239 protein-coding genes, 2 pseudogenes, 2 riboswitches and 2 other annotated features (1 of these 245 cut by a window edge) are annotated in these 221,378 nt (G+C 38.0%); of the genes and pseudogenes, 27 read left to right on the forward strand and 214 right to left on the reverse strand.

Features of this window, described 5'->3' with window-relative positions; all coding sequences use genetic code 11:
• From KI375_RS07885 to KI375_RS07990, 23 genes are all read right to left on the reverse strand, one after another.
• Positions 1-74, reverse strand: partial view of an XkdQ/YqbQ family protein gene (locus KI375_RS07885; protein WP_212972949.1) — the beginning only. 892 nt of this gene lie to the left of the window's left edge; the window shows 74 of its 966 coding nt (coding positions 1-74); the start codon lies at positions 72-74; its stop codon lies beyond the left edge, outside the window.
• Between the two features lie 15 nt (positions 75-89).
• Positions 90-749, reverse strand: coding sequence for a LysM peptidoglycan-binding domain-containing protein (locus KI375_RS07890; RefSeq protein WP_212972950.1), 660 nt, complete (start codon positions 747-749; stop codon positions 90-92).
• Positions 739-5,298, reverse strand: a complete 4,560-nt coding sequence (locus KI375_RS07895; RefSeq protein ID WP_212972951.1) for a hypothetical protein — start codon at positions 5,296-5,298, stop codon at positions 739-741. Before KI375_RS07895 ends, KI375_RS07890 begins: the two co-directional genes overlap by 11 nt.
• Before the next feature lie 17 nt (positions 5,299-5,315).
• Entirely contained in the window at positions 5,316-5,471 is a 156-nt protein-coding gene (locus tag KI375_RS27925; protein ID WP_374706822.1) for a hypothetical protein, read from the reverse strand.
• 23 nt (positions 5,472-5,494) lie between these two features.
• Positions 5,495-5,938: a phage tail assembly chaperone gene (locus KI375_RS07900; RefSeq protein ID WP_212973174.1), complete on the reverse strand. Its 444-nt coding sequence runs from the start codon at positions 5,936-5,938 to the stop codon at positions 5,495-5,497.
• Positions 5,939-5,995: 57 nt separating this feature from the next.
• Positions 5,996-6,433 carry a phage tail tube protein gene (locus tag KI375_RS07905; RefSeq protein ID WP_212972952.1) on the reverse strand — a complete coding sequence of 146 codons (438 nt, stop codon included), beginning with the start codon at positions 6,431-6,433 and terminating at the stop codon, positions 5,996-5,998.
• 3 nt (positions 6,434-6,436) lie between these two features.
• Positions 6,437-7,840: a phage tail sheath family protein gene (locus KI375_RS07910; protein WP_212972953.1), complete on the reverse strand. Its 1,404-nt coding sequence runs from the start codon at positions 7,838-7,840 to the stop codon at positions 6,437-6,439.
• Positions 7,841-7,842: 2 nt separating this feature from the next.
• A complete protein-coding gene (locus tag KI375_RS07915; protein ID WP_212972954.1) occupies positions 7,843-8,016 on the reverse strand; it encodes a YqzN/YkzM domain-containing protein in 174 nt (57 codons plus the stop codon).
• Positions 8,013-8,456 carry a phage portal protein gene (locus tag KI375_RS07920; protein ID WP_212973175.1) on the reverse strand — a complete coding sequence of 148 codons (444 nt, stop codon included), beginning with the start codon at positions 8,454-8,456 and terminating at the stop codon, positions 8,013-8,015. Before KI375_RS07920 ends, KI375_RS07915 begins: the two co-directional genes overlap by 4 nt.
• A 47-nt stretch (positions 8,457-8,503) precedes the next feature.
• Positions 8,504-8,926 (reverse strand): collagen-like protein, encoded by a 423-nt coding sequence (locus tag KI375_RS27655; protein WP_212972955.1) that lies wholly within the window; start codon positions 8,924-8,926, stop codon positions 8,504-8,506.
• Positions 8,927-8,951: 25 nt separating this feature from the next.
• A complete protein-coding gene (locus KI375_RS07930) occupies positions 8,952-9,455 on the reverse strand; it encodes an HK97 gp10 family phage protein (protein ID WP_212973176.1) in 504 nt (167 codons plus the stop codon).
• A complete protein-coding gene (locus KI375_RS07935; protein ID WP_212972956.1) occupies positions 9,455-9,811 on the reverse strand; it encodes a DUF3599 family protein in 357 nt (118 codons plus the stop codon). Before KI375_RS07935 ends, KI375_RS07930 begins: the two co-directional genes overlap by 1 nt.
• Positions 9,808-10,188: a protein YqbG gene (gene yqbG, locus KI375_RS07940; RefSeq protein ID WP_212972957.1), complete on the reverse strand. Its 381-nt coding sequence runs from the start codon at positions 10,186-10,188 to the stop codon at positions 9,808-9,810. Before yqbG ends, KI375_RS07935 begins: the two co-directional genes overlap by 4 nt.
• Before the next feature lie 6 nt (positions 10,189-10,194).
• The gene (locus KI375_RS07945; protein WP_212972958.1) at positions 10,195-10,356 is read right to left on the reverse strand and encodes a hypothetical protein; all 162 of its coding nucleotides are present in this window, start codon (positions 10,354-10,356) and stop codon (positions 10,195-10,197) included.
• Positions 10,357-10,383: 27 nt separating this feature from the next.
• The gene (locus KI375_RS07950) at positions 10,384-10,815 is read right to left on the reverse strand and encodes a hypothetical protein (RefSeq protein ID WP_212973192.1); all 432 of its coding nucleotides are present in this window, start codon (positions 10,813-10,815) and stop codon (positions 10,384-10,386) included.
• Between the two features lies 1 nt (position 10,816).
• Positions 10,817-11,734: a P2 family phage major capsid protein gene (locus tag KI375_RS07955; protein ID WP_212972959.1), complete on the reverse strand. Its 918-nt coding sequence runs from the start codon at positions 11,732-11,734 to the stop codon at positions 10,817-10,819.
• 33 nt (positions 11,735-11,767) lie between these two features.
• Complete coding sequence (locus tag KI375_RS07960; RefSeq protein ID WP_212972960.1) at positions 11,768-12,889, reverse strand: XkdF-like putative serine protease domain-containing protein; 1,122 nt, start codon at positions 12,887-12,889, stop codon at positions 11,768-11,770.
• Between the two features lie 327 nt (positions 12,890-13,216).
• Positions 13,217-14,128: a phage minor head protein gene (locus tag KI375_RS07965; RefSeq protein WP_212972961.1), complete on the reverse strand. Its 912-nt coding sequence runs from the start codon at positions 14,126-14,128 to the stop codon at positions 13,217-13,219.
• Positions 14,115-15,653, reverse strand: coding sequence for a phage portal protein (locus KI375_RS07970; RefSeq protein ID WP_212972962.1), 1,539 nt, complete (start codon positions 15,651-15,653; stop codon positions 14,115-14,117). The genes KI375_RS07965 and KI375_RS07970 overlap by 14 nt, the downstream gene beginning before the upstream one ends.
• 2 nt (positions 15,654-15,655) lie before the next feature.
• On the reverse strand, positions 15,656-17,233 hold the full coding sequence (gene terL, locus KI375_RS07975) for a phage terminase large subunit (protein WP_244852414.1): 1,578 nt from the start codon (positions 17,231-17,233) through the stop codon (positions 15,656-15,658).
• Positions 17,223-18,131, reverse strand: a complete 909-nt coding sequence (locus KI375_RS07980) for a terminase small subunit (protein WP_212972963.1) — start codon at positions 18,129-18,131, stop codon at positions 17,223-17,225. Before KI375_RS07980 ends, terL begins: the two co-directional genes overlap by 11 nt.
• A gap of 58 nt (positions 18,132-18,189) precedes the next feature.
• Complete coding sequence (locus KI375_RS07985) at positions 18,190-18,552, reverse strand: DUF2513 domain-containing protein (protein WP_212972964.1); 363 nt, start codon at positions 18,550-18,552, stop codon at positions 18,190-18,192.
• 15 nt (positions 18,553-18,567) lie between these two features.
• Entirely contained in the window at positions 18,568-18,753 is a 186-nt protein-coding gene (locus tag KI375_RS07990) for a hypothetical protein (RefSeq protein WP_212972965.1), read from the reverse strand.
• Between the two features lie 114 nt (positions 18,754-18,867).
• Between KI375_RS07990 and KI375_RS28125 the strand changes: the two genes are divergently transcribed.
• The gene (locus tag KI375_RS28125; RefSeq protein WP_244852417.1) at positions 18,868-19,029 is read left to right on the forward strand and encodes a DUF8096 family protein; all 162 of its coding nucleotides are present in this window, start codon (positions 18,868-18,870) and stop codon (positions 19,027-19,029) included.
• 120 nt (positions 19,030-19,149) lie between these two features.
• On the opposite strand, the gene KI375_RS07995 is transcribed toward KI375_RS28125, so the two are convergent.
• The 34 genes from KI375_RS07995 to KI375_RS08155 all read right to left on the reverse strand — a co-directional run bounded on the left by KI375_RS07995 (position 19,150) and on the right by KI375_RS08155 (position 37,674).
• The gene (locus tag KI375_RS07995; protein ID WP_212972966.1) at positions 19,150-19,635 is read right to left on the reverse strand and encodes a sigma factor-like helix-turn-helix DNA-binding protein; all 486 of its coding nucleotides are present in this window, start codon (positions 19,633-19,635) and stop codon (positions 19,150-19,152) included.
• Between the two features lie 56 nt (positions 19,636-19,691).
• Complete coding sequence (locus KI375_RS27660) at positions 19,692-19,820, reverse strand: hypothetical protein (RefSeq protein ID WP_280528632.1); 129 nt, start codon at positions 19,818-19,820, stop codon at positions 19,692-19,694.
• 94 nt (positions 19,821-19,914) lie between these two features.
• The gene (locus KI375_RS08000; protein ID WP_212972967.1) at positions 19,915-20,889 is read right to left on the reverse strand and encodes a DUF4435 domain-containing protein; all 975 of its coding nucleotides are present in this window, start codon (positions 20,887-20,889) and stop codon (positions 19,915-19,917) included.
• On the reverse strand, positions 20,876-22,375 hold the full coding sequence (locus KI375_RS08005) for an AAA family ATPase (RefSeq protein WP_212972968.1): 1,500 nt from the start codon (positions 22,373-22,375) through the stop codon (positions 20,876-20,878). The genes KI375_RS08000 and KI375_RS08005 overlap by 14 nt, the downstream gene beginning before the upstream one ends.
• Positions 22,376-22,435: 60 nt before the next feature.
• Complete coding sequence (locus KI375_RS08010; protein ID WP_212972969.1) at positions 22,436-22,633, reverse strand: XtrA/YqaO family protein; 198 nt, start codon at positions 22,631-22,633, stop codon at positions 22,436-22,438.
• Between the two features lie 86 nt (positions 22,634-22,719).
• A complete protein-coding gene (locus KI375_RS08015) occupies positions 22,720-23,043 on the reverse strand; it encodes a hypothetical protein (protein WP_212972970.1) in 324 nt (107 codons plus the stop codon).
• 546 nt (positions 23,044-23,589) lie between these two features.
• Positions 23,590-23,763, reverse strand: coding sequence for a DUF3954 domain-containing protein (locus tag KI375_RS08020; protein WP_244852419.1), 174 nt, complete (start codon positions 23,761-23,763; stop codon positions 23,590-23,592).
• Positions 23,764-23,999: 236 nt separating this feature from the next.
• Entirely contained in the window at positions 24,000-24,248 is a 249-nt protein-coding gene (locus KI375_RS08025; RefSeq protein WP_212972971.1) for a hypothetical protein, read from the reverse strand.
• A complete protein-coding gene (locus tag KI375_RS08030) occupies positions 24,245-24,415 on the reverse strand; it encodes a hypothetical protein (protein WP_212972972.1) in 171 nt (56 codons plus the stop codon). The genes KI375_RS08025 and KI375_RS08030 overlap by 4 nt, the downstream gene beginning before the upstream one ends.
• 114 nt (positions 24,416-24,529) lie before the next feature.
• Positions 24,530-24,730: a DUF6877 family protein gene (locus tag KI375_RS08035; RefSeq protein WP_212972973.1), complete on the reverse strand. Its 201-nt coding sequence runs from the start codon at positions 24,728-24,730 to the stop codon at positions 24,530-24,532.
• Positions 24,708-25,256, reverse strand: coding sequence for a hypothetical protein (locus tag KI375_RS08040; RefSeq protein WP_212972974.1), 549 nt, complete (start codon positions 25,254-25,256; stop codon positions 24,708-24,710). The genes KI375_RS08035 and KI375_RS08040 overlap by 23 nt, the downstream gene beginning before the upstream one ends.
• Positions 25,257-25,268: 12 nt before the next feature.
• Complete coding sequence (locus tag KI375_RS08045) at positions 25,269-26,627, reverse strand: DNA cytosine methyltransferase (RefSeq protein ID WP_212972975.1); 1,359 nt, start codon at positions 26,625-26,627, stop codon at positions 25,269-25,271.
• Positions 26,628-26,650: 23 nt separating this feature from the next.
• A complete protein-coding gene (locus KI375_RS08050; protein WP_212972976.1) occupies positions 26,651-27,445 on the reverse strand; it encodes an MmcB family DNA repair protein in 795 nt (264 codons plus the stop codon).
• Positions 27,442-27,873, reverse strand: a complete 432-nt coding sequence (locus KI375_RS08055; RefSeq protein WP_212972977.1) for a hypothetical protein — start codon at positions 27,871-27,873, stop codon at positions 27,442-27,444. The genes KI375_RS08050 and KI375_RS08055 overlap by 4 nt, the downstream gene beginning before the upstream one ends.
• Before the next feature lie 15 nt (positions 27,874-27,888).
• Complete coding sequence (locus KI375_RS08060; protein WP_280528633.1) at positions 27,889-28,404, reverse strand: Holliday junction resolvase RecU; 516 nt, start codon at positions 28,402-28,404, stop codon at positions 27,889-27,891.
• Complete coding sequence (locus tag KI375_RS08065) at positions 28,401-28,577, reverse strand: DUF6011 domain-containing protein (RefSeq protein WP_212972979.1); 177 nt, start codon at positions 28,575-28,577, stop codon at positions 28,401-28,403. The genes KI375_RS08060 and KI375_RS08065 overlap by 4 nt, the downstream gene beginning before the upstream one ends.
• A 125-nt stretch (positions 28,578-28,702) precedes the next feature.
• Complete coding sequence (locus KI375_RS08070) at positions 28,703-28,912, reverse strand: hypothetical protein (RefSeq protein ID WP_212972980.1); 210 nt, start codon at positions 28,910-28,912, stop codon at positions 28,703-28,705.
• On the reverse strand, positions 28,899-29,831 hold the full coding sequence (locus tag KI375_RS08075; protein ID WP_212972981.1) for a DnaD domain-containing protein: 933 nt from the start codon (positions 29,829-29,831) through the stop codon (positions 28,899-28,901). Before KI375_RS08075 ends, KI375_RS08070 begins: the two co-directional genes overlap by 14 nt.
• Positions 29,832-29,854: 23 nt before the next feature.
• The gene (locus KI375_RS08080) at positions 29,855-30,556 is read right to left on the reverse strand and encodes an MBL fold metallo-hydrolase (protein WP_212972982.1); all 702 of its coding nucleotides are present in this window, start codon (positions 30,554-30,556) and stop codon (positions 29,855-29,857) included.
• Entirely contained in the window at positions 30,553-31,689 is a 1,137-nt protein-coding gene (locus KI375_RS08085; RefSeq protein WP_212972983.1) for a hypothetical protein, read from the reverse strand. The genes KI375_RS08080 and KI375_RS08085 overlap by 4 nt, the downstream gene beginning before the upstream one ends.
• Positions 31,686-31,934 (reverse strand): hypothetical protein, encoded by a 249-nt coding sequence (locus KI375_RS08090; RefSeq protein ID WP_212972984.1) that lies wholly within the window; start codon positions 31,932-31,934, stop codon positions 31,686-31,688. The genes KI375_RS08085 and KI375_RS08090 overlap by 4 nt, the downstream gene beginning before the upstream one ends.
• Before the next feature lie 36 nt (positions 31,935-31,970).
• On the reverse strand, positions 31,971-32,180 hold the full coding sequence (locus KI375_RS08095; protein ID WP_212972985.1) for a hypothetical protein: 210 nt from the start codon (positions 32,178-32,180) through the stop codon (positions 31,971-31,973).
• Complete coding sequence (locus KI375_RS08100; protein ID WP_212972986.1) at positions 32,181-34,190, reverse strand: AAA family ATPase; 2,010 nt, start codon at positions 34,188-34,190, stop codon at positions 32,181-32,183. It lies immediately after the preceding gene.
• Entirely contained in the window at positions 34,156-34,413 is a 258-nt protein-coding gene (locus KI375_RS08105; protein WP_212972987.1) for a hypothetical protein, read from the reverse strand. The genes KI375_RS08100 and KI375_RS08105 overlap by 35 nt, the downstream gene beginning before the upstream one ends.
• Positions 34,414-34,744: 331 nt before the next feature.
• Complete coding sequence (locus KI375_RS08110; protein ID WP_212972988.1) at positions 34,745-34,921, reverse strand: hypothetical protein; 177 nt, start codon at positions 34,919-34,921, stop codon at positions 34,745-34,747.
• A gap of 2 nt (positions 34,922-34,923) precedes the next feature.
• Positions 34,924-35,091: a hypothetical protein gene (locus tag KI375_RS08115; RefSeq protein WP_212972989.1), complete on the reverse strand. Its 168-nt coding sequence runs from the start codon at positions 35,089-35,091 to the stop codon at positions 34,924-34,926.
• Between the two features lie 2 nt (positions 35,092-35,093).
• Positions 35,094-35,351 carry a hypothetical protein gene (locus tag KI375_RS08120; protein WP_212972990.1) on the reverse strand — a complete coding sequence of 86 codons (258 nt, stop codon included), beginning with the start codon at positions 35,349-35,351 and terminating at the stop codon, positions 35,094-35,096.
• A gap of 177 nt (positions 35,352-35,528) precedes the next feature.
• Positions 35,529-35,690, reverse strand: a complete 162-nt coding sequence (locus tag KI375_RS08125; protein WP_212972991.1) for a hypothetical protein — start codon at positions 35,688-35,690, stop codon at positions 35,529-35,531.
• A complete protein-coding gene (locus KI375_RS08130; protein WP_212972992.1) occupies positions 35,681-35,980 on the reverse strand; it encodes a helix-turn-helix domain-containing protein in 300 nt (99 codons plus the stop codon). The genes KI375_RS08125 and KI375_RS08130 overlap by 10 nt, the downstream gene beginning before the upstream one ends.
• An 89-nt stretch (positions 35,981-36,069) precedes the next feature.
• A complete protein-coding gene (locus KI375_RS08135; RefSeq protein WP_212972993.1) occupies positions 36,070-36,258 on the reverse strand; it encodes a helix-turn-helix domain-containing protein in 189 nt (62 codons plus the stop codon).
• Entirely contained in the window at positions 36,258-37,022 is a 765-nt protein-coding gene (locus KI375_RS08140) for a phage antirepressor (protein WP_212972994.1), read from the reverse strand. The genes KI375_RS08135 and KI375_RS08140 overlap by 1 nt, the downstream gene beginning before the upstream one ends.
• A complete protein-coding gene (locus KI375_RS08145; protein WP_212972995.1) occupies positions 36,997-37,203 on the reverse strand; it encodes a hypothetical protein in 207 nt (68 codons plus the stop codon). Before KI375_RS08145 ends, KI375_RS08140 begins: the two co-directional genes overlap by 26 nt.
• Complete coding sequence (locus KI375_RS08150) at positions 37,196-37,432, reverse strand: DUF7667 family protein (protein ID WP_212972996.1); 237 nt, start codon at positions 37,430-37,432, stop codon at positions 37,196-37,198. The genes KI375_RS08145 and KI375_RS08150 overlap by 8 nt, the downstream gene beginning before the upstream one ends.
• Positions 37,433-37,437: 5 nt before the next feature.
• Complete coding sequence (locus KI375_RS08155; RefSeq protein ID WP_212972997.1) at positions 37,438-37,674, reverse strand: helix-turn-helix domain-containing protein; 237 nt, start codon at positions 37,672-37,674, stop codon at positions 37,438-37,440.
• Positions 37,675-37,830: 156 nt separating this feature from the next.
• On the opposite strand from KI375_RS08155, the gene KI375_RS08160 reads away from it, so the two are divergent.
• The 5 genes from KI375_RS08160 to KI375_RS08180 all read left to right on the forward strand — a co-directional run bounded on the left by KI375_RS08160 (position 37,831) and on the right by KI375_RS08180 (position 42,491).
• Positions 37,831-38,271 (forward strand): helix-turn-helix domain-containing protein, encoded by a 441-nt coding sequence (locus tag KI375_RS08160; RefSeq protein ID WP_212972998.1) that lies wholly within the window; start codon positions 37,831-37,833, stop codon positions 38,269-38,271.
• 11 nt (positions 38,272-38,282) lie between these two features.
• The gene (locus KI375_RS08165; RefSeq protein WP_244852422.1) at positions 38,283-38,705 is read left to right on the forward strand and encodes an ImmA/IrrE family metallo-endopeptidase; all 423 of its coding nucleotides are present in this window, start codon (positions 38,283-38,285) and stop codon (positions 38,703-38,705) included.
• A 63-nt stretch (positions 38,706-38,768) separates the two neighbouring features.
• Positions 38,769-39,884 (forward strand): SAP domain-containing protein, encoded by a 1,116-nt coding sequence (locus KI375_RS08170; RefSeq protein WP_212972999.1) that lies wholly within the window; start codon positions 38,769-38,771, stop codon positions 39,882-39,884.
• A gap of 355 nt (positions 39,885-40,239) precedes the next feature.
• Positions 40,240-41,061 carry a hypothetical protein gene (locus tag KI375_RS08175; RefSeq protein WP_212973000.1) on the forward strand — a complete coding sequence of 274 codons (822 nt, stop codon included), beginning with the start codon at positions 40,240-40,242 and terminating at the stop codon, positions 41,059-41,061.
• Positions 41,062-41,309: 248 nt separating this feature from the next.
• Positions 41,310-42,491 (forward strand): site-specific integrase, encoded by a 1,182-nt coding sequence (locus KI375_RS08180; protein WP_212973001.1) that lies wholly within the window; start codon positions 41,310-41,312, stop codon positions 42,489-42,491.
• A gap of 326 nt (positions 42,492-42,817) precedes the next feature.
• Here the strand turns inward: KI375_RS08180 and KI375_RS08185 are convergent, their stop codons facing one another.
• The 12 genes from KI375_RS08185 to KI375_RS08240 form a co-directional block, all read right to left on the reverse strand.
• Positions 42,818-43,318: a metallophosphoesterase gene (locus KI375_RS08185; protein WP_212973002.1), complete on the reverse strand. Its 501-nt coding sequence runs from the start codon at positions 43,316-43,318 to the stop codon at positions 42,818-42,820.
• Between the two features lie 198 nt (positions 43,319-43,516).
• The gene (locus tag KI375_RS08190; protein WP_244852424.1) at positions 43,517-44,923 is read right to left on the reverse strand and encodes a sulfatase family protein; all 1,407 of its coding nucleotides are present in this window, start codon (positions 44,921-44,923) and stop codon (positions 43,517-43,519) included.
• Between the two features lie 278 nt (positions 44,924-45,201).
• Positions 45,202-45,804, reverse strand: a complete 603-nt coding sequence (locus KI375_RS08195) for an XTP/dITP diphosphatase (protein WP_212973180.1) — start codon at positions 45,802-45,804, stop codon at positions 45,202-45,204.
• Entirely contained in the window at positions 45,804-46,562 is a 759-nt protein-coding gene (rph, locus tag KI375_RS08200) for a ribonuclease PH (protein ID WP_212973004.1), read from the reverse strand. The genes KI375_RS08195 and rph overlap by 1 nt, the downstream gene beginning before the upstream one ends.
• A gap of 103 nt (positions 46,563-46,665) precedes the next feature.
• Positions 46,666-47,721 (reverse strand): GerMN domain-containing protein, encoded by a 1,056-nt coding sequence (locus tag KI375_RS08205; protein ID WP_212973005.1) that lies wholly within the window; start codon positions 47,719-47,721, stop codon positions 46,666-46,668.
• Between the two features lie 237 nt (positions 47,722-47,958).
• A complete protein-coding gene (racE, locus tag KI375_RS08210) occupies positions 47,959-48,774 on the reverse strand; it encodes a glutamate racemase (RefSeq protein WP_212973006.1) in 816 nt (271 codons plus the stop codon).
• A gap of 95 nt (positions 48,775-48,869) precedes the next feature.
• Positions 48,870-49,316: a MarR family winged helix-turn-helix transcriptional regulator gene (locus tag KI375_RS08215; RefSeq protein WP_207453485.1), complete on the reverse strand. Its 447-nt coding sequence runs from the start codon at positions 49,314-49,316 to the stop codon at positions 48,870-48,872.
• Positions 49,317-49,611: 295 nt separating this feature from the next.
• Positions 49,612-50,754, reverse strand: coding sequence for a DUF2264 domain-containing protein (locus KI375_RS08220; RefSeq protein ID WP_212973007.1), 1,143 nt, complete (start codon positions 50,752-50,754; stop codon positions 49,612-49,614).
• A 44-nt stretch (positions 50,755-50,798) separates the two neighbouring features.
• The gene (locus KI375_RS08225; protein WP_212973008.1) at positions 50,799-51,782 is read right to left on the reverse strand and encodes a hydroxyacid dehydrogenase; all 984 of its coding nucleotides are present in this window, start codon (positions 51,780-51,782) and stop codon (positions 50,799-50,801) included.
• A 257-nt stretch (positions 51,783-52,039) separates the two neighbouring features.
• Positions 52,040-52,861: a sugar phosphate isomerase/epimerase family protein gene (locus KI375_RS08230; protein WP_212973009.1), complete on the reverse strand. Its 822-nt coding sequence runs from the start codon at positions 52,859-52,861 to the stop codon at positions 52,040-52,042.
• Positions 52,862-52,871: 10 nt separating this feature from the next.
• Positions 52,872-54,032 (reverse strand): dihydrodipicolinate synthase family protein, encoded by a 1,161-nt coding sequence (locus KI375_RS08235; protein ID WP_212973010.1) that lies wholly within the window; start codon positions 54,030-54,032, stop codon positions 52,872-52,874.
• Positions 54,033-54,044: 12 nt separating this feature from the next.
• Positions 54,045-55,169, reverse strand: a complete 1,125-nt coding sequence (locus tag KI375_RS08240) for a Gfo/Idh/MocA family protein (protein ID WP_212973181.1) — start codon at positions 55,167-55,169, stop codon at positions 54,045-54,047.
• A 182-nt stretch (positions 55,170-55,351) separates the two neighbouring features.
• Between KI375_RS08240 and KI375_RS08245 the strand changes: the two genes are divergently transcribed.
• Entirely contained in the window at positions 55,352-56,194 is an 843-nt protein-coding gene (locus KI375_RS08245; protein ID WP_244852427.1) for a helix-turn-helix transcriptional regulator, read from the forward strand.
• A gap of 93 nt (positions 56,195-56,287) precedes the next feature.
• On the opposite strand, the gene KI375_RS08250 is transcribed toward KI375_RS08245, so the two are convergent.
• The 7 genes from KI375_RS08250 to KI375_RS08280 form a co-directional block, all read right to left on the reverse strand.
• Positions 56,288-58,324 (reverse strand): GH92 family glycosyl hydrolase, encoded by a 2,037-nt coding sequence (locus tag KI375_RS08250; RefSeq protein ID WP_212973011.1) that lies wholly within the window; start codon positions 58,322-58,324, stop codon positions 56,288-56,290.
• A gap of 239 nt (positions 58,325-58,563) precedes the next feature.
• A complete protein-coding gene (locus KI375_RS08255) occupies positions 58,564-59,223 on the reverse strand; it encodes an SGNH/GDSL hydrolase family protein (protein WP_212973012.1) in 660 nt (219 codons plus the stop codon).
• 36 nt (positions 59,224-59,259) lie between these two features.
• Positions 59,260-61,761 carry a glycoside hydrolase family 38 C-terminal domain-containing protein gene (locus KI375_RS08260; RefSeq protein WP_212973013.1) on the reverse strand — a complete coding sequence of 834 codons (2,502 nt, stop codon included), beginning with the start codon at positions 61,759-61,761 and terminating at the stop codon, positions 59,260-59,262.
• A 136-nt stretch (positions 61,762-61,897) separates the two neighbouring features.
• Entirely contained in the window at positions 61,898-63,226 is a 1,329-nt protein-coding gene (locus KI375_RS08265; protein ID WP_212973014.1) for an ABC transporter substrate-binding protein, read from the reverse strand.
• 27 nt (positions 63,227-63,253) lie between these two features.
• Positions 63,254-65,119 carry an FIMAH domain-containing protein gene (locus KI375_RS08270; protein ID WP_244852429.1) on the reverse strand — a complete coding sequence of 622 codons (1,866 nt, stop codon included), beginning with the start codon at positions 65,117-65,119 and terminating at the stop codon, positions 63,254-63,256.
• Between the two features lie 75 nt (positions 65,120-65,194).
• Positions 65,195-66,484 carry an ABC transporter substrate-binding protein gene (locus KI375_RS08275; RefSeq protein ID WP_212973015.1) on the reverse strand — a complete coding sequence of 430 codons (1,290 nt, stop codon included), beginning with the start codon at positions 66,482-66,484 and terminating at the stop codon, positions 65,195-65,197.
• Positions 66,485-66,571: 87 nt separating this feature from the next.
• Positions 66,572-67,915 (reverse strand): ABC transporter substrate-binding protein, encoded by a 1,344-nt coding sequence (locus KI375_RS08280; protein ID WP_212973016.1) that lies wholly within the window; start codon positions 67,913-67,915, stop codon positions 66,572-66,574.
• Positions 67,916-68,359: 444 nt separating this feature from the next.
• On the opposite strand from KI375_RS08280, the gene KI375_RS08285 reads away from it, so the two are divergent.
• Positions 68,360-69,436: a GntR family transcriptional regulator gene (locus tag KI375_RS08285; RefSeq protein WP_212973017.1), complete on the forward strand. Its 1,077-nt coding sequence runs from the start codon at positions 68,360-68,362 to the stop codon at positions 69,434-69,436.
• Between the two features lie 365 nt (positions 69,437-69,801).
• Here the strand turns inward: KI375_RS08285 and KI375_RS08290 are convergent, their stop codons facing one another.
• The 16 genes from KI375_RS08290 to KI375_RS08365 all read right to left on the reverse strand — a co-directional run bounded on the left by KI375_RS08290 (position 69,802) and on the right by KI375_RS08365 (position 90,920).
• Positions 69,802-70,818, reverse strand: coding sequence for an oligopeptide/dipeptide ABC transporter ATP-binding protein (locus tag KI375_RS08290; RefSeq protein WP_212973018.1), 1,017 nt, complete (start codon positions 70,816-70,818; stop codon positions 69,802-69,804).
• Positions 70,815-71,807 (reverse strand): ABC transporter ATP-binding protein, encoded by a 993-nt coding sequence (locus KI375_RS08295; RefSeq protein ID WP_212973019.1) that lies wholly within the window; start codon positions 71,805-71,807, stop codon positions 70,815-70,817. Before KI375_RS08295 ends, KI375_RS08290 begins: the two co-directional genes overlap by 4 nt.
• Positions 71,807-72,670 carry an ABC transporter permease gene (locus KI375_RS08300; RefSeq protein ID WP_212973020.1) on the reverse strand — a complete coding sequence of 288 codons (864 nt, stop codon included), beginning with the start codon at positions 72,668-72,670 and terminating at the stop codon, positions 71,807-71,809. The genes KI375_RS08295 and KI375_RS08300 overlap by 1 nt, the downstream gene beginning before the upstream one ends.
• Positions 72,671-72,680: 10 nt before the next feature.
• Positions 72,681-73,679 carry an ABC transporter permease gene (locus tag KI375_RS08305; RefSeq protein ID WP_212973021.1) on the reverse strand — a complete coding sequence of 333 codons (999 nt, stop codon included), beginning with the start codon at positions 73,677-73,679 and terminating at the stop codon, positions 72,681-72,683.
• Positions 73,680-73,691: 12 nt separating this feature from the next.
• Entirely contained in the window at positions 73,692-75,590 is a 1,899-nt protein-coding gene (locus KI375_RS08310; RefSeq protein WP_212973022.1) for an ABC transporter substrate-binding protein, read from the reverse strand.
• A gap of 934 nt (positions 75,591-76,524) precedes the next feature.
• The gene (locus tag KI375_RS08315; RefSeq protein WP_212973023.1) at positions 76,525-78,327 is read right to left on the reverse strand and encodes an ABC transporter ATP-binding protein; all 1,803 of its coding nucleotides are present in this window, start codon (positions 78,325-78,327) and stop codon (positions 76,525-76,527) included.
• A gap of 15 nt (positions 78,328-78,342) precedes the next feature.
• Positions 78,343-80,145, reverse strand: a complete 1,803-nt coding sequence (locus KI375_RS08320) for an ABC transporter ATP-binding protein (RefSeq protein WP_212973024.1) — start codon at positions 80,143-80,145, stop codon at positions 78,343-78,345.
• A 143-nt stretch (positions 80,146-80,288) separates the two neighbouring features.
• Positions 80,289-81,116, reverse strand: a complete 828-nt coding sequence (locus KI375_RS08325) for a sugar phosphate isomerase/epimerase family protein (protein WP_212973025.1) — start codon at positions 81,114-81,116, stop codon at positions 80,289-80,291.
• 52 nt (positions 81,117-81,168) lie between these two features.
• On the reverse strand, positions 81,169-82,050 hold the full coding sequence (locus KI375_RS08330; protein ID WP_212973026.1) for a carbohydrate ABC transporter permease: 882 nt from the start codon (positions 82,048-82,050) through the stop codon (positions 81,169-81,171).
• A 12-nt stretch (positions 82,051-82,062) separates the two neighbouring features.
• Positions 82,063-83,034, reverse strand: a complete 972-nt coding sequence (locus tag KI375_RS08335; RefSeq protein WP_212973027.1) for an ABC transporter permease — start codon at positions 83,032-83,034, stop codon at positions 82,063-82,065.
• Between the two features lie 271 nt (positions 83,035-83,305).
• Complete coding sequence (locus tag KI375_RS08340; protein WP_212973028.1) at positions 83,306-84,898, reverse strand: extracellular solute-binding protein; 1,593 nt, start codon at positions 84,896-84,898, stop codon at positions 83,306-83,308.
• Positions 84,899-85,136: 238 nt separating this feature from the next.
• Positions 85,137-87,470 (reverse strand): helix-turn-helix domain-containing protein, encoded by a 2,334-nt coding sequence (locus KI375_RS08345; protein ID WP_212973029.1) that lies wholly within the window; start codon positions 87,468-87,470, stop codon positions 85,137-85,139.
• Between the two features lie 92 nt (positions 87,471-87,562).
• Positions 87,563-88,402 carry a sugar phosphate isomerase/epimerase family protein gene (locus KI375_RS08350; protein WP_212973030.1) on the reverse strand — a complete coding sequence of 280 codons (840 nt, stop codon included), beginning with the start codon at positions 88,400-88,402 and terminating at the stop codon, positions 87,563-87,565.
• A 341-nt stretch (positions 88,403-88,743) separates the two neighbouring features.
• Positions 88,744-89,511: a sugar phosphate isomerase/epimerase family protein gene (locus KI375_RS08355; RefSeq protein WP_212973031.1), complete on the reverse strand. Its 768-nt coding sequence runs from the start codon at positions 89,509-89,511 to the stop codon at positions 88,744-88,746.
• Between the two features lie 143 nt (positions 89,512-89,654).
• Positions 89,655-90,614 (reverse strand): ROK family protein, encoded by a 960-nt coding sequence (locus KI375_RS08360; RefSeq protein ID WP_212973032.1) that lies wholly within the window; start codon positions 90,612-90,614, stop codon positions 89,655-89,657.
• A gap of 150 nt (positions 90,615-90,764) precedes the next feature.
• On the reverse strand, positions 90,765-90,920 hold the full coding sequence (locus KI375_RS08365; protein ID WP_212973033.1) for a hypothetical protein: 156 nt from the start codon (positions 90,918-90,920) through the stop codon (positions 90,765-90,767).
• A gap of 288 nt (positions 90,921-91,208) precedes the next feature.
• On the opposite strand from KI375_RS08365, the gene KI375_RS08370 reads away from it, so the two are divergent.
• Both KI375_RS08370 and KI375_RS08375 read left to right on the forward strand, forming a co-directional pair.
• Complete coding sequence (locus KI375_RS08370; RefSeq protein WP_212973034.1) at positions 91,209-91,841, forward strand: pentapeptide repeat-containing protein; 633 nt, start codon at positions 91,209-91,211, stop codon at positions 91,839-91,841.
• A gap of 167 nt (positions 91,842-92,008) precedes the next feature.
• Positions 92,009-92,281 carry a YqhV family protein gene (locus KI375_RS08375; RefSeq protein ID WP_207453398.1) on the forward strand — a complete coding sequence of 91 codons (273 nt, stop codon included), beginning with the start codon at positions 92,009-92,011 and terminating at the stop codon, positions 92,279-92,281.
• A 295-nt stretch (positions 92,282-92,576) separates the two neighbouring features.
• On the opposite strand, the pseudogene KI375_RS08380 reads toward KI375_RS08375, so the two are convergent.
• Positions 92,577-92,663, reverse strand: a pseudogene (locus tag KI375_RS08380) (helix-turn-helix transcriptional regulator); the annotation flags it as partial.
• A gap of 31 nt (positions 92,664-92,694) precedes the next feature.
• The gene (locus tag KI375_RS08385; RefSeq protein ID WP_212973036.1) at positions 92,695-94,230 is read right to left on the reverse strand and encodes a recombinase family protein; all 1,536 of its coding nucleotides are present in this window, start codon (positions 94,228-94,230) and stop codon (positions 92,695-92,697) included.
• Between the two features lie 346 nt (positions 94,231-94,576).
• Here KI375_RS08385 and KI375_RS08390 point away from each other — a divergent pair, with 346 nt between their 5' ends.
• Both KI375_RS08390 and KI375_RS08395 read left to right on the forward strand, forming a co-directional pair.
• Entirely contained in the window at positions 94,577-94,939 is a 363-nt protein-coding gene (locus KI375_RS08390) for a YhjD family protein (RefSeq protein ID WP_212973037.1), read from the forward strand.
• Between the two features lie 500 nt (positions 94,940-95,439).
• Positions 95,440-96,195, forward strand: a complete 756-nt coding sequence (locus KI375_RS08395) for a hypothetical protein (RefSeq protein ID WP_212973038.1) — start codon at positions 95,440-95,442, stop codon at positions 96,193-96,195.
• Between the two features lie 192 nt (positions 96,196-96,387).
• Here the strand turns inward: KI375_RS08395 and KI375_RS08400 are convergent, their stop codons facing one another.
• From KI375_RS08400 to KI375_RS08625, 47 genes are all read right to left on the reverse strand, one after another.
• Positions 96,388-97,443, reverse strand: a complete 1,056-nt coding sequence (locus KI375_RS08400) for an N-acetylmuramoyl-L-alanine amidase (RefSeq protein ID WP_212973039.1) — start codon at positions 97,441-97,443, stop codon at positions 96,388-96,390.
• Between the two features lies 1 nt (position 97,444).
• On the reverse strand, positions 97,445-97,660 hold the full coding sequence (locus tag KI375_RS08405) for a hypothetical protein (RefSeq protein WP_212973040.1): 216 nt from the start codon (positions 97,658-97,660) through the stop codon (positions 97,445-97,447).
• A 45-nt stretch (positions 97,661-97,705) separates the two neighbouring features.
• Positions 97,706-97,993 carry a phage holin gene (locus tag KI375_RS08410; protein WP_212973041.1) on the reverse strand — a complete coding sequence of 96 codons (288 nt, stop codon included), beginning with the start codon at positions 97,991-97,993 and terminating at the stop codon, positions 97,706-97,708.
• Positions 97,994-98,005: 12 nt separating this feature from the next.
• On the reverse strand, positions 98,006-98,266 hold the full coding sequence (locus tag KI375_RS08415; RefSeq protein WP_212973042.1) for a hemolysin XhlA family protein: 261 nt from the start codon (positions 98,264-98,266) through the stop codon (positions 98,006-98,008).
• Positions 98,267-98,380: 114 nt separating this feature from the next.
• Positions 98,381-98,743 (reverse strand): hypothetical protein, encoded by a 363-nt coding sequence (locus KI375_RS08420; RefSeq protein ID WP_212973043.1) that lies wholly within the window; start codon positions 98,741-98,743, stop codon positions 98,381-98,383.
• A 121-nt stretch (positions 98,744-98,864) separates the two neighbouring features.
• Positions 98,865-99,290, reverse strand: a complete 426-nt coding sequence (locus tag KI375_RS08425; RefSeq protein ID WP_212973044.1) for a hypothetical protein — start codon at positions 99,288-99,290, stop codon at positions 98,865-98,867.
• Positions 99,290-99,517: a hypothetical protein gene (locus tag KI375_RS08430; protein WP_212973045.1), complete on the reverse strand. Its 228-nt coding sequence runs from the start codon at positions 99,515-99,517 to the stop codon at positions 99,290-99,292. The genes KI375_RS08425 and KI375_RS08430 overlap by 1 nt, the downstream gene beginning before the upstream one ends.
• Before the next feature lie 16 nt (positions 99,518-99,533).
• Complete coding sequence (locus KI375_RS08435; RefSeq protein WP_212973046.1) at positions 99,534-99,839, reverse strand: hypothetical protein; 306 nt, start codon at positions 99,837-99,839, stop codon at positions 99,534-99,536.
• Positions 99,840-99,841: 2 nt separating this feature from the next.
• Positions 99,842-104,833 (reverse strand): phage tail spike protein, encoded by a 4,992-nt coding sequence (locus KI375_RS08440; RefSeq protein ID WP_212973047.1) that lies wholly within the window; start codon positions 104,831-104,833, stop codon positions 99,842-99,844.
• A gap of 43 nt (positions 104,834-104,876) precedes the next feature.
• On the reverse strand, positions 104,877-105,530 hold the full coding sequence (locus KI375_RS08445; RefSeq protein WP_212973048.1) for a hypothetical protein: 654 nt from the start codon (positions 105,528-105,530) through the stop codon (positions 104,877-104,879).
• A gap of 66 nt (positions 105,531-105,596) precedes the next feature.
• Complete coding sequence (locus tag KI375_RS08450; RefSeq protein ID WP_212973049.1) at positions 105,597-106,289, reverse strand: phage tail family protein; 693 nt, start codon at positions 106,287-106,289, stop codon at positions 105,597-105,599.
• Positions 106,290-106,292: 3 nt separating this feature from the next.
• Positions 106,293-109,814: a tape measure protein gene (locus KI375_RS08455; protein WP_212973050.1), complete on the reverse strand. Its 3,522-nt coding sequence runs from the start codon at positions 109,812-109,814 to the stop codon at positions 106,293-106,295.
• 170 nt (positions 109,815-109,984) lie between these two features.
• Complete coding sequence (locus tag KI375_RS08460; RefSeq protein ID WP_212973051.1) at positions 109,985-110,419, reverse strand: hypothetical protein; 435 nt, start codon at positions 110,417-110,419, stop codon at positions 109,985-109,987.
• 47 nt (positions 110,420-110,466) lie between these two features.
• Positions 110,467-111,069 carry a phage tail protein gene (locus KI375_RS08465; protein WP_212973052.1) on the reverse strand — a complete coding sequence of 201 codons (603 nt, stop codon included), beginning with the start codon at positions 111,067-111,069 and terminating at the stop codon, positions 110,467-110,469.
• Positions 111,069-111,503, reverse strand: coding sequence for a hypothetical protein (locus KI375_RS08470; RefSeq protein WP_244852432.1), 435 nt, complete (start codon positions 111,501-111,503; stop codon positions 111,069-111,071). The genes KI375_RS08465 and KI375_RS08470 overlap by 1 nt, the downstream gene beginning before the upstream one ends.
• Complete coding sequence (locus KI375_RS08475) at positions 111,484-111,891, reverse strand: hypothetical protein (RefSeq protein WP_212973053.1); 408 nt, start codon at positions 111,889-111,891, stop codon at positions 111,484-111,486. The genes KI375_RS08470 and KI375_RS08475 overlap by 20 nt, the downstream gene beginning before the upstream one ends.
• Complete coding sequence (locus KI375_RS08480; protein WP_212973054.1) at positions 111,848-112,234, reverse strand: phage head-tail adapter protein; 387 nt, start codon at positions 112,232-112,234, stop codon at positions 111,848-111,850. Before KI375_RS08480 ends, KI375_RS08475 begins: the two co-directional genes overlap by 44 nt.
• A complete protein-coding gene (locus tag KI375_RS08485; RefSeq protein WP_212973055.1) occupies positions 112,209-112,511 on the reverse strand; it encodes a phage head-tail connector protein in 303 nt (100 codons plus the stop codon). The genes KI375_RS08480 and KI375_RS08485 overlap by 26 nt, the downstream gene beginning before the upstream one ends.
• A 4-nt stretch (positions 112,512-112,515) precedes the next feature.
• On the reverse strand, positions 112,516-112,980 hold the full coding sequence (locus KI375_RS08490; protein ID WP_212973056.1) for a collagen-like protein: 465 nt from the start codon (positions 112,978-112,980) through the stop codon (positions 112,516-112,518).
• Positions 112,980-114,176, reverse strand: a complete 1,197-nt coding sequence (locus tag KI375_RS08495) for a phage major capsid protein (RefSeq protein ID WP_212973057.1) — start codon at positions 114,174-114,176, stop codon at positions 112,980-112,982. The genes KI375_RS08490 and KI375_RS08495 overlap by 1 nt, the downstream gene beginning before the upstream one ends.
• Positions 114,177-114,206: 30 nt before the next feature.
• The gene (locus tag KI375_RS08500; protein ID WP_212973058.1) at positions 114,207-114,941 is read right to left on the reverse strand and encodes a head maturation protease, ClpP-related; all 735 of its coding nucleotides are present in this window, start codon (positions 114,939-114,941) and stop codon (positions 114,207-114,209) included.
• Positions 114,938-116,095 carry a phage portal protein gene (locus KI375_RS08505; RefSeq protein WP_212973059.1) on the reverse strand — a complete coding sequence of 386 codons (1,158 nt, stop codon included), beginning with the start codon at positions 116,093-116,095 and terminating at the stop codon, positions 114,938-114,940. Before KI375_RS08505 ends, KI375_RS08500 begins: the two co-directional genes overlap by 4 nt.
• A 12-nt stretch (positions 116,096-116,107) precedes the next feature.
• Complete coding sequence (locus tag KI375_RS08510; protein ID WP_244852434.1) at positions 116,108-117,784, reverse strand: terminase TerL endonuclease subunit; 1,677 nt, start codon at positions 117,782-117,784, stop codon at positions 116,108-116,110.
• On the reverse strand, positions 117,756-118,112 hold the full coding sequence (locus KI375_RS08515; RefSeq protein ID WP_212973060.1) for a hypothetical protein: 357 nt from the start codon (positions 118,110-118,112) through the stop codon (positions 117,756-117,758). The genes KI375_RS08510 and KI375_RS08515 overlap by 29 nt, the downstream gene beginning before the upstream one ends.
• A gap of 113 nt (positions 118,113-118,225) precedes the next feature.
• Complete coding sequence (locus tag KI375_RS08520; RefSeq protein WP_212973061.1) at positions 118,226-118,570, reverse strand: HNH endonuclease; 345 nt, start codon at positions 118,568-118,570, stop codon at positions 118,226-118,228.
• Between the two features lie 58 nt (positions 118,571-118,628).
• Positions 118,629-119,126 (reverse strand): lipoprotein, encoded by a 498-nt coding sequence (locus KI375_RS08525; protein WP_212973062.1) that lies wholly within the window; start codon positions 119,124-119,126, stop codon positions 118,629-118,631.
• A gap of 149 nt (positions 119,127-119,275) precedes the next feature.
• A complete protein-coding gene (locus KI375_RS08530) occupies positions 119,276-120,073 on the reverse strand; it encodes a hypothetical protein (RefSeq protein ID WP_212973063.1) in 798 nt (265 codons plus the stop codon).
• A gap of 51 nt (positions 120,074-120,124) precedes the next feature.
• Entirely contained in the window at positions 120,125-120,310 is a 186-nt protein-coding gene (locus KI375_RS08535) for a hypothetical protein (protein ID WP_212973064.1), read from the reverse strand.
• A gap of 148 nt (positions 120,311-120,458) precedes the next feature.
• Entirely contained in the window at positions 120,459-121,094 is a 636-nt protein-coding gene (locus KI375_RS08540) for a hypothetical protein (protein ID WP_212973065.1), read from the reverse strand.
• Between the two features lie 283 nt (positions 121,095-121,377).
• On the reverse strand, positions 121,378-121,920 hold the full coding sequence (locus KI375_RS08545; protein WP_212973066.1) for a site-specific integrase: 543 nt from the start codon (positions 121,918-121,920) through the stop codon (positions 121,378-121,380).
• Entirely contained in the window at positions 121,917-122,366 is a 450-nt protein-coding gene (locus KI375_RS08550) for an ArpU family phage packaging/lysis transcriptional regulator (RefSeq protein ID WP_212973067.1), read from the reverse strand. Before KI375_RS08550 ends, KI375_RS08545 begins: the two co-directional genes overlap by 4 nt.
• A 17-nt stretch (positions 122,367-122,383) precedes the next feature.
• Positions 122,384-122,569 carry a hypothetical protein gene (locus KI375_RS08555; RefSeq protein ID WP_212973068.1) on the reverse strand — a complete coding sequence of 62 codons (186 nt, stop codon included), beginning with the start codon at positions 122,567-122,569 and terminating at the stop codon, positions 122,384-122,386.
• An 87-nt stretch (positions 122,570-122,656) separates the two neighbouring features.
• The gene (locus KI375_RS08560; RefSeq protein WP_212973069.1) at positions 122,657-123,298 is read right to left on the reverse strand and encodes a hypothetical protein; all 642 of its coding nucleotides are present in this window, start codon (positions 123,296-123,298) and stop codon (positions 122,657-122,659) included.
• Positions 123,295-123,492, reverse strand: coding sequence for an XtrA/YqaO family protein (locus tag KI375_RS08565; protein ID WP_212973070.1), 198 nt, complete (start codon positions 123,490-123,492; stop codon positions 123,295-123,297). The genes KI375_RS08560 and KI375_RS08565 overlap by 4 nt, the downstream gene beginning before the upstream one ends.
• Positions 123,493-123,677: 185 nt before the next feature.
• Positions 123,678-123,809, reverse strand: coding sequence for a hypothetical protein (locus KI375_RS27665; RefSeq protein ID WP_280528634.1), 132 nt, complete (start codon positions 123,807-123,809; stop codon positions 123,678-123,680).
• On the reverse strand, positions 123,806-124,108 hold the full coding sequence (locus KI375_RS08570; RefSeq protein ID WP_212973071.1) for a hypothetical protein: 303 nt from the start codon (positions 124,106-124,108) through the stop codon (positions 123,806-123,808). The genes KI375_RS27665 and KI375_RS08570 overlap by 4 nt, the downstream gene beginning before the upstream one ends.
• 318 nt (positions 124,109-124,426) lie before the next feature.
• On the reverse strand, positions 124,427-125,152 hold the full coding sequence (locus KI375_RS08575; RefSeq protein ID WP_212973072.1) for a DUF2786 domain-containing protein: 726 nt from the start codon (positions 125,150-125,152) through the stop codon (positions 124,427-124,429).
• Positions 125,139-125,558 (reverse strand): hypothetical protein, encoded by a 420-nt coding sequence (locus tag KI375_RS08580; RefSeq protein WP_244852436.1) that lies wholly within the window; start codon positions 125,556-125,558, stop codon positions 125,139-125,141. Before KI375_RS08580 ends, KI375_RS08575 begins: the two co-directional genes overlap by 14 nt.
• Positions 125,559-125,591: 33 nt before the next feature.
• On the reverse strand, positions 125,592-126,059 hold the full coding sequence (locus KI375_RS08585) for a hypothetical protein (protein WP_244852438.1): 468 nt from the start codon (positions 126,057-126,059) through the stop codon (positions 125,592-125,594).
• Positions 126,060-126,061: 2 nt separating this feature from the next.
• Positions 126,062-126,268 (reverse strand): hypothetical protein, encoded by a 207-nt coding sequence (locus KI375_RS08590; protein ID WP_212973073.1) that lies wholly within the window; start codon positions 126,266-126,268, stop codon positions 126,062-126,064.
• Entirely contained in the window at positions 126,265-126,579 is a 315-nt protein-coding gene (locus KI375_RS08595; protein WP_483861596.1) for a MazG-like family protein, read from the reverse strand. The genes KI375_RS08590 and KI375_RS08595 overlap by 4 nt, the downstream gene beginning before the upstream one ends.
• Positions 126,580-126,686: 107 nt before the next feature.
• A complete protein-coding gene (locus tag KI375_RS08600) occupies positions 126,687-127,115 on the reverse strand; it encodes a hypothetical protein (RefSeq protein WP_212973074.1) in 429 nt (142 codons plus the stop codon).
• Positions 127,090-128,343, reverse strand: coding sequence for a replicative DNA helicase (locus KI375_RS08605; protein ID WP_244852442.1), 1,254 nt, complete (start codon positions 128,341-128,343; stop codon positions 127,090-127,092). The genes KI375_RS08600 and KI375_RS08605 overlap by 26 nt, the downstream gene beginning before the upstream one ends.
• Positions 128,340-129,122, reverse strand: coding sequence for a phage replisome organizer N-terminal domain-containing protein (locus tag KI375_RS08610; protein ID WP_280528635.1), 783 nt, complete (start codon positions 129,120-129,122; stop codon positions 128,340-128,342). The genes KI375_RS08605 and KI375_RS08610 overlap by 4 nt, the downstream gene beginning before the upstream one ends.
• A 199-nt stretch (positions 129,123-129,321) precedes the next feature.
• A complete protein-coding gene (locus tag KI375_RS08615) occupies positions 129,322-129,495 on the reverse strand; it encodes a hypothetical protein (protein WP_212973076.1) in 174 nt (57 codons plus the stop codon).
• On the reverse strand, positions 129,486-129,749 hold the full coding sequence (locus KI375_RS08620; protein WP_212973077.1) for a helix-turn-helix domain-containing protein: 264 nt from the start codon (positions 129,747-129,749) through the stop codon (positions 129,486-129,488). The genes KI375_RS08615 and KI375_RS08620 overlap by 10 nt, the downstream gene beginning before the upstream one ends.
• A 440-nt stretch (positions 129,750-130,189) precedes the next feature.
• Positions 130,190-130,405, reverse strand: coding sequence for a helix-turn-helix transcriptional regulator (locus tag KI375_RS08625; protein WP_212973078.1), 216 nt, complete (start codon positions 130,403-130,405; stop codon positions 130,190-130,192).
• A gap of 153 nt (positions 130,406-130,558) precedes the next feature.
• On the opposite strand from KI375_RS08625, the gene KI375_RS27670 reads away from it, so the two are divergent.
• From KI375_RS27670 to KI375_RS08645, 4 genes are all read left to right on the forward strand, one after another.
• Entirely contained in the window at positions 130,559-130,975 is a 417-nt protein-coding gene (locus KI375_RS27670) for a helix-turn-helix domain-containing protein (protein ID WP_212973079.1), read from the forward strand.
• Between the two features lie 118 nt (positions 130,976-131,093).
• Complete coding sequence (locus KI375_RS08635) at positions 131,094-131,669, forward strand: ImmA/IrrE family metallo-endopeptidase (protein ID WP_212973080.1); 576 nt, start codon at positions 131,094-131,096, stop codon at positions 131,667-131,669.
• A gap of 34 nt (positions 131,670-131,703) precedes the next feature.
• The gene (locus KI375_RS08640; protein WP_212973081.1) at positions 131,704-133,575 is read left to right on the forward strand and encodes a DEAD/DEAH box helicase; all 1,872 of its coding nucleotides are present in this window, start codon (positions 131,704-131,706) and stop codon (positions 133,573-133,575) included.
• A 5-nt stretch (positions 133,576-133,580) separates the two neighbouring features.
• Positions 133,581-133,922 carry a hypothetical protein gene (locus KI375_RS08645; RefSeq protein ID WP_212973082.1) on the forward strand — a complete coding sequence of 114 codons (342 nt, stop codon included), beginning with the start codon at positions 133,581-133,583 and terminating at the stop codon, positions 133,920-133,922.
• A 45-nt stretch (positions 133,923-133,967) separates the two neighbouring features.
• Here KI375_RS08645 and KI375_RS08650 read toward each other — a convergent pair whose 3' ends face one another.
• Positions 133,968-134,135: a helix-turn-helix domain-containing protein gene (locus KI375_RS08650; protein ID WP_212973083.1), complete on the reverse strand. Its 168-nt coding sequence runs from the start codon at positions 134,133-134,135 to the stop codon at positions 133,968-133,970.
• Positions 134,136-134,628: 493 nt separating this feature from the next.
• Here KI375_RS08650 and KI375_RS08655 point away from each other — a divergent pair, with 493 nt between their 5' ends.
• The gene (locus tag KI375_RS08655) at positions 134,629-135,582 is read left to right on the forward strand and encodes an exonuclease domain-containing protein (RefSeq protein ID WP_212973084.1); all 954 of its coding nucleotides are present in this window, start codon (positions 134,629-134,631) and stop codon (positions 135,580-135,582) included.
• 533 nt (positions 135,583-136,115) lie between these two features.
• On the opposite strand, the gene sdhB is transcribed toward KI375_RS08655, so the two are convergent.
• The 3 genes from sdhB to KI375_RS08670 are packed head-to-tail and all read right to left on the reverse strand — an operon-like array spanning position 136,116 to position 139,323.
• A complete protein-coding gene (gene sdhB / locus KI375_RS08660) occupies positions 136,116-136,883 on the reverse strand; it encodes a succinate dehydrogenase iron-sulfur subunit (protein WP_212973085.1) in 768 nt (255 codons plus the stop codon).
• 2 nt (positions 136,884-136,885) lie between these two features.
• Positions 136,886-138,646 carry a succinate dehydrogenase flavoprotein subunit gene (gene sdhA, locus KI375_RS08665; protein ID WP_207453384.1) on the reverse strand — a complete coding sequence of 587 codons (1,761 nt, stop codon included), beginning with the start codon at positions 138,644-138,646 and terminating at the stop codon, positions 136,886-136,888.
• A gap of 47 nt (positions 138,647-138,693) precedes the next feature.
• Positions 138,694-139,323, reverse strand: a complete 630-nt coding sequence (locus KI375_RS08670; protein ID WP_212973086.1) for a succinate dehydrogenase cytochrome b558 subunit — start codon at positions 139,321-139,323, stop codon at positions 138,694-138,696.
• Between the two features lie 667 nt (positions 139,324-139,990).
• Between KI375_RS08670 and KI375_RS08675 the strand changes: the two genes are divergently transcribed.
• Positions 139,991-140,449, forward strand: a complete 459-nt coding sequence (locus tag KI375_RS08675) for a YslB family protein (protein ID WP_244852444.1) — start codon at positions 139,991-139,993, stop codon at positions 140,447-140,449.
• A 177-nt stretch (positions 140,450-140,626) separates the two neighbouring features.
• Here KI375_RS08675 and KI375_RS08680 read toward each other — a convergent pair whose 3' ends face one another.
• From KI375_RS08680 to zapA, 12 genes are all read right to left on the reverse strand, one after another.
• The gene (locus KI375_RS08680; protein WP_212973087.1) at positions 140,627-141,862 is read right to left on the reverse strand and encodes an aspartate kinase; all 1,236 of its coding nucleotides are present in this window, start codon (positions 141,860-141,862) and stop codon (positions 140,627-140,629) included.
• Between the two features lie 147 nt (positions 141,863-142,009).
• Positions 142,010-142,194: riboswitch (Lysine riboswitch) on the reverse strand.
• Between the two features lie 26 nt (positions 142,195-142,220).
• Positions 142,221-144,011 carry an excinuclease ABC subunit UvrC gene (gene uvrC / locus KI375_RS08685; protein ID WP_212973088.1) on the reverse strand — a complete coding sequence of 597 codons (1,791 nt, stop codon included), beginning with the start codon at positions 144,009-144,011 and terminating at the stop codon, positions 142,221-142,223.
• A 59-nt stretch (positions 144,012-144,070) separates the two neighbouring features.
• Positions 144,071-144,409, reverse strand: a complete 339-nt coding sequence (trxA, locus tag KI375_RS08690) for a thioredoxin (protein ID WP_280528636.1) — start codon at positions 144,407-144,409, stop codon at positions 144,071-144,073.
• A 141-nt stretch (positions 144,410-144,550) separates the two neighbouring features.
• Entirely contained in the window at positions 144,551-145,534 is a 984-nt protein-coding gene (locus KI375_RS08695) for an electron transfer flavoprotein subunit alpha/FixB family protein (protein WP_212973090.1), read from the reverse strand.
• A 19-nt stretch (positions 145,535-145,553) separates the two neighbouring features.
• Positions 145,554-146,318 carry an electron transfer flavoprotein subunit beta/FixA family protein gene (locus KI375_RS08700; RefSeq protein ID WP_212973091.1) on the reverse strand — a complete coding sequence of 255 codons (765 nt, stop codon included), beginning with the start codon at positions 146,316-146,318 and terminating at the stop codon, positions 145,554-145,556.
• A 97-nt stretch (positions 146,319-146,415) separates the two neighbouring features.
• Complete coding sequence (locus KI375_RS08705) at positions 146,416-147,000, reverse strand: fatty acid metabolism transcriptional regulator FadR (protein WP_212973092.1); 585 nt, start codon at positions 146,998-147,000, stop codon at positions 146,416-146,418.
• Between the two features lie 142 nt (positions 147,001-147,142).
• The gene (locus tag KI375_RS08710) at positions 147,143-148,840 is read right to left on the reverse strand and encodes a long-chain-fatty-acid--CoA ligase (protein ID WP_212973093.1); all 1,698 of its coding nucleotides are present in this window, start codon (positions 148,838-148,840) and stop codon (positions 147,143-147,145) included.
• A gap of 385 nt (positions 148,841-149,225) precedes the next feature.
• A complete protein-coding gene (locus KI375_RS08715) occupies positions 149,226-149,636 on the reverse strand; it encodes a DUF350 domain-containing protein (protein ID WP_212973094.1) in 411 nt (136 codons plus the stop codon).
• A gap of 180 nt (positions 149,637-149,816) precedes the next feature.
• On the reverse strand, positions 149,817-152,174 hold the full coding sequence (locus tag KI375_RS08720; protein WP_212973095.1) for an endonuclease MutS2: 2,358 nt from the start codon (positions 152,172-152,174) through the stop codon (positions 149,817-149,819).
• Between the two features lie 28 nt (positions 152,175-152,202).
• On the reverse strand, positions 152,203-153,921 hold the full coding sequence (polX, locus tag KI375_RS08725) for a DNA polymerase/3'-5' exonuclease PolX (RefSeq protein WP_212973096.1): 1,719 nt from the start codon (positions 153,919-153,921) through the stop codon (positions 152,203-152,205).
• 137 nt (positions 153,922-154,058) lie between these two features.
• Complete coding sequence (locus tag KI375_RS08730) at positions 154,059-154,601, reverse strand: CvpA family protein (RefSeq protein ID WP_212973097.1); 543 nt, start codon at positions 154,599-154,601, stop codon at positions 154,059-154,061.
• 5 nt (positions 154,602-154,606) lie between these two features.
• A complete protein-coding gene (gene zapA / locus KI375_RS08735; protein WP_212973098.1) occupies positions 154,607-154,867 on the reverse strand; it encodes a cell division protein ZapA in 261 nt (86 codons plus the stop codon).
• Between the two features lie 252 nt (positions 154,868-155,119).
• Here zapA and rnhC point away from each other — a divergent pair, with 252 nt between their 5' ends.
• Positions 155,120-156,052 carry a ribonuclease HIII gene (gene rnhC / locus KI375_RS08740; protein ID WP_212973099.1) on the forward strand — a complete coding sequence of 311 codons (933 nt, stop codon included), beginning with the start codon at positions 155,120-155,122 and terminating at the stop codon, positions 156,050-156,052.
• A gap of 67 nt (positions 156,053-156,119) precedes the next feature.
• Here rnhC and pheT read toward each other — a convergent pair whose 3' ends face one another.
• From pheT to KI375_RS08755, 3 genes are all read right to left on the reverse strand, one after another.
• The gene (pheT, locus tag KI375_RS08745; RefSeq protein ID WP_212973100.1) at positions 156,120-158,534 is read right to left on the reverse strand and encodes a phenylalanine--tRNA ligase subunit beta; all 2,415 of its coding nucleotides are present in this window, start codon (positions 158,532-158,534) and stop codon (positions 156,120-156,122) included.
• 12 nt (positions 158,535-158,546) lie between these two features.
• Positions 158,547-159,590: a phenylalanine--tRNA ligase subunit alpha gene (gene pheS, locus KI375_RS08750; RefSeq protein WP_212973101.1), complete on the reverse strand. Its 1,044-nt coding sequence runs from the start codon at positions 159,588-159,590 to the stop codon at positions 158,547-158,549.
• A 211-nt stretch (positions 159,591-159,801) separates the two neighbouring features.
• Positions 159,802-160,062, reverse strand: a binding site (T-box leader).
• 48 nt (positions 160,063-160,110) lie between these two features.
• Positions 160,111-160,869: a TrmH family RNA methyltransferase gene (locus tag KI375_RS08755; RefSeq protein WP_212973102.1), complete on the reverse strand. Its 759-nt coding sequence runs from the start codon at positions 160,867-160,869 to the stop codon at positions 160,111-160,113.
• 99 nt (positions 160,870-160,968) lie between these two features.
• Here KI375_RS08755 and sspI point away from each other — a divergent pair, with 99 nt between their 5' ends.
• Entirely contained in the window at positions 160,969-161,175 is a 207-nt protein-coding gene (gene sspI / locus KI375_RS08760) for a small acid-soluble spore protein SspI (protein WP_212973103.1), read from the forward strand.
• 165 nt (positions 161,176-161,340) lie between these two features.
• Positions 161,341-162,015, forward strand: a complete 675-nt coding sequence (locus KI375_RS08765) for a DUF421 domain-containing protein (RefSeq protein WP_212973104.1) — start codon at positions 161,341-161,343, stop codon at positions 162,013-162,015.
• Between the two features lie 38 nt (positions 162,016-162,053).
• Here the strand turns inward: KI375_RS08765 and KI375_RS08770 are convergent, their stop codons facing one another.
• Together KI375_RS08770 and KI375_RS08775 are read right to left on the reverse strand one after the other, a co-directional pair.
• The gene (locus KI375_RS08770; protein ID WP_207448193.1) at positions 162,054-163,139 is read right to left on the reverse strand and encodes a M42 family metallopeptidase; all 1,086 of its coding nucleotides are present in this window, start codon (positions 163,137-163,139) and stop codon (positions 162,054-162,056) included.
• Between the two features lie 65 nt (positions 163,140-163,204).
• Positions 163,205-163,696: a dUTP diphosphatase gene (locus tag KI375_RS08775; RefSeq protein ID WP_212973105.1), complete on the reverse strand. Its 492-nt coding sequence runs from the start codon at positions 163,694-163,696 to the stop codon at positions 163,205-163,207.
• Positions 163,697-163,792: 96 nt separating this feature from the next.
• Between KI375_RS08775 and KI375_RS08780 the strand changes: the two genes are divergently transcribed.
• The gene (locus KI375_RS08780; protein ID WP_212973106.1) at positions 163,793-164,182 is read left to right on the forward strand and encodes a sigma-w pathway protein ysdB; all 390 of its coding nucleotides are present in this window, start codon (positions 163,793-163,795) and stop codon (positions 164,180-164,182) included.
• A gap of 93 nt (positions 164,183-164,275) precedes the next feature.
• Here the strand turns inward: KI375_RS08780 and KI375_RS08785 are convergent, their stop codons facing one another.
• From KI375_RS08785 to infC, 5 genes are all read right to left on the reverse strand, one after another.
• Entirely contained in the window at positions 164,276-164,869 is a 594-nt protein-coding gene (locus KI375_RS08785; protein WP_212973107.1) for a TVP38/TMEM64 family protein, read from the reverse strand.
• 47 nt (positions 164,870-164,916) lie between these two features.
• A complete protein-coding gene (locus KI375_RS08790) occupies positions 164,917-165,192 on the reverse strand; it encodes a DUF1294 domain-containing protein (protein WP_212973108.1) in 276 nt (91 codons plus the stop codon).
• Positions 165,193-165,282: 90 nt separating this feature from the next.
• On the reverse strand, positions 165,283-165,636 hold the full coding sequence (rplT, locus tag KI375_RS08795) for a 50S ribosomal protein L20 (protein ID WP_212973109.1): 354 nt from the start codon (positions 165,634-165,636) through the stop codon (positions 165,283-165,285).
• Between the two features lie 26 nt (positions 165,637-165,662).
• Complete coding sequence (rpmI, locus tag KI375_RS08800; protein ID WP_207448203.1) at positions 165,663-165,863, reverse strand: 50S ribosomal protein L35; 201 nt, start codon at positions 165,861-165,863, stop codon at positions 165,663-165,665.
• Positions 165,864-165,885: 22 nt separating this feature from the next.
• Positions 165,886-166,389: a translation initiation factor IF-3 gene (gene infC / locus KI375_RS08805; protein ID WP_212973110.1), complete on the reverse strand. Its 504-nt coding sequence runs from the start codon at positions 166,387-166,389 to the stop codon at positions 165,886-165,888.
• A 106-nt stretch (positions 166,390-166,495) separates the two neighbouring features.
• Positions 166,496-166,634 (reverse strand) — a sequence feature (ribosomal protein L20 leader region).
• Positions 166,635-166,954: 320 nt separating this feature from the next.
• Here infC and KI375_RS08810 point away from each other — a divergent pair.
• Both KI375_RS08810 and KI375_RS08815 read left to right on the forward strand, forming a co-directional pair.
• Positions 166,955-167,500, forward strand: a complete 546-nt coding sequence (locus KI375_RS08810; RefSeq protein ID WP_212973111.1) for a YusW family protein — start codon at positions 166,955-166,957, stop codon at positions 167,498-167,500.
• 43 nt (positions 167,501-167,543) lie between these two features.
• Positions 167,544-168,083, forward strand: coding sequence for a YusW family protein (locus KI375_RS08815; RefSeq protein WP_212973112.1), 540 nt, complete (start codon positions 167,544-167,546; stop codon positions 168,081-168,083).
• 192 nt (positions 168,084-168,275) lie between these two features.
• On the opposite strand, the gene KI375_RS08820 is transcribed toward KI375_RS08815, so the two are convergent.
• The 13 genes and pseudogenes from KI375_RS08820 to KI375_RS08880 form a co-directional block, all read right to left on the reverse strand.
• Entirely contained in the window at positions 168,276-168,818 is a 543-nt protein-coding gene (locus KI375_RS08820) for a delta-aminolevulinic acid dehydratase (RefSeq protein WP_212973113.1), read from the reverse strand.
• A gap of 249 nt (positions 168,819-169,067) precedes the next feature.
• Positions 169,068-169,160, reverse strand: a pseudogene (locus KI375_RS27930) (GNAT family N-acetyltransferase); the annotation flags it as partial.
• Between the two features lie 218 nt (positions 169,161-169,378).
• Positions 169,379-169,663: a hypothetical protein gene (locus tag KI375_RS08830; protein WP_212973114.1), complete on the reverse strand. Its 285-nt coding sequence runs from the start codon at positions 169,661-169,663 to the stop codon at positions 169,379-169,381.
• 51 nt (positions 169,664-169,714) lie between these two features.
• A complete protein-coding gene (locus KI375_RS08835) occupies positions 169,715-170,578 on the reverse strand; it encodes a GNAT family N-acetyltransferase (RefSeq protein WP_212973115.1) in 864 nt (287 codons plus the stop codon).
• A 24-nt stretch (positions 170,579-170,602) separates the two neighbouring features.
• Positions 170,603-171,148 (reverse strand): HAD-IIIA family hydrolase, encoded by a 546-nt coding sequence (locus tag KI375_RS08840; RefSeq protein ID WP_212973116.1) that lies wholly within the window; start codon positions 171,146-171,148, stop codon positions 170,603-170,605.
• 22 nt (positions 171,149-171,170) lie between these two features.
• Complete coding sequence (locus KI375_RS08845; RefSeq protein ID WP_212973117.1) at positions 171,171-171,698, reverse strand: ribonuclease FAU-1 family protein; 528 nt, start codon at positions 171,696-171,698, stop codon at positions 171,171-171,173.
• Entirely contained in the window at positions 171,692-172,417 is a 726-nt protein-coding gene (locus KI375_RS08850) for a nucleotidyltransferase domain-containing protein (protein ID WP_212973118.1), read from the reverse strand. Before KI375_RS08850 ends, KI375_RS08845 begins: the two co-directional genes overlap by 7 nt.
• Positions 172,418-172,461: 44 nt before the next feature.
• Positions 172,462-173,178, reverse strand: a complete 717-nt coding sequence (locus tag KI375_RS08855) for a YwaF family protein (protein WP_212973119.1) — start codon at positions 173,176-173,178, stop codon at positions 172,462-172,464.
• Between the two features lie 70 nt (positions 173,179-173,248).
• The gene (locus KI375_RS08860) at positions 173,249-174,022 is read right to left on the reverse strand and encodes an APH(3') family aminoglycoside O-phosphotransferase (RefSeq protein ID WP_212973120.1); all 774 of its coding nucleotides are present in this window, start codon (positions 174,020-174,022) and stop codon (positions 173,249-173,251) included.
• A 22-nt stretch (positions 174,023-174,044) separates the two neighbouring features.
• Positions 174,045-175,064, reverse strand: coding sequence for a S66 family peptidase (locus KI375_RS08865; protein WP_212973121.1), 1,020 nt, complete (start codon positions 175,062-175,064; stop codon positions 174,045-174,047).
• Positions 175,065-175,084: 20 nt separating this feature from the next.
• Positions 175,085-175,567 carry an NUDIX hydrolase gene (locus tag KI375_RS08870; RefSeq protein WP_212973122.1) on the reverse strand — a complete coding sequence of 161 codons (483 nt, stop codon included), beginning with the start codon at positions 175,565-175,567 and terminating at the stop codon, positions 175,085-175,087.
• 107 nt (positions 175,568-175,674) lie between these two features.
• Positions 175,675-176,229, reverse strand: coding sequence for a DUF2441 domain-containing protein (locus KI375_RS08875; protein ID WP_212973123.1), 555 nt, complete (start codon positions 176,227-176,229; stop codon positions 175,675-175,677).
• Between the two features lie 59 nt (positions 176,230-176,288).
• On the reverse strand, positions 176,289-177,200 hold the full coding sequence (locus KI375_RS08880) for an MBL fold metallo-hydrolase (protein WP_212973124.1): 912 nt from the start codon (positions 177,198-177,200) through the stop codon (positions 176,289-176,291).
• Positions 177,201-177,459: 259 nt separating this feature from the next.
• Between KI375_RS08880 and KI375_RS08885 the strand changes: the two genes are divergently transcribed.
• Positions 177,460-178,125 (forward strand): Fic family protein, encoded by a 666-nt coding sequence (locus KI375_RS08885; protein ID WP_212973125.1) that lies wholly within the window; start codon positions 177,460-177,462, stop codon positions 178,123-178,125.
• 96 nt (positions 178,126-178,221) lie between these two features.
• On the opposite strand, the gene KI375_RS08890 is transcribed toward KI375_RS08885, so the two are convergent.
• The 18 genes from KI375_RS08890 to KI375_RS08975 all read right to left on the reverse strand — a co-directional run bounded on the left by KI375_RS08890 (position 178,222) and on the right by KI375_RS08975 (position 196,714).
• Entirely contained in the window at positions 178,222-179,346 is a 1,125-nt protein-coding gene (locus KI375_RS08890) for a CAP domain-containing protein (RefSeq protein WP_212973126.1), read from the reverse strand.
• Between the two features lie 224 nt (positions 179,347-179,570).
• Positions 179,571-180,239: a class I SAM-dependent methyltransferase gene (locus tag KI375_RS08895; RefSeq protein ID WP_212973127.1), complete on the reverse strand. Its 669-nt coding sequence runs from the start codon at positions 180,237-180,239 to the stop codon at positions 179,571-179,573.
• Between the two features lie 15 nt (positions 180,240-180,254).
• Positions 180,255-180,581 carry an HIT family protein gene (locus KI375_RS08900; RefSeq protein ID WP_212973128.1) on the reverse strand — a complete coding sequence of 109 codons (327 nt, stop codon included), beginning with the start codon at positions 180,579-180,581 and terminating at the stop codon, positions 180,255-180,257.
• Position 180,582: 1 nt separating this feature from the next.
• Positions 180,583-181,065, reverse strand: a complete 483-nt coding sequence (locus KI375_RS08905) for an NUDIX hydrolase (protein ID WP_212973129.1) — start codon at positions 181,063-181,065, stop codon at positions 180,583-180,585.
• An 11-nt stretch (positions 181,066-181,076) separates the two neighbouring features.
• Positions 181,077-181,226, reverse strand: a complete 150-nt coding sequence (locus tag KI375_RS08910; RefSeq protein ID WP_212973130.1) for a hypothetical protein — start codon at positions 181,224-181,226, stop codon at positions 181,077-181,079.
• 20 nt (positions 181,227-181,246) lie between these two features.
• Positions 181,247-181,948, reverse strand: a complete 702-nt coding sequence (locus KI375_RS08915; RefSeq protein WP_244852447.1) for a YjjG family noncanonical pyrimidine nucleotidase — start codon at positions 181,946-181,948, stop codon at positions 181,247-181,249.
• A 119-nt stretch (positions 181,949-182,067) separates the two neighbouring features.
• On the reverse strand, positions 182,068-183,030 hold the full coding sequence (locus KI375_RS08920) for a hypothetical protein (protein WP_212973132.1): 963 nt from the start codon (positions 183,028-183,030) through the stop codon (positions 182,068-182,070).
• 24 nt (positions 183,031-183,054) lie between these two features.
• Positions 183,055-183,303 carry a GNAT family N-acetyltransferase gene (locus tag KI375_RS08925; protein ID WP_212973133.1) on the reverse strand — a complete coding sequence of 83 codons (249 nt, stop codon included), beginning with the start codon at positions 183,301-183,303 and terminating at the stop codon, positions 183,055-183,057.
• Entirely contained in the window at positions 183,267-183,488 is a 222-nt protein-coding gene (locus KI375_RS08930) for a hypothetical protein (RefSeq protein ID WP_212973134.1), read from the reverse strand. The genes KI375_RS08925 and KI375_RS08930 overlap by 37 nt, the downstream gene beginning before the upstream one ends.
• A 19-nt stretch (positions 183,489-183,507) precedes the next feature.
• Positions 183,508-185,319 (reverse strand): ABC transporter ATP-binding protein, encoded by a 1,812-nt coding sequence (locus tag KI375_RS08935; RefSeq protein WP_212973135.1) that lies wholly within the window; start codon positions 185,317-185,319, stop codon positions 183,508-183,510.
• Entirely contained in the window at positions 185,300-187,165 is a 1,866-nt protein-coding gene (locus tag KI375_RS08940; protein ID WP_212973136.1) for an ABC transporter ATP-binding protein, read from the reverse strand. The genes KI375_RS08935 and KI375_RS08940 overlap by 20 nt, the downstream gene beginning before the upstream one ends.
• 166 nt (positions 187,166-187,331) lie before the next feature.
• Positions 187,332-188,744 (reverse strand): multi antimicrobial extrusion protein MatE, encoded by a 1,413-nt coding sequence (locus tag KI375_RS08945; RefSeq protein ID WP_212973137.1) that lies wholly within the window; start codon positions 188,742-188,744, stop codon positions 187,332-187,334.
• A 413-nt stretch (positions 188,745-189,157) separates the two neighbouring features.
• The gene (locus KI375_RS08950; protein ID WP_212973138.1) at positions 189,158-189,805 is read right to left on the reverse strand and encodes a YesL family protein; all 648 of its coding nucleotides are present in this window, start codon (positions 189,803-189,805) and stop codon (positions 189,158-189,160) included.
• A 166-nt stretch (positions 189,806-189,971) separates the two neighbouring features.
• On the reverse strand, positions 189,972-190,820 hold the full coding sequence (locus tag KI375_RS08955; protein WP_212973139.1) for a carbohydrate ABC transporter permease: 849 nt from the start codon (positions 190,818-190,820) through the stop codon (positions 189,972-189,974).
• 18 nt (positions 190,821-190,838) lie between these two features.
• Positions 190,839-191,756, reverse strand: coding sequence for a carbohydrate ABC transporter permease (locus tag KI375_RS08960; protein WP_374706823.1), 918 nt, complete (start codon positions 191,754-191,756; stop codon positions 190,839-190,841).
• 184 nt (positions 191,757-191,940) lie between these two features.
• Positions 191,941-193,266, reverse strand: a complete 1,326-nt coding sequence (locus tag KI375_RS08965) for an ABC transporter substrate-binding protein (protein WP_212973140.1) — start codon at positions 193,264-193,266, stop codon at positions 191,941-191,943.
• Between the two features lie 143 nt (positions 193,267-193,409).
• Complete coding sequence (locus KI375_RS08970; protein WP_212973141.1) at positions 193,410-194,978, reverse strand: response regulator; 1,569 nt, start codon at positions 194,976-194,978, stop codon at positions 193,410-193,412.
• Positions 194,979-194,983: 5 nt separating this feature from the next.
• Positions 194,984-196,714 carry a sensor histidine kinase gene (locus KI375_RS08975; RefSeq protein ID WP_212973142.1) on the reverse strand — a complete coding sequence of 577 codons (1,731 nt, stop codon included), beginning with the start codon at positions 196,712-196,714 and terminating at the stop codon, positions 194,984-194,986.
• A gap of 403 nt (positions 196,715-197,117) precedes the next feature.
• Between KI375_RS08975 and KI375_RS08980 the strand changes: the two genes are divergently transcribed.
• Complete coding sequence (locus KI375_RS08980; protein ID WP_212973143.1) at positions 197,118-199,031, forward strand: FIMAH domain-containing protein; 1,914 nt, start codon at positions 197,118-197,120, stop codon at positions 199,029-199,031.
• Positions 199,032-199,195: 164 nt separating this feature from the next.
• Here KI375_RS08980 and KI375_RS08985 read toward each other — a convergent pair whose 3' ends face one another.
• The gene (locus KI375_RS08985; RefSeq protein WP_212973144.1) at positions 199,196-200,542 is read right to left on the reverse strand and encodes an ABC transporter substrate-binding protein; all 1,347 of its coding nucleotides are present in this window, start codon (positions 200,540-200,542) and stop codon (positions 199,196-199,198) included.
• Between the two features lie 634 nt (positions 200,543-201,176).
• Here KI375_RS08985 and KI375_RS08990 point away from each other — a divergent pair.
• Positions 201,177-202,769, forward strand: coding sequence for a catalase (locus KI375_RS08990; RefSeq protein ID WP_212973145.1), 1,593 nt, complete (start codon positions 201,177-201,179; stop codon positions 202,767-202,769).
• 56 nt (positions 202,770-202,825) lie between these two features.
• Here KI375_RS08990 and KI375_RS08995 read toward each other — a convergent pair whose 3' ends face one another.
• From KI375_RS08995 to KI375_RS09065, 15 genes are all read right to left on the reverse strand, one after another.
• Entirely contained in the window at positions 202,826-204,127 is a 1,302-nt protein-coding gene (locus KI375_RS08995) for a nucleobase:cation symporter-2 family protein (RefSeq protein ID WP_212973146.1), read from the reverse strand.
• Positions 204,128-204,712: a xanthine phosphoribosyltransferase gene (locus KI375_RS09000; protein ID WP_212973147.1), complete on the reverse strand. Its 585-nt coding sequence runs from the start codon at positions 204,710-204,712 to the stop codon at positions 204,128-204,130.
• Between the two features lie 144 nt (positions 204,713-204,856).
• Positions 204,857-204,959, reverse strand: a riboswitch (purine riboswitch).
• 165 nt (positions 204,960-205,124) lie between these two features.
• Complete coding sequence (locus KI375_RS09005; protein ID WP_212973148.1) at positions 205,125-206,318, reverse strand: macrolide family glycosyltransferase; 1,194 nt, start codon at positions 206,316-206,318, stop codon at positions 205,125-205,127.
• Between the two features lie 321 nt (positions 206,319-206,639).
• Positions 206,640-208,568 (reverse strand): threonine--tRNA ligase, encoded by a 1,929-nt coding sequence (gene thrS / locus KI375_RS09010; protein WP_212973149.1) that lies wholly within the window; start codon positions 208,566-208,568, stop codon positions 206,640-206,642.
• A gap of 407 nt (positions 208,569-208,975) precedes the next feature.
• Positions 208,976-209,803, reverse strand: a complete 828-nt coding sequence (locus KI375_RS09015; protein WP_244852451.1) for a putative sporulation protein YtxC — start codon at positions 209,801-209,803, stop codon at positions 208,976-208,978.
• A 409-nt stretch (positions 209,804-210,212) separates the two neighbouring features.
• Positions 210,213-211,148 (reverse strand): primosomal protein DnaI, encoded by a 936-nt coding sequence (gene dnaI, locus KI375_RS09020; protein WP_212973151.1) that lies wholly within the window; start codon positions 211,146-211,148, stop codon positions 210,213-210,215.
• On the reverse strand, positions 211,135-212,538 hold the full coding sequence (locus tag KI375_RS09025) for a replication initiation and membrane attachment family protein (protein ID WP_212973152.1): 1,404 nt from the start codon (positions 212,536-212,538) through the stop codon (positions 211,135-211,137). The genes dnaI and KI375_RS09025 overlap by 14 nt, the downstream gene beginning before the upstream one ends.
• Positions 212,539-212,554: 16 nt before the next feature.
• Positions 212,555-213,010 carry a transcriptional regulator NrdR gene (gene nrdR / locus KI375_RS09030; protein WP_207448696.1) on the reverse strand — a complete coding sequence of 152 codons (456 nt, stop codon included), beginning with the start codon at positions 213,008-213,010 and terminating at the stop codon, positions 212,555-212,557.
• Positions 213,011-213,475: 465 nt separating this feature from the next.
• On the reverse strand, positions 213,476-214,078 hold the full coding sequence (gene coaE / locus KI375_RS09035) for a dephospho-CoA kinase (protein WP_212973190.1): 603 nt from the start codon (positions 214,076-214,078) through the stop codon (positions 213,476-213,478).
• 23 nt (positions 214,079-214,101) lie between these two features.
• The gene (gene ytaF, locus KI375_RS09040; protein WP_212973153.1) at positions 214,102-214,734 is read right to left on the reverse strand and encodes a sporulation membrane protein YtaF; all 633 of its coding nucleotides are present in this window, start codon (positions 214,732-214,734) and stop codon (positions 214,102-214,104) included.
• A 154-nt stretch (positions 214,735-214,888) separates the two neighbouring features.
• Complete coding sequence (gene mutM, locus KI375_RS09045) at positions 214,889-215,719, reverse strand: DNA-formamidopyrimidine glycosylase (RefSeq protein WP_212973154.1); 831 nt, start codon at positions 215,717-215,719, stop codon at positions 214,889-214,891.
• A 369-nt stretch (positions 215,720-216,088) separates the two neighbouring features.
• A complete protein-coding gene (gene polA / locus KI375_RS09050) occupies positions 216,089-218,719 on the reverse strand; it encodes a DNA polymerase I (RefSeq protein ID WP_212973155.1) in 2,631 nt (876 codons plus the stop codon).
• A 213-nt stretch (positions 218,720-218,932) separates the two neighbouring features.
• A complete protein-coding gene (gene hflC, locus KI375_RS09055; RefSeq protein ID WP_212973156.1) occupies positions 218,933-219,871 on the reverse strand; it encodes a protease modulator HflC in 939 nt (312 codons plus the stop codon).
• Positions 219,868-220,875: an FtsH protease activity modulator HflK gene (gene hflK / locus KI375_RS09060; protein ID WP_212973157.1), complete on the reverse strand. Its 1,008-nt coding sequence runs from the start codon at positions 220,873-220,875 to the stop codon at positions 219,868-219,870. The genes hflC and hflK overlap by 4 nt, the downstream gene beginning before the upstream one ends.
• Positions 220,876-221,109: 234 nt before the next feature.
• The coding region (locus KI375_RS09065; RefSeq protein ID WP_212973158.1) for a hypothetical protein at positions 221,110-221,378 on the reverse strand (269 nt) is incomplete at its 5' end.

Consider the following 221,378-nt stretch of genomic DNA (forward strand, 5'->3'; position numbering starts at 1 on the left):
AACCAATCAACTGATTGAACCATTTCTGTGATATCCCATGTCTCTTTTTCTTTCACTACTAATACTTGCATCATAGACCATCCACATCCTTAAGGAATAGTAAGCTTCTGTCCTGGATAGATCCAGTGCCCAGGTTGCTTAAGGTTCCTTTTATCCCGGTCCGTTAGAAGCTTTTTATTCTTCTCCCAGATCTTCTTCCACTGAGTTCCATTCTTATAATACTTTACGGCCAAAGCCCAAAGAGTATCTCCACTTTTTACCGTATGAGTCTTTGTTTTAGCAGCTGCCTTCTTAGGAGGTGGTGGTGGACTAGGCCTTGGAGAAGCTTTATGAGTTACCTTCCTTACAGTTATTGTCTTATACTCCTTTAAAGTCAGAGTATAGTGGATGGTTCCAACTTCTCCGCCTCTTTCATAATAGGACAAATCTTCAATAGTTACCGCCATGTTCACAAATCCAGTAAAAATGAATCGGGACGGATTACCCGTCCTTTTCCATTTCTCCCACTTCTTGATTACATCCCAAGGTTTTGGGACCTTCTTGTACTCACAGTATGGGCCATACTTAGCAGGGAGGAATGATGAGAAAGTAAAGGTCTTCAAGACAGGATCCTGAATAATATTTACTTCTCCGAGTTTAGCAACACTGTATGTTTGGTTCATTGAACCGTCACCAATATTCAGCTCATCCGGAAGAACCGGAAGGCGGAATTTGTCCTTATCGTGAGTTAACCACATCTCATAGGTCATAGGCTCCTTCTCCTTCCGAGTTCAATCCGTCTTTAATCCTTTCAACGATAGTATCCCCAGCGATCTTAGCTACCTTCTCAGCGTCCATCTCCTCGGAGTAATGGTTATCGCCATTGAACTGGATAGTGAGGTTTACAGGAAATCCTGAACCTTTCTCAGACTTCCGGAGTCTTAATGCTACCTCTAAAAATTCAGAGTCTAACTCTGTCTCACCTTCCAAATTTTGAGTTCTCAGTTCCGCTCCAGTTCCAGTGTAGACCTGCTTAGAGTTAATGTACTCTTCTCGCTGAGTATTGATGATTTCCCTCTTATTGAAGATATCCTTGGTGTTAAAGATCCTTTCCTCATCATGAGTATCTCTCGTGTTGAAGATATTCTCCTTAAGGTTAGTGAACTTTTCCTTCAAGATATTTTCTTTCGAAGTATTGAAAGTATCTTTATTGGTATAGTTGTTCTCTCTGAAGTAGTTAAATGTTTCCTTAGTGTCATTAACAGCTTCTCGGTTATTATACTGTAAAGAATTAGTCTCTTGATCATTCTTATCCAGTAATTTCATTCCCATATCAGCTGCCGCTTTTCCTAGTAACATTCTACCTCTACCAAGGTTGTTTTCTGTCGGAATCACATACTCATTACCAGCTTCTCCAATCCAGCTAAGTGTAGGTTTTGTGATGTATCCTCCAGTAGCATTTTGAGTAGCCTGCTGCTGTCTAGAGTTCTTTAACCCAGTTAAACTAGATCCTCTCTCAGTTACTCCAGTTGTCCAGGATTTTACATCTCCCCAAATACCCTTTGCCCAATTCCAAGCTCCAGTGATCTTTTCTTTAGCAGAGTCGAATACTCCACCAATCCAATCAGCAGCTTCTTGAGCACCGTCCTTAATTGGACTCCAGATAGTATCTTGAAACCAGCCAGCTACAGATCCCCAAGCTTCTTGAACCCAAGACTTAGCAGCATCGTACCTTTCCCCGATCCAGGTTCCTACGGCTTCAGCTCCTTGTTTAACAGGTGTCCACACAGACTCTTCAAACCAGCTAGAAAATGAGGCCCATGTTTCCTGAACCCATGCCTTAGCTTCCTGGTATTTAGCACTTATCCATAAAGCAGCACCGCCAACTCCCATCTTAATTGGAGTCCAGACTGTTTCTTCAAACCATCCTGAAACACTTACCCAAGTTTCTTGTACCCAGGTTTTAGCATTCTGGAAGGTGTCTGAGAACCATTGTCCTACGGCTTGAGCACCGGTTTTAACCGGAGTCCATATAGTTTCCTCGAACCAGTTAGAGAAATCAGCCCACTTTTCTTGAATCCAGATCTTAGCTTCACCTACTCTGTCATAGATCCAAGTCGCTGCTTGTGCAGCATTTTCTTTGACAGGAGCCCAGATGGTCTCTTCGAACCAACCAGAGAAATCATTCCATTGTTCTTTTACCCATACACTAGCTTCAATGAACTTGGCCCCAATCCATCTTACTGCATCCCATACAGATTCTCTAAGAGGGTTCCAGACAGTATCCTCGAACCAAGTCATGAAAGTTCCATAAGTCTCTTTTACCCAAGTCACAGAGTCTTTGAATCTATCAGAGATCCATCCTCCGACTTCGGATGCAGTATTTTTTATCGGAGTCCATACATTATCCACAAACCAACCAGAGACTGTTGCCCAGTTCTCAGATACTTTCTCCCTCCACATATCGAATAGTCCGACTGCGAAGTTTATAGTATTAATAGCAGTGTCTTGTAGGGGAGTCCAGACATTAGCAACAAACCATCCTGAGAGATCAGACCATTTCTCTGATACCCACTGGCTTCCTTCAGCGAACTTCTCTCCTACCCATTCTATTGCCGTTTGAGCTCCTTCGATAGTCGGAGTCCAGACGCTATCCATAAACCAGCTGGAGACTGATCCCCAGGTATTCTTAATCCAGTTTATAGAGCTCTTACCGCCTTCGATAATAGGATTCCATACGTCTGATATAAACCAGCTAGAAACGGATGACCAGGTATCTGCGATCCATGTTCCGGCATTGGAGAACCAATCACCTACTGCAGTGGCTGCATCTTTAGCCCCGTCTTTGATGGAAGTCCAATTCTCAGAGAGCCATTCTGCTATCTTTTCTCCCCCGATGGATCCTAGAATTCCTCCTACTATCCCGCCTATTGCCGTCCCGACCACAGGAACTACAGATCCTAAGGTAGCTCCAGCGGCGGCACCAGCTGCTCCTCCAGCCACATTACCGATTACTCCAGGCCTTTCCTCTTTAGAGGATGTGGCTATTGCTGCTCCTCCTAAGAGTGTACCCAGTACTGGAATCCGTTTACCGAACTTTCCTAGTCCTCCTAAAGCCTTAGTCCATTTCCCTGTATCCTTCGTAGTTGTGGATAATTGTTTGGAAAGCTTTCCGGTCCAAGTATTTTGAGCATTAGGAACATTTAACTTCGGTTTCTCTCCCGTCCATGGATTTTTATAGACTGGGGGCTTAGTAGTTTTAGGCTCTGTTCCTCGTGACCAGTTGAACCAGGGAGTTTTCCCTTTCGGCGGTATAGGGGCAGCTTCTGGAGTTGAAACTGGAGCTCTCTTAGTCTTTCCAGCTAGCTTACTTGCTCCCTTACCTATGTTCTTAATGAGTGTTCCAGCAGGTGCTATCTTACCAGCTAATCCTGATAAGAAAGCTAGTGCCACATAATCTGCTAATAAAGCTCCAGCAATTGATCCTGAGTTAGCTAATTCCTCATCGCCAATGATGTGGCCGTACATGGACTTACCAGCATCTAAGTTGATCTGTCCTAATTTCTTCCCGATCTGAATGGCAAGATCTCCTGGATCTAGTGCTTCTAGAAATCCAGCTATGAAATTCTTTCCTGAGGTAGCACCAGCGTCAATGAACATATTTCCAGACTCATCAACTTCTCCCCCGAGTAAAGTCACAATGGCTGAGCGAATAAAACCTCCATAAGTACGTCCAATATTCTGTCCTACTTTTTCAGCTCCAGCTCTACCTTTAGTGTCCCACCATTCTTCTATCTCATTTCCAACATTAGCTTTTACTAGACTCCACCGGGCTTCGAAAGTCATCCCTCGATATTTTTCTAATTGCTTGAACCTATGCTCAAGCTCGGGATCATCTTTCATTTTGAGCTTCAGTTCCTCAGTCATTTTTCCGGGGAACAATATCTTCATCTGCTCTCCTAAGAATCCTAATACTCCGCTAGTCGGTTTCAATAACTGATCAGCAAAGGATGTCCCCCATGATTTCAGACTCTTAGAGAGATCAGCTAGAACAAAACTGTATTCTCCTCTCCATTCACGGAAAGCTAAAAGTGCTGGTTTGAAGGCGTCTCTAAGCCCCTCACCCCAAGGCATTAAAATCGTATTTCCTACAAAAGATTTTAGTCCTAAGAGTAAGTTGGACATGTTATGAGACATTTTCTCCATCATGCCATTGTAAGTAGAAAATTCCTTCGTTACTGCAGGCCATATCTTTTCTATACTCTTACCTGATTCACCTAATTCTTCAATTCTTGCCCGGGATTTACCACTGATAGCACCCATTTCTTGTAATCTTGCAGTGGCATCTCCAATAGGTCTACCAGATTTCAGACCATCATATAGTCGTCCAAACCAAGTCGCCGTATCCTCCAATGAGGTTTGAGTACCTACAGCGACATCACCGATGAGTTCCATTCCTTTAGCCGTAGATAGTACATCCCCAGTAAAGGTCTGGAGTACTCGGCTCGACCGGAATATCTCATCCCTTGTTAAAGGGGTTCTTCCGGCAAATGAAGTTAATTCCTCCATCCTTTGATTAGCAGCTTCAGCACTGCCCAACATAACCTCAAATGCGGTCGTTAAGTCTTCGCGATCGGCTACCATCTTGACTGGTACTACTATCCCCCCACCGACTCCTCCAGCTACTCCTAATAATCCTAAAGTAGAAGTAGCAGCTCCTGCGATAGCTCTGAGGGGCCTAGTGGCCATATCTATTACTCTAACGGTGGTGTTAATTGTTCTTGGAAGACTAGACCTGGCAAATGCAGAGATTCTACCCACAGTCTTTGTTACCATGTCAGTGGCACGGACTGTAAAGCTGTATCCTCTACCCAATGTAGTCCGTACATATGTAGAAATCCTACGAATGACTGGGGAAGCTTTATCCATGGCTAAAATAGTTAACATCTTAGTGCCAAGGATATTAGCCTTCACATAACCATTGATTCTCCTCATTATCGAGGTAGCTCGGTCATGAGCTCTTACACCGAACTCATAAGTACGGGGCATCCTTCTTTTAATCTGATCCTGGATCTTCCTCAGAGTTGCTGTAGATAAATCTCTAGCTCTCACAGTATATTCGTAGGTGCGAGGCATCCTTCGTCTAACAAAATCACTTATCCTCCTCATTACTGGAGTCGCTCTATCCTTAGCTGTGATTATCAAGGGCCGGTTCGTTTTAGATCTTACTCTTTCCAGTTTCTCAGCCTCTCTCCTAATAGCTGTGAGCTTACGTGTGATTTTATCCTCGGCACCGAATCGTGCTGTTAACTTAGCCATTTAGATCCACCTCCTTACTATTTTTTATCTTTCTTAGCTTCCCTGTGAAGCTCTTCAAGTTTGTGCGAAATTAAACCGTATAAAAGCGCCTTAAAGTTTCGTGGCGCTCTATACAGTTCTTCTAACTGGGATGGGGAATAGTGTAACTCATGCATGGCATAATAAAGATACACTGTATCTTTATCCCCATCCTTCATTAGTTTTTTGCTGATTCTTCAAGTTCTTCGAAAGTATCATCAAATCCATTGATCTCGGAGCATTTTTGAATCCAGTTAGTATACTCCCCACCTACGTGTAATACTTTTTTAGCGATCTCGATAGGATCCTCAGTTTTATATGCAGCTCTCAAATCTGCAGCAGAGAAGTCAGGATATATCGTAGTTTCAACCGCTACTTGAGCAATGAAGCGTGCATAATCTACTCGTTCTTGACGTCTACCCTTAAAGTTAGTAATTCGTGTATTCAATTCCTCGATAGCATCAATTCTTTCAGTGGCGATGGCTTTAAAGATAAAGGGGATTATGTTTCCATCGTTGTCCAAGAAACGTTTTGAAATCGGATGTTTGATTACCTCTACTTGCTTCTGATTTCCTGGTAAAAAAAAGGAGAGATCCATTGATTGGATCTCATCCTCATTCATACTATTATTTTCAATTTGATTAACCATTTTCTGTTCCTCCAATTGTTTTATTTTAGTTTAGACTTTATCTGAAAGACTTTGCGGCAAGTCAATATCGTAGAAGGTAAAAGGAATTTCTTCCTCTAGAGCTTCCGAATCAACGTCCAGACTAGCTACCTTTACACTATCGATGTTAACATCGATAAGAGTTACCCGCTCAGTTCCTCTGCCTGATCCTTTGTCATCTAGCACTGATTGTATTGTAAAGTACTTGTCATCGCCCTTTTTAACATAATCCATCATAAGTTTAATGAACTGAGAAGTAACCTTGTAACAGGTCATTGTGCCTGATCCACTAGCTCCAGTAGTTTTATGTCCAGTCATTCTCCGGCCCATAATATTCACCTCAGATTTGCTCTTCTCAATGGTTGCTTCAAAGGTTTTAATATGTGCCATTTCCTGACCTTCAAAAAACAGCCTTCCTTCACGACCATGAATAGTATTTTGTGCCTTCATCTATTATTGCACCTCCACATCAAAGTAATATTTCTCAGCAGAATCTACTGGCTGCACCGCTACCCCGATGTTGAAGCCATCTCCTGGAGATGTAATTGCAATTTGCACATCGGTTTCAGGATCGAAGTTCATTAAAACTTGCTCATCTTGTTGTCCAGATAAATATTGAACTACAATCGAGCGTACTAACTGTTCTCCATCCTCATTAGCAGGAATATCTTCTCCAAGATTCTTCCGTGTCTGTAACAGCTCTTTAATTCCTCGAGTGATGTCATTATTAATTGCATCTAAGATTCGAATAATCTTATTTTTACGGAACTTACTATTAATAGCTTGTAAGGAGTTAATGTCCTGCTCCACAGAAACAGTTTTATCTCGACCATCATAGGTGAACATGAATTCACCTTTTTTCAAGCGATTTATAGTTTCAGGGTTGTCATAACGAGGTATTACATCTATAGCCTCATCGTGCTGAACAAAAGTCAAAGACTGTCGTAAAGCAGCACCAGCACTTGCGCCAGCTACCCAGGCAACCGTCTCAGCCTTGGTTAATTCTCTGTCAGGAAGCACTAAAGCATTTGTTACGTTAATGATCCCTTCATAATTAGCCACATAATCCGCAACTACCCCAACTACTTTAACCCCTTGATCTTCACGTAGTTTCTTAACAAATGAAACTAAAGAAACTTTGGCTTCATCATCATCAACAGGCAACCCTACTACATCAAAATACTCGGATTCGATTGCGGTAAAGAACTTAGAATAATCATCACCAGTAGCAGTTCCATTTTCACCACCAGTCAGGTGTAATCCAGCTGTGAGAGCTAATGTCCCTTCTTCCGAAAAAACGACATAATCATTGTTATCTAATTCTTCCCAGACTTCTACTGTTTGGCGGTCAACCTCATTATTATTGAGATAGGTGATAACATCTTTTAGGCTATCGTCCAGCACGTTCTCGGTTACAGCAATCATAATCTGATTACCTTTGACTCCACCGTAACGAGCTTGGATAATTCCATTTCCAGGAATCTTTTCATCACTGGCAACAATGAATGTTTTCCCTATCTCAGCTTGTTCGATAGGTTCTCCTTCTTCCTCTAATCCGGTAAGAGTAGCAGTTGCTTTCTCTCCAGTATTAACTCTATAAGCTAGGACCGTTTGGCTTCGTTTTTTAGCCTCTTTAACGAGGAACATCTCATTGAGCCCCAAACCTAATTTGTCCCTTGCTTCCTGATCATTGGAAATTTCGAATACTTTATGAGATTCCCCCCAATCTAATACTACCGGTATAGCTACCCGACCTCTTTCTCCTGCGGAAATATTACCCGTTAAAGCTTCTGTAAATCTAAAATAAATACCCGGGCGCTCCTTGGCGACACCGGGTGTGAAAGTTCCACCATTCATATTTACCTTACCTCCTTATTTAAATAAGCCTTAATCCTTTTACGGACTTCGGCTTTTGTAACTTCTTTCTTATTTATCTGAGAAACAGCTGCATCGAAAACCTCCACCTTGACTCCAAATAATTCAGTAACGTGTTCTCTTAGCATTTCGATGGGGAACTTAGCTTTTTTACTCATTCTTTCACCCCACTATCAATGTCAAAATTATCAATTGACCCAGCTTTAGGCCTCCGGAAGAAATATCGACTATTCCAAGTAATGGATATTAAGGCTACGCCATTATCTAGTCGGCGTGTCTCCACTTTACTAATGCGTATCATATCTCCTGTGGACGCTCCTGAAGGATCCAATAAGGGTATAAGATACCGATCCTCTCTAATGGCTGTTGCTATTTTTCCAGCTTCCTCTAGGGCCCTATTTGTATTGACATGAAACAGTTTTACTGGCAAAACATAATCATTTCGAAAAGTACTAACCGTATCGCTACCGTCCGAAGAACTTGGTGTAGGGACGTATAGTGATGGTACAGCAAAATTCTCTGGTAGCTCTTGGTCATACACGTTCACTTGAAACAGATTATAAAGGAAAGCCATTATGGATCCTCTTTCATTCTCTATATCTCTCACCCCCTAAGATACTTTCTAACAACTGAAATGTACTTAGTTTATTCAGTCCCTAATCCTTCTACTGCTTGTTCTAAATTATCTAATCGAGTAAGCACCCTGTTATATTGATCTTCGTTAATAAAACCGGGGTCACCTTTGGGTCCCTTTAAAGATTCTAACCAGTCCTCGTCAGTACCCTCGAACCCTTTCTCTACTGCAATATCATAAGCCGATTTCCCATCAGCTCCAGGATCTCCTTTTGGTCCCTGTTCACCATCTTTCCCGGCTGTTCCTGGTTCACCTTGTGGACCTTGTTCGCCATCCACTCCTGGCTCACCTTGAATACCCGGTTCACCTTGTGGGCCCGGATTCCCCTTTTCCCCTTGTGGACCTTCTACACCATCAATAAGGTCGGAAAAATCCTGTCCTGTAGGTTTTTTTCCAGCACTAAACTTAATTTTCAACTCTTCTTTAGTCGCCATTTACTCACATCCCTTACCTTTAAATCTAAAATGCCGTATCTAACCATTCCTGAAGCTTTTTATCTAAGCCTTTTTCAAATACTCTTTCGAATATTGTTAAGGCGTTGTCCCAATATCCGGTCCCATCAACCCACTTAATAGCAAGTAGCATTCCGCTATCTCGCTCATTTGGATCATGTTCAAAGCGCTCGCCCTTCCACCTACCCGGAACCCAACGTCTGTCTTTCCCAGAGTTAGGGTTTACAGTGAAATGCCCGTCATTGACATAACTGGCGTACTTGACATTTGTACCGATATCAAGTGTAAGTCCGCCGGATGAAATGGACCAGATATTATCTTCGTCACCTTTATTAAATGAATTTAATAACCTTCTAGTATCCACTGTTTCGGTTCGAATGATTTCATCTTGAACAATGTCTAAAAACTCCATGCCCATAGCTTCCATCCATAATCCAATTTGTTCTTCCAATCCCCCATTGATTGCTTTATCTAAGGATTTTATGAATTCTGGTAAACCTTCAATGTCCATCATAGGCTTTCACTCCTTACTAAGATGACCTCCTGATGATGATTCTTGATATTTCTTGGTTTCTGGGACTTATACTCAATGCCCTCCCAAACAATCTTACTATTTATACGGATGTCAGCAGAAATAGGGAAATGAACTAATTGCCGCTCAATAATGATAGCGTTCGGCTCACCTTGACTAATGGTCTGCGTATTTTCGGTAAAATAACAGTTTTGTTCAGAGATATCCGGATCCTCATCATAATGTTGCTCTTCTTGCCTATCCTTCGTGGGCACACCGAACCCACCACCCTCTACTGGTCGTGATTTTAGATGGTAAACATCACATTCATGTGTTAATAGGTTTTCATAACTCATAACGGACGCATCCTTAGGAAAAATCTATCAGAATTTCTACCATCGTCTGGAATGAAGTCATCAAGCAAACCGGAAACGTCCGGCATGGATAAACTACTACCATCAGACAATGTGTAAGAGTAATCCCCTATTTTTTCTGATTTATAGCCTTTAGCCATGGACTCATCACCATTGATAAGCGCATAAAATTGAGCTACCTTCAACCAAGCTATTTTTAGCTTAGGAGGTAACTCATCATATTCTTGGAGAGCTTTTTCTATCTTGCTATCGATATATGACTCAGCTTCAAGAATGTCCATTTTCAGTTGTTCATCTGGACGTTTTTGGACCGCTTCGAAAGTGCTATAAGCCTTTAAATCAGCAGGAGTGATAGGCATGGACAATCACTCCTCTTCTTTCTTTTCATCTTCAACGATTTCAAAATAACCGCTAGAAACAAGGTTATCCGCTTCTTTTTTGGTCTTTACCTCTACATTTGGTTTTCTACTGTTTGCAGAGACACTCCCGTTGTAGGATAAAGCGTTTTTCAGCTTTAACTTGATCATTCCAACTCACCTCTAATCTTTTTCTGCTTATTCCTGTGTTGGCCAAGGGATGTCTATAGTTGAGCCATTAGACAATTCGAAAGTAATTTTTTCACTGTCCGAAGTTGCTCCAGTGATACTGACACCATCTGCCCCATCTTTACCTTTCAAATCTTCCAATTGTTCAGCCGTGAAGTCGTCATAGGTAAAAGGATCACCTTTGTCTCCCTTTTTTCCTTCTAAGGATATAAGCCAATCCGCTTCTGTTCCTTCGAACCCATTCTCCACAGCTACCTCGTAAGCTGACTTTCCATCCTGTCCGCCCGAACCGCCACCATAGGAGAATGTGCCATCATCATTTTTGGTAACCTGTACAAAAGGGATTGCCTTAACTCCCTTTTCATCCTCGTCAACAATTGCCGTGAAACCTTTAGCGTCAACCTCTATGGGTGATTTCATAGTGTTATTAACTTTTTTCATATTAAGCCAATCCTTTTATCAATACTGCAGCATTTTTTTCTTCAATGATTGGGTCAAAATCAAGGTGAACAACATAGAAACGCTTATCCTGCATAATCGCTTTTTCACCTTCAGTTGTTTTGCGAATTTTCACGTCGTAAGTGTTAACCACATTAAGGTTTTTCGGATCTGTTAACATGAACTTATCTGCTGGCATGCGTGGAACTGGAACAAATGGAGTGCTTCCAGGTGCTCTCATTAACGATTCCGATAAGCCGCCACCATTTTTAATAGACAGGTTCAACAAGTATTGCTCCCATTTTTGGATAAATGATGGAGCTGCCAACCAGCGTAGCGAACCATTATTAAATTTGTCCGGCATAGCTTTCAGTGCATCATAAAACAAGTCTAGTGACATTTTTTCGCCACTATCAGCACGGTCAACAATGTGTGAGCCTGTTTGAAGTTGTTTCAACCAACCATCATTAATTTTTAAGAAATCATAATCTTCATCATCGGATGGTGTATCTTCATCACCATTGATATAAATGTCCTCAAGATCGACACCAAGTTGAGTGGTCATAAGCTTGGTTACAATGTCCTCGAAGTTTTGCCCCTCAATATTTTCACGCAAAGACTCTTCCGTGATTTCCCAAGGTAAACGTACAGCAGTAGTTGCATATTCTACCTTGTCATACTTTGGTTTAGCGCGGTAACCATCATCCGTGTTTTCCGTTTTCTTACGAAGGATACGAGAATCAATACCGATCTTATCGATTTCCCCCGTTTTTGCTTTTCGCATTTCTTTGCGAATTAGACCCCCAAGCGCAGTAGCCTCGAAAGTCTGTTGGATAAACTTTTGAGACTGTTCTGGATTCAATAGCCCAGAAGAAATTGAGCCAGTTTCAATTGTCTTCATGATTTGCTGATTTGTTTTCATTTATGTTTTCCTCCCTTTTCCGGATTCTTTAAATTAAATAATCCCTGTTAGATAGTGTTTTTGAACAAGCTCTTGTTTCTCATCGTCTTGATCTGCCTGTTTGGAAACACCTCTTGCCTTTTCCACTGTTTCAAGACGCTTATTAATAGGATCCAACTTTTCGTCAAGAACAGAAGAGAACTGTTTCACCACGTCATCATCTTTATCGTTTGACGGATCGCTGACCTCCTCTTGTTCCTCTTTCTCAATGTCCTCTAATCGCTTGTTGATTGGATTTAACTTTTCATCTAGAAGCTTTTCAAAATCCTCTTTTTTCATTCTGGTTTCACCCTTTCCTATTGTGTCTGGTCTACTTTCTAACGCCTTTTGAATATCCCCTGAACTTTTGATCTCTTGAATTATTTCAAGGAAGTCACGGACACCCGCTTCTAAACGTTCAAAATCTGCGACGTCTGGAGTGTAATTATCCCAAAGGGAATCATAGAAGGTATCTTCCATCCCATCCCAAACAGCCCACAAATTACGGCGTTTTTGGTTATCTTCGTAACGGTCCCGCACTTCGCCCTTGGAAAAGAAACTTTTAAGCATATTAAAAAAGCCCTTGAATTCCTCGTCTTGATCATCAGACTTGAAAACAGGCTTTTCATTTTGCTTCTTATTCTGTTTTTCAATCGTTTCTGCAGTACCTGCCATGGAATAACCGGTGATTTCACCCTTCTTAATTTCTTCCCAGACTTCATCGCTGGCCTTCGTGACTAAAACCCATGATCCTTTAGTAATTGTTTCTTCTCCAAGATCGAAGTCTGCAGGGGCGATATAGGATTCCACCACCTCACCGACACCAGCTTCAAAATCGTGCTGCATATCGATGTTGCGGGCATCTTTCATAAAACCGTGTGCAGCTTTCTCAATTTCTCCCGCTGTCATGAAATCATCATGTGAATCCCAAGTGTCAGAATCATCCGCATTTCCCGGTTCGTAAACAACACCATAAACCAGCTGTTGTTCATCATCCTCTTTATTGATAAACAACTTAACCTCTTTTTTAAAATCTGGTTGCTTATCTGACTTGGTGAAGAAAAACTGCTTTTGATTAGCACCCTTGTCTACATATGAGACATGGGTGATGTTTGCATTAAGTAGTTCTCTTGGCATTTATTGTTCACCTCCTTTCGTTATTATTAACTGATTAGTAGTAACAAACATTGACAAAACCTCCTGATTCGTGGTATAATAATCTGATAATTATGTCTTTAGGCTAGTGTCAGCAGATGTCGGTGCAATTCCGATAGTGACCTTTATTCCAATACTAATCGCCCTTTCACTGTTAAGAAATTGGAGTATCACACTTTTTCCTACAAATACGGAGGCGATGCCCATGAAAACTAAAATAAAGAATTTCATTTCATCAACATTTGAAACAATTTGGGCAATTGGTACGGGATATTGTGCAAGTGCTATGCTGGCCTAAGGACATAATTTTTAATTTGCATTTTCAGCAAGTACTTCCTGTCTAATTGCTTCTTTTTCCTCTTTGGATAAACCTAAAATTTCCTCATCCACGTCAGGACCAATAGCACAGCCACAGTTAACACGGTTTTTCGCACTAAAATTCGTATCTCTAGGATATAATCCCGCTTCGCCATCAACATAAAAATAATCATCAACAGGAATAGTCACCCCATCCATGGCTACGTGTGTCTCTCTTGGATTTATTTTCTTGTTACCACTATGTTTCCATTTCTTTCCTCTGACAGCAGGACTCTGCTTAAACGACTCGTAGTGTGCCCGACTAGATGCAGTGAGTATTTCAGTCCTTGCAGTTGTCCGAGCCCGCTTTCTGTCGAATTGGGGCATATCCTTTACACGTAATTCAAATTCAGCTATTGATTCGCCTTCTTCAATGGCTAGCAGAAGTTCCTTCTCTAGTGCCTCATTAGTACTCAATTGCATTAAATCAGCTAAATCCTTGGACCAATTTTGTATCCAATTGACGGTACGTCCGGAAAGAACCTCAAATTGGATATCCTTATCAATAGAATCCATCATTGTCTTGGCCAGTTCTTCGATGGTCGTTCCTAAGAATTTGGCCGTTTCCTCTCCAAACTGTTCCGCAAACTCATCCCCTGCAAATAAATCATTCTTTAAAAACACCAGGAATGCTTCTAGTGTCTCTTTATCGCTTTTGAGTATGAATGCTTTAAACTCATCTAAAAACCTCTTACGTTGCTCCCTAAGCAATCGTGCGATGGTAATTTCGTAGTCTTCAATGATCGCGGGCAGACCATCAAGTCCTGGAAATTCAGGAACAATATTGACAATGCTTTCCTCTTCATCATCTGCTTTTGCAATGAAATCATTCAGACTTTTGATTAACCTATCAATCTTTCTCATTTTTTAAGTCCTCTAAAACATCCCGCATATCCTTTAAAAGATTGATAAGGTCTGTCTGTTTTTCACCCGATTTTTGAACATCTATTAAGCCAGACAGTGGATTGCTAGACTCTCGCAACAATACCTGTATAGGAACGTTATATTCATCAGGAAATGCATCAATCCTTTTACCTAAAACTTTGCTAAGTAGATCCCGTAAATCGTTAGGAGCAACACTTCCTGCTTGTATAAATGGCTCTAATACCTCCGCAATTTCGACAGGATCATGAAAATCAGCACCCTTAACAGATAGTCGAACGTGTTTAAATCCCAAAGGCTCGAGAAACAGAGTGTTCAACGCCCTTGACAGTGCCTTTCTTTCGGGTTGGAATACCTGTTCCTCAGTTACTTTTCGAGCTGTATCTGCCGTCGCCCTCGAAAACTCCTGTGCTTCTCCCGTGTATAATGGTGGAAGTCTAAATGATGACCGTATCTTTTGCCTAGTCCGCTCGTCGTATTCTAAAAAGAGAGCATCTTGCTGCAGGATTTCTGCTAAGGACTTTATTTCTACTTTAGCTGGAGTTATTTTTTCATCTCCATTCATTACTTTTTCTTCGATGATCCCTTCCGCTTCGAGTAAAAGAAACTTATGAGCATTATCACTGCCTGTTAGATCATCCATGTAGTCCTGTAATGCTTTATACGATGAATCATCCAGTTTACCGTTTGAAACAGTAATAGCAGCTGGGATATGTCTTCCATTTGTGAAATATGTTAGATTTAATTCTTCTGCTTTCCGCGCCCCATACAAACTGATAAGGTTACCAATCCAACGAGGTTTTCCATATGTCCCGCTGCCAATCTTCATATGATAAATTTCAGTGGCCTGCAAATTATCTGGAGTATTATCATCAAACTTTCCGGTGGCACTGTTCATAATTCGTGGATCCCCGTACTCCTTAAAAAAGACTTTTTTATCATCGACCAACTGAACGTACTTCCGAAACCTTTTCCAGCGATTCACTTTCTTTTCATGGCCATTTTCAAGGATGGTGTATTCAATCTCTTCTTCTACAGTTTTTTTACAAACACGCATAAATTGAGAATCAACATACTCAATACCAACCGGAGCTCCTGTTCCATCACGGATGATTTCAAGGTAACCATTACCTGTTTTCTCACGATCATCAAAGGCATACCCGAGAATTGTTTCTGGTGATTCGTCTAGGTTCAAATAACGAACGAATTCATCCAGTCTGGTCCATTCCGCTTCAGCATGTCGCCTAACCTCTTCTTCGATCTCTTCCGAATTGACGTCAATTTTATAAGATGGTTCAATTCCAAACTCAATGATATTAGTTTTATAGGCATCCACGCACTGCTGCAGGATGGATGAATATTCTCCAATCATCTTCAGTTCCTTAAGATTGTATGGGGGAGCTATTATGTCTCCGTATTGATTGGAAAAATCATCCTTATACAATTGTTGGGTAGTATGTGAAACGGAAGCTTTGATCACCCGAGCTTTTACATTTGTTTCTGACAAGTTTATCTCCTCCTTCCTTTAGGTCTTTGTCTTGATGGTCTTCCTTTCTGGTAGTCATCTAACTTATCAATTCTGTTTTGCAAAATTTCCGCAATCCCTGTAGTAGCATCTTGAGCATCGTCATGAGTGTTATTACCTTCTCGTTGGTACTCGTTCATGGACTTATAATATTCTGGCCAACGCGCCTTCCAGTCAACGGGAAATAGAACCCTTTTCATTACAAACGGACTGTTTGATATGATTCGCGCCCTCTTGTTTTTTGATTGATGAAATGAATGAATAATTACACCTGACTTCTCGTTAATCCCCTTGATTTCTCTTTTGACGTTCCTAGCATATCCTTCTCCTCCATTGTTTGACTCGAATATAGCAAGGTTAACCCTATTTTCTTCCAGTTGCTTTGCAGTAAGGGGTTCTGTTTCTTCCATGTCCTCTTTCGTATACATAACATCTAATACATAACCATAGCCCCGATATTCTCCAACAACTACGGTACATAGGTAATCATCACCTTGATCTGCAGTGTCCGTATAAGAAAAGATCCTTTCTAAAAGCAAGTTCCCATTTTCGTCTTTCGGGATCTCTGTATACGTTTTGAAATATTTATACAGCTTTCCTCTATGGTCTATCGTCTTCTGGTGGTAATTCGCCCAAAAAACGCCCTCTTCCATTTCATCTTTGAAGTAATCGTATCGATGAGAAGAAAGAAGGTCCTCACAAAGCATTTCTCCGGTCTCTTTACTTTTCACTTCGATTTTAAGGGTAAACCATTCACCTTTTCCTTTTCCGTCAAGGATGCGACCGCACAAGTCTTTTTTAGACCACCTGGTCATATTGACAATTTCAATTGGACGGCCACCCGCTTCCTCTAAACGAGAAAGGAATGTACCTGTGTACCATAACCATTGCTTATCAAGCGTTCTTTCGTTATAAGCTTCCTCTGCATTCTTAATAGGATCATCAACGATAAGTATGTTTCCTCCCTTACCTGTTACAGAACCACCAAGCCCAGCTCCTTTATAGCTAAAGTGTTTACCCTCTAGCGACCATTGTCGATAAGAAGAATCACCACGTTTGATGTGCACTTCAGGAAAGATATCCGAATACACAAGCTCCATAAGGCTTGACTTTTCCTCATTTATCCCATCACGCGTGTAGCGACTAAAATCGGTGGCCAAATCTTCATTGTAAGATGCAGTTATAATCTTGTTATCCTGTTCTTTCCCTAGGACCCACTGACAAAACAGAATCAATGTCCTAGATTTCCCATGACGCGGTGGTATGTTAATAAGAAGCTTCACAAACGGATCTTTTTTGTCCGGAATGTTATCCCATTCAAATTCATTCATGAACCAATCAGGAGCAATAGATGCAGCGAGCTCTCGAAAATATGATTTAGTTAATTTCTTTTCATACAAGGATTCCAAAGTCTTGGCATATAACTTTAGGTACCATCGTTCCTCTTTATAGAAATCTGGTGCCATAGTTTTACAGAAATCCCAAAAGCTTTCCCGAGAGAGCAATGCTCTCATCCTCATAGCGCGTCTTAACTTTTCTTCTAATACAACTCTACGATTCATCAAATTTACTCAACGCCTTCTCCAGTTCTTCATCTGACAAAGAAGAAAGATCGATATTATTATCGATAATATTGAACGACGTTTCTTTCTCAGCCGCTTTTTTCTGAAGTTCGAGCTTAGCGTCATCCATTTTTATAGAGTGTTTAATCTTTTCCTCCTGCAGCCGCTTTTTATCATTTTCGGACAACAGATCGAAGTACTTGGACAGCATTTCAAAAGCCTTCATTTTGTCAGCTAGTTTTATAGAAATACCGTCTCTCCCTTGTTTTACTTCTGTCACAATGGAACCATCCACTTGATCAGATTCATTCAAATCTACATAGCTGTAATAATTCATAACTGGATCGCCTTTGTCATCGGTCAATGGCCGACCTTGCTCATCACGTTCTGGAACTTCCCTGCCCCCGAATGCTACATAGTCAGTTATATCGGCAAAAGCAATGTCGATATATTTTTGAAGAATGTCTTTAACATCCAGCTTTAAATCTGCAGTATGTTCTTTTTTCAAACGATCAATTTCGGAGCTTATCTTAGGGTTTCTTAGGTGTTTGTGCCCTTCAACCATCGCGGTTGTATACGCACACTCATATGCCTTCTGATATGCCTTAGTAGCATTGAAATATTTAATGTAGTAAATACAGAAAAGCCGTTGCTTGTCCGTTAAGTTTACAGATTCTACAGATGGATCTTTTATCTCTTTTTTCGGTTGCATCCCTTTTGCAGGGGTTGCAACCTTTTTCGGTTTGGTTGCATCCTTTTTAGTCGGATCTCTCGACCAACCTTCGCGGCTTTTTCTACTCTTAAGGGTCCCTAGCTTTACATCATGTTTCTCTGCCAATGCAGATAATGTAATCTTAGTTGTTTCCCACTCTCTCTTTATATCTTCCCAGTTAGGCATTTTACATATCACCGCCACCTCCGAATTTTAGGCATAAGAAAAAGCACCACATTGGGTGCTATTCTAAACCGAATAAGTTTTTCATTTGCAACTTAGCGTATTCTTTTAATACTTCAATCGGAACATTACCAATCTCTAAACCTTTTTGTTTAATTCCTGCCTTAGTCTTGCTCCACACGTCATCATTTCTAATTGAATCTAGAAATTCATGCCCTTCCCATGTTATAGAGGCAAACATCCACATCGGTTTGTTGTCAGCCCATTTAGTGTTATTTTTTATGAAACCTGCTTGGTCTAAAATTTTTAGGTGGTAGGCCACAAATTCTCTATCCCAATCATCTGGAATATCAAGTTCTCTTCTATCATTATTACTTTCGATTAATAACAATAATTCTCTTACAAGCTCCATATTTCTTTTCATAATATCCCCCTAAAACTATTTCCCTATTTCCTCGACGTTTATTTTCTTGCTGTCCTTGTAGCTAATTATGTATAAATCTTCCGTAACCAAATACTCGTCACCCATGACCACTTGTCTCTTAGCCTTATTTACATTGGTTTTTGTTACAAATTCAATGTTTCTGCCATCTCTAAGAAGAATATTAACTTTGTACTTACTCATGGAACATTCCTCCTTTATGTCTATATTTCGACACATAGGCTAAATGTCCTGCCTTCATTATCAAATTTTATGCTAATATATATAAGGCACAGAAAGGATCTGATCACCATAGATATGGAAAAATATGATCTCAATACGATTTACGTTTTAAAGGAGCACCCTGATATTAAGAGTGGTCGTTGTGATAACTGCGATACTGCTGCTTTTCACAGTTACATAGAAGAGAGTAAATTAATCCGCAAATGTAAGTCCTGCGGAATGATGAAGAGTATTTAATTACCTACAAAAAGAGAGACCGGTTGGCAATCCGATCTCCAAATACTATTTTCATTGAGTGGCGGTATCCGTTTCCGACAGATGGCGCCGTGTTAATAAGTCTTCACTTATTAGTGGCGATCATATGACATTCGTATGACACGATAATTTTCTTTTTATTTTATTCTTCGCTCTTTCGATAAATTTCTGAACAGTAGGCTTCTTGATGTTAAGTTCGTCAGCTATCTCTTGCATACTCCAACCTTGAGACATGTGGAGCAAATAACACTGTCTCTCTCTATGTGATAGATCAATTAATATATTCATGAGTGCTTGTTTTTCATCGTTTTCCAAATCCCTTGGCTCGGGAGTAATATCCAAGCTTGGCATGAGTTCCATATCTACCAAAGCAGTGCGTTGATAAACGGACCTCCTATCAATCCCCCTAAGATTCCCTGGTCTTCTCCCTGTTTTCATCCAATCGAGAGCAAAGGACATATCACTGATCATGCTATTAATATGTTTCTTATCTTGTCTGTCCAAATCAGAATCGCCCAAATTCTGTTTCATTCTCCCCAGTTCCCTGCGCCCGCCTTCATACTGAATAATCATTTTGTCCGCCCACATAAATGATGCCCCCTTATCGTTGTCTGAATGAACCTCTATACTAGCGAAATACCGGCTTACCCATACCCATGAGATACTGTATCTGATTGAGTTAAATCTTCTCTACGGTACTTCGATGGCTTTTTAGTGACCTCTTCATAATCTCGTTTTCGGTCCTTTAATTGGTCTTGTAATGGTTGATTCATCTCTTCAAGTCCTTTCCGAGAAAATGAAAAGAGGACAACAAATGACACAGCTGAATGCTGTCATCAAATGCTGTCCTCTGGTTGGCCAGGCAGACTAAGTAATTTCATTTTCAATTGATTCTATTAGCTGTTTAAACATTACTGAATTCTTAGGAATCCATTCATTTTTAAGAGTATTTTCAATACTATTTCTATCTACGTTATTAACATACCTCATACTAGTAAATGTTTTAAATAATATAGCTAAAGATCCAAGTATAAATTTCCCGCTAATAAAGTATCGAAAAAAATCCAATCCTTCAGACTCCTCATTAATCTCTCTAGCTCCGGCTATTAACAAAAAGCTATCATGACTAAAGTTATCTTTTATTCTTTGTATGGTTAAGTTTATTTCTGATAGTTCCTTTTCTAAAAACTTTTCAATCCTCTCCGCTGTGGGCACCCCCCTATCTTCCAATGAATCATCATTTATTATCCTTTCGGGTTTTATTTTTACAATTTTGGAAAACTTATTGATGCCATCCTCAGATAATAAAATTTCCGTTTTTCCTCTGAAGTGAAGTTCTCTGAAATAAGCCAATTGGGAATAAGGAACATATATCGTAGCTAGATGTTGTAACTCTTGAACTAATACATTATATTGATCAATAGTAGTGCAATTAAAAAATCTTCCAAATAGGAGTTTTAAAATCTCAGAGTCGAATAAATAGTTCTCTAACTCGTAATAATCATAGTAGAATACATTTTTGTCATCACTTTCTTCACCTAAGTGGAAATCAAAGTCCCGATCAATAAGACAAAAAACTTGATTAAATTTGGTTTTATTTTCACTATATGCATCTAATGCTCTCTTCTTTCCACCCATTTTTTCATCTAAGCTGCCCAATACAACCTTGAACGGAAGACTTCCATTATTATAAAAGTAATAATACTTTTGTAACACTTGTATGTCGTCAACACCTTCAACAATCAATAGTGGAGGACCATCGTATGGCTCACCAGTAAAATGTTCAGTAGAGACTATTGAATCGACAGTTTCTGTAATAGAAGAACCTTTAGTAATTAGCATCTATATCACCTAATTGATGGATAAAATTACCATACTTATTCATATTTGCAACAAAAGGCGAATGGGTTGCAATTAACAAATTGGTTTTTTCATTTTTCAGCAAGTGGTTTAAGAGTTTATTTTGCCAAGAGACATGTAAGGATAGCTCAGGTTCGTCAATTATTACAAAAGGATCTAATGGGCCATCGCGTAAGGCCAATCCATAGTAGGACAATATAGTTATTAACTGTTTTTCTCCTGTAGACAACCTTGAAAAAGGCTTAGAAAAAGAAATATCATACTTTTTCGAATCCATGTTAATCTTTAGTTTGTTATTAAAAAACATATCAAAACCCTCACTTATAAAGCGATATGGTTCTAATAGTTTCTCTTGCTTTGCAATATGATCACTATACAAATTTAACAACTGATCTACAGTATCCATATCAATTGAAAAACCGAATAACAACGATTTTATTATATCGTTGATACCTTTATCAGTTACCTTTTTTTCTTTCTTGCCATTTTTAATCCCCCCCCTGTTGTTAGCTAGATCAATATTGATATTCCCATTTTTATTCATTAGTGATACCAATTCCTTATTACGTAAGTTGCGTTTATCATAGAAATTATGCACCTTATCTTTTTCTATTGATAGCTCTAGTTTATCCGCCAACTCTTCCAATAAGAAAGGTGCTTTAGTATTCATTTCAGTATTAATTTCAAAGTGACCGAGTTTTCGATCCTCATCTTTATACAATCTTTCTATAACTGCCTGAATGAAGTTTTTTAATAACTCATTAAGCCCTTCCGAGTTAAAAGCCCTCAGATCATCTGAATACTTTTTATAAACAATTTCAATATCTTTATCCCCTACCCCAATGACCCTTCGATCATTTAAAAAGTCATGCATCTTGAATTCTACTTTTTTATCGAGATCATAAAATATGTAATCAGATTTTCTATCAGTTGTATTCTCTAGCAAATTTTTTATATCATTATCAATTCGTCGATAGGTTGGAAAATATAATAAAGACTTTCTTATCTCGCTAATAAATCGTAATGTTATATGTTTTTTTATTAGATCATTAATAGAATTGTTCTTAGGCACTCTAAAAATACCATATTCATCTTCATCGCTTGGATCCTCATCCTCGTTACAAAAGATAAATTGAAACCCGCCTCTCGGAGGATTTAAGCGACTTACCTCTATGGAATAAATTATATCACCAACCAAATAATCAACCTTAATGCAATCACTGTCTACTATCCTTATTTCCATTTTTTTTATATTCAGCTTGTTTGGGGTAAAGATCATTTCAGTTTCCCTGAACTTTTTTCCAAAAAACCATTCGAAGTTTCCATTTAAAGCATAATATATATGATTTAATATCGTAGTTTTTCCTGAACCATTATCCCCTGTTATGATATATAATTTATTTTCCAGAGATAGCGTTGTTGGTTCTTTACTTTCGAAAAGGTTATGAATGACTACCTTTTTTAACATGATTACCTCCATTGATTAAGTATTTTTATAATTGGACTTGTCGCTAGAGGAGATTTGATATTAGAACTCTTCTCCTTCCTCCCTTCTCATCCGCTTCACTTTCCCCTGATGCGTAACAATCCTGTACTCTCCATGCGGAGGAAGTTCTCTAACTTTCGCTTTTCCATCACAAATCACAATCACACAACTGGATGGCATTTCCATTATATCAAACTCTAGTATATTTGTATTAGGTATTTCGCTATCTTTAAAAATCATTTTCTCTTCCCCTCCCTAAAAATATAAAAAAACACCAAACACGCCGCCCTAGCGTTAATTTGGTGCCCTCGGTTTTTCCGTTGGGACTATTGTTTAATTTTTATTTCTTCTGGTAATTCATCAAACTTTTTTAATAGAGATTCCACTCTTGCCATCCAGTCTATTTCTTCATCAGTTCCATGCATATAATCTGCTGCTGCATACACAAATTCATATAAAACTTCTAGCAATCTTTGTTCTTTGTACATACGGAAGTATTTCCCTCCAAAACTGACCTTTCCCGTATTTTTGTCCAACCATATGAAAGGAGTATCTGATTCGTCAACAACTACTAATTTATCCTCAAAAACCTCATGCTCTTTAAACCTTAAATTATAAGCAGTATGCTTTGTTTCAATATCTCTTCCCATTTAAATAACCTCCTGTTTTATAATTTCTTATCTAGTGAGTCCTTTATTAAAATGCGTCTTTCCACATATCTGAGTAATATCTTTTTATGTTCTTTTTCCAATCTTCGCTATTAGTAGCTGTAAGCAAGAACGCTACTATGACTAAAGGGAAATAAAGAACGGAAATTATGAAAAATGTTTTAAGGCCTATGGATCTAAGTATTTTAAAAATCACGTTATCCCCCCTACTCTTGATTAGCTTTATATGTTTTTCAAAGTCCTCTTCACCTTTAACATATTGATTGAACAAAGACTTAACGGTAGAAATAAAACTCGGTCCAATTCCTTTTCGTGTTTATTCAATATTTGTTTTATTTTTCTCTCTGGACTACACGAGCAATCTTTCTTGCTGCAATACCTAAGTCCATTTGTATATCTTGACAATTCAACTATCAGATTTAAAATAATAGGCCGTATAGATTCTTTGTCTTCACCTTCATACCCACAATCGAAATCATTTTGATATGTTTCTATTACCCCTTTTAGCATCATGACCTTTTCCATTAGCTACACCTTCCTACTACTTTTATCTACCAGCCTGTCCACTTTTCCACCTAGCAGAACCACCGTTACTTCTCCGTAATCCGGTAATGTATGTTCAATCAAGCGCCCTTCCTTGACCACATACATCTTTTTATCGTCTAATAAATCAATTACCGCCTTTGTCCCTTCGTCATGCAATCTAACCCCTCCTATACTGATTTGGATGCTGTAACACATATTTTTGTCCAGAAACATGTATTACTGTTGGTATCCCTTTTTTAACCTTATCGATCGTTACGATTGGTCTGTACTTGTCCCCTTTTTGTCGCATTTGGATTCCCCTCTTTTATTTGAATAAGGTCACCAGTGTATAAATAACTCCAACGAGTAAATTAAAATTTGATAGCCTGTTTTTTATACCTTCCAACCGTTCCTTATCCATTGGCTAGTCCCCCTTGAATCGTGTTGTTAACTTTAGCGTTTAATCCTTTTCTCAACGCCGCCTCTGCCCTGCCTTTTGCATTTAACATAGATTCATAACCTAAAATTAATTTCGTTCCAACAACGTGATCAATCTGCATTTCCGGAAACCCGTCTGTAGCATTATTTAAAACCTTCTGCAATTGTTCTGCGCTCATGCCCTCAGTTTCTACAACTTTATAAAGACGAAATGATTCACTCATCCTTCTACCTCCGCCCCTAATATCTTGCGTTCACAATTATCACAAAACGCCGGATTAACAGGCATTCCATAGCAACCGCACATGTAGCCACTACAACAAAATTCCGGTTCGTAATTGTCTGGAACCTCGATAGGTTTCCCGCAAGCATTACATTCCCATTTTTTCATCCCTCTACCTCCCTAAGAGCTATTTCCTTCTACCACAAACGATGCAACGATTTGTGTAATAATTGTATCTGTGCTTATTTTTGAATCTGCAGTCGAACCAATGCTTTAGCTTTTTCATTCCTGTGTCAACCTCCCTTTATTGGGGTAATTGTTTTCTGGAACAAACCGTTTAGCGAAGCGCAGCTGTTGCTCGATGTATGGATCATCCTCATTCCCTCCGGATGCCAGCCAGTCACCAATTCGTTGGTTTATGTCCATCAATACTGCTAAGGGTAGTTTGCTCGCTATTTGGTTAATTTCCTGCAGAGGACTCATAGCCGTCCCTCCAAACTAAGAGCCGTTTAGGTTCATATCCCTTGAAATGGTGAACTCTAGCGTCATAACACCTTTCGTTTAAGATTTTTCCTTCCTGGTCTCTGTCTTTCAAACAAAATTTATCTGGATGCAGGGTGACGAGGTATCCTTTATCAATCACTTTCATTTTGCTATTTGACATAACTTCAACAAATTCAAATTGTTTGGGGTATTCCATTTCTATTTCCTCTTTTGTGAATTCAGTTACTTTCATTGGAACTAGGTCCAAGTAACTCACGTAGCAATGCTTACTTCGTGAAGAAAAGGATTGATCGCAGTATGCCCCAGGTTGAACCCCATTAATAAAGCCGAGGGTCCCTTTATTTAAATTTGTCTGTTTAATCTCACCATTTCCCGAAGGGTGCGAAGCCACCTCCCCCATAAACTTCAACAATGGGGCGGACGAAATTTGTAAAAACCATGGCAAGTTGCGCTCCTTTGTTCTTCTTTCCTCTTTCATAAGTTCATCCAGAGTTATTTGGTGCATTCTTTCTCCTCCCTAACTGCCAACAACAGCTTTATATTCGTATTTCTCAACACACAATTCTGGCAAGTTTGATCGTACTAGAGCTTCTGCAAATGGTGGTGGGACTGAATTACCGCACCTTGCAACTTGCTGTGTTTTCGGGTATTTATTACCCTCATGGTCACGATCGATAATATAGTTGTCCGGGAAACCCTGTGCTTTGAATAGTTCATGTGGCTGGAGCATCCTCATGCCGATGTCTGTTATTCTGTATTGCTCCCCAGCAACTGTTATTAATCCGAATCTGTCTTTAGTCGGAATGGTATGCAGCGCTTCATGGAGCGACTGTCCAACTCCTTGACCGTAATATTTAATCAAGAATGCTGTAACTAGAGCATGATGGTCTCTCATGGTTATTGTGTGCAATGGTTCATCAATTCCAATTCCTGCTCCCTTATAGTTTCCACCGTAATGTTTAGCTAGGAATGCTGTTACAAGACCGAACCTATTGGCTGTCGGTATAGTTGCCAATGGTCTGTGAAGACTGTTGGCCCTTGTCTCCTTGCCTTGGTGGGTGTAATAGTGCTGTACAAAACACGCTTTGTCCTCAACAATGTAGGGATTGTCTGACTCAATCACATATTTCTTTAATCCCCTAGCAATCCGAATCAAGCTATTCTCTTTCAGCGGAATTTTACGATTGAAAATGCTGGGAGCAGGAATCGACCAATCAATAATCTCCCCTGCAGTCCTATACGGTTTTTTTAACCCTAACTGGACATTTACCTCACTCGGATCACCGTGTGTTGGTTCTGGCCATTCGATTGAACGGCCATCGCATCTAGCAATCAAGAACAATCTCTTTCGTGTTGTAGGAGCACCATAATCACAAGCTTTTAATTCCTTCCACTCGATTTCATAACCATGTTTTCGGAACTGATGGACAAATGATTTAAAGGTATATCCTTTTCTATTTGGATCTGGTTTCCCGTCCTTAATCGGTCCCCAGGTTTTAAATTCCTCTACATTTTCCAAGATGATCACTCTCGGTTGAACAGTAGCTGCCCATCTAAGTGCTACCCAAGCAAGGCCCTTGATTTTCTTACTAACTGGCTTACCGCCCTTAGCCTTGGAAAAATGCTTGCAATCTGGTGATAACCAGCAAAGAGCGACCTTCCGACCTTGAACAACCTTCTGGGGATCAACATCCCAAACACTCTCACAGTAGTGCTCAGTATCGGGGTGGTTTGCTTTATGCATTGCTATAGCTGCTGGATCATGGTTGATTGCAATATCTACATTTAAGCCAGTTGCCATCTCAATCCCTGATGATGCGCCACCACCACCTGCGAAATTATCGACAATGATTTCCCGAAATAAGTCTAGTTGCATTGATAATCACCCTTAGATAGTTTTTATGCATTTTCCTTTTTCTTGTAATTTCCGTACAGCCGCTCACTTATATCTTTTATATCCCTCAAATCTCTTTCCAAGTGAGGTGGTAGAGCTGTGCTCAATGCTCGATCAATGTCCACAGCAAATCTCCATCGATAGTGAAAATTAAACCCGTGTCGCCGAAGAACCTTTGCAATTTCCTTAACAATTTCACTGCTTTCGTTCAGATTTTCATTTTCTCGTTTCAATGACATGTTTTCTGATTCCAGCCTGGAAACCTCATCAATTAACTTTGAATTCACTTTACGCCCCAGCTGCTGAGAGTTTATTTTATCCTGGACATACTCCTCGAAATATTCACGCTTTGATGTAAAGAAAGGGTACTGTGCATTATCCAATCGATTCATGATGATGTAATAAAACATTTCGTATGGCATTTCTATATTTCGAATTTTTCCTTTCCTACGGGTTCGCAACGTCTGCTTTTCAGGTTGATAATAAATAAGACCTATATCCTCTGGAAGTTCATTTGGTTGGATCATACCTTCAGGAACCACAAAATCTAATCGATGGCAGTAATGCTTGTATGCTGTCCACTTTTCGTCACTTAAAAAGTCGCTTCTGGATACTTTGATCTCATATCCAGTAATTAAGGGGTTAACCCAGCTTTTCTTGATTGCCAGTCCGTCCATGATATATAGATCATTACCAATATGGGTTGGTCCATTTTTTACCTCTGTGAGAAAAAAATCATTTGTTCTTTCGTGCTTTTTTGCTAAGGCCTGTTTTATTTCATGAGCTCTAACTTTCCTCAACGTTTTTCACTCCTGTCCTCGTTGCTTTCCCGCCACTTCTTGATTCGCGCATCCGCAAATGGTTTTCCTAACCATGTAGTCAATTCTTCGAGATAAAACGGCTCGTGACACCGTGGGCAATTGGGAATCATTTTTCTCCCGCGATATTGTTTTTCTAATTTCTTAATGGCGACCAGCCACGGCTTGTAATTAATTATCTGCTTTCGTTGTTCCAGTAGGTTTTCAACCTGCTGCTGCATTCTTTCGCCATTCATCGCTAGCTCGTACATGGCATCATATGGATCAACTACAGCTCCGCAACTTTGACAAGTAATACGCCTATTTTTTGTGTCGATCATAAAGCGACGTTTTTTACATTTACAGATTTTCTCAAGTCCTCGATTGATTCTTATCTGATCAAGACCAATGATTTTATCTGGCAAATCCAAAGTAAAAACCTCCTTTTAAACATGCTTTAAATAATGCAGCACATAACCTTTATCACTTGTGATTAAATCGCAATTCATTAAGAATTCTTCGTAAGGAATTGATTTTCTTCCGTCTCCTACATAACCCTCCCATGCCTCCTGTAACTGTTTGAAAGGCAAAAGGTATATTTCGTTTCGTTTTGTATAAGAAATGATAAGAAAGGATTTTGCGCCTTTCTGGTACCATGATTCGAGCAATAAGAATTGATGGTGTGTTATGTTGGCGAGTGGGAAGCGTGTTGTCTCCCTTGTCTCTTTAGCATCAAATACGATTGATCGACCGTCATATACTCCCACATAATCTACCCATTCTCCCTTTTTTGTGTACCCAGTTACCGTTCGTCCGTTATGCTTCGTTATCTGTACGGGAGTAGGGACCTTACGGATATCGGCGATTCCTTTGGTTTGGTATTGTCGATTTGTCATGTCTACCAGTCTCTCAAGTTGTGCTCCACGATTAGCATAAGATCTGTTATACAAAGAACCTTTCACGCTCTCAACCCTTTCTGATACTCCAATTCTTCGAAAATGGTAATCTGGATTTTTTCGAATTCTGCGTCTGCAGCTTCCTGCTTTTTCTTGCAAACCGGTCCATATCCGGCATCAATGCTCTTTTCGCTTTTCAATACTCTCCCGCAACGTTTACAGCGTCCCTGCTCATTCATTGCTGTTCTTTCCTTATCGAGTCACGAAGCGCTTTTTCGTAACAACTTGTGCAGAGATAGCTACCGTTTCTTCGTACTGGATAGGATTTACAATCGATACATATTGTTTTCATGAACACAACCTCCTAAAACCACTTATTTTCACCACTACCTATGTCGATATTTCCAGCTTGATGATTTATCCATTCCTGCTTTAATTCTTCGCAAGAAAGAAGGTGCAACTGTTTACCGGAAATTGATTGGGTAACTCCTCCAGAACGCAAACTTTCTGTGAAAAATTTCCTTTTTCGAGACATTTCATGTGTCTCTTTCTCCATAACCTCAATGTGATCCATTCGCAGTTTCAGCCTCCTTTTTTCGGTATTTATCTTGGATCTCCTCTAGCCGCTTTCTTTTCGCCTCCTGCTCCTTGGTAAATTCTGCCTCTTCTGGTCCTTTATCCTCGTCCCCAAACCAATCAGGCAAAGCCTCAACTCTAGTGGCGCGTCTTCGTGGATAAGATTGGCTCGCCTTTTCCTTGTGTTCCAGTCGGTCAGCATGGGCCTGCTCGACGGTCTTAATGTTTTTATCATCCCAATTTTTCAGGATTCCCTCTGTATAGCTCCAAAATTTCTTTCCGTTCTCAATCGATTGCTTTAAAGCTTCTAAGACAAGGGCTTCTGAAAGATCATCGCACCAGGCAATGATCTTTTCTGTTATGTAAGTCCCGATGGTCCCAAATCCATTTTGTTCATAAAAACGGAAAACTGCTGCCAAATCATTTGGTGGTGATTCTACTACTACTTTTTCTTTAAATTCTTTAATTCTTAAATTCTTTAATTCTTGTTCTTGTTCTGGGTTCGTTCCGTCTTCGTTCTGGGTTCGTTCTGTTAAAGTTCCGCTATCCGTTCTGTTAAATGATTCCTCATTACCCTCTAAACCTTGATACTCATGGTATTTGACTATGCTGAACACCGTTCCGCTATCCGTTTCGCGAACAGTGACCATTCCCTCGTCTATCAATTTCTGAACGGAACGCTTAATTGTGCTTTTTGATACCTTTTTGTATCCTCTTCCTTCTTTAAATTCCAGGTCTTCGGCTAATTTTGAATAGGATCGGAGGTACTGTCCCCTGTTGATTTCAATCCCTTTTATCTTTAACCCATCTTTGTGCGAGGCCTGCAACAGGAGTAAGGTAAACAATCTAAAAGTAGTCACATCATGCCATAATTCATTTTCGAGTATTTTCCTGTGAAACTTTATCCAACCGCCCAAACGAGTACCTCCTTTCCAGCAAATTAAGCTATATGAACGACCTTTCCGGTAAGCTCTTGTATTTCTCTTTTAAACAATTCCTCATCACTGTTTGTGTCAGATAAGTGCAGGAGATGAATCTCTTGCACTTTTGATAAATCGTTGGCCATCATAAACTCTTTCACATTTGCTAAACTGAAATGAGATTGTAGAAGCCGTCCCTTCATGGCTTTGTGGACCCTGCCAGTAGATATATTTTCTAATAGTATTTCCATTGAATAATTACACTCGACCATGATGTGAGTAAGACCAGTAAACTTATACCGGACATAATAGGTATCTGTGGCAAACAGGAGCTTATCTCCGGCTTTATTAGCTAACAGAAACCCATAAGGCTCGGATACGTCGTGTTCCACGTCAAATGGCAATATGGTCCACGTACCGATCGTAAAAGATTGTAGTTTTTCTACCGTTTTGATGCGATGATGATTAATTCCAATAGCATCTTTCGTTCCAACCGACATGTATATTTCCAAACCAGCCCTTGCAACATCCTGAACCGCCTTACAATGGTCTTTATGCTCGTGGGTAACTAATACTCCTGCAATGTCTGTAGTCTTAAAATTAAGTGCTCTCTGAATGTCTCTGAATCTAATTCCTGCTTCCAGGAGCAAGGAAGTTACGCCATCAGTAATGTGATAGCAATTCCCTGTGCTCCCAGTAGCTATAGTTGTAATTTCGATCACCAGTCTGGACCGTTGGCAGGTGTTTCAAATAAATCTGCCTGTTTTTCCTTTTTAGGTTCTTCTTTTGGCTCTTCTGCAACATCAATAATTTCAGGATCCTGATTATTGGGAGCTTCAGAAGGTTCACTCTCTTCGCTTGAAGGACTTTCTTCATATTGGACATCGATTAATTCCTGATTAGCATTTTCATTCACTTCTCGTCGATGGCGAGCAAGATTTTCATCTTCACTTTCGCTGTAGGTCATTTCAACAAAGGCATTACCAAAATCTTTAGGAATTTTCTTGACAATATTGTTACGCATCTTTCGAATTAACATTGACTCTCTACTTTGTGGATCTTTCCATGCTGGGCTGATATGCTGCTGTATTTCTTCGTCATCAAGTGCATTCAGGCCAAGTTCTTTTACTTTGTTTAAAAATTCTCTTTTCTTTTCATCGATCTGTTTCTTTTGCGCAGGAGTTGCGTCAAAACGGCTTTTAGCGATGCCGAATGTCTCGTTCATAAGATTGTTGTTAATATGTGCAATTAAATTGCGAGAAACGTCCTCCCGCTCTGTAATATAATATTCAACCTGTCCGTTAGTTTTGGTGATTGGATAGACAACTCTCACTACTTCCCCTTTTCCTGTTGGGCGCCAAACAGGAGGCTCTACATCAATCCCTCTGTACGCTGGATACTCGAATTCATCTTCCGAACGAACCAACCAGTATTGATGCACCGTGTCGATTCCCCGTCCGAAGTTAGAGAGAATGGCATCATTGCCATCTCCCTCTATGCCTAGCTCAATTTGCTTCGTCCATACGTCTTTCCCATTGACTTTCTTCTTTACACTCCTCATTTGGAAGTACACTTCGCGCGGGTTTGCCGCAGCATTTAATTTAAGCGATGCGACAGTGAGCAAAGTCTGGGTCACATTGCTCTTATCCAGTTGTTCGTCGGTCCATTTAATCCCCTTGGTATCAAGAACAGCGTTAATGCTTGAAATGGCACTCATAACACATTGTTTAGCGTAGTGATCCATATTCAAGCCGTTGCCTGTAAGCTGCTGTTCAATCATTGGGAAATACGTATTGCTGATCTTGGTTAATGCTGTTGAATAAGCCGGTGTTGCAGATTGGTTTTGATTACTCATTTTTCGTTCCCTCCAATATCTATTACTGCTATTTTTAATGCGTCCCTTCCATAAGTGAAATTTTCAAGATGTATAGGCCCAATAAGCTCTCCTTTATAATTAACTAATGTGATGTAATCGCCTTGAACGTTATTAACTAGACAAACTATGTCATACCGATCACCGTCGATATCGTCCCCTGTTACATGAACGGCCTGACCTTCAAGATATGGGTTAAATACCGTCTGTTTTACAAAAACCTCCATCAAAATCCCCCCTACTTTTCAGTCACAATTAGGCATTTATATAGACTCCTTATCATTTAACATGAAGTATTTTTTTACATGGGCTTCCGAATAAATGTATTCATCCGAAAATTGATCATATATAAACCCGTTTGGAAAATGCTTTTGGATCAATTTCAGAATTTCATCTTCTGATGGATAATGATCCATTTTCTCACTGACAATAAACCCGTTAAATTCAATCACAAAAACCTTTTTTAGAGGCATTTATATAGCCTCCTTCAATCGTTTTTCTTTTGCGTAAGCGAGCAAATCTTCGTAATCTCCAATAAACAATTTGTCTGCCAACTTGGACACGATTAAACTGATAAGTTGTGAATCCGTATCAATCAATTTAGTAACAGCTTCCGCATTATCTACAAAAATCGGGGCAGAAAAACCGTAATGCTCTGACAGTGTATTGATGATGTCCAAACCGATATTAATCTTTGCAGCATTGTTCAGCCCTTTGTCGTATGGGACTCCTTTATAAGTCGTTACACAAATGTCATTCAATGCTCCATTTACCTGAGTTTCAAATAACTTGAAGCGAGCATATTTAAATTTTGAGTTAATCTTTTCTTCTAAAACTTCCACTTTGGTACGAGTAAATTCCTCAATCAGGAATAATTGCTCTTCTAATTGTTCAAATTCCCTTGCTAGATCCTGTTCTTGATCCCGCAATTCATTGATGCGTTTTTCAGATTGCTCTACGATCATGAATTTGTTTAAGTCACCTTGGTATTGCTCTCGCTCTGTTTTCAGCTGGGCGATCGCCACTTGTATCTCTTGAATCGATTCATTGGCCAACTCTTTCAAGCTAGAAATTTCGTTTTGCAATTCTTGCTTTTCTTCAAGTATGGAAACGTATTGCTTATTTTCTGTCACATCCACAACCGCATCCTGTGCCTGGGATAATTGACCATTCAATTTTTCTAGCAAATTTTGTTTTTCAGTAATTTGTTTACTAGTTTTTTCATAGGATTTAGTAAGAGCTTCATTTTCTTGAATGTAGGCGTCTTTCTTGTCCTTACCTTGCCTACCTTTCAGGTTTATGCCTTCAAGACGCTCAGACTTATCAATGTTGAACTGTTTTAATGCTTTTTCGCGTGCAGCAGCGACTTGCTCTTCTGGAAGATCTTGTCCGCATGTTGGGCATTCGCAAGCATCCGAATGAGAAAATTCTAAACTGTTAATCTCGGCATATTCTTGACGCAATTGGACAAGCTCAGACTCGATTCTTTGGATGCTTTCATCGTTAAAACGCTTATGATCTTTCAAAGAATCTAACTCTCGATTAATGATCGTGACGTTCGATTTTTCCTCTTGAATACGCGCTTGCAACTTGTATATAGCATCTTTGCTTCCCGCTTCATGCTCCTGTTTGAGTTGCATTAGTTGAAATTCAATTTCTTGTACTTCCTTTTGTTTTTGAACAATGGTGTTGCCGTTTCTAATATTAGAAATAAGATCCTGTTCTCCATCTATTTGGCTGTCAATACGACTTATTTCAGCTACTATTGCTGGTTTATCCAACCCTTCAAGAGATGGGAGGTTGTGTTCTATTTCATTAATCCTGATCGGAATTCTATCAAGTTCTTGGTTTATCCCCTTCCGTTTCTCAGCAATGAACTTTTTATGCTTTTCGATCGTACGATTCCCTAAAATATCTGGCAGAGCTGAAAGTCTTGGATTACGGGCAATGATATCTTCGTCTGTAATATCTCCAGAAACTTCAAGTAGGACCTTGCGTCGTTGGTCTGCTTTTAAAATTTCATTGAAATAAGACGGATTAGTTAGAAGTTTAAAGATATCTTCATCAATCAAATCGGTAATTAGTTTGTTATACTCGCCCTGACTAGCTGGGACACCATCTATAAAGTAGTCGTTAGTGTGTCCGGAAAAAGTAGCTTGGGCTGCGTTTCTTTTTTTTGTCCAAACTTCTTTGTGTATTTTTTTTAATGTGAGGGACGTATCATCAATAGAAAATGTCGCCTCCACCGAGTGCTCCAACCCACTAGCCTCATTTCCGCCTTCATCCAACGTTTTGATGGCGAATTTCGTACTGTTGAGCGAATCTCTATTGAATAAGAGCCAGAGAAAAGCATCGTAGATGGTCGTCTTGCCAGTGCCATTTTCCCCATAAACTTTGACGTTTTCCCCTTGTATATCTATGGAAAATCTTCGTACACCTTTAAAATTTTCAAGAGAGAGATTTAATAATTTGATAGTTTTCATCGCTCAATCCTCCGTTTTCGTTCGTATTTAGTTTTTCATTTTCGTTTTGACCAAATATTTGCTTGCATTCATTGATGAAATCATTCATATGATGGTCATATACGATTTGAAGATCTTCAAAATCACCTAGGATCGCCACACGACCCGCAACCATACCAAACGCTCTTAAGTCGCTGTATCCGTCCCGGCGAAGTTTGTTATAATGTTCAACAAATTGGTTCATTTCGCTCCCCCTTTACCGACCATTGCAAAACATGCTACAATGGCAGTAATTCGATATTTTTTAGTAATTGACTCTCTTTGCCTGAAGAGAGTCTTTTTTTGTTAATTTCTTCCTTTTGTGACCGCCAGCATAAACAAGCACCCTATTATAAACGACATAATTATTACTAGAATTGCGCTTGTATGCACTTTATGTATCACCACCTTACCTAGTAATTAATGGAGATTAGCTCCATCGTCACGACCGGGAACCTATTATTAGGAATGGGGGAGGAATGATGAAGCTCCCGATCGTGACGACAGGTCTAAGCCTGTCAATTTGAAATGCGATACTACTCTGTTACTTCTTCTAAACAATCAACTGCAAAACCACCTATTTTTCCCTCAAGCAAAACAACTTCCTGACCGTGGCCTAATTTCCAAGGTTCACTTCTTGTAACCCAAACCTTTCCGGGATATTTTTTTGCTTCAAAACAGTTCACCATTGTTACTTTCGTGCCAATTTCCATGTCTAAATATCTCCTTTTCTTTGTTTATTGGAATATTTCTGTTTGATTAAACTGTAAGATGCTATTGCAACTTTCCTAATGAGATCAGGATTCATCTGTATTTCTTTATCGTTCATTTCATAAAGGCTATCTAAAGCTTCTAACACTTCATATCTTTTCATTTCCTTCACCTTTATAACTCCGAATTTTCGTTGACTAAGGTTTCAATTACAGCGTTATCCACAAAAGTAAATTTTTCTTTTAATTTAGCAACCGCATTTTTAGCACGCTTTTTTGAGCTATAGACTTTAACATCTTTATCGTGCTTAGTGTGCATTACACCAGGGAAGCGAACATCATCCCTTTGATATACTTTTCCATCCCAATATCCAATGGATCTTTCATTTCCATATTCACTTTCTATTAAATGAAGAACATACTTTTCACTCATTTCCTTCACCCTTTCCAAGCCCATCTGTGTTATAATGAACTTACCTATTTAGCATTGCAGTAATTTGAGTGCCAGCTCAGTTACTGCTTTTTTTGTTGTCATTTTTCACAAACCTGCCGATCATAAAGCCGAATCCTAATGCCCCTACTGTTATTAGCCATACTGTGAATAGGTCCATCAAACTTCCTCCTTAATTGCTTCAAATTGCAACTGTTCATAGCGTTTTAATAATGCCTCTACGATCGCTTTATCGTTAAACAGCCCGGGTTTTTCCTTATGTAAATCCAAGATGCATTTTGCCCAATGACCTAGATTTTGATATTTTTCGTTTAAATCCATGGGATTATTAAACCTCCTATTAAAGTAGTAATCATTTGCATTACTGTTGCTACGTCAAATCCACCCACTATAGCCGCTAGAACTTCTGGCATTTGAGTAGCTTGACCCCAACGCCAAGCATCACTTAATCTCAATTCCATTTTGTTATTTTCTATCTTTGATATTGCCGCTCTAGGTAAACCGATCATATTTGCTAGCGATTCTTGACTTAATCCTTTAACAACTCTGGTCATTCTAAGAATGTGACCATGTTTTGCCATTTCTTGAAACTTAAAATCCTGAGCCTCCATATCGAACACCTCCCCTCGATGTTCTAAAATCGAACAATTTGCTTTCAATCAGTAGCAGACTATTAGATCAAAACCTAGTAAACTTGTAGTTAAGAAGTTGCCACTAAGTTTGTTGTTTGATTGCGAATCCAAGCATCTACATTCTCTTGAGTGAAAAATATTCTGCTACGCACTCTAAAGTGAGGGATTTGTTTCTGCTTGACCATTGTGTAAATAGTGTCAGGATGAACTCTTAGCTGTTCAGCAACTTCCTGAACCGTCAAAGTGTCACGTAACATTAAATCGCCGCCTTTTCCTGAAGTTCCTTTTTTAGTCGATTTAAGATTTTTAACTGCCCTTTCGTTGTAACTTTTGTAGTCCTAGCGAGTCTTGATCCGTCCGGGGTTTGTATATTCCGTTGCAACACTTGGAAATAACCTGATTCAATTGCCCGTTGAGTCGGTTGCGTGTTGTTCTTTTGGATATAACCCCAGTCCCTTAATTTGTTGTAAAGCTTGTTTTGCCCAATCATAATGCCCTGATTACAAGCAAGCTTTGCAACTTCTTTTACTAAAACTGTGTCTTGAGAGACTAAGCAGGATTCGGCGAATACTACTTTCGGCTTTTGCTGTTCAATTGTTCTTTCGGCTTCAATGCGTTTATCTCTCTCGTCTTTTAAATTGGTGAGCAACTGGATTCCGAAGTCTGGATCACTGATAATGTTTTCGATTGTTTGTGGTGTTGCGTATGCTCCGTGTTTCCTGATAGATGGTAGAACTTCTGATGTGATCCATTTTCTAAAACGCTTCGCTTCTGGTTTTCGACTATCTAGGATGACATCGTAAAGACCATCTTCATTAATAAATGTTGCTTTTTGGTTCCGACCTAGCCTATCTTGGATGACCTCATTAGTAATGACTCCATCTTCAAGTCTTGTTTTTACTTGGCTAGGATTGCCAATTTCTAAAATATTGCAAACATCTTTCAATAAAAACTTTGGACCTTCCTGGTCGTTGATAATTACTAAATTTTGTCCATCAAACATTTTTGTGAGTTGATTCATATAAATCACTCCTTTGCTGGTTAACTTGGATAATTTGTTGTTTACATAAGAGGTTAAGTTCGTTGCCAACCTCTTCCAACAATTCAGGAGCATCCTCATAGGTAACATTGTTAGATGCCAAAACCTTAATTATTTCTTGCAGCACGTCTTGTTGCTTAGAGAGTTTGTATCTATTAGTCATTAGCACATCTCCTTTCTAGTTTTTCCAAATCAGAGCAAATTTGATGTTGCCAATCTGTATCGTCAATCATGCTAGCTACAAGTGAAAGATTTTTCAGCTTTGCTTTTTGCCATTCATTTTTCTCAAGAAGCTTTAACGACTCATTGAATTCTCTTGTTTCGGATTGGGACAACTTCCGGTGTTTTTTCAGAATGCTTAACTCTATAAATCGTTCCAAAACAGCGTGCAATCTAATCACCTCCTAACTGACATTTTTAGGTTTTTGACTTCACGAATCGCATAGCGACTAGGCAAAAAAATATTTTCAACATCCACATTGTATATTGACGCTATTTGCTCGGCTCTTTCTGAACTTATTTGACGTTTTCCATTTTCAATTTGAGATAGATAACCTGCTGGAATTCCTAATTTCCTTGCTGATTCTTCTAAACTCATTCCAGCTAAGTGTCGTGCTTGTTTAGGCAAACTCATTTGTATAACACTCCTTCCAACTATTCGTTATGTGATGTTATTAACCATATTACAATGCATTACGCAAAGCGTCAACGCATTTTGCAAAGTTTTTTCAAAAAGATTGATATTCGCATTTTGCAAAGTATAATTGTAGTTATAGGTAGGTGAGATTATATGTTCGGGGAACGATTGAGAGAATTAAGAAAACAGAAGAAATTAACTATGAAGGAATTAGGTAAGATATTTAATCTTGCAGAATCAACTATTTCGGGCTATGAATCCGGGACAAGGAAGCCAGATATTGAGCAAATAAGAAAATTTGCTGATTACTTTGATGTCCCCACAGATTACTTATTAGGTCGTTCCAACAGCCTGGTTTCCACTACCAATTCCGCTCCATTAACAGAAAAAGATGAAAAAGACATTGCAAAGCGAATGGAAACATTAAAGAAAGACTTGTCTGCAGGTGAGGGATTAAGCTATAAAGGCGAGCCGATGAGTGATGAGGCTATAGAGTCTTTATTAGAGGCTATTGAATATGCGGATCGCCAAACAACAAGAGTAAACAAAAAGTATATCCCAAAAAAATACAGAAAAGATAATAACGATTCTTAGGGTGATGCTTTTTGCCGAAAAATACTGCAATCCAACTAATGAAGAAGTACAACACCAATAATCCTTTTGAGTTAGCCGAGCATAAAAAAATTAATGTAGTTACAAGAGCTTTACATGAGGATATCGGGGGGTTTTATCTTTACATGAGAAAAAGCCAATATATTTTTTTAAATAGTTCTTTATCGGAGGAGGAAACCTTTTTCGTAGGTGCTCATGAATTAGGACATGCGCTTCAGCATACAAGGGTTAGTACTCCTTTCCTTAGAAAGAAAACGTTGTTTTCTGTCGATAAAATTGAGGTGGAAGCAAATAAATTCGCCGTTGAATTATTAATGCCAGATTGTTTACTTCAAGAATACATACATCTATCCATCTACGATATAGCGAAAATATTAATGGTTCCTCGTGAAGTTGTGTATCTCAAAAAATTTTAAACTTCCACTAGGTATATAGTAGCTGGAACAAAAAACCTATAAAACAAAAAAAGGTGTGATTGAGTGGGTATATTGAATTTTCTTTTTAAAAAGAAACCATTGAAAATTTCAAATCCATCGAGTACTAATGAAATTACAAATATTGAATTTAATGTAGAGAAAATTACAAAAAATGAAATCAACCCAATCTACCTTGAAGAATTAGGGGCAGGAGTACTACCCGGTGAGGTTGTGCTTTTAGATTGGATAGGTAGTAGATCAAATAATTCGGCATTTCCTGGTTACTATGAATATCAATACGGTATTGATCCAAAAAAATCAGTTAACAAACTCATTCAAAAGGGATACATTAGAAAGTCGACACCTTTAGAATCGGTTTCATCCTTAAAAGTTCCCGATATTAAGGGTATTTTAAAGACAAAAAAATTAATGGTATCTGGGAAAAAAGTAGATTTAATTAGTAGAATTGAAGAAAATTTCAGTTCGGAAGAAATTAAGCCTTTCATAAAGGAACAGTCATTTAAACTTGCAGAACCAGGTTCTAATATTTTAAAAATGTATTATTACATAGTGGCAGCTCATAAATATAATTCTAATGATGGTACATATAATGTGGCTACTGCCATACAGTATATGAACTCGCTTTCTCACGACAATAAGCCTACTAATAGCGAAATATCTTGGTCATTATATCAAAGTGCATACATTAAATTTAAACGCGAAAGATCCTATGGATTAATGCGTAACACTATTTTTAAAATGGCTGAACAGCTACAAAGAGAAAATAGCACTGATAAATCTGTCGTTTACTACTTAAGAGTGTTCATTCTAGATTTAAGTGGAATGAGTAACAGTAGCTATGTACAATTACCTAAACTTTTAACTATTGCTCCTGGTATTATATCAAGAATTAAAGCGACATTAAACGAAAATATAACTAAAGATGTAAGCCAATACTTTAATAAATCTTGGGCCATTACATGTGAAGAAATCCCTTTCCATTATTTCGATAAAGATACCTGCTATGGATTATTACTAGAAACATTAGAAGTTGAAGACAGCGATTTTTCTTTGATCAACTCAAAAATAATTAATAAAGCGACAGTTGTCTTAAAGAAAATCGACCCCTCTACATTTGAGATAAAATACGGGTTAATAATTCCTGATTGGTCAATTTGAGTTACAAGAGCAGAACAAATTCAACGTAGTTACAAAGGATTTTTATTAAGAAACCTTTTTCGAGGGTGTCCATGGTTTTGGACATACCCTTCAACAAACAAGGGAGGAGAGAACAATAACAATAAAACTATTTAAAGGATTCATAGTTGCATTTGTATTTAGTGCATTTATTGCGTTTCCCATTAGTATCTCATATGCAAATGAGAAAGATGATTTTAAAGAATGGTTATCCAATGATTTTGAAGAAACGGTCAATAACAGTATTAGTGACTTTAATGAGTCATGGGAAGAAAACTGGAATCTTAATCTGTCTCACTATTTAATCGAAGGTAAAAAGAAAGAAACCATAGAAAAGTTGGAAAAACTACGCCAAGACATTAAGGAGAAAAAAAGAACGATACACGAAATTAAACTTGACCAAAATGCCAACAGGAAGCAAAAGAAGAAAATCAAAAAAATCAAGCGTTATATAAGAAGCGCTCTTTCTAAACATGATGGCCAAGTCAAAAAAGCGATCAAATTAGTTAAGAAAGAAAAGGAATTCGAGGATACATCTAAACTCGATAAAAAAATATTGAAATTTGAAAAGAAGACAGAAACAGCTAACAAATTTCACAATGAACTTCAAAAAGAATTGGATTTGAAAACAAGTGATTTTCAATTTCATGAAATAGTGACGATCGACAAAGATACAGCGAAGGGTGTATTGCAAGTAGAAAAAGAGAAGCAAGAGAAATTAGAAGCTAAGAAAAAACGGCTTGAAAAGGAAGAAGCTGAAAAGCAAGAGAAAGAACAGAAAATACTTGAAGAAGAAATCGATAAAATTACTAAAGAATCCAAACACAAAGAAGACAGTACGAAACAGGCGCAAATAGTCAGCGAGGAAGAGTTCGATTCTTGGATCAATGATCTTATTGAAACTGGTGACGGAATTATAACAAGTGTAGGTCCAAATGTTGAAGGTGATTGGGAAGTAACCAATGTCTTTGTAAGTTCCGAATTCTTTATACCTAGTGTCGATAAACAATTGGATATGGTAGAGTCTGTTGGTCCTGCTATTCAAGAAATGGTAGAGAGATCCGGTAAATCCTCATATACAAATGTAATTTTCAGATATGAGAAAGATGATCGTATTATAGCAGAACCAAAATTATTTGGTGGATACAAAATTAACTAGGTTAAAAATTATGCCCAAAACGGGCATTTCTTTTAACTACATAAAGAACATACATTCTATTTTTAGGAAGTGATAAATAATGGCAAACTCAAAACACTACCCAAGTAAAATGTTTTCGGTGTCGAAATTGGTAAAAATACCCGTTTACTCATCATTACGTTTAAAAGACGGTAAGTTACTGGGAGAAATCAAAGGGTTTATGAATACACCAATCGAATGTATAAAACAAGAAAAGAAGGTGCATTGAAATGGCACATGTAGAAAAGAGAGGGAGAAATAGTTGGAGATTAGTAGTCACTATTGGATATGACGAAAAAGGAGTACCAATCCGGGAAAGAGAAACAGTACAAGCGAAAAATAAAACAGAAGCCGAGAAGTTACTTACTATTTTCGAATCTTCTATCCTTACAGGCAAGTACGTTAAACCAGAAAAAATAACTTTGAATAGATTATTTCAGATTTGGGATGAAAACATCACAGATGGTGATTTATCGCCCCGTACTAAACAAGAGTATATTAATATATATAAAAAGAGAATAAAGCCTCTACATGGACATATGAAGCTTCCAGACATAATGCCCATCCATATCCTAAACTTTGTTAATGGGCTCAAAAAAGATGGCGCAAGATTGGATGGCAAGGAAGGTCCCCTGTCCGCATCTAGTATTAATAATTGCTATAAAGCATATAATAGTTTATTAAAATTTGCTAAAAAGATGAAGTGGATCTCCCACAATCCTGCAGAGGATATTAAGCCATCAACTCCCGAACAAGTCGAAACAGAAATATATGAACCTGAAGATTTAATTAAACTTACTAATTACCTTTCGAATTTAGAATTTAGGTGGGAAGTATTGGTTGCAATTTCTCTAACGTCATCTGCACGTCAAGGTGAAATAGCTGCTATCGAAGAAAAACATGTTGATCTCGATCGAGGCGGCATTCACATTAACCAAGCTTTAATTGTAAAAAAAGGTGTTGGTGTCGTACTAAAAGAAACGAAAACAAAAAACAAACGGTTCCTTTCCTTGCCTGTAGCTGTGATGGACATGATCAAGAAATTGATCCATATCCGCACACAAGAAGTTTTTTCAATTGGAAATAAAAGAGTGTGGAAGGATCATTTATTTTTATTCGGTGATGTTTTTGGTAAACCAATACGACCCGATTCCATTAGCCAATGGTGGGGAAGATTTATGGAAAGAGATGAGTTCAATGAATTAGGATTAAAACGGATTAGATTTCATGATTTGCGTCACTCTTCCCTTACCTATCTAAGTACAAGAGGAATACGACCGAAAGCAGTACAAAAACGTGCAGGGCATACACGGATCGGAACAACCTTTGATATTTATGGTCATACACTAATTGAGGAAGATAAGGAAGCAGCATCACATTTTGATGAACTTTTTAACAAGCCTGCAAAATAGGTAAAAATCTATCTAGCCCCAATTTAACTGGGGTTATATAGGGGTTGAATTTGTTCGGTTGGGGTCGGAAAGAATCAAATTTATTCGGTATAAATCACTGTGAGTGTAGAGATGTCAAGGGTTAATCGGTTGCCGTCATATTGCTTCGGAAACGCATCAACAGCCTTCTAAGCTGTGGGTCGGGGGTTCGAATCCCTCCTGGGACGTCATTTTAAAAAAAGCGCTAAATCCTTTGTATATCAAGGAATTTAGCGCTTTTTTTGAACATGGATTAGTTATACCCCAACATCTAGGCAACCTTGAAAAATTTTCACTTGTGAGCCCCACTAAAATTCGCTCCGAAAAGCTTTCAATTCTTCATGCTTGTCATTAAAAAAACGAACTGTACATCGATCATTTTGCTCGACGATTGCATACGTTCTTTCATTTCCTCCTCTTGGAAGCAGGATACTGCCTGGATTCAGAAATAACATTTCTTCTATTTTTTCTACTCCAAGTACATGAGAATGGCCAAAGAAAACAAAATCAGCTTCCAGTTCTTTTGCACGATAAGCAAGATTGAGAAGAGAAGATTTTATTTGGAATAAATGCCCATGTGTTGTAAAGATTTTATACCCTGCAACATCCAGTAACAATTCGTTCGGAAATTGTTGATCCATGTCACAATTCCCTCTCACTATATGAAATCCTTCAAGCACTGGGTCTACTGCGCGTAATTCCGAGTCGCCACAGTGTATCAATGCGTCAACATCATTCCCATATCTATTTTTCAATGCTTTTATCATGGCACGGTCACCATGACTATCACTCACGACAAGTAACTTCATTTACAAGCTCCTCTCAGAAGAGATTCTCAACAGGGTTTTATTTTACCAAAGAATTACGGGAAATGATATTGGAACGATTGATACAAGCATTTGGAGATAAATGAGAATAAGCAAAGACCAATAGCTCTTATAGAGGATGTTCAAAAAGTCCGGTAATTATCCTCCTTTTTGAACACGCACTTACATTCTCCTATTCTATTAATCTATATCGCCTACTTTTTCTTTCAGATGATAGAGCTCTCTTTTTAATTCCTTAATAGTTTCTTGATAGTTCGAATCATGATAAACATTTTTAAGTTCATAGGGATCCTCTTGAAGATCAAATAATTCCCATTCAATTTCTTTCTTTATATCTTGTGTACCTGGTAGACCAAAGCCTTCACCATAGTAGCAAATTAATTTAAAGCGATGGGTTCTGACTCCGTAATGTGCGGCCACATTATGTTCAGGATCCATATGCTCCCAATACCGATAATACATAGAGGTCTGCCAATCTTCAGGTGTTTCCCCTTTTAGAATCGGCTTTAAGCTTGTACCTTGCATATCATCCGGTGCTTGAATCCCTGCAAAATCTAGAAATGTTTGCGCGAAGTCAACATTTAATGCGAAAGCGTCTGTTACGCTACTAGGCTCTATTTCTTTTGGATAGCGAATTAAAAATGGCATACGTAAAGATTCTTCATACATAAATCGTTTATCATACCATCCATGATCCCCAAGAAAGAAACCCTGGTCTGAGGTATAAATTACAATGGTATCATCTGTGATACCGTCTTCATCCAAATAGTCTAGAAGACGTCCAACATTATCATCAATAGAAGCAATGCACCGGAGATAGTCTTTAATATATCGTTGATAATACCAACTTTTTGCTTCAGACGCTGTTAAACCTTCAGGTAGATCTTCCTTTACATCCCTCTTGCGTAAATCTCGATCGACACGCATTTGGGCTTCTAACGCAGCCGAAGAACGAGTGTCATAGTCATCGTGAAAGGTTTCTGGTTCGGGTATATCTACATCTTTATATAAATCCATATATTTTTCATCAGGATCCCAAGGACGATGCGGTGCTTTGTGATGGCACATCATAAAAAACGGCTTATCTTTATTTCTTTTCTCTAGCCATTTTACACTCAGGTCTGTCGTTATTTCTGTCGCATATCCCGGAAATACCTTTTTCTCTCCCATTTCAATCATTTCTGGATCATGGTAAGCCCCTTGCCCAGGGAATATATTCCAATAGTCAAACCCGGTTGGATCACTATTCCCGCCATGACCTAAGTGCCATTTTCCGATCATCGCTGTTTGGTAACCATTCTCTTGTAAAATCTTTGCTACATGATGTTGACGTGCATCAAAATCCTCATACAATGTCCTTACACCATTTAAGTGATTGTACTTTCCTGTCAAAATTGCTGCTCGACTAGGGGCACAAATCGAATTTGTGCAAAAGCAATTGTCTAGCCTCATCCCCTCATTTGCAATTCGATCAAGATGCGGCGTTTGGTTAATCCGGCTATCATAGGCACTAATTGCATGAGCTGCGTGGTCATCACTCATAATAAAAATAATATTCGGCTGCTTTTGTGTACTCAATCTGATCACCCTTCTTTATTTTTCTTCAAGCATAATCGTATAGTGGTGCGAATATCCCCTTGTTTTGAAGATTGTCCACTACTAAGAATCCGCGGTTAACGCTTTCAAACTCCAAAACCCTAATGAATTGATGCATAGACTTTTCTCTCTCTATTTGTCGGTATTATATCATATGGTTGATCCTTTTTAACATCTTTTCCCCCAGAATCTTACGATCAAAAGTAAAAACAGGGCCGATTACACGCCCTGTTTTACCTCATCTTCTTATATTTTGAAATGCTTAGATCTTACCTTCGTATAAAGAGATTCTCCATAATTGGTTCCAAATTCCTTAAAGCTTCCGATCTATGACTTATTTGATTTTTTTCTTCACTTGTCAATTCTGCCATTGATTTTCCGGCAGTTATTGCAAAAAAAACTGGATCATAACCAAAGCCATTCATACCGTGTCTTTCAGTTAAAATTTTGCCTTCACATTTTCCTGAGACAAATACTGTTTCTTCTCCAGGAATTGCCAAGGCAAGCGCACAATAAAAACGCGCTGTTCTTTTATTATCAGGAACATCCTTCATTTCATAAAGCAATTTATCAATATTTGCTTCATCATTCTTCTCTTCCCCTGCATATCTTGCTGAATAAATGCCAGGCGCACCGTCTAATTCGTCCACAATCAATCCCGAGTCATCAGCTAAGACCATTCCATTTAATTCATTGGATAAGGTTTCCGCTTTGATCCTTGCATTTTCTTCAAAGGTATTACCTGTCTCTTCGATATCGGGATGACTCTCAACATCCAATAACGTACGTACCTCTATTCCATATCGGGAAAAAAGTGTTTCAAACTCAGCTGCTTTCCCTCTGTTTTTGGTCGCAATCATTACTTTTTTCATCATAACTGTTTTTTCACGACTTGATCGATCAAAGTCGCCACCTCACCAAGAGCTGTTCGCTGTAATTCCATCAGTTGTTGAATTCCTTGTGACGCTGCATCCAGCATTGCTTGGAGCTGAGTCGCCGAAAATGTCGCCTCTTCTCCTGTTCCTTGCAATTCAACAAACTCCCCATTTCCAATCATGACAACATTCATGTCTACTTGTGCTTGACTATCCTCTTGATAGTCTAAATCTAAGATGACTTCACCAGTCTTACTTATTCCAACACTCGTTGCCGCAAGAAAGTCTTTAAGTGGAAAGGTTGTCCATTTTTTTCCTAGAGATAGTTTGTGCAGGGCCATCGCGACTGCCACAAAAGCACCTGTAATTGAAGCCGTTCTCGTTCCACCATCAGCTTGAATGACATCACAGTCAACCCAAATGGTTCTTTCTCCAATCACATCTAAATCAACAACCGCGCGAAGAGAACGACCAATTAAACGTTGAATTTCCATCGTTCTACCCGATATCTTCCCTTTCGAAGATTCGCGAATATTTCTCGTTTCCGTAGCACGTGGCAGCATTGCATATTCCGCTGTGATCCAGCCTTTTCCTGTTCCTCTAAGGAAAGGAGGAACACGATCTTCTATACTTGCTGCACAGATGACCTTTGTATTTCCAACTGTTATTAATACGGACCCTTCAGGATGCTTTAAATACTGATTTTCAATATGTACAGTTCGTAAATCCAATGTTTCTCTATCTTGAGAGCGCAACAGTCCATTCCTCCTTAAAACTATAATCAGCTAAAATAATACAAGAGGCCGCATCATATCAGCCTCTTGATTATTTATTATATAGTATATCAAATTTCCCTATTTAAAAACTACCAACGTTTACTTTTTCCGGACGGCTCACTGGAGCGGTTAAAGCCTCCCCTTCTTCGTTCACAACTTCATCCTTCCCATTTACTTTAATCGATACACCTTTTATATCTTTTTGTTCGGTTAAAGATAGGACGATTGAGCTAAGGGTTGCGTCTGAAATGATATTGCTATCACTATTTTCAAGGATGGATTCGTTGAAATCAAGGACCACATTTCCATCTTCTACTTTTGGCTCCTCCAACAATTTCACTCCGTTGAATAACGCTGTAGATAACGTTGACTGCAGTCCAGGTCCATCCACTAATTGATTAATAACAGCTGCCACATCATCTTTTTCATTATTGGAAACCCTTTTGGTAACAGGTACATAATAAGGATCATCATCAGCTTGTGATAAATAATAAACAGTCACAGGCCGGGTATTCGTAATATCTGCAATATCAGAAGACTGTGTATTAATTCCATCTGCTCTTGTTAGCCCGTTTTCACTAATTGGCGTCCCACCAACTGGCATCTCTTCGAGCGCATATCCATTCACTCTTAATTCCACTGAATCAACACTATCGAATTGCGTTAAGGTCCATGTAATCGATTGAAGAATACTTTGTTCATCTGCTTCATTATAATCAGAGAACTCCTCAGAAAAATCTACCACTGCGACGCCATTTTGAATATCTACATCTACTTCTGTTCCTGCCGGAATTACTGTTCTAAATCCATTTGGAATAACTCCAGAAATGGGACCATCTGTAACAAGATAAGAAAGAACTTGTTTCGCCACACTTTCCGTTTTTGGCATTGGAATCGATTGAGATACGACGTAACCATTTTTGTCCACTAAATAAATATCTCTCATTTCCATATCAGCTGTTTCTTGGGTTGTCTCATCTGTTGTTGATTCTACATCTTCGCCCTCTTGCATTTGGGTCACTTCTCCTGGTGGATCCACACTTTCTTTATCTTTTCCGAAAAGACCACAGCCGCTTAATGCTATACTTGCTGTTAAAACACCAGCCAGCGTAAAGGCCATCTTTGCCTTTTTTGACATTTCGTACCCCTCCTAAGACAGTTTGTACTCTATGTATACGAGCTATCTTTCAGGAATAGACCGGCTTGTCAAAATTTTTTATAAGAAATGCGGAAGACGGTTGACTAGGAGTGACAATCAAATAGCCCTGAACTGGAGAAGGCGTGGCTATTGTTGAATAAAAATCATAATTCCGCGATCTCCAGGATAATATTATAAACTACAAAAAAACAGCCCACTAAGAGCTGTTTTTATCCTTTAATATAGTAAATCTTGATTTTTAAGATTCACAAATTCAATATGTAAATCAACCGATTGTAACCAATCTGAGGCAATCCTTTTAAAAATAGATTGTGAACCTGTTGTAAAAAAATGATGCTCCGGTATAGCCAAAGAAGGATTAAGCCAACCATTAAAATCGAGAATCGTGCTTACTTCTTGAGCAGTTTCTTCCCCAGAGCTAATTACATTTACTTCAGGTCCCATTTCTGCTTGGATTAACGGGGCAAGTAAAGGGTAATGCGTACATCCAAGTACGATTGTGTCAAGCCCTTTTCCTTTTATCGGAATCAACGTCTCTGAAACGACTTTTTTGGCAACATTACTATGATATTCGAAGCTTTCAACAATCGGGACGAATTTAGGACAAGCGAGTTGTTCAACATGAATTTGCTGATTAATCATCTTTAATTCATGTACATATGCTTGACTTTTGATCGTCCCAATCGTTCCTAAAATTCCAATTCTACCATTTTCCGTCACCTTCAAAGCAGCTCTTGCACCAGGGGCAATGACGCCGACAACTGGAATATTTAGTATTTCGCGTAATTCTTGTAATACTACTGCTGTGGCAGTATTACAAGCAATAACAAGCATTTTAATATTTCTCTCAACTAAAAAACCGGCCATCTGCAAAGTAAAACTTCTTACTTCCGCTTCTGGTCGTGGTCCGTAGGGACAACGTGCTGTATCCCCCACATAGTAAATCACTTCATTCGGCATTTGCCGCATAATTTCCTTAGCGACGGTTAAACCGCCAACACCTGAATCAATGACACCTATTGCATGTTCCAACTTTCCCGCCTCTTGTCTATCTAGTTGCTCTTTTCGCTGAAACGCAGCAAAAATGATTGCTTGTTCACGTAAGCAACTATTTCATTTCTATTTTTTCATTTCATATCTTGATGTAATCGAGCTAAATATCCCTTTAGCTGTACAATGTCCTCGTCAGAAAAGTCAGTTAAAACTTCTTGCAGATAATTTTGTCGTCTGCCAATTACCTCTGCAATAATATTTTCTCCCTTTTCCAATAAGTGAATTCTTACAACTCGTCGATCTTTAGGATCCCTGACCCTCATGACAAGTTCTTTTTTTTCCATTCTATCAATTAAATCTGTTGTTGTGCTACAGGCTAAATACATTTTATTTGAAAGCTCACCAATCGTCATATCTCCTTTTTCCACCAGCCACTGTAATGCAATAAATTGAGGTGGTGTAATGGAGTAATCAGTCAATATCACACGGCCTTTTTGTTTAATAATCCCAGAAATATAACGAAGATCTTTTTCTAACTCCGCAATTACTTCTTCATCTCGCCGCAGGAGTTCATTATTCATCATAATTGGAAAGCAACTCCTTCCATCCCTTTGTCCCGAGCCATAGGCAATCAGACAGCAAACCTTCATGAAAAAATGAGGTTTCACTCTATTGCATTGTCTCTTTTTTTTCGAGAAATATCAAGATATTTTTTAGTTACACTCCAATAATATGAATATAAGCCCCTTTTGCACGGTTCAACCTGTGAGGACCACACTCAACTATATCCTCTTGAGCCATCTACTGATGTGCTGATTAACAAAAAAATGGCAAATCAGAATATCGTTCACTGATTTGCCATTTTTCCAATTAATTTTAATGTAAGGCTCGGTCAATCGCTATAGAGCCCCCACTCCAGACTTTTTTCGAAGACCAATCTTCCTCTCCTTGCCAAAATGGATCATCTGCTTGTAAGCCAAGTGGTAGAAAAACAGTCGAACATAAATAAAGACTTCCTGTCGAAATATACCCTTCTCCTAATTCAGGCTGATGACCGCATAATCCAATCCGCAACCAGCCCTTATCATCAAATGTACCACTCGTTTCCATTACCTTACGGATTACAGATGTCAGGGCACATCGTACTTGAGTTGGCGATAGCTCACTCGGGAGCCTTTGCTGCAAAGCCATTTGTGCTAGGTGTTGAAAGGCGCCAAAACGATAGGCAATTGATCTTCCGATAACCGGAAAGGTACCTTCTGGTGAGATACTCCTCTCCTGAATGCTAGCAAACCTTTTAGCCCGATTCATAATTTTAACCTTCAGCTGCTGCCAATCCTCCGCTTGATCACCAATAGTATCGATGATATCAACCAACATTGGCTGAATCACATAGCTATTATAATAATCGGCATGAAATTCGACCCCATCTCCATAGATTCCATCGCCTACATACCATTGTTCATGCTGTTTCAAAGCATAGTCAACTCGCATAGGATCCCATTCTTCTCCAAGCCTGTAAAGTGTTACTTCAATCATGGCAGAAAATAGCAGCCAATTATTGAAAAAAGGTTTACGGGAACGGGTACTCTTCAGTGCTGTCACGATGTTTTCCTGTATTGCTTGTGGCAGCGATGTAAACAATTGCTGTGGTGCCCGCAATATTGCATGAGCCAAAAACGCTGTATCGACAATTGGTTGATGTCCCTTTGAGAAATTCATGTAGTCTGGCGAGTTTGGATCAGTTGCTGCATCCAATCCTTTTTTAACCAATTCGATATAGTGCTTACGCAACTGACCTTCTTCTCCATCTTCAGACCCACATTCCAACCAAGGAGCGATTCCACAGAGTAATCTTGCGAATGCTTCCAAATAGCTATATTCTTCACGATTAGATAACTTACCCTCAACCGGCATCTTCTCTTTTAGTTGCCGATCCGCTAATGCCTGAAGTACTGGATTGGCGATTTCATGCATTTTCTGCAGCCAATAACTACGATCAGCATGTGTTTCAATCATTTTTATCCCTCCGTTCAACTTTTCAGCGGACTTTTTGAACATCCTTAAGCCATAATTTTAGACTTTTCCTCTGTCACCAACCATTTTAACTCTTCCCCATTAAGGAATCGTTTTAATTCTTCTAACATATATGCACCCATCCGCTGGCATTCGGTTGACATAGAACCACCAATATGTGGAGTTAAAATCACATTATCCATTTCATAAAGAGGCGCCCCTGCTATAGGAGGTTCAGGATATGTCACATCTAAAATCGCATAAAGATCCGAACGTTCTTTTAATATATCGATCATTTCATTTTCTCGAACAATCGCTCCTCTAGAAGTATTTATAAAGGTTGCATTTTCTTTCATAGATGCAAAATGTTGTCCTGTAATCATTCCCTCAGTCTCTTTTAGCCACGGTGTATGCATCGAGACAACGTCTGCCTGTTTGAAAACTTCCTCTAAACTACATAGTTCAACATTTAATTGACTAGCTTCTTCCTTTGAAACATAAGGGTCATAGGCAATCACACGTAGATCAAACTGTTGTAATTTTTCTACCATCTTTCTACCAATCATCCCTAAAGAAATAAGTCCGACTGTAGAACCATACGCCCCAGGAACACTTGATTTTTTACCGTATTTTTTTAGTTTTTTTGTCTCCATTACAAAATGCCATCCACGCTTTAAAGAAAATAATATTTGCGATAGCGCATATTCCACAACTGGTACACTGTTTGCTGCATAAGCGGTTGTGATTTGAATATTCCGCTTCCAAAACTCCTCTGTTACCATATATTTAATCGATCCCGCCCCATAAAAGATCACTTTTAAGTTAGGGGCCGCTGCTAAGAATTCCTTATCTAAACGCGGACCGCCCCAACCCGAAAAAATAATATCCGCTTTTTCCAATAAGGCAGGGTTCTCGCGAATCGTCTCCCTTGTTTGCGGTGGAGCATAGATGTCAACATATTGGCTAATTTCTTCATATGTACTACCATAGATCAAATCAACATCATCTAAAATAAATAATCCTTGAAACATTCTATCGCCCGCTTTCTTTTAAATGTGTGTGTTCAAAAAGGAACAAGTCGGCGACTACGCTGACGTCAATCACTAACGCCGACACTAGTATATCTTGTACGTCGAAAGTTTGAGTTGGACTTGCGACTTTTACGTTGCCTACAGGACGCTTCGACTTAGTCGAAGATCATTTTCTCGCAGTGTCATTTTTACCGGACTTTTTGAACATCCTCTAAATGAGAAATAGAGAGAGAGGATCCCCCCCTCACTCCCATATCTTATACATATTCCAAATAACGTTCTTTCATCAATGCTAGAACTTCATCCCCTGGTTGATCCCAGATCTTTTGATTAAAAATCTCCACTTCAATGGGACCCGTGTATCCAGCTTCTTCTACCGCTAAACGAATTGGCTTAAAATCAATGACACCGTCTCCCATCATTCCTCTACCCATTAATAAATCGGGAACCGGGACCAGCCAATCGGAAACATGATAGCCTAAAATCCTCCCTTTCGCACGTGAAATTTGTTGAAAAAGGGCAGGGTCCCACCATACATGGAAGACATCTACAATTACGCCTACTTCATCTGGGGAATATTTTTCTGCTAGATCATTCGCATGTTCCAACGAAACAATCACAGATCTCTCTGCCGCATACATCGGGTGAAGTGCTTCTATCCCTAATTTCACTCCGCGCTCCTTTGCATAAGGAACAAGTTGTTCAATTCCCTCGGCAACCATTTTTCGTGCAGAAATTAACTCTTTATCAGGAGCAGGCCCGCAAACTAATACCAGCACTTCTGCTCCTAACTCAGCTGCTTCATCAACAGCCCTGCGGTTATCTTCTATTCTTTTTTGTCTCTCCTCTTTTGTTGCAGCGGGAAACATTCCACCTCGACAAATACTGGAAACATTGATCCCTGCATCTTGAATGATTCTTTTACTTTGCTTTAACCCGATCTCTTCAATTTTATGACGCCATAAAGCAATCCAAGGAACTTCCGCACGTGCACACCCCTCAACTGCTTCTTGCAAACTCCAAGGGTCTGTTGTAATTTGGTTCAAGCTTAATCTTTCAATATTTTGCAATTTGCTCATATTCTTCCTCCTAAACGATTCCCGATAATTCTGTGACAAGCTTCATTCTTTTGACAGCTAAATCTGGGGCAGTTAGTAAACCCGCTTGGTCTGCTAAGACAAACAGTTCAGATAAATGAAGCAAAGATCTTGAACCTTCTGCTCCGCCAATCATTCGAAAATGAGATTGATGTCCATTTAAATAAGCCATAAATACAATACCCGTCTTATACGCATAAGTCGGCGCTTGGAAAATATGTCTTGATAAAGGAACAGTCTTTTCTAGCAGTTGATGATAGGTTGTCAAGTTACCTTCATCCAACGCATGTAGGGCTGCTGAAGCAGCTGGGGCAATCGCATCAAAAATGCCTAGTAATGCATCACTATGGCCGAATTCATCTCCTTGAATAAGCCGAGCATAGTTGAAATCATCCCCCGTGTACATTCGGACTCCTTCCGGAAGTTTACGTCTCATTGTGATTTCCTTTTCTTCATCTAATAAAGAGATTTTAATGCCATCTACCTTATCAGCGTTCGCTTTGATAATGTCCAAAACGACATCCATTGCTTGTTCTATATCCGAATGGCCCCAATAGCCAGCCAAAGCAGGATCAAACATATCTCCCAACCAGTGTAGAATAACAGGTTGAGAAACGCTTTTTAAAATATGTGAATACACTCGTTCATAGTCTTCCGGCCCTTTAGCACAGGAGGCAAGCGCACGACTTGCCATCAAAATGATTTGTCCCCCGGCAGATTCAACGAATTCACATTGTTCCACATAGGCTTGTATGCAATCATCTACCGTCACGGTTTTCCCAGGTAATAAATGATCTGTACCTGCTCCACAAGCAATAAGCCCATTGACCGCTTTTGCTTCGGCAACCGATCGTAATATTAGCTCTTTCGCCATTTCCCAGTTGAGTCCCATTCCTCTTTGAGCTGTATCCATGGCTTCCGCAACACCTAATCCAAGTGACCAAAGATGATGTCGATAGGCTAGGGTTCCTTCCCAATCGATTTGCGCATTGTTCAATGGATCCGTATTGGCAAACGGATCACAAACCACATGTGCTGCGGAAAAAGCTACCCTGCTTTGGAACGGCTTATCAGGAATGACAAAGGATGAGGCCTTAGTTGGTTCATACGTATATAAAGTACCATCAGCTTTCGGTAATTGTAATGAAACCATTTATATCCCCCTTTAAATAGATAGTTTCGGAACGGTTATCCAGCGTCTTTCTTCTGAAGATTTCAAACCAAGATCAGACAATTGTGTTCCTTTTGCACCTTCTAACAAATCCCATGGAAACGCTTCGTCTACTACAATATGCTTTAAAAATTGCTCCCATTGGATTTTAAAAGCATTTTCAAACTCTTGATTACCTGGCACTTCCTCCCATTGTTCTAAGAAGTTAAATGGATTTTCAATATCAGGGTTCCAAACTGGTTTTGGTGTGTTGACACGATGTTGAGTCTTGCAATCTCTCAATCCAGCAACCGCACTTCCTTTTGTACCATCGACTTGAATCGTTAATAAGTCATCCCGATTCACTCTTACAGCCCAAGAAGAATTGACTTGTGCAATAATGCCGCCTTCAAGTTCGAACGTCGCATAGGCTGCATCATCTGCCGTACATTCATATTCTTTCCCTTCCTCATCAATCCTTTTAGGGATATGTGTGGTCGCAAAGGCAGATACGGCTGTGACATTACCAAACAAGTTGTCCAGAACATAACGCCAATGAGCAAACATATCAACGACCATGCCGCCCCCATCTTCTTTACGATAATTCCAGGATGGGCGTTGGGCTTCCTGCCAATCTCCTTCAAATACCCAGTAACCAAATTCCATGCGGACAGACAAAATTTCTCCAAAAAATCCAGAATCAATTAATCTCTTTAATTTCAATAAACCTGGCAAAAACAACTTATCTTGAACTACTCCATTTTTAACGCCCGCTTCTTTTGCAAGCTTTGCCAATTCTAGTGATCCTTCTAGACTTGTCGCTGTTGGCTTCTCACAGTATATGTGTTTTCCGGCTGCAATCGCTTGTTTAATCGCTTCTGCACGACGGACTGTTGTTTGCGCATCGAAATAGATGATGTCATTGGGATTAGCAAGACATGTATCAAGATCAGTACTAAAGCGTTCTATTCCATAAGTCTCCGCAAGTTTTTTTAGTTTTTCCTCATTACGCCCGACTAAAATCGGATCCGGCATAATAACATCACCGTTATGTAATGGAACACCACCTTGCTTACGAATGGCTACGATCGACCGAATTAAATGCTGGTTGGTGCCCATTCTTCCTGTTACACCATTCATAATGATTCCAATATTATGCTTCACATAAATCCCATCCTTCTTTTGGTTAGTTTTCTTTAGTTTAACCGTTTTCAAAGTATACTTCTTATGAAAATAGGAAAAGGATTCTTAATTTCGGAACTGTTTTGCTAATGATTATGGTAAACTTTAACTACGATATATTCGTTCAAGGAGAGAAAAGAATGACATTGAGAAAAATGCAGTTGCCTGAATGGGGGGCATACCTTTATGAAAGCAGGCATAAAGCAGGGGACAGGGTAAACATCCATCATCACGATAATCATCAAATTTTGTATGCGATTGAAGGAGAAGGGATTATTTCCATTGATCATCAAGAGTACCGCATTTCACAAGATCAAGGGGCTTTCCTAGCACCTTATTCACCGCATTCCATCTACTCTCAGAAAAGCTTAACTCTACTTGTTTTGGCCTTTGATATTGATTCTTTAGCTAGTTTTGGCAACCATGAGCTTCAGCGCAACTTTTTTCATTCATCTCGTTTTTTCAATCCCGACCTAATAGCAAGTAGTGAACTGAGACAATTATTAAGAAAGATGATTTACGAACAAACAAGCAAAGATTCTTTATCTGGATGGGCTCTCAAAATCCATTTATTACATATTTTACTAACCCTTATGCGATTTATAGAAAGATCTAGGATCCTTGATAAAAATAGCTTACGCACCGAGACAATCAAAAATTACATTGATACACATTACTATGAACCGATCACTGCTAACGATATTGCAGACAAATTAGGGATTAGTACTCGGTATGTCAATACGATTTTTAAAGAAACCTATCAAAAAACACCGATGCAATATTTAATGGAAGTTCGCATTGAAAGGGCAAAAAAGTTATTGAGTGAAACAGATAAAGAAATTATCACCATTTGTTTTGAGGTTGGCTATGAAACATTATCAACCTTTTACCGAACATTTAAAAACGAAACAAATATGTCACCAAAGCAATATCGTGATATGAAATATAAAGATAAGCAATTAACAGATGGGCGTACTCCTTAACTTAACATTGATAAGGGCATATTCTTCATTAGAAAAAGGAAGAGTGAAAGCAGTCCACTCTCCCTTTTTTTTTTACAACTAGAATTGATCCATTTATTGCGAGTTTTTTCTGCGATGCATTAGGTCATTGTAAGAAATCGAAGAACCTCCCATTGTGTGAGGATCAATCATAAGTTCACCAGCTTTTGTATGGAGAATTGCCTTATCTACTAAGGGCTTATTTTTTATATATTCAAGTTTTCCAGGGCAAACCGAATAAAGACCAATGGTGGCAAGGATGTACCAGGCCGATAGGCTGCCATTATCTTCATCCCCGGGGAATCCATCAACTCCGCTAGAAAATCCCTCCTTCGCAATCTTCGTAACCCAATGATTTGTTTTATCTTGTACACCAGCCATAGCATATAGCCACGGCAAATGAAAACTTGGTTGATTGGATATCGCACACTGCCCGAAATCATGATTGGCCATTTCGGTCATTTCATGTATTTCGTGGTTATATGCACCAACATCATATATCGGGGGAGTATGAAACAATTCATCTAATTTCTTTTCAAACTCTTTTTTTCCGCCATATAAACCAATCAATCCGTCAATGTCATGATATACGCCAAAAGAATTTTGCCATGGTCCTCCCTCACAATAATCACCGCCCCAAGAGAATGGATTAAATTCATTAGACATTTTCCCTTGGCTGTCCCTGCCTCTCATAAATCCACTTTCATGATCAAACAAATTCTGATAATTCGTGGATGACTGGTAATATCGTTCAGCTATTTCAGTTTCCCCCAGAATATTTGCAACCTGTGCAATACAAAAATCTCCATAGGCGTAATCCAGTGTATGATTTACACTTTCATGATATTTGTCGCTTGGAATATACCCATAAGTATGATAATCCGATGTACCATGACGTCCGTGGGGACTGTCTTTTACCTCTTGCTCAGCATGCTTTAGCAGCCCTTCAAAAGCATCCTTCAACAAATCACCACCGATGATTCCTTTTACAGCAGCATCGGCAATAACTCCATCGATCAAAGTTCCTGGCATTGCACCGACATCACCAGGACAAGGCCACTTCGGTAACCAGCCACAGTCTTTATAAAAATTCACATAACCCTGCACCATTTCTTCATATTGATCAGGAAATATAAGTGCGTACAATGGGTAAACAGAACGAAATGTGTCCCAAAATCCACTGTCCGTATATAAAACACCCTCTCTCACTTTGCCATCATGCGGGCAGTAATGATATGGTTGCTGATTTTCGTCATATTCATGGAATCGATGCGGAAAAAGAGCTACTCGATACATACACGAATAAAAAGTCTTCATCTGTTCTTCATCGCTAGACTCGATGTCAATTTTACCAAGAAGACCTTCCCATTCTGTTATACACTCCTGTCTTACCTGTTCAAAAGATTTCCCATTCAATTCACACTCGAGATTAAGCAAAGCCTGATCCATACTGATGAACGAAATCGCCATTTGAACGGTAACTTCATCCTTGCAATCAAGTGCAATATTGGCTCCTTCCTCACTGTTCATACTATCTTCAAGCTTAAACCCACAATCAAATTGCATAACATAATACATCGCATAATTCTCAGCCGGGCTAAAATTCATCGCAGTCGTATATCCCTTTAGCTGCTTTTTCTGATTATCAATTTCGCAAGTGAATGTGTCCTTGACGGGAAATAATCCGAGTCGTGGTTGCTCTTGTGAGTGAAACTTCAACCTAATACAGGCACCTCTATGTGTTGGAGTAAGCTCTAATCTTGTTCTATATCGTAAAAATTCAATATTCATATAGTCTGGTTTCAATATACTATCCTCTGGTTTATAGCCAGACCATCTTTCATCAGGGGTTATATATGGTTTACCACTTTGTGGCATTAGAATGATATTTCCATAGTCTCTAATCCATGGACTGGGTTGATGGGAAAGTCGAACGCCCTCAATCCCACGTTCCTCCGGATCATAAAACCAGCCTTCTCGCTCACTGGTCGTCTGGGGAGAAAAACCAGCCATTGCCCAAGGACATTGTGTAAAAGGCAATGTATTTCCATTCGAATATCTGGGGTTGGATTTCGTCCCCATATTAATATTGACATATTCTAGTTTACTCATAATTTCCTCCTATAAAGTGAAACTTCAATCAGTTAGGGTTTTCCTTCATCCCCCATTGATTAGTAAGGATCAAAGACTAAATTCGCAACATCCTGTCGTTTCGCCCGCACTAGTACGTCCTGTACGTCGCAACGCCTTTGTGACCTACGTCCTGCAGGCCTGAACAAATCGGGCTTTTACTGGCTGTTAATCCCCCAAAGTGGGGAGCTTACAGCCAGTTAATGCGGCATAAATATCATTTATCTATTTCTCGCCCAATCATAGTCAACCGCATTTAAAAATGCCCGTGCAATCACCATATGTCCTGTCATATTTGGGTGGACTCGATCTGCCGCAAAGGTTGCTGAGTAATAGTAATCAAGCAGCTTATTAAATGCCCCTTGAATATCAACAAATATGGCATCCACCTGTTCAGCGACTCGCTTAACCGCCAGTCCATACTCATCCATCTTTTTTCTCATCGCATCATCCGCGTTCGCCTCGATCAGAAAAGGTGTCATCAGCACAAGCCCTTTTCCATCCGGTTTCACCTGCTCCACTAGCTCCAATAATGTCGTTTCATATTCTCTTAGACTGATATGGGATTCTGTAATGTTCGGTTCATCAAAATGGCGCCAAACATCGTTGATCCCAATCATTATGGAAAGCCAGTCTGGTTGTAGATCTACTACATCGGTCTTCCAGCGCTGTTTTAAATCTCGAACCGTATTTCCGCTATTCCCCATATTGATACAGCGGATGGCCAACTCTGGGTATGCAGCTTGCAGCAACGCATCGATCAATGCAACATAGCCTTTTCCCACGCCTTCAAATAAGCCTTCGCCATATGGATGCTTGCGCCCACAGTCTGTAATCGAATCACCAATCATTACAAGCTTACACCCTTTTTCTAGTTTCATACCGTCACCCCAATTGTCGTTTGTCTATTTCCGTTTTTATTCTTTCACTTTACACAACCGTATGGTTGAAAGACCGAAACCCGCCAATGTGATTTCTGTTTCAAAACCGCCATCAGTCCCTGCCTGCATCACCAAGGAGTCTTTGAATTTTCCATCGAGCTCGACTTTTTCAGCTTCTCCTACTTCACAGTTCACCCTAACATGGGTGGTTTTTCTTTCAGGTCCAGTGTTAAATAAGCGAACAAGTACATCCTCTCCATCACGCAACAAGGTTGTGACCTCAATAGCAGGATCAGAGACCTGGATAAGCGAATACGTATCAAGCTCTGGTGTTCCCAACATCGCCACGAACGGCTCCGCCCATGATGAATATTCCTGGTGTACCCCCGCTTGATCCCAGCGGCCGCAATGGGGAAGAAGGGAATAGTTGATTTCTTTCTGACCTTCAAGCGGACATTTCCCCCACCAAAATCCCCCTTCCCATCCCCATCCTAAAGTAAGAGCTAAAGGCTCTCCTTTGGCATGTGAATATCCAGTTGTATGATCGGAGAAAATGGCAAACCCGCAATCTTGTTGTTCATCATAGACATCCAGCCAATGAAGGAGAATCGTATGCTTAATTTCATCCCAGCGCGTAAAATGGGTGTGATCATTCCGACTTTCTGTTACATCAAATGCCGCATTTTTATACAGCTTGCCATTGTCCAATGAAACGGGAAATAACGCGCTCAATTTATATTGATCATTATGATGGGACCTGCGCCGCTCTGTTCTTCGATTTTCTGGTTCTATATCCCAAGGATCCCCAATCCATGTCTGCTCTTTGTAATGCAGCCGAACATGAACATCTATTTTCTTCTCGCTATTTATGACACTGATCGTCGTGATGATGTCCACATTAGCCATCTTGCCTTTCATCTCAACCGTTGCACGCAATGGGCCATTTTCCTTAACCATCACTTCTACTGGGGATTCCGTGCTGCTAACCCACCGTTCTTCTGTAATAAAATACCCTGAATATTCGTTCAGTCCCTCAGCAGAGTCACGCACAAATTCCTTCTTCACACCCTTATCGTATACCTTTGTGATGACACCGCCACGAGCTGTATCGATTTCCAGCTCATAGATATCGGTTTCGATCCTTACTGTGTTAGGTGTAACTTGGACCATGTCTGTGAAACGCTTCGGATATGTAATCGGTGTAATCGTAAATGTACGATACCCCATCGCTGGCACCTCTGCTTGGAACAAAAGCTTTCCAGCATTGATACTATCATCCGCTTGATAGTGTCTTGAGGGCACAATTTGACTCAGCCTTTCATTCCCCTGTTGATCTGTCACCCGTACTGCCTTTGTCCCTACAGGGGTCGGGATTTCGATTTCAACTACATCCCTGCGCTCCATACCTGATGTGTTAAATACTGTGATTCCAGCCTCATCCGTTCCTTCCTCCATACGGAAGGCGTCCATGGATGTTTCAATGATGTCGCGGCTGATCGTTTCTGCATTCCAGCTTTGTACTCCCGCTTGCCACGCCCAATTTCGTCTTCCAATTTGTGTCGTTGCACAAATCCATGCATCATGATGCTGGGATAGCAGTAATTCATCCCACGCTTGGCGAAACTTCTCATCCGGATAATCCAAGCCGCGCGTGACACTAGCGAGAACAGCCAATTTTTCTGCTTGGATCATTTTATTTTCCGCAGATCGTACTTCTCGGGCCATTTTTTGAAGGGTGCCTTCTCCCCAAGGAAGAGTGCATCTTATATCTTCTTGAGAAAACGCCCACTGATGCACAGGTTCATCGACAATTTCTTCAAAATATTCTCTCCATGTTACATACTGAACCTCTTTATTTTCCATTTTCGGTTGTGCCGGCCACCCTAAATCTTGCAAAAAGCTTCCAATCGGATGGGAGATGCCCAGACTGAAACTCCTATTGACAAAGTCCTCTTCCATATGCGCGGCTTCTGTCTCCCAACAATTGACAAGCTTCTCTGATTCATAGCGTGGCACACAAGGAATCGCCGACCCATCCGGTCCCACCCAAAGGACGATTTCATGTGGATTTGTGGCGGCATATCCGCCCCAGGCTGTACCAGGATTCTTCAGAACAGCCCGTTTATAGCCAAGTGACAGAAGGATCTGCGGAAAAGAGCTACTCCAGCACGGTTCTTGTGTGGCATAGGTGTCAACCACTGCCTCTGGAAAATGTTCTCGAATGATCTCCTTCCCCCGTATCAAATGTCTGATATTACTTTCGCCGCCAATCACCCAACCAAAGGGCTGTGCATAGCTGCCTGCCAGCATTTCTACCCTTGCTTGGCTGCCATTATCTTTTAAGTAGGTGTGGAGCGTTTGGTATGATTTTGGATCGGTTCTTTTTAACACTTCCCAAGAAATCGGTTCAATGTCCAAGCCAATTTTCCAATCAGGATTGTGCGCCATTTTACTTAACACATCTGCCCAAGAACCTAGAGGCATATGACCTTTCACACCACCATGATACCCATCTACAAAATATGCCTTTTTTGTCATATTCCTGTTCACCTTCTTATTATTCTTTCCGATTTATGAAAACCATCCATTAACTTTTTAATCGAACTAATGCTGCAAGAGGCAGAGAGGGCAACCATGTGGCTGGCCTCTCTCTTTATACCTACTAATCTCACCTTTAGTCCGCTTCCATCGCTTCCTTAATTTTCGCAGCAGATTTTTCTTCTAACTCTCTTAAAATGGTATTTACATCTTTTTCAGTTTCCGCTATTTCTGTCACAGCTTCACCGACATCCACATACTCATCCCACTGACTAATTGTATCTCCATAAGTAGCAGACTGCAGAGCAAAAAATACTTCACGATTTTTACCTTCATAAGCTGGGGATTGACTGGCATACCTTTCATCCAGCTTGGGATCAGCTAGAACTGAACCCATTACACCACTTTCCGAGACGCTTAATTGATGTTTCTCAGATACATAAGCCTCCAACACTTGAAATGCTTCATCTTTGTGTTCACTATAATTGGTGATCGTCAATGTCCAAAAACCATTGAACGGGCCTACATCTGGTTTATCTTCCCATACAGGAATCGGAACCATGTCAATCGCTCCAAGGACACTAACGTCTTCAATAAGATCTAGATAATTCCCTTGCGCAATATACATACCAGCTTTTCCTTCCAGAAACCAATCGCCTTCCCTATTTGGATCATGAGCTCCAGGGATATTATAATAGTCAGCCATTAGCTCGAAATACTGTTTAAGCGCAGGATTATCTTGAATGTCTACTTCTCCTGTTTCTGGATCCGTCATGTTAGTTGCTAATTCACTAAAAGGCCAATTGCCAGGGCCAAATCCAGCAAAAGGTCCATGAGTCATCCCAATATATTCCATACCATTTCTTTCGCCTGTCATTTTTGCGGCAAGATCAATGACCTCTTGCCAGGTCATCGGGGCGTCTGGATCTGGATAAGAAACTCCAAATAGATCAAATACATTTTTATTATAGTAAAGTGCTGAAAAGGTTTTGTTATCTGGAAATCCAACAATTTTACCCTCTGCCGTTAATGAACGGGCCGTCTTCATTAGAGCGGGATTAAGCGAGTCGAGATCAAAATTATGTCGTTCAATCAATTCATCTAGTGGTTCAATCACTTCAAGTTCTTTTAATGGTTCAATTGGTCCAATAATAATATCTGGTTTCACTCCTGCTGCAAACAATTCCTGGAGGGATTCGGATGTATTTTCATAGGGAATTCGCTCAAACTTAATGTTAGGAAGATCTTCCTCAAGTTTTCCAACTCTACTCTCCCATGCCTCATCATCTTCGAAATAACGAGCAATTTTTATCGTGACTGGTTCCTCTGTAATATTCTCATTATTTTCTACATTCTCCTCATTTTCCTTATCCAACCTTTGATCAACATCCTGCGCACTACAACCGCTCAATCCCCCCAGAAATAATACCGTTAGTAAAACAAGATAACGACTTTGAACAACCATCATCACTCCCCCTAATAGCTTTGACATCTATTGCCATCTCTGCATCAACTTCTCCACATCAGCCTTAAGGTCCTTATAGACGTTCTCAGAAATTAATTCACTTTCCATCTGATGATCAAGTAATACTTTAAAACTCTCTGTATGTTTCATGATTTTATCTGTTAATTCTTGTTTCTCGTAATGTCTTAACGCTGTTAAATGGACGTATAAATCTCGGTAGGCTTCCTTAGAAGAAAAATCATCTTGGTATCCCGCTAGCTTGTCTAACATCTCTGCTACACTTATATTCATTTCTGGTGCTTCTAAGCCAAGGTCCGGATTGGTCAAATCTAACTTATACATCATTTGATTATAATTGTAATGCGGTGTTGCGATACTATCTGTGAATGTATTCGTATAGGTGCCCTCGAAGAAGATCGTGCGTCCGCCATCCTTATCGAAGAATTCATCATGTGCCACATTATAGAATGTATAATTGCTATGTGTCACAATTTTTTTAGCGGTCTCCCACGGTCCCTGTGGTGCTGGTGCCTCTGTGTACCAAATCTCCCCAAGAACGGATGTGTCCCCCTCAGTTTGTTGGCCAATCATCACATATTTATTCCGATATTCATTCCATTCAACAGAGCTAGATGTAATTTTGATATCCTCGCCTGTATCCATGTCCTTAAGCTGAAAATAGTTCGGATCATCTGATTTGATTAGTCCAAGATCGATCAATTCTTTCTCTTGATCTGGCTTTAATGGAGCAGTGTTTAATTTCCAGTCCCATACCAAATTACCGTCTTCATCACGTTCTAATGATGTGTTTTCTCCATCAAAAGTCGTTCCAGGTGTGAGGCAAGTGAAGGATTCATACTGTTCATGATCTTGAATGGCTTCAAACGTTGCCGGTACTCTCAAATTCGGCATATTATGTTCGGTAAACACCCAATACCCTTCCCCCTCTTCTTCATAATAGCTTGCCTGCCCACCTGGATGGCGCCAGTCCTCCTTATCCGGGAATTCGACCAGCTGCTCAAATTCTTCCGCTTCATCATTGAAAACAAGAATACCAAAGGCGCTCAAAGGGGTATGTGTGCTATAACCTGCAAGCAGTCGCTCTTTCCCAGATTCATCTTCTGCCGTCATTAGACCGAATACCCAAGCAATACCAGCCCCATCAGATAACGGTGGTACCAAACTTTTGACAAATCCATCTTCTTGGATGAAATAATCCAGATCGACACCTACTTCAGGATCAAGTCCTCCCCTGCTTGGCAGCTCCGATGTAGCACCAGTTACGCGAAAGTTGCCCAATGGGTATGCCGGTCTGTCCGTATCTCCCCAAAACCAGTAAAGCTTATCCCGATATTCGATTGTCTGGACCGAGTCCGAGCCCATAACTTTTCCGTTCAAAAGCGGTTCTTTGATTGGTGGTGTTAGACCAAGCAGGACACTATCCCGATAAATACCTTGACCGGTGATTCGATATAGTCGCTCAGCGATATTCAATCGATCCATCTCTATCGTGATGCTTCCACCTGGTTTTGTGTCTATCGCTTTGCCACGGTTTCCAAAACCATCTTCAGGAAACTCATACCCATGACTAGATAAATGGAAAAAGACTTCTTGATCCATGAGACCTGGTTCATTAAAGGCGACATAGCCCGCACTGTCTGTATAGTAGAGAATGTTATTCGTCGTCCTCAGCTCTACGGCCGGAATCCCTCTTCCTGTCTCCCCATCAATGACTTGAATCTTGAAAGGTTCCTGATTACGTATAGGTTCTGAAGCCTCTGCTTTCTGTTCTGCATACATCATCGATTTCATATTAAGCGACATGGCTGCCACTAATACCACCACCATTATTAGTAACAACCTATTCCGCTTTCTTTGCATAATCCTCAACATCCATTAGCCTCCTTAATTCTGAATTGACTTCTTCCTCAAGCACTTGATGGTTTCCTGGCAGTTATTCACTATTCACTAGTCCGCTTCCATCGCTTCCTTAATTTTTGCGGCAGATTCTTCTTCCAATTCTCTAATGATCGTGTTGATATCTTTGTCTTGCTCAATTATTTTCTCTATAGCAGTATCCACATCTACATAGCTGTCCCACTGACTTATTGTATCTTCATATACTGCGGGTTCTTGAGCAAAGAAGGACTCACGGTTTTTCCCTTCAAGGCCTGGAGCATTAATCGCATAATTTTGATGGATTTCAGGATCTGCCAAAATAGATCCCATCACTCCACTTTCCGTGACCTCTAACTGATGTTTTTGAGATACATAGGCTTCCAAAACTTTAAATGCTTCATCTTTATGCTCACTATAATTCGTAATGACCATTGACCAAAATCCGCGATATGGCCCTTGTTCAGGGTTATCTTCCCATATTGGAACTGGTACCATGTCTAAAGAATCTAGGAAATTCTGATCTTCAATACTATCAAGATAGGCATCTTGGGCAATAAACATTGCGGCTTTTCCTTCAGCAAACCAATCGCCTTCCCACTCCGGATCGTGGATCCCTTGAAAACTATAATATTCTGCCATTAAGTCAAAGTATTTCCGAAGCAAAGGATTATCTTGAATATTTACTTCCCCTGTCTCCGGATCCGTCATGTTCGTAGCTAGTTCATCCAATGGCCAAGTCCCTGGACCGAAGCCGGCAAAAGGTCCATGCGTCATCCCAACATACTGTGTACCATTTTTTTCTCCTGTCATCTTTGCGGCTAGATTGATTGCCTCATTCCAGGTCATGGTTGTACTCTGATCTGGATAATCCTGTCCGAACATATCGAAAATATCTTTATTATAGTAAAGTGCGAAAAAAGGGCGATTATCTGGAAATGCTACAATTTTTCCCTCATCTGTTAACGAGCGAACATTCTTCATTAAGGCAGAGTTGATAGAATCAAGATCAAAATTATGTTGTTCTATTAATTCATCTAGTGGTTCAATCACTTCAAGTTCCTTCATCGGTTCAATTGGACCGATAATAATATCTGGTTTATTACTTTTTGCAAATATTTCTTGAAGTGACTCCACCGTATTTTCATAAGGAATTCGTTCTAGCTTAATATTTTTGAGATCTTTCTCTAATGAACCCACCCTTTCCTCCCATGTATCTCCGTCGAAAAGATAGGCGATTTTAATCGTCACCGACTTTTCAACCTTTGGGTCATTTCCTGCATTTTGAGTTTGACAGCCACTAATTATACTGGCTAGTATGATTATTAATGAAAATAGACAATAACCTTTTAACCTTTTCATTCCTATCCCTCCGTCTAAGCTATGTTTGGGACTCGATTTCACTCATAACTTAGCTGTCAAATCCTGTAAGAAGTCGTTTTAATTGGATTATTTTGTCGACTTTTCTTCGACAATTCTTTGTTCCTCTTTTTGTTTTAAATCTCGTAGAAATTCGTTACGATCTTGATCAGAATCGTAAAATTCAAAGCCACTCCCCCCTATTACATCCTGTGCTCCCGCATCATAGATTGACCTTTTTTCTGATGTACCGCCACCTGGTTTATTCATAAATAAAGAATCAATATTTAAATCCGCAAGATAAGAGCGATTAGGATCATTCTTCAAAGCTTCTTCGACAGCTCCATTCTCAAATAAATGATTAAACGGAGTCGTTACTGCCGAATTCCCTTTACTGAGGATCTGTTCATCGGAATACCAAAACTTCAATAATTCAAAAGCCGCTTCCTTATGTTCACTTATATCTGTTACTCCCAGCGCCCAACCACTTTGATTAGGTTGTATCCCTGGTGCCTGAGACCAAACTGGGTAAGTCGCAATATCCCAATTCAAATCTTCAGGTAGCGCCTCAAGGAATTGATGGGGAATCATAGCCAAGTTTCTTATTTGTTGAAAAGCATCGATAAACGCAATACCGTCTGTCTCTATTTCTGCAAGATCATTGCCTGGGATGGATTTCATTTGCTCAACCAAAGCGAAATAGTCGCTAACCTCTTGTCTTTCCGTCCACAAGACTTCATCCGTCTCTGGATTAACATAAAGCGTATCTCCCATTACTTGAGACAAGGTTTGGCTCGCGTCATGTTGCATGTATAAACCATGGTACTCAACACCATTTCGTTCTCCAGTCACTTTCTTCGCAAGTTCAATTACCTCATCCCAGGTCAGATTGTCTGCCGGATACTGAATGCCAAACAAATCAAAAATGTCTCTATTATAATGCAACGCATATTTCTGCGATACAAAAGGTAAGGACCATATTTCGCCACCTGTCCATGAAAGCCACTCCGCTAAATAATCATCATCATAACGAGTTAGATCAAAATTATACTGATCGATCATATCTCTCATATCCATTGCCAATCCATATTCTTGAAGTAATTGGATCTGGGAAGGATGACTGACCATGATCATGTCAGGCTTAATCCCTGCAGCGAATGTTTTTTCTAGTGTCTCTCTGTCTCCTGCATCTCCTTCTATTCTTTCTAATGTAAGATTAGGGAATTTCTCTTCTGCTGGCTTTTTGTAAAATTCTTCCCATCGATCCTCCCCTATCACCCACGCCAACATGACCGTAAGTGTGATCTTCTCCTCACTCTCTTTAGCCGTGTTTTTTGGTGTATCTTTTTCCATACTTTGAGACTGGCACCCTATTAAACCCACAACTAACAACACGACTAGTAATACAAGGAATTGCTTTTTAATATTCCTCATGATTTTCCTCCTCGTCTATAGAAACTTCCGGTGTTCACTGAGGTCATTAGAGCAAAGAATTTGCCAAACAAAGTTATTTCACACAATATTAAGATAATAAAAACGATAGGTCTTCATGTAAAAATAAGCTGTGAATCTATTTTACCAACCAACTTTACGAACTCAATTTTTATCACCTCCTCATGAATCAGCAGAGTGTTCACGCTTGTAGTATACTTAAAGCATAAATGTTAGCGATTACATTTCCTTAGATAAATAGATTCTTTCCAACAATATAGAAAGAATTTGTTTTTAATGTTATACTATCCTCAACAGAAAAGTATACATACACATTATTATAAAAGAAAATAAAAATCAAGCTTTATTTTACCTTCAATACTACATTATTTACTTTATGCTTTTTATAAATAAATATCACATCAACTATTGAAAGGAAGTTAAAATATGAAGGAGTCAAAGCTCTCTGTTCCAAAGTATCAAATGGTTAGAAATTATATACTTAGCATGATTCAAAATAAAGAGTTATCCGCCCACGCACGTATACCAAGTGAAAAAGATTTTATTGAAAAACTCGGTGTCAGTTCCATTACAGTTAGAAGAGCCTTAGCTGAGTTAGTGGATGAAGGTATAATTTACCGTGTTAAAGGAAAGGGTAGCTTTATTTCCGACCAAAAGCAAAAAGATCAAACAAGAACAAAATTAATTACATTTGTATTATCTGGAAAGGACATGTACGACAACTCCTATATGCAAATTATGAAAGGAATTCAATCCTATCTTTCCAAGCATGGTTATAAGTTAATCATCGAGTTCATTGAAAATGATATTGATCGAGAAAAGGATCTAGTAAAAAAATTAATTCAAACAGATTGTGAAGGATTATTAATCTATTCCTCAGATCCAGAGGCTGCTAAAGAGTATCTAACAGACATTCAATCAAAGAGAATCCCGATTGTACTATTAGATCGATTTCCAATGGGAATCCCCTTACCTTGTATTGCTTGTAATAATTATGACGGGGGGTTTGAGGCGGTGAGTCATCTAATTGATTTAGGTCACTCGAAAATCGGTTTTTGTGCTTATGATTTCTTTTTAAACTCAGAAAAGGAACGATATCTTGGTTACCAGCATGCCCTGATGAACGCCAATCTGCTGACTGATTCCACTAATTTCTTTTCACGATCAAAGCTAGATTATGAAGATCTCGTGACCGCGATTAAAAAAGGGAATCTAACGGCCTTATTCTGTGTAAATGACCGCATGGCCCTTGAAGTTATGGAGCAATTGATAAAAATGGGCATAAAGATCCCAGAAGATCTTTCCATTATCGGTTTTGACGATTTCGAAAGTTCTAAATATGCTAAAGTACCTTTAAGTACAGTTCGGCAACACTTTGAAAAACTAGGCTATGAAGCAGCGAAATTATTATTAGAAACCTCCACAAAAACTCAAATGGAGGCTAAAAAGGTTTTATTACCCACTAATCTTATTATTCGCGATTCAACAGCTCCCCCAAGCTAACGCTTTGCATTACGAATGACTGCACAGAATTATCAATAAAACAAACGGAGCTGCACAACCGCTAGCTCCGTTTATCTTGATCCTATTCTATTCCCTTCTCTTCTTCTATTGTTTCATGTGCTTTCACATACTAAAATCCACTACAGATCATCATCTCGTTGCAGACAAGCTGTTAAGTAATTTTACTCAATTTTTATTTATTTTGTGCTTTTTTTTCATCCACCGACTGAAAATAAGAGTGCCAATAATAATGCAACTATTAATGACCAGTGTTATACAGACGAGTTGGAACTCGACTGTCTTTGGTTCCGTTAGAAAAATTAACAGACCGCTAAAAACCGCAAAAATGACAGCAAAATGAAAAATTAATTTGAAGAAGCTGTTAAGTGCCATTTCGGAATCCTCTCTGCATAGTGGCATGCCACTACCCCATGTTTGACCTCGCGCAATGGTGGTAGTTCTTCACTACAATATTCCGTTGCATAAGGACAACGTGGATGAAAAGAGCAGCCGCCAGGTGGATTGACAAGACTTGGTACCTCTAACCCTTTTAATGGCAATTCATTTTTTGCCTTCGCGATTTTTGGGTCAGGAATCGGTACTGCTGTTAACAATGCCTGCAAATAGGGATGCTGAGGATTATCCATCATTTCTCCAACAGAGCTTAACTCGACAATCCTCCCTAAATACATAGCAGCTAGACGACCATTTTGAGCAATAAATCGAGCAGTTGCTAAATCATGAGTGATATAAATAAAAGCAATATTTAGCTTCTTATTTAATGACGTCATTAAATTTAGGATAGAGAGACGTAACGAAACATCTACCATTGATACAGGTTCATCTGCAACAATTACTTCAGGATCAAGCGAAATCGCCCTTGCCATTAGTACCCGTTGGCGTTGACCTCCACTCAATTGATGAGGAAATTTTCCTAGGAATTGCTCTGCTGGTTTTAGTCCAACAGTTTCAAGCAGCTCAATTATCTTTGTTCGAATCCCTTGTTTTCCCTTCGCTATCTTATGACGGATAATTGGGGCTGCCAAGGATTGTTGGATCGTTTTTGCCGGATTCAGAGCAGCATAGGAATCTTGTTGTACAAGTTGGACACTCATTCGATATTGTTTCTGTTTCTTCCCACCTAATTTACTAACATCATTTTCTTTATAATAATAGGTCCCACCTGTTGGCTGGTACAACCCAGCAATAACTTTTCCAAGCGTCGTTTTGCCACAGCCACTTTCCCCTACAATCGCCATAATTTCTCCAGGGTATAAGGACATACTGACATTCGACAGCGCTTTAATGGTTGTATTTTTCGCTTCTTTATCTTTATTCGGGAAATGCATGGACACATTATCTAATTTCAGCAATGGATTCATTTTGTTTCTACAACCTCCTTTTCCTTGTCAGTAAATAAATGACAAGCAGGACGATAACCGTCCTTCAACAACTTTAATTCTGGTTCCACTGTTTTACAATGACTCATTACATATTCACATCGCGGGTGAAAAGGACAACCTTTTGGCAAATCAAGTAGATTAGGTGAAGCTCCCGGAATAGGCTTTATCGCTTCTAAGTCGTGAATAAGTGAAGGAACCGCTCGCAGCAATCCCTCCGTATAAGGATGCTTCGGATGTTCAAAAATTGTATAAATTTCATCAAATTCCACAATCTTACCTGCATACATGACACCAAGATAATCAGCTACCTTTGCCACGACAGCGATATCATGTGAAAGCAAAAGCAATGTAATGCCCAAGTCACGATTGATTTGTTCGAGAATAGAAAAAATCGAATCTTGTGTAATGACATCTAGGGCCGTTGTGGGTTCATCCAGAATGACTATTTTTGGTTCTAACAACAAACTAAAAGCAATCATGACCCGTTGCTTCATTCCACCACTTAGTTCATGAGGATACGAACGTAAAACTCGTTTGGGTTCAAGCTTAACATATTCAAGCAATTCGATTGCTCTTTTCTCAATCACTTCATTTTTTGCATTCTTCCGATGTGCCCGGTATGTTTCAACAAATTGTTCCCCAATTGTTACAACAGGATTTAATGAATTCTGTGCCGCCTGAAATACCATCGATACTTCAGACCAACGATAATTGAGCAGTTGTTTCTCAGACATCTTCGTCACATCTTGCCCATCAACTTGAATAGAATCCGCCGATATCGTTCCTGGTGCAGAAACCATTCTTAGCAGGGTGGAAGCCAATGTGGACTTCCCGCTTCCACTTTCACCCACAAGAGCTGTTACCTTTCCCTTCGGAATCCGGAGCGAAACATCACGAACCGCTTGAACGGTTCCCTCTCGCATCGGGAAGGACACGTTGACATTTTCAAATTCAATGACTGTTTCCATTATGCTCCACCCCTTGTTCGAAGTCTTGGGTTCAATGCTTCATCGAGCCCATTTGCAAAGAAGATCGTCCCCAGTTGGAACAAAGCGAGACAAACAATTGGTGACAGAACATATACATAGCCATTTGGATTAAAAATTCCTCCGGTTTGAGAAATCGCCAGGTTCAGCATTTGTCCCCAATTGGTTGGTGAATAAGGGGCTAATCCTAGCATCATAATCGCTACACTCCCAACAATCGCTCCACGCATAATCATAATGAAATTAATCGCCAAATAGGAGACAATATTAGGCATAATTTCCCTAAAAATGATGTGCCCTAAGCCTAAATCCATAACTCTACAAATCACAATAAAATCCCGTTCCTTTAGTGAAATTACTTGTGATCGAACAGCCCTTGTCAGTCCCGGCCAGCTCCACGCGCTCAGCACAAGCGCAAATGAGAATGGGTCTTCAATGGATAAAAAAGCCGCTAGGATGATAAAAACAGGTAAGGATGGAATGGTCAAAAACAGATTAGTAATCAGCATAATGACCGTATCTAGCTTGCCGCCGACAAGCCCAGAAATCATTCCTAGTACTGCTCCAAAAATCAGCGTCACAACCGCCGCCAGCAGACCGATAAGAAGAACCTCCTGTGAACCGTGCACAATTTGCGACCATACATCCCTGCCGCCATAATCCGTTCCAAGCCAATGTTCAAAGTTTGGCTGCTGATAGCGATTTTCATAGTCCACTTGTGTATCTAATGGAAAAACAACTGGACCGACGGTTGCCATCAAAATGAAAAATACTGTTATGATTAAACCAACACATGAACGTCGGTTCGATATTATAATTCGAAAAAAATCGATCACGCCTTGCATCGTTTCACCCCTATTCCTCAATCTGGATTCTTGGATCCAATTTACTGTATAGTAAATCAGCAATAAAATTAGCAATGATCATCGTAATTGCAATAAACAGAAGGATCCCTTGCATCACAATATAATCACGCTGTTTCGTTGCTTCAGCCATAAAATAACCAATCCCCGGATATTGGAACAAATTTTCTACAAGAATCGCCCCACCAAGCATTCCGCCTAAAAAGACGGCAAGTTGTGTAACCAATGGAATAATGGCGTTTTTCTGCACATATTTTCGAACAATCAGCTTCTGCGGCAATCCCCTCGCTTTTGCTGCTTCAATATAGTCATCACCAAGAATACTGACTGCACTTCCTTTCATCATCAATGCCCACTGACCAATTAAAGTCAACACATAAGTAAGAATAGGCAGTGCCCCATAGTAAAAAATACTGCCAATAAAAGGGAGATTAAAACCAGGTGTTAAATAGAAATCATATGCCCCGTTTATTGGAAACCATCCTAATCCATAAGAAAATACGATTAAGAGAAGTATCGCTAAGATGAAATCAGGAACTGCATTGGTCACAACTGAGTATATGGAAATAACAGGATCAATCCATGATTTTCGGTTGTACGCCATCTTTACTCCTAAATAGATGCCAATAACAAAGCTAATAACCAAGGCAATGCTAGATACAAACAGGGTCCACGGCAAAGCATTAGCAATAATATCATTAACACGCAGCCCCTGATGTACCATGCTATAACCCAGGTTTCCCTGTAACAAATTGCCCACATAGCGGGTAAACTGCTGGATAATCGGTTCATCTGGATCATAATTAATCATATTCGCAACCCGCGCATAGGCCTCATCAATTGTGATGTTGTATTCAATCGCATAATCCCTCGCCCACTGGTCAATCGCATTGCCGGGCGTTAGCCTTAACAGGACAAAGGTAATGACAACAGCAAGGACAATGGTGATTAGTGCGTTGAGAATGCGTTTTAAAAATATCCGTCGTGTCAATGGAAATCCTCCTCATTCTTTCGGTCGGTATTGTCCTTCGATAAATGGCTGAATACCAGAATTGAACCAATTTGTTTTTAATACTTCACGCATGTCTTCGTCTGTTTCTGGTACAGGTATATTGCGATCATATTGTTCAATCTGTGACTCAAGTGGCAATCCATCTAAATGAGCCTGATTTAACCATGTTCCTGTTACATTCTGGAACAAATTGACACCGAAAGCTTCTTCGTTATTGATCCACGCCATTCGCGAAAACCATTCCGTATACTCTTCCTCATCCATATATGGAATCTTTTGCATAACTTCTCGCACATCAAATTCAACATCATCATAACTCTTTAAACGCAAATTAATTTTATCTCGCTTTTCAGGATCTTCATGATCTTCAGCATAACGAGGCATATGCATCATCTTAGCAATATTTCCTTCATACACTTCACGAATGGATTGCCAAGGAAACATAAATCCCCAAGCTGCATCAACCCAATCAAGGGACATATCATAAAGCCCATCATCTTTTGAAACATTATCAAAGTAAACGGTTCCATCGACTGCCATTAGACGAGTCGGAATACCAAAAGCTGTTAATTGTTCAGCTACAATTTGGCCGGGCATTAGACCATTTTGCCATGTAGCATTTACACCGATGACAAAATCAGGACGAACCCCATCTGGATCACGCCAAATGCCTTCCTTGTCACGGCTCCAACCCAGGTCTTCCAATATTTCTTCCGCTTTTTCTGGATTGTATGAATAGTCTCGCATATCTTTTATAACTTCTGGTTTTATCCAGTTCTCCATATCCGATGGTACGAGCCCTGTAATCGATGTTGTTGGTTCCTGTCCATATACATTCCCAACTTCGCGCGCTTTCGATCTATCAATCGCATACGTAATTGCCTGTCTAAACTCCTTTTGATCAAACGGAGGACGGGCTTGATTATATAGAATACCAACTGAAGCTGGATCCAGCATTTTAAAATGGACAAGATCTTTATTCGTAGCTAATAATGATTCAAGAATATCCTGTGGTGGGGTACCATCAAAGTAATCAATTTGGCCGGAACGCAATAGCGCAAATCCCGCAGCACCTTCAGTCCCAGGATTTTTAATGGTTACCTTGTCAAATTTAATCTCATCCGCAAGATAATAGTCAGAAAACTTTTCAAGCAACATATCTGAAGATGTTACTCGTTCTATTGTAAAAGGCCCTGTTCCGACTGGCATTTCTGGACCTGCCACAAGAAAGTCCTGCCAGTTCTTATCTATCTCCTTTTGCAAATCATCATCAATTTTCAAACCAAACTTCCCTTTTTGGAGTAGTTGTTCTTCTTCCGTATAAGGCGATGCCTGATCTAATAACTCAGCAGCCCGATCAACATATTTCCCATAAATATGATAAGGAATCGTAGCCTGCTTATCCTGTCCTAATAAAAAGGAAAGAACAATCTCATTTGCTTGAGGTTCCAACCAGTGAATTCGTAATGTTTTATCATCCACAAGTTCAATTTCTTTCATATACTGAGTGACTTCTGCCCCATTGTTTAATATATAATACGCCCATATATCTTTACTTGTAAAAGGCTCCCCATCATGCCAGACCGCATCATCGACTAATTTAACTTCTGCATAATCATCGTGAAAATCAATTGATTTTGCTAAACGTAAATGTTGCTCATTTGAGATTCGGACATTTTGCACTAATCCCTCAAAAACAAAATTTGTCGCTTCTCCAATCCCACCATTAGCAAAGTTATTCCCTTGGAATAATGGTGGACGCGGCCAACCGCCACTCCACTGTATAACTTTTTCATCCTTATTCGCTCCTGTGGCGCCACAGCCTGAAACAATGATGACCATCAATAAAATCATAGCAATCGCTCGTGCCTTGCGAAGAATAGAACCCAAAATATATGTACCTCCTTTAATCACTTAAATAGATGTTCAACAAGATGAGGAACTTGTAAATAAAAAGGATTATATAGAGCGTGTTCAAAAAGGCGAACAAAAATATCTTTTTTACTGACTTTTTGAACATCCTCTTATAGGTTTTAGCTTATGTGATTAACATCTTCTTTCCTAGCAATCTATCCAAACATTCCCCTCCTTACTTCGCAAGCTGTATTATCCGCTTACATTTTTTAAAGACTAATAATTTGATATACCAATTATGATATATTATCAATATTATATACCCTGGCTATGTCAATTTAAACGTTATATGTTTATATGTAATCGTTTCTTTATAAGTATGAAAAAAACTTGAAATATTTCCCCGTTTTTAAAGTTACATCTAAAATTCCTGAGAGATTCCTATAAACCAGCTGGAATTATCAAAGAATTGTTGGAAACTCGTACTGGATTTATGTGTAGAGGAGAGTTCGAAGGATTTCTAACTGTTCAAATGAGGTAAAATGGATATACACTCGTTTTAATTTTTCCAAAATCAGTATATCAATATATATAATCATCTATCTTTAACTTCATAAGCTTAACAGACATCTAACTTTCTTTCTCCTACTGCATCATCAAACAAGCTATCAAATCATACATAAATAGACCATCTTAAAAAATCGATGATCGGAAAATAATATGGGGTGAGATATCGCATTAGATTATATGATTCCTTTCTGCAGGCAACTAATGAGCCTTCTCATGCTAATAGTAAGCTGCCTTTTAATATTGGAATGGCTTGTCAACATTAAAAGGCAGCTTATGAGCCTGCAAAGGAAATCAAGTATGTAGATCAGAGAGGTAAAGCCATTATCCAAATCTTCTCCTAACAACAAAAAGATCGTTATACCATTTATTGGTAAACCATACAATCAATCGCATCAAATTATTAAGAAGTTTGTTTATACGGATTCGATTGAACGCGGAACATTTCTGCATATCTGCCATCCGTAGCCAATAATTGTTGATGTGAACCTTCTTCGATTATTTTGCCATTTTCTAGCATAACAATATGATCCGCCATAACCGTACTTGTTAAGCGATGCGAAATAAAAACGACGGTTTTTTGTTTCGACAGCTTCGTCATATTATCATTAATATTATATTCCGATATGGGATCTAAGGCTGCAGAAGGTTCATCCAAAATAGCTACCCTGCTGTCCTTAGACAATACACGTGCAATGGCTATTTTTTGCATTTCTCCACCTGAAAATAAAACTCCATCTTCTTCAAATTCTCTTGTTAAGGGCGTTTCTAATCCAGTCGGTAAATGCTGATATTTTTCAGTGAAATCTGCAAAATCAAGTGCCTTCAATATGGAATTTCGATTCTCCTCGGTTACACGATCCATCATCACATTTTCACCCAAAGTGGTGGCGAAGATCTGGAAATCCTGAAAGGCTACTGTAAAGAAATTTCTATATTGCTTCAGATCATAGTCTTTGATATTTATTCCGTTTAGTGATATTTCACCACTATTCACATCATACAATCTTAATAGCAGCTTGATTAATGTGGTTTTACCCGCCCCATTAAAGCCAACAATAGCAAGCGTCTTTTCAGAGTGAATGGTTAAATTGATTTTATTAAGTGTAGGTGTTTCTTCACCAGGGTACTGGAAGGTAACATCTTTAAACTCGAATACAAATTCACTTTCCGGCACATTTTTCGCATTGGTAATCGACTTTATTTTAGGTTGGTAGTCGATAAAGGCCCTCATGCTTTCAATATACAATGTGTTTTTATAAAGGCTATTCATTTGATCCGAGAAGCGTGTTAACGATAAATACAGATTGACCATTCCAGTATTCACGGCAATAAAATCACTAATTAACATCGTTCCTAGCACGATCAGTTTATAGGAAAAATACAGATAGACAGCAAAGGTGCTGATAAGATATCTTAAAAAAAATACGGGAGCAAACGATAACCATGCGACTTTATGAGCGTATTTTTTTATAATCTGGTTTAGTTCCTCATATGACTCATTATAAAACTCGATAAATTTTGTATAAATATTTGTTAATCTTATATCTTTTGCACTGTCTTTTAAGTAAAACATGCGCACAATATAATTCCGCTTTTTTTCACTATTCATTGTCTCTTTTTTATATGTAAGCACGATCTTTTCTTTTTTCGCTGTGATCACCATCGTTATGATGACGGCTAGCAGGATGATGATCCCCATACTGGCATCGATTGAGATGACAATGCCGATGATGCCGGCAATTTGAAAGATATACCTAAAAAACTCACCAATCGATTTTATCGCATCCAAAATAAACTCCCCAGAATTATGGGTCGCCCAAATATATTCGTTATAAAAGTTGGCATCATCGTAGCATGATAAGTCAAAAGTTTTCGCTTTATTATACAAAAAAGTTTCAAGGCCTTGGATCAGCTTTTGCGAATATACTGGTTTGATATAGTTCTCTATAACAATTTCAAACGCCCGCAGAAATAGTATCGTTAAGCCGCCTACCAGCAACAATATGAGTATTTCATTAAAACTGCTCCCCTCTTCTATTCTCTTAACAAGACTTCTAATAAAGATCATTGTTGTAAAAACCTGTAAAAAGGCGAATGCTAAAGAACCAACGATTACGGACCAGAGTAAAATCGGAGAAAATTTTACGATTAATCTCATTAAAAAGAGATTATTTTTGAGGATCATTTTTAAAGATACTTTCATGAGCTTTCACCCCCTCTATAATGCGTAATCATATTTTTCCGCTTGTTTTTTATACATATTTGCATATTTTTCATTTCTTTTTACTAATTCATCATGGGTTCCTTGTTCAGATATCTTTCCATGCTCGAACAAATAGATTCTGTCTGCCTTTAAAGTCGCTGATAACCGATGGGAGATAAAAATGACGGTTTTATCTGCAGCAGCGTTCAGCATCAATTCATTTATTTTCGCTTCAGATAATGGATCCAATGCACTTGATGGCTCATCAAAAATGAAGACATCACTCTTTTTGAAGATAGAACGTGCAATTGCCAGTTTTTGACTTTCTCCTCCAGATGGGACAAAACCTTTTTCATCAAATTCTTTCGTTACGACTGTCTGAATCCCATTGGGTAATGTTTGAATACGCTTCCACATATCACTTTCGTTTAAGGCATGATTTATTTCTGAAATATCCTGATCCTTTACACTTTGTGTGGTAATATTTTCACCTACACTCAATGCGTACAAGGTAAAATCTTGGAAAACGACAGAGAAAATATCTCTGTATTTTTTCTGATCATAATGATGAACATTCTCTCGATTATATAAAATCTCACCAGCAGTCGGTTCATATAAGTTTAATAAAAGCTTTACAAAGGTAGATTTGCCCGCTCCATTATGACCAACGATGGCGATCTTCTCCCCCTTCTTGATGGTCATATTAATGTCCTCTAGCACATTCACTCGCTGATCATATGAAAAATCCACATGGCTAAATTCAAACAGTGTTTCCGTCCTATCTGGTATTTTCCCGACCCTTTTTTGACCCGCTTTCGATTGTGTATTCATGAATCGTCTAAAATTGTTTATAAAGAGACTAAATTGCTCAAATTTTAAAGTTGTTCGAATCAACTCGTGAATACGCCAGCCCATTCCAGACACAGCATTTAATATAATTAAATAGTCACCAATCATCAGGGTTTTACTTTCAACAACTCGATATGTGATATAAATAAGAATCCCAATATACACGAAGCCTTCGGTAATATAATCAAGAAAAAAAGTATAGATTGTTCCTTTTTTACCATATTTTTTCTCATTATCCACCACTTTGTCCATGTTTTGATGATATGTATTGATTAAACGATTAAATATATTAGAAAGGCGGATATCTTTTGCATATTTACTAAGATACATAACGCGATTAACATAAGCCGTTTTTCGAGTGGGATTAAGATTATTCATATACAAATCGTAGTAACATTTATTCTTTTTTCTTCCGATGATAAGACTGGGGATCAGTGGCAAGGCGACAAACCAAAGAATATTGATATCAATGCTAATAATGGTTGTAAGCAAAATAATAACCGTAATCAAAGTACCGATATATTGAGCTACTGTTTTAGATAAAGTGATCGCTCTATTTTGTGCTTCCTCCAAGGTGAGGATATATTGATCATAAAATTTAGGATCATCATATTTCTCTATATCAATTTCTACCGCATGCTGATAAACATTTCTTGTAAAATATTTTTGAATAGCAGCGTTATCATACATTAAAAATACATCTGTGAACCATGATTGAAAAAACAAAGCAATACAAGTTATGATCGCAATCACACCAGTAAAAATAGCAATATACATGAAGGAAGATTCATCTTGTAAAGCGTTTACAATACTTCCAAATAAAATAACGTAGATAAGCGTTTGAACTACACCTTTTGAAGTGTAAAATAAACTTTCCAAAAATAAACGCCTTTTAGAGGCTTTACATAACAATTTTAACATATACAAATTATTATCCAGTACCTGCTTTACTGTGCTTTTTTTGGTCAATTACCGCACCTTCTTTAATAAGGGTTCAAATCTTTTAATAGATAGATAATCATTATTTGAATCTTCTCACAATCTTAACATACATGGTAAACTTGAAACAAGCGGAACCGATTTAAACATCAGCTCCGCTTATTCATGTTAGATTATTTTTCTTCATTTTCCAGTTGTTTCATATATTGAACATATTGAGGAATGGCTATTTCAGGTTCCTCGATCTCAGGACACCATACTTTCTCCCATTCAAGTGTATAGTAGCCCTTATACCCTTGTTCAGCTAGTAGATCAAAGATCCGCTTTAAAGGAATATCGCCTTCTCCCATTAAACAAAGTTGATATCCTCGAGCAGTCGCCTCTTTTAAATAGGAATCTTTCCAATGCGTATACTGAATCCTCTCGCCAAGCTTATCCCATGTCTTTTCAGGCTCCTCACCCTTTGTTCGATACGGGTGATGAACATCCCATAAAACCTGTAAATACTTAGAATTAGTTTGGTTTAATACATCTAAAACGTTTTCACATTTTGTCCAGTCATCATGCGTTTCTAGGATTAAAGTGACTTCATATTGCTCAGCAATTGGAAGCAATTGGTCTAAATTATTTTTTACAATTTGAACAGCTTCCGCTCGTCCTGTATCTCCAATCCCTCCTCCAAAGACACGGATATAGGGAGTGTTAAATTCTTGACATAAGCGACCATATTGCCTTAATTCTTCCTTGTAACCTTCCAATTCATTATTCGAAGTCGTAAACAAACGAATAGAACTGGAGAAACATGGAATCTCAAGATCTGCTTCATTAAATTTTCTCTTCGTTGTTTCAATTTCACTGGAGAATTCCGGTAATGTATAGATTTCCATCTCTCCTAGATACCCTCTAAAATCCACTCCATCATAATCATACTCCACAGCCTTTGAAATAATCGTATCCATATTCCAATTGGGACAGCCTAGCGTTGTGAATGCGAGTTTCATTGATTTCCTCCTTGTTTGTGAATATAGAAAACTTCAAATTCACGGATTTAGATTATTCTTTTATAGATCCAATCATAACACCTTTAACAAAGTATTTCTGCAAGAATGGATATAGAAAAAGAATTGGTAATGTAGCTACTATAATCGTAGCATATTTAACCGTTTCTCCTATAGGATAACGATCTCCTCCTCCAACACCGGTAATAAAGTTATCAGTGCTATTCTCAATGAGGATCTCGCGAAGAACTAACTGGAGTGGCCATAGGTCATTATTGCGTAAATAAATCATCGCATCAAAATAAGCATTCCAATGTCCAACACCATAGAACAACACCATAACCGCAATAACTGGAAGTGACAGTGGTAAAATAATTTTAAACAAAATCGTCCAATCATTTGCACCATCGATCCGTGCGGATTCTTCCAAACTATCTGGTATTCCTTTAAAAGACGTTCTCATAATAATTAAGTTCCAGACACTAACGGCATTAGGAATAATCAGCGCCCATCTTGTATCAATCATTCCTAGCTGACCAATTAATAGGTATGTAGGAATCAATCCCCCACTAAAAAACATCGTAAATGTAATAAACATCATGATTGGTTTGGTTAACATCGCATTTTTTCTTGATAAAGCATATGCCGCTATACTTGTTAGAAAAATATTAATAGCTGTCCCTGCAACCACATAGAAAATCGTATTTATATAACCAACAATGATCATTGGGTTTTGAAAAACCAGTTCATAGGCTTTAAAAGTAAGGCCTAATGGGAAATACAGTATCCCTCTATTCTTTGCCAACAATCCTGGATCACTTAATGAAGAAAATAAAACATATAAAAAGGGATAGAGAGTGGCAAAAACGAGAATAAGCATAAACAGCACATTTAGAAAGTCAAAAGTCCTTTCTCCCAAACTCGCTTTTATTTTCATACAATCAACTCCTTACCAAAGACTTGTCTCACTGACTTTTGCACTTATACGATTCGCCAAAACTAATAGGGTTAAATTGATAATGGCGTTAAATAACCCGACTGCAGCACTAAAGCTGAAATTGGCTTCCAAAATCCCCTTACGATACACATAGGTTGAAATCACATCTGCCGTGTCATAAGTTAAGGGATTATACATCAAAATAATTTTTTCAAATCCGACACTCATCATTGAACCGATCTGAAGAATGAGGAGAATAATGATGATTGGCGCAATACCCGGAATAGTAACATGTAGGGCTTGTTTAAAACGATTCGCCCCATCAATTTTCGCTGCTTCATATAGCTCTGAATTAATATTTGACATCGCGGCTAAATAAATAATTGAACCCCAACCGATACTTTGCCAAATCCCTGAGCCAATATAAAGTGTCCGAAACCATTCAGGTTTTTGTAAAAACGAAATGGGCTCTACACCAAAAATGGAGAGTAGTTGATTAATTAAACCATTTTGCGTGGTGAAATCCACTAACATTCCAACCACTACCACAACAGATATAAAATGGGGTAAATAGCTGATTGTTTGAACAACTCGTTTAAACCAAATCCGTCTCAATTCATTTAATAATAAGGCTAGTAAAATAGGGGCTGGAAAAGCCAGTAATAACTCATAAATATTAATAAGAAAAGTATTCCGGATTAACCGCCAAAAATAATAGCCCTTAAAAAAATCTAGAAAGTGTTTAAAACCAACCCATTCACTTCCCCATATTCCTTCTGTTAAACTAAAATCTTTAAATGCAATTTGGACTCCATACATCGGGCCATAATGGAAAATAAGATAATAAATGACAACAGGTAAAACCATAATATAAATATACTTATTTCTTTTTAAATCTTTGACTAGCCGCCGTCCAAACCGTTCTTTTTTAAAGAGGATCTCAGACGCTTTTTTTCCTTTTGTATTCTGTCTGACTGTCTCCATGTAGTCATCCCTCCGTTTCGACTGTATGTATATACATCAGGATCATGATAAGGGGCTGTCTTATGTGCGAAAATCACCAAAAAGGTTCCCTTGCCTCAAGGGTAGCTTCAGCCTCTTCGCTTCGCTCCTGGTCTTCAGCTGATGCTATTCCTGCTGGCGTGTCGCCGTTTTTGGCGATTTTCTTAGTGTTTATTCACAAACAGAGAAAAAGGATTCATTCATTTCTCGTTTCTTTTTTCGTGAAAACTTATTGGACAGCTCCTTACTTCAATTAACGATCATTATATCGTTCTAATGCACCCTGTTGAATTTCAGTCGCTCTTTCAATTCCCATCGACTGGATCGTCTCAACAAATTTATCAAATTGATCAAGTGATTCTTCACCCATAATAAATTTATTGATCATTTCAGACTTATACGTATTAATATCATTCATAATCGAGGCATACTCAGAGCTTTCTTCTTGTGTAGGACTAACAATCGGCATCGTTCTTTCATTTGTTCCTTTTTTCCAGTTTTCTAACGCCTCTAGTTGTTCTGGTAAATTATTGTATTGCTCTGCATATTCTTTCGCTTGAATGAATGGTCCACTCCAGCCTACAGGAACGTATGCAGCTAAGCCTTCTGACATTGATTTTCCATCAGGGTTATTGGTTACCACTTCTGTGTATGTCGGGTATCCATCAACCATTTCAAAGCTTTCTCCCTCAATACCAAAGTTGAACAATTCAAATCCTTCTTCTCCATACTTATAATCAAGCCATTCCACCGTTTCTTCAATATTTTCATTGTCCGTGCTAATAGCTGCACCAACACCGTTATAGTTGGACTCACCTAAATTGAAAATCGGTTCTTCACCTTTTTTAAGTACAGGATAAGGGGCACCTGTTAAAGAAAAATCGCCATCATCTTTTTTCAATTGCATATACCGTAAAATACTGCTGCCTGAATAGCCCATCAGCGCACCAAGCTGGTCATTTGTTACCTTCGCATCTTGCAGCTTGTCATCTGTTGCCACATATTCCTTGTCAATCAGTCCTTCTTTATACCATTCATTCATTAAGGTTAAAAATTCTTTATATTCCGGTTGAATGGGACCATATTGGACTTTATTATCTACATGGTAAAAACCATTTGTAATCCCATATGCACCAACAAAAGCATTTGATGTAATCGCATCCTTATCAATTAATAAAGGAATTTCATCTGCTTCTCCATTTCCATTTGGATCATCTTCTTTAAAAGCAGTTAATACAGTATGCCATTCATCAATTGTTTCCGGCAACTCTAAATCAAGCTTTTCTAACCAATCTTTGCGAATAACAGGACCAAAAAAGGTAAGATTTAATTCATCTTGTCGTAGGAAAGGGAATGAATAGATACTCCCCTCATCAGTAGAGACCATTTTTTTCCATTCTGGATTTTCATCTAAAATCTTTTTAAGATTTGGAGCATGTTCATCAATATAATCATTTAAACGAACAATTTTTCCATCCTTTATATACTTCTCAGGACCGCCAGGTACTGAAGTCCAAATTCGTTCAATCACATCTGGCAACTTTCCAGATGTCATCATTAAATTAAATTGTTGATCTTCCTCACCTGAAGCAGGATGTTCAAAGTCCACTTTAACGTCTGTTATTTCTTCTAATTTCTTATAAGCCCCCATCTCATTATAATTTTTAAGGGTATCTGGACGATTATTGGACACCCAATAAGATAATGAAAGTGATCCATCATCAGCTTTTCCACCTGAGGCTTTTTCACCTTTCGAAGAATTATTACACCCAGATAAAGCGGTTACAATTACAAGTAAAGAAAAAAAGGCTACTTTCATCTGTCTCTTCCACTGAAACTTATTCATCCACTATTGACCTCCCGAAATAATATTCAATTCAAAAAAGAAGCATCCTTTCCTCCCTTCATTTAGCTTATTTCCCATATTTCCATATCCGCTCATGTTTGTTAATCACGAAAATATAAGATTCACTATACAAACTTAAGAATAAAGACTATCAATATTTAAGATTGACTATCATATATTCTGATAAAGCTTGTAATTCCTTATCATTCTTGAATCCATTGTGGAAAAGACAAGATATTTATTCTTCATTTTCGTTTTGAGCTTTCTTTAAATTGGCGCGATATTTTCCAGGAGTAATGCCCTCTTGCTTTTTAAATATCCTAATTAATCCAATATCATTTGCATAGCCGATTTGCTTTGCAATTTGCGAAATTGTTAAAGCAGTCTCTTCGAGATATTTTTTCGCAGCTTTAATGCGAATCTTGGCAATAAACTCAGTTAAATTCTCCCCTTGCTGTTTTTTAAAAAAGGAAGAAAGATATTGTGGGGTTATATTCATTTCCTCTGCAATCGTCGTCAAACTAATCATTGGATCCTTATAATGATGGTGTATATAGTCAATAATCATTCGCAGCAGGCTTTCACTATGATCAGATCGCTTCTCTTTCATTTCTTCACAAAGTTTTTTGTAAATCATTTTAATCTTTTGATGAATTTCCTCGACCGTCTCGCAGGCAAGTAATTCTTGAACAGGATCTTGTTCTTCACTAAATACATTTCGATGATTGATTTTCATATCGTTGAGAATTTTCACGTGAGTACTCATCATATTAAAAAACAAACATTTGCCCATTGACATGGAAATTCGCCTATTAAGGAAATTTTCTTTAAACACATTATCAAGAATTCTTTCTACCTGCCCGTAATCAGCGATTTTAATACAATTCATTAACTGCAGTTCAATTTCAGCAGGATAATAATAATCTTGTGCATTTTCGTTTGTTTCATTAAAAGAGATGATGCGATTATTTCCTTTAATCATCCGATAATTTAAAGCTTGTACAGCCTCTCGATAAGAATTCACAACCTGATTCAAGCCTGGATAAGAAGTTCCAATGCCGACTGATATGACGATTCCAAATTGATCTTTCAAAATCGTCTTTAAATGCTGTGTGACTGTAGATAAAGAATAAATCTGATCCCTTTTTATAATATTTAAAATTATTGCGAGCCTCTTCTGTCCTAATTCGACAATAAATGCATGATGATTCTCATTCACTAACTCATGGCCTATATTACTAATCATAAATCTTGTGATCGCCCAATCCTTTTCCGTGATTTTATCATCCATCGAATAACTTTCCTCAATATCAACGAGCATGACTAAAAATTCATCACTCAAAAAAGATATTTCCATAAAATCTAATGACTCTTGATTAACCGTTGCTGAATCGACAAACCCATTCAATAATCGAACAAAGAAATTTTCCCGTACTTTTGGGGTTTGGGTAGCCAAAGAATCTCTTAATCTTTTTTCTGTATCCCATGAAAAATTTAGACTTTCTTGTATAAGATGATATTCATTTATTTTTACTTCATCTTTTCTATTTACATTTTTTATAATCGATTCGACTAAATTTCTTACTGGAATATAATGATGACGAGCTAATGAATAACAAGCAACAAAACCACCCACCAAACAGATTAACAATAAAATAACCGCTAAGGTTTTCACTGTATTTACTTCTTTCATGACAATATTTTTCGGAATAATAGACACATACTTCCAATTTGTTTCATTAGAAACAATATAAGCCACCATCATATCCTGATTGTTATACTGATACTGTAATGTACCTTCACTTTTATCAAAATTTAGATTTAGCTGTGTGAGCTTTTTATTATTTTTTGCAGTTGTTGTCATCACATTATTGTGTTCATCTAAAATAAATATACTTCCTTGATTAGCCCATTCAAGAGTCTGTAGTACATTTTGAATTTTCTGTTCATTTATCATGATTGATAAATATGCTTTCGGTTCTTTCACTTGACCAGGCGGCAGGGGTTGTACATAGCTAATCATTTTTATTGGTGATGACGATACACCTTCTAATAATGTATTAACTGGAAAATATTTCGGTGAATTTTTAACTTGTGTAATCCTGTTTTTCCATTCTGTATAATCTAATTGCTGATCATTGTAGATATTGTTAAAAAAGGTAGATGAATTGGTTTTGATGGTTGGGCTAAGTAAAATATCCCTTTCTGGTATATAAAGGAAGTAATCATAGATAAATGTGTTGGACAAAGGATAGCGCTGCATATCTTTCATAAAAGAATAATAGTCACTTATTTTGTATTCGTCCTCGTCTGCGTGCTGACGTAAAATATAACTAAGCTTCGGATGAAAGGATATTTGGGCAGAAAGTGATGTTACTTGCTGAAGTTCATGGTCAAGTACGTCACTTGCCTGTTTAAGCAATGCTAAATTCGATTGGTTTGTATTATCTTTTAAATTCGTTTCCATTTTTTTATAAAACAGACTCTGAACGAGAATAGGAAATAATAGAACGAGAAGAAAGGACACTAATAATGTCACGAAAACACTTTTGCGATTATACTGCTTTTTCATTAGCTCTCCCCCTATAAATACTAGCAATATAAAAAAAGATACATGACATGATCACCATGTATCTTTCCTGTTTTTAACTGTTTACTCTTACTTTATATGCCTTTAAAAACCTCAAGAAATGCTTCCCCCGATTTCTTGGCTAAAACGTCCGCCGTTTCACTTGGTGGTTCAGGAGATAAAATTTCCTGGGCTACACTACCTTTATATCCGATCTGGGACAATGCCTTTAGGAATGCGCTTAAATCAATGACCCCCTCACCTGGATAAAGCCGATCATTATCTAGAGCTTCTTCTACTGGTACATCCTTTGCATCATTAATATGGACATGGGCAATCTGTGAAGGATCCAAGGCTAATAGATCTTCTATTGTTCCACTAGTTGTATACCAATGATAGCTGTCTAATAGTAGTCCCACATTTGGTTCGCCGATCACATCAATCCAATCTAGTGTTTCTTGCATTGTCCAGACAAAAGGATATTTCCAGGCTGTTCTAAGATGATGAGGGCCAACAAATTCTAACCCCAGTTTTATATCGTATTCCTTTAATATTTGCGCACATAATCGTAATCTTTTCGTGGCTTGCAGCATAAAATGTGCTGGCTTTTCGTCTGTTGCTGGCAATACAAAGGTACAGCAACTTTGGCAGCCGAATTCCGCCGCTATTTTAGCATCTGCCAATAATCCTGATAGTCCTTCCTTAAACTGTTCATCTGTCCCTCTCCATTCTACAGGTAACCCAATGGAGCCAATACGGACTTTTTGTTGATCTAAAAAGTCTTTTGCTTCCGCTAGACCTTTGGATTCTACCCAATCAGATAATTCTTTACCAGATGTGTCAATGGCTCCAAATCCATTCTTAGAAGCTAACTCAATCAATTGCTCTATGCCTTCTACTTGCCCTAGTCCTGCGCTACTTAACCCCTTAATCATTGCAAAAACCTCCATTTTAAATAAATAGAATCTACATACCTTAAGCTTTTCGACATAATTCCCGAAATTCCTGTATTCTTTTGTAAAAAAAGAAGAGGCTGGGACAAAAGTGTTTGCATCAAAGAAAAAAACCGAACTAGTATGATGCATACCTCCGCTCCGGAAATATACTTTGCTTTCCGCGGGCGGCTGGTGAGCTTCCTCGTGCTACGCACTCCGGAATCTCACCGATGCCTTTCCTCCGCTGGAGTCTTCGTATATTTCCTCCGCTAAAGTAATACATTGTTCGGTTTTTAGAGCTTAATTTTTTAGTTTTGTCCCAGCCTCATTTTTACGTTCAATTATTTATTAAGGTATGGGCGCTTATTCTTCAAAAATTCAATACTTATTTCAATACTTTCAAGAGGTGTTTTACGAGATTGGTCTTGCTCCACTACCCACCAATCGACATCTGCCTCTTCTCCTAAAGCGAGGACACTCTCTAGATCCACCCCACCAGTGCCTAGCTCAGCAAAAAATTGCTCTTCATCTACAGTCATATCTTTTAAATGGACTAAAGGAGTTCGTCCTTTATAACGTTTGATCCACTCAGCTGGTTGCTCCCCAGCCTTAGTCAGCCAATAAATATCTAGCTCGGTTTGAATATTTTCAGATGGGACATCATCGAAAATCGTTTCTAAAACAGTTCTACCATCTGAAAGCTTTTCTAATTCAAAATCATGATTGTGATAGCAGAACGTTAATCCCGCTTTTCTACATTCCTCTCCAACCTCACTGAAAAATGTTAGAAGGGATTGGTAGGTTTCTTCATTTCTCTCATCCGGCATTAGGAAAGGGCATACAATATATTTACTCCCTAAAATCTTCTGTTCCTCAATCACTTTCGCTAAGTCATTTTTTAAATCTGCAGCTGGTACATGACTGGACGCAGCTTGCAAACCAACTTCGTCTAAAATTTCTCGTACTTCTTGAACAGGTAAGCCTCCATAGCCTGCAAATTCAACGCCATCATAACCAAGCTCAGCCACTTTCTTTAGAGTCCCAGCAAAGTCTTGTGCACTTTCTTCACGTAAAGAATACATTTGTACAGCAACAGGTATTTTTTTCATAAATATCCTCCTCTTTTACAATTGAAACGTTTCGATAATTCTATTCTAGTAGACTATTCCATATTATTCAAGTATTTTCATTCTTCCTCCAAAATAAAGTAAAGTTTCAATCAGTGGGGGACTTCTCGCCCCCACTATTTCCCTTATACATGCTTGGCTAGTGCCAGTGAAGCAGCTCCTATGAGGCCTGCGGAATCCCCAAGTTCTCCTGTCACAATAAGTGGTTGTTTTTCATTTATATAATATTTTTTGAATAACTCCTTGATTGGATCTGTTAAAAAGTGTCCGGCCGCAGCTGCTCCTCCCCCAATAATAATCACTTCTGGATTTACTAAGTATGTAGCTGATAATAATTTATATCCTAAAGTGGTCGCGACTTCCTTAAAAACTTCGATTGCAACTTGATCGCCTTTTACACTTGCTTCATAAACATCCTTCGAACTAATGTCTCCCGCTAAGTCGTTTAAAAGGGTTGTTTTTCCTGATTGAACCGCTTCCTTTGCTAATCGACTGATGCCACTTGCAGAGGCAATTGTTTCTAAGCACCCTATATTGCCACAATTACATAATGCTGAATTACCAGGCACTGGATCATGGCCAATTTCTCCTGCAAAGTAATCTGCCCCAGGTATCATTTTCCCATCAATCATAACCCCAGCAGCCATTCCCGTTCCTAATGTGATACATATGACATTTTGTAATCCTGCCCCTGCACCGACAGCTGCTTCTCCCCTCGTATAAGTGCGTACATCATTATCAATAAAGGTCGGTACATGTAATCTTTTTTTCATCTCTTCCGCAAATGGTACATCCTGATAGCCTAAATTTACAGCATTGATAGCGATACCGCTTTCAGGATTGACAATACCCGGCACTCCAATCCCAACGCATTCAACTTGGTTTTGATAATTATTTTTTTCAATCAGTACTGTTATTTCTTTTGCCAGCTCATCGAAAAACTCTTTAGGGTTATTCGTTTTAGCAGGGAAATTCGGTTTTAAAGTAGGTAAAGTTTTCTTTTCCACTAATGTTAAATCTTGATTAAATAGACCGATAACAGTATTTGTTCCCCCTATATCTACTCCTACGATGCCTTTGTCCATGTGATCACTCCTATAAATAACCTATTGTCTCCATTTCTATTATACTATTATTTTTCAATATAAAAAAAGAGTATGGACGCTTATTTAAAAAAAGAGTTGGTGCTATCCCGATTTTGGACAGCACTGCTATCTCCATTGCTTTGATAGTAATTAGCTTGATTCCACCTCATCATAAGACAAATGAGTTACTTCCGTATACTCCTCTTTTTCCACTTCATCCGCAGTTGCATTTTCCTCTAATTCTTCTTGATCATTTATTCCTGAAGCAATAGTAGGTTCGTCATGTTTTTCCCTTTTCTTAGCCATACTCTCACCCTCCTTTTTGGATAGCATTGCCAAGTGACCAGGAGATTATGTATGCTTACCACAATTAATTGCTCTAAAAGAATGGTACGTATAGAACATCCCTTGTATGGAGAAATGAAGAAAACAATCTAACCTAATAAATCAAGCTATATGACCTAATGAGCTTTATCTCTAATGTTTTAATGTGTAAAATACAATTCAATCCTAAAGACATTGCAGCTTTGCTTTCATTCAATTAACATAATAGTTGGTAAGACTATAAAAATAAAAAGGGTGCTGTAAAGGAGCATGAGAAAAATACAATCACCAGATTTACCAGAAAACTTAAATAGCATAACCATTAATAAAATCGAAGATCGTTCTGCTTATGAGCTAGGGAGATTAGAGGCATTTCCAGCTTCTATTCATGCGGAACATGTCCGCTTTCAAGAAATCCATCTAAAAGGAGTGGATTTTGACAACACTCAACTTCCTTCCTCTTCATGGGTTGATGTTGTTTTTGAAAATTGTGATCTTACGAATCTAGATTTTAGGATGGCACGCTTTACACGTGTTGAGTTCATTGATTGCAAATTAGTTGGTGTTAATTGTGACCAAGCTAGCTTTCAAGATGTGTTATTTCGTCAATGTCAGGCTCCCTACTCTTTATTTAATCTATCTACATTTCAAGATGTTTGTTTTGATCAATGTTTATTAAAAGGGGCTAATTTCATTGATGCAAGCTTAGAATTTTTAGACTTTACCAACTCGGTGATTGAAGATGTACAGTTCACGGGAACATCCTTAAGCAATATCGATCTTAGCCAATGTGAATTCTCCTTAATTCATGCGGATGAGCATGACCTTCGTGGTGCCATTATCTCACCTGAACAAGCGATTGGCTTTATCGAGGTATTTGGCTTAGTAGTGAAGGATGATTAACAAAAGTGCAAGGTCAATAAACCTATGCTAAGCGTCGAGATTCTTTTAAAAACCTTCGATTCCATTCTGTCTTAAGGCTCATGACCTCGAAAAATATAAAATGACTTGTCCTTAACTATCTTCCTCATGCATATAAATGTGAATAGCACATTTTGCAGGAGGAAAACATGTTTATATTTTTAGAGAAAACAATTATCATAATGGCTTTATTAAGAGTATTGTCGGGGAGTATTGATATATTTGCGGCGTATCTTATGCTGCGGTTTAATGAGGTAGAAAAAGCTCTCGTTATAAATAGCTCACTTGTGCTAGTTGGGCCGATCGTATTCATTATTGCAACGACAGTAGGTCTAGTCGGTTTAACAAGTCAAATTTCCTTCACCAAAATCATTTGGGTTTTTATTGGTGTCGGATGCATTTTATATGGAGTAAAAGGCTGAAATACGTTGCTTCCCCCCACCTCTCTAGTGGGCAGTCAGCGATCCGCTTGTATTTTTCTCCGCTGCATTCACCTCTCAATCGATCAGCAGCTAAAAATAAATATTACCATAACAAAACCCGGTTCCGTATTCGGATATCCGGGCTTTGTACTCCATTTCACTACAACTGAGATTGATTGTACCTTACCTTAAAGCTATAGAGAATCAAAGTAAGTAGTTATTCATTAAAAGATCAAGTTCCTTTAAAAACTTAACTACTACAAGTGGGGTAAAACCCCACTATAAATGTTTCACTTTATAACTTTAATTCCCCCATGCGTAGAAGTTCCACGACAGCCTGGGATCGGCCTTTCACACCCAATTTTTGCATGGCGTTAGTCATACATACCTTTTGCATGGAATAGAAAGCATAGTTATTCAGAGAAAGTATAAGTTATATTAAGCTTGCCGTCAGGGTACATAATGATTTCGTCAAGCAACTGTTTAAACACGTGGTGTAGGTCTTCCTCGTGCTTATCAAGTTGCTCAAATGCTTCTTTAATGTTTTTAATTTGCTCTTGGGTATTATTCTCCTGCTTTAGGATAAACAGTTTATCTTTTATTTTAGCAATCTCATCTTCGTATTCTTTTCTCTTCTCTTGAAATTCTTGTTTAGATATTAATTGATCTTCTAGATAAAGATCCACAAGACCAGCATTTTTCTTTTCTATCAAAGATAGTTTTGACTGCAGGGATGACACTTCTTTTTTCTTTTGCTGCTGAACTGTATTTTTGAAATTCAATTCAATGTCAGTGGCTTTTTCTTTTAGTTTTTTTAACATTAATTCTCTAAAATCTTCATAAAGAATCGGGGCATGGTTTACGCATAAATCTTTCCCCCCACGCCTATAAGCACTGCACTTGAAGTATTTCCACTCCACTCTCACATTATCCTTTTTACGAGTTCGGTAAGATTGCATGATCACCATACTAGATCCGCACTCTGAACATTTTAAAATATTCCTGAATTCGTTCCAAGGAGTGATTTTCTTTCTATGATTCTTGTGCTTTTTGCTGTTAGCTAATTCCCACTCTTCCATAGGAACAATAGCAGGATGGTGGTTTTCATATATCATCCATTTTTCTCGTGGATTTTGAATTTGTTTCTTACGGCCATCTATTTTTACAGTTGTATATCTATTATGAATAAAAGTTCCAGCATAAGAAGGATTTTTTATAATGGATTGGACTGTCGTAAGCTGCCATTTTTCTGTTTTTTGAGGTGGAACAACATTCCCCTTCTCAAGTTCTTCATTCAGTTTATACATAACAGACTTAAATCCTAAACCATGGTGATTGTACCAGTGAAATATTTTCCGGATGGTAGGGGCAATTTCTTCGTCAATCTGAAGCTTTTTATTTACGCTTTTATATCCGTAAGGGATTTGACCAATATGCTCACCACGTCTAACTTTTGCTGCAAGTGCTCCTGTTACCGACACAGATAATGTCTTAGGATATTGAGCAGCAAACATGGAAAACATCTCAAATTTCATATCATTCTTACCTTCGTAGAGACTGTCGTATCCTTCTTCCAGTGTTACTAACCGCACGCCGTGAGCAATAAGTGTTTCTTTGATTTCCAACGAATCCCTCATGTCACGTGCAAGCCGATGAATCGATTTAAAGACGACCATCTTTATTTCACGCTTACGAGCTTTTTCAAGAACTAGCTGCATTGCAGTACGATCAAGTAAAACAGTACCGGAAATACCATTATCAAAGACAATGGACTTTTCTTCCCACTCATAATTGTTACTTTCAAGCCAATATCGACATATGTCAATTTGATTTTCTGGCGAAGAAACTTGCTCATCCTTGTCGGTTGAAACCCGTACATAAACCAAATAGGGAATTTCTTCCCAAGACGTAGTAGTCTCTTCTTTATCTGAATCATTATTTAAAAGCATACAACCCCTCCTTATATATTTTTTAGGGAGTGTGATTGCTTATAATTATAGCGAACATTCGTTTCAATAGCTATGCTTATTTTATTATATGATTAAAATACATTATTATTTTTTCAAAGAAAAACAATATCTCTCAGCTCCCTGTAAGAAGGCGAGTATCCATATCCCCCCACATCTTTAATCGCTGTAAAAAGTGCTTTTTGTAAGTTACTCATTTTTAAAACTCCCCCTGTATAATTTCTCTCTTTACGTTAATTATATTACCATTATTTACCTACCAGGATCTCCTCGACAACAAGAACATTCATTCGTATAATAATTACAAACTTGAGAAAGGTGAACCTACATGTTAATACCAGAACATGATGAACCCATAATAGAAAAGGCTATATTCTTACCATTGCTCATTAAAGTTTTAAATCGTGATCTAATAGCCATTGGACAAAGTCAACTCAAACTTAAAGAGCCTTACTATAAATACGTTGAAAAAGTAATGCACGCCATTCAACAGGATTCATACAAAAACAAAAAATATATGAGGGATAATAACATCAAGATATATTGTGTAAACCGTACAAATTATGAAGTAATATACAAAGGCTATGGGGAGATACGAAGTTTCGCAAAACATGTGCTCAAAACTCGAAGCCAGGAACTCCTAGAGGATTATATGCTTAACAGAAAAAGTAGACACCCGTCCGAATGGTGAGTTGCTTTTTTTATTTTAAATATTATTTAAAGTATTTTTATAAAAGGTGAAACGCTTTTTGGTTAATTGACGTCTATAATAATAGAATTCTCATAAAGGAGGATTAATTGATCTAAATTCAAATAGAAAGGAGCTTCTTTATGAATAAACGTACAACTTTTTCTTTAATTATTTTACCAATCGTTGTGATTTTGCTATTTACTATAAGATTGGACTTCAATCCTTTTATAATAGTACCAATATCAATAGTCCTAGCTATTATTGGAATTATTCTTGCACTCAATGCGAAAAAAACATTTACTCTAGTATCTTTAATAATACTACACTCCGTAACTCTTACTTATCTGTTCGTATTTTTAGTAACATTATTCTTTTTCGATGCAAGAGTTCATAACGGTTAGCATTTATTAAATAGACAACTTTTTAGGAGGTGAGAAAGATGTATTGATTTGAGATATTAGAGATTTATTTATTATCAAAAAAATAAGGGGGAATCTAAATTGAAAAAAATAAAAAGAATAACTTTAGTTTTTTTAGTATCTTTATTATCTATATCTGGTTTTGCTAGTGGAGCTTTTGCCAGTGAAGAGGTAATATCAGAGAATGAGGAAAAGTACAAAAGAGATTTAGAGTTTATAAAACAGTCGATGGTATTGTTAGAAGATGAGTTTAAACAGACTGATTTATTAATGGAAGAGTACCTAAATGAAGAAGATCAGGATTTGGACTATTCGTACAACGACCATAATCAATTAGCAGCACCTACAAAATCGGTAATTAGAAATGCTTCAAAAGCAGCTGCAACTGGAGCACAACCTTTTTTACCACTAACTGCTGCTACTCTTAAACATTCAGCACAAGATAAGCCTACTGCATTATCTTATAAACAAGGAACATCTATGTCGAATAAAATAAAAAGTTCAACCGCATTTAAAAATGAACTTGCAAAATTTAAAAAGAAACTACCATCAAAGGGTACATATTATAGTTACAATGGTTCAATGGCACTTTCTAGCCCCAAAGATCTTTATTTAGCACTTAATAAGGTTTCATATTTGATGGCAGCAGAAAAAGTAAACGGGAAATGGAAGATTTATACCCATGTAATGGATACTTATAATTTCGAATACTGGAATATGAAAGATCTACCTGTTGGAACAGAGTTACTGAAGTCATTTATCAATAATTATGGCTATGTTGCAATGAGCACCGGTGCATTAAATCCATATCCAATAAACGTGTATATTACCAATTAACTGCGAGCAATATTGTTCTCAAGAAAGGCCTAAGCTCTAAAAAGTCGATTTCTTAATTTCTTGAAATCGACTTTTTTATTAAACTTTTCCTCAATTAGATAATAAGTAGATGATCTTTCTGTTCATCTATTCTCTCCTTTTTAATCCATATGATGTGTGACCTTATAATAAAACCATAGTGAGGGCCTTTTCTTATCCACGCAATTTCTTAAGCAATTGCGTATTTTGTGCTGGCGTACCACTATAATTTTTAATCCCGTGTTTAGTCGCCAACTTTTTCCGGTTGGCAAAGCTGGAGTCTGCCTTGATCGATTTAAGATAATCGACAATGGAATTGGTCTTCTGGTCGCCTTTAGGCTTGCTTGGCTTTTTTGGAGTCGATGTATTACCGTTAATTACGTCTTGCACAGCCTGATAGTTTTTTCCAAGCGATTTCTTACGAGCTTCCCCATTTCCATGCTTTCCGGCTAAAGTTTCTTTTACCAATGTATCGATAGATTTTTCAGCAGGTTTTGGTTTTGACTTGGTTCCTAATAATTTTTCATTGACTCGTTTTTGTACGGCATCATACTGATTACCAAGTGATTTTTTACGCTCAGCACCGGAACCGTGTTTTCCTGCGATAACTTCGTCCACAAGTTGCTCAATGGATTTGGTTTTAGGCTTGCTAGGAGCAGGTTGCGGTTTAGATGCTGGTTTCCCCTTCAAACGATTGTATTCCCCAATAATCCCATTTACCAATTGATCCCATGTTTTATCATTAAGGATTTTTGACGGACAGTGTTTACCACTCCAATCCTTGTGTTGCTTGATATTGCTTTTGCTGGCAACGATTCCTAGATCAACGCATAATTGAGCAACGACCTTAACCGTATTATCAAACGTCTTCTTAAATTGGGAGCTAAGTGGATCGTTCAGATTGGTAGTATTTCGGTTTCTATCGTAATTCCGACACATTTCAATTCCTACTGTATTGCGGTTCCCGTAGCCGTTACCACCATCCCCGGCATGCCATCCGTTACGGTTAAATGGTAAGCCTTGGACAGCTTCCTTTTCGTCAATGGCAACGTGGAAAGAAACTTCATTATTATTGCCTCGCATATAACTGATTTCATTGACAGCAGGCATTTGGTTGTCTGTATTATGAATAGTGATCTTTTTAGGCACCATTGTATTTGGACATTTAATGCCATGTTTACTTGTTGCAACGAGCATCTGTCTAAATGGTACGCCGTTCTTAGTAGCCATATTATTTTACCTCCTTGATCTCATCGGCTTTGAAACCTTGGGTAACCCAACCAATATCATTTTTAAATCCGACAAAATGGATTCCATTTTCAATCTTTGTAATCTCGCCTTTAAAATTGCTTGTTTCCATAATTGTAAGAGCATGACTTTCTATAAATTTGTCATTTTTGGTTTTGTTGGCATCTGCAATCTGTACTCTTTGTCCTAATTCAAACATTTGAAATTCCTCCTTTTTAAAATGAAAAAGAGCCCCTAAGGACTCTTACAAATACTCTTTATCGTTTCGTGGCTTGAGGTATCTTAATGCCTGTTTGCTGTCGCTAAACCCTTTAACAGTGGGGTCTGTGACTGTGTTAAACACACTAATAACGATCAATCCAAGGAGATAAGGGTTACTGTATGCTTCTACTACCAGCTCCAGTAAAGTCCCCCAAGTAGTTAGGTCCTCAAAAGATAACCCTACATAAGCTAATAGTGGAGTTAGCACTGCCAGAACAAGTTGTGCAATAAACACAGGGTTGTTAAATCTTACTTTCCAGTTTAGTTTCATTGGTAATTCCTCCTAAAATAATTTTGTCATCGCAATACCGACTAGCCCACCGACTACAGCGGTGATAATTGCTGTAATGATTGCTCCCGTGACCTTACGTCTTATCCACTGGGTATCGTTGCGGATTTCCTTTAACATGTCCCTCAGGTAACTAATTTCGCTATCTTGCAACTTGTCATTGATTTTTAATGCCGCTACATCGTTTTTTATTTGCCCTTGTTCTTGCTTTAAATCGTTTATGTCCTGTTGTACCTGATTTTTCCACACGTCCATGTCTCCAACCTCCAAGCGATCCGCCCCCTTCTCTCTATAAATAAAAGGACCCCGAATGGAGTCCCGTTTTGAACAATATAAAAAGCACCTCGTGTGAGATGCTTTATACCTAAATCACTTGAAATTTTCTAGATACAGCTCAATTTCACGAACTAAACTGCTAGCTTTTTCAAATTCTGTCTGTAATTCCGCTACCTTTTTATTATAATTTTTATATTCTTCGCTGTTCTGTTCTTCATTATTTCTTAACTTCAAGTAGGTATGTTTTTGTACTAATAGTTCTCTTGCCTGGTCGTTAGCAGCTTCGCGATCTTCGTTAAGAGCTTCTTTAATCTTTGATTTTATTACATTTTCCCCTGCGCTAGTAATAACTTCGTTAAGATTTCCTTGTTTGAAATAGGCTTTTTCATTTCCGTCATATACAACTCTATCAGCTACTCTACTAGTTACCTTGCTGACATCATAATATTTACCCATTTAAAATCCCCCTCAATTGTAGTCAAATTTATAATTCGACATAAATAATGGAAGTCCTTCTTTTTACCCAAAACTTTATACCCTAATTCATCAAAAAATATTTCACCAAAATAAAAAAGCCTTATGCGGCTTGTAGGTCTGCGACTACTTTATCTTTGATCAATTCTTTTAGCTTGTCCTCTAAGGAAGCATCTTTATATTCATTTTTGGTTACACTGATCGGTCCATTTAACGAGAAATCTACACCTGATGTGATAAAGTTTAAAGCTACGCCAGTATAAGGATTATTAAATCCATCATCATAATCAAAATTAATTCCTGTAATCGTCACTTTTGCTGTTTCCAGCCCCTCAATGACCCGGTTTATAATAAGTGTTTTAAGCTTATCAAGATCTGCGGAAAATTCTTCAAATGCCTCTTTCGCCACTTTGACAGGACCACTTAAACTATAATCTCCCGTAGAAGAAAAATTAAGCTGGACGCCTGTGAAATCATTCTGATCTCCGTTATCATAGGCAAATTTAATTTCTTTGACTGTTATGTTCATTATTTATCCTCTCCTTCTTTTTTATTTTCCTGTGGAACAGGACCAGCTGTCTTAGCCTTTTCTTGCTTGAGGGATTCCTCTAGCTCGGCAACCTTTTTCTTCTGTTCACTTAATTCCTGTTCTTTGAAAACAGCAATAGATTCCCATTCGGATGCTCTCCCTTCTGAATCTGCAAGTTTTCCCTTCATACTTTCCACGACATGTTTCAAATCATATTTTAAATCCATTTATGCTACCTCCAATTTATTTTATTTTTGACTTCAGTTTCTGGTTTTCTTCTTCTAGCTTAACTACTCGTTCAGTCAAACCTTTTGTAACTGCGCCAATGACGTGTACAAAGGAATCAAAATCGAAAGTTATTTCACCTTCTATATCTCTCAATAAGTCGTCAGGGGCTGTATCAGGTATTATCACTCCATAACTGTCATAATCATTTACAATAACCCTATCACCGATATCAAATGACTGTTTATATATTTTAAAATCAGCCTTATTAAAGATTTCCCAAGCTCTCTCCGAGCTTAAATTTCGAATATCTACGTAGCCCATTTTTATGATGCCTCCAATTTATTTAATCTTTCTTCTAATTCTGCAATCTTTAAAACTAGCATTTCATCTTGCGCCTGTAATTCTTCGATAAGCTGAATTTGATCCTGTGTCACATTAGCGTTATGGCTGATAAAGGAATACAAGCTAACAGCTTTCCCAGTATCATCTAAAATTTCTTCGGGCGCTTCTTCTGCAACAATGCCGAATTTCCACTCCCCCACACCATTTCCATTTCTACCTTTGATCTGGTATCTCTTAATGTCTAGGCTGCTAATCACATCGTAACTTTTTTGTACAGTACAATCGGAAATGTTTGTCTTATTTTCGATCGTTGATGTCTCATGGATATTGGCCGAATAAACTCTCCAAAATGGATAGCTTACCGAACCTACATATCCCGTGTTTGGAACCGGTGATCGTAGACAAATTTCTTTTCCTTGGCCACCAGTATTGTTTATTGCAAATACATCCAAGTACTGCCCGTTGTCTATATCGTGTGGAACAAAGCGGAATCTTTGCCCATAATTGATAGTATTTTTTCCGGAATAAAATTCCATCGCCATCTGAGATGCACTACTTCCGATAACAAACGTATCGTTTACGTTCATGCCGATTCCAGCGCTAACGGACCCATTACCAGAGAAGAATCTGAGCGTAGAAGGATCTGATTGACCTTTACCAGCAAGATTACGTATACCCAAGTGGATACGGTCACGACCACTACTATCCACAGCCAACAAGCCTGTGCTATCTAGCTCCACCTTTGCATTCCCGTTTGTTGCGGAAACAATAACATTATTGGCATTGACTCTGCCAGATGTAATGCTATTAGCGCTTAGATTAATTACTGTTACTTTTCCGGCGTCTAGTGTCCCTGTAGTCATCTTACCTGCATCCACAGATGTGATATGAGCATTGTTAACTCTAAAGGCACCTGTAACATTTACATTACCATCAAGAGTAAGCTTTTTACCTTGGATCAATATGCCGCTTGTGTCTACATTAATCTGGTTGATTACGTCATTTTCTTTAACACGTATATTGACAGCTTCTGATATCTGGCTGATTTGGGATTGCAAACCATTCTTCGTGTCCGTGATCGTCTGCTGGATGCTATTCTTTGTTTGGGTAATTTGCGTACTTACATATTGGGTATCAGCAACTTTTTTCCAAGCTTCCCAAGTATCATTGTCATTAATTCCTCGTCGTTCGTATGTGGCAACGTCTGTGTAAAGGGTTTGTTTTATTGTCCCTCCGCTTTTATCACCCCAAGGAATATCAGTGTCTAAAACTCCATACGTTCCATCACTCGAAATTCCCATAACTGATAAACGCTTAAACTCTCTTACAGTTTGTCGTGGATAATCGGAAAAATAATAAGAAGGCTTCTCATTATCATCTCGAGTATCTTTGATACGTTTATCGGATGCGATCAAATCGTTGACTTGACTACTTGTAACCTTACTATCCACCACACCAGCCAGCTGTGTCACAGTAGATTTATCAGCTTTATTATTAACTGATGTTTGAAATCCCTGTGCTGTCTGCGTTAGGCTCGATTGAGTAGCATATTTTTTATCAGCATCGGTTGTTGATATTTTGCTAGTAAGACTTTTTTCGGTTTGTTGAACAAAACTGTCGTAGAGAGTTTTATCAACTTTTTTTGTCACCTGTGTAGAAATACTATCCACAGTTTGCGAAAGCTTGGAAAACTGAACATTGGTAGTCATGTCCTCTGGTGCTGGGGTCCAATCGGTTACCTTTCCTTTTTCAACTTGCTCTCTTCCAACAATAATATCAACATCGTGCGAGGTATCAGCTACACGCAAAATTGATTGGAACCAATCATAGTCTTTTCTTCTTCCCCCACTCATTACAACTCTTTTGCTTTCGTTTGGTTCTATGTGGGTTGACTGTGCACCTCCTGTTGGGGATAAGCCATTCAATCGTAGTTCAAATACTTGAGTTCCAACATTTTTAACATAGAGTGAATACGTATAAGTAACATTGAAAGCCATTGGCTCGCTAATTTTACCGTTAGATGTCCAGACACCTTTTATTTGGGTAGTACCACCGCTTGCCCTTATACGGTACGCTTCTGAAAAACCCCATTCTTCTGTCATATCAACTTTCGAGTAAGAGATGTTTGAACCTTGATAAGCACTCCAATGACCGTCTAGCTTATCACTTTCAGGAGATAAATTTCGACCGCCAATCTCCAAATCATCTAAATTCGTCTGAACCTTAGCAATCTCGCTTGTGAGGCTATCTGCCTTTTGGGTCAATTGACTTTGTGTGGCAAACTTGGCATTTGCGTCAATGGTGCTGATTTTGTTCTTAATTTCCTCGGCATTTTGAGTGATCAAAGATTCATGGTGTTCTACTTCCTTGGTTATTATGTTGACACTGTCCTGACTAGCCTTAGACTGTATGTCTTTTTCCGTCTGGGTAATCTTAGTTGTATGGCTGTCCACAGTCCCTTTTAAAGTGTTAAAATCATCCCGTGAAATCTTAGACTCAATCAAACCAGCTTGGAATTCTAATTCTGTTTTTAAGGTTGAAATTTCTTGTTCGGTGTCTTCTGGTGCGGCCGTCCAACCTTCAGTAGCCTTGTCCCCTCTTACAAGCTTAATCCATTCTATTTTTGCGTATTCGGCACCTCCGCTTGGAAAGTTATAAACATTTAATTTTTTCGGTCCTGAATTCGTACCACTATTTTCAGGGTCGGCAACGACAAATGTTCTCTTATGATAACCATTACCTTTATTAACTAATTGCGCTTGCGATGTTTTAGAACCATTTGCCCAAATACGAAAGTTTTGAGAATCGTTTATTTCTCCTTTAATAATTACTGTCCATGTCTCACCGGCTACCCAGTCCATTGATAACTCGTAACCAGCAATTCGATAGGCTGTTGATTCATAAAGTTTTGCACTCTCTAAAACTAAATTTCTATCGCCAATTTGCATATTATCAATCTTGCTAACTGCGAGACTCAGACCTTCGGAAGTCGCTTCAATATCCAGTTTATTTTGAGCAATACTGTTAATAATCCCCGACTTGTCTTTTTCGTAGACAGTACTTTCTAGCTTGCCCTTTAAAGCTTCTGCTTGTAAGGAAATTTCAGTGCTGTGGTCCTCGACAGTTTTATTAATTTCATCGACAATGGTAGCTTCGGCTTTTGCTTCAATCTCTTTGGCATTTTTCTCGATGGTGAGAGTGTGATCTGACAAGACATCGTCCATATCCGATATCCTATTAATGGTGGTACTTATTTTCCCGTCCATCTCGTTTACATCATGCTCAATCGTGTTGATTTTACCGCCGTGTTCCGTTAATTCCTTTTCGGCACCAGAAACTTTTTTCCTTAAATCAGATGCCTTGTCCTCAATGTCCCTTATCTTATCCGTGTACTCGCCACTATCGATCTTACTCTTTAAGCCGTCCAAAGCGTCCTTGGCATTTTCTAGGGCTGTAGTGGCTTGATCTCGTGCTTCTCCGGCGACTCTTCCGGCTGTTTCTCCAACTTCCTTGGCAGCGTCTGCGGCACTATGGGCGTTGGTGGCTTCGTCAAAAGCATCCTGTGCTTGCTCGATCGCTTCGTTGGCGTTTCCTGTGGCAAGGTTCGCCTTCTCTACAGCTTCATCAGCCTTGTTTCGGGCGTCCTGGGCTTCTTCTTCGATATCGCGGATATCTGCGGAAACAACTAATTGCCATTCGATACCATCATAGCGATAGGTGCGAGTGTATTCTCCATCCACAACCCTAAACCATAGGTCACCTTCGATTAAATGATCACCTGTAGGCTCGTCTGGACCATAATAATTGGTATTCTTACCATTGGCCGCCCGAATAGCTTCATTGGCTTTTTCGTTTGCCTGGTTGATCTTCTCGCCGATGTTATTAACAAGATCGGTAGATTTATTGACTGCATCTGTTAACCTAGCTTTGACATTTCCAACGCTAACCTTTTTATTTTTCTCAGCGATGGAATCATACTCCACTTTGACCACTTGAGCCTTAACATCAATACCCATTTTGCTATGTTTGACCGTAATGGTATCGCCCATTCCGACAAGCTCTAAGGATGCCACATCTTTGTATTCTTCTGTATCCCACAGGGATTCAAATTCTACCTCCATGGAGACTGTGGGGAGATCCTTGGCTCCCGTATTGAAAAAATCCTTAGAAGCGTTGTAAAGATCAGTTTCATTTTTAATGGATTCGTCATCGCTAAGGTCTAGTGGCTGAATATGAATGACTGGGTACTTGTCAATATTTGGACTGTCAATGAACTTCCCATCGATGGTGATAAGCTGTTCAGGTTCATCTTCTGTAGCTTCGATATATTTAAATGGGAAGATCCTTGTAATTACTTCCGATTCATCAAACTTTGCTTCTAATCCAGTAAGATTTTTTCTATACGTAACTTCCACACCATCATCAGAACCACGCCTAGCATGCATAATAAGATTAAAGTTATCTCGCTCAATTTGCCCACCCCAGATTTGCAAAATGGAGCCTTCCATTCCACCAATCATCTGTAAGGGATTAGTCCTATAAAGCCTTGTGCTAGATTTAGTGGTGTTATTACTACTTGTAATATTAAACCTTGTCGGATAGGACAAATTCTTCTGTATGGTTTCCATAGCTTCTTTTAGGGTTACATTGGATACGGCTAAGACTTCGACAAAGTTATGGGCAAGATCGTTCGTGATATGTTGGCCATGGATGATATAAGTATCTTTTTTCATATCCTTCTCAATGGCGTAAATCCTGAATAGCTGTGGATCCTGTTTGTCATTAGCCTTTGCTTTAACGATCATGCCATTTTCAATTTGATCAGCTAAAAATCCGTCAGAATCGTATTCTATTTTAATTTCAAATAGGCTATTTAGTTCTTCTTCTGGTACGGAAGATATTGCTTCGCTAAGTACGCCTAAGCCGTTGTGGACAAAGTTTGTTTCGTCTTTTTTATAAAGGATTGGAAACAATCATGTTTACCTCCTTTTCTTTTATGACATAAAAAAACACCAATTAATTGGTGTCTTCCTTGTTTGTGGGTTCAAACTTGAAGTTTTTAAACTTCTCTTCTATTTGTTGATGGCTTTCTTTTAATTCAGCATTGAATATTTTTGGATAAGAATTTTCTTGTTCTATAGCTACTTTTAGTTTCTTTTTGTAACACCAATATTTCCACCCTAACTTACTCATACGTTTCGGCAACTTATCAAATCGCTCTAAGTGGCTGTTTCCCTCGTCCATACCTGGGGATACGATGCAATAATTATTTAATGAATCTTGGTATATAACTTCGAGTTCATATGCCTCTGAATTTCCTAAATTAAATTTTTCTTTGCTTAATTCTAATCTTAACGACCTATTCTGATCTGGTTTAATACCTACAATCGGTTTGGACAAAAAGTAATACTTTTTTACTTTTCCATCTGATTTACTTGAAGGGGCTGATAATAATATAAAAGCTTTAACAATATAACCTTTTCCAACGTTTGTTAATTCTACTTCCCAATAAAAGGGATGTTTATTGTTTATATTAATGCCTTTTTTATATCTACTGACAGTAACTTGTGATGAATACTCCATTAATAAAGTTTTGCTGGCATAGACAACTGTTCCTATTGTAGCTATTAATAACAACACGTTAATTGAAATGGACGCCCAATTAAACATAATACTCACTCCTACTAATCTATTTCTTATAAGAGTGTACCATGAATATGAGAATGAAGGGAGCCATCATACCCACCTCCACCTAGGATTAATTTCTAATTTCGTTATATCGCCATCAAACTTGATGACATTCTCTCCATGATCTAAAACAGGAAAATCACCAATCATGTGATTATTTAGATTGGTGATGTAGCCGTCTGCTTTTCGGTATGCATTTTTCATTTCAGAGTCAATTTCAATGGTCCCATTAATATTCTGAATCGTAACCACTTGATCATTAATGTAAAATTTACCTGTGCCCTCCACATAGGCCTTGATGTAAGGTTCTGATTCATAGCCCTCATTGTTTAACACGGTTTGGGCGGTTATAGTGATCGGTTGACTCTCTTCTTCGAACTCAAATGGAGCAAGCACAAAGTTCACTGTAAACTTACCATACTCCAATATGACGTTTTCAGCTTCCTCAATGGAGAGAGATTTGATTTTATAATAAATACCAGGATCATCGCTAAATGATAATTTTTTTCCATAAAAAAACATCATCTTTGCCTTTCGAAAAGCCGGCTTAAATGATGTGTCTTCCAGAAAGTTAAAAGTTATGGGATACGGGATATCTTTAAAACCATACTTTTTAGTTAGCGATCCATGTCTGCCTTTAATTTCCTTGTATTCTACATCCTGCTCAGCTGTGGGAATGGGAGGACGATCTGCCACACTTAAATCATATTTCTCCACACTAACATCATTGATATATACCATCCATTAACCTCCCCATGCTGCTTTTCTTCTGTCTCCTACTATGTTCAACTTGCCATCAATTTTATTGGCCAACATATCAATGTCTTGGTCATCTCGAACTGTAGCATAAATGACCACGTTATTATGATTAGTGGTTGTCATTGTACTGGCAATCATTTCACCGATTTTCCCTAAAACATTATCCTTCAACGGAATAATGGCTTCTGGTCCAGCTTCACCTACACCTTGCAAGCCTGCATTTGCTGTATTAAAAATGGTCGGTTTAGTAAATATTCCGCCTTTCGCATTCCAATTTACGTTAAAGCCTGTTGGATACGTGATGGATTTCCCCATTACGGTTCGGGAGTTTGTAGCTAAGCTGAATTTAGGAAGCTTTGGCAAAGAAGGCGTAGGGATTTTTAATTTTAAATTGTCAAATTTCTCCTTAAGTAGATCTAATGCTGTCTCGATCGTTACCTTGGCAATTTTAATAGGTCTGATCATGGCGTTTTGAATTTCAGCAAATTTCCTTAAAGCTGCCCTTCTAGTATTCTCAAAAGTAATGGTAGACTTCTGATACAGCCCCACCAATTCAGTTGCAGTCCCCTTTTTTAAGTTTTGGAAACTTTTAAGACCATTTACTGCTAGAGAATTTAATTCTTTGCCTGCTGCTCTTCTGGTGTTTTCAAATGTACGAGTAGATTTTTGATATAGTTCAACCAATTCTGAAGCAGTACCGCTTTTTAATTCTTGGTAACTTTTAATTCCATTAAAAGCCATGGTCTTTAACTCTCTAGTTGTTTCAATGGTCAATTTAGCTGTTTGAACACCTATGTCTCTTGTCATTACGTCATACTTGGACATAATTTCACCGGTATACCAATCTATTACCCCGACATGTTCTCCGGCTTGAGCTTTAGCTTCTGACAATACATCGGCATGCATGCCCTCTGCTTGAGCGACTGTTTCGTCACGTTGGCGAGTGGCTTCAGCAATGATGGCATCAGCTGATTTCTTGTGTTCTTCGGTTCCGTTTTCCCTTAACAATATTGCTGTTTTTATCTGATCGTTATAAGCTTCTTCAGCTGCCTCAACAGTCTTATCACGTTGTTCAACTGAGTTTTTAACAACTTCTGCTGCTTGTTCGGCTGAAATTTTACTACTTTCTGTTTTTAATCGTTCCATAATAACTAATTGATCCGCTTCACTTTCGGATAAAATCATAATACCCGTTTCGGTCATTTCTTGCTGAATTTTATTAATCTCGTCCATTTCTTTTTGTGTAGTTTCTCGTTTTTCTTTAGTGGCTTTTGCAGTTATTTCCTCAATTCTTGCAAGTCCTTCTTCTGTAACTTTTATCCGATCGTCAAAACTTTTCTGTGTAGTTTCTAATAAATGTTGTTTTTCTTCATCCGACATCTTTTTAGAACCAGCAAACAATTCTTGCAAGCTAGCGAGAGATTCCTTTTTCTGTTCTTCTAATTTACTGACTACGGCATCTTTCATGGCGGTGAAGTTACCCACAATTTCATCGGCCATTTCTTTGGAAACAGCTTGTCCAGACCAGCTTAATTGTTTTAAAGAGTTAGAAGCTTTCTTCTCAAGGTCTAAAAACGCCCCCACAGCTCTCTCTGTGGCTGAAGAAACTTTATTTCCGAATACGTCAGCTTCTACGGCAGGTTTGCTTAGCTCTTTTGCTGTGTATGCCGCACCAGCTGCCAGAACGGATAATCCAGCTACAGTAAGACCAACCGGTCCGGTTAACATACCAAAAGCACCAACCAAAGTCCCTATTGAACTAACCAGCGTTCCAGAAACTACCAAAACAGGGCCAGCTGCAGCGGCAAGAGCGATAAAACTGGCAATAGTAGCTTGCGTTTTAGGCTTTAGATTCATAAACCAATCGGCAGCACCCGAAATTTTATCGATCAGACTCATAAAAATATCAGACATGTGATCAACGGTTGGACCTAACATTGTAGGTAATTGTGTGATAAAACTTGTCAGTTTTGAAACGGATCCTTTGATTTTATCAAACAATTGATCTGATATAATTTCATCACCAGCCCGACGCCAAGCACCTTTCATGGAGTCAAGCGCACCTTTCCATGTCCCTTCTAAAGACTTCAAGGAACCTCCCATGGCTACTGTAGCCCCATTGACACCTTTTGTTCCATTCATCATGCCATCGACAAGCCAGTTTATTGCTTTTTCACTGCCTATCGCACCATCCGAAATTTTCTTACGCATATCTTCCATCGATACTTTTGCTTGGTTAGCAAGAATCTTCAAAGCGTTTATACCTTTATCACCTAAACGGTTCAATTCTTCCCCCGTGATTTTCCCGTTTGCGGTAATTTTGGCAAACACATCAGCCAACTCTTGAATCTCTTGACCACCTCCACCCATGGCAGCCACTGAATTGGCTATGGCTTCCATTACAGGCTCCGTTTTCTGTGCTTCCATCCCGAAAGATACGAGTTTCCGGTTAGCACTTACAAGATCTGGGAAAGCAAATGGTGTGGTTTTAGCAAAAGCCATAATCCTATCCATGTGCTTCTCTGCTTCCTCCGCGCTATTTAACAAAACACTGAAAGCCTGCTTTGACTCTTCCTTAAAAGCCTTGTAGCCTATCCCTGTTGCCACTAAACCAGAAGCAACCGCTAATAACGGGGCAGTAACCTTTTTGGATAAATCCTTTCCCATACTTGTCATCCTGCTGCCCACATCTTTTAGGCGTTGGCTAGTATCTTTTAACTTTTGAGAGACCCGCTTGGTGACACTTTCCTGATCCTTTAAAGCAACATTAGTTGTCTTTATCTCATTTGCTAGTTCTTGTTCGGCTGTCTTGGCTTCCAATAATTGGGTTTCATACTTATCAACTTCTGAAGAGTTTTCCCCATACTTTAATTTAGCCTGTTCAAGCTGTTCCTCGTAGTTTTTGACCTGGGATTTCGCAAGCTCATGCGATTTATTTAAATGATCAATTTTAAGTCTTAACTTGTCTGATTCTTTGGCGCTATCGCCTAGTTGCGCTTTGTGAAGATCATATTCAGCGTTTAGCTTCTCTGTGGACCCTTTCAATTGATCTTCTTTATTTTTTAGTTCATCGAGTTTTTGAGTTGCTCTTGCAGATTCAGATAATCGGTCCTTTTCTGCCTGTTCGGCTTCACCCAATTGGACAGATGTTTCCGCAATCTTATTTGCAAGTTGCTGTTCTGTAATCTGATTTCTGCGTAATTGTGTGTCTAATCTAGCCGCCTCGTTGGAATTATCCCCCCACTGACGCTTAGCCTTTTCAAGTTGTTCTGCTGTTGCTTGTGTGCGTTTTTGGGCAACGGAATATTGTTTCTCAAGGCTATTTAATTGGGATTTTAGTTTATCTGTGGAAGAACCAGTAAGCTTCATTTGCTCCTGTTGCAACTTAAATTCCTGCCTGAGTTTTTTAGCTTCTGCGTTCATATCTTTCAAGGCAGCATTAAATTCTTTGTTGAATGCTTTAAATGTTATTTTTACCTCATTATTTTTCGCAGCTATGTTTCTCACCTACCCTTCTTTAGGGTTTGCCCGCCAAGCGTCATATGCTAGTTTCCCTCTATAAATTCTTTCGACTGAGGAAATCGGCTCATGCCAAAAAGTTTCGGAATCAATTCCCGAAACTAGGCAGTAAAGAACATACTTATCTTCAATGCATTCAAATTTAACGTTTGGCGGTTTTATTTTTTTCCCGATTTGCTTTTATCGGCACTGTCTTCAAAACCTTTTGCAAAATTATTTTCCTCTCTATCTACAGCATCTTCGATTAATTCCCCATAAAGTTCTGCTGTTTCCATCACTGAATAATGGTATCGATCAAGAAAATCTTCGTAGCTCATTTCGACTTTTCTGTTTGCAGATATAAATCCTAAGTAGACAACATTCAACATGTTTTCTTCGTTTAAGTTTGCTATACTTCCAGTTTGACTCATTTCAACAAAGCGATGTAATTCAGACAAAATAGAAGTTTGAATTAATCCCATTTCTTTTCCTTTTTTCAATGCATAATTAGATAAAAAGGCAGGATATGTTTTTTCGTTGAAATAAACTGTTTCATACTCCCCGTCCACTTCACGAATTTCATATTCTTTGAGTGTGATTTTTTGTATTTTCAAATTTAATACCTCCTGAACAAAATAAAAAGACCCTTGTAATCAGGGTCTTATCCTTCCACTCCACCGCCAGTTCCGTCCGATTTGACTAAATCAGTAGTAAATTGCTTATGCCATTGTTTGGCTACTGTTTCGTCTCCTAGATCATTCACAAGAGCTTCATAGTAAAAATTCTTCAATTCATCTGGCAATACGCTGAATTCTAGTTCCAATTGCGCTACCTCTTCACTACCGTTTTCAATCTGGATTCGGAACCCGGTTGCATTTGTACAGTTAACAAAAGCGATTAATTTTACAATATCTTCGAACTCATCGATTACATCGGCAGTAAAGATAAATTTTTTCCCTTTTGATAATGTTCCATACGCCCACACTCCGGGTTTTAAATCCTTATTTGATAAGCCAAAGAAATCTCTAGCAACTTGAATGGGAATATGAGCATTAACTGTATTATTCATTCTTACAGGTTTAGAAATCTTTTTAGATTCCACTCCCTCACAGTTTTTTACAATATCTCTCATTTCCGTTTCACCAGTGATGGAACCCATACACCCGAATTTAGTTCCTTCTTGTTGAGTTCCATTTTCAAAAAATTGGATACTTGCTCCTGTGATGGTGACCGCGTCAAATTCTTCAATTCTTGTTTCTGGCACTATAATTCCTCCTTTAATACTTTATCAATTCGTTCACTTAACTTATCTGTTATTCGGGGTGTCGCTAATTGTAGCCCCCGTTCGGAAAATGCTTGTTCTACAGGGTTGAAAGGGCCACGCCCTTCATCCGGGAAAACTAAATAACCAAAACTGCCTGGATTATTTGCAGCCCCGCCTTTTGTCTTGACGGTAAAACCAAGATTGTCCTTTTCGGCTTTCCACCATTTACTATGCTTTGCATGGTTTTTAGGACGAATAGCCCCTTTCCATGAGGATATTGGCAAGTCTTTAGTGACTTCTTCAGCAACAATTTTTATGCCATCTGTATGAAGGACTTCATTTACTTCTCGTTCCATGCGATTGGGAAGTTTAGCAATTTTTCTTTCCAGAGCTTCTATTTCCTTTGTATCAATTTCAAACCGTGCAACACTCAATTGGGATCACTCTCCTAAACTGCAATACCACCCTATCAATATATCGATCGGTGTCCTTCATCTGGAGACGCTCCTTATTTGTACTCGTAAAATCGACACCTGGAGCCTTTAAACATGTGGAAATAATATCTATGGTTTGTTCATCCACATCGTCCCGATTTTCGCTATAATAATAAATACGGATATTTTGAGCGACCTTCTTGAAGTCGTTTGTGCGTTGAAATTCTCCTGTTTCAAAAATAAAACAGTTATACCCTTCTTCCAGTAGCCGTTCATCCTCATCCTCGGCTATTTCGTCTTCGTATACTGGAAGATCGAAGGTTTCAACAATTCCATCATAAATATTACTCTTCTGCTTCCGCATTAGTTTTTTCGTTTTCTCGTTCATGCACAGCACCTACTTTTTGCAAATAGAAAAATATATTCCTTTTTGCTTTGTCGGGATCAGCTTTAATTACGTCAAATTCAATACCCTCAATAACGGCTTTTAATTTACTTTTATTGATATTTAGAAAAGATGGAGGATAGGGTGTTTTTACTTTCAAATCTAAACTAGCCCCTAGAATCCCTGCCATTCGATAATCGTTATCTCGACAGGACATTTCTTTAAAGGCTAACTTTCCTTCTGAATTAAAAGTTTCCCCTAGCCTTTTCCCTGTTTTAGAACGTTTGGTAATCTTATGTCCATAGGTGAGAAAACCGTCATTATACGTCTCTCGATAAGCCTTCATTCAACTTTCCTACCTTTCCAAGAGCAGCGAGTAAAATCAATCTAGAAAGTTCATGGGCAAAGTTCTCCTCAAACTCATCGGCCGCGTTGTTGTAGACATAGCGACATCGTTCAATTAATAGTTCTTTAGGCCATTTTTCTTCATCAAAATCAAAAGTCGCACCCGTCAATTCCGACAAGTACGACTTTGAACGGGAGATAATACTTTTTAAGTCTATATCTTCCTCATCCCATGTTATCTGTAGGCGATCTTTTAAAGATTTTAATAGCTCTTCCACTTAATCACCCTTCCAAAGCTTCGACCCTTCCAACTAATTCATTCCAGTCTTCTTCAGATGGGAAGCCGTCTTTTCCATCTTTACCTGGGGAACCATCTTTCCCTGGTGCCCCATCTTTTCCAGGCGGACCTTGAGCGCCAGCAGAAGATGATTGAATGAATGTAGCTATTTTCCCGGCTTCAACATCATTAGCCACATAGCCAATGCCCTCACCTTCGGTGGCAATCAACGTCCCTCCTTCGCCGGCGTCTACACGCTGGCCAGCTGTCAAATCTTCACCAGCTTCAATAGCCCAAGTGGGATTTCCTTTTATTTCTACATATACAGTCTCATCTTCTTCCAAAGCCCGAACTGTGTGAAAATCAGGTGCACCGCCTTCAGGAGTGGCGCCAATTGTTGCATTTTCTCCAAGAGTTACTAATCTATTCGCTTCAATATCTTCTGAAATCGTAACTTTAAATGCTGTCATTACCCTTCCACACCTCCAAGATCTTCACCGATTTCGCTAATATCAAAAACAGTAAATTTGTCATTATCAAGTGGACGTCCGTTAGCCAATTGACGAACAAGATATAATCTTTGGTCTTCAATCATCCGAAGAACATCTGTAGTCTCTAATTTCGACTCACTTGCCACGCCCATAAAATAATCTTTAGGATGACCTACAACCATCTTGTTGATTGGAACAGCTGAGGTTTGGATGATTTCAAGCCCAGGAACTGGAAATTTCCCAAAAACCCAAGTTCCGTCATCTCTTTGTTTCACGCCTGCCGCGAAAAACCTTAAAGCATAATCATAAGGATTAAGGATAAATGTAATCCCTGCATATGGACGAGTTCTTTTTGGGGTTCCATCTTCATTTTTATCAACGATCGTTGCAGGAGCTAAAATTTCTTTTCCGATAGTTTTTGGAGACAGATCTTTTAGATCTTTGGCCTCCTTTTCAGGATAGACGCCACCGGTTACCGCCCCATCAAGATCACGGATCATACCGATTGGTTTCTTGTTTCCGTCGCCCGTCACAATCACATTTTCTAGTTCCGCTGCAATAACTTCAGAAATTACCGCACGAACATAACGGTCTAGCCATTTCGGTCCAATTTCGAACATCGCCTTACAAACGACCAAGAAACCACTTAATTTATACATGCTCATGTCGATTGTTTCAAACCCATTATCAAGCATTTCTTGGATCTCTGCGCAAACCTCACCCCAAAATGCAGTTGTAGCTCCCTCTTTACGTACAACCCACATAGTGGACGCTCCTACGCGCTGAAAGTTAACACGAGATAGTAAGGGGTGGTCAATAGCTAAATCCTCAAATACGCGCTCGTAGACACTAGGTGGCATAAGTTTTGCAACTTCGTCAAAAGATTCCACCTCAATGGCTGCATTATAAAATTTCTTTTCCTCTGTCGTTAATGCGCGAACGCCACGAGAAGCTAATACTGCGTCATCCCATTGTTGTTCATTTGCTCGATTGGCTTCACGAATTGTCGTATTCATTAAATCCTGAAAATGGAGAGCATTGTTTTCATAGTTCTCTACAATTTGCTGTGCGACTTCATTCGGGTCAGAACTTTCAAAAGCAGATTGCAACGCTTTGATCTGCTCGTCCTTATTTTTAACTAGGTTGTTACGATCATCTAAATTTTTAATGGTCATCTTCATTCCTCCTAAAAATAATAAAAACGCCTATACAGGGCGTTTGAATCTTTCTAATATGTTGTTATTTGTGCTTGCTACCATTGGATTGGGTTCAGTATCTGCTTTTTTCTGTTTAAACCGTGCTAAAACATTGTTCTTAAAGTCTTCGGCACTTACTTCTTCCTCTTCAGACTCTTCCTCAGCCTTATTAACCTTATCTGCAAGACCAGCTTCTACAGCTTCATCAGCCGTAAACCAAGTTTCATTCACAATCATAGTATCAATTTCATGACACTCACCTTTAAAACGAGTCATATAAACTTCAGCAATAGATTTATCCAATCCCTCTAATGCATTCAGCGTTTTTCTGAATTGCGTCTTCGTTCCCCAGTCAAAGGTGGAACCCTCATGGATCATGAGCATTGATCCGGTATTCATGATTAATTCATCGGCGGCCATTGCTATAATCGATGCAGCTGAAGCGGCCAGACCATCCACATGGATAACTACTTTAGCAGCATGATTTTTTAATTGATTGTAAATGGCTATTCCGTCAAATGCATCCCCACCACCAGAATTAATGTGAACATGAATGGTGTCAGAATTAATATCCTTCAAAACTCTTTCTATATCACTAGCAGATGTGGAGTCATCCCACCAAGAACTTCCGATCACTCCATAGATTGTAATTTTAGATGTATCTCCATCTGTTTCTGCTTTAAATTGATGGGGAATTTCTGCCATTTTATTGTATTTATCATTCTTGAATTTAAAAAATCTCATTTCCCCTCACCTCCCTTCGTGGCATCTGCTCTCTCATAGTTCTTGGTCACATAGCGATCATTAGCCCACGGCTCATCGATACGCTCTTTCCCAAGTTCCTCAAGAATGTCATTAATGGAAAAACCACCAATGGCGAAAAGTTTATCGGCGGCACTGGCAAATGTGTTGATATCCACAATCTTTATTTTGCTTGTATCAACCTTCAAATAGGTCCTTTCCAGTACAGATTTCCTATAAATTTTTCGGTTAAATTCATCATTGATAAATTCAACCAACGGATTTATTCCAAACATTATAAGACTATCAATCTGGTTTGCAATGTCAGATGTATCTCCTTTTAAAATCCCTCTAGGTACATGAAAAGCCATGGCCACATAATTAAAGATATCATCTACTAGATCAGCAATATCTCGACTAGTATTATTATTTCCGGCTCCCGTGTTTCTCCCATCGCTCTCGTCAGTAAAATCGTATCCATTTTGCATTTGAAAAGCTGAAGCTTCCTTGTCAGCATCAAACCATGATTTTAATTGAGTCTCAAACATTTCATCGATTGCCTTCTGCATTTCTTCGTCCTGCGGTCGTAAAAAGTCCCCTTTTATAAGAATCCGTTTGTTATTTTTGCGCTTATAATAATTCATGGATGAAGCAAGTAATTTCCCGAAACTTTCATACATACCGTCAATGACTTTCATAATATTCTCGTCATTAAGCCTAAAATAAAGTACTTCGGATTCGTGAAAGATTTTCGATAAAGTTAGCCCCTCTATGGTGACATTCTCATAATAATTTTCTTTAAAGGCATATTTCTTCTTCTCGAAATCCTCTGCCACATACAAATAATCATCTTGCATGACAATCAACGCTTCATTACCTTTCATCCAACGACTCACAAGTGTGTGGAAAAATTGTGAAGCGTTCTGATTAGGATTAGGCTCGAAGTTCAATAGATAGTAATTGTCTTTTTTTACTTTCTTCCCCTTTTCAAAAGTCTGAATTTCACAACTTGCAAGGGCGTTGGCAATAATGTCAATGCATGTTTCAACCGCTAATTTCTTATAATAATAATCAATTCCTAAATCAAAAAAGCACTCCTGAAGAGTGAATTCTTTTTTGTCTCCAAACCATCCTCTAACCCAATTAACTAACCGCACTTAATCACCTCCCTACACGTTAAATGCCTTGAACACTTTCTTGATATTTTCTTTCGTTATTGGTCCAACATCTGATAATTCATTATCTAAGTTCAAGGCATGCAAAAACGCGAAAAACCCATCGGTCTTCCGCTTTTCCTTATCTATTTTTTTATATTCGATATTATCATTACCTTGAAAATCTTTATAAACGTTTCCTACATACCAGCGCATAAGTGGATCATCATGGAAGACAATTGTTCGATTGATAAACATGTCATCGATCAATGGAGAGAGCTTGCTATGGGTAACTCTTCCTCTTCGGACTATTTTAATATCAAAACCAGCCTCTTTCATTTTTGGTCCCAAAATTATAGATCGGTAATCATCCATCGTGACTGTTTTAATATTAAATATTTTTAATTTATCCAAGAACCAATTAACCACACGATCGGGATCAATCGACTTGTCATATACAATCGTACACAAACCTTTTTGTTTTGCTAGATCAATAATTTCCGGGTTAATGTCCTGAAGCTTCAGCGCTAAATGGTGAATGAAAGTGTGATGGATCCAATACCTTTTTCCATTGTGTTTAAACAAGACGCCGACAGAACAAAAGTCTCTTACATCCGCAAAGTCTACACCGCCAATCACGTCAAATCCTTTTAAGGTTTCTGGAAGTGGTTGATCAGTAGCTAAACGATCTTCATAGGTAGCAACTTCTTTTCTAACATCTTCTTGAGGACGGTTCATCCGCTTAGTCATTAATTCAATCCACAACGCCACATTTAATTGAGCGTTTTGGTACTCTTTTCTGATTACAGAAAACAACTCTTTGTTGTATGGGAGAGATGGATTAGCTTTTTCCCAATTCGCTTCATCTTCAACCTCATTGTCGTGATCTAATTTGCAAATGAACGGAAGAAAACCAATATCATCAATTTCCCCATTTAGAACCATTCTAGCTTTTTCTTTTAGATCATCTAATGGACCTCCCCGAATATATCCGTCTGTAGTTGTGTAGATGATACGAGCGTCTTTCACTTTACCCTGGGACGTTGTGTAAACATTAATATTTTTATAGTCCTCGTATTCGTGGGCTTCATCAAATGCAGCACACCCAGAACGTTTACCATCTTTTGTCCTGGCATTTGAAGTATTATATTTAATTACGGACCTTGTTTTTCTGTGTTGTATTTTTGTTTTCGTCCATTTGAAAGCTTTTTTCAATTTATTAATATGCTTTTTATCTTCTAAAACTTCATGAACATCAAGAAATGGCCTTTCTGCTTGTTCTTCTGAGGTAGCAATTAATTCAACGTCATAGTTTTTTATTCCATGATGTCCAGTCGTCATATAAAAGGAATTGGCAGCCATATAACCAGTTTTTCCTGCGCCTCTTCCAATAAGGATTAATATCTCATTCCACACTAATTGACCATCCGTAAAACGGACACCATAGATAAGAGCATTTAAAAACTTTTGCCATGGATAAAACAAAAAAGGAAAGTACCCCTCCGGCACTTCCACAGACTTTTCAATATCTTTTTCGTGTATTTCTACATCGTCACGATTTAACGTCCTTCTTACATAAGCAACAAGCTGTTTCTGCTCTTTACATGTTCGAATTTCCTCTTTTTCCACCATTCGAATATATTCATCGATATACGGATGATACTCATACCTCTTCAAAACCATCTTCATCATCTACATTCTGATTAACTTTCATCTTTTCAAAGAGATTAAATAACTCCTTATAAGCTGTCGTATATCTATTCATGGTGGTGTTGTATGATTTTTGAGCAGGGTTTTCAACAAGCATTCTTTGGGAACCATTTTCAAACATATAAGTCGGGCCCTTGGTTTTTATGGTGTCTTCAAGAACTTCTAATTGAATCGTCATGAAAGCGACACGTTCAATCAATTCTTTTGCAACTTCCCTGTGATTATCAGGTAATTCTAGAAAAATGGAGTTTAATCGATCCACTTCTTTTTCAATCATTTCTTCCTGCTTTTTTCTACTAGGTTTTGCCAACTGAACCCCCTCCCCCCTGTTATGTGCGAAAAGCGCAAAAATGTTTCTTCCTCTAGCCCCCTCCCGTTGACAGGTCCCCCAAATAAAAGGTGAAATATTTTACCGGGGGGCATCTACCATCTCTCCTCATTCACAAACTTAGGTTCCTTCTTGATCATCTCGTCCTTACCATCAGCAATGTTGTGACAGTCAACGCATAAGTATTCTAGGTTGCTCAAGGTTAACGCAAGGTGAGGATGAGTCTTAACAGACTTGATATGGTTCACATCCATCTTTGTCTTGCGCCCATATTTATTAATGGTATTACGTGTTGTGACTTTACCTTTGAGCTTGCAATGCTGGCACTCATAGTTGTCACGCTTCATTGCTACAAGCCGAAGCGCCTTCCATTCTTTTGATTTGTAGAACTTCATTAGTTGTCCGGTTAGGATATAGTTAAGAAGCTTAGGACTAACCATGTTGATCACTCCTTAAAAATAAAAAAGCACCCAATTTATTTGGATGCTACTTGCTTTCTTATTTAGACTCTTCAATTACGTTTGCAGCTATTTTAGGGGCCTTTTTATCTTCCCTACCCATAAACATTCCGTACACCGTATATTTTTTCCCTATTTCAATTTCTATTGAATCATCCATGGTTATATCTGTAATCGAAACAGGAGCTTTAGTTTTTTCTAAATTAATTTCTAAGGCAAACTCACCCAATATTCCTTCTTTGGTAATTTGAGAAGCTTCCCCTGTGAACTTAACAAACTCCCCTTCTGCTACTTCGTTTCTAAATAATTCCATGTAATCATATTCAACGGCTTTTTCCTTTATATCGTTATTTAGTTTCTCTCTATCCTCGACAGACATTTCCTCTGTCTCTTCTTCATTATCTATTTTCTCCTGTGCCTTTTGCTTTTCTTTTTCGATTTCTTCTTGCATCGGATCTTCTTTAACCGTCTCTTTCGGTGTATTTCCACAGCCTGCCAACAACAGAATAGCAACAAAGACAAACAATAACCTTTTCAAATCCTAACCCCCTATGATATCCATAGGACTATTGTCTAATATTTCCAATGAAGTTTCAATATTTTATTCAATCTACTACCTTCGTATTTTTGCAAAAGAAAAAGAGCTTATAAAACGCTAAAGCTAAATACGATAAGGCAATGTTAGCTTTAACCTTCATCTTTTCCTTTACGTTCAAATACCTTGAATTCCCCTGATTTATAATATCTCATTATTTTTTTATTCTTACCATGTACAAACTCCTTTCTTACTAAGCCTACTCTTAAAAACTTCCTTAATGCGTTTCTCACATCCTGGTCTTCATATATTACTCCGTTAGCATCTAGGTATGCATAGACCTTAGATGGTGTTATTTCTTCACCTAATTCCACTTCAAAATTAACAAAATTTGCAATATCTGTTTCTATCTTTGAATCTAAACGCGTCATTTCTTTTTTTATCTTATCTACTTCACTGTTTATTTTTTTCTGATATTTAGCTTTTAAATCTCCCTCAGCATTATCAGGGATCGTAATCCCATGTTCTTTTAGTAGAGAAGAGAAAGCATCAAAATTAAGTTGGTTGGGCAACTCACTTATTGCCGCCATCATATTACTCATACTGTCATTTGATATTTCTTTGAATTTGCTTAATTCATCTTTTATTACTGCCATTTCATCTTTTATTTGTCCTAATTCTTCAACTTTATCATTAACACGCCCTAATGTATCTGATAGTTGTCTATTTTCCCATGAAGAATTATTTGTTTGGAAAAATGCATAGCCTATTGCAATTAAGGCCAATAATATTGAGGAGATACTACCCACTAGTGATATTTGGTTCACTAGTACTTCAACGCCTCCAGCTCTCCAAGTAAAAATAAGAATTAAAGCAAAAATTAAAAAGGCAATAACATAGGATAAGTCCTTCTTTGTTATAAATTCCTGAGTTTCTCTATTTTTCCCCATTTTTCCCCTCCATATCGAACATATTCGACAAAAGAAGAAATTCCCCTGCAACTATTTTCCTATTTCTTCGACTTTTATTTTCCTCGTGTCTTTGAAGCTAATTATATATAAATCCTCCGTAACCAGGTACTCGTCACCCATAACCACTTGTCGCCTTGCCTTATTAAGGTTAGTTTTTGTTACAAATTCTATTTTCTGACCATCCTTAAGAAGAATATTAACTTTGTACTTACTCATAGAACATTCCTCCTTTTGTCTAATGATTCGACATATAGGCAAAATGCCCTCCATAAAAGTTTTTCGATACTAAAATATTAACACCGTTCAAAGTGAATATCCTGCCATCTTTCTGCCAAAATTCTGCCATCCAAAGAAAGCAAAAACTTTATTTTAATAATGCGATAGCAGAAACTACAGTTGCAATAATGGTAATTATTATAGATAAACGATCCTTACTATCTGGTACAATATCTTTTATAACCTTCATAATCGATTCAAAAAAATTCCACAATATACTTAATATAAAGAATAAAACAACCGAATGGAGGAAAACTGAGCTGTTTTTTTTAGTAAGTATTAAAACTTTATACGTTTCAGATGCTCCCATGTAATTCATAAAAATCGCCATTAGAAATATGTATGAACCTGCACTTTTATATATTTTCTTGTATCTATAAAAGCTATATTCTATATTTTTCTTGATTATTGTAGTGAATCTATTGGACTTTAAACTCTCTTCTGAAGCTCGCTTTAATGTTTTTAATTTATCATCATAATGATTTAAACTAGTTATTCCCGTTACAATAAAAAAGGAACCTAAAAAAATATAAAAATACGAATCTTCTAGTCTATTCATAAATTTAATTATTGTATCAATATTCGCTTGTATTATTTCTGTAAAAATTGTTCCTAAAAACAAGCTCAGACCGAATAGCACAAAATACCGTGCAACCTTAAATTCTTTTTTATGTTTTATTCTTTTACTTTCTTTAATTATTTTTACAATATCTCTTTCAGACATCCGTACTCTCAACTCCTTCTAATTATAATAACAAAGGATATGGAGATTAAATAGGATAATATTCTTAAGGTTATATCTCTTTTCTTGAGTTATTCATATCTTATAAACTGGGTAACTTAAGCAAAGGCTGAAAGCCTTGATATCACTATTCTAAGTTCATTTTCTTAAAATGAGTTACACACTCGCTTATTGTGGTGATCTAATATGTACATAGTAACTTTCTAGATCGATATGAACAGGCAATGGACATAAAAAATACCACCCAACAATTAAGTTAAGTGGCTCAAATTTTAAATCCTTTCATAGCCTTGTCTGAATGATCCTGTGTAATCCCGATATACCGAAGAGTAATTTCCTCAGAACTGTGATTGAATATTTCCTGAAGCAAGGCAACGTCTTTGTATTGCATATAAAAATGATAACCGAACGTCTTTCTTAGGGTATGTGTGCCTATTCCATCTAGTCCCACATACTCTGCAGCTTCTCTCAATACCTTATAAGCCATACTCCTGCCAATTGGCTTATTCAGACCCTCACGGCTTTTAAACAGGTACTCATCGTCTTCTTTGTCCTCAATATATCGTTTTAGTTCCCTTTTAAGTCCAGGAGTAATGAGGATACGCTTCTGCTTTTGGGTCTTCTGCTCTCGTAAATCAAAGTAAGCTTTCTTTGCATCTCTCACTCGAAGTGGTAATATATCCGATATTCGCAAGCCACTATTTATTCCAGTGACGAACAACATATAATTTCTTTCACACTGTTGCCGAAGGAACTTTTTCATTTCTAGAATCAGATCAGGATCACGAATAGGATGAACAAAGTTCATGCGCCTTCCTCCTCTGCATATACTTCGATTCCGAGAGCAAATGCTAATCTGTAGAAGGCTTTAGATTTGTAGCGATGGTAAGTTCTTTCACTCATATTCAATTCGCTGTATACCTCATAGTCAAAGACATCATCCTCTGTCATATACCTCATAATCAGAATGGCCCTTTCTTTATAACCCAATCGATTAACAGCCAAGGTGATTCTCTTAATATACTTCGATCTTTCCATTTCATAGTTTGCATTATTTACTGCTGCTTGTTCTGTGGAAGAATGAAATTCATTGGTGTTGGTTGATGGGACAAGTGAAAAGCTTTGTGTAACTTTTGGAAGCTGATTTAGATCTTGAGTGAGTAGCATAATACGGTATCTCTCTAATGCATTTTCAACTTCATCCTTCGTTGCTTTACGATCAATAGCAGATAATTGGAAATCAAGCTTTGTCATTAATCATCAACCTCCATTTATTTTTGGCGAATGGCTCCACCTTTTCCCCTACCATAGATAGGTCTGTTCATCCCCATAAGACACTTTAGATCGGACTCTGTTAAATGCTCTTTACGACGTTTTCTTTTCTTTTGCTTGTATTGCTTTATGGCTGCATGATCTTGTTTCCAAACCTTCAGTTGCTCTTTTAAACTACTGTTCACTTTCTCACTTCCTTTTTTAAAAATAAAAAGGACACTAAACAACGCTTATTGCGTCATTTAGTGTCCTCCAGTGGGCTGGTAGAACAATTATTTTAACTTCATATTTCTTTTTACTTTTTTATATCGCTTTTCTAATATCTTTACCTGTTTACTATGGGGCTTTCCTGTATTAATTCTATTTATATTATTAAAGTTAATAGGATCAGGTTTATCATTTATTAAGTACTTGCCATCCTTTAATATCGAATTATAAATATCAGCCATTATAATTATGATAAAATTCATATCATAATAATACTCAATCGGTGCATTTTCATTGATATCTAAAATAACAACGTCTAAATGATTATAATCAATTTCAGATATATCTTTATTTAAAGTCTTAATAGTACTGTCTATGTACATTTTCAAATCGTTAAGATCTTCATTAAAATGTAAAAATCTCAATTCAGATCTTTCGAACCCTCTTAGTTTTTCGCTAATAAATTCCGATTCTATTAAAAAGCTGTTTATATAAATCTGGGATTTATTAAAGTGTAAATAAAACCTTCCATAATTCATTCTTCGAGTATACTTTAATGAAATATTAACACCTAAAAAAGTAAATAATCCACCTAGGGTAGCCCCCAATAGGCCTATTACTAAATCTGGCTTTTTTTCGCCAAGTGTAAAGGCAATATATATCATTAAAATTCCTAGGATACATAGCACTACTCTTTCAAATTTCAAAACTCCTCCCCTTCTTCCCTTCGCATGCGCTTCACTTTCCCCTGATGTGTAACAATTTTGTACTCTCCAAAAGGAGGAAGCTCCCTTACTTTTGCTATCCCATCACAAATTACAATTACGCAACTAGATGGTATTTCCATTATATCAAGTTCCAGTCTATTTGCACTAGTCAATTCTATATCTTGTAGTTTCATAGAGATATTCCTCCCAGTATATGATATAATTTCTTTAGACGCGCTGGGAGGAATCCTGGCTTTTTTTATTTGTCTTCATGCTCAATCGCTTCTAAATATTTCCCACAATGAGGACATTCTTTTTTGGGAACAATCTCATATAGCAATTCCGTCACTTCACATTCCTTGCAGATGTATTCGATCATTTAAAACATTCCCTTGTTTAAAATACGTTCCTCATATAAATCTCCCAATTCCGGTGTGCTTTTTAAAAGAAGAATGTTTTTATCAATGCCTGTCCGTTTGATCAATTCATGAATTAACTCTTCTCTATTCATAAATGGGCAATCCTTTCATTTTGATATTCATCTACAGTGGAGATCAACCAATCAATATCTTCCGGTTTAATGCATTTCTCATATTGCCAGTTCTCTTTGATATCCTTCAACTTTTCATTAACAGATCTATCATCCTTCGTTCCTTGAATTGATTCTTCTTCAACCCAACCTGTGATGAAATCATCTTTTAAATAGTAATGAACTCGCTCATGTAAGACATCCACTCGAATATTTACTACTGCAAACCATTTACCTAAGTACTTTACCTGCTGACCGATTTTATATTTCAACTCTTGCATGTTTATTCACTCCTAATGTTATTTTTTGGTTTGAACGATTCGATAGATTAATATTCTTCTTCATCGAATAAAAAATACTTTTCTTCGATTTCCAGATTTTCAATATCAGATAACTCAAAAATGGTAACATCAACACCCCTTATGATGAAATAATCGTCCATTTCGTTATTTGTCCGTCTAAGATGATTTTCAAATGACCAGATCTTTGCACTTGGAAATGCTTTTTTAATTGTCTCTATATGGCTGATCTTTCTTGACTGCCATTAAAGCATAATATTCATGCTTATTAAATTTGTAATAATCTATTTTTAAGTCCATTCATATCACTCCTTCGCCCAAAGTGGACTTTGTATAATCAACTCGATTTCCATCTTGATAACCCTCTTGGTAAGCTTCGATTTCTTCGATAGGTGGAATATTGAAGCTTAACCCTTTTTTACCTTTAAACATTTCATCGTACGTTCCCTTTACTTCTTTTGGAAGCAAAACCATCAATCCATATTCTTGTTGCATCTCCTCTAATTGGCTTGCGAATTTTTCATCCAATCCGTATAAAAAACCACGCATATATGAGTTCTTTAACTTAGCCGTATTCCTTCTTGAACGATAATCACTACTTTTTTTATAGTGGTTTTCAATAAAAACTTTAGAATAAAAAGTTATAACATCATAAGCAAGCACGTACATTTCTTTAGCAAGTTGAACATCTTTTTCATATCCAAGAAAAGTAATCGCTCTTTTCGTTTTACTCTCGCCTTTCAAAACTTTATTATTATAAAAAAATCTAACTCTGAAATTTTCCGATATTATTCTCGCAAGTTTCCGTTCCCACCAATAGAGCGTTTTATAAACCGTAACTTTTCCTTCAAGCACGGAATCAGATTCTTTATCTTCTTCAATTTCACCAGAAGAAATGTCGTATTTTATCATGAGTTTTTGAGCCATAATAAATGCTGATTGGGATTCTTCATCATTTTGCTGATCGCTTGCTATCGCAAGTAACCCTTTTATTTTATTGATAATGGCATCGTTACGATTTTCCATTTTGATCCCTCCAATTTTTAATTCGCGCATCCGCAAATGGTTTTCCCATCCAACTTGTTAATTCTTCGAGATAAAACGGTTCATGACATCTAGGACAATTAGGAATCATTTTTCTCCCGCGATATTGTTTCTCCAATCTTTTAATTACGACCAGCCACGGCTTATAATTCATTATCAACTTCCGTTGTTCCAACAGATTCTCAACCTGCTGCTGCATTCTTTCCCCATTCATTGCAAGTTCGTACATGGCATCATATGGATCAACTACAGCTCCACAACTTTGACATGTGATACGCCTATTTTTCGTGTCGATCATAAAACGACGTTTTTCACATTTACAGATTTTCTCAAGTCCACGGTTGATTCTTACTTGATCAAGACCAATAATTTTATCTGGTAAATCCAAGACTATAACCTCCCTTTCTCTCCGAATGCAACATTAGTTACGCTCCAACAATGACAAATCAAAGTTCGATTCTATAAAGCTAATTGTTAATTGTCTGTTTACATCGTTCCCTAAACGGTCATATATTTTTAACATCTCATCTTTTGTGAAATTAGTATGCAGCAGCTCATTAAGACCTTGCAAAACTCTAGGAGACCAATACTTGTTTAAGCTTTTTGCGATTGGTCTAGAAATCCAAGCTAGTATTTTACATTTAAAGTCTAATTCCGAATTTACATCTTCTAAACGAAAATATACGTTGTTCCTCGGTTCCAAAATAATCTCATTGTTGTGATTAATAAATGACTTCGGAAATATATGCAATGCATGATTTATAATGCTTGTTAGAGCAATTTCTTCCTTCATTTCTTTTAATTTATCAGCTTCATTTATTACATTGGTAAAGGCCTTAACTAGTGGGAAACGTTCAAAAACCTCTTGATCACTTAATTTATCAGTCATATTCATTCTCTTTCCTTTCGTCTTTTCAAATTCCTATATTTTCTAGCCAACTGCTCGATCTCACCTTTTAAATAAGCAACCTCTTTATTTTCTGATGGCTCCAAAGTTATATTAAGAGCCGTCATTATATTTTTTAGCTTCGGGATGGAAATAGATTGCTGATTTTCAAGAGCATGTTTAAATTTCCGTTTTGCTTCGTCGTGATTCATAGATCGGAATCCTTTACGAAAACTCCATCAATCATTTTTCCTTTGCGAACTCTAATTTCTTGGTAAGCCGTCTCCAAGCAATCAACTAACTCTAAATCATTCTGTTGAGCCAAAATAATGAGAGTTACAACAGAATCGCCAATATCATCTTTTAATTTGGCTCTATCACCACGTGCAAGGGATGCCGCCACCTCACCGATTTCTTCTGTTACTTTCAGCATTTGTTTTGCTGGATCTGCCTTGTGTAAACTTTTATTCTCCGACCAAATCTTTACTGCCTTTGTTAAACGATCTAGATTCAATGTTTCCACCTCCGATTAATTTTCCGAAACACTCTGTACAAAAATTACTTCTCTTTTTATTAAATGATTTTGAACAACTGAAGCATTTAGTAACTCTACTCATAACTCTTCCTCCTTCAATATTCTTTTTTATAAGCACCTACAATGCAGGGAAAATGATTTTGCTCTTTTCGCCAGTCACGAAAATTAATGAATCTATTACCAATGGCCATCACATAATCTGGTGAAAGTTCGTTGCAGTTGAGTGGCTGCATTCCGGTTTTTCTAAAATAATATGATTTAGCTTCTTCATCACTTATCGCATACACAAAGGCAAAAGTGTTTCTAGCAAATTTAATCGAATATATTTTGATTTTGCTAAAACCTAAATAATTGCTCTGAATCATTTGATCTAGCTTTTCCTTGTTGATCGGCATTTTATCCAGAACCGAATCATCATCATTGGTGCTGATCCTTCCCTCTTGAAGTAATAAAAGTATGTAATGGGCTAGTGTGGATTCCTCGTACTTGATCGCGTCCTCATACAGCTCGCGTATGGTAGGCATCAAGGATTTCCCCTGTGAATTCGTTATAAACTGTATTAACAGTTCCAACAGGACCGTTGCGCTGCTTAGCGACAATGATTTCAAGAAGTTTATTATCGGATTCCTTATCGTAATACTTTTCCCGATATAGAAACATAACGACATCTGCATCCTGTTCAACACTTCCGGAATCTCTTATATCAGACAAGAATGGCCGCTTGTCTTGCCGTTGTTCCACACTCCTAGATAATTGGGACAAGGCAATAACTGGACAAGCAAATTCTTTTGCCATGTCCTTAAGATCTCTGGAAATCTCTGTCACTTGTGCGTTTGCATTTCCATTGTGGTGATGTAAGGGCCTGATCAAAGTTAAATAGTCTATGATGATGATGGGCTTCTTATCAGGATATTGATGTGTAAGCTTTCTTGCCTTCGCTCTCATTTCTGATACTGTCTGCCCTGCACCATCGAAGATTTGAATATTTGTTTCAGTAACGCGGCCAACTATGTGTGACCAGTTCTCTTTTTGTTTAGGAGTTAAACTTTTATATGGATCACGCATTTTCATTCGGTTAATGCCACCTGTGGAAGCTATTAATCGATCAGTCAAGCTCTTTTCTGGCATCTCCAGTGAAAAAACTAATGGAAGATGTCCTGCCCAACCTGCCTGTTTAGCGAAATGTAACATCACATCCGATTTCCCCATCGATGGCCTTGCTGCCACTATAGTAAATTCTCCATTTTGAAAACCATTTGTCATATCATCCAATCGATGAATCCCTGTTAATACACCTTTTTGCTGTGAAGTTTGTTTCCATGGCGCTTCAAACACTCTTACTAACGCATCAGCTATCGAAGTGTGATCATCATCCCTGACTTCGTTGATAGTGTCTAAACTAGATATGACTTTAGCAATCTCCCAATCTTCTTCTTTTGCCACAGCAAGGATATTCTTCTTTTCGCGCTCCTTCCAACTCTCTAAAACTAGCTTTTCATATTCATCAACTTTTTTAGAATTGGCAAGAGCAATTAGGTCATTTAAGTAAGTTACCCCACCAAAGTTTTCTAAGTTACCCTCAAGAGAAAGTGTTGCAATATCAACGGAATTCCCTTTTCCAACTAACTTTTTCATGCTGCTAAACAAAGCAATGTGCCAAGCCCGTTCGAATTGATTTGCTTTTAAACCAGAGTCTTTAATCAAATAATTTTCTTTAAGTAATGTACCTAAGTAAGCTTGTTCAACTTTCATTCCCAATCCTCCCCTGCATTTATGTCGTAATTGAATGGTGCTGGACTACCTGGTCCCGGTGGACCTTTCTTTTCAGGTTTTTGGTTTAAATAACTTTCAAACTTTGTCCCAAATAAAGTGTTAGGTCTCAAATATTGGCTCATATCGTTGTTATCAAGCCAATCAGCTATTTTGTTATCAATGACCGTTTTAAAATCCTCTAATCTAAAGCCTTCATTCAACCTTGCCTTAATGGCTTTTCTAGTGGATGGGGTTGTATGTTTAAAATTTTTACCAGCTGCGCTGTTGAGATAATTTATTATCTCGACATATATATTATCTATATCTAATTCTTTATCTATGTCGGTTACATTTTTGTTACGTGTAACATTACTTGTAGCGTTACCACTTTCTAAGCGTTTTTTCTCACGATGTTTGGCAACTCTTTGGCGACTTTGTTCACGTATTTTCTCAAGTCCCTCAAGGCTTTGGTGCTTGTCCCAATTGCTAATTTTTATGAATGATTTATCGTCAATCTCAATCATTCCGAATTGTTTAAAAGTCTCTAGTGCAAGCCTTACAGTTGTTACAGGACGATGGAAAAGTGTAGCTAACATCTCGTCTGTGTATGGAATGTTTTCACTTAAAAAAATGTACCCACTTGCATTTGTCCGACCTGCTTGAGCAAGTAATTTAACCCAGATAATTAAGATCGTGTCAGCTTCTGGCATGCTCTCAATCAAACGAATCTTTTCATCCTCAAACATTTGAGTGCTTAATTTAATCCACTTTACACTCAATGCTGATCACTCCTTTTTAAACTGTGTCATTGCACTCCATTACAGCATTTGCTATAATGGAGTTAGTATATTGAGCCTTGCAGTAATTGAGCCCGAACTCAGTTGCTGCTTTTTTTGTTTTCTTTTAAAAAATCTCCAATCATAAAACCTAAAATTAATGATCCAACAACGATCAGCCACAAGGAAAATAAGTCCATTATTAATCCTCCACATCAAAGTTTATTTCATCGACTCTTTCTATGAGTCTTCTTACAATGAAATCATTAGTAAATTTTTCTGGCTCTTTTTTATGCAAATCTACTAAGACCTCTGCTGTTATGCCTAAATCATTTAATTTTTTATCACGACGTCTAATCTTTTCACCTACATCCATATGATCATCCCTCCTACCAAAGTTGCTAAGTTTTGAACAACAGTCGGAATATCAATTCCGCAAATTATTGCGATCATCACCTCCTGCGCCTGTGTAACGTTACACCATTTGATCAAATCCTCAGCTTTTAACGACACCTTGTTATTCTCTAATTTGGAAATTGCACTTCTTGGCAAATGCATTTTCTCTGCCATTGTTTCTTGACTAAACCCAGCATGCTTGCGCGTCTTTCTCAGCGCTACCCCTAAATTCATTTCACCTATTCACCTCCTTAAAATGTTCTATATTAGAACATGTTCCAAATTGGAACAGACAACAATCTCATTACCAAGTAAACTTATGTTAAGAGATCAGCTTGTCCATCTAAAAAAAGGAAAGCAAAGTTGTTATTTTGTTATTTCAAATTGTTTGTCTTTATTAAAATAGGGTTCAAGCGCTTTTTTGAAAGCCTCCTCAATGGGGATGGTTCCGTAAAATTCCTTGCCAATGTACAAAGGAGATTTTCTTTTTTTCTTTTTCTCTGTCACTTAAATCACCTCGTTACTACCTTATGTGCATGGGACACAAGGACGACCCTAAAAATTTTGATTATAAAAATATGTGCTTCTATATATACAGATATGGATCAACAGCATTTTTCGCCATCTGTTTCAAAAAAAGGTGAGGTGTTCACCTCGAAAGCCTGTGTTCAGTTTCATTGATTATGTTTCATTTCGTTACTATTCAATTCAAAAAAAATAGTCCAATCAAACCCAATAGCGCTAGCAATAGACTTTGCTACAGAAACACTCGGATTACGGTTTCCGGATTCAATCATGGTGTAATATGCTCTTTCGATATTTACTATATCGGCTATCTCTTGTTGCGTTAATCCTTTTTGAATTCTTAAAGATTTTAACCAATTTCTCATTTGCCCACCTCCGATGTTTCATTTCGTTACTTTTGATTATAGTTTCAATTTGTTACATTGTCAACATAAAAAATAAAAAATGTTTCTTTATGTTACACAATATTGAAGTAACAAACTGTTACTGTTATAAATATAGGTAGAGGAGGAGGACTTATGCTAAATGTTAGATTATCCTCACTGAGAAAGAATAAAAATAAAACTCAACAAGAAATGGCTGATTATTTAGGTATTACAAGACCAGCTTATACAGCTTATGAGCGAGGTAATAGACAACCTGATTATGAAACACTTCAAAAAATAGCTGACTTTTTTGATGTTTCGACGGATTATCTATTAGGAAGAACTGATAATTCAAAGACTATAACTGTTGCTGGACAAGATATTTCCCTGTCGCCAGAGGAATTGAAACTGTTTGAGGAATTAAAAAAACACCCTATTCTCTTTCATGATTTAGCATCGGATCCAGAAGAGAAAGTAAAAGAATTAATTAAACTTTTCAAGATGAAAAAGATGTTTATGGATGAAGATGAAGAAGAATATGGGGATGGCTTTGGAGAATTGGACGACTAATCCACAAAAAAATATACGATCATTTATTGATCGTTTTTATTTTATATTCACCCTAGGCACATTTACGCAGGAATTTTGACAGTACAAATCATGAGCCAAGGAAATCGGAAGTGTTTCAATGCAGAATAGAAAATTACATACAAGTCGTGATTACTGGGAAGAACGCGCAAATAAAGTTCTCTCCCACTTTACATATAAATATCCAGACGAGATTGATCTATATGATATTTGCTGGCGTTATGGAATTAGAATTAAACCACTGGATCCTCACTACGTTGAGGGTTATGAAACTATTAAACACTTGAAGGCGTTTTCTGTACCAAGTTTTAAACAAAGACGCGGAAAGATATATCTTAAGCCAGGACTGGATGGCATTGAGAAGAAATTATTACTTGCAGAAGAATTCTGCCACTTGTACAGTCACTTTCAAACCCAACTGGACATAAGTGAATACGAGTTAGCTAAAACAGAAAATCAAGCAAAGCGCATGGCTGCTTACCTACTTATGCCGACACGATTCTTAAAAGACGTTTTAAACATTGCTTACGAACAAGCTGTGTTAGTTAGTGACATAGCTGATTATTTTTTAGTAAGCGAGCAACTGGCTCATTACAGATTGAAATTAATGTTCATGCACCCAGTCGATGCGCTTATGGCGTTTAGAGGGAAAATTGGGAGTGTGGAGTGGTTTTAACTATAACTTTGATAATAAACTGGGAGGTTTTTTAATGTCTAACCAAGATTACTTTTTAACAGCTAATCCTAACATTATGTCTAACTATAATGATCTACGGAAAGTGCAACTTAACTCTTATATTGAACTATGTCATCATTTTTTGGTATTGAAAAAAAAGTCTCATGCAGTTGCAATTTTGCCAACTGGATCTGGTAAAACTGGTTTAATGGCTATTTCCCCTTTTGGTATAGCAAAAGGGCGAGTGCTAATTATCACTCCTCAACTTGTAATTAAAGATCATGTGTTGGATTCTTTGGACCCTTCAACGCCAGACAATTTTTGGTTAAAACACGATATTTTCAATAATCATATAGAATTACCAATTGTTACTGAGTATGACAAATCCATTCATTATGATGAATTATATAAAAGTAATATTGTAATCCTTAACATCCATAAAGTTCAAAAAAGACATCGAAATTCATTATTAAATAAAGTAGATAAAGATTTTTTTGATCTGATTATAATTGACGAGGCTCACCATTCTCCTGCAAAAACATGGCAAGACGCCCTCAATCACTTTGATGAAGCAAAAGTGATTAAGGTGACTGGCACTCCCTTTCGGTCTGACAGGAAAGAAATTGAAGGGGAGATTGTTGTTAATTATAGGCTAGGTCAAGCAATGAAAGATGGAATTGTAAAAACACTTCAAAGGTTTATTTTAAAACCTGAAAAAGTACTTCTCACAATAGATAATAATGAGGAAAAGGTTTATTCAATTGAAGAGTTGGAAGATCTCGGCATTAAAGATAAAGATTATATTCATCGAAGTGTGGCCTATTCAAAAGAATGCAATACACATATTGTAGAAGAAAGCATAAAGCAATTGAGTGATAGAAAAGAACAAAGTGATGTGCCACATAAGATAATTGCAGTTTGCTGTAGCATTAAACATTCTCAGCAAGTAAAAGAACTATATGAACAGAGAGGATTAAATACTGTCGTTATCCATAGTGGTCTACCGGATCCTGTTTTAAAGGATGGGTTAAGAAAGATTGAAAGTCATCAAGTAGAAGTTGTTATACATGTGGCGATGCTAGGTGAAGGATATGATCATCCATATTTGTCAGTTGCAGCTATTTTCAGGCCGTACAGAAGTTTGGCACCATACTCCCAGTTTATAGGGAGAATACTCCGTAAGATACCTGAAGAGGAATATAAAGCTCCTATAGATAATATCGGTGTTGTGATTGCCCATCGAGATCTAGGACTAGAACCTCTTTGGCGTGAATATCAAAAAGAACAAGAATACACAAAAGTAATAGATTTAGTAAGAGATAGTGAACCAAAAGAAAAGAAAATGGAACGAAATATGAAAAATCCTCGTACAATGGGTTCTGTGGTTGTGGAGGGCGAAATACTAACAGATGAAGAGTTTTATGAATATACCTTAGCAGCTGATAATTATCAAAAATATGAACAAGAAATTCATCAAAAGGCTCTTAAACTTCAAGAAATATTTCCTAGCAAATCAATTAGTGATTTGGAGAAGATGGCTCGGGAGCAAGATAGGCCGATATCATTTAATCCATTAATGAAGAATCCTAGAAAATATCGTCAGATACTAAAGGAAGAGTTTGCAAATAAAGTCCAATTTAAAATACCAGCTGAAATTATACTAAAGTTTGGTTTAGTTAAAGAAGATAACACTTTAAGAAATTTAAAGGTTAACTATAAGCATCAATGGACCTTGAAAGGTGGGGATAATGCGGCTATAATATCAAAGTATTTGAATGCAGTTTTAAGCCAAAAGTTTGGTCGCAGAGACACTTGGACATTAAATGATTATCTTAATGGAGAAAAAGAATTAAAAGCAATAGTTACCCACCTAGAATTTATGATAGAATCTTTAGTTAAGGAGTGATCTCAATGTTAGAAAGCTTAAGAAGACAGTTATGGGAAACTATATATTTGAACCCAGTCACAATTGATGAACTTTTAGAGAATAAAGAAGATGAGGGTTATAAAGAAATTGATGTAATTGAAGAAGAACATGGCGTTACTGTAAAACTCACTTTTTGGGATGATGAAGACTTAATTACTTCTACTTACGAATTTAATGCAGAAAATTTCTTACAAAAAGCATTGATAATTGAACGCCAATCAGAAACAATTATTTTCGACAGAAATAAGCGAATTACCGAATTATTAAAGGAAATTGAATTCGTCAAAAACCAGGGTATGTGCAAGGTAAATATCTTGACAGCTTAACAATAAACCAAACTCTTTAATAACTAAAAGAGTTTGGTTTATTTATTAGCAATAAGTATGTATAGCATTGGATATATGATTCCGAACTGTTTTTTCACTAATAAAAAGATCTTGTGCAATTTCTCTCGTTGTTTTATCTTGGACGAGCAGTTCGAAAACTTCTCTTTCTCTTTTCGTTAATAATGGTTTATGTGTGAACTCATTCTCCTTCAACTATTATAACCCTCCTTGCCTTCGCCAGCTTTAAACCGCGGGGATGGGTATTTTGATTGTCACCTTATCATATGTGAATGAATTTAATGGAGTGACACCCAAAAGGCAAGAAACAGCTAAATAGGCAAAAATCAGGCATTCGACTATGCCATTAAACAAGCCTTCATAGAATATTATGGATCCTGCTCCATGAACACCATCTACTGCCCATTTTTATTATTTCTTTAATCCATGATCTTCTTTTGAGTCTCATGGTCCCCGTCTGGTAAATTCTTTACTCTCATATAATGCAACTGTTTAACGAATGTTCCTTTTTCCAAAACAATAATAAAAATTCTCAATACACAACTTGATTCATTCCTTACTGTGCAAAGAAAAAAATTCAGAACTAGATAAGGAGATGTGTTTGGATAGCTTAACTGGCTTTGCTATAATGGAGTTAAATTATGATAATGAATAGTTAGTGAAAGACGTTAGGAATGGAGGAGTAGAAATGGATTTTATCGCTATAGACTTTGAGATTGCTAATAACAAACTTGATAGTGCTTGTTCATTAGGTATGGCCTTTGTGCAAAATAATAAAATAATTGATGAAAAGTATTTTCTGATTCAGCCACCAAACTTATTTTTGGATCCCACATTTACGCGGGTGCATGGACTAACTCAAGATGATCTAAAAGACGCACCAAGGTTTGCAGACGTTTGGAATCAGATATCCCATTATTTTACGGATCAAAATTATATTGTTGCTCACAATGCGCAATTCGATATGAGCGTTCTTAAAAATTGCTTACTCACTTATTCTTTTGAGATCCCTTCTTTTTCATACATATGTAGTATTCCAATCAGTACTCGCGCGTGTAGTGGGGAAGGAATTGGAAATTCTTTAAAAGCTCGTACTGAGCGATTTGGTATTACATTAGATGACCATCATAACGCTCTTTCTGATGCTAAAGCATGTGCCGAACTTGTCATTCAATCTATACAGTCAAAAAGAAGAAAGTCAATTCACACGTATGTAAGTACTTTTTCTTCCATACCCGTAAGAAACTTCAAGGATTTAAAAGCACAGACTACTTTTAGGCAAAGAAAAAAGAAGAGGTTTCATAAGAAGATAACAGTATCAGATATCACTCCGGCAACGGAGAACTTTGACCCTGCTCATCCGCTTTACAACAAAAACATAGTATTTACTGGGGAACTAAGTACCTTTGAACGTACGGAAGCTATGCAAATGGTTGTAAACGCTGGCGGACATATAAAAAGCGGGGTCAGTGGTATCACTGATTATCTTATAGTTGGTAAGCAAGATAAGGATATTGTAGGGAAAAATGGACTGAGTTCAAAGGAGAGAAAGGCATATGAGCTTATTGAAAAAGGAAAAAAACTAAAAATCCTCAGTGAGGATGATTTTAAATTATTACTAGGCGAAAAAATAAATATGTAAGCAAGAAAAGCGCAAGGCGCCCGCCTATCGGCGACAAGCAAATGTTCTGAGACAAAGAAAGGCGTTCTTTGCCTTTCATTGGCTCAGGTTATTTGACCTCGAGCCGATGCCGCCTGGAGCTAGACACCAACCGCAAGGTAAACAGTTATCCACAAGCGTCAATTTTATAGTTTCCTTAACAAGAACAAAAGCGCAAGCGCCCGTTTAGCGACGTACAAACTTTCATAGTAAGGATGAACAGCTAAAAACGCGCCGTCCTGGCGGCAGACTCAAACGCGACGTCGTGTCGCTTCGTCTGCACTAGTACTTCCTGTACGTCGCAACACTGTTCTGACCTACATCCTGTAGCCCTGAGATAAACACGGCGAAGTATGAGCCGATGTTGACTTACGCAAGCAGAAGCTGAAAGTTTGCTAGTCGCTGGGCGCTGCAGCTAGACGACAAAACTCAAAATTACAACTTATCCGCAAGCCAAGAATTATAGTTTCCTTAACAGTAAAAAAACCAGTAGCCGCAGCTACTGATTTTTTCTTTTAGTCAACCATACGGTCGCTTCCAAAGAAGCTTTTAAACATTTGAACGTTAGTGGCACGGTTCATAGCAGCAATAGATGTTGTAAGCGGAATGCCTTTCGGGCAAACTTGCACACAGTTTTGTGAGTTTCCACAATCAGCGAGCCCGCCATCATCCATTAATGCTTCCAGACGTTCGTCCTTATTCATTGCACCTGTTGGGTGAGCATTATAAAGACGAACAAGTGATAAGAACGCTGGACCAATGAAATTGGACTTTTTGTTAACGTTTGGACAGGCTTCAAGACAAACTCCACAGGTCATACATTTTGAAAGTTCGTACGCCCACTGACGTTTTCTTTCAGGCATACGTGGTCCTGGGCCTAAATCATACGTACCATCAATAGGAATCCATGCTTTCACGCGCTTAAGAGAATCAAACATTCTGCTTCTATCTACAATTAGATCCCGAACGACTGGGAAAGTAGCCATAGGAGCTAAACGTATGGGTTGTTGCAATTTATCCACCAATGCTGTACATGATTGGCGAGGTTTTCCATTAATGACCATGGAACAAGCACCACACACTTCTTCTAGGCAGTTCATATCCCACGCAACAGGAGTCGTTTTCTTCCCTTCCGCATTAACCGGATTTCTACGTATCTCCATTAAGGCGGAAATCACGTTCATATTTGGACGGTAGTCTAAAACAAATTTCTCTTCATAAGGTTGCGATTGATTATCTTGCTGACGGGTGATAATGAATGTCACCTGTTTCTGTTCGCTCATCCTTATTTCACCTCTTTCTTTTTAGAATAGTTCCGTTCACGAGGTTTAATAAGTGAAACATCTACATCTTCATAACTAAATTCAGGGGCGTTCGTGCTCGCATTGTAAGTTGCCTTTGTTGTCTTTAACCATTCTTCATCATTACGATCTGGGAAATCTGGCTTATAATGAGCCCCTCTGCTCTCATTCCGATTCAATGCACCAATGGTAATCACACGTGCGAGATGAAGCATATTTCCTAATTGTCGTGTAAACATAGCACCTTGATTACTCCAACCAGATGTATCATTAATATTAATGTTTTGCCATCTTTCCATAAGTTCAAGGATTTTATCATCCGTCTTTTTCAATTTATCATTATAGCGGACAACTGTCACATTGTCTGTCATCCATTCTCCTAGCTCTTTGTGGATAACATACGCATTTTCGTCGCCATCCATAGCCATAATGTCAGCCCATTTTTCTTGTTCTTTCTTTTTAGCTGAATCAAATAAAGAGCTAGACAAGGAATCAGACGTTTTTTCAAGTCCATCAACATATTTTACAGCTTCAGGACCAGCTACCATTCCACCATAAATAGCGGATAGTAAAGAGTTCGCTCCTAGTCGGTTTGCACCGTGCTGGGAATAATCACATTCTCCAGCAGCAAACAACCCTTCAATATTTGTATGCTGGTTGTAATCGACCCACAGGCCGCCCATGGAGTAATGAACTGCTGGGAAAATCTTCATCGGTACTTTATGTGGATCTTCCCCAGTAAATTTCTCGTAAATCTCAATAATGCCACCAAGTTTTACATCAAGCTCATGAGGATCCTTATGTGAAAGGTCCAGATAAACCATGTTCTCGCCATTTAATCCTAATTTCATATCTACGCACACATGGAAAATTTCCCGTGTGGCAATATCACGAGGGACAAGATTTCCGTATGCTGGATATTTTTCTTCTAAGAAATACCATGGCTTGCCATCTTTATATGTCCAAATCCTTCCGCCTTCACCACGCGCCGATTCACTCATTAAGCGCAATTTGTCATCACCTGGGATCGCAGTCGGATGGATTTGAATAAATTCTCCGTTTGCATAAGTTGCACCTTGTTGATACACAACAGAAGCTGCAGAGCCCGTATTGATGACAGAGTTTGTTGATTTCCCAAAAATAATTCCAGGACCACCTGTTGCTAAAAGAACGGCATCAGCTGGAAATGATTCGATTTCCATTGTTGTCATATTTTGCGCAACAATCCCACGGCAAGCGCCCGTATCGTCTTGAATAATCCCTAGAAAATCCCAACCCTCATATTTGTTTACAAGTCCCGCTACTTCATGACGACGAACCTGCTCGTCCAATGCATATAAAAGCTGTTGACCTGTTGTTGCTCCTGCATATGCAGTACGATGATGTTGGGTTCCGCCAAATCTACGGAAATCAAGCAAACCTTCTGGTGTTCGGTTAAACATAACACCCATACGGTCTAATAGATTAATAATTCCTGGTGCTGCATCACACATTGCTTTTACTGGTGGCTGGTTAGCTAAGAAATCTCCACCATAGACTGTATCATCAAAATGGATCCAAGGGGAATCTCCTTCACCCTTTGTATTCACCGCTCCATTTATTCCCCCTTGCGCACAGACGGAATGCGAACGTTTTACAGGAACTAGTGAAAATAGATCCACTTGTTTACCCGCTTCAGCTATTTTTATTGTTGCCATTAAGCCGGCTAAGCCTCCACCGACCACGATGACTTTACCGTTATTCATCGTTGCGTTTCACTCCTTTTTTTTACCCATTGTTCAAATGTTTGCCACTATCCTACAAAGAAGTCAGGAAAGACAAACGCTAATGCCGCCCGTACACCGATGATAGAGAGCACTACAAAAATCACACCCATTACCCATGATGAGATTTTTTGAGATCGAGGTGATTGCGTAATTCCCCATCTAACTAGGAAAGACCATAAACCATTCGATAAATGGAATGTTGCTGAAAGGATCCCTAGTAGATATAGTATCAAAACAACCGGATTTGATAAAATATCTTCCATCATTTGAAAATTCACATCAGCTCCTAGAGCAGCTTGAAAACGTGTCTGATAAACATGCCAAGCAATAAAGGCTAATAAAATGATTCCTGTAATCCTTTGAATCGTAAACATCCAATTTCGAAACCAACCCAGTTTAATTGGATTGTTTTTTGCCACAAAAGCAATATAAATGCCCAAAATTCCGTGAAATAGTATTGGTATGTATATAACAACGAATTCAAGGAAAATGACGAATGGCAATTTTCCCATAAAACCTGCAGCCGTATTAAATGCGGCTTCCCCTTGTGTAGCAAAGTGATTGACAACAAGATGCTGCACTAAAAAAACACCTACTGGGATGACTCCCAATAAAGAATGCAACCTGCGCCAATAAAATTCATTTTTTCCCGCCACAATTTACCCCCCTTAGTCATTTACATCTGTACCGGAAATCGTTTAATAATAGACTTCAACAGCACAAAATTAATTTTAGTACAATTTTGTGGACATATTCATTTTACTCTTCCCTACATAAAGCGTCAAGACAACGGTTTCCTATGAACAAAAGCGCAAGCGCCCGTTTAGCGACGTACAAACTTTTTAAGCTTCTGACGAGATAAAGGATACACGGCGAAGTATGAGCCGATGTTGACTTATCGTAGGAAGAAGCTGAAAGTTTGCTAGTCGCTGGGCGCTGGAGCTAGACGACAAAAATCAAAATTACAAATTATCCACAAGCGACAATTTTATAGTTTTTTAACAAGAACAAAAGCGCAAGCGCCCGTTTAGCGACGTACAAACTTTTTAATAAGGATGAACGGCTAAAAACGCGCCGTCCTGGTGGCGCGAGATCTTGTCGCTTCTTCTGCGCTAGTACATTTTGAACGTCGCAACGCCGATGAACTGACATCCTATGTGCTTTTTGGTGCTGGGCGCTGAGCCCAATTTCAAACCGCAACGGAAGCTAGCGATCCACTAAGTTAGTATTTTATTGATTATTTTTTATTTTTTTTTGCATATTTTTTCAAAATCGATTACTTTTTGTATATAATAAGAGGGAAGAAAAGAGGGAGATAGGACAGTGAAACCTTCATCAACGCAAACTTTTCAAAAAGACGCAAAAACGGAAGAATTTGTCCCTTTGTTTGCTTATGAATTGCTTCGAGATATACTAATTCCCGAGATGCTCGGAAAAGATACCAATGAAATATCTTATTGGGTTGGCAAACATATAGCTAGAACATTCCCATTACTTTCAAATGAAGAAATTTTTTCTTTTTTTCAGGAAGCTGCATGGGGACAATTAGAATTAGTCGAACAAAATAAAAAAGAAATGAAGCTGGAACTTACTGGTGAAATTGTTGAAAGACGATTGCTTATGCAAGATGAGCCTTCGTTCCGCTTGGAAGCCGGATTTATCGCAGAGCAAATCCAATCACAAAAAAATCTAGTTACGGAAGCATATGAAGAAATTGCGAGGAAGAAAAAGAAAGTACTTTTTATTGTACGATGGGATTCAAAAGATCCTGTTCAAAATTAATGCCTTCATAGATTGTTAATTTCATTGTTTACATAAGAAAAATCATTCTATTATGGTATGATCACCTTCATACGTTTGTAACAAGAGTATGCCCCAAATCAAGGAAGCTTTCTTGATTTGGGGCTATATGTTTGGACAAAATGGCATCCTAATTAAATAAGATATTTAATTGTTCTTTTAATTTGTTGCTTCCGCTGGAGTAACACCCAAATCATATTCTTCATGCAATGTTTGGGCGGCACGTTCCATTTGCCCTTCACTCACCACAACAGAAATCTTAATTTCAGAGGTACTAACCATTTTTACTTGAATTTGATTTTTAGCAAGAATTTGGAACATTTGGGCTGCCACCCCTGGGTTCGATACCATTCCTGAGCCAACAATCGAGACTTTTGCTAACCCTGCCTCATGTTCCAAACCTTCATAACCAATAACTTGCTTATGTTGCTCCAATACTTCGATCGCATTTTCTAAATCCTTCGTTTTAATCGAAAAAGATAGGTTTGTTTTATTCGTATCTGTTTGACTTTGAATGATAATATCCACATCGATTTGATGATCAGCCAAAACAGTAAAAATAGAGGATAGTCCATTTAATTCGTTACTCAATCCTAAAATGGTCAATCTTGTCATACCTTTTTCAAATGCCACTCCACGTACAATTAAATTTTGCTCCATTGATACTTCCTCCTCAATTACCGTACCTTCTTCGTTTTCAGTACTTGATCGAACCTCAAGTGCTACGCCATAATTTTTCGCAAATTCAACAGCCCGCGGATGCAAAACACCAGCTCCAAGATTTGCCAATTCAAGCATTTCATCATATGAAATAGAAGATAGCTTGCGAGCATTAGGAACAAAGCGCGGGTCAGATGTATATACACCTGTTACATCTGTACAAATCAAACAACGTTCAGCACCTATTGCCGCCGCAATAGCAACCGCTGTTGTGTCTGATCCGCCTCTACCTAAAGTTGTAATTTCGCTTTCTTCGGTTACCCCTTGAAACCCAGCTGCTACCACAACCTTGCCTTCATCCAGGCGTTTTTGCAGCATGGTTGCTTTAACATCCAAAATCCTAGCATTTGAATGGATATTCTCAGTCACAATGCCAGCTTGCCAGCCCGTTAAAGAAATGGCTTCAACTCCTTTACTCGTTAACGCCATCGTTAGAAGCGAAATAGATACCTGTTCTCCCGTCGTAAGAAGCATGTCCATTTCCCGTTGAGCTGGTTTATCTGTAATCTGCTCTGCAAGTGAAAGTAATTGATCCGTTGTTTTTCCCATTGCTGACACAACGGCTACAACTTTTTTCCCTTGTTTGCGAATCTCAATAATTCGATTCGCAGCATTTTTAATTTTGTCTGTCGTGCTCAATGAAGAGCCACCAAATTTAATTACAACTGTATCCATTAACCAATCTTCCTTTCTCCATGGGCACCTTGATCGAAGTAATAAAAGCGGCAAGTCTATAATGCTCTTTTTTCCCACATAAAAAAGCAATGAGCGATTATCCTCATTGCTTGTGAATTTGACTTCTTATCAAAACTTCAGATCACAACATGGGATAGCTCTCCAAAATAATTTTCACTATTTTGACAATCCTACATTTCTTAAACGTAGAACCAGCAGAAAAAATAACGGTTATTTTCCCACTTCGGCAAATCTCTCCTTTCAGAACTCTTCTAGGAAGCCCGTACTTCTCCAAGCTCTTACTCTTAAAGATTTGCACCTCTATCTTCTTTTTAAAATTTCCTCTAGTATAGCACTACTATTCTTTCTTTTCAACTTGATTTTGCAAACTTTCTTTTAATAATGCTGCTGTTTTAGAGGGTAAGCCAATTTGAATAAATTCCTCCACACTCGCTTCTTTCATTTTCTTTAGTGAACCAAAATGACGATGCAGTCTTTTTTTCCTTTCTGGACCAATCCCCTCTATCTCATCCAATACCGATTGGAACGCAGATTTCCCACGTAATTGGCGATGGAATGTAATCGCGAAACGGTGCACCTCATCTTGAATTCTTTGTAATAAATAAAATTCTTGTGAATTTCTTCCTAATTGAATAACCTCCAAAGGATCTCCATATAGTAACTGGGAAGTTCGGTGCTTATCATCTTTGGCAAGTCCAGCAATAGGAATATCAACATTTAATTCATTTTCCAAAATATCCCTTACCGCCTCAATCTGTCCTTTGCCCCCATCAATTAATATAAGATCTGGCAAAGGCAATCCTTCGCGCAGGACTCTCGTATATCTTCTCTTTACAACTTCACGCATTGATTCATAATCATCTGGTCCTTGAACGGTTTTAATTTTATATTTACGATATTCTTTTTTCGCCGGTTTTCCGTTAATAAAAACAACGAGGGCAGATACAGGAGATGTCCCTTGTATATTGGAGTTATCAAAGGATTCGATCCTGAAGGGAGTATAAATGCCCATCGCTTCCCCAAGCTTTTCAATCGCAAGAACAGTTCGCTCCTCATCTTTTTCAATAAGAGAAAATTTCTCATTCAGCGCCATATGGGCATTTTTCGTTGCAAGATTGACGAGCTCCTTCTTCTGTCCTTTTTTCGGCTGTAACACCTTTACGTTCAGGAGCTGTTCAGCTAATTCTCGATCAGCATTTTCTGGAATCAAAATCTCCCTAGGTTTAAAGTGATTAGGCTGAGAATAAAATTGCCCCATAAAAGTAAGGAATTCTTCTTCCTGTTCACCATAGATAGGGAAAATGGAGACATCTCGTTCGATCAGTTTCCCTTGTCTCACAAAGAACACTTGGACACACATCCAACCTTTATCAATCGAATACCCAAATACATCTCGATTGATAAAATCAGCTGACATCATGGTTTGCTTCTCGATTGTAGCCTCGATACTAGAAATTTGATCACGATACTCTTTTGCTCGTTCAAATTCTAATTTTTCCGCTGCTTCTTCCATTTTTTGTTGCAAATCGGTCTTTATTTCTTTATAACCGCCATTTAAAAATTTAGTAATCTCACTCGTTATGTTTTTATACGTCTCCTGTGGGACGTTATTTACACAAGGTGCCAAGCATTGCCCAAGATGATAATATAAACACACTCGATCAGGCAGGCTTTGACATTTTCGCAAAGGATAAAGACGATCAAGCAATTTCTTTGTTTCATTTGCAGCTTGTGCATTGGGGTAGGGACCAAAATATTTCCCTTTATCTTTTTTTACTTTACGAGTAATAATGAGGCGGGGGTGCCGTTCATTTGTTATTTTAATATAAGGATAGCTTTTATCATCCTTCAACATGATATTATATTTCGGATCATGTTTCTTAATCAAATTCATCTCTAAAATTAAAGCTTCGATATTAGAAGCGGTCATAATATACTCAAAATCTTCAATTTCATTGACAAGACGCTGGGTTTTTGTATCATGCGAGCCTGTGAAATAAGATCGCACCCGATTTTTTAAAACTTTTGCTTTTCCAACATAGATGATGGTACCTTGCCGATCTTTCATTAAATAACAACCAGGTTGGTCTGGGAGAAGTTCTAATTTATTTTTTATATGATCATTCATCCCCTATCCTCCTCTCTCCCCGATTAAAAAATCCGGACACTGGGCCCGGACTTGTTTGATTAAATATGTTTATTTAAAAATTCTTCCAATGCCTCTTTAGGTTGGAAGCCTACTGTTTTATCTACTTCTTCTCCATCTTTAAAAACAAGCATTGTTGGAATACTCATGACACCATATTTACCAGCAGTTTCTTGATTATCATCTACATTGAGTTTGACAATCCTTGCTTTCCCATCAAGTTCGCCATCCAATTCTTCCAATACAGGAGCAATCATTTTACATGGACCACACCACGGGGCCCAAAAATCAACCAATACTACGCCTTCGCTAATTTCGGAGGCAAAGTTTTGATCAGTTACATGCGAAATAGCCATTTCATACACCCTCCTTATATACATTCAAAACTTAAAGTCAGTATATCATTAGAAAGATGTACTTGCGAATTTTTTGCTTCAATTTTTCCTCTTTAAAATATGGATACCCCCCAATTGGCTAAAGGGGGTCACATCTTCTTTTTAGAAGCCTAATTTGAATTTGTTCTAACTTCCATTAGCCGCCTTTATTTTTTGGAATTCTTCAGTGAGAAGAGGAACTACTTCAAATAAATCTCCGACAATGCCGTAGTCTGCCACTTGGAAGATATTGGCCTCGGGATCTTTATTGATGGCCACAATTACCTTTGAGTTGGACATCCCAGCCAAATGTTGAATTGCGCCAGAAATTCCACATGCTATATATAAATCAGGTGTGACAACCTTTCCCGTCTGGCCAATTTGCAGGGAGTAATCACAGTAATCGGCATCACATGCCCCACGAGAGGCTCCTACAGCTCCGCCAAGTACATTGGCCAGTTCTTGTAATGGTTTGAACCCATCTGCACTTTTGACACCACGCCCTCCTGCCACGACAACTTTTGCTTCTGACAGGTCCACCCCTTCACTCGCTTTTCTAATGACTTCTTTGATGGTCATCCTTAGATTTTTCACTTCTACATCAATAGCTGTTACCGTCCCCGTACGATTATTATCTTTTTCAATTGCCTCAATATTATTTGGGCGAATCGTAAAAAAGAGAAAATCCCCTACCAGATTTTTTCTTTCAAATGCCTTCCCAGAATAAATGGGGCGAATGAAAGTCCATTGGTCATCAACCTTCTCAATCGCCGTAATATCTGAAATAAGCCCGACACTTAGCCTGTTTGCAATTTTAGGGGAAAGATCTTTTCCTAATGCTGTGTGCCCCATAATCAAAGCATCTGGCTGTTCCTTTTCTATTGCTGTAAGCAAGGATTGGGAATATCCGTCAGCAGTATACTGGTTTAATAGCTCACTTTCGATGGTAATAACTCGGTCTGCCCCATGAGCAATAAGTTCTTGACTATAGGCCTGCACAGAATCTCCTATCAGTAGTGCAATCATCTCTCCACCTTCAGCAACCAGTTTTCCCGCAGCAAGCGCTTCAAAGGAGACATTGCGCAAGACCCCTTCTCGTAATTCAGCTAATACGAAAACTTTTTTTCCCAAGATTACTCCCTCCCAGCTTTTATAATACTTTTGTTAATAACGTTCCAAGCTCCTTCACTTGATCTTTCAGCTCCCCTTGTAAAATTCTTCCCTCGTCTTTTTTCGGTGGTAAAAATATTTCAACTGTCTTCGTCTTCACTTGTACATCTGCTTCTTCCAAATCTAAATCATCTAATTCCAGCTCATCCAAAGGTTTCTTTTTCGCTTTCATTATCCCTGGTAGGGACGGATAGCGCGGATCATTTAAACCTTGTTGAGCCGTAACTAGTAAAGGCAACTTAGTCTCAATGATTTCTGAGTCCCCTTCTACATCTTTTGTCACCATGACATTTTCGCCTTCTATCGTTAACTTCGTAATCGTCGTGATATAAGGGATATCCAAAATATCAGCTACACGAGGACCAATCTGACCTGAGCCGCCATCAATCGCCACATTTCCAGCTAATATTAGATCTACCTCTTTGTCTTTTAAAAATTCTCCAACGATTGTACTGATTGAAAAAGCATCTGTCTCTTCTAACTCATCCTCAATATCAATAAGGGTTGCCCGATCTGCTCCCATTGCGAGGGCTGTTCTCAATTGCTTTTCAGCGTCCTCATCTCCTACAGTCACAATATTTACTTCTCCACCATGCTCATCCCTTACTCGAATCGCCTCTTCGATGGCATATTCATCATAAGGGTTAATAATGAATTCAGCATCATCTTCCATAATTCGACCTTCTGAAATTGTAAGTCTTTCTTCCGTATCAAACGTTCTTTTTAATAAGACAAAGATATTCATGTCTGATTCAGCCTCCTTTTTTATCGTAACGAAAGTATAGATCCGCTTTGAAAAATTAAGAGAAAACAAGAATGAAAGAATTGCTACTGTTTATTTATTAATGTTGCTTACAACCTTGCAATAATAATTCATGGACTTGGGGTGCGAGTGAAACAAGATCATATTTTTGCTCATTCATCACCCATGTCGTCACAGTTTCATCCATAGTGCCAAAAATCATTTGTCTTACAAGCCTTAAATTTAGCTGACTAGCAAACTCTTGGTTTTCTTGCCCATGGCAAATAATATGATCAATTATCTGCAAATAGTCTTTTAGCACTTCATTTATTCTTTTTCTTAATGCCTTATTGGATTGTCTTAATTCCAATTGAGTAACAGTAGCAAGATGGCGATCATTCGATAAAATATTGAAATGATTTTCGATAAGCACAAATAATTTTTCAGAAGCTGTCTCTTTAGATTGAATTGCTTTTTCCATCTTTTCAATGAATAATCCCATTTTTTCACGGAACACGGAGATCAATATATCCTCCTTATTTTCAAAATAAAGATAGATCGTTCCGTCTGCTACTCCCGCTCGTTTTGCAATCTTAGATACTTGTGATTGATGATAGCCGTTTTCTGCAATGACCGTTACAGCTGCATCAATGATCTGTTTATATTTCGGTTTATTTCTTTTCAATATCTTCACCTTTTCTAAAAGTTAAATGAATGATTATTCATTCATATTTCTATAATAGTAACTGAGTTACATTCTGTCAAATTGTATCACACGGGTCTTAAACACTACAAGAGAGCCAGATGCTGACTCTCTTTATGCGGCTTTATCTAAATTTCTCTTCCTCTTGTACCTTTTTTCTTTCCTCCTCTATTAAGCTCCTACGCAAGATTTTCCCAACGGCTGTTTTAGGTAACTCTTTACGGAATTCATAGACCTTTGGTACTTTGTAAGTCGCGATAAATTTTTTTGCATATTCATCTAATTCTTCCTCAGTTACTGTTGCTCCTTCCTTTAAAACCACATAAGCTTTTACCGTCTCCCCTCTGTATGGGTCTGGTATACCCGCTACAACGAGTTCTTGGATCGCTGGATGCTCATATAAAACCTCTTCAATTTCCCTCGGATAAATATTATATCCACCCGCAATAATCATGTCTTTTTTACGATCAACGATGAAAAAATAGCCGTCTTTGTTCATATATCCCATATCTCCTGTCAATAGCCAACCATCCTTCAACGTTTCCGCGGTATCTTCCGGGCGGTTCCAATATCCTTTCATAACTTGGGGCCCTTTGACCGCAATTTCTCCAATTTGTCCATATGGAGCCTCTTCTCCTGTTTCTGCTGAAACAATCTTAGCATCGGTATCTGGCCATGGAACACCAATACTTCCCCTCAGATTTTCCTGCCCCCAGATAAAATTGGCATGGGTAACAGGCGATGACTCTGTTAATCCGTAACCCTCCACAAGCCTCCCACCAGTAATTTCTTCAAATTTCTGTTGAACTTCAACTGGAAGCGGCGCAGATCCACTTATACAAGCTTCTATCGAAGAAAGATCATATTTATGACGATCTGAATCATTTAGTAAACCAATATAGATTGTTGGCGCTCCCGGAAAGATGGTTGGCTTCTGCTTATGAATTGTTTTAAGTGTTGTTTTCACATCAAATTTCGGTAACAAAAACATTTTATACGCTTGCATGATCGATAAAATTAATACGGTTGTCATCCCATAAACATGAAAAAAAGGCAGAACACCAAGGATGGTTTCTTCAGCTGGTTTCGCTTTATATATCCAAGCTTGACAAGCTGTGGCATTGGCAATTAAATTTTTATGAGTCAGCATGACTCCTTTTGGATATCCAGTTGTTCCACCTGTGTATTGGAGAAGTGCTAAATCATTTTCACAATCAAAATCGAGTTCAATCTCTGCGAATGAGCCATCTTCCAGCACTTTGTTGAACAGATGTGTATTCCCCTCATGATTCAATTGAATGGAAATTCCTGTATCTTTTTTCTGGATAAACGGATAGATAAGGTTTTTTGGGAATGGTAGATAGTCACTGATAGCGGTTACAATGATGTGTTCAAGCTTCGTTTGTTTGATTACCTTGGAAATGCGCGGATATAAAATATCGAGAGCGATGATGATCCTTGCACCGGAGTCTTTCATTTGGTATTCAATTTCTCGTTCTGTGTAGAGCGGGTTCGTTTGGACAACAACTGCACCTGTCAATAGACTTGCATAATAGCTAATTACGTATTGTGGACAGTTCGGTAACATAATCGCAATTCGATCGCCCTTCTTTACACCTATTTCTTTCAGGTAATTGGCCATTTTGAGTACACTTTCATATAATTCCTGATACGTCATTTCCTTTCCCATAAAATGAATAGCGACTTTCTTGGGAAAATTTCTAGCTGTATCGATTAAATATGATTGCACTGTTCTTGGTTCATATTTTAGTGTTGTTGGGATGGATTTAGGGTACATTTTCAACCAAGGCCTACTTTCCATACAACCCCTCCTATTTTTTCAATGAAACTTTAATCAACCTCCAATAGGAAGAAAAGCTAAGTTCGCGACGTCCTGTCGTTTCATCTGATTCGTACATCCTCTACGCCGCAATGCCTTTCTGACCCTTGCCCTTCGTACAAATCTTCCTTCAGTATAGTATATTGCAGCCTAACGTACAAATGATTATCTTTTAAGAAAAAAGCATGTCTCAAAGTATTTCTTAGTACTTTGAGACACGCTTCTATCCCTCACTAACGGAAAGTGATACCAATAATTGAAGTTTCACTTTATAGACGAACGATATAGATAACGCCAAGTATGAAGAAGATCGCGCCTATCACTAACAGCACCTTAGCCAATTTCTCCACCTAATTAACCCCACCCTTTATTGAATGTTTGCACCAATAATGTAGGAAAGCCCAATCGAGATGACCATCGAAATAAAGCCGACTGCACGATTGTCATTTTCAATCTCTACATCGATTTGAAATTTCGGTGTTAAAAATTCAAAAATAAAATAACCTGTTAACAATAAAAAGAAGCCAAAAACGCCCCAGCCGATCATAACAAACAATGTGTCATGATGAAGAATCGAATGCCTAAAAATATTGGCGATCCCGAAGATTTTTCCTCCTGTCGCCATCGCCACGGAGATATTCCCATTTTTAATCTCTTCCCAATTTCTATACTTTGTTACGATTTCAAATATAAATAAGAATAAGACCATACAAAGAACAGAAACCGTATAATAGCCTGCTGTTTGCACTACCGAATTTTCCCAAAATGATGACGCCATCCATTCATCCCCTCCTTACAGAAAACGCAATCGCCTGACCAGTTCCTTTTCAAGCACTGCCTTCCTGTGGCTTCCATATTGCCTACAAGACACTGTAGATCGATTTTAAACTGGGAGCATTTGCCCCTCTATCTCTCACTACCAAGACAGAGAGGCTTACTGCCAGTTAATCCGGAAAAACTATTTGAACTCGACTACTGTCACACCACTTCCTCCTTCACCTGCTTCTCCCAATCGTATACGTTTCACAGAGCGAAGTTGTTTCAGATAATCGGTAATTCCTTTCCGTAAAACTCCTGTTCCTTTCCCGTGGATGATGGATACACGTGGATAGCTAGCCAATAAGGCATCATCAATATATTTCTCTACTTTGAGTAAAGCATCTTCCATTCGTTCACCGCGCAAATCCAATTCCAAACTAACATGATGATCTCGGCCTTTTATAGTAGCCATTGGCTTTGTTTCTTTCTTTTGTTCAGATTGGACAAACTCTAAATCGTTCTCTTGTACTTTCATTTTCATAATCCCTATTTGTACGTTCCATTCTTTGTCTGCCACTTTTTCAATCAAATGTCCTTTTTGTCCAAGACTCGTTACTTTCACTTCGTCTCCTGGCTGGAATTCAACAGTTTTCTTTTTCTTACGTCCCTTTCCTGCTTGGGCATTCATTGAAGGCACCGCGTTCTCTAATCGATGTCTTGCTTCAATCAATTCATGTTCCTTTACTTGGGTCGCACTCTGTAAGCGAAGCTGTCTTAATTCTTTCATAACCTCTTCAGCTTCTGCCTTTGCCTTCTCAACCACATTCGCTGCTTTATTTTCAGCACGCTCATACATTTCTTGTTTTCTTTCATAAAACTCGATCATTTGCTTTTGCATATCTTGGTGAAGCTTTTCTGTAGCTTTTAAATATTCATGTGCTTCTTTATAATCTTCTTCTGCATCATGACGACTCTTCTCTAAGGAAGCGATCATATTTTCCACTTCATTGCTTTCTGCATTTATTAATGTTTTTGCATTTTGAATCGTTCCTTCTGAGAGGCCTAAACGTTTAGATATTTCGAAAGCATTGCTTCGTCCAGGAACACCGATCAATAATCTGTAAGTCGGCCGCAACGTTTCAACATCAAACTCCACACTCGCGTTGATTGCACCTGGTCGATTGTATCCATACGCTTTTAGCTCTGGATAGTGAGTCGTAGCTATTACATGGGCCCCACGTTGATAGACTTCATCAAGAATGGAAATAGCCAGCGCAGCACCTTCTTGTGGATCTGTTCCTGCACCTAACTCATCAAATAAAACAAGACAATCATGTTCCACTTTTTGTAAAATATCGACAATATTCACCATATGCGATGAAAACGTACTAAGACTTTGCTCAATGGATTGCTCATCCCCAATATCAGCAAATACCTCTGCAAATACAGCGATTTCCGAGCCTTCAGCGGTCGGGATAGGCAGACCTGCTTGTGCCATTAGTGTTAGCAGCCCCACTGTTTTAAGTGTGATCGTTTTCCCGCCGGTATTTGGCCCCGTAATGACCATTGTCGTATATTCGCCGCCAAATTCAATATCATTCGCCACAGCCTCCTCCATCTTTAATAAAGGATGGCGAGCTTGAAATAATCGGATTATTCCCTTTTGGTTAATCACTGGTTTTGTCGCTTTTATATCTTTTCCAAATCGCGCTTTCGCGAATATAAAATCTAAATCACTCAATACTTGAACAATTTGTTGCAATTCTTCCGACACTTCCGCGACATGACCTGATAATTGAACAAGGATTTTCTCGATTTCTTGTCTTTCCTTTAATTGTAGCTCTTTTAGTGAGTTATTTAGATCTACAACGGCTTGTGGTTCAATAAATAAGGTTTGACCTGAAGCAGATTGATCATGGACAATCCCACCGTAATGAGAGCGATATTCCTGTTTTACCGGAATCACATAACGATCATTTCTAATGGTCACAATCGCATCAGACAGCATTTTCTGCGCATTTTGACCGCGGGTAAAACCTTCTAATTTTCCTCGGATACTTCCCTCAGTTCTCCGTAACTGTTGGCGTAAACTTCTTAAAGTTTGACTTGCGGAATCAAGTATTTCCCCAGCTTCATCTACTGCATTTTTTATCATTTTTTCTAGTTCGGTTAAAGAAATAATCCCTTCAGCTTTTTCTGCTAAAATCGGAATTTCCACCTCATTTTCAAGCAATTCCTCAATAAAATGTTTCATAGCTCGAGAAGCATGAACCGTACTTGCAATATGCATCAACTCTAAAGGATTAAGCACACCGCCGATTACTGATCTTTTTACATGTGGTTTAATATTAAAAATCCCGTCTAAAGGAGCATGGCCTTTTAAGCGAAGAACATGGACGGCCTCATCTGTCTCTGCTTGCCTTTGAACAACCTCTTCAAAGGAGCTGATCGGACACAAATCTCTTACTCTTTCTACTCCCAGCACAGAAGATGCATGATCTTCTAATTGTGTTAAAATTTTATCAAATTCTAATTTCTTTAATATCTTTTTATTCATGGAGCATGACTCCCCTTTACTTTTCACTCTACTTATTTCTTCTTAAAAATTGTAGCAAATCCTCTTGCGGCAATGCATTTAGTGCAGAAGAAGCTGGAAGCCAACCTTTTCGAGCAGACGATATCCCTACCTTCATATATTTAAGATTTTCTTTATTGTGGGCATCTGTATTAATCGCTATTTTGACCCCTGCTTTATGTGCCATGCGAATGTTGGCGGCAGATAGATCAAGACGTGCCGGATTGGCATTTAATTCAAGTGCTGTATTCGTTTGTTTCGCAAGCTCAATCAACAACGACATATCCACATCATAGCCATCCCGTCTGCCAATCAAGCGTCCTGTCGGATGGGCGATGATATCAACGTATGGATTTTCCATTGCATTTTTTAGTCGTTCCATGATTTTAGCTTGTGGCTGCGAAAAGCTCGAATGAATAGAAGCAATAACCAAATCTAACTCTGCTAATAAATCATCTTGATAATTTAGACTTCCATCTGGCAATATATCCATTTCTATCCCAGTTAAAATCATAATATCATCATACTTCTCATTTATGTTTCGAATTTCCTCCATTTGGCTTCTTAATCGATCAGCTGTAAGGCCATTTGCCACTTTAAGAAACTCGGAGTGATCTGTGATGGCCATATACTGATAGCCTTTTCTTCGACATGCCTCCACCATCTCTTCTATCGAGTAGGCGCCATCTGACCAAGTCGTATGCATGTGTAGATCACCTTTTATATCGTCAAGTTCAATAAATGCAGCATCCGAATGATACTCATCTATCTCCTTGCCATCCTCTCTAATCTCAGGAGGAATGAAAGGCAATTGAAAATGATGATAGAACTCGGCTTCTGATGAAAAAGTCTGGACTTCCCCCGTCTCCGTATTCTCTACTCCGTATTCACTAATTTTTTCATTCTGCTCTTTTGCGCGCTGGCGCATCCGGATATTATGATCCTTTGAACCAGTAAAATGATGCAAAGCAGAGGCAAACTCCTTAGGTTGTACAATCCGAAAATCAACAGAAACTTTGTATTGTCCGGATAAAATAACCGTGATCTTCGTATCACCACTAGCTGTTGCATCTTGCACACCTGGCATTGTTAACAGCGCTGCCTTTACAGCTTGACTTTGCTCAGTCGCTATAACAAAATCCAGGTCTTTTATTGTTTCTCTCATTCGGCGTAAGCTACCCGCACGGGAAAACTCAACAACTTCCTGCACTCCCTGTAAATAGTGTTCAATGCTTTCTGTAATGGGGAGCATATAAGCAATCGGAAGACGGTCGGGTTGATTGCCCACCTCCGCAATCGCTTCTAAGATCCTATCTTGGGACTTTTTTCCAAACCCTTTTAAAGCCGCCACTTGATTATCTTCACAAACTGCTTGTAAAGATTCGATATCGATAACGCCCAGTTCTTGATATAATCGCGAAATCTTTTTTCCGCCAAGTCCTGGCAACTGTAATAGAGGGACTAACCCTTTTGGAACTTCTGCCTGCAATTGTGATAAAACAGTAGAATACCCTAGTGATATATATTCTTCTATTACAGCTTCTGTTCCTTTTCCAATTCCAGACAACTCTGAGAAACTGGTGATTTCAGTGAGACTGCGGTCATCTGCTTCCAATGCAAACGCTGCCTTCCGAAAAGCCGAAATTTTAAAAGGATTCTCTCCTTTTAATTCCATATATATAGCAATCTGCTCAAGTAAACGAATTATATCTTTTTTATTTATTTTCATATTTATCACCAACCACTCAACATTCTTCCTTAACATATTCTATCAAAATGCTTGTAAAAAGAAAAACTTCCCTTGCAAAAAGAGAAGTTAACAGAGCACCCATTATAAACATGTTTTTCTTAGCATGTTTGCATATTCTAACTCTGCACAAAGTCAAGCCACCATTTTTTAATTTCAGTCGAAAAATAAGGTGTATGCTTTAAAATTAGTTCAGATAAGGCAGAACCCTCTAGGGAGTTTTGAATAAAAGCCATTGGAACTAATGCGGCAATGTACAGGAGGATAAATATCAATAAATACATCTCAATTATCCCTAAAACGCCACCTGCTGTAATATTTAGCCATTTAATTATGGGCAAACTAGCAACAATGTCTAAGGCAGACCCAATGATGCCTAGCACGATTCTTGTCGCAATGAAAATAATTACAAAGGCAATCGCTCGATAAAAGGCTTCGTCGAAATTAGAGCCATCTAAAAACATACTAAAACCATTATCCGAACCAAAATCAGGATATGGGATCCAAAGTCTTAATTTTGGAGCAATTGTATCATAATACAAATAGGCTACTATGAAAGAAACAACAAAGCCGATCATATGAATTAATTGTAAAATGAAACCTCTCTTTACCCCTATAATAAAACCTGCTATTAAAAACACGATTAAAGCCAAATCTAACATAATGGTCATTCCTTTATACGATTAAGTTCTTGCAGTATTCGTTCATACTCCTCTTGCAATTTCATATATTCATGAACTGAATTGACTGCCGTTAGTACTGCTAAAGTCTCTGTATTCAAATTAGGATTGATCGAGTTGATTTCATTCATTTTTTGATCGACAATTTCTGCAACGTCCTTCATATGATCTGGGGATTCTGTTCCTGTGATGGTATATTGTTTTCCATGAATTACAACAGAAACTCTTACTTTCTCTTGATCAGACATTTCTTTCCCCTCATTTCGATAAAAAATCCTACAACATATCATATCATGAATGAAAACAGATGGGAATAAGAAAAAATTCAAGCCACCTGAAGAAGAATAACTTTTGGTTTGGCAGTGATTTCTCTATAACCTTTTTGCCTGTTCACAATCTTTCCCATCCCCATTCTTCTATTTTTACATTTCATTGTGTTAAACTAAATTAGAACTTACCACATATTTCTTGTCGATATTCTAAAATTAGGAAGTGATCGGTTGGCGAATACAGTAATTCAGGTAACCCCATCTGAAATCGAAAAAATGAAGAATTATTACAATCAATATTTAAAAGCAAACAATCCGCCTGGAAGTGTCTTTTCTGCTAAAAAGCAAGGTTGTACCATTACCGCCTACCGCTCTGGAAAAGTCATGTTCCAAGGAGCCGAGAATGAAACAGAAGCCAAACAATGGGGGGGGACACTTCCAAAAAAGAAAACAGTTCCGTCTAAAAAGAAATCATCCGGCAATCCTCTGCCAGCCAATATTTCTTCTTTATCTGTGATTGGCTCTGATGAAGTTGGGAAAGGTGACTTTTTTGGACCCATGACTGTTGTAGCAGCGTATGTGAAAGAAGAGCAAATCTCTCTGGTCAAAGAATTAGGTGTGCAAGATTCCAAAAATCTGACAGATATAGAAATTGTCAGGATTGCCAAGGATTTATTAACGTTCTTGCCCTATAGTCTTTTAACATTACCAAATGAAAAATATAATCAACTTCAGTCTTCCGGTATGACACAAGGGAAGATCACAGCTAGATTACATAATAAAGCCTTGAATTCTGTACTTAAAAAAATAGAACCTGAAAAACCAGATGCGATTCTGATCGATCAATTTGCTGAAGCTCCTGTCTACTATCGCCATTTACAGGGGGTAGCAGAGATTTGTCGTGAAAATGTTTATTTTAGTACAAAAGCAGAAAGTATTCACCTCTCCGTTGCGGCTGCCTCCATTTTAGCACGTTACGCTTTCTTAAAGGCCATGGATCAATTAAGTCAAAAAGCCGGTTTTAAGCTGACAAAGGGAGCTGGTCCTAAAGTAGACCAGGATGCCGCTCGTCTGATCAAATCCCATGGTTTAGAAGCGCTTAATGAGTTTACGAAAATGCATTTTGCCAACACGAATAAAGCGAGAAAAATTGCGAAAGTCTAGATGCAAAAAAAGGTAGAAATCACTCAAATAGCCGAGTCGTTTCTACCTTTTTTATTGCAGTGAGATTCTATCCTCTAAGTTCTGCTCCCACTTTATCTTTTACTGCTGTTAATACTTTTTCATGTGCTTTCACTACTTCTTCATCTGTTAAAGTTCTTTCAGGATCCGCATAAGTTAATGAGAAAGCAATTGATTTTTTTCCTTTACTCATATGCTCTCCTTCATATAGATCAAACACTTTGATCGATTTCAGGAGTTTTCCACCTGCTTGATGGATAATTTTCTCCAATGTTCCAGCTGTCACAGTCGTATCGACAACAAGCGCAATATCTCTGGAAATCGACGGGAATTTAGGGATTGGTACATATTTTAATTCCGGTAATTCGTAGTGGAAAATCGGTTCAGCTTTAATTTCAAATACATACGTGTCTTTTAGATCCCATGCGTTTTCCATTGTTGGATGTAGTTCCCCAACGAAACCGATCACTTCACCGCCAAGGAGTATTTCCGCAGTTCTTCCCGGATGCATTCCATCTATTTTCGCTGCACGCCATTCCACCTTGCCCGCTAGACCCATTCTCTCAAAAAGACCTTCTAAAATTCCTTTCGCTACATAAAAATCAACTGGTTTCTTTTCACCTTGCCAAGCATTTTCTACCCATAATCCAGTTAATGCACCTGCAATATGCTCCTGTTCATCAGGTTGTTCATTCTGACCATTATCAAGAAAAATCGATCCTATTTCATAAAAAGCTACTGTTTCCCGTTGCCTAGCAATATTGTAGGAGAGAGAATCTACTAGTTGCGGAATAATGCTCATTCGTAAACAGCTATGCTCTTCACTCATTGGCATCGCGAGTTTCACAGGCTTTCGTGTTTCAAGCGCAAACTGAGCGGATTTTTCTTCAGAAGTTAAAGAATAGGTGATTGTTTGATAAAGCCCCGCCCCCTCAAGGAAATCTCTGGCTGATCGGCGTTTTTCCTGTCCTTTCGTTAATCCGCCAGAAGTAGCAGCGCCTTTCGGTAAAGTCTTTGGTAAGAGATCATAGCCATAAAGACGTGCCACTTCTTCAATTAAATCTTCTTCAATCGTAATATCACCACGACGAGGTGGTGCAGTCACCGTAAAAATACCATTTTCGACTGAAGCTGCAAACTGCAATCTCTTGAAAATTGATATGACCTCGGACTCGGTAATCTCCGTTCCTAGGACACGATTTATTTTTTCCAATGTGATCGCAAGCGTGACAGGTTCAATCGTTAAATGATCATCTTCCATTCGTCCTTCTAACACGTCTCCTCCTGCAAGTTCTACCATTAACTTTGCAGCTCTTTCCGCTGCAGGACGAACGCGAGTAGGATCCACACCTTTTTCATATCGGGTACTAGCTTCACTTCTTAGGCCATGATGTTTAGAAGTTGCTCGAACCGGTGCCCCGGAAAAATAAGCTGACTCAAGCAAAACAGTCGTTGTTTCACTACTTACTTCTGAGTCCTCTCCACCCATGACTCCTGCTAAAGCAATAGGAACAGATCCATTCGTAATCACCATCTGCTCACTTGTAAGCGTTCGTTCCACACCATCAAGTGTCACTAGTTTTTCTCCTTCTTGAGCAAGTCTAACAACGACCTCTTTCGAACCCAATTTATCATAATCAAAAGCATGGAGCGGCTGCCCATATTCTAATAAAATATAATTGGTAATATCGACAACATTATTATGGGGACGAATGCCCGCAGACATAAGACGTGCTTGCATCCATAATGGCGAAGGGCCGATTTTCACATTACGAATCACCTTAGCTGTATATAGTGGGTTTCCCTCGCTTGCCTCAACCTTAACCGAAATATAATCTTCTGCCTTTTCTGAGGAGGGCTCTACTTCTGTTTCTGGTAATGCAATTTCTCGATCTAGGATGGCGGCTGTCTCATAGGCGACGCCTAGCATACTAAGCGCATCTGCACGATTCGGAGTAAGATCAAGTTCTAACACCTCATCATCTAAGTTCAGTAGTGCTAGAGCATCTGCTCCGACTTCTACCTCATCAGAAAATACAAAGATTCCCTCAGCAAAATCCTTAGAAACTAACTTTCCTTCTATCCCTAATTCTTGCAGAGAACAGATCATGCCATTTGACACTTCGCCTCGTAGTTTCGCTTTTTTAATTTTAAAATTACCTGGAAGAACAGCTCCCACCTTTGCAACAGCTACTTTCTGACCTTTTGCAACATTAGGAGCTCCACAAATAATTTGAACGGGTTCCTCTTCACCTACATCTACTATGCATTTATTTAATTTATCCGCTTCTGGATGTTTTTCACATTCAAGTACATGGCCAACAACAACATTTTTTACGCCTGCACTTTTTTGTTCCACACCATCTACTTCAATTCCACTTCTGGTAATTTTTTCCGCTAATTCAGTTGCGGATACCCCTGCAAGATCGACATATTCCTGCAGCCATTTATAAGAAACTAGCATGTTTTTATCCTCCTACCCTTGTTCTTGCACCGAAAATTGTTGTAAGAAACGAACATCATTTGTATAGAAATGCCGAATATCATCAATGCCATATTTCAGCATCGCAATCCGTTCAGGACCCATTCCAAAGGCAAAGCCGGTATATTTTTCCGGATCAAAGCCAGACATTCGAAGAACATTCGGATGAACCATTCCGGCCCCTAATATTTCAATCCAACCCGTTTGTTTACAAATTCGGCAGCCAGAGCCCCCACAAATTTTACAGGAAATATCCATTTCTACTGATGGTTCTGTGAAAGGAAAGAAGCTAGGGCGAAGACGTATTTCACGATCTGCACCAAACATTTTCTTAGCAAAAACATCTAGTGTTCCCTTCAAATCCGCCATTGTGATATTCTCATTTACAACAAGCCCTTCGATTTGGGTAAACTGATGGGAATGGGTTGCATCATCATTATCTCGCCGATACACTTTACCAGGACAAATAATTTTAATTGGTCCTTTTCCATTGTGTTTTTCCATCGTACGTGCTTGAACTGGCGATGTCTGTGTCCGCATCAGTACTTCTTCTGTGATATAGAAAGTATCCTGCATATCTCGAGCCGGATGCCCCTTTGGTAAATTAAGTGCCTCAAAATTATAATAATCTTTTTCCACTTCAGGACCTTCTGCTACCTGATACCCCATGCCAATAAACAAATCCTCAATTTCCTCAATGATTTTTGTTAATGGATGGCGGCTACCGGTTTTGACTGGTCTCCCTGGCAATGTGACATCAATCGTTTCAGCTTCCAACTTTTTCTGTACAGCAGCTTTTTCTAAGTCATTTCGTTTTTCTGTAATCACTTCTGATATATTTTCTCTAATCGTATTCGCTAAAGCCCCAATTTTCGGCCGCTCTTCAGCCGATAATTTGCCCATTCCACGTAAAACCTCTGTAATCGGGCCTTTTTTTCCAAGATACGACACTCGAAGGTCATTAAGTTCTTTTAAATTGGATGAACTTTTAATTTTTTCTAGAGCTTCAGCTTTTAGTTCTTGTAACCTTTCTCTCACTTTGCAAATCCTCCTTTGATTTTTTCTAAAATAAGAAAAGCGCAAGGGGCCCGCTAACAAGCAAATGTTCTAGGACAAAGAAAGATTTTATTTGCCTTTCATTTTCCCAGGTTATTATCCAGAACATCGGCAAAGTTCACGACATCCTGCCTAGTACAACCTGTACGTCGTAACATCTGCAGCTAAAACAATAAAAAAACCTCATCCCTAAAAAAGGGACGAGGTTTATCGTCGCGGTACCACCCTTATAAACATGCTAAGCATGTTCACTTCATTCTGATAACGGCAATGCCGATGTATCTTTACGTAATGTTGTTCAAAAAGAAATGGTGACTTTTTAAACGTTATAAAACGGTCCTGATACCGACTCGGGAGGTGAACTTCATTTGGTTTTAGCAAAAAATGCTTTCAGTCAAGGCATTTTCTTCCTGTATGCTTCCGCCAAATTACTTTTCTCCGTCGACGTCTTTCGCTTATTTAGATAATCACATTATAGCTGTTTCCCTTTATGAATTCAAACCTATTTTCTTAAATGGTATAACAAAATGCCAGTAGCAATGGAAACATTGAGCGATTCACTATGCCCATAAATTGGAATATATAAATTTTTATCGGTTTTTTCCAGAATTTCTTTTGAAACACCTGCCCCTTCATTTCCAACAACAAGAGCAAAAGATTCTGTTGGTGCTGCTGTTTGAAAATTCACTGCTTCTTCTAATGCTGTGCCATAAACCGGAACTTCGTTTTGTTGTATCTGCTTTAACCACTTCAACAAATTTCCGGACTCAATTGTAAGATGAAAATGGCTACCCTGTGCCGAACGAATCACTTTCGGATTATAAAGATCTCCAGTACCCTCTCCGAGAATCACCACATCTACACCCGCTGCGTCTGCCGTCCGGATGATCGTGCCAATATTTCCAGGATCTTGCACACCATCCATTAAAAGGAAACGGAAATGCTTAGTAAAGTCGGCTTTTGTAATCCTTTTTTTACATACTGCAAATATCCCTTGAGGGGCCTTTGTATCGGAAATTTGTTCACTTACTTCTTTTGAAATCAAAACAACCGGAATTTTGTGATCATCCGTTTTCCATTCATGGGCAAATTCTTTCCCCTCTTGAATAATCACTTCAACAATCTCATTGGTTTTAAATGCTTCCTGAACTAAATGTTCACCTTCAATCAAATAAGTCCCTGTTTGATCGCGAAATTTCTTCGAAAGTAATTTCTTCCACAACTTTACTTTTTCATTTTTTGTCGACTGTATATATTCCATCGCTTTCAAGCCTTTCCAAGGTTTCTTTCTTCATTATACATATTACAGCTCATTTGAGAAAAACTAAACATCAATATCTATAATAAAGGAGCTATAACCATGGATTTAAACTTACGTAAAGCAGTTCTTCATAATGTTTCAAATAATGATCAAGCTCAATTAAAAGACACGATTGTCGATGCGATTCAACGTGGAGAAGAGAAAATGTTGCCTGGACTAGGGGTTTTATTTGAAGTTATTTGGGAAAATGCCGACACTCAAGAGCAGAAGATGATGCTTGAAACATTAGAACAAGGGTTAAAATAACAGCAATCAGCAAACGGATGTTGACCTGGATCCTAGAGGGTGAAATTCTCTTAATAGGATTCAGGTTTTTCATTTGTCAAAAAAACAGGTCTTCTCACCTGATTGAAAGCCAACAAAAAAGGGTATTTCCTTTTTAAATAGGTCTTCAACGCAGGAGGAACCGTTATGGATTCAAGTATCACATTAAAGGTTATTTGTGGATTAGTGATCTTATTGCTGATCATTCGACTTTTAGGAAAAAAGGAATTGTCTCAATTTACTCCATTTGATTTTGTTTATTTATTAGTCATTGGCGGCTTCCTAGAGGAATCTGTTTATGATAAAAAGGTCAGCGTCTGGGAAGTCCTTTACACCATTATCTTATGGGCTATTCTTATTTTCATTATTGAAATGATTGTCCGAAAATTTGATAAGTTAAAACCAATCATCAAAGGAGAACCCTCTATTATCGTGAATGATGGCGAACTAAATATTAAAGCACTTAGAAAAAATAAATTAGAATCTGAACAGCTCAGGACTATGCTCCGTCAGCAAGGAGTGTTTTCCATAAAAGAATTAAAATATGCGATCTTAGAGACAAATGGTCAATTAAGTGTCATGACAAATGAAGACCAATCTCCTGTAACAGCAAAAATGTTAAATCTTCATCCAAGTAAAGCTACCTTATCCCATTTACTAATTGATGAAGGTAAAATAAAAGAAAAAACCCTCACTTCCATTAAAAAAGATAAAAAATGGTTAATGGAGCAATTAAAAGAAGAGGGCTTTAGCAATTGCCAGGAAATTTATTATGCCGAATGGTCAAAAGAGCATGGATTTACGATCAAAACAAATCCTTAACTCTATGTCGAGAAAAAACCCGCTAGTGCGGGTTTTTATTATTCATAGGTAATTTTATCAACCGTATCTCGGTCTAAACGCTTGATCACTTCTGTAATCAGCTTCACAGCATTTTCAAAATCATCACGGTGAAGAATACCCGCGTGGGAATGGATATACCGAGTAGCAATCGTCATCGCTATGGAAGGTGCCCCTTCTGCAGCTAGATGAATCGAACCAGCATCTGTTCCACCACCTGGAATCGCATCAAATTGATAAGGAATATTTAATTCATCTGCTACACCTGTAATCAATTCACGAAGACCTTTATGGGAAACCATAGAAGCATCATAAAGAATAATTTGCGGCCCATCTCCCATCTTCGATTGTGCTTCTTTTTCCGAGATTCCCGGTGTATCTCCAGCAATCCCAACATCAACCGCAATCGCGATATCTGGCTGAATTTTATTGGCCGCTGTTTTAGCACCGCGCAGCCCTACTTCTTCTTGAACAGTTCCTACCCCATAAACGATATTTTGATGGTCCACATCCTGGAGATTTTTAAGTACATCGATCGCAATCGCACAGCCAATTCGATTATCCCAAGCCTTGGCAAGAAGCATTTTTTCATTATTCATCACAGTAAACTCAAAGTATGGGACCACCATATCACCTGGTCGGACGCCCCATTCTACTGCTTCCTCTTTATTAGAAGCACCAATATCAATAAACATATCTTTAATATCAACTGGTTTTTTCCGTGCTTCTGCTGGTAATATATGCGGTGGCTTCGACCCGATAACTCCAGTAATATCACCTTTTGAGGTAACAATTGTCACACGCTGAGCAAGCATGACTTGTGACCACCAGCCACCTACAGTTTGAAAACGCAGAAAACCTTTTTCATCAATTTGTGTAATCATAAAACCAACTTCATCTAAATGGCCGGATATCATAATTTTCGGCCCATTCTCCGCTCCCGATTTTTTAGCGATTAAACTGCCTAATCCATCGGACTCCACTTCATCTGCATAAGGAGTTATGTATTGCTTCATCACTTCTCTTGGCTCTTTTTCATTCCCTGGGATTCCCTTAGCATCCGTTAAGTCCTTTAACATCGTCAACGTCTCATCTAACTTTGTCAAATTGCTCCCTCCTTCACAAATTTGAAACTAATTACATTATAATAAAAAAGAAAGTTGGAATGCTACTAATACCCCTCTTCTTGACGCTTATAATTCACCTCATTTTTCTCTTTATAAGCTTGCTGGGTATCATCAATTGTAAATCCAAGAGATTGTCCCAAAATAAAATATTGACGCAATAATTCTTCAAAATCATCGAGTGAACGTGATTGTCTTAGCTCACCAACTTGATTGTAAACCTTTAAAAAGCTTGTTACTAAATCTTCATTTCCTTCAGAAGAGACAACGGAAAAGGAGTTTTCTGCAAAGCCCAATTCTAACCCTAAGGAAAGAATAAAATGGATGCCATCTACATATTCCTCCAAAATCACTTCGCTGTCTGAGGCTGGCTTTTTACTCCAAAATTTAAAACATCTTGTTTCATTTGCTAATTCGCCTATTTCCACTAATAAGGCCAAGATCTTCTCATCAAATAAAGATCGATCTTGTAAGCCATGTTCTTCTTCAATGTATTGATCTAATTGTCGTTGCATTTCAAACCATTCTTTCAGTGTCATTGTAAAATCCCTCCTAAAAAAATTATAACAAATAATGAAACTTTTTAAATACTCATTCGTATAGCCATATTAGATTAACCGATTGGAGGTTGCGTCATGTTTATTCTGCTAAGGATTGTGATTTTTGCCCTTATTATCTACCTGATTTATAAAATCATTAAATTTATATTAGATCCGAAACGTAAACTTGAAACCGCACATGAACAAAAAAAGTACTTTTTCTATGACGTACCTGACAATATTAGAAAAAATTTCCTCATCACATTGAAAGGTGTCATGTTTGAAGGTGAAAAATATCTCGGTACTACCGATCGTTCCTTCGAAGTAGTTTCTATATTCGTCTGGCCGCGAAACACCGACTTGCTCCAAGGGCTATCGTATGAAGACTTTCGATTTATCGAACATGAAATAGAACTACGTTACCCAGATAGCACAATCGATTGGAAAAGTCCGATTAAAGAGCTTATGGAGAAAAACAAACAATAACCTCCATGCACATAGCTAATTCTTTAAGGGTCTACGGAAAAAATCCATTTGCGATTTTTTCCGTAGACCCTTCCCTCTTCGTCCTTGTTTCTCTTACGAGCAAACATTTTTTGTCTCTTGTTGTTTCGAAAAAAATTCATTCCAAGCAACAGTTGACATTTTTTCTCGTAAAATATACACCAATGCAAGCAAAGCCAATAAAATAATGACACTAATCGTTGGCGTAAAATGAGTGATAAACTCTCCAAATACAGTGTAAAAAAAGGCCAATGGAAGATTTGTTGCAAAGGCTCCCCTCATAAAACCTTTAAAGTCAGGCCTTCTCTCTAACAGACAAAGATTTAATAAATGATAATGAAAAAAAGGAATCAATCGGAGAATTGCGATTTGTCCCACCGTCATTTTAGCATAGCGACCAAACCATTTATTTTTAATCTTTAACAGTTTTTCATAGGTACTGGGCATTTTTCGAATACAGAAATAAAATAAGGCCGATAAAATAAGTAAACCGGTCATAGAAAAAACCGTTCCTAATACACTTCCAAATAATATTCCACCTACCATACACACCATGATAACGGGTATAAAAATAAATTGACGAATCACATGGAAAAAGATGAAGATGATAGGAGCCAATGTGCCTGTTCCTTGCACAAATGTCAGCATGATCACTAATTGTTCATTCATTTGATCCCCCGCCTTCTTACTAATAGTCTATGGAAGAGAGAATTTCGTTATGACAGGCGGCCAAGCATCAAATAAAAAAGAATGCAGTCGAGGATAGCCAATATTGGAAAGCCATATTTAAAAACAAAATGCTTGGTTTTATGACGGAAGGACCACATGCCGAGCGTTGTCCCCAAAGCCCCGCCTATAATAGCGATTAACCATAAGTTTTTTTCACTAACACGCCATTCTCTTTTTTGCGCCCTTCTTTTATCAAGCTTCATAATAAAAAATCCCCATAAATTTATGACGATAATATATATTCCCACGATTAATTTAAACATATTCCTCCACCTTTTAAATCAAAAGCCATTCTCCAAGAATGATGGAGAATGGCCTTTTAAAAAAGTCTTTATGAGTTTCTTATTGTCTAACTACAGTGCTGCTTTTGCTTTGTTTGCTAGTTCTGCAAATGCACTTTCGTCAGATACAGCTAAGTCAGCAAGCATTTTTCGGTTTACTTCGATGCCAGCCAATTTCAAGCCATGCATTAAACGGCTATAAGAAAGACCGTTCATACGAGCAGCCGCGTTAATACGAGTGATCCAAAGCTTACGGAAATCACGCTTTTTATTACGACGATCACGATAAGCATACATATAAGATTTCATTACTTGTTGATTTGCTACTTTAAATAGTCTATGTTTTGAACCATAATAACCTTTGGCTAATTTTAAAACTTTCTTGCGACGTCTGCGCGTAACTGTACCGCCTTTAACACGTGGCATATTGATTCCCTCCTATTGGTTCCGGTTTATTTCAGATTGTCAAGTAAGTGACGTATTCTTTTAAAATCACCTTTTGAGACAATGGTAGATTTACGAAGTTTACGTTTTTGTTTTTGAGATTTATGAGCGAACATATGGCTTGTATAAGCATGGGAACGTTTCAGTTTACCACTACCTGTTTTCTTAAAACGCTTTGCTGCGCCACGGTGAGTTTTCATTTTTGGCATAGGGTTTTTCCTCCTCAAAACTTTACTTTTCGGCTTTTGGTGCCAACACCAAGAACATACTACGACCATCCATCTTCGGTTTCGATTCAACGGTTGCTAAATCACTGCACTCATCAGCAAATTTATTCAATACACGTTGACCAATTTCCTTATGTGTGATGGCACGTCCTCTAAAGCGGATCGAAGCTTTTACTTTGTCCCCTTTTTCCAGGAACTTACGTCCGTTCCGAAGCTTCGTGTTGAAATCATGGTCTTCAATGGTTGGACTTAATCGAACTTCCTTCACATTGATCACTTTTTGATTTTTACGTGCTTCTTTATCCTTTTTTTGCTGCTCAAAGCGAAATTTTCCATAGTCCATGATTCTGGCTACTGGTGGTTTAGCATTTGGAGCAACAAGAACAAGATCAAGATTTACACGAGTAGCCATTTCCAATGCTTCATTACGGGATTTGACTCCAAGTTGATTACCCTGATGATCAATTAGACGAAGTTCACGGGCACGAATGCCTTCATTTAACAACATATCTTTGCTAATAGTTAGCCACCTCCAAGATATTTTCGGAATACATCTGTTTGGAAAAAGATAAGCGCGGACGCTTTACTCATCATTAAGCTATCGCTATAAAAATGAACAATAAAAAAAGCGGGCACAAGGCACCCGCTTTACATTCAAAAAGATATTTAATGAATGATAAATTTCAGATCTAAAACCTGCCAACAACATATAGCGTCGATCAGGCGAGAAGCGGGCAGCTCCTTCTTCCATCAACAAGTATTCAATTTCGTTATAAATAATAGCACATGAACATAATTATGTCAATCATTGCCTCTTACACAAGAAATTATTATAGCAAATAAAAGGAAATAAGGCAAACCTTTTTTAAAACTATTTTACCCTATCTATCCTTAAAATGTTTAATTTCACCTGTATCGGTAAAACTTATAAATGAAACTTCAATTAGTGTAAGAGCTTCGTTCTCATTAATTGTTATTTGATACAAATCAGGCTTTTTAAGCAGTTTCCCAAGCCTTACGGTGGGATTACTACCTGGTTATTTAAAATAAATTAGCATAGGAGGTTTAAGAAAATGAACAAATGGTTTATATCTGTAATAGGAGCTGGCTTATTATTGGGACTAACTGCTTGTTCAAATGATCCCTCAGTCGATAATCATCCGAAAGAACAAGTTGTACCAAGCGATAACCAAGATCGGGAAAAAACACCAGATACGATTCAAATAGAAGATAGCGGGAATAAGTCTAATGAAGGACAGGTACAAAATGATCAAGATGCAACTGAAATGATGCAAGACCTTAACTTCACTAAATTTGAACTCGAAGTAAAATATGGTCCCAACGAGGAAATCGATTACGAATATAAACAGAAAAGCGACAATGGCGATTATAAAGCTGAAATGAAAGATACCGTTAAAAATGTTATTTACAAAGGGGTGGAAGCTTTTGCAGCATTGCATACACAATTAAAAGATATTGAACTAAATGCCAGTATGGATGATGAAGCAACAATCCAAGGAATACTCGACCGTTTTGACCTTAATTCGGATTATAGCAAATTTGAATTGGAAATGACTTTTAAAGACGGTAGTAAATTAGATATTGAGGATCGCAAATAGAAGTGTCGTCCAAAAAGATATACAAATATAAGGAGGGTAAATGATGAAACGTACTTTACTTGTTTTTTCTTCTTTTGTCCTAATGTGCTTCTTAGCTGCATGCGGAAATGGGAATACGAATGACATCGACTCAGCACAAAACAACACCCCAGAAGACGTAAGTCCAAATAATGAAACTGGAACAGGAAACGATTCGAAAGATAATGAAGAGACTGGAAATTCAAATGACCAAGAGGAAATGAAAACACAAATGGACAAACTCGATTTTTCTGAAATAGAAGTCGAAGTTTCTTATGGTCATGATCAAGAATATGAAGCAGAAATTGAACAAGACAAAAATCAACCAATTGAAGCCAAAGTAGAAGATGAAATTAACGATGAATTCCTAAATGGCAAAGATGCATTTGATAGCATCTATGCAAAAGCAGAGAAACTAACTCTGACGAAGGATAGTAGTGATCAAGAGACAATTGAACAAATTTTAGATGCATTCGGTTTAGATAATGAGTATGAAAAATTCGAAATTGAAATTACTTTTGACGACGGATCCAAGCTTGATGTGGAAGATCGGAAAACTGCGTAAAACTTATTACACGAATCGCTAGCCAAACAGGAGCAACTTAATCAGTGGAGAGTTACAAGTCAAACATTGATTGGAGCAATCAACTACAGCTGTATTCCTCCACTGATTAATAAATAATGTGAAACTTCAATCAGTGGGGGTTTTACAGCCAGTTAATGCGGGATAAACATTTCTTAATATCCACTATTAAAATCACTCAAACCATTCATAAAGCATCGTTTCAGAATCCGTACCTCTAGCTACCTCAAATGCTTCTTTTTTTGATCGTTTATTTTGATATAGTTCATAAAAGAACCTAATTGCAAAAAATCCACTACTTGTCCAATCAATATAATCATTAGGACCTATATATGTTTCACAGGCATTGCTCAAAAAACTAGCTGCCAATTTTTCATTCCCTAATCCACATCCGAGATTAATAATGAAAGGTGCTTTAAGCTGACAATATTCACTGATTTCTTCTGCTCCGAAATTACCCCTTGGTTCATTGTCATAATAAACATCTTCCCCTAATTCAGGCATACAAAATTTACCATCCACACCATGAAACGAAAATATAAGAAAATCAGATGAAAGGTATCTTTCTCCGGAAAGAAATTGAATAAAATCAGTAGGTCTGCCGATTACTTCATGAATTACACGAAACTCAAATGCTTCTAGTACTTGTCTTATTACTTCATATTGGTTACCTGTTTCACAAGAGACAATGGTTGCTGTATACATTTTTTTCTCCATTGAATAAAATCCTTTATTAAAAGACCGTACTTTTGAATGTCTAAATTCAGCAACAAATCCGTGATCTCTTCTCTTTCTTAGAATTCAAATTCGAACGATATTAATCGATGCGAATATTCAAAACCCAACTTTTCAGCCACTCTTTTGGATGGCTCGTTGGATTCATGTGTTGTCCAAGTATTGTCGCCAAACCACGGTTTCGTATAGTTTGATCAAATGTTGCGATATAAATTTCATGTCGGTCTCCATTCACGCGCAAGTACTTATTACCTTCCCCTTTTTTAAAATAGCATATCCTAACCCATCTTGAGTAAATGATTCTGCCGAGGACCAGAACTCTGTTAACTCTTCCTTAGAACCTCGTCAGCATCAATCAATTCCTTAGTGATCTTTACCATGGCGAGGTCTTCATCAAGTATGCGGAGTGGTTGCTCCAAACCTTTATTGAAACGCTCTGTATCCAATTCGTAATAGATCTTATAACCGACATAATATTTACGTCCATCAATCACTTTTTTCAGTGTTTTTTTCCAGTCTTCATTAAATATACTAGCGCAAAATTAGTTTCCTCCACATAACTCTAGACTTTCTTGCTTTAATTGTGTGGAAATTAAAGCGCCCAGGTAGCTGTTAAATGACTCATTTTCTGAATCACCGAGCAGATAATACCCTAAACCGACCGCGTATACAATCGCAGTACGAGGCTCCTCTATCTGATCAACATATACTACGCCTTGATTCATACCGCTAATAACTGCATTTAATACATTTTCATTTTTTTCATACGAACTACTCAACAATTTTTTGATTTTACAATAATTTTCTTTAGGTAATGTAACGATCATTGTATCCTCCTCCTTTGTATTTCTCTTAAAAGATTTTTTAGACCAACGCTGCTAGGTTTTTGGAATGATCCTTGCACTACAAGCCTTTTCGTAAAATTCGATGGGACCTGCTTCATCTATAATTACGTAGGCATAGCCATGTTCATGCATTGCCTTTAGACATTGATGGAGTAATTGATAACCAATACCTAAACTACGGTGATCGATCGCCGTACCCATTGGGCCGAACAAACCTTTCTTTTTTCGCACAACATCATAACAAGCAAATCCTACAATCTGATCCTTTTCTATGGCAATGAAAATTGGAATATTTGTCTCATGAAAACCATTGTCAATCGATTCGAGCCAGCCTTTCCCAAATTCACCCTCCACAAAATCTCTTAAAACTGTAAAATCGTCTTGTGTTACTCTTCGAATGATACTCTTGCTTACAGTCTCATTAGGAAAAGAATATTCTTTTAATGAAACAATTAGATCTCTTGGAGAATAAACAATCTCAAGTATACTTGAGACATCCTCCGTGCTAATCAAGGAACAGATAGTAGGATCTTTCAAATCAAATAGGGCTTTTAACACTAGGCCTTCATTTAAATAAATCTGTTTATACCGTGCCATTAATTGAGAAGACCTTTCCAAAATCTTTTTTACGGCTAAGGAGACTTTTGTATGAAAAGGCCAACATTGGACTGCTTGCTCTCCGTCATCCATATTTGTTTGACCAAGCCACTCTAGCAAACTATCATACGTTTCTTGATAGTTCATCAGTAACTCAGTACATACTCCTGTTCCTTCATGGAAAGTACCTACAAGCAAATGAATAGGTTCCACTACACCAGTTGATTCTAAAGCTGCTAATTCGGCATGTTGAAAAATCCTCATACAACGATCAGTAAATCTCATTGTTTCTGAAATCATGATTTCCCCCTTCAAATAAGCGCTTTATTTAAGAGTATTTAACCACTTGACAGCATCAAATACATCCTCAGCAACATAATCAGGCTCTACTTCCGCCCATTTACCAAAGTACTCCTGCTGATGATAACGATCGTAAGCCTCTTGACCTGCACCCGTCTTCACTAAAATTTTCACACAGCCCACTTGATTTGCAGCCATTAAATCTGTCCAGCGGTCACCAATTACAACACATTTCTTTAAATAAAGTTGATGTTCAACTGCTGCTTTTTCTAGCATGCCTGGGGCAGGTTTTCGGCAAGAACAGCCTTCCTCATGACCATGAGGACAAAGATAAACTGCATCAAAGCCAAAGTTTTTAAGCTCTTTATGAAACGCTTGTACCGAACTTTTCCCTGCCGCAACCCCTGGTTGGTTGGTAAATGAAAAAATCCCGATTCCTTTTTCTTTTAAACTTTCCATGGCTTTCACCGCATTGGGATATAATGCAAATTCACCAGGAAATACAACCTGCTCATGACCGCCTATTGTGCCATCGCGGTCTAGAAAAACTGCTTGAATCCATGTACTCAATTAGCAATTCCTCCTCTCCGAGTCAGATCTTTTTCATATGTTCCTTCGCTAATTTTAATAAAGGAAATTGTTCGCTTCGGATCAGTTCTTCCATATGATTTGCTTCTTTCCATGCCAGCTGATATAAATTCTTATCAATAATGCCTTTTTCCAATGATTCTTCAAGTTCATCCTCGTCTTTTAGAAAAATTTCTCCTGACGGCAGAACGACAATATCCAGAAATAAATCATCCATCCATGGCCGACCGTTTTCTATGCCATTTTCTTTACAAATATCAATATACCACTGGACAACCTCATCATTCCTATCAAACATCGTAGTCACAGAATAATGTTGATTTTCCGGAAAGTGCTGAAGCCAGCAATAGCCATCATCCACAATACAAACTCGGGTATTGCCATACTGGACAAAGGATGATTCAGTCACCTTGTGAATCCGTAAAAGTGTTATATTTCCTACGAATTCTTCTGAATCGAAAAACATTTGCCGAAACTCTCGAGCAAGGATTCGTTTCCAACCAGCACGGTCTCCATACTTTCGTTTTAACATTTATTCTTCCCCATAGAAAATCCATCAAATAACAAGCCACCAAAAGGCTCTACGGCTTCCTCTACAAACTGAATGATTTTTTCCTTTTCATTTTTCTGATAAAATTCTTCAAGTGCCACTATGAAATCTTTTGCAAGTTCCGCATTATAGTTTTTCAATGCTCGAATCGTCCATTTCGATGAGCCGATCCATTGCCGATTCATTCGTAGGATGAACTCTATCGATAATTCCGCAAGTGTATTGGCAAGAAAAATGGCTTCTTCTCTTTTAGAACATCCTTTAAAATCATCCAACACATCGGTTAAAAAGTATCTCTTCATATCGATCGTTTCACTTGACCATTTATCTGGTCCTTTTTGCAATAATTCATTTGCTTCTTGTTTAACCATGTTTACAATATTTGCATCCCTTATGATAATCCCTTCTGATACCATTTTGGGCATACTAGGTTTCGCTTGAGCCCGGTCGCTCTCAAAAAACTCTTTATAGGAAGAAAAATTATGAACAAAGCATTCAATATACCAACCAAAATCGATAAAAGATTCGCGATAGGAGGAAGGAAGTACCTGATCAAAAATTACAATATCTAGGTCGGATGTGGATGTTCCCTCACCCCGCACTACACTTCCTGCCAATAGTGCGGCTTGACAATTCGGAAAATGTTTTTCAATGACAAGTTGAGCAGCCTTCTCTGGATTTGGACGTGATGGTGTCGCCATAAATTCTCCCCCTATGTCAATCAATTAAACTTACTCCCACAAAATCAACTTTTTTTCTTAACCTGGTAATACTTCTCCTCATTTCTCTTTCGAAAAATTACCCAAAATAATAAAAAAATTGCAAAAGCCACAAATTCTATCACGAAAAGATACCAGGGATATGGACCTAAATAATCTAATAGGCTACCCCCAATAGGTTTATTCCTTAAAAACATGTAATTCCCTTTCACCAGTCGATTCACTACAAAGACAATTGGGGCAAGCAAGTTTAAGATCAGCATGGTTTTTAGGAGTCCCTTGAAAGTTGGCCGAAATCCTTTTATCCAAGTAAAATAGCAAGCTGTAAGAATAATACCAAAATGAGTATAAAAGAAATGAAAATAGCGAAAATGTGGGAAACCAAGTTCTAAATCTGGTGTTATGATCGCTTGAAGTGCACCGCCCATGCCAGCATAAAAAACGAAATTATATAAATGTTTGCTATCTGTCCATAAAAGCACAATGACCAAGATCAGGCTAATACTACATAATTCTAGTGGCAGAGAATAACTCATATCCCACCGCTCTGTTTTCCACATCCAGATTTGGTAAAGTAACTCCATGATCAATAAGGATAAAGCAAAAATTTTCTCTAATGTCTTACAACCATCCCATTTTTTTCTCGTTACAAATAGAATATAAACGATTATAAAACCGACTATAACAGCAGCAATATGCGCTGTAGAAAAGATAACGAATGAGGGCCCATTTGTATCATTCAAGTTTCTTCCACCATTCCGAAATAATAGATTGCATAAGGACTTTTCTTCATTTCCTTAACATATGGATTATCTAAAAAAATTCATCCAATAGCTGATAAAAGTCTATTTTTTCTTGTTCTACTTGCTCTAAGCCATATTCTTTCAAAAAGAGGGAAATATATTGTTTTCCAAAATTACGAGCAATACTTCGAACAGCTAAAGCGATATCCTGATAACGATCTGATATACCTGCTCTTCCCAAGTCAATAAAGCCACTCACTTTATTGTTCCGAAGGATAATATTCGGCAGACAATAGTCTCCATGAGTAAAGACAGGATCCTCTTCTCTAGGTCGATTCTCAAGCAGATCTTGAAAAAGCTCCTCCGCAGTTTTTCCTTTTCGTTCTTCATCAAAATCTTCGGTATCAACAAGACTTTTTTCTACTCTGACTTGGGCTTCCTTTATCGTCACATCCAAGGTACGTTGAAAAGGACAATGTTCTACACAAAGACTATGTATCTCTCTTAACCCTTGAGCCAATTGCTTGGTTACGAGTGGAATATTGGTTATATGTGCAGAGTCAGATGCATCAATGCCTTTGATTTCCGTCATTAATAAATATTCTTGCTTTTCATCCTGACCATAATAGAGTATCTCTGGCACTGCTAATTTTCCTTGCAGCCATCCCATCTTCTCTTGCTCGACTTGCAATGGTTCAACAGCATTGGCTACCTGTGTTTTCAAGTAAAGTGAATGACCCCCCTTTTTCAGAAAAAAGGTACTTGCTTCTGAATGACCACTAGTTTCTTGGTACATTGTATAGCCCTTGATGATTTTCTCTAATGGACTAGGTATTTTATTCATGGCTTCCCCCCTCTCCTCTCTCTTATGGTAAAAAGTATTGTTGAATCATTCCCTGCCCATTTTCTACCTTTACTTCGGCAAATGCACCATTTATAAATGTTATTTGTGGAGGAACATGACCGCAATCAATATCATAAATAATCGGAATATTTAGCTCGTTTGCGAGTTCTTGATAAACATCCTCTACTGTATAGTTTTCTACCGCTTGATTGGCGGAGCTTCGTCCAAATAGAATACCGGAACTTCCCTCAAACCAACCAGCTAATTTCATTTGGATCAGCGATCTCCTTAAATCGACTGTTGATAGCTCACAATTCTCGAGGTACCATATTAGCGGATCATCAGCAAGGAATTGTTCTTTAAATCTTTGCACATCTCCATAGGGTGTACCAATTAAATGACGGATCACATCAATACATCCGCCTAATAAGCGACCTTTAATCGGAACGTTAGGTGAAGGAGAAATCGTTTTCCAAATGGTTTGCTCCGTTAGATGATAAACACAGGGAGAGGGCCGATCATGCTGCCATTCCTTTTGATATGTCGAAGAGGAGTGCTGCACAACACTTTCTCCAGCCTTTGTAGCTAACACCTTTTCCCACATGGCTGTTGTCTCATCCGAATATTCTCCACGTAAATCCAGTAAGTTCGTACCATGTGCAGTGGCCATTCCGCTTGTCAATGTTATCGCCAATAATAAAAGGCTAATGTCGGAATAACCTAAAATCCATTTATTTGGAGGTTGTTCAAAATCGATATATTCTAAGATTTCTACTAATAATTCTCCACCCCAAGGTGGTATAAGTAAATCGATTGACTCATCCCGTAACATTTGCTTTAATTCTGCAGCCCGCTCTTCAGCCGAAGCCGATTTGGCCTTATGTTGGGTCCAAACGGTCTCACCACATTTCACCGTAAATCCCCTCTGCTCTAAACGTTGAAATGCCTGTTTTACAATGGGATGAAGTTCCATTCGCACCCCTGATGAAGGGGCTGTCACCCCAATCACAGCCTTATTTTGCAAAAACGGATATCGGATCATTCATTCCCCTCCCCTTTGTGCTAAATATCTCTTTTCAATTTCAACTCAAACTTCGGCTTCGTGACATAGTCCATATACTGAACGGTCCCATCAAAATTCAAGTAGGTTTGGAAACGCGTGCGAATGGCTGGTGCTTCGACCATATCTAAAACATGTTCCTTCGCTACCCAACGACTATCCGAAGTTTCCTCTGATGTTGCTAATTCTCCTCCTACTGGCTTGCAGATAAAATCAAACATCACCTTTGTTGGGACATCTGTGACACCGTCATACCATTTATGTGTACCTGTGTTAGAATAAACTCCCATTAGGTGCGAAACAATGATGTCGATCCCACTTTCTTCCTTTACTTCCCTCGTCACCGCATCGATCACATTTTCTCCTACTTCCACTTGTCCACCTGGATACACCCAGCCTCCATGAATTGTTTTAACAAGCAGAATATTCCCTTGATCATCTTCTACAATTCCACCGGCTGCAACAATATGTGTTGGCATTTCCATGATCTCTCCACCCTTCTTTGTCCCTACTTTATTACTATTCTAGAAGATCACAAAATTGACCTGCCAATTGATTTTGGGAAAAGTTGCTCTAACTCCTCCCTGGGTGCTCAAGATAAAGAAAATTCCTTTACTATTTCTACAACCTCTATCTTGCCATCTATTAACGTTTCTACCAATTGCTCCTTATCAAGTTTATTAGGTTGATTGCTCCAGTAGTAATCTGCATTTCTTTCATTTTCTTCAGCATCCTGAGTTCCATCAAACACATTATACGCATCACCATCAAACACCCTGCCATTTGTTCGTAGTTTAACGATTTGATAAACTTTTCTCCCACTATTGATAAATGAATTAGCCCACATTTCAGCATCTACAAAAGTTTTTGAGGTGTATAAACACGACATTCTAGAAGGATAGTTTGGATAGTTTTCCCCTCTAACCTTCTCTAGTGCTAATTCTCTGTATGTTCTAACAGTCCAGTATTCCAAATTGGAAGTTATTAATTTCGAGTCTTTATCACTAGGCTTGTTCCCATCTAATATATTTTTGCAAGCCATAACCCGATGATAAACGCCATTATGATGGTTATGATCAAAAATTATGGTTTGGCCAAGCTTCATAGGTTTTTCGGTAACGACATGATACAAATAATTTTCAGCCACTCTTGTGCTCCCTTCTTTTATTGCTCAGCAAGCTAATACCATTAATCTATAAAGCTATTTTATATAACTGTTTCACCTAACATTAAGACTCGTAATTTCTCCTTAGGCAACTGCCGTTTTTCCCATTCCCGGTATAAGCGCTCCAATGCCTCTGGGCCAGTGTCATCCGCCAGTCGATACGCGCCATAGTGCATCGGCACAAACGTTTTTGCTTGTAGCTCAAGAAATGCTTTAACACTATCTTCCGGATTAATATGGGAATCTTTCATAAACCACTCCGGCTCATAAGCCCCAATAGGCATAAATACGGTATCAATCTTAAATCGTTCTCCAATCTCTTTAAAGCCGGAGAAATAGCCGGTATCTCCAACAAAATACATCGTTTCCTCATCACATTGAAAGATAAACCCACCCCAATGGGACGTATTTATATCTGTGAGCGTTCTGCGAGTCCAGTGCTGGGCCGGAACAAAATCAATCGTAAGCCCATTACATTCTATACTTTCCCACCAGCTCATCTCCGTAACATGCCGGTATCCTTTTCGTAAAAATATTGATTTTAACCCTACTGGTACGATATATTGTGGATCCCCCTTCAACTTTTTCAGTGTAGGAAAATCCAAGTGATCATAATGCCCATGAGAAATCACGACTACATCAATTTCAGGTAGATCCGCAAGCGGAATTCCTGGCTCCGTCAATCTTTTTTGTAACCCCATCCGTTTTGCCCAGACAGGATCTGTTAAAATATTCAGTCCACTTAACTGAATGAGAAACGTAGAATGGCCTATCCATGTATAGGATGTCCTGCTTCTATTTTTCTGGATTTTTTCAACTTGTTTATGTGGACATTGCTCAATATTTACAGATAAATCCTTTTGCTTGCTGCGTCGTTCTTTTGTCCACTTCATCATATCTCTAAACGACTTCGTATTCGTTACATTATTTAAGTTCTCGTATCTATTTTTCATAAAATCACCTATAATGAATTCTTTTGAGAAGATTATAACAACAGCATGGTAGAGAACAAAATATAAAGGTTATTTTTTGATCGTTGAAAAAGAAATAAGGAAATCGTCCATTAGGTAGATTAAAAAATCTTTTTCTGTCTCTACCTATTATAAAGGGTAAAAGAGATAATAGAAAAAGAAATAAGGTATAATTGTAAAGAGCACATGTAAAAGTTGATAATTGGTTAATAATTGCATCTTATTGAAAGGGGCAGGTTGAATGATTTTTAAAGATAAGTACAATCTCAACAATCGGGAATCAAGATTTTTATTAAAAAAAAGCATTGTTGCTTTAATCCATTCCGCTTCACGGTTAGAAAAAGTTAACACTACATTTCCGCAAACAAAGACTATTGTTGAAGGTATGAGTGTAAGTGGCATTAGTATGGATGACATACAAGTCATCCTCAACCTGAAAAATGCCTATCAATATGTATTAAAAGTGTCTAATGACGAAAAGTTTGATTTGTCAATCGCTTGTAAAATAAACAGTTTTATTTCTTATAACGAGTCACTTGAATGGGGTGTTTTGCGCACGGGTCAGGTAGGAATACATGGAGTAGACTATATTCCTGCCATTCCTATTGAATCTATGGTCGTATCTACAATCCATAACATCTTAGATAGTGAAATGTCGTGGACCTACAAAGCATTAAAATATATGTATTATGCTATGAGAGCTCAGCTGTTTTGGGATGGAAATAAACGTACGGCCATTGTATCCGCTAATACAATCATGATGTTGAGTGGAGTCGGAATAGTCAATATTAGCGAAGAACAACTGGAAAATTGGAATCAATTATTAACAGAGTTCTACGAAACGAATAACGATGAAAGCATAATCCAATGGACTTATGATCACTGTATACATGGGATTGATTACTAAGAGAAAACGGCTGTGTTGTATCAGTCTCACATAGACGCTGCTCTTTTAAATAAGACCGCAAGCAAATAAAAGTCCACAAGCGGTCTTATCTCTATTCTACGGAGTTAAAAAGTTCTCAGTAAAATAAGGTTGTCCCTCTTCACTAAAATCGACTCCAACTCCTAATGCTCTAAAATCCTTTTGCAGAATATTCTTTCGATGACCAGGTGAATTCATTAATCCTTCGTGGGCGAAAATGCTGCTAAATTGTCCCATTGCAATATTTTCTCCAGCCATTTGATAGGCAATATCATCTGCTGTCATCCGATCAAATGGTGATTCCCCTTCAAGATTCGTGTGATTAAAATAACTGTTTTCAGCCATATCTGTACTATGTCCGCGTGCTGTTTTCATCACTTCTTCATCCCAATCAAGAATAGGAAGATCATTTTTCACTCTGGCAGCATTGGTTAAATCAAATAACTGATATTCAAATCCTTCTTTGAGTTCATTAGTTGGTTCGCCATAGATCTGTTCTTTCTTCCCTTCAAGCTTTTCATTCAGAACCAAAACAGCTGTAACTGTATCTTCCTCTAGCTGATCATAAAAAATTGTAGCATATTGGTCTCCGATTAAGAAAAGGTCATATTCATCATTTGCATTGATTTGATAGGAAACCCAGCCTTTTCGAATATATTCTAATGGATCGTGCTGACTAGCTAAAACCGTCTCCCTAGCCGTTCCATATTGTACTCCGATAGATGAGGAAATTAAGTCTTGATTTGTATATAACCCAGCTACTCGATCATTCTCATCATAAGCCACCATCAAAAAGTTTTGATACTGTTCATGATACGCCACCCAATCAACACCATATTCATTTCTAGTAGAACGTTGCGGGGAACCAATTTGCTTTTCCACTTCTGACCGTTCATGTCCGATTTCAATATTATGAATGGAAAATGTTTGATCCAGGGGCTCTTCCAATTTTGGTTTTTCGACCGACTGCTGTTCCGATTCCTCTCGTTCCTCTGGCGAGGACGTTTTGAATAAATCTTGAACCTGAGACTGAAGGGACTCAATTGTTTTATTTACTTTCGGATGTTCCTTTATCGAATAAAAATCTGCTTGCATTTTTCCGAAGACACCTGGCACACCAGATACTTTTAGGGTTTCTCCATAAAAATGCCAAAACCCTAAAACAATAATTGCTAATAGAAGAATATTTCGTAATTTCGGCAAGCTGACACTCCTGTCTTTATCCGTATTCTATATGTATATTGTAGCAAAATTTTACGGATAGGGACAATGAGCAAGAAAAGTTAACGAAAATTACCAAGACAAGATTATTTACTGATCCACATGCTTAATAAGACGTATTTTACATCAGCCGCAATATTTTTCAGTAATTGAATATTTTCCACTCTTACTCCTTCTCCCCTATTACTCCAATTAAAGGAGGTATCTCATAATGTGATTGTTGCCGCCCTTCTAAAGGAACGAACCTCTTTTGCAATCGTTAATTCCTTGATAGAAAGCAAACGAAATCCTGATGAGATAAAAGAGTTGATATAGTTTTCTAATGGACGATGGTAGGCACCTAATGTCCCCCTGATCGTTCCTACCCCATTTGATTTCCACCACTGTTCTGAATAACTTTTTATAACCCTTATGCCATTTTCTGTAGTTTCACTATTGGGAGACTGAAAGCATGGATGTGTAATGACCCAAATCATCTTGCCTCGCGTTTTTAGAATTCGATAAGCCGATCGAAACGCTTTTTGAAAATCTGGTAGATCCATCAGCATTAAACTCGACACAACCAAATCATAATCATTTTCTGAAATCTCCCTTAACTCCTGTGCATCATCCTCAACCCAGTCGATCGCATCCGCATTTGGATAAAGTTGCGCAATTTCCAACAATTCTTGGCTAATATCAATACCAGTGACATGCCCGCCATTTTTCAACAATCGATAGCTCAATTCTCCTTGTCCACATCCCAGATCACAAATTTTTTGACCCTTGATTTCCTCAGTATGCTTTAAGATGAATTGAAAGCTCAGCTCATTGATAGGCGAACGCTTACGAATGATATCATCATACGTCTTTGCAAATGCATCATAGCCTGCCATCCTTCTCCTCCTCTGCTATCCTTGGATCTTTTCTCCCGACACAATATGCCAATGCAAGTGTTTCGATTCTTGATAAGCACCAAGATTAGTAATGACGCGGCAAGCTCCATGCTCCATTTCCAGTTTCCTCGCAACCTTTTTTACAATATTTAATAATTCCACTAATAAATTATCATCATCTAGCTTCGTAAGTGAAGGAATATGCTTTTTAGGAATCGCAACAATATGGACCTGATAAAAAGGCCTTGTATGATAATAGGCTAAGACATTCTCTGTTTCATAGACTTTCTCCACTTGTGTATTCCCACTTAACACTTCATCACAATAAAAATCATTCGTCATCTTATTTCTCTTCCTTCCTAGTCAATCTTATCTTCAATTGATAATCTGGCTTCAATTCCCATGTCTCATATGGTACAAAACTTGTTGCCTCCATTGCATCAAGGGTTCGAGATCTTTGTTGCGGACGCGTAATATATTGATCAATATTTTCTTCGTTGATTGCTATGTAACGAGCTTCAAGAATCTCTTCCGGCTGAATCTTGATCTCTCCACTCACATACTCAGCTTTAAAGACTATACCCAATGTAGCTTTTGTTTGATTAAAATAAACTCCAGTAATACCAATTGGGCGAATCATAACCCCCGTCTCTTCATAAAACTCTCGACAAACAGCTTCATCTAATGGCTCTCCGACTTCAACATTACCCCCTGGCATTTCCCATGTATCTGAACGCCAGTGAGTACGTACAAGTAAAAGCTCACCCTTTTCATTTGTAACATACGCTGACGTCGAAATCGTTTGTTTCGGTGGTACATAAGTCATCTCTATCCCTCCTATTTTTTACTCCGAAAAAAGCCCATAGCGATAAAACCAACGCCCAGACCAATCATTGAACCGGCACCTGTTTTGTCAAATAATAGTCCTAAGCCAACACCTAGGATGATACATCCAATGAAAACAACACCGCCTCTTTCATAATTCATTCCGGTCACTCTCCTCATAATTATCTTCTTACTAAAATATCTTTCACCTCTTGCAAATGTTTGATCGTAAAGGATGGACGCATTTCCTTTTCCAACGAGAGTTTTTTAGGGTTATAAAAGCAAAAATCAATCTCAGCATTTACTGAACCATTATAATCATCAGCCAAAGAGTCGCCGATGAATAATGCTTCCTTGTGATCGATATTTAGCTGATTAAGAGCTGTTTCAAAAATTTTCTTATCTGGTTTCCAATAGCCAACCTCATCCGAGATAATCAATTTATCAAAATAATGATCGATTCCGCCTACTTTAAGTCGACTTCTTTGCGCTTCTCCGATTCCATTCGAGATTATTGCAAGCCTATACTTCTCATGTAAATTGGCTAAAAGATCTTGTGCATACTCCTCAAAATGACAAGTGTGACAAAACAACTCCCAATACCGATTTGCTAATATTCGTGATCCTGAATAGTCTAGTTCTAATTCCTTTAGAGTGTCTCTAAAAGAATATTCAAGTACTTCTAATATATGATGACCCGCTTTATTCCGCTCGCTCCAATAACGCATATTGATCTTTTGAAATCTGCTCCAAAATTGCTCCCAGGCAAATGTCTCACTTTGGCTAACCTCGTGTCCATTTACAGTATTTTGCATGGATTCCCATTCACTCGTAGAATAATTAAGGAGAGTATTGTCTAAATCAAAAATAATCGCTTTATACATATCGGACATGCCCCCTTTCAGCTAACTATGCCATTAATAATAAAGTAACGAAAAAATTTATTGTTTATGAATCAAATTCATAATTCTTTTTGATAAAACTCACTATTTGGTCTCACCAATCAGGCTAATCCCCCAGGATGCGTAGTTTCATTTTCTAGTTTTTTTAATAACTCATATAATTGTTGTTCCCCTCTATCGATCCATTCCTTGGTTTCTTTAATATGATGCTCCTCAATAATGCTAGTAATCCAATAATTAAAGTCTCCAATTTTATAATAGATCCTAGCGCAAAGATGACCTTGGTTGAATTTCTTCTTTGTAATAACTGTTTGAGCCAAACTATTCCAAGCGTCTAAATATGACATTAAAGCCTCTTCTATGTCAGTCTTTTTATAAGGAATTGATTCATAGTCCTCTCCTAAATGTTCAACCACCATAATCATCGGTCTTACCGAACAAGATTCAAAATCAATAAAAATAACTTTTCCTTCAGCATTCAAAATTATGTTGTGTAGTGATATATCCCCGGGATCTAATGTTAAAGGGAAGCTTTGAAGGTTCTGAATAACCACTTCTTGATAGGAAATACATTGATAAAGCAGATCAATCAATGTGCTCCCCAACATATTCGACAATCTTAATTGATGTTCTTCCAATAATTGATTTAATATGGAAAAGGCTGATAACTCTACCTTAGAAACTTCCTGAAGTTTTTCTATTTTAACAGACCATTCTGCCACCCATATCCCCAATGATGGGAATACTTTTTTAATATGATTGGTATCTCTAAAATTCGGATGAACACCGTCTACCCACTCTAGTGCTAACAAGCAGATATCATTATCAATTTTCTTGCATACGAAAGATTTAGGTACAGGATCTTGGCTCCCACTCAATACTTTGTTATACATAGTTATTTCATTCTTTAAACCTTTGTCATCGCCATATTTTATTAGAATCATGCTATCTTCAGTTGTTAGTTTTTCAATGACCCTGACATGCTCAGAAAGATAAATGGATTTACGTTTGATGATCTTTTTATTTAAAATTCCCTCAAGTTGATTGATTGTAAGCTCCTTCATAACCTCACTATCCTCAATATGAATTTAAAATTCTAAGGTCAAAATCATAAAACCATTTGCATCAACACCTTCTTCTTTAAAGCCAGCATGTTTAAAACAGCTAAGGCTTGCGAAATTATCTGGTTCAATTCCGACTTCAATTTTTTGTGTGCGTAATAGCTCCGGTCTTTGAAGGAATGTTTGCAGCATTTTCGTACCATATCCCTTATTTCTCAATTGAGGATGGGTTAATAAAGCTATTGAGGCTGTAGATTGGTGTCCCTTTCCATCCATATTGCCCCGACAGGCCTACCTTGTTCCTGGACAAGCCATGCCCAATAATAGGGGCTTTTTTGTACATACTGAAACCAATTGTTTAACGGCAAGGTACCACCTAATCGGTGCAATATTTCTTCATCCTTGAACCATTCTTCCAAAACCTCTAGATGGACTTCATCCAATCTATGAAAATCGAGCATTCCCTTCTCCTCCTTGATCCTACGCATACCACTGTGCCTGAAGACGATACATATTGGCATAATGCCCATTTGCTTGTATGAGCTGTTCATGGGTTCCTTGTTCAGCAATGCCGCCATCATGTAATACAATAATTCGATCGACTAGCTTACAAATTCCTAAGCGATGCGAAATAAAAATCGTTGTTTTGTCTTGAGAAATATCCTTAAATTGTTTATAAATCTCCACCTCTGCCTGCGGATCAAGGGAAGCTGTTGGTTCATCTAAAATGAGTAATTCCGCGTCCCGAATATAGGCGCGAGCAATGGCTACTTTTTGCCATTGTCCCTGCGAAAGCTCCTCCCCATCAAATTCTTTTCCTAGAAAGGTTTCATACCCTTTAGGTAAATCCTTGATTATTTCATCGGCTCCAGAGGCAAAAGCCGCTCTAATTATTTCTTTATCATCATCCATTTTTCCAATCTGACCAATCGCAATATTATCCTTCACAGTCATATGATATTTATAGAAGTCTTGAAAAATGGCAGTACATTTCTTTCTCCAGGAACCTAAATCTATTTTTCTTAAATCACTTCCATCTACTACAATTCTTCCATTCGTTGGTTGATATAAGCCTAATAGTAATTTGATCAATGTTGTTTTCCCTGAGCCATTATTTCCAACCAATGCAATTTTTTCACCAGGTTTAATACACAAATCAACATTTTGAAAAACAGGTTCCTGCGAATTTGGAAAACTAAAGCTCACTTCCTTGCATTCAACACCTACCGTTAATCGTTCTGCTGTTAGACACTCCCCTTTATTCTGTTCCTCTGGCAATTCTAGATAATCAAAAAAATCTTTCATATATTTTAAATCATTGTGAACCAATGCCATCGACCAGAAGAAATTTGTCAACTTGTCTTGGAATTGGATGACTGCTTGAATAAAAGCGGCATATTGTCCAATAGAAAGTAAACCCAATGTCGCTATATAGACAACTCCTGTTAAGACAATTGCAAAGGTGATCGTATTCCCACTAGAACTAACTAATTCTAGACGACTCTCCCTTCTCGCCAAATGAATTCGGTCAGCAATCAATTTCTTATTAAGCGTTTTCCAATTTTCTCTTATATAGTTTCCCAAGCCGAATAAGCGTATTTCTCGTGCCGCTTCTCTTGCTGTCAATAAGCTTTCGAGATAGTGTAGCTTCCGAGAATCCGCTGTTTGCTTTCGATCGAGAATATACTTTTCTGTAAATAATCGTACTCGAACAAGGGAAAAAATGGTACTACCAATCAATAGAACCAAAGGGATGCTCCAATGGATAAAGCCTAAATATAGCAATAAGGAAACAAGCGTGATAAAATCACTTATACTTCTAAATATAAAAGCCATCGTCGAAAACAATCTTGTCTCCAACCCCTTGTTCGCACGCTGTAATTGATCATAGAGTTCCGGATTTTCAAATTGTGTTAATGAAAGACGATGCGTTTTCTCGATGATAAATCTTTGAATATCAACCTTTATACGCTCTTGCATATGATCCCTCACCATGGAAACAAAAATATTGCCGGCGAATTGCAAGATAAGTGCAAATATAAAAAGCGCCACCCAAAAGGAAATATCAAAAGGAATTTCAGAGGAGGTACGTCCTCTTATCTGTGTTATCACATTAACCAATTGTTGTAGAGCATAAATCAAGAGAAGTGGGATCAACCCCTGGAAAATGGTCATGAACATTATAAAGAATACTTCCTTCGGTGCGGTTGATGTCAAAAGCTTAAACAACTTAAGCAAATATTTCCATCGCTCCCACGAATTTTTCCAACCTTTATCGCTCGAATGTGACATCCTTTTCCTCCTCTCGATCCTGGTACCATTCCGCCTGTTCACGATATAGATAAGCATATGGGCCTTCTCGAGCAATTAGTTCCTCATGAGTTCCTGTTTCCACTAGCTTTCCTGCTTGTAAATAGATAATGTTGTCAGCTAATTTCGCTGATCCTAAACGATGGGATATCAACATCGTTGTTTTCCCACCAGCTACTCGACTGAATTGCTTGTACACTTCATATTCGGATTGAGCATCCAATGATGCTGTTGGTTCATCCAACACTAAAATATCTGCATCCTTAAAATATGCTCTAGCAATCGCTACCTTCTGCCATTCACCACCAGATAAGTCTTTAGAATTTTCATATTCCCTTCCCAGCAGTGTTTGATAACTATAAGGAAGTTGAGTGAGCACCTCATCAATCCCACTTTGTTGGGCAGAATAACGTAATTTATCTATATCAGCAAAATGAGCGATATCGCCAAAGACAATATTTTCCTGAGCACTCAATTGATACTTAACAAAATTTTGAAATACCGCCGCCCCTTTCTTTCTCCATGTAACTGGATGAATGTCATTTAAATCCATCCCGTCAACAAGGATTCTGCCTTTTGTTGGTTTATATAGCCCGAGAAGCAGTAAAGCTAATGTACTTTTTCCAGCACCATTCTCTCCGACAATTGCTACCTTCTGCCCAACTGGTATATGCAAATGTATATTCTGTAGGACGGGTTTTGAGCTGCCCGGATAAGAAAAATAAACATTCTCAAAAACAACACCCTCTTGGATATTTTCTGGGGCCTTACTTCCTGTAGTTGCCTCTTCTGTTCCAATCTGTAAAAATTTAGGAACATACTGAAATTGGAAGAAAAAATCGGACAGCATTTCTCCATAATGAGAGATTAGCTGAATCGCTTGCTGATAGCGATTCAACATGTATAAAAAAGCGACAAAAACACCAACAGTAATGGTTCCATTTATAGTTGAATAGACAGTGCTGATAATCATCAGCGATAAGATTATCAGTAAAAGGATGGTGCCTTTTATGCTTGTGAAAGCTGTTTGTTTTCGCGCTTGAAGCAATTCCCCAATCAGTTGGTCACTAATCCCTTTCCATTTTTTTAGAAAGAAAGGACCAAGACCAAATAAACGTAATTCAGCAGCAGTTGAACGGGACGTTGACAGATTAAGCCAATATTGAAATTTCCTTTTTAATGGAGATTGTCGATAATTCACCCTAGTAAATTCTCGATTTGCTAAAATATTGGTGATAATTAACGGGATCGAGCCGATTACTAATAAGATGGCAGGAATTATGCCAGCTTTGGAAATAGCAAAAATAATAACGACGAGTTCCACAAGATGTCCTAATAAAGAGCCAATACTTTCGATTGCATGGGTTAATTGATTAGTTGTCGCCCTTTTCGCATTTTCTAATTGATTATAATATTGCTCTGTTTCAAATGAACGTAAATCCAATGCGGTCGACTTTTCAAAAATATGATTATTTAAGATACTTGATGTCTTTTCCTGTAATTGTTTCGAAATATAAGGTTGAATAGCGTTCACAGTATTTTTGATGAACATTGCCCCAATCAAAAGTAATACCCATGGGAACAAGGACAGAATCACCTGCCGAAAATCTGACCGAAAAGGGGATTGTTCAATTAACTGATTAATCAATGTCGTCATCGCCCATAATTCAGCCGCAAGTGTTAATCCTCCACAAAGATTTAAAATAAATAAAAGCATGGTCCATGGCTTCGAAGCTTGCCATAGAACAGCCTTAAAATAATTGAAAACATCCAAAAAAGCCTTGATTGGGTTCCGTATAGCGTTGAATTGATTAAATAGTTTTGTCAATCATCCATCCCTCTTTTCTATACTCCTTTCAGCAATAGGTAAAATCCTACTCGTCTCTTAAATTACTATTTTATCATTATTGTTAGCGTTCTCATACCCGAAAAAGGGAAATTGATATCCCAGAATTTACTTAAGACGAGCTTTTTCTACAGATCGTATACTCGCATTAGGTATATTCCGAAATCTCATTTTCCTTTGTTTTAAAAAGGGCAGGTTCCTTACTTACCCGTATAACATTGAATAGAACTACCGCCAAACCAGTCAGTTCACCAATAGAGATGGAGGCTGCGCCGATAATGCCATTCCATTGTGGAAAAAAGACTACAAAAATAATCAGGCAAAGAACAACTGTAATCAAATTGGCGATCTGTCCAATCAACATCTTCTTCGTCCTCTTTTTAAGCATTAAATAACCATTTAAAAAATCAACCCAGGGAAATAACAACGCACGGAAAAGAAAAAAAGTAAGCACAATAATCGTCATGTTGGATAGGGAGGGATCTGCTCCCATTATTACTTTCATAAACCATGGCCCTGCTTTGGTTACACATAATATTCCCAATAATACAGTGGGAATCAGGCTAATGATAATCATAAAACGAAGCACTTTTTCTTTATTTTCATCGTAAAATTGTAAAACAATTTGATGCGTAAACATAAAAAAACTTAAAACCAATTGACAGATACTATAAGCCAACGCAAATGAAGCAATTCCCGCCTCAATATTATTTGTTTTCGCTAAAAAGGCGTACACAACGGGAATGAGTAGCGTCTGTATGACAAAAAAGAAAACAAGTGGTGTGTAAAATCCCAGCATTTCCTTCTTCCCAACAGAGGGTTCTTTATTATCTTTTTGTCTGTTAAGGATCCGTTGCCCTCTCCAGACACTAATGACCATTTCTATGAGCATCCCAACTAAAAAGATCAGTGCTCCCACCATGCTCGTAACACGGTCTGTTGCTATAAATAGATATGCAACAGCGAACATGCCGATCAAGCGCAGTACGACACCAATTGTGATCCATTTTGTTTCTAGCTGATTGATCATAAATCCCTGATAAATCCCACGTATTCCCGAGAAAATCACGACCAAAGTAATTACTTTAAATGTTTGTGAGATTGTGTAAACCATATCCTCACTTGCATTAAAAAAGTATATAAATAACCAATCTCCTAGTCTTGTATAGCTAATCAATAAACTGATTGCCACAATAATCCCCGTAACCTGTAAGAAAAGAATCGTAATCGTTCTAAAGGAATTTGGATTTTTCACAAGCGCTGAGCTCGTTTGCCGTAGACTAATAATCGGACGTTCTATAATTCCAAATAATGAAAATGCAACAGCATAACATGCAATAATAAAAGTCGCATTTTCTCCTCTACTCAATGTCCCATTAATAATAATATGAGTAAGAGAGGTTAAGCTGGATGAAAGTGCCAAGGGAATAAAAAACGCACTTAAATGATTATATGTAAGCTTATTTTTCTTCGAAGTACTAATAGTAACACCTTCTATTTTTCGATTATGGAAAGGGGATTTTCCAGCTTCCTTTCTATGATATCCACTATCCAATAACAACGCTGTTAAAATTCTAATGAATCTCTTATCTTTTTTATAGGACAAGAGATTCATTAGAGGGATATAGATTTTATTAAGTTGTTCAATTCCCCTTTTTCTGAAAACTAAACAAAGAGTAATGATAGGACAAACGTAGAATACAAAAAAGGAGCAATATAAATACAAGTCTTATTATACCATAAAGAAGTAAATGATTTTCCCCTTGAGCAATTATCTATATGAACAGTATATTAGAAATGATCATCACTTATTCTTTGAAAAGAAATGCGCTAACCATAGATTTATAATGAATATAGTTACGCAATTCTGGCTTAAATAACGCTAAATCATTGTTCAGCCCTGATGCTTGCGATTTATACGCATTATTATTCCTCTTCATGTACTTTGTTTAAGTGTAAGGTAATTAGATCTAACTACAAGGCTGTTTGGACGATTTTCCTCTTTTCAGCGACACGCTCAATAGCTTGAAAACCTTGATAGGCAAGCCACATATTTGAATGGCAAAATATACTTATTCCGAAAAGTGGAATAAAGCCTGGCAGGTATACAAAGAAATAATAAGTTGCTACACAAGTAATCAACATGATGATCAGATTTAAGGGTTGTAAAAAGGCAATGAGCACAGCCTGACGCAAGTATTGAAGTATATTCAATTTGTAATGTACATAAACCGGGAAAATATAAAGAAAAAGCATAATAAAAACAATCATTATGATCAGCATCAAGAAACTCATAAAAAGATTACTGCTACCCTCAACATTTCTGAAAAAGAATAAATTAAATGTGATTAGACCACCGATGAACAGTAATGAATAGCCCAAACCATTGGCACGTAAGAATTCCCTACGATAGGCATGCCAAAATGTTTTGGCGAGTGGAATATCTTCCTCCCCTAAGGCTGTCTTTCTAGCAATTATGTAGAGAGAAACTGTGCTTGGGAAAATTCCTAGTATAATACCACCTAAAAGGCAAAACCCTAACCATAACAAATTTAAATAGAAAAAATAAGTGATCCATTTGCAAACATTATTAATACCGAATAATAACCGATTCATTTGCATTTTCTCTATCTCCTTCTTACAGATAACTTTACTAAAATGAAAAGAAGCTTGATTTAGCATTTAGATACCCTTGCTATCTTTGAAAAGTCGTTTTTCGCAACAGCAGTTTATTCCACTTGTTCTTAGATCATTTTTCTTAGAATTTTCAAGTTTAGAAGAAATTTCATTATGATTTCAACCCACTTGTACTAATCCCTTCTACAATGTATTTTTGAAATATGAAAAAGATAATAAAGACTGGTAACAGGCTAACTGTTGTCATTGCAAACATTGCCCCCCAATTCGTAACAGCATTTGGATCAGAAAAGAGTTTTAACGCCAAGGAAACAGGATACTTTTCCGGAGTCACCAGATAGAGTAACGGTCCCATAAAATCATCCCAACGCCAATAGAATGAAAAGATCGCTGCTGTCATCATTGCCGGTACAACCAACGGAACGATGATCCTAAAGAAAATGGAAATTGTATTACATCCATCAATTCTAGCCGCTTGATCTAACTCCGTTGGAATTGTCCTAATAAATTGCATGATTAAAAAGATAAAGAAAGGAACTCCTAAAAAAGTTGGTAAAATTAGTGGCAGGTATGTATCTACCCAACCAAAACTATTAAACATAATATATTGAGGGATCATAACCATTTCATAAGGAAGCATTAAGGTAAGCATCATTAATACAAACCAGAACTTTTTACCCGTAAACTTAATTCTCGCAAAGCCATATGCAATAAACGTAGAGGAAATGATACTACCAATTGTGGCCACAAACGTAATAATTAATGAGTTTTTAAAGAAAGTCGTAAAGGTAATCCCTCCAAAACCTTTCCATCCTTCTTTAAAATTGCTGAAATCCCATTCTGTTGGAATAAGCTTATGGGCATTAATGAAGACAGTCGAGCTTTCTTTAAAAGAACTCATAGCCATCCACGCAAGTGGATACAGCATTACCGCAGTAAAAATAATAAGCCCTACATGTAGAAGTATTTTATTATTCCTCTTTTTTGTTCTGATCTCCATTCTTAAACTCCTTTCTCTTTAATCACCATAATGTACCCATTTATCTGAACTTTTGAATATAAGTGCAGTAAAGAAAGCAATTATAATCAGCATGAACCAAGCCATAGCGGAGGCGTAGCCCATATCAAAAAATTCAAAAGCTCTGCGATACATGTACAAAACATATAACAGCGTGCTGTTCATAGGTCCACCGTTTGTCACAATAAAACTTGGCGTAAAAGCCATAAACCCTTGAATCGTTTGCATCACTGTGTTAAACAAAATAACTGGCGTTAATAACGGAATTGTAATTTTGATAAACTGCTGCCAAGGTCTGGCGCCATCTACACTTGATGCTTCATAATAGGTTTGTGGAATATTCCTCAGTCCAGCAAGGAAAATAAGCATAGATGAACCAAACTGCCAACCATACAAAGCAACAAGTGTCCAAATGGCCGTATCAGGGTCACCTAACCATGAATGTGTTGGAAGACCAATCATAGCTAAAATCGAGTTAAGTGCTCCATCATTACCAAATAATTGTCTCCACATAATGGATATTCCAATACTTCCTCCGACGACTGATGGTAAGTAAAGAAGAGTACGATATAGGCCAACAGCTTCTACTACCTTATTTAATACAACTGCTACAAATAGGGCAAAAACAAGTCGTATCGGTACAGCCGCACCCGCATATAGAAAGGTTACTTTTATAGACTCTTTCCATGTTTTGTCACCAGTAAGCATTCGCTCATAATTTTGGATGCCAATCCAATTTGCTTGGCCACCCATCGTATAATCAGTAAATGACAAGTACAAGGAATATAAAATAGGAAAAAGTGTTAAACCAATTAATCCGATAACAAAAGGAGAAATAAATAGATATCCCATACCTTCTTCATAATCTGTTTTTAACTTTCTTCTGTTTGATATTTTTAAAGACATATTGGAAGTTATATCTGCATTTTTTATTGGCATCTGCCATCCTCCCCCTTAGCGATCTTTCAATATTGAGATAAAGCAGCCATCTTTTCCTCCGCGGCCGTCCGTTGTCACTTCCAATCTATAAGTGGAGGATACCCCCCCACTTATTGCAGCCTTGCTATATAAAGAAGACCTGTTCATCTACAAGTTTTATTAACTAACGATTCAATATCGCCTCAGCCTCTTTTCTAAATTCTGCTGCTCCTTCTTCAGGTGCTAGTTTTTTATACATCACCATCTCGTCAATGTTTTGTAGTTCGTTAATAACTTCAGAGGCTTCGGCTGGAAAATTCGAATCAATTGGTGAACTGTTCTCTGTGACAAATTCAATATAATCAAAAACTTTTTTATCTACTTCTTCTAAATCAGAAACCATCTCATTTCGAATCTCTTCTTTAATCGGAATCCCACGGTCTGTCCCGCCAATATCAAAGACTTCTATTGTATTAGTAAAAAAATCGATAAATTTCGCAGCTTCTTCTTTTTTATCGGAGTTTTCGGCGATCGACCATAACATTGCTGGTTTCAAAAACATCCCTTTTCTATTATTCTCTCCAGGCATCAAGTTTAATTTTAGCTCTCTACCTGCTGCATCTGTTACAACTCCAACTTGGTTTGACCATCTCCAGTCGATTGCAGCCTTCCCGTGAACAATAAGTTCATCTTCTGGTCCTTGCACTTGCTGTGTTTCATCATAGCCTGGTAGAGCTCCTTCTTCATAAAGCTTTAAGTTCCGATTAAAATAATCAACTAAAATCTGATCATCCTCATACCCCAATCCAGTCCCATCATCATTGAACAGTTTATACCCTTGCTCTCTAACATAGAATTCAAAAACATTTTTTACTTCGGGCAGTTTCGCGCCATACTGACCCGTTTTATCTTTCACTGTTTTCACAATATTTTCAAAGTCCTCCCATGTCCAATCATCGCTCATTTCTACTCCAGCCTCTTCCATCATTGCAGGATCATAAAGAGCGGTAAAAGCGTTCGTGCCTGTTGGTATTCCTAAAAGTTTGCCTTCCTTCATTCCTGAATCTAAGACAACGTCACTTACCCCATCTAAATTAATCGTGCCATCCTCCAGAAATGGATTAATATCTGTTAATAATCCCTGCTCAGCATAAAGATTTAAATATTCTCCAAAGTTTTGTTGCATTATATCCGGAAGATTATTTCCTGCTGCCTGTGCAGCCATTCTTTCAAAATATCCATCAAATCCGGTAAATTCCGGTTCAATTTTCACATTAGGATTCTGCTCCTCATATAGCTCTATAATTTTTAATGTCATGTCATGGCGACCTTGGGAACCCCACCAAGACATTCGTAATGTCACTTGCTCGTCATCACCTGTCTGTTCCTGTTCTTCTTTATTATCACCACCATCGCTCGCATTTGATGAACCTTTCTCTGTCCCTCCTGAACATGCTGCCATCATTGCGATAAACACAATTGTTAATAAGAATAGCCAATACTTTTTCATACTTTTCCCCCTCTAAAATGTCCTTTTGAAAGCGTTTACTATATTGATACTATAGAATAGTTCGCCATTTAAAAAAATAAAATAAACAGACTTTGATGTATAAAAAATAGACTTATCAAAAGAAGAAAGTTGGGTTTTTGCCCTTACTCCTGATTGATAAGTCCATAGTGCATTTTATATTCAGTTGGCGTAAACCCTGTGTGCTTTTTAAATACTTGACTAAAATAACGAGGATTACTACCAAAGCCAACAAATTCTGCTATCTCAAACATCTTCATTTCCTTTGGTTGCTCCAGTAATTCAATCGCTTTTTTAATACGCTGTTCGATTAAGAAATTAGAAAAACTCTCCCCTACTTCCTTTTTAAATAACTTTCCAAGATAATCTGGGTTCATATATACAATAGTAGTTGCAATTTTCGTTATAGAAAGTTCTTCATCACCTACATATTTGTCCACATATTCAATTACCTGCCTTATAACATGACTTTGAATCTTCTTCGTATCTGTATAATGAAGCTTAGCTACATCTTCTGCAACAGTCACAATAAATCCTTTTACCTGTTCAAATGTTGGTAATTCTACAAATTGTATCATCTGTTTCAGTAATACTTTTTTATGATCTTTACTTGCTTGCCTAATAGTCGACATTAACAAATCCAAACTATGAGTTTTTACCTCCTTCTCGCTATAACCGTTCTTTTTTAAATATGAAAAAAAATTCTCTAAGTACTTGTGAATTCCCTTTAAATCTCCATTACGAATGACATGAACTAAATGTTGATGATCATAAGGAACAATCCTTTCATTAGTCCCTTGAAAATTCCAGCACTTTTTTGTAATGATACTTCCATTATCTAAATAAAATCGTTCGGATAAACTCTCTAAAGCTTCCTCATATAAATCTCGTATTTCATGTTGATTTCCTGAACCACTTATCGCTACTAGAAACGACAATTGAAAAGTTTGATAAAATATTTTTTGTACTCTTTTAATCATCTCTATAAAATAATCAACATTATTATCTCTTGCTAAAATAACAATTCTCTCATCAATCAAGGTATCCAATACTACACTTCGATCCTTTTTCATTTCCGTTAAGATCATTTTCTTTAAGGCATATATATATTCATAATTACTTTCATGTTCAATCATAAAAACAAACAATCTTAGTGGAGAAGAAAAATCAATCTCAAAAACCTTTTCGAGTTGTGCCCAATCCTGTACACCATAATCCTTATTGGTAATATATTCATTTAAGAATTGCTCTTTTGCTCCCGGAATCATCTTTTTTAGTTTCTGATCCATTGAAAAGATGAATTGCTGTGTACGGTTTTGTTCATCTACTTCTTCGACTACTTTAAGTAAAGCTTGCTCTATTTTCAATTCATTACTAGGCTTTAATAAATAATGCTTTACCCCGTATGCCATCGCTGTCTTTGCAAATTCGAATTCATCATAGCCAGATAAAATAATAAATTTTACTTGAGGATAAGAGGTATGTATTTTCTCAATCAACTCAATCCCATTCATTCCAGGCATTTTAATATCTGTAATAACGATATCGGGAACTTCTCTTTCCACATAGTTAAGTGCCATTTTCCCATGGTGTGCCTCTGCCACAAGCTTAGTCCTGCATTTTTCCCAATTAACTAGCAGAGCAATCCCCTTTAATATATTTATTTCATCATCCACTAATAAAACTTTATACAAATCTTTCACCTCGTTTGAAAAGGTAACTTGACGATGACTCTCGTTCCTGCTTCTTTTTTACTTTCAATATGGATACCATATTCATCACCAAACATTAATTTAATTCGTTCATTAATATTATGCAGGCCAATCCCTGTGCTTTTTGACTTATTCCTCCCTTCGAAAATAGCTTGAATCGTTTTCTTTTCCATTCCAGGGCCATTATCAGATACAATAATACACAGTTGCCTCTCTCTGATTTCATGAAAAATTTCAATCTCACAAGTGGAAACGATCTCTTCTAATCCATGTTGAATGGCATTCTCCACAATCGGCTGAATCGTTAGTTTAGGAATACTAGTTTTTTTTATCCCCTCTATGTTCTGAACAGAAAAATGCAGCCTATTTTCATAACGATATTTCTGTATCGTAATATAATGATGGATAATCTCAAATTCTTCCTCAATTGTAATGAGAGGAGCCTTTTTACTAATAATATTGCGCATCATATTACCTAATGACTCAGCTAGGTTTGATATCTTTTCCATTTTGTTCACTCTTGCAAGCCAATTAATAGAATCTAATGTGTTATATAAAAAATGTGGGTTAATCTGCGCTTGTAGTGCTTTGTATTGTGTCTCTTTTATGATTAATTGCTTTTGATAATTTTCCTTTATAAGCTCATTAATCTTCTCAAGCATCAACTTGAAATTTTTTTGCATTTGTCCGATTTCATCTTTTTGAAAATCTTCATTCTCAAAAGATACATCTTCAAATCGACCATTCTGAACTTGTTTCATTTTTTCCGTCAATGCCTCTATTGGTTTTGAGATAGCCTTTGCTGACCTTCTACTCACATATATGGTCAATAAAATCATCAATATAATAAAAATAATCATTAAATGAGTCATAACTTTCGTCTTTTCAGCAATATTGTCATAGGGAAGAATATTATAATAGGTAAGATGGGAGTAATCGGATGTTTGAAAAGTGATAAAATACTTTTTTCCTTCTATTTCACTAATTTGATAGCCCCACTCTAAACCAGCTTCGTAATTAACGACATCTAATATAGCGCTTTCAAAATTTTCATCCATATAAAGGATATCATTTTCCATTGCTATCATAATGCTTCTATCACTAGGTTCCTTCAAAACTTGCTTAAGTAAACTATTCATATCAATAGTGATACCAAGATAACCGAGATGATCAAGACTCACATTCTTCATTCTCCGAATTTGTCTAGCTGACAACAATTTATTCTGCTCTAGACTTGCCCAAACACTAGCCCCTTTGGATTGATAAATATCCTTATATTTTTCAAAATCCCCATTAAACTCGGGATCATAGCCACCAATATAATGCTCGGAAACAAGATCAGTTATTTGAACCGAGGTAATATACCGTTCCATATTAGCAAAAGCAACTAAACGTTCCGTTAGTAACATTCTTGTTTTATAGATTTGATAATCAAGTTGATCTGACTTAATCGTTTGCAAATACGTTTGAATAGAATTATCAGTACTAATTTGAAAGGAGAGCTTTTCAACTTTTTCAAACTCTTTATCCAATACTGTGGACCATAAAAGAAGGCTTTCAGCTGACTCTGCATAGATGCGTTCCTCATACATTTTAGAAAAATAATGAAATAATAGGAAAGTTGTTATCGTAAAGAGAAAAAGTAATAATAAAGTGATCGAGAAGATTTTATTTTTAATCGTATTAAAATAATTAAAAATACGGCTGATTTTTAACATGCCTCCTTATTTTAACCTTTCATCAAATTGCCAGATCCTGTCATATCTGTTGGTATTCAAGGAGTTAGAAGTTCACTTACATCCCCCCCCTTGATCATAATTTAGTATGTGGGTAGTCCCAAATCTTACATAGCCTTTTATATTTACTTTATTCGACATTATTGAAGGTACTCCTTTCTTTAGATTTAAATTTTTTAATTACATTAATTGAAAGAGAACTATTTTTTAAACAATTTTGTCTAGTTTTTTAATTTATATTTTGAGAATGATCTGTAAAAATATCAATGTAAACGTTTTCCTTATTTAAATAAGCAAAAGGAGGGATTTATTTTTGAATAGTCATTATGGTTAAACACACGTAATTTGTTTTCCAAATATCAAATAAAACAAAGGAGAAAAGATGATGAAGCTTAAAACAATGATTATTTTAATATTTTCTTTGTCGCTCGTTACTTCATCGATTATTTTGGATGGGAATCTAAAAATAAAAGCGGCTATGATTGATACCATCCCAAATACTACAAGAACGGTGATGAATTATAACAATCATTTTCTGTCTGTAACTGGGTTTGCCTCATTAGGAGTGAGCGACCGAAGTCATTACTTAGGAACCTCTTACTATCGCGAGGTAAGAACAGGGAAGGATTTCCTACAGGCTGTGGCGGATGCGAGTAGCGGAGATGTAAAAGTGATTAAAGTCATGGAAGATCTGAACTTAGGATGGAAAGCATTAAATCTAAATTCTGCGGAGCAAAAGAAGTATAGTTTTATCAGCAAGTATTCAGAACCAATGAATGGATATACAAATCCGTTATTAGATGCTTCTGGTGTTTCCCAGTTAAATATCGATAACGTCAATGGGTTAACAATATTTTCAAATAGCGGAAGAACAATTAGTCATGTTGAGATTAAATTACAAAGATCTAGCAGTGATCTTGTTTTTAGAAACCTGAATTTTGATGGAATGTGGCAATGGGATGATACTGGAGAGCATAAAGAAGCTGGCTGGTCCTTCTTCAAAATAAATGGGGCTAATAATGTCTGGATCGACCATTGTCGTTTTTCTATTGCAGCAGATGGTTTGATTGATCTTAAGAATGGTTCAACTAATGTAACACTTTCATGGAATGAATTTGGCTTGGAAGCTAGTGAAAATCTACCTGAGGATAGTGGGATTTACCAATCTATTCATTTTATGGAGGAAAAGTTTATTTCCAATCAACTTGATTCAGATAGTGTTTATTATAATATGCGAAACGCTGGAGCAACCAAAGAACAGATTATGGCTTACGCAGCTTATCATAGTAAAAGTCATTTGAATGGCTCAGGGGATAAAGATTATATGAATTATGTTGGAAGTAATGGGGTTGAAATTAAAGATGGGAATCAAAGAATTCGTTTGACAATCGCCTATTCTCGTTATCATAATATCGGTCAGCGGGTACCAATGATTCGTCAAGGCTCGGGTCATCTATACAATATATATCTCGATAACTCCACTCATCATAATGTACTAGATCATGTCGAGGCAATTGCAAAGTATGGAACAGATAATCTCTCCCGAGCGCTCAATGCACGCAATGGTGCCTCTATTGCGGCAGATACATCAGTATTTAATGATATTTATGAGCCAATCACAGGAGCTGAAGTTCAAGGGATGGATACGGAAAACATGAATGCGCCCTGGAATACATTATTTCGGGATGCATATAATCATAATCTAATTGTGAACTCGAGAATAACCAATAAAGATGGAACATATATAGGCAGCAGTTGGGATAATAATGGTGAGAACCTTTTTACAAAAGGGTTTAATTGGTATGATAAAGCAACACTGGGAAATTGGGCGTGGTCTTCTCATATTGTTGGAGTTGAAAATATGGATAAAGAGAATCCACCAACCGATCCATTCATGTTCGAATATAATTATGAAGAAACGTTACCTTATACCTACAATGTTCTTCCATTAAATAGCGTGGAGTCGATAGTTACCAAATATGCTGGTGTTGACAAAGTGACAATGGGGACAACAGATTGGTTGAAGACGAATTATGATCCAGTGATACAAAATTTAGTTGCCCTTGTAGAAGAATATTGGATAGAAGGAGAAATTACAAATGAGCATACAGCACACGCTTTATCTCTTCACTTGACTGCTGTTTCCCAATTTGAAAAGAAGCAAGACAATAAAAAGATCATTAAACATATGGAAAACTTTAAAAAATTGCTAGATCATCAGAAGAAAAATATCTCAGATCATGCATACGATTATCTCTTTCAAAGTGCAAATGCAACAATTGCCAAATGGCAGGAATAATTGAGGAAGTCACAGAAGAAATCCATTAAAAATTTGAAAGGTAGGCATCTACTATTTGTAGTGCCTACCTTTTTTCTATATTTCCTACTCGCCCGTTTGAATTGGATCTGTTTTTTTGTTAATTACAACAACCTTCTTGATGGTATTCATCTACATGCGAAATATTAATTCTCCTGACTGGCCATCTCCTCTTTTATTTTTATCACAGACTCTTCCTCCGTAACCCTTAGAAATTCGTTTATATCTACACCAGATTCTTGGTACTTTTCAAAGTCAAATGTGACAAACTGATCCCAAATGCTTTTAAACTCAGGTGGCTCTGCTGGTGTAGTATGGAATAAAGCTTCAATATTTTTTCCTGGGAGAAAATCATTTTCAGCCCCAAATTCTTCAATAGACTCTGCCGTGTTCAAAGCGGAAGGTGTCCCTATACGTGAAAGCTGTAATTGATAATCTTCTGTTGCTCCAGCTAAAATAAATTGTAAGGCTGCTTCCTTTTGATCACTATGATTGTTTATAACCCAAGGATGAATTCCTCTTGGAGAAGGGCCAATTTCCGGTGCATCAGCCCATGTTGGAATTGGTGCAATATCAATGGGTTCCAGGTATTCAACCTCTTTTTCTACGTCTTCTACATTTCCTCCTCCCCATTGGGCTAGTAATCCATGCCAATCAATTTTCATCGCTGTTGTTTTTCCTCCAAAGCTACATTCTTCCGCTTGATTTCCTTGAATATTATAAAATCTTTCCATTAATTTCATATATTTAGTAAATTTGGGGTCACTTGTTAACAAGACGTCACCTGTTTCAGGATCTGTCATATTTGCTGATAACTCCCATAATGGAGCCATTTCTAATAAATCCATTTCTAATCCACAATAAACGTTCCCATTTCGTTCTCCGGTTAAACTAGCTGCAAGATCCATCACTTCATCCCAACTCATACTTTCGTCCGGATTTGGATATTCTTTTCCAAACAGATCGAATACTTCTTTATTGTAGTAAAGTCCAAGAACTCCAGTTTCCTGTGGGATACCAATAAGACGCCGTTCCTTATCCCTTGAGCGAATTTCTTCTAAAACTAGTGGTTGAAGATGAGATAAATCGATGCCATAAGACTCCAGCATATCATCCAGTGGGAAAACTGAATCTAGCTTCTCTAAAGGTTGTTGCCCTGTAAACGCCAAAAACACATCAGGAGTTGTGCCTCCAGCATAAAGCTCCTCTAAATTTTCAACACTTCCATCCCAATCTATATGCTCTAATGTAATATGTGGTAACTGTTTTTCAGCATATTCTCCAATCCTATTCATAAAATAGTCCTCTCCCCAAGGTGTAGCCACACGCACCGTAACTTCTTCATCTGAGAACTGCATTTCGACAGTCTCATCTTTTTCTTTCGAACCTCCGGGATCATCTCCATGATCTAAAGTAGAAGAATTTTTATCGGAACAAGCTGTTAAAAGAAATATTATACAGAATATTGAAAATATTAAGCTCCTATGTTTCATTTATATCTCTCCCCTTTTGGTCTATTAAGCCATTCAAACAATTAGTCAGCGTTACAAAAAACTAAAATAGAAATACAAACATATTTAATGACTTTACTGAACATGATTAACTGAAATAACTGAAGATCGATCTTCTTTTTGTCTCCTTATCCCCTGTCCTCATCCTCTCTATAATTCTGTGAGTTTTGTATACAATTTTTACCGATATCGTAGCACAAAGGTCTATACACCCTTATTATTTTTAATTTGTAAGGGTTTACAATTGTTATCGGTAATTTAAAATAACATCAAGGTCATTGCTTGTCAAGCATTGATTTTTACTGTCGACTGAAATCTTATTCGGATGTTTTCTATATTAGATAAAGAGATTTTTCCGTTATGAGGGTTTTACAGGGCTGGATATCTCTTATGGCTAAAAAATCAAAAGTTTTCATATACTCTGTCGGTTTTTCAATCACCACTAATGCCATCCTCTAATATAGTACTCACCAATAAAAGAAACATTTGCCTCATCATAGGTCCGTTATATTATAAGCCTCTTTTTTAACTACATAAAAAAACAAGGCTATTTTCATTCCTTTCGGGAACATTATCCATAGAACTTATATTATAACTAGAAAAGGATGGGGATTAGATGGATAAGGGACGAAACAATCATGAAACCAATATTGAAAATAAAAAAACACTAACCAATCGCCAAGGACACCCTGTCACGAATAACCAAGATATTCGAACGGTTGGAAATCGTGGCCCAGCTACATTAGAGAACTATGATTTTATTGAAAAAATTAGTCACTTTGATCGCGAGCGAATCCCTGAGCGTGTTGTTCACGGCCGCGGGGCTGGAGCACATGGCTATTTTGAAGCATACGGAACGGCGGGTGATGAACCGATCTCAAAATATACCCGTGCTAAGCTCTTTCAAGAAAAAGGGAAACAAACTCCTGTTTTTGTGCGCTTTTCAACCGTGATTCATGGAGGACATTCTCCTGAAACATTACGTGATCCACGCGGTTTTGCTGTTAAGTTTTATACAGAGGATGGAAATTGGGATCTAGTTGGAAACAATATTAAAATTTTCTTTATTCGGGATGCAATCAAGTTCCCTGATATGATTCATGCCTTTAAACCTGATCCTATTACCAATATTCAAGATAGTCAGCGTTTCTTTGACTTTTGCTCAAATTCACCGGAATCTTTTCACATGGTCACATTTATTTACTCGCCATGGGGTATTCCAGCAAATTATCGGCAAATGCAAGGCTCTGGAGTCAACACGTACAGGTGGATCAACAGTGAAGGAGAGGCCGTACTAGTCAAATACCACTGGGAACCTAAACAAGGCATTAAAAACCTCACGCAAAAAGAAGCAGAAGAAATTCAAGCGAAGAATTTTAATCATGCCACACAGGACTTATACGATGCGATTGAACAAGGTGATTATCCGGAATGGGAATTGTTTGTACAAATTATGAGTGATGATGCACATCCGGAATTAGACTTTGATCCATTGGATGATACAAAATTGTGGCCTAATGATCAATTTCCTTGGATTCCAGTTGGAAAAATGGTTTTAAACAAAAATCCTGAAGATTACTTTACAGAAGTTGAACAAGCTGCGTTTGGGACGGGTGTCCTTGTTGATGGTCTCGATTTTTCCGACGATAAAATGCTGCAAGGGCGGACGTTCTCTTATTCAGATACGCAACGATATCGTGTGGGGGCCAATTATTTGCAGTTACCAATTAATGCAGCCAAAAAACGGGTGGCTACAAACCAAGAAGGTGGACAGATGCGTTATGAAGCAGAACGCGCACCAGGAAAAAATCCGCATATTAATTATGAGCCATCTATTCTAGGAGGATTAGAAGAAGCAAAACAACTGGGCAAAGAACACACTCCTGAGGTAAATGGCAAACTTGTGAGGGAGCCAATTGATCGTCCTAATAACACCAAACAAGCTGGAGAAACTTACCGGATGTTTGAAGATTGGGAGAAAGATGAATTAATCCATAATCTTGTGAATGATCTTTCAGGCTGTGATCAGCGTATTCAAGACAAAATGATTGCCTTGGCTGAGGAAGCAGACGAGGAATATGGTCGTAGATTAAGGGAAGGTTTGAATACTACGATGAAAGATCACGACCCGAATCCACTTGGCGCCAATGATGCTGAAAAAGTATCGAAGGAAACCATGGAAGATAGCCATGACGCTGATCCATACTAAAAAAATCTCTAGACAAAAAAACCGACAGTGTAAATGAAAACTGTCGGTTTTTATCCTTATGCACTTTGTTTCGATGTAACACCTACTGATTTCTTTCTTGCTGGTAACATATTAAAGAGAATATTTAAAATAATAGCTGTTAAACTCCCCGCTACAATGCCATTACTTGTTATGATTTGTAAACCGGTCGGTAAAGCTTCGAATAGATCAGGAGCAACTGTAACGCCAAGTCCAATTCCAACTGAACAAGCAATAATCATCGAGTTTTCTTGGGAATCGGAAATAATTTTGCTAAGCATTTTAATTCCTTGTGATACGACCATCCCAAACATCGCAATCATCGCTCCACCTAAAACTGAATCAGGAATAACCGTGGTCACGGCAGCAAGCTTAGGTAAAAATCCTAGTCCAATTAGCATAGCAGCCGTAATGACGATGACTTTTTTGGAGCGAACCCCTGACATTTGAATTAAACCGACATTTTGCGAGAAAGTTGTATAAGGAAATGCATTAAAGAGCCCGCCAATCACTGAAGCTAATCCCTCAGCTCGATATCCTTTTGCTAAGTCTTTTTCTGTTAGCTTCCGATCGCAAATATCACTTAGGGCAAAGTAAACACCTGATGATTCCACAAGAGACACCATCGCCACTAATGTCATCGTCAAAATGGCCGACCATTCAAAAGTAGGATACCCGAAGTAAAAGGGCTCAACCATGTGAAAGACAGATGCATCGCCAACAGGTGCAAAGCTCACTTTTCCCATAATGATCGCTGCAATCGTTCCTATCCCTAGTCCTAACAAGATCGAAATTGCTCGGATAAAACCAGTAGAAAAACGATAGAGCAGGATAATGAAAAGCAAGGTACCAAAAGCAAGGGAGAGATTAGCAGGTGAGCCAAAATCAGCTGCCCCTTGTCCCCCTCCCATATTTTGAATAGCTACGGGGATGAGCGTAATTCCAATGATTGTGACGACTGAACCTGTCACCACAGGTGGGAAGAATTTGACAAGTTTCCCAAAGAACCCGCCAATAATAACGATAATGACACCTGAAGCAATAATAGATCCATAAATTGCTGATACACCATATTCTCCACCAATCGCAATAATCGGACCAACCGCTGTAAATGTACAGCCAAGCACAACGGGAAGCCCAATCCCTGTAAATCGATTGCTAAATAGTTGCAAGATCGTGGCGATTCCGCACATTAAAATATCAATGGATACTAAATACGTTAGTTGCGAAGGAGTAAATTGCAAAGCCTTCCCAATCGTTAAAGGAACAATAATTGCTCCTGCATACATAGCTAACAAATGCTGAATACCTAGGGTTGTCGACTTTAATGCATCCTTCATTTAGGCCTGCGCCTCCTTCGTAAAGTCGACTTTTCCATTTTCTAAAGAAGATACAATCGCGAGTGATTCAACACGAATGCCTTGTTTACGAAGAAGCTCTCCACCTGTTTGAAAACCTTTTTCAATCACAATTCCAACACCGGAAAGACGTGCCCCTGCTTGTCCAATGATGTCAATCAAGCCAAGAACAGCCTGTCCATTTGCTAGAAAATCATCAATAATTAGAACAACATCATGTGGTTGAATAAAATCCCGTGAAACGGAAATTTCAGTTGATTCTTTTTTTGTAAAAGAATACACACTCGCCGAATAAAGATTTTTAGATAGGGTTAAAGATTTCCGTTTACGAGCAAACACAACTGGTATATCCATAATCAAACCAGCCATCGTCGCAGGAGCAATACCAGAAGACTCAATCGTGATAATTTTGGTAATCCCTTCATCATGAAAAAGGTCTGCAAATTCCTGTCCAATTTCTTTCATAAGCTGTGGATCAATTTGATGATTTAAAAAAGAATCTACTTTTAACACGGTATCTGATAGTACTTTTCCTTCTGATTTAATTTTATGTTTTAATGCCTGCACTATGATGGCCCCTTTCGTCATTTACAACAAATAGATCAAACAAAAAAACTCGATGACCTAGCATCCCGATGATAAATGGGAGCAAAGTCTTCGAGTTTTCACATCTCAAAAGGAAAAAGAAAACATGCCTAGCGGCTTACGTTTTCTTTCAAACTTTGCACCCATAGTCGATTTATTTATGGTAAATCGGTAGAAACTTCCAGGCCATATCCCTGTGATTTATATGAGTGTACTATAATGTTGTCGAATAATGCTATTATAGCATGTTATGGACGATTTTCAATGGATATTCTTTCTAAGTTTACCGATTTCCCACGGATCTTAGCTCTTTCAAAAGACCTCCAACTTTCTATACAGTTAGAAATTTATTTCTGCTTGTCGGAAGGGTTTGGTTTAGGATTCTGGTTGTAACTTACCTTTCCACAAATTTAAAAATCTCATCAACCGCACGAGAATATCCGCCTGACCGCCGGAAGGACTCTGAAATCTTCACAGTTGCATTCCGAATAGATACGGAGTTCAACACCTGATCAACTGCTTCACATAGCTGTGTGGCAGTCAAGCCTTGCATTGACAATTGGATTCCTGCACCAATTTGCATGACTTGCCGGGCAATGGCCGGTTGATCCGCGCTTTGTGGAATAACAAGGAGCGGCACACCATAGTAAAGAGCTTCATTAGTGCTGTTCATTCCACCATGGGTTATAAACAATTTACTGTGCTGTAGTACCTCATTTTGAGGAACATAGTCTTTTACAATAAAGTTTGCAGGAATTTTACCTAAATCCGAGATCAAGGTTTTATCGCCAATTGACATGATGACAGTATAGTCAGTATCTCCAAGAGATTCAATACAGAGCTTGTAGAAATCGACCGTTTGATTAAATACAGTACCGAGAGATATGTAAATCAAGCTCTCAGCCTCAACTCCACCAATACTAAAGTTTTCTTGAGTCGCACGTTTGGAGATGGACGGTCCAACGAATTGATACGTTTGATCAAATTGCTGAAAATCAGGCTGAAGCTCCTTTGCCGTATACACAATGGTTAACGATGCAGGGTTACAGAATACCTCATAAGGTGAATTGATTTCTATCCCATATTTTTTCTCGACTTCTGCTTTCAGGCTTTGAAAACGTTCGTTAGCTGCATGAATGACTTCTGAAGGAAGCGATCTAGAGGCTTGCTCCAACATTTTATAAAAAGATGGCTCTGTCTCCGCGAAGGAAGAACATGAACAGATTGCAGGAAGCTTTAAAATCTGAGCCAGCAAACGCCCACAGCCAAACATAGAATCATGGATGATATAATCAAAATGTTCACCTTTGATCTGATCAAGAACAGAGGGTATGACTATATCTGCTGTCAACAGCAGACCATTGATTCTTTCCAGCTCATAATTTCTGCCTCCTGAAATAAAAGCTTTAATAAATTCTTGATCATCAAAGGTTCGAACAGAAGCCCCGATATTTTCCATACGTTCTCGAAAAGCTTCTATACAAAAATACACTACCTCTTCACCGCATGATATGAGCTCTTGTACAACACCAATAGTAGGATTGATATGCCCTTCCGATCCGGCATTGATAAATAACACACGTGCCATTGCCAACACCCCTATTCTTCATAACGTCGCTTAAGTACGACCAGATTTTTTACTTAACTTGTGTTTTTGTACATCAAATTAATTACTTTGTAGCATAACCGCCAAAATTATTGATCAAAATAGTCCAATTATGTAGATTTTCCAGGATAACAAACCGCTAGTATATTTCCTTCTTACGAGCACTCACTTCTTGAAATAACTATAGCATAAACAGTGTGACAGATTTTAATAAACATTTGTAAACCTTTCCTGAGCTGGAGATTTCATTTAACAACAAAATGAACAAATAAAAAGCATGGGCGCTATGCACCCACACTTTTCTTAAATGCTATCGACTTCTTCCTTCAATGCAGCTAAGAAAGTTTCGAATGGAATGGTTTCAGATTTCTTTTCACCATATTTTCTTACATTCACAGCCTGTTCTTTAATTTCGTTTTCCCCGACAACGAGCATATAAGGGATTTTCTTCATTTGCGCTTCACGGATCTTATATCCCATTTTTTCATCACGTTCATCCATTTCCACACGCAAACCAGATTTCTTTAGTTCATCTACCACTTGTTTCGCATAATCAAAATGTGCCTCAGGTGAAACAGGAATTACAGTCACCTGAACGGGAGCAAGCCACGTAGGGAAAGCACCTTTATATTCTTCAATTAAGAAAGCTACAAAACGTTCCATGGTCGACACGACCCCACGGTGGATGACAACAGGACGATGTTGCCTTCCATCTTCTCCAACATAGGTTAGATCAAATTTCTCAGGTAATAAGAAATCCAATTGTACGGTTGAAAGTGTCTCTTCTTTTCCAAGTGCGGTTTTTACTTGAACATCTAGTTTCGGACCATAGAAAGCAGCTTCTCCATCGGCTTCATAATAGTCAACACCTAGCTCGTCCATCGCTTCTTTCAGCATGGTCTGCGCCTTTGTCCACATTTCATCATCATCAAAATATTTTTCCTTATCTTCAGGATCCCGATAAGACAAACGGAAACTATAATCTGTTAAATCGAAATCCTCATAAACCTCTTCAATCAGTTGGACAACACGGATAAATTCCTCTTTAATCTGATCAGGACGAACAAAGATATGAGCATCATTCAAAGTCATTCCTCGAACACGCTGCAAGCCAGATAAAGCTCCAGACATTTCATAACGATGCATTGTTCCAAGTTCAGCAATGCGAATCGGTAATTCTCGGTAACTGTGAATATCATTTTTATACACCATCATATGATGTGGACAGTTCATTGGACGAAGAACAAGCTGTTCATTATCCATATCCATAATCGGGAACATATCATCATGATAATGATCTAAGTGACCACTTGTTTTATAAAGGTCCACACTTCCCAATATAGGTGTGTACACATGATCATAGCCTAAGGAAACTTCTTTATCGACAATATATCGCTCAATAATACGACGAATGGTTGCCCCTTTTGGTAACCAAAGTGGAAGACCTTGTCCAACTTTTTGTGAATTCGTAAAGAGACTTAGTTCTTTTCCGATTTTACGATGATCGCGTTCTTTTGCCTCTTCGCGGAATTTTAAGTATTGCTTTAAATCATCCTTTTTGAAAAAGGCTGTTCCATACACACGCTGAAGCATTTTATTGTCGCTATTTCCACGCCAATACGCTCCCGCAATACTTAGCAATTGAAATTCCTTGATTTTACCTGTAGATGGAACATGAACTCCACGGCAAAGATCAATAAAATCCCCTTGCTCATAGACTGTGACTTTTTCATCTTCAGGAATGGCGTCAATTAACTCTTGCTTGTATTCATCGTTCGCAAAAATCTCTTTCGCCTCTGCACGAGAAACCTCCTTACGAACAACTTCAATATTTTCACTAATAATCTTCTTCATTTCTTTTTCGATAACTGGAAGATCATCAGGGGTAATCGCATGGTCCAAATCCATATCATAGTAAAAGCCATCTTCAATGACTGGTCCTACACCAAATTTTGCATCTGGGTACAGGCGTTTTACTGCTTGAGCCATAAGATGTGCAGTACTATGGCGTAATATTTCTAATGCCTCTGGACTTTCAGGTGTAATAATTTCGATTGAACCATCCTGTTCAATCGGTGTTCTGAAATCGATTAATGCTCCGTTCCATTTGCCGGCAAGGGCCTTCTTTTTTAGGCTTGGACTGATGGATGCGGCAATATCTTCGGTTGTTGTGAGCTTCGGAAACTCCTTCACAGAACCATCAGGAAACGTAATTTTCAATTGATCCGACATTTGACTGCACTCCTTTTTTATCTTTCATTGAGGACATTTAAATAAAGGTGAAGAAAAGGACTAGGCGCTGGAGCAAGATCCAAACACTAGTCAAAATACTGCTATCTTACGAAAAAACAAAAAACCCGCCCCTGGCAAAGGGACGAGTTTCATACACGTGGTTCCACCCTAGTTTTCATAAAGCATGATCGCTTATGACTTTGGATTCTATTTAACGGAATTTTTCCGCCAATCAATACTAACAATTTTTCATGATTGGAGTTCAAAGGTGGTAAGGATTTCGCTCGTGTTGGAAAGCTCTCAGCTTTATCTTTCCTCTCTGAATACCGTGACGAAACGCTCATGTCCTTCTCATTACATGTCCTCATTTAATTATGTAGCTATTATAGCTACAATTTGCAAGAAAATCAAGAGTGCTCAGTATATGCTTCGGATAAATGATAGAAATAATTCGTAGAGAATATCGTCATTCTTTCTTCAAAGATATTTTTTAAAGTTCGAACTAATGGCTGATCCTCATCCTTTGTATATAAGAATACTTTATTTGGCGCCATCGAAAGAAGTGGTGCAATCACAGCAGAATCCACATAAACAGGGTGGTTTGATAAAAGTCTAGGATCCAGTAATCCTTGGATCTCCTCTTGCTTCATTTTTTTCAAATGCTGATCATAAAAAGTTTCAGGTCGGTCTAAAATTAGGTGGATAATGGATTGTCTTGTATGGCGACCATGTAAATAATCCCTTAAGGTTTGTACAAAAACTTGATAATCCTGTTCCATTTTATATTCATCAATAGCAATCCCTAAATACGCTGTGACCTGCTTAAAATATTCCCTTAATCGAAATCTCAAAAAAGAATCGAATGCGACAGCTCCCTTAAAGTCCAATAAATCGATCACAGCTTCACGAAGCAATGCTTCTTCCTTGACTACTCCTATTAATGCTGTTAGTTCTTTTCTCTTCCCCTCGAACATTTCGGACACAATTTCAATCATATCGTGCCGTTCATTCTCGCTCTCGTACTTGTACTTCTTCTGAAGAACTTGATCTAGCCATTCATTTCTTTTCACAGTTTGGATATATTGAATAAGAGCAGATACGTATTGATCCTTGTTTGTGTCAATTGATTGAAATGAATATATAAAACGGCCTCGTTTTTCCTGAAAGGAATCCTGCAAGCCATTTGTTGCTAAAAAAGACTTTAAGCGGATTGCCTCTTTAATGGATTTGAACATTAATTCCAAGCCTGCTCCCCCTTTACTCCGCATTGGTACATATATATGAAGTTTCGGTAGGACTAGACCATAAAAATTAGAAAAGTGGAGGCATCTGTTCAGCGAATCAAAAGAAGAACGGCTAAGTGCACGCCATTCTGACTCATGTCCTGTGAGCTAAAATCCTCTGTCAAGATAAAGGAATAGTGAAACGAAAGACGGCTGATTAGGAGCGTCAAGCAAATGTCCCGGAACCGAATAAGGATGAACTTGTCCTTTCATTTAGCCTCGAGCTCCTGCCGTCTATATCAAGGCAACAAGGTGAGGACGAAAGACGATCTGATATTGACTTACACAATCAGAAGATGTAAATTTCTAGGCGCTGGAGCTAGCATCATCTAATTAGAAAACACCTGTTAAAAGCAGGTGTTTAATGATGCCTCCGATTAGAACCCGTTAATTTAATCGGTGAGGCTAGGTATTTAATTCTTTCCATTATTCGTGCCGCTTTGATCTTTTCCTCTTCTCCACGCTGAGAATATGTTAAATGATGTTGCAAATCAAGGAAGTTAAAATTAGAACTAAAAAAAGTGGGCAATTGTTCATGCATGCGAAATTGGAGAATGGATCCTAATATTTCATCCCTTGTCCAGCTTGTCATCGACTCAGCCCCAATATCATCCAACATCAAAATTGGAGCTTTTTTTACCACTTCTAATTTTTCATTCATAGAATGGTCACCTAATGATTGTTTCATTTCTCTGAAAAACTCAGGAACGTAGACAATCAGAGAAGAAATTTCCTTTTGTGCAAGTTGATTGGCAATTGCGCCTAATAAGAAGGATTTTCCGACCCCGAAACTCCCATATAAATATAAGCCCTGCATTTTTATGCCTGGTTGATAGGCAGAAGCAAATTGTTCCGCAAATTCAAATGCATCAATTCTGCTAGGGTCATCTAGGGCAAAATCAGCAAAGTTTGCCTGTAATATTTCCTTGGGAACGTAAATACTCTTAATCAATCTCTCTGTTTTTCGTCGCTCATCCTCCAATACTTTTGTTGGACATGGTCGATAAAAAAGATCAATTTTTTTATTTTCGCATATGAGTACAGGTTCATAGCCTGGCATAATATTTTGGCAGTGATTCAGTCCGGAACAGTTCGCACATTTTTTTGTCTGTGACACATATTCATGAAGTTTCATTAATCCTTGTTCAATGATCTGGTCATTCATCTCCTCTTGATGCTTCTGCAAAAAAGCTTGCACATCCGAATCCGATAAGACCTCCATTTTTAATTGATCATATCTTTCTTGAAAATTAGGAGACCGAGACAGCTTCCCTAATGTTCTATTAATTCGTTCCATTTTGATCACCTCCATGCTGGCGGTATTTCTGTTGAATGGCCTCTAAACGTTTCCGTTTCTCTTCCTGTTCCTCATCAAAAACAACATTTTCAGCTTCTTGTGGTTCTACAAACCAATCCGGTAATCTTTCTGTTCGTATTGGCTTATTTCTCTTTTGCGTTGTTGTTTTACGATCATTCGCCCACTCTTGGTATTGACGATGTTCATTTTTTGCTAGATCCATGGCTTCCTTAACCGTTTTAATTTTCTTACGAGACCAGTGTGAGGCTATTTTCGTTAAATAACTTTTGGACAGCTTCATATCCGTTTTTAACATCACATAATGAATTAAAACATTGATAACGCCAGGTGGAAGCTTCTGATGAAATAAAACATCCTCTACAGCTTGTAAATCCGATAAGGATGGCTCCCCCCCATCCGCTAAATCAATTAAAAATTGCCGTGGTGAAATTGTCTCTAAATAGGAGATCAATTGTTCTTCTTTTGTTTTTGGTTCCGCCATATTCCTAGCATATACAGGTTGCACACGATCCACCATTTGTGGCAATTGATGATCATGTTCTAATTGATACCAATCTCGTGCCGCTTTGCGTAACTCCTCTAAATCAATCGTTTGGTCGCCATCCAAACTTGCTAACACAATATTTTTCATATTAACGGCATCTATGGCGTATAGAAAGGCTAATTTAGAAATGGCCTCTTTTGCTTCTTGAGTAAAGACTCGTCTAGGAACCATAATTTCTGATAAACCGGAAAACAGCACCTCAAAGTTAAACTGTTCCCCAGCAATTTTAATAAGTGGGGGTTCTTGACGATTAAAAAACGCTTGCTGTTCTCCTGGTTGGCTAGCTGAATGGGCCTCCTGATCCGTTAGAGCTTCAGAGCCTAAAGATGAAAAAACATCCTGAAAAGAACGAGTCCATTCTTGATACCCACTTAAGTCTACTTTTTCATCAATAAATAACCGTTTTAGTTTCAAAAATTGTGATTTCCCTATTTTTTGATATAAGTATATATTTAGCATTCCATCTGTAAAGAAACCTTCGGCAGATAAGGGTGGTTGTAAATCATATAAATAAGAACGGGTATCAGCTTCTGTTTTTACATATGTTTTTACTAAACCAATTCCTTCCAGCTTTAGACGAGCTTGAAAAATTTCGTCCAAATTTAAGTCAAGGAAATTCATCAGATGATAATGATTGAACTGTTCAGACCAAAGTCGATTTTCTTGCACTCTATTCCATAAAGTAAAGTATAAGGAAGTGCTAACCGGACCAATAAGCGGTTGATATAAAGATTCAATTATCTTTTGATCTTGGGGATGCAACATACCGTTCATTTTCACAACAAAAGCATCGATTGGCTGAATTTCACTCCAATATGACTTCAAAACAAACACACTCTCATCAATCTTTTTTTATTAAATCCTTCAGTTCATCTAAGAAAACATTGATATCTTTAAATTGTCGATAAACAGAGGCAAATCGTACGTAGGCGACCTCATCTGTTTTCGATAATTTATCCATGACTCTTTCCCCAATGAGCTCTGAGTTCACTTCTGCTTGTCCAAGTGCACGAATTTCTCTCTCAATTTCATGCGTGATTTGTTCAAGCTGATCTAGTGAAACTGGTCTTTTTTCGCAGGCACGAATCAACCCTCTTAAAATTTTTTCCCGACTAAATTCTTCTCGAATTCCCTCTTTCTTTACAACAATCAGCGGTGTTTCTTCTACCCTTTCAAATGTTGTAAAACGAAAAGAACATTTCTCACATTCTCTTCTTCTTCTAATTGCCCTTACATCATCAACCGGCCTTGAATCGACCACTCGAGTTCCATTATGCTTGCAGGACGGGCATTTCATGATACCAGCTCCGTTCAAATCAATATATTCTATTTTATCATTATACCTTAATTCGAGCCTAAATAACAAAATGTGAGTTCTCTTATCAGAAAAGCGCAAGGCGCCCGCTACCTTCGACAAGCAAATGTTCTGAGACAAAGAAAGGCGTTTTTTGCCTTTCATTGGCTCAGGTTATTATGCAGAACATCGGCTAAGTTCGCGCCGTCCTAGCGGCAGACTCAAACGCGCGTCGTGTCGCTTCGTCTGCACAGTACATCCTGTACGTCGCAACGCCGATGGACTCGCTCCTGCGAGCCTCGAGCCGATGGCGCCTGGAGCTGGCCAACAACTGCTCAGCCTTAAAGCAATCTTAAGAAAAACTTTATACTTTCTTATCTTGCAAAAAGAAGAAGCATCTAAAGGTCAATGAACTTTTGGATGCTTCTTTTTTTGACGCGCTATTGATTCCGAAAAGGATCTGAGTTCCTATGGATGAAGATCCCATTTCTTGATAAGTTCCTCTATTTGTGATTTTGTTTCAGCCATTTCTCCATTGTTATCAATCACAGCATCAGCTAATTTTGCTTTTTCACGAAGTGACATTTGCGAGGAAATTCGTGCATTTGCTTCAGATTCAGATAACTTATTTCTCTCCATCAATCTTGCTAATTGTACTTGTTCTTCAACAAACACAACAACAGTTTTTTCCACGAGATGGGTTAATTTGTTTTCAAATAGTAACGGAATATCATGAATAATCGTCTGTTTTCCGGCTGCCAATGCTTTATTTTTCCAACTTTCCATTTGTTCTCGGACTGCCGGGTGGACAATTGAATTTAATGTTTGCCGTTTTGCCTCATCAGAAAAGATGATTGAACCTAGTTTCGCCCGATCCAACCATTGATTTGGTAAAAGAATCGACTCTCCAAAAACCTGCACAATTTCTCGATATGCAGGTTGTTCTGGTTCGACGACCTTCCTTGAAGCAATATCTGCATCAATAATTACAAAACCTTTTTCTTTGAACATTTGTGAAACTGTACTTTTTCCACTTGCAATTCCACCGGTTAAACCGACCATCATGAAAATACTCGCCTCTTTCAAGTTACACTCTAGATTTTTAATATACCGATCAAAATCAATAAAACACCTGGCATAAAAGCAAAATGCTGGATCCAGTTGGTTTTAGAGAAGATATTGCCAATTTGCAGGCCTGTTTTAAGAAAAATAGCACTCATAAGCGCTGCAGAACCAGCAAGCATCCAAGGAGAATATCCTAGCATAGCAGCTCCAATCCCCGCTCCAAACGCATCCAAAGATAAGGCAGCGCCCAAAAGCAAGGCCTCAATACCGGTGATCGTCCCAGATAAATCAAAATCTGCCCTGGTTGGTTTCTTCAGGATATGGATGACGATGCCTAATGATTTGATTTCCCAGTTCACTACTAGCTTTTCTGCTTGTTCATGTGGACCTTTCTCTGTTCGAAAAAATTGGAATATCACCCAGGCACCAATCATAATTAAAATAATTCCACCAATCCGGTTTGCGGCTGTTGGTGATAGGACTTGCACAATGATACTTCCCGCAAACATGGCAATAAGCAGTGATATTGCCGTACAAAGAGCGATGATCAATAGTGATTTATACGGAATACGCATTTTGCGTAATCCATAGGCTACTCCTGTACTAAAACTATCAAGACTAATAGCAATCGCAAGTAGCAGGAGTGATAATGAAAAGCCCATAACTTCACACCTTCCCATATCAGCAGTGACTACATCAGTATATGAGAAGAATGCGTGGGTGGTTAAACGATTTTAAATAGTTACCTATTTCTTATCGCTCAAGAACTTACCTGGATTTGATCCCTTGGGCTAATCAAATTTTGTCTGTCACTGATTATCCTATCTGCTGACATTGCGGACAAAAATGCGTTCCTCGTCCTGCTACCTTCATTTTCTCAATTTCGGTTCCACAAAAAGGACATGGTTTACCATTTTTTCCATACACCTTTAATTTTTCTTGATACAAACCACTGAGCCCATGAGAGTTCATATATGAATGAACAGAGCTTCCGCCAGCCTCAATAGACTCTAATAAAGTAGCATTCATTTCTTTTAAAAGCATCAAAGCCTCTTGCTCCGATATCGTTTTTGAGATGCGCTCAGGATGAATTTGCGAACGAATAAGGACTTCATCTACATAAATATTGCCCAAACCTGAGACAATGGTTTGATCAAGTAAAACAGCTTTAATGGAACGATCTGTTTTGCTTAATTTCTGCAATAAATATTCTAATGTGCATTCATTTGCAAAGGGTTCTGGCCCCAATTTTGAAAGTGGTAATTGATCATTTTCCGTTCCTTTTGAGAATAAGTGCATGGTGCCAAATTTACGGACATCTCTATAAAAAAGGCAAGATCCATCCATAAAATAAAAGAGGATGTGTGTATGTTTATCAGGTTCCTCCTCATGTTGATGCAAGCTATAATTCCCTTCCATTCGCAAATGTGAGACAAGCGAATAATCATCCAATTGAAAGATTAAAAACTTTCCTTTCCTCTCTACATTGTGTATAAGCTGTCCCCCTAAAGCATCTTGAAATTGTTCGACTTCTAATGGATGTTTAATGATTTTAGGCCAACGAATGGTGACATTTTTTATTTTTTTCCCTGCCACCAATTCGTTTAATGACCTTCGTACAGATTCAACCTCTGGCAATTCGGGCATAGTACTCTCTCCCTCTTTTTCTCTAACTAGTAGCTACAGGCATTCGCTGAAGCGGAAACCCTTCTTCCATTACAGAACTTTTGCTTGTCGCAGGCCCGCAGGATGCGGGTCAGGACGGCGTCGCCACAGGACGTGGCGAAGTTAGCCGTTCTTCCTTTTCCCAAACGCCTTCCGCTTTTCTTTTTGTCTAGCTACAGGCGTTAAGGCGAGAGGCTCGCAGGATGCGAGTCCATCGGCGTTGCAACAGGATGTTGCGATTTTAGCCGATGTTCCATCCAATAACCTGAAACGGCTGAAGGGAAAAACACCCTTCTTCCGTTTCAGAACATTTGCTTGTCGCCCCTAGGCAAACGCCTTCTGCTTTTCTTTTTATTTTGCATCAAACCATGTGGGGCCATAAGCATATTCCACTTTTAAAGGAACGGATAAGGCTAATGCCTCTTCCATTACTTCTGGTACAATTTCTTTTAACTTATTAATTTCATCTTTTGGTGCTTCAAAGATTAATTCATCATGGACTTGTAACAATAATCTTGTTTGTAATTGTTCTTTTTTCAAACGAGCTGCCATTTCGATCATCGCTTTTTTAATGATGTCAGCGGCACTTCCCTGAATCGGGGTGTTCATCGCTGTTCTTTCAGCGAAGCTTCTGATGTTAAAATTACGACTAGTGATCTCTGGAATATAGCGCCTACGGTGAAGAAGGGTAGAAACAAAGCCGTTTTCTCGCGCTTCTTGCACAATATCTTCCATATATTGTTTTACGCCGGAAAAGCTCTCTAAATAACGATCAATAAATTTTCCGGCTTCTTTCCTTGTTATACCCAGATTTTGTGACAGACCATAATCACTAATTCCATAGACGATGCCAAAATTCACAGCTTTCGCCTGTCTTCTCATATTCCCATCCACTTCATCTGCTGTTACATGGAAAACGTCCATGGCTGTCTTTGTATGAATATCCATATCATGTTGGAAGGCTTCTTGAAGGCCTTGATCTTGAGCAATATCTGCCAGAACTCGTAATTCAATTTGGGAATAATCAGCAGCAAAAATTACCCAATCTTTCTCCGAAGGAATAAAAGCTTGTCTAATTTTTCTCCCTTCTTCTAAACGAATCGGGATGTTTTGCAGGTTCGGATCTGTTGAACTTAATCTACCCGTAGATGTTAGAGCTTGATTAAATCTCGTATGCACCCTATGCGTGTCTTTATGAATCACCTTTAATAATCCCTCGATATAAGTAGACTGCAATTTTCCAAGTTGGCGATAATGAAGGATCTCTGGAATAATTTCATGCGATTGTTCAAGCTTTTCTAATACATCTGCTGAAGTGGAGTATCCGGTTTTAGTTTTCTTTAAAATAGGAAGACCTAGTTTCTCGAATAACACCACCCCTAATTGTTTAGGTGAATTAATATTAAATTCACTCCCAGCAAGGGTATAAATGCGCGTTTCTATTTCTTTTAACCGTTCTGCAAGCTCTAATTGCATTTCTTGTATTCGAGCTGTATCCACCTTTACGCCTGTATATTCCATCTCCGCTAAAATAATGGAAAGAGGTAATTCCAAATCATAAAACAGATCAGTTTGCTGGTTTTCCTCCAGCTCCTTTAAGCATTGTGTGTATAAAGCATCAATCGCTGCCGCTTTACGAGCAAGATGCTCAGCTAATATTTGCTCATCCGGAATTTTCCTTTTTGCACCTTTTCCATAAACTGCCTCATCTGTTTGAACATCTGTATAATGATGACGTCTGGCTACACCCGCAAAATCAACGGATGATTCGGAAGGATTCAATAAATACGAGACAAGCATTAAATCAAAATCAATTCCGTTTAAATCAATACCATGCCATTTTAATGATACAACCGAACGTTTTCCATCGTATACTCTTTTTTTCTTAGACTCATCGCTTGCCCACTTCTTAAAATCCTCTGATTGTAGGGCAAGCTCAGTAGGAATAAAATAATGACCATTTTGATGGGCAAGGCCAAAACCAATAATCTTTCCAGTATGATAATTATCATCCAAAATTTCTACATATAGCGAACTTTCATCCGTGAATAGATCTTCTGTAATTGAATCAACCATCTCATAGGGAATATCTTCTAGTTCCTCCTCCTCGATCGCTTCCCCGCCTTCTACCTTATCAAGCAATGAATGAAAACCTAATTCTTTAAAAAGCGCGATCAGTTTTTCCGGCTCATAGCCTTCATAAAGTAACTCATCAATCACAACCTCAATCGGGGCTTCCGTCATAATAGTTGCGAGTTCCTTACTCATAACTGCTTGGTTCCTATGTTCTGTTAGCTTTTCTTTTAATTTTTTCCCACTAACTTGATCAATATGTTCCAGAAGGTTTTCCAGCGTATGGAATTCCTTTAAAAGTTTAATGGCTGTTTTCTCGCCCACACCTGGTACACCAGGAATATTATCGGACTGATCGCCCATTAATCCTTTCATGTCGATAATTTGATCTGGCTGGAGACCGTATTTTTCATTTATATGCTCAGGTGTGTAAGCTTCAATATCCGTAATGCCTTTTTTAGTGATGGCAACGGTCGTCTTATCAGTACTTAGTTGCGTGAGATCTTTATCGCCTGAAATGACAAGTACGTCGAAATTCTCCTGTTCCGCTTTCGTTGCTAAAGTGCCAATAATATCATCTGCTTCATAGTTTTCTAATTCATAACGTTTTATCCCATAAGCATCAAGCAAATTACGCAAAAAAGGGAACTGCTCCGATAATTCTGGTGGAGTTTTTTGTCTTCCTCCCTTATACTCTGTAAAAGTTGAGTGTCGGAATGTCGTTTTACCAGCATCAAAAGCGACTAGTATATGGGTAGGCTTTTGTTCTGCCAATACTTTCATTAACATCGTTGTAAATCCATAGATCGCATTTGTGTGAACGCCTTTGTCATTGTTTAACAGCGGTAAAGCAAAAAAAGCTCGATAAGCAATACTGTTTCCGTCAATTAACATCAATTTTTTCTTCATTTCGGTAACCTCCGTTGGAGCAGGTTCGTCCAATTTTAATTCTATTCTACATGAAGCGAGATAAAAAAGAAAAAGAAGTGCTATAGTAGATTCTTTCCATTTCTGTGATCAAAAAAGAAACCTCATATGATGAATCATACGAGGTTCACTTTGAACGCCAAGCAGGAGACCATAGTCATGGTCAACAAGCTGGATTAGTCTTTTCTTTATCTATTAGTCTTTATCCGTATAACCCATTAACAAACGGGCGTATGGTGAATCAGATGGTAGGATAATAACGGTATCTTCCCCAATCGTTTTCTTATAAGATTCCAATGTGCGATAAAGATTATAAAATTCAGGATCTTTTGAGAAAGATTTATTAAAAATTTGGGCAGCTTCTCCTTCACCTTCTGCTCGTACGACTTCAGCCTCGGCTTCAGCTTTTGAAAGCAATTCTCTTACTTTCCGGTCTGTCTCTGCCATAATTTCGTTTTTCTGAGCATCTCCTCTAGATAAATACTCCTGAGCGGTTGATTCTCTTTCCGAGACCATCCGGGTATACACAGAATTTTCATTTTCTGCTGGAAGATCTGTTCTTTTTGTACGAACATCTACAACATTGACCCCATACTCATCACGGGACAAAAGTTCATTTACTCGTTCCGTAATCCGATCATTTAAACTTCCACGAGAGGATTTCTCATCATTAATAATCTCATCATAATCTAATTGCCCCAATTCAGTCCGAACTACTGAATAAATAAACTCCTCCATCCGCGATTCCGCATTTTCAACGGTACGTGCATTGGAAATCATTTTTTGGGGATCATCAATTTTCCATACGGCATAATTATCAATAATGATCCGTTTTTTATCTTTTGTATTAATTTCTGCCTGTGAAACATCATAAGTCATCTGATATTTAGGTAAAGTGGAAACAGTTTGTAAGAATGGGATTTTAAAAGCCAATCCTGGTTCTGTTTCAACACGAACAACTTCTTGAAATTGCCTGATAACCTTGTATTCACCTTCACGCACGATAAAAACACTTGTAAATAACAAAACAAGGAGAATAATCAATCCAATGAAAAACATTCCTATTTTTGTATACTTACGCCATTCTTGCTCAACAGAGCGACGCTCATCCATATCGACAACATTTTTACTCATTGTGAAGATTCTCCTCCTTTATCTTCGTCATTTGATTCATCTGATTGCTTTTCTTCTTGCTGATTCTCATCCGTTTTTACTGGCTTTTCCTCTTCTTTTTCCATAGAACGAAGTGGCAAATACTTTAGCGTATTTCCATCATCATTCATAATGTATATTTCCGCTTCAGGTAAAACTTGTTCAAGCGTTTCAATTGTTAGCCTCTCACGCGTGATATCTGGATTGGATTTATACTGTTCATAGAGGGAATCAAACACAGCTACACTTCCTTTAGCTGCTTCAATCCTAGCAGCCTTCTCTCCTTCTGCTTTGGATTTAATTGCCGCTTTTTCACCGTTCGCCTCATTTGTTCGCTTATTTTCATATTTATTGGCTTCATTTATTTTCGTATTCATTGTTTCCCTTGCATCTGTAACAGCGGTAAAGGCGCTCCGAACCTCTTCATTCGGTAATTCAACATCTTTTAAATTTACTGCTAAAATGGAAATACCAATATCGTATTTATCCAGCAAGTTTGTAAGTAAATCACGGACATCCCCTTCGATTTCCGCTTTTCCAGTCGTAAGCGCATCATCAATTTTTGAACTTCCAATAATACTTCGTAAAGCAGCAGACGTAGCGTCATAGAGAATTTCCTCTGGATTTGCCGCGTTAAATAAATATTTCTCTGGCTCTGTAATTTTCCACTGTACAACAAGATCAGCCAGGACAATATTTTCATCCCCTGTAATCATCTTCGTTTCATTCTTGTCTCCATCAGCATCTTTATAGCCAAAATCCAGTTTTTTCGTTTCCCGAGCCAACTTTTCTACATTTTGTATCGGCCATGGAAGTTTAAAATGTAAACCTGGCTCTGTATTGGTTTGGTCCGCCTTTCCAAAAGTAACGATTACGGCTTGGTCAGATTCATCCACTGTATACCAGGATGTTAAAATAACAAGTGCTAATATGATAACAGCCAAAATCATCCCTATTAAAGTAAAACCCCTCTTTAAACTCATCATACCCTTTCCCTTCTCTTTAGCTTCCACTCTCTATACGGATCAACGACCATTTGGTTTCATAAATCAGACTTTTCTTTCCAAGAACAAAAACGCAAGCGCCTTGATCTTAGGAAGAAAGGCTAAATTCGCGCCGTCCTGGCGCAACGCCTTTCTGACCAACTTCCTGTTGGCCTCCGACAAGCAAATGTTCCTGAACCTAGGAAAGGGCTTTTTCCCTTCATAGGTTCAGGGTTATTAAGCAGAACATCGGCTAAGGTTGCCACGTCCTGTGGCAACGCCGATGGACTCGCATCCAGCGAGCCTCTCGGGGCTAGGCGCTGGAGCTGGATGACAAAACTCAAAATTACAACTTATCCACAAGCCAAGAATTTTATAGTTTCCTGGTGTATGAAATAATGTAATTACCAAAAAGAAACATAAAAAATCCCCAGCGACTTCATGTAAGATTAAAGTACCTAACAGGGAACTCAATCTCATCACCCACTCACTAAAAATAGGAGGTT

Origin of the sequence: Bacillus sp. J14TS2 (assembly GCF_018333015.1) — a bacterium.
GTDB lineage: Bacteria > Bacillota > Bacilli > Bacillales > Bacillaceae_C > Lederbergia.

Bases quoted from the DNA above. Each gene is read 5' to 3' on its own strand.
- KI375_RS07890 (WP_212972950.1), bottom strand. From the start codon at position 749: ATGACCTATGAGATGTGGTTAACTCACGATAAGGACAAATTCCGCCTT.
- KI375_RS07895 (WP_212972951.1), bottom strand. From the start codon at position 5,298: ATGGCTAAGTTAACAGCACGATTCGGTGCCGAGGATAAAATCACACGT.
- KI375_RS07900 (WP_212973174.1), bottom strand. From the start codon at position 5,938: ATGAATGAGGATGAGATCCAATCAATGGATCTCTCCTTTTTTTTACCA.
- KI375_RS07905 (WP_212972952.1), bottom strand. From the start codon at position 6,433: ATGAAGGCACAAAATACTATTCATGGTCGTGAAGGAAGGCTGTTTTTT.
- KI375_RS07910 (WP_212972953.1), bottom strand. From the start codon at position 7,840: ATGAATGGTGGAACTTTCACACCCGGTGTCGCCAAGGAGCGCCCGGGT.
- KI375_RS07915 (WP_212972954.1), bottom strand. From the start codon at position 8,016: ATGAGTAAAAAAGCTAAGTTCCCCATCGAAATGCTAAGAGAACACGTT.
- KI375_RS27655 (WP_212972955.1), bottom strand. From the start codon at position 8,926: ATGGCGACTAAAGAAGAGTTGAAAATTAAGTTTAGTGCTGGAAAAAAA.
- KI375_RS07930 (WP_212973176.1), bottom strand. From the start codon at position 9,455: ATGGACATTGAAGGTTTACCAGAATTCATAAAATCCTTAGATAAAGCA.
- KI375_RS07935 (WP_212972956.1), bottom strand. From the start codon at position 9,811: ATGAGTTATGAAAACCTATTAACACATGAATGTGATGTTTACCATCTA.
- yqbG (WP_212972957.1), bottom strand. From the start codon at position 10,188: ATGCCTATCACTCCTGCTGATTTAAAGGCTTATAGCACTTTCGAAGCG.
- KI375_RS07945 (WP_212972958.1), bottom strand. From the start codon at position 10,356: ATGATCAAGTTAAAGCTGAAAAACGCTTTATCCTACAACGGGAGTGTC.
- KI375_RS07950 (WP_212973192.1), bottom strand. From the start codon at position 10,815: ATGAAAAAAGTTAATAACACTATGAAATCACCCATAGAGGTTGACGCT.
- KI375_RS07955 (WP_212972959.1), bottom strand. From the start codon at position 11,734: ATGAAAACAAATCAGCAAATCATGAAGACAATTGAAACTGGCTCAATT.
- KI375_RS07960 (WP_212972960.1), bottom strand. From the start codon at position 12,889: ATGCCAAGAGAACTACTTAATGCAAACATCACCCATGTCTCATATGTA.
- KI375_RS07965 (WP_212972961.1), bottom strand. From the start codon at position 14,128: ATGAGAAAGATTGATAGGTTAATCAAAAGTCTGAATGATTTCATTGCA.
- terL (WP_244852414.1), bottom strand. From the start codon at position 17,233: ATGAATCGTAGAGTTGTATTAGAAGAAAAGTTAAGACGCGCTATGAGG.
- KI375_RS07980 (WP_212972963.1), bottom strand. From the start codon at position 18,131: ATGCCTAACTGGGAAGATATAAAGAGAGAGTGGGAAACAACTAAGATT.
- KI375_RS07985 (WP_212972964.1), bottom strand. From the start codon at position 18,552: ATGAAAAGAAATATGGAGCTTGTAAGAGAATTATTGTTATTAATCGAA.
- KI375_RS07990 (WP_212972965.1), bottom strand. From the start codon at position 18,753: ATGAGTAAGTACAAAGTTAATATTCTTCTTAGAGATGGCAGAAACATT.
- KI375_RS28125 (WP_244852417.1), top strand. From the start codon at position 18,868: ATGGAAAAATATGATCTCAATACGATTTACGTTTTAAAGGAGCACCCT.
- KI375_RS07995 (WP_212972966.1), bottom strand. From the start codon at position 19,635: ATGTGGGCGGACAAAATGATTATTCAGTATGAAGGCGGGCGCAGGGAA.
- KI375_RS27660 (WP_280528632.1), bottom strand. From the start codon at position 19,820: ATGAATCAACCATTACAAGACCAATTAAAGGACCGAAAACGAGATTAT.
- KI375_RS08000 (WP_212972967.1), bottom strand. From the start codon at position 20,889: ATGCTAATTACTAAAGGTTCTTCTATTACAGAAACTGTCGATTCAATA.
- KI375_RS08005 (WP_212972968.1), bottom strand. From the start codon at position 22,375: ATGTTAAAAAAGGTAGTCATTCATAACCTTTTCGAAAGTAAAGAACCA.
- KI375_RS08010 (WP_212972969.1), bottom strand. From the start codon at position 22,633: ATGATTTTTAAAGATAGCGAAATACCTAATACAAATATACTAGAGTTT.
- KI375_RS08015 (WP_212972970.1), bottom strand. From the start codon at position 23,043: ATGGGAAGAGATATTGAAACAAAGCATACTGCTTATAATTTAAGGTTT.
- KI375_RS08025 (WP_212972971.1), bottom strand. From the start codon at position 24,248: ATGAGTGAATCATTTCGTCTTTATAAAGTTGTAGAAACTGAGGGCATG.
- KI375_RS08030 (WP_212972972.1), bottom strand. From the start codon at position 24,415: ATGAAAAAATGGGAATGTAATGCTTGCGGGAAACCTATCGAGGTTCCA.
- KI375_RS08035 (WP_212972973.1), bottom strand. From the start codon at position 24,730: ATGAGTCCTCTGCAGGAAATTAACCAAATAGCGAGCAAACTACCCTTA.
- KI375_RS08040 (WP_212972974.1), bottom strand. From the start codon at position 25,256: ATGCACCAAATAACTCTGGATGAACTTATGAAAGAGGAAAGAAGAACA.
- KI375_RS08045 (WP_212972975.1), bottom strand. From the start codon at position 26,627: ATGCAACTAGACTTATTTCGGGAAATCATTGTCGATAATTTCGCAGGT.
- KI375_RS08065 (WP_212972979.1), bottom strand. From the start codon at position 28,577: ATGAATGAGCAGGGACGCTGTAAACGTTGCGGGAGAGTATTGAAAAGC.
- KI375_RS08070 (WP_212972980.1), bottom strand. From the start codon at position 28,912: ATGGATCACATTGAGGTTATGGAGAAAGAGACACATGAAATGTCTCGA.
- KI375_RS08085 (WP_212972983.1), bottom strand. From the start codon at position 31,689: ATGAGTAATCAAAACCAATCTGCAACACCGGCTTATTCAACAGCATTA.
- KI375_RS08090 (WP_212972984.1), bottom strand. From the start codon at position 31,934: ATGGAGGTTTTTGTAAAACAGACGGTATTTAACCCATATCTTGAAGGT.
- KI375_RS08095 (WP_212972985.1), bottom strand. From the start codon at position 32,180: ATGCCTCTAAAAAAGGTTTTTGTGATTGAATTTAACGGGTTTATTGTC.
- KI375_RS08100 (WP_212972986.1), bottom strand. From the start codon at position 34,190: ATGAAAACTATCAAATTATTAAATCTCTCTCTTGAAAATTTTAAAGGT.
- KI375_RS08105 (WP_212972987.1), bottom strand. From the start codon at position 34,413: ATGAACCAATTTGTTGAACATTATAACAAACTTCGCCGGGACGGATAC.
- KI375_RS08110 (WP_212972988.1), bottom strand. From the start codon at position 34,921: ATGGAAATTGGCACGAAAGTAACAATGGTGAACTGTTTTGAAGCAAAA.
- KI375_RS08120 (WP_212972990.1), bottom strand. From the start codon at position 35,351: ATGAGTGAAAAGTATGTTCTTCATTTAATAGAAAGTGAATATGGAAAT.
- KI375_RS08125 (WP_212972991.1), bottom strand. From the start codon at position 35,690: ATGGATTTAAACGAAAAATATCAAAATCTAGGTCATTGGGCAAAATGC.
- KI375_RS08130 (WP_212972992.1), bottom strand. From the start codon at position 35,980: ATGGAGGCTCAGGATTTTAAGTTTCAAGAAATGGCAAAACATGGTCAC.
- KI375_RS08135 (WP_212972993.1), bottom strand. From the start codon at position 36,258: ATGTTACGTGACACTTTGACGGTTCAGGAAGTTGCTGAACAGCTAAGA.
- KI375_RS08140 (WP_212972994.1), bottom strand. From the start codon at position 37,022: ATGAATCAACTCACAAAAATGTTTGATGGACAAAATTTAGTAATTATC.
- KI375_RS08145 (WP_212972995.1), bottom strand. From the start codon at position 37,203: ATGACTAATAGATACAAACTCTCTAAGCAACAAGACGTGCTGCAAGAA.
- KI375_RS08155 (WP_212972997.1), bottom strand. From the start codon at position 37,674: ATGAGTTTGCCTAAACAAGCACGACACTTAGCTGGAATGAGTTTAGAA.
- KI375_RS08160 (WP_212972998.1), top strand. From the start codon at position 37,831: ATGTTCGGGGAACGATTGAGAGAATTAAGAAAACAGAAGAAATTAACT.
- KI375_RS08180 (WP_212973001.1), top strand. From the start codon at position 41,310: ATGGCACATGTAGAAAAGAGAGGGAGAAATAGTTGGAGATTAGTAGTC.
- KI375_RS08185 (WP_212973002.1), bottom strand. From the start codon at position 43,318: ATGAAGTTACTTGTCGTGAGTGATAGTCATGGTGACCGTGCCATGATA.
- KI375_RS08195 (WP_212973180.1), bottom strand. From the start codon at position 45,804: ATGAAAAAAGTAATGATTGCGACCAAAAACAGAGGGAAAGCAGCTGAG.
- KI375_RS08205 (WP_212973005.1), bottom strand. From the start codon at position 47,721: ATGTCAAAAAAGGCAAAGATGGCCTTTACGCTGGCTGGTGTTTTAACA.
- KI375_RS08215 (WP_207453485.1), bottom strand. From the start codon at position 49,316: ATGAATAATGAACTCCTGCGGCGAGATGAAGAAGTAATTGCGGAGTTA.
- KI375_RS08220 (WP_212973007.1), bottom strand. From the start codon at position 50,754: ATGATTGAAACACATGCTGATCGTAGTTATTGGCTGCAGAAAATGCAT.
- KI375_RS08225 (WP_212973008.1), bottom strand. From the start codon at position 51,782: ATGTTTCAAGGATTATTTATTTTAGATGATGTTGATTTGATCTATGGT.
- KI375_RS08230 (WP_212973009.1), bottom strand. From the start codon at position 52,861: ATGAGCAAATTGCAAAATATTGAAAGATTAAGCTTGAACCAAATTACA.
- KI375_RS08235 (WP_212973010.1), bottom strand. From the start codon at position 54,032: ATGGTTTCATTACAATTACCGAAAGCTGATGGTACTTTATATACGTAT.
- KI375_RS08240 (WP_212973181.1), bottom strand. From the start codon at position 55,169: ATGAATGGTGTAACAGGAAGAATGGGCACCAACCAGCATTTAATTCGG.
- KI375_RS08245 (WP_244852427.1), top strand. From the start codon at position 55,352: ATGACATTGAGAAAAATGCAGTTGCCTGAATGGGGGGCATACCTTTAT.
- KI375_RS08250 (WP_212973011.1), bottom strand. From the start codon at position 58,324: ATGAGTAAACTAGAATATGTCAATATTAATATGGGGACGAAATCCAAC.
- KI375_RS08255 (WP_212973012.1), bottom strand. From the start codon at position 59,223: ATGAAACTAGAAAAAGGGTGTAAGCTTGTAATGATTGGTGATTCGATT.
- KI375_RS08260 (WP_212973013.1), bottom strand. From the start codon at position 61,761: ATGACAAAAAAGGCATATTTTGTAGATGGGTATCATGGTGGTGTGAAA.
- KI375_RS08265 (WP_212973014.1), bottom strand. From the start codon at position 63,226: ATGGTTGTTCAAAGTCGTTATCTTGTTTTACTAACGGTATTATTTCTG.
- KI375_RS08270 (WP_244852429.1), bottom strand. From the start codon at position 65,119: ATGTTGAGGATTATGCAAAGAAAGCGGAATAGGTTGTTACTAATAATG.
- KI375_RS08275 (WP_212973015.1), bottom strand. From the start codon at position 66,484: ATGAAAAGGTTAAAAGGTTATTGTCTATTTTCATTAATAATCATACTA.
- KI375_RS08280 (WP_212973016.1), bottom strand. From the start codon at position 67,915: ATGAGGAATATTAAAAAGCAATTCCTTGTATTACTAGTCGTGTTGTTA.
- KI375_RS08285 (WP_212973017.1), top strand. From the start codon at position 68,360: ATGAAGGAGTCAAAGCTCTCTGTTCCAAAGTATCAAATGGTTAGAAAT.
- KI375_RS08290 (WP_212973018.1), bottom strand. From the start codon at position 70,818: ATGAATCCATTGCTGAAATTAGATAATGTGTCCATGCATTTCCCGAAT.
- KI375_RS08295 (WP_212973019.1), bottom strand. From the start codon at position 71,807: ATGGAAACAGTCATTGAATTTGAAAATGTCAACGTGTCCTTCCCGATG.
- KI375_RS08300 (WP_212973020.1), bottom strand. From the start codon at position 72,670: ATGCAAGGCGTGATCGATTTTTTTCGAATTATAATATCGAACCGACGT.
- KI375_RS08315 (WP_212973023.1), bottom strand. From the start codon at position 78,327: ATGAAAGTATCTTTAAAAATGATCCTCAAAAATAATCTCTTTTTAATG.
- KI375_RS08325 (WP_212973025.1), bottom strand. From the start codon at position 81,116: ATGAAACTCGCATTCACAACGCTAGGCTGTCCCAATTGGAATATGGAT.
- KI375_RS08330 (WP_212973026.1), bottom strand. From the start codon at position 82,050: ATGAAAATAAAAGCGAGTTTGGGAGAAAGGACTTTTGACTTTCTAAAT.
- KI375_RS08335 (WP_212973027.1), bottom strand. From the start codon at position 83,034: ATGGAGACAGTCAGACAGAATACAAAAGGAAAAAAAGCGTCTGAGATC.
- KI375_RS08340 (WP_212973028.1), bottom strand. From the start codon at position 84,898: ATGAATAAGTTTCAGTGGAAGAGACAGATGAAAGTAGCCTTTTTTTCT.
- KI375_RS08345 (WP_212973029.1), bottom strand. From the start codon at position 87,470: ATGAAAAAGCAGTATAATCGCAAAAGTGTTTTCGTGACATTATTAGTG.
- KI375_RS08350 (WP_212973030.1), bottom strand. From the start codon at position 88,402: ATGATTAAGGGGTTAAGTAGCGCAGGACTAGGGCAAGTAGAAGGCATA.
- KI375_RS08355 (WP_212973031.1), bottom strand. From the start codon at position 89,511: ATGAAAAAAATACCTGTTGCTGTACAAATGTATTCTTTACGTGAAGAA.
- KI375_RS08360 (WP_212973032.1), bottom strand. From the start codon at position 90,614: ATGGACAAAGGCATCGTAGGAGTAGATATAGGGGGAACAAATACTGTT.
- KI375_RS08365 (WP_212973033.1), bottom strand. From the start codon at position 90,920: ATGGCTAAGAAAAGGGAAAAACATGACGAACCTACTATTGCTTCAGGA.
- KI375_RS08370 (WP_212973034.1), top strand. From the start codon at position 91,209: ATGAGAAAAATACAATCACCAGATTTACCAGAAAACTTAAATAGCATA.
- KI375_RS08375 (WP_207453398.1), top strand. From the start codon at position 92,009: ATGTTTATATTTTTAGAGAAAACAATTATCATAATGGCTTTATTAAGA.
- KI375_RS08385 (WP_212973036.1), bottom strand. From the start codon at position 94,230: ATGCTTTTAAATAATGATTCAGATAAAGAAGAGACTACTACGTCTTGG.
- KI375_RS08390 (WP_212973037.1), top strand. From the start codon at position 94,577: ATGTTAATACCAGAACATGATGAACCCATAATAGAAAAGGCTATATTC.
- KI375_RS08400 (WP_212973039.1), bottom strand. From the start codon at position 97,443: ATGGCTACTAAGAACGGCGTACCATTTAGACAGATGCTCGTTGCAACA.
- KI375_RS08405 (WP_212973040.1), bottom strand. From the start codon at position 97,660: ATGTTTGAATTAGGACAAAGAGTACAGATTGCAGATGCCAACAAAACC.
- KI375_RS08410 (WP_212973041.1), bottom strand. From the start codon at position 97,993: ATGAAACTAAACTGGAAAGTAAGATTTAACAACCCTGTGTTTATTGCA.
- KI375_RS08415 (WP_212973042.1), bottom strand. From the start codon at position 98,266: ATGGACGTGTGGAAAAATCAGGTACAACAGGACATAAACGATTTAAAG.
- KI375_RS08420 (WP_212973043.1), bottom strand. From the start codon at position 98,743: ATGGGTAAATATTATGATGTCAGCAAGGTAACTAGTAGAGTAGCTGAT.
- KI375_RS08425 (WP_212973044.1), bottom strand. From the start codon at position 99,290: ATGAACATAACAGTCAAAGAAATTAAATTTGCCTATGATAACGGAGAT.
- KI375_RS08430 (WP_212973045.1), bottom strand. From the start codon at position 99,517: ATGGATTTAAAATATGATTTGAAACATGTCGTGGAAAGTATGAAGGGA.
- KI375_RS08435 (WP_212973046.1), bottom strand. From the start codon at position 99,839: ATGGGCTACGTAGATATTCGAAATTTAAGCTCGGAGAGAGCTTGGGAA.
- KI375_RS08445 (WP_212973048.1), bottom strand. From the start codon at position 105,530: ATGTTTAATTGGGCGTCCATTTCAATTAACGTGTTGTTATTAATAGCT.
- KI375_RS08450 (WP_212973049.1), bottom strand. From the start codon at position 106,289: ATGGTATATATCAATGATGTTAGTGTGGAGAAATATGATTTAAGTGTG.
- KI375_RS08475 (WP_212973053.1), bottom strand. From the start codon at position 111,891: ATGAACGAGAAAACGAAAAAACTAATGCGGAAGCAGAAGAGTAATATT.
- KI375_RS08480 (WP_212973054.1), bottom strand. From the start codon at position 112,234: ATGAAGGCTTATCGAGAGACGTATAATGACGGTTTTCTCACCTATGGA.
- KI375_RS08490 (WP_212973056.1), bottom strand. From the start codon at position 112,980: ATGACAGCATTTAAAGTTACGATTTCAGAAGATATTGAAGCGAATAGA.
- KI375_RS08495 (WP_212973057.1), bottom strand. From the start codon at position 114,176: ATGACCATTAAAAATTTAGATGATCGTAACAACCTAGTTAAAAATAAG.
- KI375_RS08500 (WP_212973058.1), bottom strand. From the start codon at position 114,941: ATGAGATTTTTTAAATTCAAGAATGATAAATACAATAAAATGGCAGAA.
- KI375_RS08510 (WP_244852434.1), bottom strand. From the start codon at position 117,784: ATGATGAAGATGGTTTTGAAGAGGTATGAGTATCATCCGTATATCGAT.
- KI375_RS08520 (WP_212973061.1), bottom strand. From the start codon at position 118,570: ATGGTTAGTCCTAAGCTTCTTAACTATATCCTAACCGGACAACTAATG.
- KI375_RS08530 (WP_212973063.1), bottom strand. From the start codon at position 120,073: ATGGGGAAAAATAGAGAAACTCAGGAATTTATAACAAAGAAGGACTTA.
- KI375_RS08535 (WP_212973064.1), bottom strand. From the start codon at position 120,310: ATGAGTAAGTACAAAGTTAATATTCTTCTTAAGGATGGTCAGAAAATA.
- KI375_RS08540 (WP_212973065.1), bottom strand. From the start codon at position 121,094: ATGTCTGAAAGAGATATTGTAAAAATAATTAAAGAAAGTAAAAGAATA.
- KI375_RS08545 (WP_212973066.1), bottom strand. From the start codon at position 121,920: ATGAACTTTGTTCATCCTATTCGTGATCCTGATCTGATTCTAGAAATG.
- KI375_RS08550 (WP_212973067.1), bottom strand. From the start codon at position 122,366: ATGACAAAGCTTGATTTCCAATTATCTGCTATTGATCGTAAAGCAACG.
- KI375_RS08565 (WP_212973070.1), bottom strand. From the start codon at position 123,492: ATGAAACTACAAGATATAGAATTGACTAGTGCAAATAGACTGGAACTT.
- KI375_RS27665 (WP_280528634.1), bottom strand. From the start codon at position 123,809: ATGAATAGAGAAGAGTTAATTCATGAATTGATCAAACGGACAGGCATT.
- KI375_RS08570 (WP_212973071.1), bottom strand. From the start codon at position 124,108: ATGCAAGAGTTGAAATATAAAATCGGTCAGCAGGTAAAGTACTTAGGT.
- KI375_RS08575 (WP_212973072.1), bottom strand. From the start codon at position 125,152: ATGGAAAATCGTAACGATGCCATTATCAATAAAATAAAAGGGTTACTT.
- KI375_RS08585 (WP_244852438.1), bottom strand. From the start codon at position 126,059: ATGACTGATAAATTAAGTGATCAAGAGGTTTTTGAACGTTTCCCACTA.
- KI375_RS08590 (WP_212973073.1), bottom strand. From the start codon at position 126,268: ATGAATCACGACGAAGCAAAACGGAAATTTAAACATGCTCTTGAAAAT.
- KI375_RS08600 (WP_212973074.1), bottom strand. From the start codon at position 127,115: ATGCCTACCATACGCGAGCTGTATGAGGACGCGATCAAGTACGAGGAA.
- KI375_RS08605 (WP_244852442.1), bottom strand. From the start codon at position 128,343: ATGAAAGTTGAACAAGCTTACTTAGGTACATTACTTAAAGAAAATTAT.
- KI375_RS08615 (WP_212973076.1), bottom strand. From the start codon at position 129,495: ATGGATGTAGGTGAAAAGATTAGACGTCGTGATAAAAAATTAAATGAT.
- KI375_RS08620 (WP_212973077.1), bottom strand. From the start codon at position 129,749: ATGAATTTAGGGGTAGCGCTGAGAAAGACGCGCAAGCATGCTGGGTTT.
- KI375_RS08625 (WP_212973078.1), bottom strand. From the start codon at position 130,405: ATGAGAAATTGGTTAAAATCTTTAAGAATTCAAAAAGGATTAACGCAA.
- KI375_RS27670 (WP_212973079.1), top strand. From the start codon at position 130,559: ATGCTAAATGTTAGATTATCCTCACTGAGAAAGAATAAAAATAAAACT.
- KI375_RS08635 (WP_212973080.1), top strand. From the start codon at position 131,094: ATGCAGAATAGAAAATTACATACAAGTCGTGATTACTGGGAAGAACGC.
- KI375_RS08640 (WP_212973081.1), top strand. From the start codon at position 131,704: ATGTCTAACCAAGATTACTTTTTAACAGCTAATCCTAACATTATGTCT.
- KI375_RS08645 (WP_212973082.1), top strand. From the start codon at position 133,581: ATGTTAGAAAGCTTAAGAAGACAGTTATGGGAAACTATATATTTGAAC.
- KI375_RS08655 (WP_212973084.1), top strand. From the start codon at position 134,629: ATGGATTTTATCGCTATAGACTTTGAGATTGCTAATAACAAACTTGAT.
- sdhB (WP_212973085.1), bottom strand. From the start codon at position 136,883: ATGAGCGAACAGAAACAGGTGACATTCATTATCACCCGTCAGCAAGAT.
- sdhA (WP_207453384.1), bottom strand. From the start codon at position 138,646: ATGAATAACGGTAAAGTCATCGTGGTCGGTGGAGGCTTAGCCGGCTTA.
- KI375_RS08680 (WP_212973087.1), bottom strand. From the start codon at position 141,862: ATGGATACAGTTGTAATTAAATTTGGTGGCTCTTCATTGAGCACGACA.
- uvrC (WP_212973088.1), bottom strand. From the start codon at position 144,011: ATGAATGATCATATAAAAAATAAATTAGAACTTCTCCCAGACCAACCT.
- trxA (WP_280528636.1), bottom strand. From the start codon at position 144,409: ATGTATATAAGGAGGGTGTATGAAATGGCTATTTCGCATGTAACTGAT.
- KI375_RS08700 (WP_212973091.1), bottom strand. From the start codon at position 146,318: ATGAATATCTTTGTCTTATTAAAAAGAACGTTTGATACGGAAGAAAGA.
- KI375_RS08710 (WP_212973093.1), bottom strand. From the start codon at position 148,840: ATGGAAAGTAGGCCTTGGTTGAAAATGTACCCTAAATCCATCCCAACA.
- KI375_RS08715 (WP_212973094.1), bottom strand. From the start codon at position 149,636: ATGGCGTCATCATTTTGGGAAAATTCGGTAGTGCAAACAGCAGGCTAT.
- KI375_RS08720 (WP_212973095.1), bottom strand. From the start codon at position 152,174: ATGAATAAAAAGATATTAAAGAAATTAGAATTTGATAAAATTTTAACA.
- polX (WP_212973096.1), bottom strand. From the start codon at position 153,921: ATGAAAATAAATAAAAAAGATATAATTCGTTTACTTGAGCAGATTGCT.
- KI375_RS08730 (WP_212973097.1), bottom strand. From the start codon at position 154,601: ATGTTAGATTTGGCTTTAATCGTGTTTTTAATAGCAGGTTTTATTATA.
- zapA (WP_212973098.1), bottom strand. From the start codon at position 154,867: ATGTCTGATCAAGAGAAAGTAAGAGTTTCTGTTGTAATTCATGGAAAA.
- pheT (WP_212973100.1), bottom strand. From the start codon at position 158,534: ATGCTAGTTTCTTATAAATGGCTGCAGGAATATGTCGATCTTGCAGGG.
- KI375_RS08755 (WP_212973102.1), bottom strand. From the start codon at position 160,869: ATGGAATATATACAGTCGACAAAAAATGAAAAAGTAAAGTTGTGGAAG.
- sspI (WP_212973103.1), top strand. From the start codon at position 160,969: ATGGATTTAAACTTACGTAAAGCAGTTCTTCATAATGTTTCAAATAAT.
- KI375_RS08765 (WP_212973104.1), top strand. From the start codon at position 161,341: ATGGATTCAAGTATCACATTAAAGGTTATTTGTGGATTAGTGATCTTA.
- KI375_RS08775 (WP_212973105.1), bottom strand. From the start codon at position 163,696: ATGACACTGAAAGAATGGTTTGAAATGCAACGACAATTAGATCAATAC.
- KI375_RS08780 (WP_212973106.1), top strand. From the start codon at position 163,793: ATGTTTATTCTGCTAAGGATTGTGATTTTTGCCCTTATTATCTACCTG.
- KI375_RS08785 (WP_212973107.1), bottom strand. From the start codon at position 164,869: ATGAATGAACAATTAGTGATCATGCTGACATTTGTGCAAGGAACAGGC.
- KI375_RS08790 (WP_212973108.1), bottom strand. From the start codon at position 165,192: ATGTTTAAATTAATCGTGGGAATATATATTATCGTCATAAATTTATGG.
- rplT (WP_212973109.1), bottom strand. From the start codon at position 165,636: ATGCCACGTGTTAAAGGCGGTACAGTTACGCGCAGACGTCGCAAGAAA.
- rpmI (WP_207448203.1), bottom strand. From the start codon at position 165,863: ATGCCAAAAATGAAAACTCACCGTGGCGCAGCAAAGCGTTTTAAGAAA.
- infC (WP_212973110.1), bottom strand. From the start codon at position 166,389: ATGTTGTTAAATGAAGGCATTCGTGCCCGTGAACTTCGTCTAATTGAT.
- KI375_RS08810 (WP_212973111.1), top strand. From the start codon at position 166,955: ATGAACAAATGGTTTATATCTGTAATAGGAGCTGGCTTATTATTGGGA.
- KI375_RS08815 (WP_212973112.1), top strand. From the start codon at position 167,544: ATGAAACGTACTTTACTTGTTTTTTCTTCTTTTGTCCTAATGTGCTTC.
- KI375_RS08820 (WP_212973113.1), bottom strand. From the start codon at position 168,818: ATGGAGAAAAAAATGTATACAGCAACCATTGTCTCTTGTGAAACAGGT.
- KI375_RS08830 (WP_212973114.1), bottom strand. From the start codon at position 169,663: ATGATCGTTACATTACCTAAAGAAAATTATTGTAAAATCAAAAAATTG.
- KI375_RS08835 (WP_212973115.1), bottom strand. From the start codon at position 170,578: ATGATTTCAGAAACAATGAGATTTACTGATCGTTGTATGAGGATTTTT.
- KI375_RS08845 (WP_212973117.1), bottom strand. From the start codon at position 171,698: ATGTTAAAACGAAAGTATGGAGACCGTGCTGGTTGGAAACGAATCCTT.
- KI375_RS08850 (WP_212973118.1), bottom strand. From the start codon at position 172,417: ATGGCGACACCATCACGTCCAAATCCAGAGAAGGCTGCTCAACTTGTC.
- KI375_RS08860 (WP_212973120.1), bottom strand. From the start codon at position 174,022: ATGAATAAAATACCTAGTCCATTAGAGAAAATCATCAAGGGCTATACA.
- KI375_RS08865 (WP_212973121.1), bottom strand. From the start codon at position 175,064: ATGATCCGATATCCGTTTTTGCAAAATAAGGCTGTGATTGGGGTGACA.
- KI375_RS08870 (WP_212973122.1), bottom strand. From the start codon at position 175,567: ATGGAAATGCCAACACATATTGTTGCAGCCGGTGGAATTGTAGAAGAT.
- KI375_RS08880 (WP_212973124.1), bottom strand. From the start codon at position 177,200: ATGAAAAATAGATACGAGAACTTAAATAATGTAACGAATACGAAGTCG.
- KI375_RS08885 (WP_212973125.1), top strand. From the start codon at position 177,460: ATGATTTTTAAAGATAAGTACAATCTCAACAATCGGGAATCAAGATTT.
- KI375_RS08895 (WP_212973127.1), bottom strand. From the start codon at position 180,239: ATGGCAGGCTATGATGCATTTGCAAAGACGTATGATGATATCATTCGT.
- KI375_RS08900 (WP_212973128.1), bottom strand. From the start codon at position 180,581: ATGACGAATGATTTTTATTGTGATGAAGTGTTAAGTGGGAATACACAA.
- KI375_RS08905 (WP_212973129.1), bottom strand. From the start codon at position 181,065: ATGACTTATGTACCACCGAAACAAACGATTTCGACGTCAGCGTATGTT.
- KI375_RS08910 (WP_212973130.1), bottom strand. From the start codon at position 181,226: ATGAATTATGAAAGAGGCGGTGTTGTTTTCATTGGATGTATCATCCTA.
- KI375_RS08915 (WP_244852447.1), bottom strand. From the start codon at position 181,948: ATGTATAAAGCGATTATTTTTGATTTAGACAATACTCTCCTTAATTAT.
- KI375_RS08920 (WP_212973132.1), bottom strand. From the start codon at position 183,030: ATGAAGGAGCTTACAATCAATCAACTTGAGGGAATTTTAAATAAAAAG.
- KI375_RS08925 (WP_212973133.1), bottom strand. From the start codon at position 183,303: ATGGATGGAAAGGGACACCAATCTACAGCCTCAATAGCTTTATTAACC.
- KI375_RS08930 (WP_212973134.1), bottom strand. From the start codon at position 183,488: ATGCTCGATTTTCATAGATTGGATGAAGTCCATCTAGAGGTTTTGGAA.
- KI375_RS08935 (WP_212973135.1), bottom strand. From the start codon at position 185,319: ATGTCACATTCGAGCGATAAAGGTTGGAAAAATTCGTGGGAGCGATGG.
- KI375_RS08950 (WP_212973138.1), bottom strand. From the start codon at position 189,805: ATGCAAATGAATCGGTTATTATTCGGTATTAATAATGTTTGCAAATGG.
- KI375_RS08955 (WP_212973139.1), bottom strand. From the start codon at position 190,820: ATGGAGATCAGAACAAAAAAGAGGAATAATAAAATACTTCTACATGTA.
- KI375_RS08965 (WP_212973140.1), bottom strand. From the start codon at position 193,266: ATGAAAAAGTATTGGCTATTCTTATTAACAATTGTGTTTATCGCAATG.
- KI375_RS08975 (WP_212973142.1), bottom strand. From the start codon at position 196,714: ATGTTAAAAATCAGCCGTATTTTTAATTATTTTAATACGATTAAAAAT.
- KI375_RS08980 (WP_212973143.1), top strand. From the start codon at position 197,118: ATGAAGCTTAAAACAATGATTATTTTAATATTTTCTTTGTCGCTCGTT.
- KI375_RS08985 (WP_212973144.1), bottom strand. From the start codon at position 200,542: ATGAAACATAGGAGCTTAATATTTTCAATATTCTGTATAATATTTCTT.
- KI375_RS08990 (WP_212973145.1), top strand. From the start codon at position 201,177: ATGGATAAGGGACGAAACAATCATGAAACCAATATTGAAAATAAAAAA.
- KI375_RS08995 (WP_212973146.1), bottom strand. From the start codon at position 204,127: ATGAAGGATGCATTAAAGTCGACAACCCTAGGTATTCAGCATTTGTTA.
- KI375_RS09005 (WP_212973148.1), bottom strand. From the start codon at position 206,318: ATGGCACGTGTGTTATTTATCAATGCCGGATCGGAAGGGCATATCAAT.
- thrS (WP_212973149.1), bottom strand. From the start codon at position 208,568: ATGTCGGATCAATTGAAAATTACGTTTCCTGATGGTTCTGTGAAGGAG.
- KI375_RS09015 (WP_244852451.1), bottom strand. From the start codon at position 209,803: ATGTTCAAATCCATTAAAGAGGCAATCCGCTTAAAGTCTTTTTTAGCA.
- dnaI (WP_212973151.1), bottom strand. From the start codon at position 211,148: ATGGAACGAATTAATAGAACATTAGGGAAGCTGTCTCGGTCTCCTAAT.
- nrdR (WP_207448696.1), bottom strand. From the start codon at position 213,010: ATGAAATGCCCGTCCTGCAAGCATAATGGAACTCGAGTGGTCGATTCA.
- ytaF (WP_212973153.1), bottom strand. From the start codon at position 214,734: ATGGGCTTTTCATTATCACTCCTGCTACTTGCGATTGCTATTAGTCTT.
- mutM (WP_212973154.1), bottom strand. From the start codon at position 215,719: ATGCCCGAATTGCCAGAGGTTGAATCTGTACGAAGGTCATTAAACGAA.
- polA (WP_212973155.1), bottom strand. From the start codon at position 218,719: ATGAAGAAAAAATTGATGTTAATTGACGGAAACAGTATTGCTTATCGA.
- hflC (WP_212973156.1), bottom strand. From the start codon at position 219,871: ATGAGTAAAAATGTTGTCGATATGGATGAGCGTCGCTCTGTTGAGCAA.
- hflK (WP_212973157.1), bottom strand. From the start codon at position 220,875: ATGATGAGTTTAAAGAGGGGTTTTACTTTAATAGGGATGATTTTGGCT.